Annotated in this window: 154 protein-coding genes, 1 tRNA gene, 6 pseudogenes and 1 riboswitch; of the genes and pseudogenes, 79 read left to right on the top strand and 82 right to left on the bottom strand. The window is 69.6% G+C overall.

Features of this window, described 5'->3' with window-relative positions; translation table 11 throughout:
* Positions 1 to 437: 437 nt before the first annotated feature.
* The gene (locus tag ACFVXA_RS08865; protein ID WP_384401922.1) at positions 438 to 1,412 is read right to left on the bottom strand and encodes a hypothetical protein; all 975 of its coding nucleotides are present in this window, start codon (positions 1,410 to 1,412) and stop codon (positions 438 to 440) included.
* A gap of 62 nt (positions 1,413 to 1,474) precedes the next feature.
* Here ACFVXA_RS08865 and ACFVXA_RS08860 point away from each other — a divergent pair, with 62 nt between their 5' ends.
* The 3 genes from ACFVXA_RS08860 (at position 1,475) to ACFVXA_RS08850 (ending at position 3,203) form a co-directional block, all read left to right on the top strand.
* Positions 1,475 to 2,146: a helix-turn-helix domain-containing protein gene (locus tag ACFVXA_RS08860; protein ID WP_362025246.1), complete on the top strand. Its 672-nt coding sequence runs from the start codon at positions 1,475 to 1,477 to the stop codon at positions 2,144 to 2,146.
* A gap of 72 nt (positions 2,147 to 2,218) precedes the next feature.
* The gene (locus ACFVXA_RS08855) at positions 2,219 to 2,344 is read left to right on the top strand and encodes a hypothetical protein (protein ID WP_362025249.1); all 126 of its coding nucleotides are present in this window, start codon (positions 2,219 to 2,221) and stop codon (positions 2,342 to 2,344) included.
* A gap of 283 nt (positions 2,345 to 2,627) precedes the next feature.
* Positions 2,628 to 3,203: an integrase gene (locus tag ACFVXA_RS08850; RefSeq protein WP_389472665.1), complete on the top strand. Its 576-nt coding sequence runs from the start codon at positions 2,628 to 2,630 to the stop codon at positions 3,201 to 3,203.
* 5 nt (positions 3,204 to 3,208) lie between these two features.
* Here ACFVXA_RS08850 and ACFVXA_RS08845 read toward each other — a convergent pair whose 3' ends face one another.
* Positions 3,209 to 3,826: a TetR-like C-terminal domain-containing protein gene (locus tag ACFVXA_RS08845; RefSeq protein ID WP_362025252.1), complete on the bottom strand. Its 618-nt coding sequence runs from the start codon at positions 3,824 to 3,826 to the stop codon at positions 3,209 to 3,211.
* Positions 3,827 to 4,203: 377 nt separating this feature from the next.
* Between ACFVXA_RS08845 and ACFVXA_RS08840 the strand changes: the two genes are divergently transcribed.
* From ACFVXA_RS08840 to ACFVXA_RS08825, 4 genes are all read left to right on the top strand, one after another.
* Positions 4,204 to 5,229 (top strand): alpha/beta fold hydrolase, encoded by a 1,026-nt coding sequence (locus ACFVXA_RS08840; protein WP_383908192.1) that lies wholly within the window; start codon positions 4,204 to 4,206, stop codon positions 5,227 to 5,229.
* Between the two features lie 260 nt (positions 5,230 to 5,489).
* On the top strand, positions 5,490 to 5,882 hold the full coding sequence (locus tag ACFVXA_RS08835) for a hypothetical protein (protein ID WP_389470487.1): 393 nt from the start codon (positions 5,490 to 5,492) through the stop codon (positions 5,880 to 5,882).
* 174 nt (positions 5,883 to 6,056) lie between these two features.
* A complete protein-coding gene (locus ACFVXA_RS08830) occupies positions 6,057 to 7,025 on the top strand; it encodes a threo-3-hydroxy-L-aspartate ammonia-lyase (protein WP_362025260.1) in 969 nt (322 codons plus the stop codon).
* A 286-nt stretch (positions 7,026 to 7,311) separates the two neighbouring features.
* On the top strand, positions 7,312 to 7,875 hold the full coding sequence (locus ACFVXA_RS08825) for a GNAT family N-acetyltransferase (protein WP_384401935.1): 564 nt from the start codon (positions 7,312 to 7,314) through the stop codon (positions 7,873 to 7,875).
* Between the two features lie 294 nt (positions 7,876 to 8,169).
* Here ACFVXA_RS08825 and ACFVXA_RS08820 read toward each other — a convergent pair whose 3' ends face one another.
* From ACFVXA_RS08820 to ACFVXA_RS08790, 7 genes are all read right to left on the bottom strand, one after another.
* Positions 8,170 to 9,699 carry a methionine--tRNA ligase gene (locus ACFVXA_RS08820; protein ID WP_390024374.1) on the bottom strand — a complete coding sequence of 510 codons (1,530 nt, stop codon included), beginning with the start codon at positions 9,697 to 9,699 and terminating at the stop codon, positions 8,170 to 8,172.
* A 269-nt stretch (positions 9,700 to 9,968) separates the two neighbouring features.
* Entirely contained in the window at positions 9,969 to 11,213 is a 1,245-nt protein-coding gene (locus tag ACFVXA_RS08815) for an MFS transporter (protein ID WP_390024440.1), read from the bottom strand.
* Between the two features lie 888 nt (positions 11,214 to 12,101).
* The gene (locus ACFVXA_RS08810; RefSeq protein WP_389470462.1) at positions 12,102 to 12,710 is read right to left on the bottom strand and encodes an alkaline shock response membrane anchor protein AmaP; all 609 of its coding nucleotides are present in this window, start codon (positions 12,708 to 12,710) and stop codon (positions 12,102 to 12,104) included.
* A gap of 20 nt (positions 12,711 to 12,730) precedes the next feature.
* A complete protein-coding gene (locus ACFVXA_RS08805) occupies positions 12,731 to 13,366 on the bottom strand; it encodes a DUF6286 domain-containing protein (protein WP_383743339.1) in 636 nt (211 codons plus the stop codon).
* A gap of 73 nt (positions 13,367 to 13,439) precedes the next feature.
* A complete protein-coding gene (locus ACFVXA_RS08800; protein ID WP_383743336.1) occupies positions 13,440 to 13,733 on the bottom strand; it encodes a hypothetical protein in 294 nt (97 codons plus the stop codon).
* A gap of 116 nt (positions 13,734 to 13,849) precedes the next feature.
* Positions 13,850 to 14,041, bottom strand: a complete 192-nt coding sequence (locus ACFVXA_RS08795; RefSeq protein ID WP_362025282.1) for a hypothetical protein — start codon at positions 14,039 to 14,041, stop codon at positions 13,850 to 13,852.
* Positions 14,042 to 14,129: 88 nt separating this feature from the next.
* Positions 14,130 to 14,612, bottom strand: coding sequence for an Asp23/Gls24 family envelope stress response protein (locus ACFVXA_RS08790; RefSeq protein ID WP_362025285.1), 483 nt, complete (start codon positions 14,610 to 14,612; stop codon positions 14,130 to 14,132).
* Between the two features lie 190 nt (positions 14,613 to 14,802).
* Between ACFVXA_RS08790 and ACFVXA_RS08785 the strand changes: the two genes are divergently transcribed.
* The 4 genes from ACFVXA_RS08785 (at position 14,803) to ACFVXA_RS08770 (ending at position 16,786) form a co-directional block, all read left to right on the top strand.
* A complete protein-coding gene (locus ACFVXA_RS08785; protein WP_383743330.1) occupies positions 14,803 to 15,393 on the top strand; it encodes an RNA polymerase sigma factor in 591 nt (196 codons plus the stop codon).
* Positions 15,384 to 16,067 (top strand): Asp23/Gls24 family envelope stress response protein, encoded by a 684-nt coding sequence (locus ACFVXA_RS08780; protein WP_383743327.1) that lies wholly within the window; start codon positions 15,384 to 15,386, stop codon positions 16,065 to 16,067. Before ACFVXA_RS08785 ends, ACFVXA_RS08780 begins: the two co-directional genes overlap by 10 nt.
* Complete coding sequence (locus ACFVXA_RS08775; RefSeq protein WP_362025293.1) at positions 16,064 to 16,438, top strand: hypothetical protein; 375 nt, start codon at positions 16,064 to 16,066, stop codon at positions 16,436 to 16,438. The genes ACFVXA_RS08780 and ACFVXA_RS08775 overlap by 4 nt, the downstream gene beginning before the upstream one ends.
* A gap of 174 nt (positions 16,439 to 16,612) precedes the next feature.
* Positions 16,613 to 16,786, top strand: coding sequence for a hypothetical protein (locus ACFVXA_RS08770; RefSeq protein ID WP_362025296.1), 174 nt, complete (start codon positions 16,613 to 16,615; stop codon positions 16,784 to 16,786).
* 262 nt (positions 16,787 to 17,048) lie between these two features.
* Here the strand turns inward: ACFVXA_RS08770 and ACFVXA_RS08765 are convergent, their stop codons facing one another.
* Positions 17,049 to 18,194: an epoxide hydrolase family protein gene (locus ACFVXA_RS08765; protein WP_384401950.1), complete on the bottom strand. Its 1,146-nt coding sequence runs from the start codon at positions 18,192 to 18,194 to the stop codon at positions 17,049 to 17,051.
* 63 nt (positions 18,195 to 18,257) lie between these two features.
* Here ACFVXA_RS08765 and ACFVXA_RS08760 point away from each other — a divergent pair, with 63 nt between their 5' ends.
* The 3 genes from ACFVXA_RS08760 (at position 18,258) to ACFVXA_RS08750 (ending at position 20,713) form a co-directional block, all read left to right on the top strand.
* Positions 18,258 to 19,223 (top strand): helix-turn-helix transcriptional regulator, encoded by a 966-nt coding sequence (locus ACFVXA_RS08760; RefSeq protein ID WP_383743319.1) that lies wholly within the window; start codon positions 18,258 to 18,260, stop codon positions 19,221 to 19,223.
* A 194-nt stretch (positions 19,224 to 19,417) separates the two neighbouring features.
* Positions 19,418 to 19,903, top strand: coding sequence for a hypothetical protein (locus ACFVXA_RS08755; RefSeq protein ID WP_390024372.1), 486 nt, complete (start codon positions 19,418 to 19,420; stop codon positions 19,901 to 19,903).
* Positions 19,904 to 20,161: 258 nt separating this feature from the next.
* Positions 20,162 to 20,713 carry a YciI family protein gene (locus ACFVXA_RS08750; RefSeq protein WP_390024370.1) on the top strand — a complete coding sequence of 184 codons (552 nt, stop codon included), beginning with the start codon at positions 20,162 to 20,164 and terminating at the stop codon, positions 20,711 to 20,713.
* A 61-nt stretch (positions 20,714 to 20,774) separates the two neighbouring features.
* Here the strand turns inward: ACFVXA_RS08750 and ACFVXA_RS08745 are convergent, their stop codons facing one another.
* Both ACFVXA_RS08745 and ACFVXA_RS08740 read right to left on the bottom strand, forming a co-directional pair.
* Positions 20,775 to 21,656 (bottom strand): DNA polymerase III subunit beta, encoded by an 882-nt coding sequence (locus tag ACFVXA_RS08745; RefSeq protein ID WP_390024368.1) that lies wholly within the window; start codon positions 21,654 to 21,656, stop codon positions 20,775 to 20,777.
* 8 nt (positions 21,657 to 21,664) lie between these two features.
* Positions 21,665 to 22,696 (bottom strand): saccharopine dehydrogenase family protein, encoded by a 1,032-nt coding sequence (locus tag ACFVXA_RS08740; RefSeq protein WP_390024366.1) that lies wholly within the window; start codon positions 22,694 to 22,696, stop codon positions 21,665 to 21,667.
* Positions 22,697 to 22,794: 98 nt separating this feature from the next.
* Here ACFVXA_RS08740 and ACFVXA_RS08735 point away from each other — a divergent pair, with 98 nt between their 5' ends.
* Entirely contained in the window at positions 22,795 to 23,742 is a 948-nt protein-coding gene (locus tag ACFVXA_RS08735; protein WP_390024364.1) for a helix-turn-helix domain-containing protein, read from the top strand.
* Between the two features lie 156 nt (positions 23,743 to 23,898).
* Here ACFVXA_RS08735 and ACFVXA_RS08730 read toward each other — a convergent pair whose 3' ends face one another.
* From ACFVXA_RS08730 to ACFVXA_RS08720, 3 genes are all read right to left on the bottom strand, one after another.
* Positions 23,899 to 24,345, bottom strand: coding sequence for an SRPBCC domain-containing protein (locus ACFVXA_RS08730; protein ID WP_362025316.1), 447 nt, complete (start codon positions 24,343 to 24,345; stop codon positions 23,899 to 23,901).
* Between the two features lie 38 nt (positions 24,346 to 24,383).
* Positions 24,384 to 25,316, bottom strand: a complete 933-nt coding sequence (locus tag ACFVXA_RS08725) for a zinc-binding dehydrogenase (protein ID WP_390024362.1) — start codon at positions 25,314 to 25,316, stop codon at positions 24,384 to 24,386.
* A 353-nt stretch (positions 25,317 to 25,669) separates the two neighbouring features.
* Complete coding sequence (locus tag ACFVXA_RS08720) at positions 25,670 to 26,080, bottom strand: winged helix-turn-helix transcriptional regulator (RefSeq protein WP_383908155.1); 411 nt, start codon at positions 26,078 to 26,080, stop codon at positions 25,670 to 25,672.
* 207 nt (positions 26,081 to 26,287) lie between these two features.
* Between ACFVXA_RS08720 and ACFVXA_RS08715 the strand changes: the two genes are divergently transcribed.
* Positions 26,288 to 26,788 (top strand): GNAT family N-acetyltransferase, encoded by a 501-nt coding sequence (locus ACFVXA_RS08715; protein ID WP_390024360.1) that lies wholly within the window; start codon positions 26,288 to 26,290, stop codon positions 26,786 to 26,788.
* A gap of 348 nt (positions 26,789 to 27,136) precedes the next feature.
* Here the strand turns inward: ACFVXA_RS08715 and ACFVXA_RS08710 are convergent, their stop codons facing one another.
* Both ACFVXA_RS08710 and ACFVXA_RS08705 read right to left on the bottom strand, forming a co-directional pair.
* Positions 27,137 to 28,015, bottom strand: coding sequence for an aldo/keto reductase (locus tag ACFVXA_RS08710; protein ID WP_384401977.1), 879 nt, complete (start codon positions 28,013 to 28,015; stop codon positions 27,137 to 27,139).
* A gap of 341 nt (positions 28,016 to 28,356) precedes the next feature.
* Positions 28,357 to 28,608, bottom strand: a complete 252-nt coding sequence (locus ACFVXA_RS08705) for a hypothetical protein (protein ID WP_390024358.1) — start codon at positions 28,606 to 28,608, stop codon at positions 28,357 to 28,359.
* A gap of 366 nt (positions 28,609 to 28,974) precedes the next feature.
* Here ACFVXA_RS08705 and ACFVXA_RS08700 point away from each other — a divergent pair, with 366 nt between their 5' ends.
* Positions 28,975 to 29,700, top strand: coding sequence for a hypothetical protein (locus ACFVXA_RS08700; protein ID WP_362025428.1), 726 nt, complete (start codon positions 28,975 to 28,977; stop codon positions 29,698 to 29,700).
* A gap of 206 nt (positions 29,701 to 29,906) precedes the next feature.
* Here ACFVXA_RS08700 and ACFVXA_RS08695 read toward each other — a convergent pair whose 3' ends face one another.
* From ACFVXA_RS08695 to ACFVXA_RS08680, 4 genes are all read right to left on the bottom strand, one after another.
* Complete coding sequence (locus ACFVXA_RS08695) at positions 29,907 to 30,752, bottom strand: aldo/keto reductase (RefSeq protein WP_362025339.1); 846 nt, start codon at positions 30,750 to 30,752, stop codon at positions 29,907 to 29,909.
* A gap of 248 nt (positions 30,753 to 31,000) precedes the next feature.
* On the bottom strand, positions 31,001 to 32,542 hold the full coding sequence (locus ACFVXA_RS08690) for a carboxylesterase/lipase family protein (protein WP_390024356.1): 1,542 nt from the start codon (positions 32,540 to 32,542) through the stop codon (positions 31,001 to 31,003).
* Between the two features lie 307 nt (positions 32,543 to 32,849).
* Positions 32,850 to 33,503 carry a class I SAM-dependent methyltransferase gene (locus ACFVXA_RS08685; RefSeq protein ID WP_384024590.1) on the bottom strand — a complete coding sequence of 218 codons (654 nt, stop codon included), beginning with the start codon at positions 33,501 to 33,503 and terminating at the stop codon, positions 32,850 to 32,852.
* Positions 33,504 to 33,627: 124 nt separating this feature from the next.
* Complete coding sequence (locus tag ACFVXA_RS08680) at positions 33,628 to 34,227, bottom strand: helix-turn-helix domain-containing protein (protein WP_389515904.1); 600 nt, start codon at positions 34,225 to 34,227, stop codon at positions 33,628 to 33,630.
* A gap of 78 nt (positions 34,228 to 34,305) precedes the next feature.
* Here ACFVXA_RS08680 and ACFVXA_RS08675 point away from each other — a divergent pair, with 78 nt between their 5' ends.
* Positions 34,306 to 35,133: an alpha/beta fold hydrolase gene (locus tag ACFVXA_RS08675; RefSeq protein ID WP_384024594.1), complete on the top strand. Its 828-nt coding sequence runs from the start codon at positions 34,306 to 34,308 to the stop codon at positions 35,131 to 35,133.
* Between the two features lie 247 nt (positions 35,134 to 35,380).
* Here the strand turns inward: ACFVXA_RS08675 and ACFVXA_RS08670 are convergent, their stop codons facing one another.
* From ACFVXA_RS08670 to ACFVXA_RS08660, 3 genes are all read right to left on the bottom strand, one after another.
* Positions 35,381 to 35,824, bottom strand: a complete 444-nt coding sequence (locus tag ACFVXA_RS08670) for a GNAT family N-acetyltransferase (RefSeq protein WP_390024438.1) — start codon at positions 35,822 to 35,824, stop codon at positions 35,381 to 35,383.
* A 341-nt stretch (positions 35,825 to 36,165) separates the two neighbouring features.
* Positions 36,166 to 36,774: a TetR/AcrR family transcriptional regulator gene (locus ACFVXA_RS08665; protein WP_383743272.1), complete on the bottom strand. Its 609-nt coding sequence runs from the start codon at positions 36,772 to 36,774 to the stop codon at positions 36,166 to 36,168.
* A 365-nt stretch (positions 36,775 to 37,139) separates the two neighbouring features.
* A complete protein-coding gene (locus tag ACFVXA_RS08660) occupies positions 37,140 to 38,702 on the bottom strand; it encodes a long-chain-fatty-acid--CoA ligase (RefSeq protein ID WP_390024354.1) in 1,563 nt (520 codons plus the stop codon).
* Positions 38,703 to 39,187: 485 nt separating this feature from the next.
* Here ACFVXA_RS08660 and ACFVXA_RS08655 point away from each other — a divergent pair, with 485 nt between their 5' ends.
* The gene (locus tag ACFVXA_RS08655) at positions 39,188 to 39,718 is read left to right on the top strand and encodes a PaaI family thioesterase (protein WP_383908137.1); all 531 of its coding nucleotides are present in this window, start codon (positions 39,188 to 39,190) and stop codon (positions 39,716 to 39,718) included.
* Positions 39,719 to 39,885: 167 nt separating this feature from the next.
* On the opposite strand, the gene ACFVXA_RS08650 is transcribed toward ACFVXA_RS08655, so the two are convergent.
* The 6 genes from ACFVXA_RS08650 to ACFVXA_RS08625 form a co-directional block, all read right to left on the bottom strand.
* Positions 39,886 to 40,470 (bottom strand): hypothetical protein, encoded by a 585-nt coding sequence (locus ACFVXA_RS08650; protein WP_390024352.1) that lies wholly within the window; start codon positions 40,468 to 40,470, stop codon positions 39,886 to 39,888.
* A 354-nt stretch (positions 40,471 to 40,824) separates the two neighbouring features.
* Positions 40,825 to 41,307 (bottom strand): hypothetical protein, encoded by a 483-nt coding sequence (locus tag ACFVXA_RS08645; RefSeq protein ID WP_390024350.1) that lies wholly within the window; start codon positions 41,305 to 41,307, stop codon positions 40,825 to 40,827.
* A 90-nt stretch (positions 41,308 to 41,397) separates the two neighbouring features.
* Complete coding sequence (locus ACFVXA_RS08640) at positions 41,398 to 42,510, bottom strand: ABC transporter substrate-binding protein (RefSeq protein WP_390024349.1); 1,113 nt, start codon at positions 42,508 to 42,510, stop codon at positions 41,398 to 41,400.
* A gap of 414 nt (positions 42,511 to 42,924) precedes the next feature.
* The gene (locus tag ACFVXA_RS08635) at positions 42,925 to 44,097 is read right to left on the bottom strand and encodes a thiolase family protein (RefSeq protein ID WP_390024347.1); all 1,173 of its coding nucleotides are present in this window, start codon (positions 44,095 to 44,097) and stop codon (positions 42,925 to 42,927) included.
* Between the two features lie 57 nt (positions 44,098 to 44,154).
* Positions 44,155 to 44,913: a 3-hydroxyacyl-CoA dehydrogenase gene (locus ACFVXA_RS08630; protein WP_390024346.1), complete on the bottom strand. Its 759-nt coding sequence runs from the start codon at positions 44,911 to 44,913 to the stop codon at positions 44,155 to 44,157.
* 142 nt (positions 44,914 to 45,055) lie between these two features.
* On the bottom strand, positions 45,056 to 46,213 hold the full coding sequence (locus ACFVXA_RS08625) for an acyl-CoA dehydrogenase family protein (RefSeq protein ID WP_390024344.1): 1,158 nt from the start codon (positions 46,211 to 46,213) through the stop codon (positions 45,056 to 45,058).
* Between the two features lie 588 nt (positions 46,214 to 46,801).
* Here ACFVXA_RS08625 and ACFVXA_RS08620 point away from each other — a divergent pair.
* A complete protein-coding gene (locus ACFVXA_RS08620; protein ID WP_362025375.1) occupies positions 46,802 to 47,164 on the top strand; it encodes a hypothetical protein in 363 nt (120 codons plus the stop codon).
* 66 nt (positions 47,165 to 47,230) lie between these two features.
* Here ACFVXA_RS08620 and ACFVXA_RS08615 read toward each other — a convergent pair whose 3' ends face one another.
* Positions 47,231 to 47,440 (bottom strand): IS3 family transposase, encoded by a 210-nt coding sequence (locus ACFVXA_RS08615; protein ID WP_390024436.1) that lies wholly within the window; start codon positions 47,438 to 47,440, stop codon positions 47,231 to 47,233.
* A 573-nt stretch (positions 47,441 to 48,013) separates the two neighbouring features.
* Here ACFVXA_RS08615 and ACFVXA_RS08610 point away from each other — a divergent pair.
* The 6 genes from ACFVXA_RS08610 (at position 48,014) to ACFVXA_RS08585 (ending at position 56,690) form a co-directional block, all read left to right on the top strand.
* On the top strand, positions 48,014 to 49,234 hold the full coding sequence (locus tag ACFVXA_RS08610; RefSeq protein WP_390024342.1) for a sensor histidine kinase: 1,221 nt from the start codon (positions 48,014 to 48,016) through the stop codon (positions 49,232 to 49,234).
* 989 nt (positions 49,235 to 50,223) lie between these two features.
* Entirely contained in the window at positions 50,224 to 51,051 is an 828-nt protein-coding gene (locus ACFVXA_RS08605; RefSeq protein WP_390024340.1) for a TetR/AcrR family transcriptional regulator, read from the top strand.
* 291 nt (positions 51,052 to 51,342) lie between these two features.
* Entirely contained in the window at positions 51,343 to 52,785 is a 1,443-nt protein-coding gene (locus tag ACFVXA_RS08600) for an aldehyde dehydrogenase (RefSeq protein ID WP_390024338.1), read from the top strand.
* Positions 52,786 to 52,799: 14 nt separating this feature from the next.
* The gene (locus ACFVXA_RS08595) at positions 52,800 to 54,347 is read left to right on the top strand and encodes an AMP-binding protein (protein ID WP_390024336.1); all 1,548 of its coding nucleotides are present in this window, start codon (positions 52,800 to 52,802) and stop codon (positions 54,345 to 54,347) included.
* Positions 54,344 to 55,594 (top strand): cytochrome P450, encoded by a 1,251-nt coding sequence (locus ACFVXA_RS08590; protein ID WP_362025394.1) that lies wholly within the window; start codon positions 54,344 to 54,346, stop codon positions 55,592 to 55,594. Before ACFVXA_RS08595 ends, ACFVXA_RS08590 begins: the two co-directional genes overlap by 4 nt.
* Before the next feature lie 4 nt (positions 55,595 to 55,598).
* The gene (locus ACFVXA_RS08585) at positions 55,599 to 56,690 is read left to right on the top strand and encodes an NAD(P)-dependent alcohol dehydrogenase (protein WP_390024333.1); all 1,092 of its coding nucleotides are present in this window, start codon (positions 55,599 to 55,601) and stop codon (positions 56,688 to 56,690) included.
* 81 nt (positions 56,691 to 56,771) lie between these two features.
* Here ACFVXA_RS08585 and ACFVXA_RS08580 read toward each other — a convergent pair whose 3' ends face one another.
* A complete protein-coding gene (locus ACFVXA_RS08580; protein WP_390024331.1) occupies positions 56,772 to 57,704 on the bottom strand; it encodes an aminoglycoside phosphotransferase family protein in 933 nt (310 codons plus the stop codon).
* A 476-nt stretch (positions 57,705 to 58,180) separates the two neighbouring features.
* Between ACFVXA_RS08580 and ACFVXA_RS08575 the strand changes: the two genes are divergently transcribed.
* From ACFVXA_RS08575 to ACFVXA_RS08560, 4 genes are all read left to right on the top strand, one after another.
* Positions 58,181 to 59,542, top strand: coding sequence for a bifunctional o-acetylhomoserine/o-acetylserine sulfhydrylase (locus ACFVXA_RS08575; RefSeq protein ID WP_390024329.1), 1,362 nt, complete (start codon positions 58,181 to 58,183; stop codon positions 59,540 to 59,542).
* 8 nt (positions 59,543 to 59,550) lie between these two features.
* The gene (locus ACFVXA_RS08570) at positions 59,551 to 60,690 is read left to right on the top strand and encodes a homoserine O-acetyltransferase (protein WP_390024434.1); all 1,140 of its coding nucleotides are present in this window, start codon (positions 59,551 to 59,553) and stop codon (positions 60,688 to 60,690) included.
* Positions 60,691 to 60,877: 187 nt separating this feature from the next.
* A complete protein-coding gene (locus tag ACFVXA_RS08565) occupies positions 60,878 to 61,663 on the top strand; it encodes a calcium-binding protein (protein WP_384024623.1) in 786 nt (261 codons plus the stop codon).
* A gap of 124 nt (positions 61,664 to 61,787) precedes the next feature.
* A complete protein-coding gene (locus tag ACFVXA_RS08560; protein WP_383908098.1) occupies positions 61,788 to 62,492 on the top strand; it encodes an AAA family ATPase in 705 nt (234 codons plus the stop codon).
* Between the two features lie 316 nt (positions 62,493 to 62,808).
* Here ACFVXA_RS08560 and ACFVXA_RS08555 read toward each other — a convergent pair.
* Positions 62,809 to 63,847: pseudogene (locus ACFVXA_RS08555) on the bottom strand (helix-turn-helix transcriptional regulator).
* Positions 63,848 to 63,948: 101 nt separating this feature from the next.
* On the opposite strand from ACFVXA_RS08555, the gene ACFVXA_RS08550 reads away from it, so the two are divergent.
* From ACFVXA_RS08550 to ACFVXA_RS08540, 3 genes and pseudogenes are all read left to right on the top strand, one after another.
* A complete protein-coding gene (locus ACFVXA_RS08550; RefSeq protein ID WP_390024432.1) occupies positions 63,949 to 64,524 on the top strand; it encodes a DinB family protein in 576 nt (191 codons plus the stop codon).
* Positions 64,525 to 64,800: 276 nt separating this feature from the next.
* A complete protein-coding gene (locus ACFVXA_RS08545) occupies positions 64,801 to 65,097 on the top strand; it encodes a hypothetical protein (protein WP_390024446.1) in 297 nt (98 codons plus the stop codon).
* Positions 65,094 to 65,237: pseudogene (locus ACFVXA_RS08540) on the top strand (winged helix DNA-binding domain-containing protein); the annotation flags it as partial. The gene ACFVXA_RS08545 and the pseudogene ACFVXA_RS08540, both read left to right, overlap by 4 nt.
* A 317-nt stretch (positions 65,238 to 65,554) precedes the next feature.
* Here ACFVXA_RS08540 and ACFVXA_RS08535 read toward each other — a convergent pair.
* The gene (locus ACFVXA_RS08535) at positions 65,555 to 66,568 is read right to left on the bottom strand and encodes a sigma-70 family RNA polymerase sigma factor (protein WP_390024327.1); all 1,014 of its coding nucleotides are present in this window, start codon (positions 66,566 to 66,568) and stop codon (positions 65,555 to 65,557) included.
* 155 nt (positions 66,569 to 66,723) lie between these two features.
* On the opposite strand from ACFVXA_RS08535, the gene ACFVXA_RS08530 reads away from it, so the two are divergent.
* From ACFVXA_RS08530 to ACFVXA_RS08515, 4 genes are all read left to right on the top strand, one after another.
* Positions 66,724 to 67,452, top strand: a complete 729-nt coding sequence (locus tag ACFVXA_RS08530) for an SDR family NAD(P)-dependent oxidoreductase (protein WP_389939572.1) — start codon at positions 66,724 to 66,726, stop codon at positions 67,450 to 67,452.
* Positions 67,453 to 67,550: 98 nt separating this feature from the next.
* A complete protein-coding gene (locus ACFVXA_RS08525) occupies positions 67,551 to 67,961 on the top strand; it encodes a DUF2182 domain-containing protein (protein WP_389939574.1) in 411 nt (136 codons plus the stop codon).
* Complete coding sequence (locus ACFVXA_RS08520) at positions 67,958 to 68,776, top strand: DUF899 domain-containing protein (RefSeq protein ID WP_390024325.1); 819 nt, start codon at positions 67,958 to 67,960, stop codon at positions 68,774 to 68,776. The genes ACFVXA_RS08525 and ACFVXA_RS08520 overlap by 4 nt, the downstream gene beginning before the upstream one ends.
* Complete coding sequence (locus ACFVXA_RS08515; RefSeq protein ID WP_390024323.1) at positions 68,773 to 69,459, top strand: SDR family NAD(P)-dependent oxidoreductase; 687 nt, start codon at positions 68,773 to 68,775, stop codon at positions 69,457 to 69,459. Before ACFVXA_RS08520 ends, ACFVXA_RS08515 begins: the two co-directional genes overlap by 4 nt.
* A gap of 229 nt (positions 69,460 to 69,688) precedes the next feature.
* Here the strand turns inward: ACFVXA_RS08515 and ACFVXA_RS08510 are convergent, their stop codons facing one another.
* On the bottom strand, positions 69,689 to 70,627 hold the full coding sequence (locus ACFVXA_RS08510; RefSeq protein WP_383908080.1) for a sigma-70 family RNA polymerase sigma factor: 939 nt from the start codon (positions 70,625 to 70,627) through the stop codon (positions 69,689 to 69,691).
* 96 nt (positions 70,628 to 70,723) lie between these two features.
* On the opposite strand from ACFVXA_RS08510, the gene ACFVXA_RS08505 reads away from it, so the two are divergent.
* A complete protein-coding gene (locus ACFVXA_RS08505; protein ID WP_390024321.1) occupies positions 70,724 to 72,127 on the top strand; it encodes a DHA2 family efflux MFS transporter permease subunit in 1,404 nt (467 codons plus the stop codon).
* A 908-nt stretch (positions 72,128 to 73,035) separates the two neighbouring features.
* Here the strand turns inward: ACFVXA_RS08505 and ACFVXA_RS08500 are convergent.
* From ACFVXA_RS08500 to ACFVXA_RS08490, 3 genes are read right to left on the bottom strand one after another with little or no spacing between them, the layout of a single operon-like run.
* Positions 73,036 to 73,446, bottom strand: a complete 411-nt coding sequence (locus ACFVXA_RS08500; protein WP_390024319.1) for a DUF4259 domain-containing protein — start codon at positions 73,444 to 73,446, stop codon at positions 73,036 to 73,038.
* Between the two features lie 26 nt (positions 73,447 to 73,472).
* On the bottom strand, positions 73,473 to 73,844 hold the full coding sequence (locus ACFVXA_RS08495) for a fic family toxin-antitoxin system, toxin component (RefSeq protein ID WP_362033863.1): 372 nt from the start codon (positions 73,842 to 73,844) through the stop codon (positions 73,473 to 73,475).
* Positions 73,841 to 74,098, bottom strand: coding sequence for a hypothetical protein (locus tag ACFVXA_RS08490; RefSeq protein ID WP_362033861.1), 258 nt, complete (start codon positions 74,096 to 74,098; stop codon positions 73,841 to 73,843). Before ACFVXA_RS08490 ends, ACFVXA_RS08495 begins: the two co-directional genes overlap by 4 nt.
* 275 nt (positions 74,099 to 74,373) lie before the next feature.
* Here ACFVXA_RS08490 and ACFVXA_RS08485 point away from each other — a divergent pair, with 275 nt between their 5' ends.
* A complete protein-coding gene (locus ACFVXA_RS08485) occupies positions 74,374 to 75,093 on the top strand; it encodes an SDR family oxidoreductase (RefSeq protein WP_390024317.1) in 720 nt (239 codons plus the stop codon).
* 162 nt (positions 75,094 to 75,255) lie between these two features.
* Complete coding sequence (locus ACFVXA_RS08480; protein ID WP_383908068.1) at positions 75,256 to 75,675, top strand: DUF402 domain-containing protein; 420 nt, start codon at positions 75,256 to 75,258, stop codon at positions 75,673 to 75,675.
* Positions 75,676 to 75,883: 208 nt separating this feature from the next.
* Here ACFVXA_RS08480 and ACFVXA_RS08475 read toward each other — a convergent pair whose 3' ends face one another.
* Positions 75,884 to 76,645 (bottom strand): SDR family oxidoreductase, encoded by a 762-nt coding sequence (locus ACFVXA_RS08475; RefSeq protein ID WP_390024315.1) that lies wholly within the window; start codon positions 76,643 to 76,645, stop codon positions 75,884 to 75,886.
* 497 nt (positions 76,646 to 77,142) lie between these two features.
* Between ACFVXA_RS08475 and ACFVXA_RS08470 the strand changes: the two genes are divergently transcribed.
* The gene (locus tag ACFVXA_RS08470) at positions 77,143 to 79,119 is read left to right on the top strand and encodes a glycoside hydrolase family 5 protein (RefSeq protein ID WP_390024313.1); all 1,977 of its coding nucleotides are present in this window, start codon (positions 77,143 to 77,145) and stop codon (positions 79,117 to 79,119) included.
* 199 nt (positions 79,120 to 79,318) lie between these two features.
* Here the strand turns inward: ACFVXA_RS08470 and helR are convergent, their stop codons facing one another.
* The 3 genes from helR to ACFVXA_RS08455 all read right to left on the bottom strand — a co-directional run bounded on the left by helR (position 79,319) and on the right by ACFVXA_RS08455 (position 84,133).
* Complete coding sequence (gene helR / locus ACFVXA_RS08465; protein ID WP_390024311.1) at positions 79,319 to 81,472, bottom strand: RNA polymerase recycling motor ATPase HelR; 2,154 nt, start codon at positions 81,470 to 81,472, stop codon at positions 79,319 to 79,321.
* A gap of 233 nt (positions 81,473 to 81,705) precedes the next feature.
* Positions 81,706 to 82,710 carry a glycosyltransferase gene (locus tag ACFVXA_RS08460; protein WP_390024309.1) on the bottom strand — a complete coding sequence of 335 codons (1,005 nt, stop codon included), beginning with the start codon at positions 82,708 to 82,710 and terminating at the stop codon, positions 81,706 to 81,708.
* A 448-nt stretch (positions 82,711 to 83,158) separates the two neighbouring features.
* Positions 83,159 to 84,133, bottom strand: coding sequence for a hypothetical protein (locus ACFVXA_RS08455; RefSeq protein WP_390024307.1), 975 nt, complete (start codon positions 84,131 to 84,133; stop codon positions 83,159 to 83,161).
* A 607-nt stretch (positions 84,134 to 84,740) separates the two neighbouring features.
* Between ACFVXA_RS08455 and ACFVXA_RS08450 the strand changes: the two genes are divergently transcribed.
* Together ACFVXA_RS08450 and ACFVXA_RS08445 are read left to right on the top strand one after the other, a co-directional pair.
* Positions 84,741 to 85,424, top strand: a complete 684-nt coding sequence (locus ACFVXA_RS08450; RefSeq protein WP_384395592.1) for an HAD family hydrolase — start codon at positions 84,741 to 84,743, stop codon at positions 85,422 to 85,424.
* Positions 85,425 to 85,431: 7 nt separating this feature from the next.
* Positions 85,432 to 86,179: pseudogene (locus tag ACFVXA_RS08445) on the top strand (transposase); the annotation flags it as partial.
* A gap of 298 nt (positions 86,180 to 86,477) precedes the next feature.
* Here ACFVXA_RS08445 and ACFVXA_RS08440 read toward each other — a convergent pair.
* Positions 86,478 to 87,044 carry a TetR family transcriptional regulator gene (locus ACFVXA_RS08440; protein ID WP_390024305.1) on the bottom strand — a complete coding sequence of 189 codons (567 nt, stop codon included), beginning with the start codon at positions 87,042 to 87,044 and terminating at the stop codon, positions 86,478 to 86,480.
* 143 nt (positions 87,045 to 87,187) lie between these two features.
* On the opposite strand from ACFVXA_RS08440, the gene ACFVXA_RS08435 reads away from it, so the two are divergent.
* On the top strand, positions 87,188 to 88,123 hold the full coding sequence (locus tag ACFVXA_RS08435) for an SDR family oxidoreductase (protein ID WP_390024303.1): 936 nt from the start codon (positions 87,188 to 87,190) through the stop codon (positions 88,121 to 88,123).
* 299 nt (positions 88,124 to 88,422) lie between these two features.
* A complete protein-coding gene (locus ACFVXA_RS08430) occupies positions 88,423 to 88,752 on the top strand; it encodes an antibiotic biosynthesis monooxygenase (protein ID WP_362030791.1) in 330 nt (109 codons plus the stop codon).
* A gap of 371 nt (positions 88,753 to 89,123) precedes the next feature.
* Here the strand turns inward: ACFVXA_RS08430 and ACFVXA_RS08425 are convergent, their stop codons facing one another.
* Entirely contained in the window at positions 89,124 to 90,116 is a 993-nt protein-coding gene (locus ACFVXA_RS08425; protein ID WP_389470781.1) for a phosphotransferase family protein, read from the bottom strand.
* A gap of 233 nt (positions 90,117 to 90,349) precedes the next feature.
* Here ACFVXA_RS08425 and ACFVXA_RS08420 point away from each other — a divergent pair, with 233 nt between their 5' ends.
* Positions 90,350 to 91,018 carry a DUF4232 domain-containing protein gene (locus tag ACFVXA_RS08420; RefSeq protein ID WP_390024301.1) on the top strand — a complete coding sequence of 223 codons (669 nt, stop codon included), beginning with the start codon at positions 90,350 to 90,352 and terminating at the stop codon, positions 91,016 to 91,018.
* A 151-nt stretch (positions 91,019 to 91,169) separates the two neighbouring features.
* Here ACFVXA_RS08420 and ACFVXA_RS08415 read toward each other — a convergent pair whose 3' ends face one another.
* The 10 genes from ACFVXA_RS08415 to ACFVXA_RS08370 form a co-directional block, all read right to left on the bottom strand.
* Positions 91,170 to 92,093: an SGNH/GDSL hydrolase family protein gene (locus tag ACFVXA_RS08415; RefSeq protein WP_390024299.1), complete on the bottom strand. Its 924-nt coding sequence runs from the start codon at positions 92,091 to 92,093 to the stop codon at positions 91,170 to 91,172.
* Positions 92,094 to 92,359: 266 nt separating this feature from the next.
* Positions 92,360 to 93,022, bottom strand: a complete 663-nt coding sequence (locus ACFVXA_RS08410) for a DUF5825 family protein (protein ID WP_390024297.1) — start codon at positions 93,020 to 93,022, stop codon at positions 92,360 to 92,362.
* 23 nt (positions 93,023 to 93,045) lie between these two features.
* The gene (locus ACFVXA_RS08405) at positions 93,046 to 95,013 is read right to left on the bottom strand and encodes a RiPP maturation radical SAM C-methyltransferase (protein ID WP_390024295.1); all 1,968 of its coding nucleotides are present in this window, start codon (positions 95,011 to 95,013) and stop codon (positions 93,046 to 93,048) included.
* 84 nt (positions 95,014 to 95,097) lie between these two features.
* The gene (locus ACFVXA_RS08400) at positions 95,098 to 95,220 is read right to left on the bottom strand and encodes a hypothetical protein (protein WP_256257095.1); all 123 of its coding nucleotides are present in this window, start codon (positions 95,218 to 95,220) and stop codon (positions 95,098 to 95,100) included.
* 54 nt (positions 95,221 to 95,274) lie between these two features.
* A complete protein-coding gene (locus ACFVXA_RS08395) occupies positions 95,275 to 97,074 on the bottom strand; it encodes an alpha/beta hydrolase family protein (protein ID WP_390024293.1) in 1,800 nt (599 codons plus the stop codon).
* Complete coding sequence (locus ACFVXA_RS08390; RefSeq protein ID WP_390024291.1) at positions 97,071 to 98,330, bottom strand: MFS transporter; 1,260 nt, start codon at positions 98,328 to 98,330, stop codon at positions 97,071 to 97,073. Before ACFVXA_RS08390 ends, ACFVXA_RS08395 begins: the two co-directional genes overlap by 4 nt.
* Positions 98,331 to 99,221: 891 nt before the next feature.
* Positions 99,222 to 99,295, bottom strand: a tRNA-Met gene (locus ACFVXA_RS08385).
* 150 nt (positions 99,296 to 99,445) lie between these two features.
* Positions 99,446 to 100,891 carry a carotenoid oxygenase family protein gene (locus ACFVXA_RS08380; RefSeq protein WP_390024289.1) on the bottom strand — a complete coding sequence of 482 codons (1,446 nt, stop codon included), beginning with the start codon at positions 100,889 to 100,891 and terminating at the stop codon, positions 99,446 to 99,448.
* Positions 100,892 to 100,973: 82 nt separating this feature from the next.
* Positions 100,974 to 101,570, bottom strand: a complete 597-nt coding sequence (locus ACFVXA_RS08375; RefSeq protein ID WP_362030771.1) for a hypothetical protein — start codon at positions 101,568 to 101,570, stop codon at positions 100,974 to 100,976.
* A 394-nt stretch (positions 101,571 to 101,964) separates the two neighbouring features.
* Positions 101,965 to 102,828: a LysR family transcriptional regulator gene (locus tag ACFVXA_RS08370; RefSeq protein WP_389470861.1), complete on the bottom strand. Its 864-nt coding sequence runs from the start codon at positions 102,826 to 102,828 to the stop codon at positions 101,965 to 101,967.
* Positions 102,829 to 102,953: 125 nt separating this feature from the next.
* Between ACFVXA_RS08370 and ACFVXA_RS08365 the strand changes: the two genes are divergently transcribed.
* Positions 102,954 to 103,724, top strand: a complete 771-nt coding sequence (locus tag ACFVXA_RS08365) for an SDR family oxidoreductase (RefSeq protein ID WP_390024287.1) — start codon at positions 102,954 to 102,956, stop codon at positions 103,722 to 103,724.
* Positions 103,725 to 103,832: 108 nt separating this feature from the next.
* Here the strand turns inward: ACFVXA_RS08365 and ACFVXA_RS08360 are convergent, their stop codons facing one another.
* On the bottom strand, positions 103,833 to 104,489 hold the full coding sequence (locus ACFVXA_RS08360; RefSeq protein WP_390024285.1) for a maleylpyruvate isomerase N-terminal domain-containing protein: 657 nt from the start codon (positions 104,487 to 104,489) through the stop codon (positions 103,833 to 103,835).
* A 213-nt stretch (positions 104,490 to 104,702) separates the two neighbouring features.
* On the opposite strand from ACFVXA_RS08360, the gene ACFVXA_RS08355 reads away from it, so the two are divergent.
* The 3 genes from ACFVXA_RS08355 to ACFVXA_RS08345 all read left to right on the top strand — a co-directional run bounded on the left by ACFVXA_RS08355 (position 104,703) and on the right by ACFVXA_RS08345 (position 108,739).
* Positions 104,703 to 105,140 carry an ATP-binding protein gene (locus tag ACFVXA_RS08355; RefSeq protein ID WP_362030765.1) on the top strand — a complete coding sequence of 146 codons (438 nt, stop codon included), beginning with the start codon at positions 104,703 to 104,705 and terminating at the stop codon, positions 105,138 to 105,140.
* A 313-nt stretch (positions 105,141 to 105,453) separates the two neighbouring features.
* Positions 105,454 to 107,556, top strand: coding sequence for a SpoIIE family protein phosphatase (locus ACFVXA_RS08350; protein WP_362030763.1), 2,103 nt, complete (start codon positions 105,454 to 105,456; stop codon positions 107,554 to 107,556).
* Positions 107,557 to 107,749: 193 nt separating this feature from the next.
* Positions 107,750 to 108,739: an aldo/keto reductase gene (locus tag ACFVXA_RS08345; protein WP_362030761.1), complete on the top strand. Its 990-nt coding sequence runs from the start codon at positions 107,750 to 107,752 to the stop codon at positions 108,737 to 108,739.
* Between the two features lie 143 nt (positions 108,740 to 108,882).
* Here the strand turns inward: ACFVXA_RS08345 and pgm are convergent, their stop codons facing one another.
* The 4 genes from pgm to ACFVXA_RS08325 form a co-directional block, all read right to left on the bottom strand.
* The gene (gene pgm / locus ACFVXA_RS08340) at positions 108,883 to 110,523 is read right to left on the bottom strand and encodes a phosphoglucomutase (alpha-D-glucose-1,6-bisphosphate-dependent) (protein WP_383745736.1); all 1,641 of its coding nucleotides are present in this window, start codon (positions 110,521 to 110,523) and stop codon (positions 108,883 to 108,885) included.
* 156 nt (positions 110,524 to 110,679) lie between these two features.
* Positions 110,680 to 111,705 carry an MASE1 domain-containing protein gene (locus ACFVXA_RS08335; protein WP_384024171.1) on the bottom strand — a complete coding sequence of 342 codons (1,026 nt, stop codon included), beginning with the start codon at positions 111,703 to 111,705 and terminating at the stop codon, positions 110,680 to 110,682.
* 47 nt (positions 111,706 to 111,752) lie between these two features.
* Positions 111,753 to 112,583, bottom strand: coding sequence for a PP2C family protein-serine/threonine phosphatase (locus ACFVXA_RS08330; protein WP_362030754.1), 831 nt, complete (start codon positions 112,581 to 112,583; stop codon positions 111,753 to 111,755).
* Between the two features lie 222 nt (positions 112,584 to 112,805).
* The gene (locus ACFVXA_RS08325; RefSeq protein ID WP_362030752.1) at positions 112,806 to 113,918 is read right to left on the bottom strand and encodes a PP2C family protein-serine/threonine phosphatase; all 1,113 of its coding nucleotides are present in this window, start codon (positions 113,916 to 113,918) and stop codon (positions 112,806 to 112,808) included.
* Between the two features lie 325 nt (positions 113,919 to 114,243).
* Here ACFVXA_RS08325 and ACFVXA_RS08320 point away from each other — a divergent pair, with 325 nt between their 5' ends.
* Positions 114,244 to 116,991 (top strand): SpoIIE family protein phosphatase, encoded by a 2,748-nt coding sequence (locus tag ACFVXA_RS08320; protein WP_389934494.1) that lies wholly within the window; start codon positions 114,244 to 114,246, stop codon positions 116,989 to 116,991.
* Positions 116,992 to 117,138: 147 nt separating this feature from the next.
* On the opposite strand, the gene ACFVXA_RS08315 is transcribed toward ACFVXA_RS08320, so the two are convergent.
* On the bottom strand, positions 117,139 to 118,203 hold the full coding sequence (locus ACFVXA_RS08315) for an NAD(+)/NADH kinase (protein WP_383909762.1): 1,065 nt from the start codon (positions 118,201 to 118,203) through the stop codon (positions 117,139 to 117,141).
* 166 nt (positions 118,204 to 118,369) lie between these two features.
* Here ACFVXA_RS08315 and lpdA point away from each other — a divergent pair, with 166 nt between their 5' ends.
* Complete coding sequence (gene lpdA / locus ACFVXA_RS08310; protein ID WP_389470812.1) at positions 118,370 to 119,770, top strand: dihydrolipoyl dehydrogenase; 1,401 nt, start codon at positions 118,370 to 118,372, stop codon at positions 119,768 to 119,770.
* Between the two features lie 18 nt (positions 119,771 to 119,788).
* On the top strand, positions 119,789 to 120,523 hold the full coding sequence (locus ACFVXA_RS08305; RefSeq protein ID WP_390024283.1) for a hypothetical protein: 735 nt from the start codon (positions 119,789 to 119,791) through the stop codon (positions 120,521 to 120,523).
* Positions 120,524 to 120,907: 384 nt separating this feature from the next.
* Here the strand turns inward: ACFVXA_RS08305 and ACFVXA_RS08300 are convergent, their stop codons facing one another.
* A complete protein-coding gene (locus ACFVXA_RS08300) occupies positions 120,908 to 121,165 on the bottom strand; it encodes a hypothetical protein (RefSeq protein WP_390024281.1) in 258 nt (85 codons plus the stop codon).
* A complete protein-coding gene (locus tag ACFVXA_RS08295) occupies positions 121,152 to 121,460 on the bottom strand; it encodes a DUF6400 family protein (protein ID WP_389934496.1) in 309 nt (102 codons plus the stop codon). The genes ACFVXA_RS08300 and ACFVXA_RS08295 overlap by 14 nt, the downstream gene beginning before the upstream one ends.
* Positions 121,461 to 122,083: 623 nt before the next feature.
* Here ACFVXA_RS08295 and ACFVXA_RS08290 point away from each other — a divergent pair.
* A complete protein-coding gene (locus tag ACFVXA_RS08290) occupies positions 122,084 to 122,899 on the top strand; it encodes a CAP domain-containing protein (protein WP_390024279.1) in 816 nt (271 codons plus the stop codon).
* Positions 122,900 to 123,022: 123 nt separating this feature from the next.
* On the opposite strand, the gene ACFVXA_RS08285 is transcribed toward ACFVXA_RS08290, so the two are convergent.
* On the bottom strand, positions 123,023 to 123,586 hold the full coding sequence (locus ACFVXA_RS08285) for a hypothetical protein (RefSeq protein ID WP_390024277.1): 564 nt from the start codon (positions 123,584 to 123,586) through the stop codon (positions 123,023 to 123,025).
* A 160-nt stretch (positions 123,587 to 123,746) separates the two neighbouring features.
* Here ACFVXA_RS08285 and ACFVXA_RS08280 point away from each other — a divergent pair, with 160 nt between their 5' ends.
* The 3 genes from ACFVXA_RS08280 (at position 123,747) to ACFVXA_RS08270 (ending at position 126,170) form a co-directional block, all read left to right on the top strand.
* A complete protein-coding gene (locus ACFVXA_RS08280; RefSeq protein ID WP_383909750.1) occupies positions 123,747 to 124,187 on the top strand; it encodes an OsmC family protein in 441 nt (146 codons plus the stop codon).
* Between the two features lie 432 nt (positions 124,188 to 124,619).
* Positions 124,620 to 125,555, top strand: a complete 936-nt coding sequence (gene hemC / locus ACFVXA_RS08275; RefSeq protein WP_362030732.1) for a hydroxymethylbilane synthase — start codon at positions 124,620 to 124,622, stop codon at positions 125,553 to 125,555.
* 261 nt (positions 125,556 to 125,816) lie between these two features.
* Entirely contained in the window at positions 125,817 to 126,170 is a 354-nt protein-coding gene (locus ACFVXA_RS08270) for a VOC family protein (protein ID WP_383909745.1), read from the top strand.
* An 80-nt stretch (positions 126,171 to 126,250) separates the two neighbouring features.
* On the opposite strand, the pseudogene ACFVXA_RS08265 reads toward ACFVXA_RS08270, so the two are convergent.
* Positions 126,251 to 126,430: pseudogene (locus ACFVXA_RS08265) on the bottom strand (carboxymuconolactone decarboxylase family protein); the annotation flags it as partial.
* Positions 126,431 to 126,761: 331 nt separating this feature from the next.
* On the bottom strand, positions 126,762 to 127,229 hold the full coding sequence (locus tag ACFVXA_RS08260; RefSeq protein ID WP_390024431.1) for a GNAT family N-acetyltransferase: 468 nt from the start codon (positions 127,227 to 127,229) through the stop codon (positions 126,762 to 126,764).
* 226 nt (positions 127,230 to 127,455) lie between these two features.
* Between ACFVXA_RS08260 and ACFVXA_RS08255 the strand changes: the two genes are divergently transcribed.
* Positions 127,456 to 128,037 (top strand): cation transporter, encoded by a 582-nt coding sequence (locus tag ACFVXA_RS08255; protein WP_383909742.1) that lies wholly within the window; start codon positions 127,456 to 127,458, stop codon positions 128,035 to 128,037.
* Between the two features lie 114 nt (positions 128,038 to 128,151).
* Here the strand turns inward: ACFVXA_RS08255 and ACFVXA_RS08250 are convergent, their stop codons facing one another.
* Positions 128,152 to 128,952 carry a CbtA family protein gene (locus ACFVXA_RS08250; RefSeq protein ID WP_390024275.1) on the bottom strand — a complete coding sequence of 267 codons (801 nt, stop codon included), beginning with the start codon at positions 128,950 to 128,952 and terminating at the stop codon, positions 128,152 to 128,154.
* Between the two features lie 56 nt (positions 128,953 to 129,008).
* Positions 129,009 to 129,233, bottom strand: a complete 225-nt coding sequence (locus tag ACFVXA_RS08245) for a CbtB domain-containing protein (protein ID WP_389748914.1) — start codon at positions 129,231 to 129,233, stop codon at positions 129,009 to 129,011.
* 57 nt (positions 129,234 to 129,290) lie between these two features.
* Positions 129,291 to 129,378: riboswitch (cobalamin riboswitch) on the bottom strand.
* A 110-nt stretch (positions 129,379 to 129,488) separates the two neighbouring features.
* Here ACFVXA_RS08245 and ACFVXA_RS08240 point away from each other — a divergent pair.
* The 3 genes from ACFVXA_RS08240 (at position 129,489) to ACFVXA_RS08230 (ending at position 132,232) form a co-directional block, all read left to right on the top strand.
* Positions 129,489 to 130,061, top strand: coding sequence for a histidine phosphatase family protein (locus tag ACFVXA_RS08240; RefSeq protein ID WP_390024273.1), 573 nt, complete (start codon positions 129,489 to 129,491; stop codon positions 130,059 to 130,061).
* A 123-nt stretch (positions 130,062 to 130,184) separates the two neighbouring features.
* Positions 130,185 to 130,709: an MBL fold metallo-hydrolase gene (locus tag ACFVXA_RS08235; RefSeq protein WP_390024430.1), complete on the top strand. Its 525-nt coding sequence runs from the start codon at positions 130,185 to 130,187 to the stop codon at positions 130,707 to 130,709.
* The gene (locus tag ACFVXA_RS08230) at positions 130,706 to 132,232 is read left to right on the top strand and encodes an FAD-dependent oxidoreductase (RefSeq protein ID WP_390024271.1); all 1,527 of its coding nucleotides are present in this window, start codon (positions 130,706 to 130,708) and stop codon (positions 132,230 to 132,232) included. Before ACFVXA_RS08235 ends, ACFVXA_RS08230 begins: the two co-directional genes overlap by 4 nt.
* A gap of 135 nt (positions 132,233 to 132,367) precedes the next feature.
* On the opposite strand, the gene ACFVXA_RS08225 is transcribed toward ACFVXA_RS08230, so the two are convergent.
* Positions 132,368 to 134,194, bottom strand: a complete 1,827-nt coding sequence (locus tag ACFVXA_RS08225) for a thiamine pyrophosphate-requiring protein (protein WP_383745762.1) — start codon at positions 134,192 to 134,194, stop codon at positions 132,368 to 132,370.
* A 373-nt stretch (positions 134,195 to 134,567) separates the two neighbouring features.
* On the opposite strand from ACFVXA_RS08225, the gene ACFVXA_RS08220 reads away from it, so the two are divergent.
* Together ACFVXA_RS08220 and ACFVXA_RS08215 are read left to right on the top strand one after the other, a co-directional pair.
* Entirely contained in the window at positions 134,568 to 134,699 is a 132-nt protein-coding gene (locus ACFVXA_RS08220) for a hypothetical protein (protein WP_362030716.1), read from the top strand.
* A 400-nt stretch (positions 134,700 to 135,099) separates the two neighbouring features.
* Positions 135,100 to 135,972, top strand: a complete 873-nt coding sequence (locus ACFVXA_RS08215; protein ID WP_362030714.1) for an SDR family oxidoreductase — start codon at positions 135,100 to 135,102, stop codon at positions 135,970 to 135,972.
* Between the two features lie 21 nt (positions 135,973 to 135,993).
* Here ACFVXA_RS08215 and ACFVXA_RS08210 read toward each other — a convergent pair.
* Positions 135,994 to 136,080: pseudogene (locus ACFVXA_RS08210) on the bottom strand (LPFR motif small protein); the annotation flags it as partial.
* 58 nt (positions 136,081 to 136,138) lie between these two features.
* Between ACFVXA_RS08210 and ACFVXA_RS08205 the strand changes: the two are divergent.
* Both ACFVXA_RS08205 and ACFVXA_RS08200 read left to right on the top strand, forming a co-directional pair.
* Positions 136,139 to 136,516, top strand: coding sequence for a DUF6479 family protein (locus ACFVXA_RS08205; protein ID WP_383909731.1), 378 nt, complete (start codon positions 136,139 to 136,141; stop codon positions 136,514 to 136,516).
* 310 nt (positions 136,517 to 136,826) lie between these two features.
* Complete coding sequence (locus ACFVXA_RS08200) at positions 136,827 to 137,267, top strand: VOC family protein (RefSeq protein ID WP_362030710.1); 441 nt, start codon at positions 136,827 to 136,829, stop codon at positions 137,265 to 137,267.
* Positions 137,268 to 137,480: 213 nt separating this feature from the next.
* On the opposite strand, the gene ACFVXA_RS08195 is transcribed toward ACFVXA_RS08200, so the two are convergent.
* Complete coding sequence (locus tag ACFVXA_RS08195) at positions 137,481 to 138,698, bottom strand: DUF418 domain-containing protein (protein ID WP_383909728.1); 1,218 nt, start codon at positions 138,696 to 138,698, stop codon at positions 137,481 to 137,483.
* 359 nt (positions 138,699 to 139,057) lie between these two features.
* Here ACFVXA_RS08195 and ACFVXA_RS08190 point away from each other — a divergent pair, with 359 nt between their 5' ends.
* Complete coding sequence (locus ACFVXA_RS08190) at positions 139,058 to 139,729, top strand: response regulator transcription factor (RefSeq protein ID WP_362030706.1); 672 nt, start codon at positions 139,058 to 139,060, stop codon at positions 139,727 to 139,729.
* On the top strand, positions 139,726 to 140,904 hold the full coding sequence (locus ACFVXA_RS08185) for a histidine kinase (protein WP_362030704.1): 1,179 nt from the start codon (positions 139,726 to 139,728) through the stop codon (positions 140,902 to 140,904). The genes ACFVXA_RS08190 and ACFVXA_RS08185 overlap by 4 nt, the downstream gene beginning before the upstream one ends.
* A gap of 95 nt (positions 140,905 to 140,999) precedes the next feature.
* On the opposite strand, the gene ACFVXA_RS08180 is transcribed toward ACFVXA_RS08185, so the two are convergent.
* Positions 141,000 to 143,540, bottom strand: coding sequence for a discoidin domain-containing protein (locus ACFVXA_RS08180; protein ID WP_390024269.1), 2,541 nt, complete (start codon positions 143,538 to 143,540; stop codon positions 141,000 to 141,002).
* Between the two features lie 451 nt (positions 143,541 to 143,991).
* On the opposite strand from ACFVXA_RS08180, the gene ACFVXA_RS08175 reads away from it, so the two are divergent.
* The 7 genes from ACFVXA_RS08175 to ACFVXA_RS08145 all read left to right on the top strand — a co-directional run bounded on the left by ACFVXA_RS08175 (position 143,992) and on the right by ACFVXA_RS08145 (position 153,133).
* Positions 143,992 to 144,780, top strand: a complete 789-nt coding sequence (locus tag ACFVXA_RS08175; protein WP_383909722.1) for an SAM-dependent methyltransferase — start codon at positions 143,992 to 143,994, stop codon at positions 144,778 to 144,780.
* 125 nt (positions 144,781 to 144,905) lie between these two features.
* Positions 144,906 to 145,379: an SRPBCC domain-containing protein gene (locus tag ACFVXA_RS08170; protein ID WP_390024267.1), complete on the top strand. Its 474-nt coding sequence runs from the start codon at positions 144,906 to 144,908 to the stop codon at positions 145,377 to 145,379.
* A gap of 438 nt (positions 145,380 to 145,817) precedes the next feature.
* On the top strand, positions 145,818 to 146,321 hold the full coding sequence (locus ACFVXA_RS08165) for a hypothetical protein (protein WP_390024265.1): 504 nt from the start codon (positions 145,818 to 145,820) through the stop codon (positions 146,319 to 146,321).
* Complete coding sequence (locus ACFVXA_RS08160; RefSeq protein ID WP_362030694.1) at positions 146,321 to 147,709, top strand: hypothetical protein; 1,389 nt, start codon at positions 146,321 to 146,323, stop codon at positions 147,707 to 147,709. The genes ACFVXA_RS08165 and ACFVXA_RS08160 overlap by 1 nt, the downstream gene beginning before the upstream one ends.
* Positions 147,706 to 149,172 carry a VWA domain-containing protein gene (locus tag ACFVXA_RS08155; RefSeq protein ID WP_389934511.1) on the top strand — a complete coding sequence of 489 codons (1,467 nt, stop codon included), beginning with the start codon at positions 147,706 to 147,708 and terminating at the stop codon, positions 149,170 to 149,172. Before ACFVXA_RS08160 ends, ACFVXA_RS08155 begins: the two co-directional genes overlap by 4 nt.
* 23 nt (positions 149,173 to 149,195) lie before the next feature.
* Complete coding sequence (locus tag ACFVXA_RS08150; RefSeq protein WP_362030690.1) at positions 149,196 to 150,308, top strand: AAA family ATPase; 1,113 nt, start codon at positions 149,196 to 149,198, stop codon at positions 150,306 to 150,308.
* Complete coding sequence (locus tag ACFVXA_RS08145) at positions 150,305 to 153,133, top strand: hypothetical protein (RefSeq protein WP_390024263.1); 2,829 nt, start codon at positions 150,305 to 150,307, stop codon at positions 153,131 to 153,133. Before ACFVXA_RS08150 ends, ACFVXA_RS08145 begins: the two co-directional genes overlap by 4 nt.
* 31 nt (positions 153,134 to 153,164) lie before the next feature.
* Here the strand turns inward: ACFVXA_RS08145 and ACFVXA_RS08140 are convergent, their stop codons facing one another.
* Positions 153,165 to 153,806: a class I SAM-dependent methyltransferase gene (locus ACFVXA_RS08140; protein WP_390024261.1), complete on the bottom strand. Its 642-nt coding sequence runs from the start codon at positions 153,804 to 153,806 to the stop codon at positions 153,165 to 153,167.
* A gap of 123 nt (positions 153,807 to 153,929) precedes the next feature.
* Between ACFVXA_RS08140 and ACFVXA_RS08135 the strand changes: the two genes are divergently transcribed.
* Positions 153,930 to 154,172 (top strand): ATP-binding protein, encoded by a 243-nt coding sequence (locus tag ACFVXA_RS08135; protein WP_390024428.1) that lies wholly within the window; start codon positions 153,930 to 153,932, stop codon positions 154,170 to 154,172.
* Here the strand turns inward: ACFVXA_RS08135 and ACFVXA_RS08130 are convergent.
* The 5 genes from ACFVXA_RS08130 to rpmG all read right to left on the bottom strand — a co-directional run bounded on the left by ACFVXA_RS08130 (position 154,144) and on the right by rpmG (position 156,180).
* Positions 154,144 to 154,428, bottom strand: a complete 285-nt coding sequence (locus ACFVXA_RS08130; protein ID WP_390024259.1) for a hypothetical protein — start codon at positions 154,426 to 154,428, stop codon at positions 154,144 to 154,146. The genes ACFVXA_RS08135 and ACFVXA_RS08130 overlap by 29 nt on opposite strands.
* A 93-nt stretch (positions 154,429 to 154,521) precedes the next feature.
* Entirely contained in the window at positions 154,522 to 155,316 is a 795-nt protein-coding gene (locus tag ACFVXA_RS08125; protein ID WP_390024257.1) for an SDR family oxidoreductase, read from the bottom strand.
* A 231-nt stretch (positions 155,317 to 155,547) separates the two neighbouring features.
* Complete coding sequence (gene ykgO, locus ACFVXA_RS08120) at positions 155,548 to 155,670, bottom strand: type B 50S ribosomal protein L36 (protein ID WP_390024255.1); 123 nt, start codon at positions 155,668 to 155,670, stop codon at positions 155,548 to 155,550.
* Positions 155,671 to 155,704: 34 nt separating this feature from the next.
* The gene (locus ACFVXA_RS08115) at positions 155,705 to 155,965 is read right to left on the bottom strand and encodes a type B 50S ribosomal protein L31 (RefSeq protein ID WP_383745786.1); all 261 of its coding nucleotides are present in this window, start codon (positions 155,963 to 155,965) and stop codon (positions 155,705 to 155,707) included.
* A gap of 50 nt (positions 155,966 to 156,015) precedes the next feature.
* Complete coding sequence (gene rpmG, locus ACFVXA_RS08110; protein WP_362021152.1) at positions 156,016 to 156,180, bottom strand: 50S ribosomal protein L33; 165 nt, start codon at positions 156,178 to 156,180, stop codon at positions 156,016 to 156,018.
* Between the two features lie 257 nt (positions 156,181 to 156,437).
* Between rpmG and ACFVXA_RS08105 the strand changes: the two genes are divergently transcribed.
* Positions 156,438 to 157,622, top strand: coding sequence for a PP2C family protein-serine/threonine phosphatase (locus ACFVXA_RS08105; protein WP_390024253.1), 1,185 nt, complete (start codon positions 156,438 to 156,440; stop codon positions 157,620 to 157,622).
* Positions 157,623 to 158,349: 727 nt separating this feature from the next.
* The gene (locus tag ACFVXA_RS08100; RefSeq protein WP_383910132.1) at positions 158,350 to 158,625 is read left to right on the top strand and encodes a hypothetical protein; all 276 of its coding nucleotides are present in this window, start codon (positions 158,350 to 158,352) and stop codon (positions 158,623 to 158,625) included.
* 122 nt (positions 158,626 to 158,747) lie between these two features.
* On the opposite strand, the gene ACFVXA_RS08095 is transcribed toward ACFVXA_RS08100, so the two are convergent.
* Entirely contained in the window at positions 158,748 to 159,563 is an 816-nt protein-coding gene (locus tag ACFVXA_RS08095) for a DUF427 domain-containing protein (protein WP_390024426.1), read from the bottom strand.
* Between the two features lie 382 nt (positions 159,564 to 159,945).
* On the opposite strand from ACFVXA_RS08095, the gene ACFVXA_RS08090 reads away from it, so the two are divergent.
* Positions 159,946 to 161,991, top strand: coding sequence for a SpoIIE family protein phosphatase (locus ACFVXA_RS08090; protein ID WP_362021161.1), 2,046 nt, complete (start codon positions 159,946 to 159,948; stop codon positions 161,989 to 161,991).
* A gap of 65 nt (positions 161,992 to 162,056) precedes the next feature.
* Here the strand turns inward: ACFVXA_RS08090 and ACFVXA_RS08085 are convergent.
* From ACFVXA_RS08085 to ACFVXA_RS08070, 4 genes and pseudogenes are all read right to left on the bottom strand, one after another.
* Positions 162,057 to 162,263: pseudogene (locus tag ACFVXA_RS08085) on the bottom strand (hypothetical protein); the annotation flags it as partial.
* 16 nt (positions 162,264 to 162,279) lie between these two features.
* Positions 162,280 to 162,648: a low affinity iron permease family protein gene (locus ACFVXA_RS08080; RefSeq protein WP_362021164.1), complete on the bottom strand. Its 369-nt coding sequence runs from the start codon at positions 162,646 to 162,648 to the stop codon at positions 162,280 to 162,282.
* Between the two features lie 109 nt (positions 162,649 to 162,757).
* The gene (locus ACFVXA_RS08075) at positions 162,758 to 163,393 is read right to left on the bottom strand and encodes a hypothetical protein (protein ID WP_383745794.1); all 636 of its coding nucleotides are present in this window, start codon (positions 163,391 to 163,393) and stop codon (positions 162,758 to 162,760) included.
* 221 nt (positions 163,394 to 163,614) lie between these two features.
* Positions 163,615 to 164,238, bottom strand: coding sequence for an NAD(P)H-dependent oxidoreductase (locus ACFVXA_RS08070; RefSeq protein ID WP_362021170.1), 624 nt, complete (start codon positions 164,236 to 164,238; stop codon positions 163,615 to 163,617).
* 265 nt (positions 164,239 to 164,503) lie between these two features.
* Between ACFVXA_RS08070 and ACFVXA_RS08065 the strand changes: the two genes are divergently transcribed.
* On the top strand, positions 164,504 to 164,872 hold the full coding sequence (locus ACFVXA_RS08065) for a PRC-barrel domain-containing protein (protein ID WP_362021173.1): 369 nt from the start codon (positions 164,504 to 164,506) through the stop codon (positions 164,870 to 164,872).
* The last annotated feature ends 125 nt before the right edge of the window (positions 164,873 to 164,997 follow it).

Here is a 164,997-nt window from a genome sequence, read left to right as displayed (position 1 = left end):
GCCGCCCCCGGCCCCCCCCCCGCGGGGGGGGGGGGGGGGGCGCCGGGGCCCGCGGGCCCCCCCCACCCCCCCCGGGGGGGCCCCCCCCGCGCGGGGGCCGGCCCCCCCCCCCCCGCGCCGCCTATGCCCGAACCTTCTACCGGCATAACCCGTGAGGGCGCTGCCGCCAGCCCGGACGGCCGATCAGCACCACACAGCTGACACAACGCCTCAACCAGCTCGGAATCCGGCCCAACCAGGCCCGCAGCACCGCGCTCTTCCAACTCGCCACCGAGATCCCCGCCGCGGTCCTCGCCCGCACCGTGGGCATCCACACCGACGTCGCCGTCTCCTGGCAGCGGCTTTCCGCGGGCGACTGGACCGCCTACGCCGCCGAGATCAGCCAGCGAGCCACCCGATCGTTCCAGCAAGGAAAAGACGTACGTGACCTCCGGTGATCAGTGCGGCGCGACCGCCGGACCGCCCAGTTCGTCGATGAGACGCCGGTATGTCTCGAAGGCCGGTTTGGGGGTGTAGTCATCGCGCAGCAGGCCGAAGCGGTGGAAGAGGCCCTCGGCGGTGCTGTCGGCGTCTCGCAGGGCGAAGAACGAGTATCCGTCGATGTTCAGGTCGGCGGAGAGGGCGGCCACGGTCCGCACGACGGTTTCGAGGACCGAGGCCTGTCGTTGCTCGGTGCGGCCCGGGCCGGTGGGCCAGCCGTTCTCGCAGATGCGGATCGCGACGCTGCCGGGGATGCCGGCTCTCTGCAGGTCGGTGCGCCGGAATGCGGTGAGGACCGCAGTGACCGCTTCCGCCAACTGATCGGCGGCGATGGGACGGAACACGTCCGGGAAGAAGTCCAGGCCGACGTAGTCCAGGCTCTGCCGGAAGCGGTCGTCGGCCAGGGCGCCGAGCTCGGACCAGAAGGTGTCGGCCGGATCGAAGGTCGGCACGGCGTTGAAGCCGACCGCCACGCTGCGACCCAGGGCCCGGGCCTCCTGCTTGGCCGCGACAACCCCCTCAACGAGCGCGTTCAGAACGTTGGGAGTGCTGCCGTCGACCGCGGGCAGGTCGGCGTTGGGCTCTTCGCAGATCTGGACGGATGCCAGGTGCGGCCCACCGGTGCGGACGGCCTCGCGGACGAACTCCCGCCACCCCTCCAACTCGCCGGATGGCTCGCGGAACTGCAGCACGAGGTCCAGCTTGCGGCCCCGTTGGAGATACGTCGCGGGATCGGCGGGCGTGGGCGGTTCCAGCGGCGTCACGGTCGCGGCGAACGAGTGGTAGGCGCGCACCGACAGGCTGGCCGTGTCGCTTTGGAGCGTGTCAAGCGCCTCAGTGATGCGGTCCGGCACGTCCGGGCGGACCGGGTGGACGATGCCCTGGTCGTCGCCCAGGATCCCGCCCGGATAGATGCCGAAGTGCAAGGTCATGCTTACCCCACCCCAGAAATCTTGGTGTCACTGCAAATTTGTGGTGACACTATCATCTGGGTATGGGCCTTCGAGAGACCAAGAAGCAGCAGACCCGCACGGCGATCGCCGACGCGGCCCTGCCCCTCTTCCTGGAGCACGGCTTCGACCAGGTCACGGTCGCTGAGGTGGCACGACACGCAGGTGTCTCCACCAACACCGTGTTCAACTACTTCCCCACCAAGGAAGACCTCTTCTTCGATCGCCAGGCAGAAGTAGAGCGCCACCTCGCCACACTGGTACGCGACCGTGCACCTGGCGCCTGCCCAGTGGAGACCATCCGCGACGACCTCCTGACCGCCCTGCGGCACGACGACCCCGCACTCGGGCTCCACCCCGACGCGCCCCGGTTCTGGCAGGTCATCCGCGACAGCACCGCACTGCGCGCACGCGAACGCGAGATCAGCGAAGGCGCCGAGGCCGCGCTGGCCACCGCCCTGGCCGAACACACGCCGAACACCTCCACCAGATGGAACCAGGGCAACCACCCGATGCTCACGCTCCTCGCAGGCGCCATCGCCGGCATACACCGGGCCGCCCTGCGCGAACTGCAGCGACGAATCCTGTCCGGCGAACCACCCACCGACGCCCGCGACAGCATCGCCACAGCGGCAGCCCAGGCATTCAACCTGCTCTGCTCCGGACTCCACACCGACGCCGACCAGACGTCGCAGGAGCTACAACTCCCTCAGTAACCCCGCAGCCCAGCCGAGGCATTCAGACAGTTCCAATACCCGACGTCACCATTAGTCGAGGACGAAGAGCAGGTGATCGCACGCGTCCAGGAGTACCTCGCCGACGTCAAGGAACGTGCCGCCCTTCCGCCGCCCTCGTCGGCCCACGGCTACGAGGCGAGCGACCTGGACGTGCTGTTCGGCGGTGAGCTCGCATGACCCGGCAAGGATCGCGGCGGGCCAACTCCGTCCGGCTGGCGGGAACCGGACCGGTTCCGCCGCGGCCGTTGTTCGTCGACCATGAACTCAAAGCCGATGAGGGACGCGTCGGAGCCCGGCAGGACGATCCGGCTCATCATCAGGCAGTTGAGCCCCGCCACCAGCCCGTTGCGCTGGGACTCACTCTGGTCATCGCCCAGCACGGTGGCGAGTACGAATTCCTTCCCGCTGTCGGCGTCGGCCGCCCGCGCCCCTGATCTACACCCCGCACGACTTCCGCCGGATGTTCGCCACCGAGGCCGTCACCGGCGGGCTGCCCGTCCACATCGCCGCCCGCATCCTGGGACACAAGACACTGACCACCACTCAGGCATACCTTGCGGTCTTCCAGGACGACCTGGTGCGGACCTACCGCGGCTTCCTCGACCGGCGCCGGGCTGACCGACCGCAGGACGAGTACCGCGAGCCCACCGAGCAGGAGTGGCACGACTTCCAGCAGCACTTGGAGCTCCGCAAGGTGTCACTGGGTACCTGTGGGCGACCCTACGGAACCCCCTGCAAGCACGAACACGCCTGCATCCGCTGCCCCGTCCTCCAGATGGATCCCCGCCAGAAGCCACGCCTCATCGAGATCATCCAGAACCTCCGAGAGCGCATCCGCGAAGCCCGCGCCAACGGCTGGCTCGGCGAAGTCGAGGGACTCCAGGGCAGCTTCGACGCTGCGATGGCCAAGCTCAGCAGCCTCAAGCGATCTCCGACCGATGGTCGGCCTCAGCTGGTCGACCTTGGCATGCCGGTCTTCACCACCATGCACCCTCGCCCCGGCGGGGACCGGGAGGGCCCCGCTAACCAGCCCTGATCCTGTCAATGAGCGAGTTCTGCTTGGCGAAGGCTGCGGAACACCGCCGGGGTCGTCCATCCGCGCAACGTGGCGTGAATCGCCCAACGGAATGCGGCCTCGGCCGTCGCGGCGTCGAAGGCCCCAGCCAGTTCAAGAGTCACCAGCCCGTGGAGGGTGGCCCAGATCGACAGAGCGATCGACGTTGCCTCACCGACGAGGACGGACGCTGTCACGGCACGATCGATCGCCGCGAGAAGCGGACGGATCGGGTCACTGGCGCCGACCTCCCCCGACGGGTCGAAGGACTGCACACCACCGAACAGCACCGTGTACAGGTGGCTGTGTGCTCGCCCCCAGCGACGGTAGGCGACGGCCAGCGCGTAGAGGTCGGCGAGAGGGTCCGCGGAGGTCTGCACCGCCGACACGTCCTGGAACAGGCCAGCGACTGCTCTGTCGCGCACCGCACCGATCAGCCCGTCCTTACCGCCGAACAGGGAGTACACCGCCGTCGTCGACGCCTCGGCGGCAGCGGCCACGGCGCGGACGGTGAGCGACTCCCGCGGACGGGTGGCGAGCATCTCGGTCGCGCACTCCACAAGCCGCTCTTTGACGGCCTCGTCGTTTGTTCTCGGCCTACCCACGGTCAGCAGCCTACCCCCTCTGATAACGTCGTTTTGAAACAGCGTTCTGAAACTGTCGGAGGTCCGCCGTGCCTACGTCCGCCATACGTCTCGTCCGCTTCACCGGTCGCTTACTGCTGGCCCTAGCCGCCGTCACGGCGCTGGTTGTCGTCTTTCTCGCACTGATCGCCCTCACAGATGGAGCAGGCTCGGGGCTCGCCGCATGGTTGACGACCCTTGGAGTCGGAGCTGTGCTCGCGATGTGGCTGGGTCGGCGCCGCACTTGGCCGGCGCGGCTCGTGCCGTTCCTGCCGGTGGTTGTCGCGGCAGCATTGACGGCGTCGGTCTGTATCCCGACGGTGCCGACGGCCCGGCGATACCCGCCCACCCTGCCGTTCGTGACCACGCAGCACTGGAGCCTGTCCACCGGCAGCCGGGTCGCGGTGTACCACTACCCGCCCGCGAACCCCGGCACCCGGCATCCCATCCCGCTCGTGTACCTCAACGGCGGACCGGTCCGCGGCATCTCGGTGCTCGACCACCGGTTCCTGCAACTCCTGGCACGCCAGGGATACGACGTCTACGCCTACGAACAGGCCGGTGGCGGACGAAGCGACCTGCTCCCTATGAGCCAGTACACGATCTCCAGGCCGGTCCGCGACCTCGCAGCCTTCGTCGACCGCCTGAACAAGCGCAAGGTCGACATCCTCGGATTCTCGTCAGGCGGGGCCGTGCTCACCCGAGCCCTGGCCGACCCGAGCGTCGCCGCACGCTTGCACCGGGCGATCATCGCCGAGCCCGGCCCCATGGACGGCCCTACCGCCCGCATCGCCGGGCACAAGGGCCGAAAATCCGCACGGGGCCTCGCGCCGGCCATGACCGGACCGCGATCGACGCACGTCCCCCGGTACGCCGTGGCGTTCGGCCTTATGCGACTCGGACTCCTCACCCCCGACACCGGACTGATCGGACAGGCCGAAGGCGACAATGCCTTCACCGCCGCAGACCTCGGCAGCGACACCGCGTCCGCCTACTGCGCTCGCGACGCGCACCGCATCCCCGCCGAGGACACCGCACAGAACTTCTCCTTCAGCCCCGCCGCCAGCCTCCGCATCCAGCAGACGGTCAAGGACTCCCCCTCCATCGCCTCGAAGCTGAGGCGCTCCCGGACTCCCGCGATGCTGATGATCGCTGAGTGCTCCTCCCAGCTTCGTCAATGGGAGACCACCGTCCTTGCCAATGACCTCGCCATCCAGCGCACGCAGTACATGCCCGGAGTCGGACACCACATGTGGAACGGCCTGGACGACAACAACGACCGAGCCGCCGCCGTCATCACTGCGTTCCTTGAGGACAAGCCAGCCCCCCTGCCGAACTACCCGACCCGTGACGAGATCCCTGCCTTCTTGCGCGACCACAAATGAAGTCGTTGTAGCCCGTCACCAGCAACGGCGGGCGAACCCTCGAAGCCGCCCGGGCCCTGCGCGAAGTACAGCCAAGGGCGATCTCTTAGTCCGGAAAAGCAGCCCTCCACTGACCGCAACAGCGCCCTGCCGCACGGCCAGCGGCCGGGGGCACGCCGCCTGCTGCACATCACCGAGGAACAGACGGCCGCTCTGGTGGACGAGCAGCTCGCCCTGGAAGCGGCCCGCGCCGCCTTTGCCGCGATGGTGGACGGCACCGTATTGCCGAGTCTCGTCGCGCGCGGATCCGACCAGCGCAACCAGTTCACCCTCAAACCGGCCGCTTTCACCCTCAAACCGGCCGCTTCCGCGACACACGCCGGGGTGAAGGTCGGCACCTACTGGCCGACTCGCCCGGCAAGCGGGAACTGCCGCCCGAACTGTTCACCGGTGCAAGCGTCTTCTGCGATCTTCCCGAGCAGGCCCGGCGCGTGGGCGAAAGCCGGCACGCACCCAAGGACACGGCGCTCACCCCGCTCGGCGAGGTCCTCACCGGCCGCGCCGCGGGGCGCGGCAGGGACAGCGATGTCACGATCTTCGACAGTTCCGGGATCGGCCTGCAGGACCTCTACCTGGGCCTGGCCCTTCTCAAGAAAATGGAAGTAGCCCTGTGAACCCCACCCCGTCCACCGCGGGCCAGACACTGCACCCGGGCGGCGGACCCCGCGCCCGCCATCGAGGCCGTCTGGAACCGCATCAGCGGCTGGTGACCAGCCAGCGGGGGCCGGGCCACCGGCCCGCCGCCTCCCGCGTCACCACTCCCACCTCTGACCTCGCGAGGATTCACCATGGCCGCAAGCCCGCCCGTCACCTTCGACGACGTCCGTGACGCCGCCGCACGCCTCGACGGCATCGCCCACCGCACCCCCGTGCTCACCTCTCGCACCCTGAACGCCATGGTCGGCGCGGAAGTGTTCATCAAGTGCGAGAACTTCCAGCGGATCGGCGCCTTCAAGTTCCGCGGCGCGTACAACGCCGCCGCGCAGCTTCCCCCTCAGCAGCTGGCGCAGGGGATCGCCGCCTACTCCTCAGGCAACCACGCCCAGGCCACGGCTCTGGCTGCCCGCGAACTGGGCACCAGCGCGGTCGTGCTGATGCCCCAGGACGCCCCGCGCTCAAAGCTGGAGGCCACGGCCGGATACGGAGCGGAGGTCGTCACCTACGATCGCTACAACCAAGACCGCACCGCGCTCGGACAGGCCCTGGCCGCAGACCGCGGCCTGGCGCTCATCCCTCCGTACGACCACCCCCACGTCATCGCCGGCCAGGGCACCGCCGCACTCGAACTCCTCGAAGAAACAGGCGAACTCAACGCGCTCATCGTGCCCGTCGGCGGCGGTGGCCTCATAGCCGGCAGCGCCACGACCGCCAAAGCACTGCACCACGGTATCCAGATCATCGGCGTCGAGCCTGAAGACGGCGACGACACCAAGCGCTCCCTCGCGACCGGTGAACGCGTCACCGTCCCCGTTCCCCGCACCATCGCCGACGGGCAGGCCCTGCCCACCCCCGGCGAGATCACCTTCGCCATCAACCAGCGCCTGGTCGACGCCATCGCCCTCGTCAGCGATGAGGAGATCCGCAACGCGATGCGTTTCGCCTTCGAGCGCCTGAAGATCGTCCTCGAACCCAGCGGCGCCACCGCCCTTGCCGCCCTCATGGCCGGACGCGTCGACAACCCTCCGCGCAGAGTCGGCATCATCGCATCCGGCGGCAACATCAACACCCAGCGGTTCACCGAACTCATCCGCGGCTGACACCCCCTCAGTCCCGCACGGAGCGTGCCCGCGCCTCGTCGCTCGCCACCGGCGATCAGAGCGGCATCCAGGGAGGCAAGGGTGCACGGACCGAACCCCGGAAGTGAGCGAGCTCGGTATGAGTTCGCGCGAGTATCGCCGTAAGCCGCTGGTTGCGTTCCCCTAGTCAGAGCCTTTCCGGCAGATCTTGTCGGTCCTGCGGTGTTCCCTCAGGCTCTGGGGGCGTGGCCCACGCAGTTGCCTTATCGGTTTGCCGTCGGCGAGCCAGGTCGGATAGGAATCTTGGATGCTTAGTGGCAGCAAGGTCGGGCTCCGGGCCCGTCACGACGACGACATTCCGATCCTGCGGGCCGAGCTCTACGACGACGTGGTCAACGCCTCGCGGGCCGAGGGCGGCCCGTGGCGGCCGATCACGCCCGGCTCGAAGGACCCACGGCTCGTGGTGGACGACAAGGAACAGGGGCATGTCCCGTTCTCCGTCGTGGAGTTGGAAGGCGGCACGCTGATCGGCACCGCGACGCTGTGGGGCATCGACAACCACAACCGGTCCGCGCACGTCGGCCTGGGGCTGCTGCCGTCCGCCCGAGGCAAGGGCTACGGCACCGATGTGGTCGCGGTGCTGTGCCACTACGGCTTTGTGGTACGCGGCCTGTGGCGCCTGCAGATCGAGACGCTCTCCGACAATGCCGCGATGCTGCGCTCGGCCGAGCGCAACGGTTTCGTCCGCGAGGGCGTGCTGCGCTCCTCGGCCTGGGTGATGGGCGAGTTCCTGGACGAGGTGCTGCTCGGTCTCCTCGCCCAGGATTGGAAGCCGGACTCGAAGGGCTACGGTCTGCCCGGAGGATCATGATCGGAGCCATACGACCGATGCGGACGACGCGGACGACGCGGAAGCGTTCCACGACCGGGATGGGCTGCGGAGCGTCGCCCGACTGGCCCGGAATGATCAGCAGAGCCACTGGATAGCGAGCCCACTGGCAGTTGGAGTTCGAGCGGTAACCGAAGGTCAAGGTTGTGGAGAATCTCAACCGGTCCCTGAGCTGGTCAGCGCCCCGGGCGCACCTCTCTCGAAGCCGCACGGAGATCGAGAGAGGGCGACCAGGTTCTTGGAGCCCGGAGCAGTGGAGCAGTGGAGCACCGGATCTCACACCGGCTGAGCGTCCTCCCGGAGACGGGCAAACAGCGGCTGTGCTGCGGGCAGACGCCCGTCGACCGGTCTCAGCTGTCCGGTGATCCGCGTGGCGGCATCGGGGATGAAGGGTCGTAGTTCCCCGGCCAGTACGCGGCATGCGGTGACCAGTGTGACGAGGACGGCGTCGAGACGCTTCGCCGCTTCGCTGTCGCCCTGCCGCTCTGCTCGGGCCAGTTCCCAGGGCCGGGTGGCGTCGATGCATCGGTTGGCTTCCTCCACGATGTTCCAGACAGCGCGGGTGGCGCGCCGGAAGTCGAAGTCGGCCAAGGCGGCATCGACAAGGCCGGGAGCCTGCCGGCAGGCGTCCGCCAACGCCGTCACATCGGAAGCTACGGGGGCAGCGGCGGGGACCGTCCCGCCGCGAAAGCGGTGGACCATGGTCACGATGCGGTGGACGAGGTTGCCCAGTCCTCCGGCGAAATCCGCGTCCGCGCGGGCGGTCAGACGGTCGGGAGTGAAGTCGGCGTCCCCGACCCGGGGCACGTCGCGCAGGAGCCACCAGCGCACCGCGTCGGTGCCGTAGGCCGCGGCCAGCGCAGCCGGGTCGACGGTGGCCCCACCCGACTTGCTGATCTTGCGGCCGTCGACGGTGAGGTAGTCGTGGACCAGGATGTCGGTGGGCAGCGGAAGTCCGGCCGACAGCAGCATGGCCGGCCAGTACACGGCGTGGAAGCGCACAACTCCCTTGCCGACCAAGTGGACGCGGCGCTCGCTGGTCGACCACCACCGGTCGTATGCGGCGTCACCGGTGCCGTATCCGAGGCTGGTGACGTAATTGCCGAGGGCGTCCCACCACACGTAGACGACCTGGCTCGGGTCATCGGGTACGGGGATCCCCCAGCCGCGGGCGCGGCCGTGGGAACGGGAAATGGAGAAGTCGTGCAGGCCACCTTCGATCAGGGCGAGGACCTCGTTGCGGCGGGCGACGGGCTCGATGCGCAGGTCACCGCTGGAGATCAGCTGATGGAGGCGGTCGGCGTAGCGGGACAACCGGAAGAACCAGTTCTCTTCGGCGACGAGTTGAGGTTCGGTTCCGTGCTCGCCACACCGTCCCTCGACCAGTTCGTCAGGGCTGTAGAACTGCTCGCAGCCAACGCAGTACAGGCCTTCGTACTCTTTGCGGTAGAGGTCGCCGGACGCGGCGCACTGGCGCCACAGCCGTTCGACTCCGACGCGGTGACGGGGGTCGCTGCTGGTGCGGATGAAGTCGTCGAGTGAGAGCGCCAGTGGACCACGTAGTGCGGCGAACGCGTCGGCGTTGCGGTCGACGAACGATTGCACGTCGGAGCCGGCCGCTTCGGCGGCCAGGACGTTCTTCAGAGAGTTGTCGTCGGTTCCGCTGAGCAGCCGGACCTGCTCGCCGCGGTGGCGGTGGTGACGGGCCAACGTGTCCGCTTGGACCAGTTCCAGGGCGAAGCCCAGGTGTGGGCGGGCGTTGACGTACGGGATGGTCGTGGTGAAGTAGTGGCGTCGTGCGGTCATCGGTCCTCCTACCGGGTGGCGAGACCTGTTCGCACAACAATCGAGGCCCCGTCCCGGGGCCTCGGATTCGGTACGCGTCCGTTCTCAGCAGCCCCGTCGGCGGGGCATCATCCGGTGCTGAGGCGAAGGCGTGATCATGCTCCTGATCGTAGCAACACAGCTTCGTACGGAGCACGCCCTTTTCCGCCCCGTCACGGTGGCTGCGTGCACACGGGCCCCGGGGCAAACGCAGGCGAGCCAAGTGTCACCCGCCGCCCACGCACGCCCCATCAGCCCTGCCCCGTTCCCCTGTCGGATTCCGCGTGATGGTCGGTCAGGGGGGCGGCGACCGTCGCATCTGTCTCCGACGGCAGCTGCGTGGACGCCTTGGTACTCGTAGTGAGGGTGTGACGGCTGGACCAGGTCAGGGCTGCCGTTGCGGTCAGGGCGACGAAGGGGACGGTGAAGCCGGCTTGTGTGCCGCCTGGACCGTCGACGAGTCGGCCGACCGCGGCGGCAGAGACGGCGATCCCCGCCGCGCTCGCGGAGTTCGTCCAGGTGAAGGCCTGGGTCAGGACCGACCGGTCCATGACCGACTCGACAAGCGTCGAGGAGGCGATGATGCATGGAGCGACGCCCGCACCGGGGAGCAGGAGGGCAAGGCCGAGCTGCCAGGGGGCGTCGGCCAGGAGCGGCAGCAGCGATGCGCAGGCCAGAAAGGCCAGGATCAGGGGCAGTTGGGCCGCGGGCGGTGTGTGCCGGCGGTGGCGCCCATAGGCCAGACCGGCCAGCAGGCTTGCCGCGCTCATCAGTCCGTACAGGAACCCGGCTGCCGCAGCGGCGTGGTGAACGTCGGCGAAGGCGCTCACCGAGACCTGCATCGAGCCGAAGAAGACGCCCAGGGCCAGATTGACCGCCAGCAGGGTGGCGAAGTTCCGGGTCGACAGAGCCCCCGGGCCCCGGGCGGCCGTACGATCCGGGGCGGGCGTTGCGGCGGGCTCCGGGGCCGTACGACGCAACGCGGCGAAGGCCAGTCCGGCGCCGACGACGAGCGCCCCCGCCAGCACCGTACCCGCGACCGGGTGCACCTGGGTCGCCGTCAGCACCGCGAGGGCGGGACCGAGGAGGAAGGCGGCATCATTGCTGATCGTCTCGAGTGCGAAGGCCGGGGTGAGTTCTGCCCTGCCGTGCAGCAGGGCCGACCAGCGGGCCGCGGAGAGCGCACCGATCTGCGGGATGGTCGCCCCGGCGGCGAGGCCGGCCGCCATCAGTGGCACCGTGGGCGCCCCCGTCAGGGCCAGCGCGACCAGGGCGGTGATCGCTGCGGCATGGGCGCACAGGAGCGGGACGAGGACGCGCGGCTGTCCGAAACGGTCCATGAGACGGGCCGTCTGCGGGCCCACCAGGGTCTCCGCCACGGCGAACGAGCCAGTGACCAGGCCGGCCACCCCGAAGGACCCCGTCTCGGCATGGACCAGCCAGACGATGCCGAGGCCGGCCATGGCCACCCCGACCCGGGCGGGAGCCGCGGCCAGGAAGAAGGCCGCCGCGCCGGGGGTCTGCAGGGCTGAACGGTAGGAGGCGGTTCCCGTCCGAGCCGGTGCGGAGTTGCGAAACCTTCGTGCGGTACAGCGTAAATCCGGTGCGGTACGACGAAACCACTGCCGCGGTGTCACGGTGAACCTTCCGCTGCACGGTGGGACGGTCCGGGAGAACGACGCCCGTCGCGGGCACCGCCCCCCGCCGCCAGGAGTCGTCCATGATGACGCAGACGGGGCGGAATCCAATTCCGCGTCGGCGTCGGCTCCAGCGCCGGCAGAAACGTTGAGTGTTGAGATCGAGGAAACGATCGAAAAGCGGATCGGGCAGAGAACGACACTAGCGGCGACGGCGGGCGGAGAGAAGACCGCCCCGGAGAAGTAGGTCGGAGGTCGGCTGATCCGCCGCAGCGGTCTCGGGCTCGGCAGCCTCCCGCGCAGCAGTCGCGGACTGTTGGCCCTCCGGTTCCGTCCAGGGCGTCAGGACGCTCTCAGGACGCTCTCTCGTGCAGCGAACCATCCCTGCGCGTCCTCGACTGCTTGGGCGAGGGTCAGCCCGGCCTGCCGGCCGAGCAGTTCACATGCCCGCTCACAGTGACCGTACCCCAGCCTGTGCTGTCGCGCGGTCGGCGCAGAACGTCGACGGAGTCGATGGCGCGGTCACCACGGTGTTGAACGCCGCCGGCAACTCCCGCACCGTGACGCCGCGTTCGGCGGACACCTGCTCGCGCACGGCCTTGGTCCGGGCGTAGGGGTTGGCCGGACCGGCGGTCGCGTCGCCGTCGATGCGGGCAGGCCGGCCGCCCGGGCGTGGAAGCGTTGGGCGTGTAGTGCCTTCGTTCCGCCCCATGACGGCGCCCGATGACGGCGCCCGATGACGGCGCTCTATTCGACGCGGCGCGCCTTGTGCCTGCCGACGTCGAGACGCGCCCGGGTAGGCAGGTGGGTCAACCCGGTGCAGTCACGTGCGTGCGCGACGGGGCCCTGACACAGCGCCTGCAGGACGGGGGCGGGTGTGCCGTGATCCGTCAGGGTCAGGGCCATATGGAGGCGGGGGTGTGCCGCCCGTCCGGTGATGTGGGCGTTCGCGTGCTCGACGTCGGTCAGGGCACGCGCTTCGGCGGTGACGGCGTGGCTGAGGGCGCTGCCTCGCAGTTCGACGTTTTCGGGTGGAGGCGTGCCGCCTAGGTGTACTGAACCGGGGCGGTGGCGACGCACTTGGGCGAGCAGCCAGAGGAGAGCCAGGATGGCTGCCAGGGTGAGGCCGGCGATGACCGCGGGCCACCACCACCAGCCTTGGTCGCTCCAGCGGATACGGTCGGCGCCGCTGAGCAGGACGTCGTGGGGCGTGGTCAGCGGCCAGTCCGCGGGTGGGGCCAGGCGAAGCCGGCGGTAGAGGTCGAGGCCGGCGGCGAGTATCAGCAGACCGCCGCCCAGCAGCACCAGGCCGCTGATGGCCAGGAGGAGACGGTTGAGCGTGGATCGACCGTTCATGGCGCGCTCCCGGAGCGGGGTCAGCGGGTGTGGTGTCGTGTGCGGACCGCCAGCCGCGGGGTATGTGCCAGAGCGAGCTGACGGCACTGGTTCCGCAGGGCCTGGGTGAGGTCGTCCCGGACGGTCGCGGGGTCGCGGAAGCGGACGTCCGCGCGGGCTGTGACGCGGCGGCGTCCGACCCGGACTCGGGCTCGGCTGACGCCGGGGACCCGCAACGCGGCGTCGCGCAACACCAATTCGGCGCCCCGACGGTTCAGCCAGGCGCCCATCTCGGCATAGCCGTCAGGCGCCCGGAGCGGAATCAGTCGGCGCAGGCCGGGAGTGAGGGCGAGGATGAGCAGCCACAGGCCGAGGACGACGGCGACGGCGCCACCGATCAGCAGCCAAAGGTCGTCGACCGGGCGGGTGGCCATCTCGTCGGCGAGGCGGGTGCGCCACGCCCCGGCCCGCCGGCCGGCGCGCACGGCGATCACGTCGTACAGCAGCACCCCGGAGGCGCAGAGCGTCACCAGAGCGACCAGGGCGGCTGGGATGCGGCGTGCCGACCACAGGCGAGGTGACCTCGCTCCCCAACCGTCGTGCGGCGGGGGTTTCGTCGTGGGAGCGTGTCTGCCGGGCCAGCCCGTGTCGGCAGCTTCCTCGGCCTTGAGCGTCATGGCGGCCGTCCTTTGTGGGTGGTGTGACGATCGGCCGGGCGGATGGGCCGGTCCGTGCGGCGGGGTGGCGGAGTCACTGGACGCGGCCTGGTCGGCCGGCGGTGGCCAGCCGCCGAATGGTCACCTTCACGTCGCTGATGTCCAGGCCGGTCAGCTGGGCCACTCGTTCTGTGACCTCGTGTTGCAGTTGCCGACAGGTGACGGCGATGTCAGTGGGGTAGGGAAGGTCCACCGACAGCGCCAGCTGTGCCGTCCCGTCGTACGTGGTCACGCGGGCAGCAGGTGCGGCCAGATCCGTGAACGGATGTCGCGGACCGATGAGCCGGTGCAGCGCCGTGCTCGCGACCCTGGCGGCGATGCGGGCCACTACTCGATCCGGTATCACCGTCGCGCCACGCCCGGCAGGCGGCGGGCGGCCTTGGGCGTCGTCCGCATGGACGCCGCGCGGGTGCTCAGGTGATGGGGCGGCAGGGGTGGTGGTGCTCACGGTTGCCGCCGGATGGACATGTCCCGTTGCCGCCGGGTGAACATGTCGGCGTCGCCCTGCAGGACGAGACCGACGGCCAAGCCCACCGCGCCCAGGACGGCTACCAGGAGGAAGGCCCAGAAGCCGCCGAAGTAGCCGGCGAATCCCAGTGCCATTCCGGCTGCCAGACCCACTGTTGCTGTATTCATCGCTCACTCACCTGTCTCACCGGGCGTCCGCTGCCGCCCAGGTTGCGCTCCGCCCGTGTGGGAGCGGAACGCCGCCTGTTGCCGGTGGTCATTGGACGCGGCCTTCGGCCGGCTCGGTCTCGTCTTCCTCGCCGGGCAGGTTCACGTCGTCGACGACGAGGTTCACCTCGACGACCTCCAGGCCGGTCATGCGTTCCACGGCGGAGATGACGTTGACGCGAACCTCCCCTGCCACATCGACGATGGGATAGCCGTACTCGACGACGACGTCGAGGTCCACGGCCGCCTGGCTTTCGCCCACCTCCACCTTCACGCCGCGGCTGACGTCGCCGCTTCCGCCGCCGGCTACGCGTTCGCGCATTGCTCCGATGGCACGGGCCATGCCCGCGCCGAGGTTGTGGATGCCGGGTACCTCGCGTGCTGCCGTCCCCGCGATCTTGGCCACGACGCCGTCGGCGATGGTGGTCCTGCCCCGCGTTTCGGGGGATGTGCCGGCGCCGGTGGGCCCCTTCAGCATGGTCGTGGTCCCGGGGGTGCCGTCCTGTCCGGGACGGTCGCTGGTGTCCGTCATGGCAGTCGCCTCGATCAGTCGCTGCGGGCACCGGCACGGCGCCCGTCACAAGGTTGGACACACCTGCTGGGCAAATCGTCACGAACCGGCATCACATCACTCAGGCCGGGAACGCGTAACACCGCAGCGAGGAGGTGCGGTCGTGACGCACAGTGCCGGCCCTACCCCGCGCCGTGCGGAAGTCCCCGGTATGTCCACGTCCCCGGGAACCCCTCCCCCGAGCGTGGCCGACGGGCTGCCCGGCGCACCGGACGACCTACTGGCGATACGCGCCGGTGAAGGCGATGAGGAGGCCTTTGCCATTCTCGTACGGCGCCACAGCCGTCCCCTGCTCGCCATGGCCTTCCACACGCTCGGCAATGTCCAGGACGCCGAAGACGCCGTCCAGGACGCGTTCATCAGCGCCTGGAGGCGGCTGCCCGAATTCCGTCATGCCTCGGCGTTCAGCACCTGGATGTACCGCATCACCGTCAACCGGTGCCTGAACTCCCTGCGCCGCCGGCCGGCCCCGGTACCGTTGAACTCGGTGGCCGAACCCGCCGCCCCCGGCGTGCGCAGCTCCCCCACGCGGTCTGCCGAACAGGACGCCCTCACCGACGCCCTGGTCGACGCGCTCGGCGCACTGGAACCGCAGCAGCGGCTCTGCTGGATCCTGCGGGAACTGCATGGACTGCCCTACGCACAGATCGCCCAGGTGACGGGCACCACCGAGCAAACGGTCCGCGGGAGACTGTACCGAGCACGACGATCCTTGAAGGAGGCACTGGGCCCATGGCGCTAGACGACCATCCCCCTCGGCCTCCGAAGCCCGGACATCGACCGGCGCCGCCAGACGGCTCGCCCCTCGACGAGGTCCGCCGGCACGCCGGCGACGAAGTGCTCACCTGCGGGCGAAGTCTCAGCCACGCCTGGGAGCAGGCCCGGGACACCGGCCCGTCCTTTGACCCTCACCTCGCCGGCTGCCCCTACTGCCGCGAGGCCGTCGAAGGACTGGCCGCACTGGACGCGGCGACGAACGCCCTGCGGGACCACACGCCCCTCAGCACGGAGAACCTCATCGCCCGCGTCATGGACACCGTCCGGCACGAGGTGCGGCTGGGGCCCATGCTGCCGCTGAACGACCCCACGCGCACCCTGCAGATCGCCGAACACACCGCGGCCACCGTGCTGCGGCGCGCAGCGGACGCGATACCAGGTGTGACCGCCGCCAGCTGCCGCATCACGCGAGCCGACCCGGGCACCGCCGTACGCGTGAGCATCACTCTGACCGCCGGCCTGGACCGCCCGCTGCCTGAGACAGTCAAACTCGTGCGCCGTTCGGTGGTCGACGCCGCCGACCGTGAACTCGGCCTGATGGTGACAGCGGTCGACTGCACAGTGATTGACGTGCACCACGCAACCGTGTCGGCGAACCACGCTGACACCATCCGCAGCGGACCAGGGGGCACCCCATGACCGCATGCGGCCCTGCCGACATTCGCCAGATCGCCGCTGAGGCCGCCCTCGCAGTCGGTGGGGTCCGCTCCCTGCAGCCCACCCTCGCCAGCCGTCTCGCCGCAGCCGCCTCACCCGCGGCAGCGCAGGGCGCGGCGGACAGGTTCACCTCGCCGATGTCGGGCATCCGTGTGATCCGTGACCCGGACGGCTCCGGCTGGCGAGTGGAGGTGCGCTGCGTCCTGGCCGAGGGACACCGAGCCGTGGACGTCGCCCGCACAGTCCACGACCGGACCCGCGCGTCCCTCATCCCGCTCGTCACGGCCCACAGCACTGCGGACGCCCTCGCCGTGACCGTCACGATCACCCGCATCACACGGACACCTGCCTGACGTGGAGCTCTGAATTGGCGTCCCTCGCCATGGCGGCCGGCCGCCGCGGTTCCGGCCCCGTCCTGTCCCCCCAGACCCACGGGACCTCGTCCGTCCCAGATCGGGCGCCCCGCAACGGGGTTTCACCCCTGCCGCAAGGGCACTCGATCAGTGAGACTGCGCGGAGGTACTGAGATGAGTGCCGGAGAGAAGGCCAAGGCAAAGGCCGAACAGGTCGTCGGCAGGACCGTGCGGAAGGCGGCCCACGCGATGCACAAAGAAACCCTCGCGGCAAAGGGCGCCGCCCTCGAAGCACGGGGCAAGATGCGGGACGCCAAAGGGAGGACCAAGGACTCCTTCAAGCCCTGACAACGGCGTGACATGGGGATTCTCGCGGCGCCTGTTCACGCGGCGCCTGTTCACTCGACCGGGTCACCATCTCGGGTGATCCGGCTCGATTCACCCATCGTCTCAGGCGATCCGGTGGGTGTGATTGCTATGCGTGCCATCGATCGGGGCGGAGGTTGTTGCCGGTCAGGGCGAGCGCGGGGCGGTTCAGCCCGGGCGATCCCGGCCTGGAGCTGCAAGGCCTTGGGTGCCCGGGCATTCCCGCGGTGACCAACCGTAGGCGTCAGTCTCGGAGTGTGCCGAAGAAGGCGCGGACGTCGGTGACGAACGCCTCTGGCTGCTCCAGCGAGAGGAAGTTGCCGCCGCGCTCCAGCTCGCTCCAGTGGGTGATGTTGTGGTCCCGCTCGGCGAAGCGGCGGATGGCGACGTCGGTGTTCCGGGCGACGGCCACGCCGGTCGGGACGGTGCCGCGCGCCTTGGGAGCCCAGGCGCTCGCGTCGTGGGCCGCCTCGTAGTAGAGGTTCGCCGAGGAGCCCGCCGTGCCGCTGAACCAGTAGACGCTGATGTTGGTCAGCAGGCGGTCGCGGCCCACGGCGTCCTCGGGGAGCTCGGCGGTGGGGTCCGTCCACTCCTTGAACTTCTCAGCGATCCAGGCGAGTTGGCCGACCGGCGAGTCATGCAGTCCATAGGCGAGGGTCTGCGGGCGGGTGGACTGGATGGCGTTGAAGCCCATCTTGTCCTGCTGGAAGTTCTCCAGTCGGGCCAGCCGCTCCTGCTCGGGCGCGGTCAGCCCGTCGAGTTCGGCGGGGTCCCCGGAGGGGAAGGTGATCAGGCCGTTGACGTGAATGCCGATGACCTGATCGGGAGCCTGGCGTCCCATCTCGGCGGCGATCCAGGCGCCGCCGCCCGTACCCTGAACGCCGTAGGTGCCGTAGCCGAGCCGGCCCATCACCTCGACGAACGCGCCCGCGATGCGGCCGGTGTTCCAGCCGGCCTCACCGAGCGGACCGGAGAAGCCGGTGCCCGGCGTTGAGGTCACGACTACGTGGAAGTCGTCCGTCAGCGGCCGGATGACCTCGACGAACTGCACGAACGAGCAGGGCCAGTCATGCACCAGAAGCAGCGGGACGGCCGCCGGGTTCTGCGAACGGACGTGCAGGAAGTGGATGTTCTGGCCGTCGATCTCGGTGGTGAACTGGGGGAACTCATTGAGCTCCGCCTCCGCCTTGCGCCAGTCGAAACCGTCGGCCCAATACGCGGCCAAGGCCTTGAGGTAGTCGGTGGGCACACCCCGGCTCCAGCCGGCACCGGGGATCTCACTGCCCCAGCGGGTACGTGCCAGCCGCTCGCGCAGGTCGTCGAGCTCGTCCTGCGGGACGTCGATGCGGTACGGGTGGACCCGGGCGTCGGTGTTGCTGCTGGTCTCCATGGGTGAAACAGTATTCTGGATATAGGCACGTTACGTTCCTAATCACACAACAGGCTGGGCTCCATGCTTGATACCTCCGCACGTTTGCTGCGCCTGCTCTCCCTGTTGCAGACACCGCGAGCCTGGCCGGGATCCGAACTGGCCGAGCGCCTGGGGGTGAGCGGCCGTACCGTCCGCAACGACATCGACCGACTGCGTGAGCTTGGCTATCCCGTGGACGCCACGCGCGGAGCCACCGGCGGCTACCGGCTGGGCGCCGGAGCGGCGATGCCCCCACTGCTTCTCGACGATGAGGAAGCCGTAGCGGTGACGATCGCCCTGCGCACCGCGGCGCAGGGCGCCGTCCCCGGCACCGCGGAGACCTCGCTGCAGGCGCTGGCCAAGCTCGAGCAAGTGCTGCCCTCGCGGCTGCGCCGTCGGGTGCGGACACTCCAGGCGTACACCGTGGCCGTGCCGGCCGACCGTCCGGTCCCCTCCGTCTCCGCGGATGTGCTGACCACCCTGGTATCCGCCTGCCGCGACCGGGAACGACTGCGCTTCGACTACCTGGACCACTCCGGCTCACCCACCCGCCGCCTGGTGGAGCCGTATCGGGCGGTGAATTGGGGGCAGCGCTGGTACTTGGTGGCATGGGACGTCGAGCGCGAAGATTGGCGGACCTTCAGGATCGACCGGATCCAGCCCCGTACCCCGACCGGACCGCGCTTCGCCCCCCGCGAGCTGCCCGGCGGCGCCGCTGCGTATGTCTCCCTACGAGTGTCGAGCTCGGCCTGGCGCCACCACGCGCGGGTGACCGTCCATGCCCCGGCGACGGCGGTGATCGAACAGATCAACCCCGCGGTCGGCACGGTCGAGGCGATCGACGCCGACAGCTGCGTCCTGGTCACCGGTGCCGACACGGTGCAGGCCCTCGCTGTCTACCTGGGCATGCTCGACTTCGACTTCGACGTCACCGAGCCCGTGGAACTGGTCACCCACCTTCGCCGACTCGCGGACCGGTACGCCCGCTCCACGCCTCCTAGCCGCTGAGGCGATGACCCAGGAAGCCGGGCGCGGTCATCGCCTCAGTCGCCGGCACCGCGGCGAGCATGGGTTCGTACGCCGGTCCCCGGCCGGGCTCAACCTCGGGTCGGGTGCACGAGGACGAGCCGTGGAATCCGCGCCCTGCTCGCTCATGGACCGGCTGCTTGCGATCCTTCGGCGGGGGCCGTCATGGTGTCGGGATGGGCAAGAATCAGTCGGTGCGATGCGAGGCCCGGTACTTCCCGGCCGCCTCGGTGGGAATCGGACTGGTGTGTCTCATCGGGCTGGTGGTGGAAGGGTCCCGGGAACTGCTCCATGACCACGTATATCCCTCGGCCCTGCTCACCCTGTCCGGGCTGTTGGCGCTCACCGTCTGCGCCGGCCTGATCAGGCGCCGGTACGTGCTGCGGGCGTTCGAGTTCACCAAGGCCCAGATCCGGCTGGCCAGCCGCGCGGGCGTGCGGACGGTGCGCATCGCCGACGTGAGCGCGGTACGGATTGAGCACACCGGGGACACCGCAAGCGGCTATCAGGAGACATCGCTGCGGCTGGAATGGCGCGATGGAAGCAGGTCGATCGTCTGCGACCACGATCCCGAGCTGGGCCAAGCGCTCGTGCGGCTGCTCCCCTCGCACGTCGCCGTGAAGGAGCGGTGGGACCAGCTCCGAGAACCATCGACCGGTTGACACCAGGGAAGAACCGCGAGGCTCCCCCTCCGACTTCGTCGTCCCGTCAGACCACAACCGCAACGCCCTCGCGTGGCCAACGGGGGCGGCCACCGGCTGGGCTTTCGCGTGATTCCGGTCAGAGGCCCGCAGTTGGTCGTGACCGCGTATCCGTGATGGCTACGCCGGGTCCGACGGAACGCTGCTGTGCTTGGAAGGTGCGGTCATCGTCCCCAAATCCCGTTGATGCCGCCGCATGATTGGGGAGAGTCTGTGGGCATGGAGTTCTTCTGCTACCACCGCGATCGGCCCGGCTCCGGCAAAATGCGCAACGAGCTGCTTGAAGCCCACTGGTCCTACATGGACGGGTACGCGACGGAGATGATCGCTCGTGGCCCGACCTTCGCCGACGACGGCGACACTCCCACCGGCAGCGTGCACATCGTCGACCTGCCTGATGCTGCTGCCGCCCGCGCGTTCGCCTTCGATGAGCCCAACTATCAGGCCGGCGTGTACCGGGACGTGCTGTTGCGCCGGTGGCACAACGTGCTGGGGCGCACCATGTGGGATTTCCCTGGTGGCCGGACCGATGGCAACCGGTACCTGGTGCTCGGCCTCGGTTCGGGGCAGGCCGCCGACCTAGCCGTGCCGGCCGACCGGGACGAACTGATCGCGTACGGGCCGCTGCTGTCCGACGACGGCGCCACCTGGCTGGGTACGGCGGTGCTGGTTCGGGCCCTGGACCCGGACACGGCACGTGCCGTCCTGATCGCGGACCGGTACGCCGCAATCGAGGTCCACGACTGGCAGTTCGGCGGGCGGCCGTCATGAACCAAGGAGCCGCCACGTCGACTGCGCCTGGCGGTCGACTGCAAGACCGTTCTTCGTCCGGTCAGCTCAGCTGTCGCACCGACATGAGGAGATGCCGGTGCTCTTCACGCGCCACGTCATCCGCAGCCGATGCACCGCTGAGCAGCGCTCGCTGGCCGGGGCCGAGCAAGTCGAAGCGCACCTGAGAGTCGCTGAGGGAGTTGAGGGCTTCCAACAGGTATGCCGGATTGAGAGCGACCGCCATGTCAGGGGCGCCGGACAGAGTGGCCGGGAGCTGCTGCGAAGCGATGTCGTCCTCGTATCCAGCCTGGAGGAGAACTGTTCCCTGAGCGGAGAAGTCGAGCCGGATCGGGCTGTTCGGTTCTGCGACGACCGCGACACGGCGGACCGCATCCGCGAGCGCCTCCCGCTCCGTGACGGCGACGGCCGGGCTGTCCAGAGCGAACAGCTTGTCATAGCGCGGCAGCCGTCCCTCCAGCAACCGCAGCGTCGTGCGCATCCCGGCCCCCTCGAAAGCGATCAAGCCGCCACCCGGACCGCCTGAGTCGCTCAGCCCGATACGGACCTGTCCGGACTTCGCCAGCGAGCGGGAGATATCGGTCAGCCGGCGTCCCGGTATCACCACCTCCACGACGTCGGAATCCGCCTCCTCCGGCTTCCATGGCACTGTGCGCACGGCATACCGATAATGGTCCGAGGCGGCCAGCGTCATCGACTCGCCGTCCAGCCGCAGCCCGATCCCCGTGAGCACCGGAAGCGCATCGTCACGACCTGCGGCGATCACGACCTGGGCGACCGCCGCCGCGAACTCCGTCGCATCCTCTACGCCGCGAAGAGCCGGAAGCTCAGGCAGCTTCGGATACTCCTCCCGGGGCAGCGTCGAGAGCCCAAAGCGCCTGGCATTCGTCCCGTCACCAGTTGGTCCAGCCTGGCCGGTGCGCACGTCGCCGGTCAGAACGGCAGCTCAACCGACAGGTGCGGGGCCAGCGCCCGGAGGAAGTCCGCTGCGTCGAACATCGCGCCGGCCGACGCCACGCCCGTCGTCCGTGTGTGCCCGGCCAGCATTCGCTGGACGGCCTCCACGACCAGGGGTGCGGTGACCGCATAGATGTCCTGGCCATGGGCCGTTGCGCGTCGCTCGACGTCACCCGCCCGGACCAGGACGTCGACGACGAACGTCTGGTTCGATCGCCCCAGGGCGTCGACCGGCTCCGGCGCCGGCGTGTTCTGCTCGGCCAAGTCCCGGGCGGCTTCGACAGCCATGTACGTGCGGACCTCGGGCACGGCCAAGTGGCTGGGAACGGTGACGACATCGGCCATGGTGAACTCCGCGATCACCGCTCGACTGCCCAGTGGCTCCGGAAAGAGCCAGTCCTGCTCCGCGAGCTGGTCGTCGTGATACTGGAGCACGCCATCCGCGAACCGCACGCGACGGCCGGCCCGACGCTGGTGGGACACCTGACCCGCCGCCCGGGTGCCCGCCGTGGGATGCCAACTGCTCAACCCGTACGCGACGTGCGCCACGTCCGCAGCAGTCCATTCCCCCATCGCCGCGGTCACCAACAGGTCACCCAGTCCACCGTAGAACGCCATGGCCGGCACAACGGGTGTGTCTGCCTTTCGGGCTGCCTCCGCATAGTCGGCGAACGTGGAAACGTTCGCTTCGATCTCTGCCGCGACGTCGACGTACGGGATCCCCGCACGCAAGGCTGCCTCGACGACCGGGCCTCCTGTCACCGCGAACGGTCCGGCGCAGTTGATGACCGCCGCTGCGCCGGCGAGAGCCCGGTCCAGTGAACTCGCGTCGTCCACGGTGGCCGGCCGCACCGTCACATCCCCCCACTCGGCGGCCAGCATCTCCAACTGAGCTGCGTCACGGCCGGAGATGACAACGGCGAAACCACGCCTTCGTAGTTCGGCGACGATGAAACGGCCGGTGTGCCCTGTCGCCCCGTAGACCACTACCGCAGCCGCTGTACTCATGGTTCCCCCGCGTCTCGTTGTGCTGATGAGTCGAGTCTCGCCGCAGGAAGGACCCGACTGTGATGGTCCGGAACGACATCACACGTACACTTTCGGACATGCCCACTGTCGCGCTGCTGGCCGCCGACCACCTGCTGCACTTCGAGCTGGCGGTGGCCTACGAGATCTTCGGCAATCCCCCGCGCGAAGCCACGGAGGGCTGGTACGACGTACTGCTCTGCGGACCCGGACCGGCGAAGGTCGGCCCGTTCATGGTCGAGCCCGACCACGGGCTGGAGCGCCTGGTCGGCGCCGACACCGTGATAGTGCCTGCGTGCGCCGACATCGACGATCCGCCGCCGGCGGAGCTGATCGAAGCCGTGCGCGCGGCCCACGAATCGGGCGCGCGGGTTGCCTCTCTGTGCACCGGGGCATTCGTGCTCGGCGCCGCAGGCCTGCTGGACGGTCGCCGGGCCACCACCCACTGGGCTCATGCCGAGGAGTTGAGCGCACGCCACCCGCTGGCCGTGGTCGACCCGGACGTGCTGTACACGGACAACGGCAGCGTGCTCACGGCTGCGGGCAAGGCCGCCGCCGTGGACCTCTGTCTCCACCTGATCCACCTCGACCACGGTGCCGCCCTCGCCAACTCCGTCGCCCGCCGCCTCGTCATGCCGCCACATCGGCCCGGTGGCCAGGCCCAGTTCGTGGCTACGCCGGTGCAGGTCACGGGCGACCACACGCTTGCCCACCTGCTCGCCTGGGTCCAGGAACGGCTGGACCAGCCTCTGACGGTGACCGACATGGCGCGGAGGGCGAACACGAGCCCGCGCCATCTCGGACGGCAGTTCAGGTCAGTGATCGGGCAGACGCCGATCCAGTGGCTCCTGACCCAGCGCGTACGGCGCGCCCAGGAGCTGCTGGAGGCCACCGACGAGAGTATCGAGGCGGTTGCCCGCGCCACCGGCATGGGTACCGCCACGACACTTCGGCGCCAGTTCAAACGGATCGTAGGGGTCCCACCCGACACCTACCGGCGCTCGTTTCGCAGCACCAAGCCCGCCTGACCGCGACGGGCACAAACGCAACTTCGACGTCATGGCCCTGCCGCAGTTGATCGGCGGGCTGCGCCCGCACGGCCATCGATGTCGAAGCCGTCCACCGAGATCTCACGGCATGTCCTCGACGGTCGTCAGCCCCTCCCCCCCCCGGCTCCCACCTCGTCAGCCGGACAGACCCTCCACGCGTGCCTGCAGGGCGGCGCCGTACCGGGAGTACTCCTGCGTGAGCTGGTCGAGTGTCGGGACGAGTTCGGCAGCAGCGGCGCCGAAGAACTCCTCGGAGTCGGTGAACTCGGTGGTGCCGTCCGGCCTGGGGGCGAGCACGAACGAGTGCCTGCCGAGGATCGCGTCGAGCGATCCGCCTTCCCAGACCAGCCGGCGGGGAGCGTCCACGACAACGATCCTCATCGTGACGTCCTGCTCGGCGGCGTCGCCGCCCGAGAGGCGGCCCGGAACCTCCGCCCCGACCACCACCTGTTCGGGCTTCGCGTCGAGGGAAAGGACCGGGTGCCACCGCGCATACTCGTCGAACGCCACGAGCACGCGCCACACGTCCTCCACCGGAGCGGAGATCCTGGTCACTGCGGTGACAACAGGGGCTTCCTTCACGATCGGCTCCTTCCGGCGTCGTGTGTCGGTCTCGGCGTTCAGGGCACCAGCACGATCCGGCCGCGCCGGCCGCGCCGGCCGCCCCGGGCGAGCTGGGCGTGGGCTTCGGCGGCCTGCGACAGGGGGTAGATCTGCGCCACGCGCGGTGTCAGCACGCCAACCTCGGCGAGCGCGGACAGGTACGAGAGACGGGTCGCTTCGGGACCGGCGGCGGTGTGGCGCACCACCACGCCGCGCTGCGGCGCCGGCAGCACGTCCGCCCTCACGCTCACGAAGATGCCGCCGTCGCGGACAGCTGCCAGCGCAGGGGCGCCCAGCGCCGCCGCGTCGAGCACGCCGTCCACGCCCTCCGGCGCGAAGCGGTGCACCGCCTCGCTCAAATCCGCGTCGCGCGACACGAACCAGGTGGCGCCACGACCGCGGAGGAAGTCCTCGTCCTCGGGCCGCCCCTGCGCGAGGATTCGCACACCCCGCGTCCGGGCCAGCTCGACGGCGTAGCCGCCTACGGCCCCGGCGGCGCCCGTGACAAGCAAAGTGTCGCGAGGGCGCAGCGGGAGGTAGTCCAGGGCGAGTGAGGCGGTCATCGCGTTGAGGGGGATCGTCGCCGCGAGCGTCAGGTCCATGCCCTCCGGGGCGGGGGCGATGGAGTTGACGTCGGTCACAAGGTATTCGGCCTGGGCCTTCGTGGGGCGCAGCACGGTGGCGTCGAACGCGATCACCGGGGTTCCGACCTTCAGGAGGACACCCGGGCCGACCGCATCGACCGTCCCGGCAGCGTCCAGACCGAGTCCGGTGTATTCGACCTCTTCCACCGGCCTGAAGTGCCCGGCCCACACAGCGGCGTCGGCGGGATTGAGCGCGGCGGCCGCGACCTTGATACGCACCTCGAGGGGACCTGGTTCCGGGAGGGGGACCTCCAAGACCTCGACGGCCTCGGGTCCACCGACCTTCTTCACGACTGCTGCGCGCATGATTTTTGTTCTTCCGTTTGCGTATTAGAACACCACGAACGCTAGGTGAGTTACGATCGATTGGTAAGTAGGCACTTAAAAGTGCGTTACGCCCCTGATCGGGTAGATGGCCACCATGGGCGAAGTCGGCGCGCCCGGTCGCGTCCGGCACGTACGAGGCCTATGCGCATGACTGCCCCCGGTCAGCAGAGGCGCGCACGGATCCCGCGCTCAACTGGACGCCCTGGAGTCCGGCCGTGCAGTAGACGATGAATTGTCAACTCACCTGAGCGTGCGACGCCCGCAGCTCCCCGGTGTCCCGCCGCCGCGCACGAGGACACAGGCGGACAGCCCGCCGGGGGCCTCTGCGGTCGTTACTGGTCGGTCGGCCGGGCGTCGTAGCGTGCGCGCGCCTCGTCGACCTCGTCGGCTTTGTCGGCGGCCCAGTCGCGCACCTGGGACAGCAGGCCGTACAGGCCTTGCCCGAGCGGGGTCAACTCGTAGTCGACGCGTACCGGCACAGTCGGTGTGGCCGTCCGCTTCACCATGCCGTCGCGCTCGAGCATGCGCAGGGTCTGGGTGAGCATCTTCTGACTGACGCCCGGGATCTCGCGGCTGATGTGGCTGTATCGCATCGCGTCGCCGTATGCCCCGATGGTGCACATCGTCAGGCTGACCCACCGATTGCTGATCGTCGAGAGCAGGGCCACCGCAGGGCAGTCATGCATGTACGCCTCATACGTGCCCGGCTCGATCTGGCGTGCCGGCTTCGCCGTGGAGGTCATCCGTCTCTCCCATCAGGAGGGCAACGCACTTGAAGGTACCTACGTACGAATCGATCGTAACCCACCTGGCGCTCGTGGCGTTCTAAAACGCAAACAGAAGTGCGAAGATCACGCGAGCAGCTGTCTACCGGCCCGTCGGCGCACCTGGAGGGCGGCGGCATCCATCGTGCTCAGCCACGAGCGGCAGGGCTGGCTACCCTTGCCCGCATGTCCGCCCTCTCCCTCTCGCCGCTTCACTTCTCCGCAGAGGAGATCGCCGAGGTCGTCGAGCTCTACGCGAGCAACCCGGAGTACTGCTGCGCCGCCGGCGAGTACGACCCTGAGAACCTCCAGGCCGACCGGGTCGAAGCCGACCTGCGTGAGGAAGCCGGTACGGAGGGCTGCAAGGTGCTACTCGCCCGCGATGGGCAGGGACAGCTTGTCGGGCTCGTTTGCCTGCTCGACCGTCACCCCACAGACTGTTGGCCCTGGATCGGGCTGCTGATGGTGCACGGCAGCTTTCACCGCAAGGGCATCGGCGGCGTGCTGACCAACTTGATTGAGGAGCGGTTCCGCAGCGAGGAACGGAACGGCATCCGTCTCGCCGTCCTGGAGAACAACCCCGCCGCCCTCACCTTCTGGAGCTCACTGGGCTGGCAGGAGATCGACCGCCGCGCCGACAGACAACACGGCCGACCCTGCATCGTCATGCACAAACAACTGACCTGACCGACCCCACAGGGTTTCCCGTGTCAACAGCCGTTTCGAAGCTGGTCCGTTGAGACAGAAGCCCCGCCTTTTGAGCGAGTGTAAAGAACTCTTACACAGAGTTCCTTGCGCTGACGACGGCCGGGTTGGGGATGGTGACGCTGGCAGCGGCACCATCCTCGGCAAATGACGTGATAGTAGCTTTTGAAATCGGCCCCGACTTCGTGGTCGACGACGTCGCAGACCGAGACGCCGCAGGCGTCGTAGCGCCCCTTGAAGCCAATGGCGACTGCGGGGAACCTGTCCTCGACCGCGAAGCTGCCGCCGGCGGGTCACCTCGCCCCCGATCCGCGTGGCGTCTCACCCGATTCAGGCACCGGCCTTCGACAGCTCCTCGAACTCGACGTCGGTGAGAGCGATGGTCGCGCCGGCGAGGTTGTCCTCAAGGTGCGCGACGCTCGACGTTCCTGGGATCGGGAGCATGACCTGGGAGCGCTTGAGGAGCCAGGCGAGCGCGAGCTGCGACGGTGAGGCGCCGTGCTGCTTGGCGAGTTCGGAGAGCGGGCTGCCTTCGCCGGTCAGCTGACCGGTCGCGAGCGGGAACCACGGGATGAACCCGATGCCCTGCTCGGCAGACCAGTCGAGCAGCTCTTCCGAGGAGCGGTCCGTGAGGTTGTAGAGGTTCTGCACGGAGACGATCGGCGCGATCCGCTGCGCTGCCTCGACCTCCGCCACGGTGACCTCGCTGAGGCCGATGTGGCGGATCTTGCCCTCGTCCTGGAGCTTCTTCAGTTCGCCGATCTGGTCTTCGAGCGGGGTTTCGGGGTCGATGCGGTGGAGCTGGAACAGGTCGATGCGGTCGAGGCCGAGGCGGCGCAGGCTCATCTCGGCTTGCTGACGGAGGTACGCGGGGCGGCCGACGGGCGTCCAGAGATCAGGGCCCTGGCGGGTGAGGCCGGCCTTCGTCGCGATGACGATGTCGTTGCCGTAGGGGTGGAGGGCCTCGCGCAGGAGATTCTCGGCGACTTCGGGTCCGTAGCTGTCGGCGGTGTCGAAGAAGTTCACGCCGAGCTCGACGGCGCGCTTGAGCACACGGACGGCTTCGTCGTGGTCCTTCGGCTCACCCCAGACGCCTTGGCCGGTCAGCTGCATCGTGCCGTAGCCGAGGCGGTTGATCTCGAGGTCGCCGCCGAGGCGGAAGGTGCCGGAGGCCGCTGCGGGGCGGGCGCTGTCGGTGTCGGTGGTCATGTGGAGGTCCAACCCTTCGCAGTGATGTCCGGACAGGCTTCGTGCCGCCCTCACTGGGGCACGGATTCCTGCCCTGGGTAACCGCACTATGCATGGTTGACGTGGGCATCAAGGTCGAGTCGCGTGGGGACGAGGCGAGGAAAACGGGTAGTCCGCCTACGCCGGACGCTGCCGGGGGGGAAGAGGGCCCCGACAGGTATGGCGCGGGATGGGCCCTGGTGCTGGAGGGCCGGCGCGCGGGGCCCGGAGTGTGCCGCGATCCGATGTGCTCGCACGCACAGGACCGCGCCCCGCGGCAGCCGAGCCGCGGTTCTCCTCGGCATCAGGTTCCGGCGCTGTGTCTACGCGGTGCTCGTGGCGCTTCGTTCTGGAGTTGCTGCACTGGCGGCGTCGATGTTGCTGTCGAGGCCGTCGCGATTGCGGGTGAGGCAGTCGATGCGGAGCGTCATCCTGTCGCGCTCCCGTGCGAGGAGTGCCGCCAGTTCCGGGTCGGCGCCGTCGACCACGATCGTACGCGGTTTGCCGAGGCACGGCAGGTTCTGCCCGAGGATCCGCCTGGGGACTGCGCTGTCGATCCGTCCGCGGTTCCGCATCACCCGCTCGACCGGATTGTCGTCCTATGCGCGGTACCCGTTGGGCAGGCTCCGCGCTTCCATCAGCCCCTGTGCTTCGTGGTAGCGCGGTGACAGCGCCGACATGTCCGTCAGCTTCACAGGCTCTCCGACGCCCAGGTAACCGTGCTCACTGCCCATCCATTGCCCCGCCGGATTTGGAGAACGCCCTCTGGTTTCCGATCTATACGATGACGCGTGCTGCGGAGTTGAGGGGGGAAGCCAGTGCTTCGGGAGGCCGGGAGTCGTCAGGGCGACGCGGGGGGCGACCGTACGCGCAAGGGCCTGCCGGGCGACGGCAGGACGGAGTGCGCCACGACCGACGGCGAGCACGGGCGATCGCCCGCTGTGCTGTCCCGGGTGCTGCGGTTCATCGTGCGCACAGTGCGTGGCGAGTGGCACGGCATAGTCGTCGACCCGGTACAGCAACTCATGCGCCGTGGGCTGTCGGGGCTCTCGTTGGCCTTCGTGGCCGCGTTCGGGGTCATCTTCTTCCACGCGCTCGCCCAGCGGCCGACGGGCGCGACAGCGGTACGCCTGCTCGGCGGCGTCACCGCCGACCTGCCGTTGCCCGTGGCCCTGCTGCGCACTCCGGTGTCGTTGTACGTCCCAGCCCTCGATCTGCCGGTGTGGGCGGGCATGACCCAGCTGTTCCTCGCGTTCGCGCTGGCCGAACTCGCACTGGGCCGGGCCCGGACGCTGGCCATCGCGTACGCCACCACCCTGGCAGGCACCCTCACCGTCCGGGTCATGATCGCGCTCGGCCCGGGCTGTTGGGGGCTGGGACTGCCGCCCCAGATCGGACAGGTGCTCGACACCGGGCCCTCCGCCGCCGTCGTCGGCCTGTTCACCTACCTCGCGGTCATCCGGCGCGCCCCGATCGTGTTCACGCTGACCGGTGGATCGATGGTGTGGGAGTCGATCGCCAGGCCCAACCTGGCCGGCCGCGAGCACCTGATCGCGGTGGGGGCCGCGATCATTCTGGGCGCGATGCACGGACGCTGCCGTCCGTGGACGCAGGCCGCGGCGGCCCGGCTTCGTTGTCTGCCGCGACCGGGCCACCGTCTTCGCTGAAGTCAGCCGCCGCGCTCCCTGAACTCATGCTCCTGGGCCAACAGTTCACACCGGTCGAGCACGCGCGGCACCGTCAAGCGCCGTCGGATGTCAGTGGGCCTCCCGCCGTCCTGGCCGGCTCCGGAACGGGCGGAGGCCGGCAGCGCGGTCGCGCAGAGGCGGCGCCGGCCACGGGTACAGCACGGGCGGGGTCACACGCCGGAGTCTCAGAGCACCTCGAGCGGTACGGGCCCGCCGGGCGGCGGCAGCATTTCGTCGAGGAGCGCGAGCGCCGCGGGAGGGATCGTGAGATCAGCCGCAGCACGGTTCTCCCGGACGTGCTCCGGCCGTCCGGACCGGGGAATCGCGACCACGCCCTGCTCCAGTACCCACGCGAGCGCCACCTGGACGGGGGTGACGCCGAGGCTCTGGGCCACAGCCCGAAGAGGCTCGGCACGCAGCAGCCGCCCCTGCTCGATGGGTGAGTACGCCATGACCGTGACCCCGTCCTGCCTGCACCAGGGCAACAGGTCCCACTCGATACCGCGCCGGGTGAGGTTGTAGAGCACCTGGTCGACCGCCACCGCGTCGCCGCCGGGCAGCGAGGTCAGTTCGGTCATGTCGGCGACGTCCAGATTGCTCACCCCCCAGTGGCGGATCTTTCCCGCGGCGACCAGGTCGGCGAAGCCGGCCAGAGTCTCCTCCAGCGGGAATCGCCCGCGCCAGTGCAGGAGATAGAGGTCGAGGCGGTCTGTGCCCAGTCGCCGCAGACTGTCCTCGCAGGCGGAGACAGTGCCCCGACGGCTCGCGTGACCGGGAAGCACCTTGCTGACCAGGAAGACCTCCGAACGGCGCTTGCCGATGGCCTCCCCGACGAGTTCTTCCGCAGCACCGTCGCCGTACATCTCCGCCGTATCGACGACGGTCATGCCCAGGTCGAGGCCGAGCCGCAGCGCGGCGATCTCGTCGGCACGCCGGTTCGGACCCTCGCCGAGAAACCAGGTTCCCTGCCCGAGAACAGGGATCTCCTCCCCCGAGGGAAGCGGAACGGTCCGCATCACTGCCGTCGCCATGACTGCCCTCCCACCGGGCCTGGCTCGTCCGCCGTACGCCGGGCAAGCCCAGAAGCGTACGAGCCCGCGCTCTGCCCGCCCGGTGTGTCCGGCCCGCGTGCGCGTTGCCGGGCAGCACGGGAGGACGGCGCGCGGCTTCTTCAGGCCATCACCATCGGCACAGTTGTGCAAGTCAGCGTGGGTGGGTTCGGCCACGACCAAGCCGTGCCGCCTCGGCTCACGCAGTTCTCCGTCCGGGCCGGTCGACGCTATGGGCCGATCAGCGGCAGTACGGGAAAGGTGTGGTCCTGCCAGATCCGGCGGGAGGTCTCCTCCGGGTAGGGGGTGACGGCCGGCCGGGTGTCGAAGAGCTGCACGAGGCGTTGCTCGGTGTCGTACGCGGGCCAGCCGGGGTCGCCGTGGTCGGCGAACGCCGTCCACGCGGCACGCATGCGGGTGGACAGCGCCGCTGCCTCCGGGGACGGCTCTTCACCGATCAGCACGGCAGGCTGGCCGCGGTCCAGGTTGCCGAAGACGAGCGGCACGTCGAGGCCGTGGCAGGCGCCGAAGGCACCGCCCATGCCCGGGGCGGACCAGGTCAGCTCGTAGAGGTGGGCACGGCCACCGGCGTCGGCCTGGGCCTGGGCGAGGTGGAGGCTCGGCATGCGGAACAGCCAGTCGGAGTGGACCAGTTCGTACAGCTCTTCCGGGCCCGCGTCCGGAAAACCGTCGAGGTAACGGCGTACGCCGTCCTGGCCGCCGGGGCCGAAGACCTGGAGGGCGGTCGCCGCCTGTTCCTGGGTCACCTGGCCGAGCAGGCCCTCGATCGCGGTGAACAGCCGCTGTTCGTCGCGGGTGTGGCCGACGAGGAGTTCGACGTCCCGGCCCGCTCCGTCGGCCAGGGCCCGCCATGGAGTGACCAGCAGGGCATCACCGTCGACGACCGGCGAGAACGGGATCGACCTGTGCGCGACCTGACCCCAGCGGTCCGTCCACTCGGCCATCTTGGCGCCGACCGAGTCACCGGCGGCGGACAGCCGGGCCGGGGCCACCGTGGACAGATCGGCCACCGTCGGCCTCAGTCCCAGCTCCGCGGCGCAGGAGGTGGCGATGTCGGCGGCGAGCTCCGGCGAAAAGAACGTGCCCGGCACACTCTGCGCCACGGCCCGGCGGAAGAGCCCGGCCGCACGTTCCATCGCCAGCAGCGTGGCGACCGATCCGGCGCCCGCCGACTGGCCGAAGACCGTGACGCGGTCCGGGTCGCCGCCGAAGGCCCGGATGTTGTCACGCACCCACTCCAAAGCGGCGACCTGGTCGAGCAGTCCCCGGTTGGCGGGCGCCCCCTCGACCTGCCCGAAACCCTCAAGACCCACGCGGTAGTTGAACGTCACCACGACGACGCCGCCGTCACGCGCCAGGCAACCGCCGTCGTACTCGGGCAGTCCGGACATGCCGATCGTGTAGGCGCCGCCCTGGATCCACACCATCACCGGCAGTCCCGCGCCTGCACCCGGGTCGGGCGACCAGACGTTGACGGTCAGCCAGTCGTCGCCCTCCGCATCCTGCGCCAGCGCGTCCATGCCGAAGTGTCCGCCCTGAGGGGGCGGTGGTCCGTACGACACCGCCGCCCGCACTCCGTCCCATCCACGCATCGGCCGCGGTGCGGCGAAACGCAGCGAGCCGACCGGTGGCTCGGCGAACGGGATGCCACGGAAGACCGCCACACCCGCCTCCCGGCTGCCGCGCACCGCCCCGGCCGCCGCGCGGACTTCGGGCTGGGACCCGGACGGCTCGGACGCGACCACGGTCATCACGACTCCCTCTCTGGGCAGACGGAGCGCGATCACCAGAGTTCGCGCCGAACCGGACACACCGGATCATCCCGCCGCATCACGATGCGCGCGAGCCATTTACCGATGGCCCGGCCCACCTGGATCAGGACACCGCCGGGCGCCGGGCGGCAGGCTGGGCAACGCGGATCGGACCGTCCTGCCGACACCGTCACGGGCCACTCCTCCTCGTGACCCTCCGCACACGGACGCCCGGTGTGGACCAGGGAGCCCGCTGTCACGTCCGTCGGACCTGGCAGTCGGGTACGGGATCCCACCGAGACTGCGGCTACTCCGGTTTGCGGGCCATGAAGCTCGCGATCGTTCGCTTCGCGTCTTCCTCGGGCGCCTGCAACAGTCGCGCGGTGACGACGAGCCCTGCCTGCTCCAGCAGTTCGGAGATCCGGTCCGCCGGCAGCCGATAGGACTCAAAGGACGCGGGGTGGTCGCCATAGGCATGCGTCCGACGCAGATGCTCGGCGTTCCCGACACGGCCGACGAGCATCAGCTGACCACCACTCGCCAGGGTGCGGTGGAACTCGGCGAACACGACCGGCAGCAGCTCCGGCGGCGTGTGGTGTGTGGAGTAGTACGCCAGAATGCCACCAAGCTCGTGGTCACCGATCTCCAACGCGGTCATGGAGCCCACGGCGAACCGCAGGTCCGGATGAGCCTCCCGTGCCAGTTCGATCATCTTCGGTGACACGTCGATACCGAATGCCGAGAGCCCCAGTCCGGCAAGGTGCGCCGTCACCTTGCCCGGGCCGCAACCCACGTCCGCAACCGGCCCACGATCAGCGGAGCGAACGAGCTCGGCGAACGCGGCCAGCATCGAGCGCGACAGCGGATCCAGCTCGGCAGGGGACTTGACGTTCTTTGCGTAGTCGGCGGCGACGGTGTCGTACGACTCCCGGATCCCGTCGAGGTACGAGGGCTCAGTCATGCCGCCAATCTAAAGGTGGGCCGGGCGGCTGAACGCCTCATCGGTGGGCGGGACTTGGCTCACTTCCTGCGCGTGGCCGGGCGTCGATTCCTCGGGCTTGACGTCCGGCGGCGCCGGGATGTGCTCAGGCGTCGTCCCTGAGCCGATCGCGCTGGATCTGGTAGGCGAGGGCGCGTCGCACGGAGGCTGGTGCGGTGGTGGGGACCTTCGCGGGGACATCGAGACCGCGGCTGATGTCGTCGTACGCGTCCTGGTAGCTGCTGGGCATGTCCGCCCGGTGCAGCATCAGGTCCTCCTCGACGAGGCGCCGCAGCTCGTCGACGTTCTGGGGTGTGAAGCGCTTCTTCCCTCTGGCGATGGCGTGGACGTAGCGCGTGCAGCGAGCGGTGTCGTGGTTCTCGGAGATCTCGTCAGCGAGCCCCCAGAGGCGTCCTTCGAGCCAGGGCACGTCGCGCTGATCGAGGGAGAGTCTCGTTGGAGGCAGCGGGTCGCCCGACTTGTACTTGGTCACCTGCTTGGACACAGCGGGCTGACTCATGTCGGTGAGCTGAGCAATTCTGTCCTGGGTCCAGCCGAAGTCGGCGAACAGCTTGATCATTTCGGCGCGTAGCTGCCGCATCTCCTCGCCCGCACGGATGACCTCGTTCATGCCGGCGAGGATCCGCTCGGCCTGTTCCTCGGTCAGCGTGTCGGGGTTCCGGTGCGTGTCCTCTTCGCCTGCCACAGCTCGGTTATATACCCGAGCGCCCCCACCGTCATAACCGGGTTGTATAACCTGGTTATGGATGACAGGATCCAGCTCATGCCTACCTTCCCCGCACCTGACGGAACGCGGCTCGCCTACCGCGTGATCGGAGACGGCGATCCGGTCGTCTGCCTCCCGGGAGGTCCCACGGACTCCGTCTACCTCGGCGACCTCGGCGGCCTGTCCACGCACCGTCAGCTGATCATTGTGGACTTTCGCGGCACCGGCGGGTCAGCGGTTCCCGAAGACACCTCGTCCTACCGCTGTGATCGCCTGGTCGACGACGTCGAGGCGCTGCGTGAACACCTCGGGCTCTCCCGGATGGACCTGCTCGGTCACTCCGCCGGCACGAACGTCGCAACGCAGTACGTGGCGCGCTACCCGAAGAGCGTCAGCAAGCTCGCCCTGATCGGTCCCGGTCCCCGAGCTGTCGGTATAGCGATCACCGGGGAGATGCGACACGAGCTCGCGCAGCTGCGGAAGAACGAGCCGTGGTTCCCGGCGGCGTTCGCCGCTCTGGAGGCCATCACCGAGGGCACGGGCAGCGACTGGGAGGCCATCGCTCCCTTCTTCTGGGGCCGTTGGGACGCCACGGCGCGGAAGCACCACGCAGCCAGTCAGCCGAGCAACAAGGAAGCTGTCGCTCTCTTCGCGGCCGAGGGAGCCTTCCATCCGGAGATCACCCGGGCGGCGCTCGCCGGCTGCGAGTCACCAGTCCTGCTGCTCGCCGGCGAGTTCGACTTGAACAGCCCCCCTCGGTCGGCGGCCGAGTTCGCGACACTGTTTCCCCATGCCACGCTCGTGGTGCAGCCGAGAGCGGGCCACTATCCCTGGCTCGACGACGCCGACCAGTTCGTGGCGACCACTGCGGCCTTCCTGGGATGAAGAACTCCTCCACCGTCGGATGGATATCCGGCGCCCTCCGGCGGGCCGACCGTCAGCCGGCTTCGGCCGATTCCGCTCCTCGCCGGCGCTGCAGCGCGTACTCGCAGCGCGCGGTCCGCGGAGCCCGGGGGCCAACTCCCCGTCCAGATCACCAAGATGGGAGCGGGAGAAACAGGTCAGGGCAGGATGCGGCACGCCCGCACGGCCCCATAGGGACAGCGCGTGCCATGAACGCCCCCTGTCCTCTTCACGTTCCGAGGGCGCCCGCACGCGGCAATCGCACCATGAAGATGTCGATCGGGCCCTGAGTCTCCACGGTGAACCCGTGGCGCTCGTACAGCCGCCGGGCGGCGCTGCCCTGCAGGACGTTCAGGCGGACGAGCACGCCGTCGGCATCGGTCCGGGCCAGCAGTGTCCGCAGGACCGCCGAACCGAGCCCCCGGCCATGGATGGCCGGGGCGAGATAGAAATGCTCCAGCCACCGTCCGTCCTCGGCCGGCCGCAATGTGACACAGCCCGCGAAGGCGCCATCGGCCAAGATGACCGACGTGTGATGCGGGGAGAACGAATCCCGCAGCCTCTGCCGGACCCGATATTCGTCGAAGCGCCCCAACCGCTCCAGGTCCGGGCGCATCACGACGGCCCGCAGCTCCGCGATCGCCTCGACATCTGCCGGCTCCGCGGGGCACATGGCCCATTCCACAGGCCGCTCGGACTCGAAGCCGGACACCGCCTGGGCGGCCTGTATCTCGTCCGCCTCTGTACTCGTATCCACGGCCGGATTATGTCAGCGGGCCGCTGTGCCGACGTGTGCAGCGAGATCGATCACCGGCGACTCGCGAACAAGGTATCTGGGCGCTGGTCACGCGCGAACAAGGTATTGCGCGCTGGTCAGCAGACGAGTCACCCGGCTGACACGCTCTGACCATGAGTCCCCACCTCAACGGCGGCGTACGCGACCTTTCCTGGCTGGGCAAGCCGATCGACGCTCGCCCGCTGTTCGGGGCGGAACTGGCGTCGCTCCTCGGCGTGCTATGCGGTCGGTCGCCTGGCCGTGCGCGGCCGGTATTCCACGACGGTGAGCGCCAACGACACATAGCGCTCGACGAGTTCGTCGACGTCCACGGGTCCGTCGGCTCTGTACCACTGAGCGATGGCGTTGCACATGGCGATCACGGCGCGGCGGGCGTCGTCGGGGTACGGCGTGAGGAAGATGCCTTCGGCGACCCCGCGTTCGATGACGTCGCGGAACTGTTGCGTGCCGCGGGCTTCGTTCTTGTGGTAGCGCTCGATGTGCTCGGGTTCCAGACTGCGCCCCTCGCTCAGGACGATGTTGCTCTGGACGGGGTGCTCCGTACGGAACCGTACGGTCGCCGAGACCAGGGCCTCGAGGCGCTGCGCCGGATCGTCCCCGGCGTTCGCCAGGGCCTCGTCGCAAGCGTCGAAGTAGGCGTCGAGCCCCTCGTCGAGGATGGCGACGAGCAAGTCCTGCTTGCCCTTGTAGTAGTAGTACAGAGCCGAGAGGCTCACTCCTGCCCGCTGGGCGATGTCGCGGATCGACGTCGCGCCGTACCCCTGCTCGGAGAACTCCTGGCGAGCTGCCTCGATGATGGCCTTTTGGCCTGCGGGTCGCGCGGGCACGAGTCTCCAATCTGCGGCTTGGCCCCGGCGGGAGCGAGCTGACCGGTCATTCGAACAGCGTCGGCCTGGTTGCACCGATGCTACAGCCGCACAACCAGCGGGAATACACAGAACGATCGATTGAGCGCTCCTGCGCCGCATCTCCCGCCGATCGCGCTCTCGGGCACCCACAGGGCATATTCGTTGCATTCCAAGCGGCCCTTTGTGAGCTCCAACGCACTCGGTCAACGTTTGATCAATGCCAGGACGAGCGCGCGTGCGATCTTCCGTGACGAAGGACGGCAGAGCGCCGGGCGTTGCCCGCGCCGACTGTCCCTCAGTGTGTGGCCGAGGTGACTCAGCCGCGGCCGGGACTGGAGGGTCCCTCACTGCATGCCGGAGCCGCCCTTCGCCAGGACTTTCCTGAGTACGTGCTTGAGGACTTTGCCCGTGGGGTTGCGCGGCAGTTCGTCCACGAAGTGGATGACGCGCGGTTTCTTGTACGACGCGATCCTGGCCCGTGTGAAATCGATCAGCTCGGCCTCGGTGGTGCCGGCGGCGTCGGCGTTCAGGACGACGGCGGCGGTGACGGCTTCGCCCCATTGCTCGTCGGGCGTGCCGAAGACGGCGACGTCGCGGACGGCCGGGTGCTCGGCCAGCGCCGACTCCACCTCGATGGGATAGACGTTCTCACCTCCGGTGATCACCATGTCCTTGATCCGGTCGGTGATGAACAGGTAGCCCTCCTCGTCGACGTAGCCGGCGTCGCCGGTGCGCAGCCAGCCCTCGTCGGTGAACAGCTCCGCGTTCTCCTCCGCCCGCTGCCAGTAGCCGGGAGTGACGTGGTGGGAACGGGTCAGGATCTCCCCCACCGTGCCCGCCGGGACCGGCTTCCCCGTGGCCAGGTCGGTGATGACAAGGTCGACGTCGGAGCTGGTATTGCCGGCCGAGCGGAGCAGATGGGCGCGTGGACCGTCGGCGTCGTGGTCCACCGGCAGGAGCCTGGTGACACAGCCGGTCGTTTCCGTCTGCCCGTACCTCTGGCAGAAGTCGCAGCCGAAGATCTCCATGGAGCGCCGCAGCAGCGCCGGTGTGATCGGCGAAGCGCCGTAGACGATCAACCGCAGTGCGGAGAAGTCCCGTTCGCGGATGCCGGGCAGCTGAGTGAGCATCTGCAGCACCGCGGGGACGAAGAGGACGTGAGTGACCCGCTCGCTCTCCAGCACGTCGACGACGCGTTGGGGCACCAGATCGGGCAGCGCCACCGTGTGGGCGCCGGCGCCGAGCGCGGTGGCCAGCCAACCGGTGCCGGCGATGTGGAAGACAGGCATCGCGTTCAGGGAGACGCTGTCCTCGCTCCAGCCCAGCTCGGCGGCCTGGATCTCTCCTGCGTGCAGGTTCTCCAGAGTCAGCTGAACGCCTTTGGGCCGACCAGTGGTGCCTGAGGTGTAGAGCTGGAGGAAGACCATGTGCGCGTCGCTTTCGCCGCCGCGGCCCGGGTCGATGTCCGGTGCGGCCTCCAGCCACGCCTCGTACGCGCTCTCGTCGGGTGCGGGTTCGCCTGTGGTGACCACCCGCAGTCCCGAAATCGCTCCACGGACCGCACGCGCACCGGGCAGGAACTCCTCCTGCGTCACGACCACCTCGAGCTGTGCGTCGCGCGCGACAGCGGTCAGCTCGCGTTCGGCCAGGCGCCAGTTCAGCGGGGCGAGGACAAGGCCGGCCTTCGCGCAGGCGAGCAGCAGCTCGGCCGACAGCCGGCCCGGGCGCACCAGGCAGCCCACCCGCGCCCCGGTACCCAGTCCGGCGGAGAGCAGGGCCTGGGCGATCTTGTTGCTGCGCGTGTCCAGCGATCCGTAGGACAGGGTCTCCCTTGCTTCGGTGATGGCCGGCGCTTGCGGCCGCAGCATCGCGTGGCGGCGGACAGAGTCGGGCAGGTACGGGCCCATGCGGTCCCTCCATCGTCCAGCTTCGGCACGGGAAGTGAGGTGGGGACGTTTGCGGTGCGGGTGTCGTAGGTGCGGTGTCGTAGGTGCGGTGCTGCCCGTACGGCGCGGTGGGCGCGGCGACAGCCGCGGAGTGCGCGCCGCCCTGATGAAGGCTCAGCTCAGCGGCGGCGTGAGAACAGCGCCACACCGACGCACTCCCGACGAGAGCCGTCCCTGACCCGTCGGCGTCACTGGAGTAGCGAGGCGCGTTGACGAGATCGAGAATCGTCCGCGCCGGGCACCCTGTCAAGGGTTTGAACGAACGTTCTGACTGGATCCAGCCGAACAGAGGCCGCACAGCATCGGCTCGTCAAAGTCGCCCGCCTGTTGGCACCACCCGTTCACCTCCGCCCTTCACACCAGGAGTTGCTCATGGTCGAACGATCGTTAAACTACACTCCTGGATCAATGCGCGTGCCTTCACCGGAGGACCGCATGCCCTGCGCATGCGACGGGGTAAGGAGTCGACCATCATCAGCAATGCCACCTGGGGAACAGGCACCGGGCTCGACCGGGTCCGCGCTGTGGCCGACTCCCTTGCCCACACCGTCCGTTCCCACCTGGGGCTGGTGTTCTCCGAACTGGAGAAGGGGCGGGTCGTGCTGCTCTGGACTCCTGCCGACGCCGTACTCAATCCGGCGGGTGTCGTGCACGGCGGCTACATAGCCGCCGCGTTGGACGAGGTGTGCGGGGTCACGGCGATCAGCCTCAGCAACCCGTCGACCCCGTATCTGACGATGAGTCTGAACGTCGACTATCTGAGGCCGTTGGCTGCGGGGCAGACGTACACGGTGGCCGGCACGGTGCAGCAGAGCGGTGGGACCCGCACGCTGGTCCGGGCGGAGATCAGCGACGCCGCCGGTCAATTGTGCGCGCAGGCGATCTGCGCGCTCACGCCCAACCGCAAAGTGCTCGCGGCGGCGGCTCGGGCGCGCGCCACCGAACGAGCCCAGGAGAACGGCCAGGGCCCGTTGTGAACGCGACGGTGTCAGTCGCCGTTGAAGACGAGGTACCGGTGAGCCCTGCGCTCGACCTGGGCAGTCAGGGCCAGGATTTCGTGCACCGCCTCGGCTGCATCGGCGGTTGATACGTCCGCCAGGACCCGAGTTCCGGGACGAGGATTTTGTGTGGGACAGCTACGACTTCAGCGACGTGCATCGGGCCGCGTGACTGGTGGAGAGTCAAAGATGAACACACGGCCGACTATCAGCCGGGCGTGGCTCCCGCCGAAGAACGAAAGAGGTGCTGACTTACGGAAGAACACAAAGCTGCCGTTGCCTGCCTCCATGGTCCAGCTCCCTCCTGCTCGACCTGGGTGAGGAATACTGGACGGCCATTCCGGTGGTGATGCGAGTTGGAGCGTCAGTGGCAGCGCCAAAACGGGATCGGCCTGTACCTCCCCGTGCACATGGAGCACATCCGAAGGGGCAGGGGACCGGTCATCATTCGACCGCAGAATCTGCGGGCGTCGTGACGGAGATCGCTCGACGCGATTCCACTCAATCCGGAGCGGGCCGAAGCCGACGGCGGTGGAGTACCGCTGCTCCAGCACCTCGTCGAGGCGGCGTTCTATACCGGCCAACTGCTCGCTCCATCGGTTCTCGCTGGCCAACACAACGCCGAACAGTTGCGCGGCCAGGTCACCCAGAGCGGGATTCCCGCCAAGCGCACCGACTAACTGGCGTACCCCGTACTGGGCCAAGAGCGTGGTGACCGTCACCGGTTCCATTCATCAGATTGAAGCCGCCATGCGTAGCGAAATCAATCGAATCCGTCCAAAGAGTAGGTCGTTGGTCCGGCTCATCGCCGGTCGCACAGTGACCGCATGGGCAGGGATGGGTGCCCCCGGCTGCGGTGTCCTACGCCACATCCTCGACCAGCTCCGCTCGCCTTTCACAGACTGGGAGTCCACGATCACCCGGACCGGCATGGGACACCGCCGACGGCGCAGCCACAGCCGTCGGCGGGCGCGCAGCGGGTCCGCACCGACTGCGTTCGGCACGGACCCGCCCGGGCCGTACCCGCGCCTTCAGGCCATCGCCCGGCTCAGCCGACGGTCCACCGCTGAGTGCGCGAATTGCGGTCACACGTCGTCGTGCGGTAGAGGCCGCCAGGGGTCTCGTACAGGCAGAGGCGGGTCGCCGTGTTCCCGGAGCATGACTGCACTTCCCGCCGCGGGTTGGATGACCTGCCACAGCTGGTTGTTCCCACCGTTGCACCCGATGGCGTAGACGTCCCCGGCCGAGTTGCTGTCGAGGCAGTGGCCCCGTGTGTAGTTCTGGAGTGTCGAGGACGTGTTGGTGGTGCCGGTCCACCGCCAGTACTGACCCGAGTAGCCGATCCCGCAGTCCTGGGACCACAGGTTGTAATAGGAGTTCTCCTCGATGCACTCCTTGTACTCGTAGTTCGCGAACCGGTCGAGGCTGGTCGCTGCGGTCTCAGCGGTCTCAGCGGTCTCAGCGGCGGTGGCCGTCCCCGGCATTGCCAGGGTCAGCGGCACGGCGACCACCACTGCCGACCCGATGACCGACACGGCGCGCCTGATTCTTCTCCCGAGTGCGGGCATGATCGATTCCTCTCAATCGTCGCCCGCCTCGCCTGAGTTGGCACCGGCACCTGGTCGCAGGCGATCGCCGTGATCGGGACCCGTGATCTCTCAGCCGGCGTGAAGGATCCGAAAGCGATCGGGTTCCGCCGGATCTCGATCAACGACTTGGATCGGCGCCCAAGCCCATTGCCAAACGCTGATGCCTGGCGTGCGGGAGAACTGGATCTGCCCGCGGGTGCCTTCGACTGCAACGCGCGCCCAGGATTCGGCGGTGCGCGCCCGGTCCGTGCCGTGAGAACGCAGCACATCGGCGAGGACGGCGATCGCGTCGTAGCCCTCGAAGGCGACGAAGGAAGGCGCTTCGGCCAGCCGCTCGCGGAGGGCCGTCTCGACTCGCACACCTAGTGGGCTGAGGCGCTCGGGCAGGTAGCGCAAGAACGGGACCGCGGCGCTGTCGTCGCCCAGCAACGTCGCCCATTCGGCGAACTCCGGTTGCCCGGCCGGAGCACCGATCATGATCTCGGCGAGGCGCTGGTCGCGGCGTACTGACTTGACGATCGACACTGCCGGCTCCGGGTGGCCGACCAGAAGAAGGAGGGCTGTCGCGCGATGGTCGACGAGTTCGTCGCACACGGCCGTGGGGGCGAGCGCGCGCATGTCGAGTTCGATGACGGTGCCGCCACGTGGAGCGAGGTAGTCCCGCAGAATGCCGGCCCCGGATGCCCAGTAGACACTCGGCTGGGCTGCCACGGCGATTCGACTGTGGCCCGCGCTGAGGAGGAAGTCCGCGTAGATCTGCCAGCCGTGGGACTGCGCCGGGGCGAGGCGCGCGACCCATTCCGTCGGCTGTTCGGTGAGCGCGTCGAGTACCGCTGACGAGCAGAGGAACGGCAGGCCGAGGGCGTCGGCCCTGGCGGCAGCGGCGCGAGCGACGACGCTGTGGTACTCCCCGGCCAAGGCAGCCACACCCAGGCGAGCCAATTCATCTACGGCCGCCGCGGCCCTCTGCGGATCAGCCGCGGTGTCTCGGACCACCAGCTCGAGTGGTCTTCCGATGATCCCGCCGGCGTCATTGACTTCGCGAACGGCCAGCTCGAGTCCAGCGAGCAAGTGTCGGCCTGCCTCGACCCAGCCAGGCCGAGTCAGCGGAACGAGGGCCCCAATCTTGACGGTTGATCTGTCAGTCCGCTGCGCTCCAGGCGGCGATGGTGACGTTTTCATGCGCTGGCGTCTCCCGTGTGCCGATTCGGTTGCAGTCTGCGCGAATCGCAGAGGGGCAAGGCCCGGTGGTACGCGTTCATCTCATCTCGCCGTGGCGGGCGCACCTGGGTGATCATGCCGGACATTGCATCCACCACCATCGCCAACAGGCAACCGATTATTCGTTCGCTGAGCTGCCAGGCTTCACGGAACCTTCGTCTTCTGAAGATCGCCCTGCATAGCCGCCCGGACCCCGCAGGGCTGATACACCCGGGGGTCCAGGGGACGCCCGGGGGTCCAGGGGGGCAGAAGCTGAAGCGGCAGCTCGACGCCCTCACCGCCGCCGGTACCTCCTGCCGCGGCCGCCCTCACGGTGCGGGCGGCCCGTGAGGCCCACGCCGTGAGGATCCCGCCGCGTGGACGGGTGGACGCGTCTCAGAGCAGTTCGAGGATGGTGGCGTTGGCCATGCCGCCGCCCTCGCACATCGCCTGGAGTCCGTAGCGGATGCCGTGGTCCTTCATGTGGTGGACGAGGGTCGTCATCAACCGGGCACCGGACGCTCCGAGCGGGTGGCCGAGGGCGATCGCACCGCCGTTGGGGTTCATGCGCTCGTAGTCGGCGCCGGTCTGTCGCAGCCAGCCGAGCGAGACCGAGGCGAACGCCTCGTTGATCTCGTACGCGCCGATGCCGGCGATGGACAGGCCGGAACGTTCCAGGGCCTTCGCCGTCGCGGGGATCGGCCCCTTGAGCATGGTGATCGGGTCGACGCCGGTGACGACGCCCGTGTGGAAGCGGGCGATCGGGGTCCAGCCGTTGCGGGCGGCGATCTCGCTGGTGGTGAGGAGCAGCGCGGCGGAGCCGTCGGAGATCTGCGAGGCATTGCCGGCGGAGATGACGCCGTTCGGCTTGAACGGGGTTTTCAGGCCCGACATGGCCTCCAGGGTGCCGCCACGGCGTACGCCCTCGTCCGTGTCGAAGACGTACGTGTCGCCGGCCGGGTCGGTGACAGTGACCGGGGTGATCTGCTCCTTGAAGCGGCCCTCGTCGATGGCACGGGCCGCGCGGGCGTGCGAGTCGAGAGCGTGCTGGTCCAGTTCCGCTCGGGTGAGCCCGAACTCCTCGGTGATCATCTCGGCGCCGATGCCCTGGTTGAACCGGTAGTTGTCGTAGCGCTCGGCGACCAGGCGGCCATACGGAGTGCCGAACTGGCCGCCCGCCCCGGTGGCGCCCATCGGCACCCGGGACATCATCTCGACACCGCCCGCGACGGCGATGTCGTACTGCCCGGCGATGATTCCGGCGGCTGCCTGGTGCACGGCCTGCTGCGAGGAGCCGCACTGGCGGTCGATGGTCAGGCCGGGCACGCTCTCCGGCCAACCCGCGGCGAGGACCGCGTACCGGCCGACGCCGGCCGCCTGCTCGCCGACCTGGGACACACAGCCCCAGATGACGTCGTCGACTGTGACCGGGGCGAGGCCATTGCGTTCGGCCAGGGCGTTGAGGACATGGGCGGACAGGTCCACGGGGTGGATACCGGACAGGGCACCGCCCGGCTTGCCCTTTCCGACCGGGGTGCGAACGGCGTCGACGATGACTGCGTCACGCATGAGGTGAACTCCTGCTCGAACGAAGAGACATGGCGGTGGAAGCGGGCAGCGGGAGGGTTACTTCGGAGCCATGCGAATGGAGCCGTCCAGACGGATCGTCTCGCCGTTCAGCATGGGGTTGGTGATGATGGCCTCGGCGAGCTGCGCGTACTCGTCCGGCTGGCCCAGTCGGCTGGGGTGCGGGACCTGGGCGCCCAACGAGTCACGGGCCTCCTGGGGCAGGCGGCCGAGGAGCGGTGTCTCGAACAGGCCCGGCGCGATGGTCATCACGCGGACGTTCGTCTTCGCGAGGTCGCGGGCGATCGGCAGGGTCATACCGACGATGCCGGCCTTCGAGGCGGAGTACGAGCACTGGCCGATCTGGCCGTCGAAGGCGGCCACGGACGCGGTGTTGACGATGACCCCACGGTCGCCGTCGAGAGGCTCGTTGCCGCTCATCGCCTGGGCGGCGAGACGGATCACGCTGAACGTGCCGATCAGGTTGACCTCGACGATCCTGCGGAACGCGTCCAGCGAGTGGGGACCGTCCTTGCCGACAGTTCGTCGGGCGCCGCCGATGCCGGCGCAGTTGACGGCGATGCGCAGCGGGCCGAGTGCGACGGCGGCGCCGATCGCGGCGGTGGCGTCGGCCTCGCTGGTGACGTCGCCCGGGACGAAGGTGGCGCCGATGCCCTTGGCGACGGCCTCGCCGTCGGAGGAAGGCAGGTCGAAGATGACGGTGTGCGCTCCGTTCGCCGCGAGGCGCTCGGCGGTGGCCCGGCCGAGGCCCGAGGCGCCTCCGGTGATCAGGGCGGAGGAGGTGTTGTCGATCCGCATGGGATGCCCTTTCTCGGGGGCTGGGGTGTTGGTGGTGTCGGGGGCTACTGGGGTGTTGCTGGTGTCGGGGGGATTGGGCTCTGGGTGGTGTTGGGGAGTACTGGGGTGTTGGTGGCCTCCGGGCCTCCGGGCCTCCGAGGTCTCAGAGGCCGAGCGACTTGGCGATGACGATCTTCATGACCTCGCTGGTGCCGCCGTAGATACGAGAGACGCGGGTGTCCGCGTACAGGCGGGCAATCGGGTACTCGGTGATGTAGCCGTAACCGCCGTGCAGCTGAAGGCACTTGTCGATGACTCGGCCCGCGACCTCGGTGCAGAAGAGCTTCGCCTTCGCGGCGTCGGCAATGGTCAGTTCACCCGCGTCGTGCAGGTCCAGCGCACGGTCGGCGAACAGGCGGGCGGCCTCGGTCTCGGTGGCGCACTCGGCGAGCACGAACTTGGTGTTCTGGAAGGAAGCGACCGACTTGCCGAAGACCGTGCGGTCCTTCACGTAGGCGATGGCATGCCTGAGCGCGGCCTCGGCTGCGGCCGCGCTGCCCAGCGCGATGGCCAGACGTTCCTGGGCGAGGTTGTGGGAGAGGTAGGAGAAGGCCTTGCCCTCCTGGCCGAGCAGGTTCTCGGCGGGCACCTTGACGTCGCTGAACGAGAGTTCAGCGGTATCGGTCGTCTTCAGGCCGATCTTGTCGAGCTTGCGGCCGACCGCGAAGCCCTCCGACGCGGTCTCCACGCACAGGATGGACAGCCCCGCCCGGCGGTCCCCCGGGTCGAACGGCGTGGTGCGCACGACGACCAGGATCAGATCGGCGAGAACGCCTCCGGTGATGAAGGTCTTGGCCCCGTTGACGACGTAATGCCTGCCGTCCTCCGACAGCGTGGCGCGGGTACTGATGTTCGCGAGATCGGAGCCGGTGCTCGGCTCGGTCATCGCGATGGCGGTCATGATGTCGCCACGCGCGAACCCGGGCAGCCAGCGCCTCTTCTGCTCCTGGGTGGCGTACGCCATCAGGTACGGGAGGATCAGGTTGGCGTGCACGGAGTAGCTGCCGAACGAGACGCCGGCCCGGGTCAACTCCTCCGTCACGACGGCCTGGTACTTGTAACTGGTCTCGCCCGCGCCACCGAACTCCTGCGGCACCTCGATGCCGAGCACGCCCAGGTCGCCGAGCCTGCGGTAGAAATCGCGCGGCGGGTGGCCCACTTGCTCCCACTCGCGGTGGACGGGCACGACCTCCTTCTCGATGAAGTCCCGCAGTGTCGCGCGGAACGCCTCGTGATCCTCGTTGAACACCGTACGGCGCACGGCAGCCTCTTCTCGTCCTCGCGTCGAACTGCGTCGCGGTAGCGCCTGCGCCACAGTATCTGTGTTGAACGTTCGTTAAGTTAGTGTGAGGTGTGGAACCTGTCCACGTTCCGAACGGGTGACCTGCTTCACGCGGGCCGCGGCGGTCGGGGCGCCAGCCGCCACGGCGGTCGAGCTGGTGTGTTCACTGGTTCGGGTGTGCTCCCCCATCCTTCGCAGCCCGTTGCGTCGGGCATGCACCACCGTGCGGGCCGGGCAGGTGCAGGCGAGGCAGGGCATCTGTGGGCGTATGACGCTCGAAAGGCGGGCGGGGGCCTCGTGGACGCGTGCCGTTCAAACGGCATGGTGTTCTTTCGACGTTTGTATGCCTGCCTGGCCTGCGGTTGGCTCAATGCGGTACTGACGCCGGTGCGCGCGCTAGCGTCTCTCCGGACGAACGAATGGCTCTTGCTTGCTGCGTGCTTGAGGAAGGGAAACAGGATGAAGCACGGGTTGCGGGTCTGTGTGACAGGGCTTGCCGCTTTGGCCGTGGCAGGCGCTGGCACGTCGACTGCTTTCGCCCGGGGCGACGACTCCGGAGGTCAGATCGTGATCGTGAACAGCTTCAACCACAACAGTGCGGGCGCGGACGGCCTCGTCGGTTTCGGGAACACGGGGGGCTCCAACCCCAACCCCATCCCGCCGTCCGGCGCTGTGACCACCGAGTTCGTCAACGGTCCTGATGCCACCATTCCCGCCGGCGGTGGCACGGCCACGTCGGTGGCCTCCTGCCCGCCCGGCTCGGTGCTGACGGGCGGCGGCTTCAGCCCGCCCAACCCGCTCGACGCCACTGTGGTCTCCTCCGAGGCCACCGGACCGGCCCAGGCTCCGACCGGCTGGCAAGTCATCATGCGACCGAACGTGAGTGGCATCCCGACCTCGTTCCACGCCCAGGCCGTCTGCGCGCACTGACAAGGCTTGAGGTTCCCCCGTTGTGCGGGAGTGCTGATCAGCTGGTCAGGGCGGGGTGACGGGGTTTCAGGTTCGCTTGTTCGGCGACGCCTGGTCGGTGTGATGCCTCTCCTCGAACTCCATGGGGCTGAGCGAGCCGAGCCGGGCTTGGATACGCCGGCCGTTATAGAAGCCGTCGATGTACTCGAAGAGTGCAAGGTTCGCCTCGGCAAGAGTGCAAGGTTCGCCTCGGCGCGGGTGCCGAAGACGCGGTGCCGCCGGCAGCGCGCAATCCACCGGACCGGCACCGGGGGCCACCCTTCCCGAGCAGTCCCCTACCGCGAAAACGCGCCCGCAGGGCTTCGGCTCCCGGTGCCGTACGCCCAGCCTGCTCGCCGCACGGGGCCGTCGGGGGGCAGGCCGGGGGTGTGAGCAATGCGCCGACCGTCGTGCACCAGCCCTCGCACACGGGCGGCCGGAGAGCCACCCTCGGTACGCGCGGCGTTGGCCAAGATCCTGGACACCGCCTTCAGCGACCACGACGTCATGGTGTTCTGCGGACGGAGGGCGTCAGCGACTCCGAGGGCTACCCCGACGGAACTACGAGCACCTGCTGTGGTGGTCGACCTGGCACCGCCGCCATCAACATCACGCTGACCTTTGCCACCGACACCGCACCATGATCAGAAGGGCCGGCCACGGCTATCTGCCGCGGCGGTGTCATGCGAGACAGGAAGGGCAGATCTCCAGCGAATATTCGGGCTGCGGATCCATAAACGGCGGAGTAACGTTTGCAGGGATTCGGAGTACGAAGTTCCGGAGTCGCCCCCAACGAAACACGGGTCCGGGTGACCGAAAATGCTGAATCCTATGAGCAGCATCGGCGAGGTAATTCGCGGGCATGAGCAGCGCAGTCTTCAAGCTCAGTGCGTGCTGCGCCTCTTTATTCTCGGCCTGGTGTGTATCAACGAGGCTGAACTCGTTCCTGGAGGCGCTAGATGGACCGCATCCTTGGTCATAACGTGCTTCTACGGAACCTGGCTGGTCCTGTTGGTCACCAGGGTCGCCATGCACCGCAGGGTTCCCGGCCAGGTGCCCTGCATTATAGTCGATACCGCTGCACTGACATCGATTCTGGTCGTCACGGGAGGATTCCAGGAATTCCATGCGCCATCCACCGGATTGGACTACTTGGACTACGCATACCTCCTACTTCCCATTCTCACAGCATTTCAAATTGACCCCCGCACAACACTGCTCGTGTCGATCATAGAAACTGGCGCTTGGCTGTGCGGAGCGGGATTCACGACGATCAACCCCGACTGGACGCTAATAAGGCACTTTGCACTGCTCTCCGGCGTTGTGGGCCTGGCATGCGTATTCATCTCTGCCATAAATAAGTCCCGGGTCCTGGCAATAGCAGATCTGGCAGAGACCAGGGCGCACCTGCTCGATGAGAACATCGCCATCGAGGAACGCGAAAGGCTGGCAATGTCAGAAGCCATCCACGACGGGCCGCTGCAAATACTGCTCGCTACACGTCACGACGTCTTGGACATTCGCGAACAATTCGCATCAATGCCTGAGGGATCCAGCACAGTGGAGCGCGTCGACAGAAACGTACAGATGGCCGTGGCCGACCTGCGGACCGTCATCCGCGGCTTGCACCCGACGGTGGCACAAGAAATTGGCCTGGTCGAATCAATTCAAAACCTCGCAAACATTTCGGCGCAAAGAGGAGGGTTCAACCTTGAATTCTGTGATGAGCTCTCAAGGCACGATGCGCAAATCCCCGATCGCATCCAAAAAGTTGCCACAAGTGCGGTTCGAGAATTTTTGGAGAACGCCATAAAGTACTCGAGAGCGCGAAACCTACGTGTCGCATTGAGACTTTCCGAGAAAGTGCTGCACCTCGAAGTGAGCGACGACGGCGTCGGTGCGCCTACTGCCCAGCTGCGCTCCAACCTTCGGCAGGGACACATAGGGATCGCTTCTCAACGCGCGCGAGTCGAAAGCGTGGGCGGAAACATTTCGATTCACGGATCCGAAGGGAACGGCGTGACGGTGATGATGTCTATTCCGCTCGAGTGAACGCTTTTTATCCCTGCGGAGCGTGTCAGGGCTTGTTCAAAGGCGTGGGCCCCTGCCGAGGTCACAGGCCGTTTTCCCCGGACGCGACGTCCGGCGTTCCCCCGAGAGCCTGCGTCGCAGGAGCGGCAGCGGGCCTTCACCGAAGGCCGGTGCCGGCGGCTGGGCTTTCGCGGCTCCAGCCTCACCGGCCAGATACACGGACGGAGGGGACCGGGTGCCGGGGCGAGCTGAAGGAACTGCTCCGACCAGTCCAGCGGATCAGGAACGGCCAGTTCGCCTGGGCGGCGGTCATGGAGCGCGCCGCTGGAAAGGTCGGCCGCCACGAACCCCCGGGCCGGGCGTGGTCGGCGTGGCTGTGCGGCGACCACCTCGTGTCCGAGCTCCGCGAGGTGCTGCGGCGTTCAGGCAAGTCTGGGCAACTTCGAGCGGGCCTCCGGCGTACATCTGCACCGGTTCGCCCCTCACCCAGTCCTTCGGGTGACGACCCCGTTGTCGAGGTGCGGCGGATCGGCACTGCGCCGAGGATTCGAGCCCGAGAACTGTGGTGGTTGATCGAGCCGCGTCGGCCATGCTGGGCTCCCGGCTCTGGAGGAAGTGACGCCACTGACGTGGCGGCGGCCGATCTCCGGGGGCCCCCACCAGCGTCGAACATTCGTTAAGTTACGAGGCCGGGTCTCACCGTGTCCAGCCTCCGTGGTTCCCTGCCTCGCGTCGCCCGAGCCATTCCCCACGGCCCAACCCACGGGCCCTGCCCGTCCGTCGAACTCAAATACGTCCGTCCGGCAGGTTGACCAATCCCTCCAGCCTCACTACGTTCCAGCACTGAACGTTCGATAACTTCGCGGCCCCTTGGGCGAGGGGCCCAGTGGCGGTCAGGCGCACTCAGGGCGGCTTCACTCTGCCGTCGCTCGCCCATGCGCCGACGGCGTGACTGAACCCTGTGGGCCACATCTCACCGGCTGTGATCGCGCCACGGAGAGGAGACAGCGATGAAGCGGGCTCACCGGCTGGAGGAGATCCAACGCCTGGACCCGGAGCACGACTTCGAGCAGATCCACCGCGCCGAGCGTGGCCGCAGCTCCGCGGGCAACACGTCCGCCAGCTCCACCGCCTTGGACATCGGGCGACCCGTGGGACCGGGCAAAATAGCGGTCATGTCACATGTCTCGGCAGGGTCTGGGCGCGGGCGTCCACCGGACCCCGACCTCCAGGCAAGGGTCTTCGCCGCGACGCTGGACCTGTACGCCGAGGTCGGCTGGGCCCGGTTCAGTCTCGATGTGCTGGCCCGGCGGGCACGGGTGGGCAAGGCCGCCCTCTACCACCGCTGGGGCAGCAAGGAGAAACTGATCGTGGACGCTCTCGCGGACCGCCGCGAGCGCATGCCGAAGCTGGTGGAGACAGGATCGCTGCGCTCGGACCTCGTGGCCATGGCACGTCATATCCTCGCCGATCTGCTGGGTCACGACGGCCTGTTGGTGTTGCGCGCCCAGGTCGAGGCCAAGGTCTATCCCGATCTCTTCGGCCGCGAGATGGAGCGCGTGACCCGCTGGCGCGCCGGGATCGGCCGGCCCATCGTGCTGCGAGCCGTTGACCGCGGCGAACTCCCCCGGGAGACCTCACCCGCCCTCATCCTCGACGCGGTCGCGGGCATCCTCACCAACCATGTCCTGTCGACGCCCGCCGACAAGCTGCCCGACCTCGCCAAGGCCGGTGACGTCTACACCGAACGCATCGTCGACTTCGTTCTCGCCGCGGCCCGGATCGGGCCGGTCAGTCCTCATCCCCCGTCCACCGAAGCCGAAGGTTCCATCGGGTGACGCCGGATGAGGGGCCGCTGACCGACCGGATCCGCGTGCGGAGCGACCGGGTGGGGTCTTCGCCCGGGGTGCCAAGGACGCGCCAGGAGCGCCGCGTCGTCGGTCTGTGCGCTCAACACCGCCTGATCGTCGGGTAGTTCGGGGCTCGTCGGCCGGTCCGACCGTGTCGTGCGCAGAGTCTTGCTCCGATCTGGACTTGTCCCTAGCGTTCCCAATATCGGACGTTCATCGTCTGAAATATCCCCCCGCCGCCCCCCTTCCCTCGGCTGGGCGATCAGTGAGGAGTGGACCTTGAAGCACACGCATGACTCGCTGTTCATCGGCGGGCGATGGCAGTTGCCGATCGGCACCCGCCGCATCGAGGTGTACTCGGCCAGTACCGAAGAGCCCCTGGGCAGCGTGCCGGAAGCCGGGGAGGGCGACATCGACCGCGCGGTGGCCGCGGCGCGGGAGGCGTTCGACGATCCGTCCGGGTGGGCGAGCTGGAGCCCGGACCGGCGCGGAGAGGCGCTGGAGCGGTTCGCGACGGCGTTGGCCAAGCGCGGTGAGCAGTTCGCCCGGCTGGTGAGCGGCCAGAACGGCATGCCGATCAGCATCGGCCGGATGAGCGAGGCGGTGTCGGGCCGGCTGCTGGTGCCGTACTTCGCCGGGCTGGCCCGCAGTGCGCCCGCGGAGGAGACCCGGGCGTCACTGGTCGGCGGCAGTACGGTCGTCCGCCGCGAACCCGTCGGTGTGGTGGCCGCGATCGTGCCGTGGAACTTCCCGCAGACGCTGACGTTCTTCAAACTCGCGCCGGCCCTGGCCGCCGGATGCACCGTGGTCGTCAAGCCCGCGCCGGAGACGGTGCTGGACGCCTTCCTGCTCGCCGAAGCGGTGGCGGAGGCCGAACTGCCGCCCGGTGTGGTCAACATCGTGCCGGCCGGCCGGGAGGCCGGCGCCAGTCTGGTCCGGCACCCAGGAGTGGACAAGGTGGCGTTCACCGGGTCGACCGAGACGGGACGGAAGATCGCCGAGGAGTGCGGGCGGCTGCTGCGACCGGTGACGCTCGAGCTCGGCGGCAAATCCGCGGCGATCGTCCTGGACGACGCCGACCTCGCCGGGCAACTCAGCGCGTTCTTCTCCGCGACGCTGCTCAACAACGGTCAGACCTGCTACCTCGGCACCCGGGTCCTCGCACCGCTCAGCCGCTACGGCTCGGTCGTCGACATCCTCACGGGCCTGGCGTCCTCGCTCCAGGTCGGCGACCCGCTGGACGACGCCACCCAGATCGGCCCACTGGTGTCCCGGCGGCAACGCGACCGGGTCGAGGACTACATCGCCAAGGGCATCGGCGAGGGCGCCAGGCTCACCACCGGAGGCGGGCGGCCCGCGGGCCTGGACCGCGGCTGGTTCGTCCAGCCGACGGTCTTCGCCGACGTGGACAACTCCGCGACGATCGCCCGCGAGGAGATCTTCGGCCCCGTACTGTCGGTGATCGCCTACGACGATGTCGACGAGGCGGTGGCGATCGCCAATGACTCCGACTACGGACTGGCCGGCAGCGTGTGGACCGCCGACCCGGAGCGTGGTCTGGACGTCGCCCGCCGGGTCCGGACCGGCACGATCGGCGTCAACGGATACGCACTTGATCCGGGCTCACCCTTCGGCGGCGTCAAGGCCAGCGGCATGGGCCGTGAACTCGGCCCCGAAGGCCTGACCGCCTTCCAGCAGCTCAAGTCGATTTATCTCCCGTAGGCGAGGAGCCTCATATGCATCTCGGGAAGGTCGCGGCCGACCATCCGGACAAGCCCGCAGTGTTCATGGCCGGTTCGGGGCTGACGGTCACCTTCGCGGAACTCGACCGGGCGGCGAACCGGTTGGCGCACGTGCTGTACGACGCCGGGCTGCGACCCGGGGACCACATCGCGTTCATGCTCGAGAACCGGTGGGAGTTCCTGGCCGTCGCGTGGGCGGCGCAGCGGTCCGGCCTGTACTACACCGCGGTCAGTCCGAGACTGCAGGCCGACGAGTGCGCCTACATCGTCGACGACTGCGGGGCGCAGGTCTTCGTCGCCTCCGCCGCGGTGGCCGAGATCGCGGTGGAGCTGTCCGCTCGTACGCCGCGGGTGCGGTTGCGCCTCATGCTGGACGCGGCAGCCGAGGGCTTCGTCTCCTACGAGGAGTCGACCGGAGCCGCTCCCGCCACTCCCCTGCCGGGCGAGCTGGAGGGCGCGGACATGCTGTACTCCTCGGGCACCACCGGCCGGCCCAAGGGTGTCAAGCCGGCGCTGCGGCTGGACCCCATGGGCACCCCCGACTCGCTCGCCAAGCTGGTGTCACTGCTGTTCGCGCCCGCCGAGGACTCCGTCTATCTGTCCCCGGCTCCGCTCTACCACGCCGCGCCCTTGCGGTACTGCCTGACGATGCAGCGGTTCGGCGTGCCGGTGGTGGTGCTGGAGTCGTTCGACGCCGAGCAGGCGCTCGCCGCGATCGAGACGTACCGCGTCACCCACAGCCAGTGGGTGCCGACGATGTTCATCCGGATGCTGAAGCTGCCCGCCGAGACCCGCGCCCGCCACGACCTGTCGAGCCTGCGGTACGCCGTGCACGCCGCCGCACCGTGCCCGATCCCGGTCAAGGAGCGGATGATCGAGTGGTGGGGGCCGGTTCTGCACGAGTACTACTCCGGCACGGAGGCGGCCTGCTTCACCTACGTCGACTCCGCCGACTGGCTCACCCACAAGGGCACGGTGGGCCGGACACTGGTCGGCCGGCCCCATGTCTGCGACGCGGAGGGCGCTGAGCTCCCGCCGGGCGAGGTCGGCATTCTCTACTTCTCCGACGGACCCGAGTTCGAGTACCACGGGGACCCGGCCAAGACCGCCGCCACCCGCGACCCGAAAGGGCGCGGCTGGGCCACTCTCGGCGACGTGGGCTACCTGGACGAGGACGGCTTCCTCTACCTCACCGACCGGCTCTCCCACATGATCATCAGCGGTGGCGTGAACGTCTATCCGCAGGAGTCCGAGAACGTCCTGGCCATGCACCCCAGGGTCATCGACGTCGCGGTCATCGGCGTACCCGACCCGGAGATGGGTGAGCAGGTCAAAGCGGTCGTACAGCCGGAGTGCATGGACGAGGCGGGACCGGAGCTGGCCGCCGAACTCATCGCCTACTGCCGCGACCACCTGGCCCACTACAAGTGCCCCCGGTCGGTCGACTTCCGCGCCGAACTGCCGCGCCACCCCACAGGAAAGCTCCACAAACGCGTGCTCCGTGATGAGTTCGCCAAGAACGAGCAGGAGGTCACCCCATGACGATGACCGTGAGGGAGGCGGGGCTCGCCCTCGCCGAACCGGCCGCGTACGCCGATGAGCCCCGGTTCCACGAGGCGCTGGCTCTGCTGCGCCGGGAGGACCCCGTGCACCGGGTCGAGGCGGAGGGGTACGGGCCGTTCTGGGCCGTGACCCGGCACGCCGACATCCTGGAGATCGAGCGGAACCACACGCTGTTCCACAACGCTCCCCGGTCGCTGCTGGTGCCCGCCGAGATGGACGCCCGGCAGAGGCAACGCGAGGCGGAGGGAACGGCGTTGCGCACGCTCGTCCACATGGACGACCCGGAGCACCGGGTGGTCCGGGCGATCGGCGCCGACTGGTTCCGGCCCAAGGCGATGCGCGCCATGCAGCAACGGGTGGACGAGCTGGCCCGCACCTATGTCGACCGGATGGCCGAGTTGGGCGGCGAGTGCGACTTCGTCCAGCAGATCGCCGTCCACTACCCGCTGTATGTGATCCTCTCGCTGCTGGGGCTGCCCGAATCGGACTTCCCGCGCATGCTCAAACTCACCCAGGAGCTGTTCGGCGAGGGCGACCCCGAACTGCGGCGCGGCGCCGAGGCCGACGACGTCCTGGCGACGCTGCTCGACTTCTTCACCTACTTCCAGGATCTCACCAACGCGCGCCGGGCCGCCCCCACCGACGACCTGGCGTCGGCGATCGCCAACGCCCGCGTCGACGGTGCGCACCTGTCGGACATCGACACTCTCTCGTACTACGTCATCATCGCCACCGCCGGTCATGACACCACCAGCTCCACCATTTCCGGCGGCCTGCACGCGCTCATCCAGCACCCGGGTGAACTGCGCCGGTTGCGCGACGACCCCGCCCTGCTGCCGACCGCCGTCGACGAGATGATCCGCTGGGTGACTCCCGTCAAGGAGTTCATGCGCACCGCGACCGCCGACGCCCGGGTCGGTCAAGTCCTCGTGCGGGAGGGCGAGTCGGTGCTGTTGTCGTATCCGTCCGCCAACCGCGACGAGGACGTCTTCGACGAGCCGTTCCGCTTCGACGTCGGCCGTGACCCCAACAAGCATCTCGCCTTCGGCTTCGGTGTCCACTACTGCCTCGGCGCCGCCCTGGCCCGGATGGAGACCCGCTCCCTGTTCGCCGAACTGCTGCCACGGCTGGAGTCCGTCGAACTCGCCGGCCGGCCGGAGTGGGCAGCCACCACCTTCGTCGGCGGTCTCAAGCGCCTGCCCATCCACTACACGCTGAAGGGTTGACCGCATGTGGACCGACGCCGCAGTGCTCCGCGCCGAGGGCGCGCCGTACACCATCGAACAGGTCGAGCTCGACGACCCCGGTCCCGGCGAGGTCCTCGTCAAGATCGCCGGAACCGGTCTGTGCCACACCGACCTGCTCGGGCGCACCGAGCTGATCGGGAAGCCGGTGATCCTCGGCCACGAAGGCTCCGGGACCATCGAGGCCGTCGGAACCGGAGTCACCACGCTCTCGGTGGGAGATCCCGTGGTGCTCTCCTTCGACTCCTGTGGCACCTGCGCCAACTGCCGGGCCGCGCACCCCGCCTACTGCGCCGAGTTCTTCCCGCGCAACCTCACCGGACTGGCCGCCGACGGCTCCCACTGTGCCACCGGCCAGGACGGCAAGCCGGTCGCCGCCCGGTGGTTCGCCCAGTCCAGCTTCGCCACCCACACCATCGCGACGGCCCGCAATGTCGTCCGGGTGGAGCGCGACCTCCCGCTGGAACTGCTCGGGCCGCTCGGCTGCTCCCTGCTGACCGGCGCCGGCTCGGTGTTCAACTCGCTCGCTGTCACCCCAGGTTCCAGCATCGCCGTGTTCGGCACCGGCGGAGTCGGACTCGCCGCCGTGATGGCCGCGGGCGTCGCCGGGGCCGCCACGGTCATCGCCGTAGACCTGCACCAGGGCCGCCTCGACCTCGCCGCCGAACTCGGCGCCACGCACACCATCAACGGCTCCGACGCCGACATCGCCGCCCAGATCCTCGCCCTGACCGGCGACGGCGCACAGTACTCCCTCGACACCACGGGCGTCCCCTCCGTCATCACCACCGCCGTCAACAGTCTCCGTCCCACCGGCATGTGCGGGCTCGTCGGCATCCAACAGGGCGACCTCGTCCTGGACCCCTTCGCGCTGGCCGGCGGACGCACCCTCACGGGCATCCTCGAAGGCGACGCCGTCCCTCAGCTGCTCGTCCCACGCCTCATCGCCCTGTGGAAACAGGGCCGCTTCCCCTTCGACAGACTCATCACCACCTACCCCCTGCACGAGATCAACCAGGCCGAGGCCGACACCACCACTGGCGCAAGCATCAAACCGGTGCTGATCCCGGCCTCGTAGCTGCTCCACGTGATCTTCCGCGGGTTCGAGAACCTGGTGCCAGGTCGGCTGCATCGGCTGCATCTCTGTTCACGCCTTTGTTCAGGAACGCTCGGTGAGCACTTCCGCCAAACGGTCCGCGCATGCGGTGAGCCAGTCCAGTCGTGGTCCGCTGCGGGCCATACGGAAGCCGCGACGGCGGCCCGAGAAGGCAGCCTGGACCGCATGCAGCTGGGCCCAACGCCGGACGCGTTCGCGATCGAGTTCCGCGGCATCGGCGAAGACGTCCAGAGTGCGGTGGACAGCCTTGCGCAGGTCGTCCGCTTCGACGAGCCTCACCACGCGCGACTTGATCAGCGTACCGCCGTCATAGGCGGGGTCTCCTGCGTACCCCTTGGGGTCGACGGCGAGCCATGGCTCCCGATCCGCGCGGAGGATGTTTCTGGCGTGGAGGTCGCCGTGGACGAGGATGTCCGGCTGGGCGCGGCCCAGCTCGCGGACGGTCGCGAGGGCGCCGTCCACCACGTGACCCGGCAGCGCGTGCGTCAGCTCCTCCGCGTCCCTGCGCAGCTGCTCCTCCCAGGCGTCGGCCTGCTCCCGCAACCGGGGCAGACCGGGCGGCGCGGGGAGGGCCAACCGGCGGTTGATCCGCCCTGCGACCGTGGCCGGCCCGTCGCCGTCCTCGATCTCCGCCAGGGCCGGCGCCCCGGCCCGCTCGAGCAGCATCGCGAACCGCTCGTCGTCACGCTCGTGCAGCAGGACAGCCCCGCGCCCGCCCCACGCCGCGAACGCGTCCGGCTCATGGACGTTGCCGTAATGCGGAAACCACACCTTCAGTACGAAGGCCTCCCCGGTCCGCCCTCGCACCGGGACGATCACCCCGACACCCCCGTGCATGACCTCGCCGTCCGGCACACACTCCCAGCGCTCCAGCAGCTGGTCCACGAGCCTGGGCAACTCGGCGAGCCACGCCGCTCCGGTCTCTCCTTCGCGCTCCACGGTGCTCCGCTTGAACGCGTCCGGTACCCCGATCATTCGGGCACCTTACGCGCCGCGCAACGCCGGAATGCTGCTGGAACGCAAAGCCGGCGCGGGCGCGCCACCCTGCGCCCCTGCCGGTTGAGTTGTGCGATCGGACCGAGCCGCCGCCACCGAGAACTTCCGTGCCGCACCAGGACAGTTGGGCCTGCTGAGCTGGTCCGTTACCCCGTCCCTTTGGGCAACGGACCGATGAGTCCGCGCGCATCATTGCGGCTCCGTGAACAATGCCCGACCTCACGTGAGGTCTCTGGTGCGCGCTGTCGGGGATGTGTTTCCCTGGCCGCATGACCTCGCTCGTGACCTGTCGCCACGCCCACTGCGTGCGTGTCGCGAGCTGCGCCTGTCCGGCCTCGCGCTGATCTCGCGGGCCGGCGGTTGACCGGCCCTTCTCTCGCCCACGTACAGCCGGAATCCCAGCACCTCTCCGCGCGCTCGCGCATGCTCGGCGCGCCCCCGCACAAGGGAGAACCATGAGCCAGCCCCTCGACTCCGTCACCGCGGGTCACACCCCCGAAGAAGAGCCCACCGGGCCTGATACCTCCGCATGGTCGTTCGAGACCAAGCAGATCCACGCCGGCGCGGTGCCGGATCCCACGACGGGCGCCCGTGCGGTGCCGATCTATCAGACGACGTCCTTCGTCTTCCGTGACACCCAGCACGCGGCCGACCTGTTCTCGCTGGCCGAGCCGGGGAACATCTACACCCGTATCCACAACCCCACGCAGGATGTCTTCGAGCAGCGCGTCGCCGCGCTCGAGGGCGGCGTGGCCGCGGTGGCGCTGGCCTCGGGGCAGGCTGCGGAGACCTTGGCGATCCTGACGCTGGCGAGCTCCGGCGACCACATCGTCTCCAGCACGTCGCTCTACGGCGGTACGTACAACCTGTTCCGGCACACGCTGCCCAGGTTCGGCATCGAGGTGTCCTTCGTCGACGACCCGGATGATCTCGACGCCTGGCGTGCCGCCGTGCGGCCCAACACCAAGGCTCTGTTCGCCGAGACGCTCGGCAATCCCCGCGACAATGTCCTCGACGTCCGGGCGATCGCGGATGTCGCCCACGAGTCCGGCGTCCCGCTGATCGTGGACAACACGGTGCCGACGCCCTATCTGCTGCGGCCCATCGAGCACGGAGCCGACATCGTCGTCCACTCGGCGACCAAGTTCCTCGGCGGGCACGGCACCACGATCGGAGGCGTCGTCGTCGACGGTGGCACCTTCGACTTCGGCGCCCACGCCGACCGGTTCCCCGACTTCAGCGAGCCCGACCCCAGCTACCACGGCCTGCGGTACTGGCCTGCTCTCGGCCCGGGCGCCTTCGCCATCAAGCTGCGCGTGCAGTTGCTGCGTGACATCGGACCGGCCCTCTCGCCGCACTCCGCGTTCCTGCTGCTCCAGGGCGTGGAGACACTGAGCCTGCGCATCGAGCGGCACTCCGCCAACGCCCAGGCCCTGGCCGAATGGCTGGAGCAGCGCGACGAGGTCGCCGCCGTGCACTACCCGGGGCTGGAGTCCAATCGCTGGTACGAAGCCGCCCAGCGGTACCTTCCGCGCGGTGCCGGAGCGGTACTCGCGTTCGAACTGCGGGACGGGGTCGAGGCCGGCAAGCGCTTCGTCGACACCGTCGAACTGTTCAGTCATCTCGCCAACATCGGCGACGTACGCAGCCTGATCATCCATCCGGCGTCCACCACGCACAGCCAACTGGACGAGGAGCAGTTGGCGGCCACCGGCACCTCCCCCGGCCTGGTACGCCTCTCGGTCGGCATCGAGAACCTCGCCGATCTGAAGGCGGACCTGGAAGCGGGGTTCCGCGCGGCGAAGGCCGCGTCCTGAGTACGGCACTGACGCCTTCCGCGGTCTCCCTCCCGCCGGCCACCGGGGCCTGGCGGGAGGGAGACCCGCCGGGACGACGCCAATGGCACGTCCAGGAGGAGCCGTTGGCGCTGGAGGCGGCCGGTGAACTGCCCGGTGTGCGGCTCGCGTTCGAGACCTGGGGGCGACTCGCGCCGGACCGCTCCAACGCGGTGCTCGTCCTGCACGCGCTGACCGGGGACAGCCACGTGAGCGGAGCCGCCGGCCCGGGTCATCCCACGCCCGGTTGGTGGAACGGGCTCATCGGCCCCGGCCTGGCACTGGACAGCGACCGCTGGTTCGTCGTCGCGCCCAACGTGCTCGGCGGCTGCCAGGGCAGTACGGGCCCGTCGTCGACCCGGCCGGACGGGCGCACCTGGGGCGGCTCGTTCCCGTATCTGACACAACGCGACCAGGTCACCGCCGAGGCCGACGTGGCGGACGCGCTGGGCATCGACCGCTGGGCTCTGGTGATCGGTGGCTCCATGGGCGGCATGCGCGCTCTCGAATGGGCGGTGTCACACCCGGAGCGCGTCGCCTCCCTCCTCTTGCTGGCCTGCCCGGCGGCAGCCGGCGCCGAGCAGATCGCGTACGCCAACATCCAGCTGCACGCGATCCGTTCGGACCCGGGCTGGCACGGCGGCGACTACCACGACGCGGGCCCGGGCAACGGCCCGCACACCGGCCTCGGCCTCGCCCGGCGGCTGGCCCATGTGACGTACCGCAGCGAACGAGAACTCCAGACCCGCTTCGGCCGCACCCCGCAAGGCGCCGAGGATCCCTGGCACGGAGGCCGGTTCCAGGTGGAGTCCTATCTCGACCACCACGCCGCCAAGCTGATACGCCGCTTCGACGCCGCCAGCTATGTCGTACTGACCGAGGCGATGAACAGCCACGACATCGGCCGCGGCCGAGGCGGCGTCCAGACAGCCCTGCGCCGCGTGACGGCCGACACGCTGGTCGCCGGAGTCGACTCCGACCGCCTCTACCCCCTGACCCAGCAAGCCGAGTTGGCGAACGGCATCCCCGGCTCCGATCGAGTCCGCGTCATCGAGTCCCCTTCCGGCCACGACGGATTCCTCAACGAAACAGCACAAGTCAGCGCGCTCATCAGCGAACTCACCGACTGAACTCGGCCGAGGAAGCAGCGGAACGGCCATCGGAGTCGCCTCCCGTGCAAGGGCTCCGTCGTGTCGTACACGCCACTGCCGCTTTCGCTGTGAAGGAGCTCGGGGAGGGCTGTCGGATCCGTATGCTCAGGGAGCTGTTTCGGTCCCTGTCCGGTTTCGGGCGTTGAACCCTTCTCTATGAGGACGCATGCTCATACGTTCTGTCGTCGCCGCTCTGTCGGGCGCACTGGCCCTCTCCGCTCTCGTCGTTCCGTCCGCCCACGCGGACGCGGGCGAAGGGGACACCCAGGTCACCGAGGTGGCGGTCAACGACGGCAAGCCGGTGGTGGTGGGCGCCACCGGGGCGAAGACGTTCACGCTCCGCATCACCGCTCGCGACGACTCGGGGATCAGCGACGCCTACGGGTGGCTGTACCACGGCCCGTTCGACAACCCCGACGGCTTCGCCGGACCCGGGTCCGAGGCTCCCCTGACCTGTACTCCTGTCTCCGCAACCGTCACCGACTCGGTCTGCACCGCGAGCATCACGGTCACCCCGGTTTCGAGCCTGACCAACACCCACGCCGGTACCTGGCACGTGTGGACCTCCGTGGACGCCAAGGACGGGGACTTCGTGCAGAAGGACAGCGCGGCCGCCTTCCTGATGAAGCGTGCCGCCAGGCTCACCGCCGACGCCTCTCCGGAACCGGTGGCCAAGGGCGAGGTCATCACCATCAAGGGTGCCCTGAGCCGCGCCGACTGGCACAACGGCAGCTACCCGGGCTACAAGGGCCAGCCGGTGAAGCTCCAGTTCCGCAAGGCCGGCACCACCACCTACAGCACCGTGAAGACGGTGACCAGCGGTACCGGCGGCACCCTCAAGACCACCACGACCGCCGTCGCCGACGGCTACTGGCGGTGGAGCTTCACCGGAACGAGCACCACCGGGGCGGTCAATGCCACGGGTGACTACGTTCATGTGACAGCGGGCTGAACCATGCGGGGCCGCTCGGTTCGCGGCCCGCGCACTCTTGAGGGTTCCCGCGGCCGCCCCCGGCTCCGCCCGGCCTGGGTGGCTTCCGCATTGGTCCACACGAATGATTCACCGGCTCCGCGGGGTGAACGATGAGATCGTGTGCCCCGCGCCGACGGCAGCCGGCCGCTCGCGACGATTAGCGTTGATTCTTGTGTTGATGAGCCATGCGTTTGTGAACCTGAAACCCGGAGTGGGAAAGACGACCAGCGCGGTCTGGTTGGCTCACGCACTTCACGAGTCGGGCCTCCCACCCCTGCTGGTGGACAGTGACCCCGCTTCCTCCGCACTGCGTTGGAGCGAATTGGCGGGTGGCTTCCCGTTTCCCGTGATCGCCCTTCCGGTGGGCGACGTGCACCGGCGCGTGAACGACTTCCTGGGCAACCGGCGGGCCGTGGTGTTCGACGCCCCGCAGCTGGAGGACCACGCCCACATCGCCCGGAGCATCATGAGGTACGCGAGCGAGTGGATCGTGCCGGTGACCCCGGCCCCCATCGAGCTGGACCGCATGGCACCCATCGGCGGCGAGATGGGCGACGTACAGTCGCTGCGTGCCCAGCCGGCCCGTGCCGCTGTCCTGCTGAACCGCACCAATCGTCCCGACGCCACGCGCACCGGTCCCGACGCCGATGCCCGCGAGGCTCTCACCGAGCGGGGCTTCGACGTGCTGTCCACACATATTCCACGGCTCGACCTGTATGCCCAGTCGTTCGGCAGCCCGGTCGAGGTCAAAGGCTCGGCGTACATGGACCTCGCGGACGAGCTCATCAAGCGTCAGGAAAGCATGTGAACCAGCGCAAGGACTCCTACCGAGCCGCGTTGCAGCGCGGACCCGACGTGGCCGCGCCCCGTCACACCAAGGTCACTGAGCTGCACACCCGATACATCCGAGTGACCATCGAGCTCGACCCCGCCCTGCCACGCGACTTGACCCGATGGGTGGGACCACCCGTATCCGCCCTCTTGCGCGCGGGGGCCGCTGTACTGCGGCCCCTGAGAAGTGCCCCATAAGCCCTTTCGCGGAGTACCTCGAGTACCTCGCAGCGACTTCGTCCCACCGGCAGGGCACCGCCCCTGATCCAGGCGGAGGTGCTCGTGCATCCCCCTTACAGGCGCTGCTTCGAGCCGACCCCGCCGGCGGGTGCGTCGGTCGCGGCGTCGGCGTAGCGGCGGGCCAGGTGGGCGAAGGCGTCCTTGAGCTCGGCAGGGCCGACGACCGCGATGTCGGCGTCGAACCCGCCGATGGCGGCGGCCAGGCCAGGCCAGGCCAGGCCATGACCACGAGCCCAGGACAAGTCGGCAGCGATCCGGGCCGAGTTCCTCGACGACTCCGTCGCGGGTGTGGCGGGACACGACGGCGGCGGGCAGGTCGAGGATCACCTCGCCCCGGCAGGGCCAGTCGCCCGAGCCGTCGGAGCCATGGAACCTGCTGGTCACGAAGGCGGCCACGTTCCCTCCGGGCAGTTCGCGCGGCGTGAAGCGGGGACCCGTGGGGGTGCGCGGGGTGATCCGGTCGACGCGGAAGGTGCGCCAGTCGTCGCGGTCGAGGTCCCAGGCCACCAGGTACCACCGCCCGCCCCGGGTGACGAGGTGATGGGGCTGCACCCGGCGCGGCGGAGTTGCGGCGAGGTCGTCGTGACCGGCTCCCGGTGGGGATGCGGGGGCGTAGTCGAAGCGCAGCACTTCGCGGGCGTGGACGACGACGCTCAGTGCCATGAGCACGCTGCTGTCGACCTGTGGTTCCGGCCGGGTCGAGGGCCGCTCCACGGCGGTTACCTGGAGGGTGTCGATGTGGCGCCGCAGCCGTGCGGGCATGACCTGCCGGACGGTGGTCAGCGCGCGCGCAGCGGCCTCCTCGATGCCGGCACCGGTGGTGGTGGCGATCTGGAGTGCGACCGCCAGAGCAATGGCCTGCTCGTCGTCGAACAGCAACGGGGGCAGCTCCGTGCCGGCGTCGAGCCGGTAGCCACCGTCGGGCCCCTTGAAGGCCACGATGGGGTAGCCGAGCTTCCGCAGGCGGTCGACATCGCGGCGCACGGTGCGCGGACTGATCTCCAGCCGCTCGGCCAGCATCGCCCCCGGCCAGTCCCGGCGCGCCTGGAGCAGGGAGAGCAGCGAGAGCAGTCGCGATGAGGTCTTCGGCATGTCTCCAGATTCCCCCGAGAAGCGGACACTCCCTGGCCGCTTCTCCTGCGACTGTTTGTCCCGTGCCGGACAACGAGAACGACCGGAAGGACCCGAACACCATGACCGCCACCACGCCTCCCTCAACCCTCGACGCCGAGCGGCTCGACCTGCTCGCCGCGCTCGCGACCGCCCGATCCACTCTGATCAACACGACGCGCGGGCTCAGCGACGAGCAGGCCGGCAAGCGCCCGACGGTCAGCGCGCTGTGCCTGGGCGGGCTGATCAAACACGTTGCGTCCACCGAGGAAGGCTGGATGCGCTTCGTGGTCGAGGGCCCGTCGGCGATCCGCTACGACCTGCCCGAAGGTGTCACCTGGGCCGACCTCGAGGCCGGCACCGCACGCGAGGTCCCGCAGTGGGCGATCGACCGCCAGAACGACTTCCGGATGCTGCCCGGCGAGACGCTGGCCGGGATCCTCGAGCGCTACGAGCAGATCGCCGCGCGGAGCGAGAAGGTCATCGCCTCCGTACCCGACCTGTCGGCGACGCATCCGTTGCCGGAGGCGCCCTGGCACGAGCCGGGTGCGGTGCGCAGCGTGCGCCGGGTGCTGGCGCATGTCATCGCCGAGACCGCCCAGCACGCCGGGCACGCGGACATCCTGCGCGAGACGCTCGACGGACAGACGTCCACCTGACCGGTGAGGGACCCCGACCGGGTCGGACCCCCGCCCCGCCCCGCCCCGGTGCCGGGCGGCGGGCGGCGGGCGGCGGGCGGCGGGCGGCGGGCGGCGTGAACGAGGACCGGGCGGCGCGCCTGCCCGCGACCGCCCGGTCCTGACCTCAGGGCCTGCGCGGAAATGCTTGTACGGAATCACAGGGCACGGCGTCACCGTGAAGATGCGCGACTTGGGCGGACCGGTCGGGCCGGTATCCGGGTCAGCCCTTGCTGCCAGGGCCAGGGCCAGGGCCCCATGATGTCCGGACAGGCCTGCAGCTCAGAACGCGACGACCGCGGCCGGATCATCCACCGGGCACTGGACGCGGGGACCCACTTCGTCGACACCACCGACGTGAACTCCCGCAGTGGGTCGGCAGAGAATATCGGCCAGGTACGGGCGATCGGCTCGTCGAAAGCCCCGGCCTCGGAGACCGTCGAGGCGCGGTGGGGCGCCGACCGGCGTGGACCGCAGCGCCTTCGCACCGAGCAGTCCCCGTACTCCATACACGGGCGACCGATCGACGAGCATGCCGCGGCAGGGCGCCGCTGACCGTTCTCGACGCCCGAGCGCTCAACCGCGCGGCGCAGCCCCGGCAGTTGCTGCTCGACCGCGCCGACGTAGCGGTCCTCTACGCCGTCGCGCACCTCGGCGGTCTGCAGGCGCAGGAACCGCAGCGAAACGGAGTTGGGGGAACTCGACGCCGCCTAGCTTGATCTTCGACCTGTGCGGCGGGGTCGTACGGTGGTCGGCTGTCGAGCGGGGGGGCGGGCCGGCTGCTGCGGCTGCGGTCTGTGGCACCCGCGTCGCGCAGCCGGGGCCGTGAGTCGGCTGTCACTGCGCCTGGCGAATGGTCTGGGCTGCCCGCTCGTGGCGGTGGCGCACTCAGGGTTGCCAGGAACGCCCTTCGAGCGGGGCGGGACGACCCCCAGCCAGATGTCCAGCGGGGGGGGTGGCTGACCGGCAGAAGCGGCTCGAGCCGCCTCCTTCCGGCTCGCCCGGACACGTCCTAAATGCGCAGCGTTCTGGGCAACCCGAACAGTGGCAGGAGGCTGTTGTCGCCGAAGCGGGTGATGGCGGAGATCCGGTCGTCCTCCAGGGCGAGCACCACCAGCCCGTACGCGTGGGCGATCGGGCTCTGGGGATCGCGGAGGTAACAGCCGAACGCCGGCTGACCGTTCGCGCGCGTGGGGACCAGCCGGAGCGCCCGACCGCCCCACCAAGGGCGGGTCCGGTAGAACCGGCTGATCGCCGCGTGTCCCTGGTACTCGAGGGGCTCGGGCGGCATCGTCAGCCATGCGTCGTCGGTCAGCAGCGCGACGAGCCGGTCGACGTCGGAGCTCTCCATCGCCTCCACGAACCGCCCGACGAGCTCGCGTTCACGCGGTGAGCGCGGCAGCGGCGCCAGGTCGCGGTCGCGCTCGGGGAGCTGGCCGTCCAGAGTCGCACGCGCCCGCTGCAGGGTGCTGTTCACCGAGACGCCACTGCTGTCGAGCAGGTCGGCAACCTCGGCTGCGCGGAAGCCGAGCACGTCGCGCAGCACCAGTACCGCGCGCTGGCGTGGCGGCAGGCGTTGGAGTCCGGCCACGAAGGCCAGAGCCAGCGACTCCCTCGTTTCGTAGCGGGCCTCCGGTCCCGGGGCCGTGTCCGGCAGGTCGTCCAGCAGGGCGTCCGGGTAGGGCTCGAACCAGGTCGACTCGGAGCGGCGCGTGGGCTCGGGCACGTCGAGCGGAGGGCGGCCCGGCTGCTGCGGCTGCGGCCGGCGGCCCGTGTCGCGCAGCGCGTTCAGGCAGCGGTTGGTCGCGATGCGGTAGAGCCAGGCCCGTACGGAGGCCCGTCCCTGGAATCCGCCGAGCCCGCGCCAGGCGGCCAGAAGGGTTTCCTGGACCGTGTCCTCCGCGTCCTGCACGGATCCGAGGATCCGATAGCAGTGCAGCTGGAGCTCGCGTCGGTAGGGCTCGGTGAGCTCACGGAACGCTTCGCCGTCGCCCGCCCGGGCACGGGCCAGGGTCGATTCGATCACCACGGAATTTTCGCCTCGCCTCTTTCACTCGTCCTCCGGATAAGGACACCGTCCGGGACGAAAAGTCATCGGTGACTTTCCTGGGGCGGTCGTGTCTCAACGAACGACCGCAATTCCACACCGCATTTCCATGAGGAACCAGGGAGACCGTCACCATGGCAACCATCACGGGCAGTGCAGTTCTGATCACCGGGGGCAATCGCGGCATCGGCCGGGGGTTGGTGGAGGAGGCCCTGAGCAGGGGTGCGGAGCGGGTGTACGTCGGGACGCGCGAGCCTTTGGCCCACCCGGACGCGCGTGTCACTCCGCTGGCCCTGGAGGTGACCGACGCGGCGCAGCTGCGACGAGCCGTCGACGAAGTCGCTTCTCTCGATGTCCTCGTCAACAATGCCGGCATCGCGCTCTACGACGACCTGAACGATCGTTCCGTCCTCGAACAGCACCTCGCCGTCAACCTCTTCGGCACCTACGACGTGACGCGGGCGTTCCTGCCGTTGCTGCTGCGTTCGCGGGGAGCGATCGTCAACAACCTGTCGGTGAACGGCCTCGCTCCCTTGCCGCTGATTCCGGCCTACTCGGTCTCGAAGGCGGCCGCGTTCTCCCTGACGCAGTCACTGCGCGCCCTGCTGGCCGAGCGGGGAGTGCGCGTACACGCCGTCCTGACCGGCCCGGTGGACACCGACATGAGCCGGGGCATCGATGTGCCGAAGGCCTCCGCGGAGTCCGTGGCGCGGGCCATCTTCGACGGGGTGGAGAAGGACGAGGAGGACATCTTCCCCGACCCGCTGTCGGAGTCCCTCGCCGAGGGCTGGCGCGGTGGTGTGGCGAAGGCTCTGGAGCTGCAGTTGGCGGACCTCTCGGCGGCGCACCGTGCCACGTCCTGAGCAACGGAACTCGGTTGGCGCGACAGCCGACGGCGGGACGAGCGTCGGCTTCCGCGCTTCGGCGGCTGGTTTCGTTCGGGTCCTTCTTCGCCCTGTGGGTGTCGATGATGGCGGCGATGATGCTGCCGGGCGCGGCGCCGGCAACGTTGCGGCGCGCCCGTACCGGCGGCGGTCAGGGGCGCGCCGTGCCGCTGTTCGTCGGGTCGTACCTCGCCGTCTGGGCCCTCGCCGGCGTCGCCGTCTACGCGGTGTACCGGCCGCACGGATCGCTCGCCGCCGGCGCGGTGGTGATGGCGGCGGCTGTCTACGAGGTCACGCCGCTCAAGCGGCATTTCCGCGGGCGCTGCCGCGAAAGCGTCCGTTCCGGATGGGCGTTCGGACTGTACTGCGTGGGCTCGAGCATCGGGCTGATGCTGACGCCGCCGGCGCTGGGCGTCATGAGCGTGACGTGGATGTCCGTGATCGCCGTCCTCGTCCTACATGAACCGCAGGAAAGGGAGAGACCATGACCGAGCACAAGACCGGAACACGTGAAGAGTGGCTCGCGGCCAGGCTGGACCTGCTCGAGTCCGAGAAAGCCCTGACGCGACACAGCGACGAACTGGCGCGGCGGCGGCAGGAGCTGCCCTGGGTCCGCATGGACAAGCAGTACCGCTTCGAGACCGACGCGGGCGCAGCGTCCCTGGAGGCTCTCTTCGGCGGGCGTTCGCAACTCCTCATCTACCACTTCATGTTCGGGCCCGAGTACAAGGCGGGGTGTCCGTCCTGTTCGGCGATCGCGGACGGCTTCGACGGCTCCGTCGTCCACCTCGCGCATCACGACGTCACGCTCTGCGCGGTGTCGCGGGCCCCGTTGGCTCAACTGCAGGCGTACAAGGAGCGGATGGGCTGGGGCTTCCCCTGGGCGTCGTCGTACGGCAGCGACTTCAACTACGACTTCGGGGTGGCACACACCCAGGAGGAGTGGCAGTCGGGAGCCGTCGCGTACAACTTCCGCGAGAACAGGGACTTCCGGTTGCCACCCGGCGAACTGGGCGTCCAGCTCAGCGAGTTCGCGTCGAGGGTCGGGACGGACTGGGACACCTATCGGCGAGAGGGACCGGGCATGAGCGCGTTCGCGCGCGAGGACGGTGTCGTCTACCACACCTACTCGTCGTACGAGCGCGGCATCGACGGCCTCTGGAGCATGCAGCAGTGGCTCGACCGCGCGCCGCTCGGCCGCAATGAGACCGGTATGTGGTGGCGCCGCCACGACGAGTACGACAGCCCGGGCCCCGCGCGGAGGACATCCGCGGCTTCGGCCCGTCTCGGAGGAACATCGTGACCATCCACCACGCCCTCGTCATCGGTGCCGGAAGCGGCGTCGGCCGCGCCACCGCCGACGCCCTCACCGTCGCCGGAGTCCGCGTCCTGGCCGCCGGTCACGAGCGGGACGCCACGGATCCCGCGCAGGTCGCCGCCCTCCTCGACGAGGCCGACCCGGACCTCGTGGTGGTCACCGCGGGTACGCGCCCGCGGATGGCGCCGATCGAGGAGCAGAACTGGGAGTCGTTCTCGGCGCCGTGGCACGTGGACGTCAAGATCGCCTTCGAGGTCGGCCGCGCCGCGCTGGCACGGCCGCTGCGCGCCAACTCGACCGTGGTGATCGTGTCGAGCGGCGCCGGGCTCGGCGGCTCGCCGCTGTCGGGCGGGTACGCGGGCGCCAAACGGACGCAGATGTTCCTGGCCGACTACCTTCAGTCCGCCGCCGACGCCCGTGAACTCGGGATTCGGTTCGTCGCCCTGGTCCCGCGCCAGTTGCTGGTCGGCACCCCGATCGGTGAGGCCGCGGCCGCCGCGTACGGCGCCAGGACCGGCCAGTCGGCGGAGGCCTACTTCAAGGAGCACTACCCGGTACCGCTCGACTCCGCCGGGGTCGCCCGCGCCGTCCTCTCGGTCGCCTCCGGCCAGGAACACCGTCACAAGAGGCTGCTGGCCGTGACGGGCACGGGACTTGAGGCCATCTGATCCTTGTACCGACAGGGCGGGGCGGGTCCTGCCAGGAAGGCCGCCCCGGTGCCGCTCTCGGCCATGGGCTCCTGCGCGTCGGTGAACGTCGCTCTCCCGGGCGGGCCGGCTGAGACATTCGCCGCCCTACGCGGCCGCCACGTCAACGGCGATCCGTCCTCACCCTCCGAGTCCTGAGGCCACCACCGCTGGTCCTCGATGAGACGTCTGCGGTCCGGGGAGTCAGGCTTCAGATACGGAGAGGCAGCCCGAACCGCCGTACGAGGGAGGGGTCGTGGAAGGCGGTGACAGCGGCGACGGCCGGGCCGCGCCATGTGATGACCTGCACCGCGAAGGCGTCGCCGTCGTGGTACATGGCGAAGCCCGGCTGCCCGTTGGCGCGGAGGGGAACCAGCCGGGTGCCCTTGTCGCGCAGTCTTGCGGTCAGCAGCCCGATGACGCTGTCGCGGCCGGCGAACCACGACGGGTTCGGCGGCATCTGCCAGACCGCGTCCTCGGTCAGGAGCCTGGTCAGCGCGGCGATGTCGGCCCGCTGGAAGGCGTCGGCGTACCGGTCGAGCAGGTCGCGTTGCTCCTGCTCGGCAGGTTCGGCGATCTCCTCGATGGCCGGTTCCAGCCGGTCGAGGTGGGCTCGGGCACGCTGCAGTGTGCTGTGCACCGCGGCCGGGGTGACACCGAGCACGTCGGCGGCCTCCTCCGCCGACCAGGCCAGCACGTCCCGCAGTATGAGCACGGTCCGCTGCCGTGCGGGCAGGTGCTGCAGGGCGGCGATGAGGGCCAGCCGCAGTCCGGCCCGTCCGGCCACGATGGCCGCCGGGTCGGCCTGTTCGTCGGGGATCGGCTCCAGCCACGGGATGTCCGGATCACGCTGGGCCAGCGTGATCGGGTCGGTGGCCGGTCCGCCCAGCCCGGCGGGCAGTACTCGGCGGCTTCCGTGCCGCAGCGCGTTGAGGCAGGCGTTGGTGGCGATCCGGTAGAGCCAGGTACGCAACGAGGCGCGGCCCTGGAAGTCGGCGTACGACCGCCAGGCGCGCAGATAGGTTTCCTGCACGAGGTCCTCCGCGTCCTGCACCGACCCCAGCATCCGATAGCAGTGGGTCAGCAGTTCTCGCCGGAACGGCCCGGTCAGGCGTACGAACTCGTCATGCGGCTGCTCGATCACGGTCACCCTGTGTTCCTCCCTTTCTTGTACAGACACGCCAGGCCGCCGGAATTCATCGGGGCCGGCCCGGCCAATTGAGCAGCGCCGCCGGTCGGTACTCACATGGACAGAAAATGGGTTCTGGGGCTCGCCTCCGCGGCCTCGGTGATGGTGGCGCTCGACGCCACCGTGGTGACTACGGCACTGAGTCGGATCCGGCTGGATCTCGGCACCTCGATCGAAGAACTCGAATGGACGGTGAACGCCTACAGCCTGAGCTTCGCCGTCCTGCTGATGACCGGTGCCGTGCTGGGCGACCGGTTCGGGCGGCGGCTGGTCTTCACGACCGGGCTGACGCTGTTCACCGCGGCCTCGGCGGCCTGCGCGCTCGCACCGGGCGTCGGCTGGCTGATCGCGGCACGGGCGGTGCAGGGCGCCGGTGCGGCACTGGTGATGCCGCTGGCGATGGCGCTGCTCAGCGCCGTCTATCCGCCGCCGGAACGGCCGAGAGCGTTGGGGCTCTTCTCCGGGCTGACCGGGCTCGCGGTGGTCGCCGGCCCGGTCGTGGGGGGCGCCGTCACCCAGGGACTCGCCTGGCAGTGGATCTTCTGGCTCAACCTGCCGATCGGTCTGGCCGTCATCCCGCTGGTGCTGCGCCGGGTGCCGGAAAGCCGCGGCGGTTCAGGCTCCGTGGACGCCGGCGGCCTGGTACTGGTCACCGGTGCCGCGCTCGGGCTGGTGTGGGGGCTGGTCCGCTCGCACGCTGCCGGGTGGGGCAGCGCCGAGGTGGTCGGGGCGCTGATCGCGGGCGCGTTCTGCGGAGCGGCCTTCGTGGCCTGGCAGCGAGTCGCCCAGCGGCCGATGGTGCCGCTGGGGCTGTTCCGGCTCCCCGGCTTCGCGGCGGGCAACACCGCCGGGGTGTTCCTCTACGCCTCGCTCTACGGGTCCTTGTTCTTCGCTGCCCAGTACTTCCAGACAGGGCGCGGCGACACTCCACTGGCCGCCGGCTTGCACCTGCTGGCCTGGACCGCTTCCGTGACGGTGGTGGCACCGTTGGCGGGCCGGCTGACGAACCGGATCGGCGCGCGGGCGCCGGCCGCACTCGGGCTCGCCCTCCAGGCGGCCGGGATGGGATGGCTCGCGCTCGTCGCCACACCGTCCGTGCCGTATGGAGAGATGATCGCTCCGATGCTCATCGCCGGGGCCGGCGTGAGCATGGCGATGCCCGCCACCCAGACCGCCGTCCTCAACGCGGTCACCCCCGAGCAGATCGGCAAGGCCTCCGGGGTGTTCAACACCGGCCGCCAACTCGGCGGGGTGTTCGGAGTCGCGGTGCTGGCCCTGGTGTTCAGCAAGGCCGGGAGCTACGAGGGGCCAGCCGCCTTCGCCGACGGGTTCGCCGTGTCGATCGCGGTCAGCGGCGCTCTGTCGCTGGCCGGAGCGGTGGCGGCACTGGCCATCCCGGGGCGCCGCGGGATCGCCCCGGGACCTGCGGCCGCCGCACCGGTGCTCACGCCGAACCGTTGATCTGCCGAGTCAAGCTGGCATCGGTCGGGACCCACGCGGCCGGTCGCAGGACCTGAGCCGGCCCGACCGGGCGCTAATCTCGCAACGGCGCTCAATCTCGCAACCTCGACTTCAGAGGCTCGCTGGTGGGTCCCGGTCACCAGAGGTGACTGTGTCACGGGGGGGCTGTGTCCCCCGGGGGCTGTCTCACCGGGAAGGTGTCTCACTGGGAAGCTGCCTCACCCAGGGGCTGTGTCACCGGGGCTGTGTCACCGGGGGCTGTGCTCTGGTGACACGCCGCACCGTCCTCATCTCTCGCCGCTGCCACCGGTACGCACCGACGGCACCGATGGCAGCGTTGACAGACAGTTGGCCGCGGTCGATCACATCAGGTGATTCAACGGCTTCCGTCTCCGCCGGATGAATCTTCGGGTTTGACGCCGGTGAAGGCGGAGGCGTCCTTCTCGCCGCTGGGGCGCCGGGACTTTCCGCGACGGCCGGTGTCATGCATGCCTTCGGACTTCTTTCCCCGGTCTTCGCCGCTCGTGGTCAAGCTGTCCGAGGGCGTGCCGACCCCCGATGCCTCTTTCTCCTTCTTGCTGGGCGCCTTGCGGGGCTCATCGGGCCCAGGGGCATATTTGTCGGGGTGGAAGGACCGGTGGGCGCTGGGGTTCGGCTGCTGCGATTCCTCGTTCACAGACGGGCCCCACCGCATGTCACGCTCTCCCCTGGATTTGCGCGGTCCTTCCCCGTGCGGGGGCTGCTTCGGTGTTTTCGCCATCGCGAGACCTCTCGTTCTCGTCAGATCCCCAATTGTCCTCCTTTATCCGCAATAGCTCCACGGTCGCCCGGGAACAGTCGGCAGCTCCAGGGGCACCCCGGACTGGCCGGCCCCCTCTCGCAGCGGGAATCCATCCGCTTCCCCGTGGTCAGCGCCGTACGGCGCCGAGGCCCGCGGCAGCCGAGTTGTCCGGCTCCAGATCGGACAGCGGGTCTCCCTGATGCTCGGGCTCGAGTGCGAGGACGGCGCAAATGCGGCTGATGCTCTGCCGCCACTTCGGACCATCCGGTGTCTCGTCCCAGAGCTTGGCGAGCTCCGACGCCTCGGCGACCACCCGGCCGAGCACCTCGGCAGCAAGCGTCCGAAGATCGTCGGCGAAGGTCGGAAGCGGAAGGCCTTCGTCCGGCCTGTGACTTGCACCGACCGGCTCGCCGCCCGGGCACTGTGCCGCGACGAGAGCGGCGGCAGCGACAGCCTCCGCCCCCTCGGGGCTTCGAGGCAGCCCGGGTCTGGATGCCAGTCCGGCGACGGCGCGGCCGGTCGCGGTGGGCTGCCACACTGTGGGACAGCCGACCGCCCCGGCGATCAGGGCTTCCAGGTCCGCAGGAAGGCGGCTATCCGGGCGACCGTGGAGCGCGGGTTGTTCAGTTCATGGGCGAGAGCGGTGAGTTGCTCGCGGGTGGGGTTGACGGGGATGCTGCTGGCTTCCAGGTACATCACGGCGACCGCGCAGGCGACGGTGAGGTTGGAGCGCTCCAGCCAGCGGCAGCGGCCCAGGGTGTGTACCAGGGCGGCGGCCCGGGCGTAGGGGCCGTCGTAGACGGGGTGGTCGAGGAGTTCGCCGCGGTGGCGGGCGACGGCGGCGACGGGCACCCCGTAGTCGTCGACGCGCGGATCACGGCGGCCGGCCCGCTCCGCGGCCTCGAGGATCCAGGCCTCGTCGATGTGCAGGATCACGCGGCGGCGCCGGGCTGCGGCCGCGTGTACGGCGCGTCCAACTGTTCTTCCAGGTCGTCGAGGAAGGCGCCATGCTGGTCGATGAGGCGCTGCGCGGCGGCCATGCCGGCGGCGCGGGCGCCGGTGGTGTCCTCGATGATGAGGCGCTCGACGTACCGGTTGAAATCGAGCCCCCGAGCAGCCGCGGCGTCCTTGCCTGCGGCGAGCACCTCGGGCTCCAGCCGGACCTGCGTCTGCTTCTTCGTGGACGTCATCCTGACAAGGTAGCAGGGTGGTAGCAATCGCGGTGAGCGCCACCGAGTCGCGCGCGGCCGTGTCCCGTATGAAGCTGCCCTGAGTGCTGGGCGAGACAGCCGATCAAGGCGGTGGAACCCTGCCCGGACCAGTGGGGCGGGTGCGGTTCGGGTGGTGACCGGGACCCGAGCGCTATACGTTCGTATGGGGCGGCGCCGCGCTCACGTTCGTGACCACAACCGCGGCGTGACCGCCCCTCTTGGGCCCAGCAACCCGTCGCCGGAGAGGCGCTCCCTTGAAGATCCACGGGTCTGTCGCGTTCGTCACCGGAGCCAACCGCGGGCTCGGTGAGCATTTCGTGCGGGCGCTCTTCGACGCTGGAGCGGCGAAGGTCTATGCCGGATCCCGCGACCCCGCAAAGGTCACCGTGCCGGACGCGATCCCGGTCGCCGTGGACATCACCGACCACGAGTCCGTGCGCGCGGCAGCCGACCAGGCCCAGGACGTGACCCTCCTCATCAACAACGCCGGTTCGACGACGCGGGCCGACGTGCTCGCGGCTGACCTGGACGCGTTCCGGATGGAGTTCGAGACTCACGTAATCGGCACCCTCGCCATGAGCAGGGCCTTCGCCCCCGTCCTCGGGCGCAACGCCGGCGGCGCGATCGTCAATGTCCTGTCCGTGCTGTCCTGGGTTTCGATCCCGGCGAGCTCCGGATACGCCGCGGCCAAGTCCGCCGAGTGGTCGGTCACCAACGCCCTGCGGCTGGCACTCGCCGAACAGGGCACACCGGTCACCGCACTGCACGTCAGCTACATGGAGACGGACATGGCCGCGAGCGTGACCGCTCCCAAGGCCGATCCCGCCGCCGTAGCCCGCGCGACTCTCGACGGTGTCGAGGCCGGGCTGCACGAAGTACTCGCCGACGACGCGAGCAAAAGGGTCCAGGCAGCGCTGGCCCAGGGTCCGGAGGCGTTGTATCCCCAACTGACGGGCCACCCGGCGCTTATCTGATCCGATCTGATCAGATCTGCTCCCTCTCACACAGGCTAAGACTTCTACCCTCAAGCCGGCCCCTCGGCACGTGGGGGCTCTCCGGTCTGGGAGGCCGAGCTGCCCGGTGATGTCCATCTTCGGAACGTCCCACCACAGGATCGACCCGAGGGCGGGTATCCGGTGCGGTCGGATGCCTGGCGTCGGGGCAGTGCCCTCATCTACCAGCCGGACGGCGCGTCGCACGCGGTGTGGTGGCTGTTCTCTGCCGATATGCGCTTTCAGGGTTGGTACGTCAACTTCGAGCGCCGCATCCGCCACGGCGAAGGCATCGACGTGATCGACCTCGAACTGGACCTCACGGTGGCGCCCGACCGGACATGGCAGTGGAAGGACGAGGAGTCGTTCGAGGCCAAGATTGGTCACCCCGCATATTGGACGGCCGACGAGGCAGCAGCGATCCGCGCCGAGGGGAAGGAGGTCATCGGGCTTGCCGAGGCCGGCCGCTTCCCCTTCGACGGCACATGGTGCGATTTTCGCCCTTCCTCACTCTGGGAGCTGCCGGACCGGCCGGCCGAGCCGACCACCACAGTCCTCGCCTGAATTCGCCCGATAGGAGCCCGGACAGGTCCGGCATCCGTACGGTGGAGTGCGCCCTCACATCTGGACGACGACCTTGCCCCTGGCGTGGCCATGTTCGAGGTAGGCGAAGCCCTCGGCGAACTGCTCGAACTCACCGTGGACGCCCGGCGGCTGGCGCCACAGCGTCCTCTCCGTGGAAAAACGACAGACTGAGACGCCGCCGGGGCGGTCAGTGCGCGATGAGCTGCTGGCCGCCGTCAATGTCGTACGTACCGCCGGTGAGCGCGTCATTGCACATGATGTGCACCGCCAGGGCAGCAACGTCGGCCGGGCCGACGACCCGCCGGATCGGAAGCGTCGCGCGCAGTTCCTCACGACGCGCCTCAAGCTGATCACCCAGGAGCGAGGCCGACAGCGGCGTATCGACGAACCCGGCAGCGAGGAGATTCACCCGGACCGGTGCCAGCTCGAGCGCCAGGTTCGCCGTGAGCGCGGGCAGCGCCGCGGTAAGGGCGGACAAGACAGCCATGCCGACGCCCGGGCGCCGACCGCCCGTACCGCCGATGAACAGCAGCGTGCCACCCGCCCGGACCTTGTCACGGCTGTAGAGGCCGACCCCGAGCATCGTGGCCAGGCGCTCGCTGAAGTGACGGCGGGCGACGGCAAGGTCCATGTCTGCCAAAGGCATGTAGAAGGGACCACCCGCGGTGACCAGCACGTGGTCGACCGGGCCGGGCAGATCCTCGAAGAACTGCCTCAGACGATCGGTGTCGGCCGCGTCGAACACCGCTGTGCCAACAGGGTCGAGCTCCTGCGCAGCCTGCCGCAGACGCTCCGGATTGCGGCCGACCAGAATCACCCGACCACCACCCGCACCCACCTGACGAGCAGTCTCCAGCCCGATACCCGCACTTCCACCGATCAACACCACCGTCTGGTCGACGAGATCAGACTGCCGGTGGGCGCCGGGACTCCTGGGTGCGGCCGTCACGACACAGCACCGCCGCCACCGGGGACACTCACATCACAGCCACGCATCAGCCCGCCGCCCGCCATCCGTACCTCCCGATATCAGCCATTGGTCCTATCGTCACCCTTCAGGCCGCCGATCGCCTGCCGGTCGCCTGCCGGTCGGAACGGCCACCCACGCGACGTCCCCCTGAAGAGGCAAACCGCCCGCGAACCAACCCGCAGGACGACCGCCAACCCTGCGGATGGCGGGTGCACCCTCGCGCCTCCCCCGTTTCGATCGTCGGTCGCGCGGGAGGGCGACCGCCACCGATGCCGGCGGGACGGCAGACCGAGACCATTGAGGTTGTACGTGTGACCGGAAGGTTGTACGCCTCACCGGAAGTCGGCGGCGCAGGCCCGCCCCGCGCGCAGCTGAGGAGCATGGTGGCGACAACTGACGTCGACCTGGCGGGAGTTCCTTCGTAGGGTGACAGCCGCCGATCGTCTTTTCCCCACCGAGCGCCCACAGAGGACAGGATGCCGACCATCAGACTTGTCCAGTACCTGACAGCACCAGCGGCGGTTCTCGCGCTGCTGACCACGTCGGCGACCGCGGCGACCACGGTCACCGCCACGCCGGAGCCCGTCGCCTCGGAGCCCGTCGCCTCGGAGCCTGTCGCCTCGGAGCCTGTCGCCTCGAAGGCTGTCGCAGAGACCTCTTCCCCGGCGGCCGATACCTGGCAGCCGCCGTTGTCCACCCGCGGCCGGTACATCGTCGACGCCCAGGGGTACCGGTTCCGCCTGAAGTCGGCCAACTGGGACGGCGCCCAGGGCTCGTGGACGGGGAGCGGCAGCACCGCCGATCCCGCCAACCACCACGCCGGCCAGAACTCGTACGGCATACCCCTCGGCCTGGACCGCGCCCCGCTGCCCGAGTTGCTCACCGACTTCCACGAACTCGGCATCAACAGCATCCGGCTGCCGTTTTCCAACGAGATGATCCACTCGACCGCTGCCGTGCCGGACGCCGCCGTCGCGGCCAATCCGCGGTTGCGCGACAAGACACCCCTTCAGATCTACGACGCCGTGGTGACCGCTCTCACCCAGGACGGGTTCGCCGTCATCCTCAACAACCACACCAACACCTCCCGTTGGTGCTGCGGAATCGACGGCAACGAACGGTGGAACAGCAGCCAGTCCACCCAGCAGTGGGCCGACGACTGGGTCTCCATGGCCCGCCGTTACGCCGCCAACCCCCTTGTCGTGGGCGCGGATCTCTACAACGAAGTACGCCGTGACGTACTGGACGACCCCAACTGGGGCATGGGCGACGGCCACGACTGGTACGCCGCGGCTCAACTCGCCGCCGACCGCATCCTCACCGAGGGCAACCCCGATCTTCTCATTGTCGTGGAAGGCATCAACTGGACCGGCGTGCCCGTCGACGGGCTGCCGCACGACCGCCCCACCCTGACGCCTGTGCGTACGCTTTCGCACACCCTCGTGGACGCTCACAAGCTGGTCTATTCGGCCCACTTCTACGGCTACACCGGTCCCCGGCACAGTGGCGCCACCGGAGTCGGCGAGACCCACGATCCCCGCTACCAGGACCTGTCCCGCGACCAACTGTACCAAGTCCTCGCCGACCAGGCTTTCTTCGTCACCTCGGAGGGACAGCACTACACCGCACCCGTGTGGATCAGCGAGTTCGGCATCGGGGCCGGTGAGCCGGGCACCGCCGCCCGCGGCTGGTTCACCGACATCACCGACTACTTCGCCGACCATGACGCCGACTTCGCCTACTGGCCCCTGGTCGGCTGGGAAGGCCACGACGACTGGGCCCTGCTGCGGTACGACAGCGCCGGGCGACGCTACGGCATCCTCGACGGAGGCGACTGGCGCGGCGCCGCCTGGAATCACCTCATGACCGCTCCCTCACGCGCCGGGGCCATCACGCCGACACCCGTCTGGCGCATGCTCACCACAGACCACGGCGACTACGTCCAGTCTCTGCGGGTTCGGGCAGGCGGCGACTGGGATCCGGGGGCGTACAAGGCCGCCTGCCCCGACGGACTCCGGCTGATCGGCCTCAGCCACACCGGCGGCCGTGGCCTGTGCACCGACACGAACGTCGGCGACCTGCGCGCCGCAGGCAACGCCCAGACAGTCGTCAGCGACGAACGCTACGTCCCCGCGGGCGGCGACTGGGCCGGTGGCTACACCAAACTCCAGTGCCCCGCCGGGCAGTTCCTCATCGGCTACAGCCGCCGTGGTGACCGTGTGTCGGCGGCCCTGTGCGCGCCCGCCACCACGCGCCTGGGCAGCACCGGACGAACCGTCTGGTTCGACCGGTCCGACAGCCGACCCACCGACGGCTCCGGCGGCGACTTCGCCCAGGGCCACTACAAGGGCCAATGCACCGCCGACGAGTACGCCGCCGGTATCGCCTTCACCACCCGCCTGGGCAGCACACCGGGCCCCGCGGCCTTGTTGTGCAACCCGCTGCGCCCCTGAACACTGCGCCTCCCTTCCAGGGACGTACAGAGGGGCGGGCCGCGCGAGTGATGGCGTCGCGGGCCGCCCCGATGACCGCCTGGGCGACGTCCTGCGAGGTGCGTATGGGCATGCTGCCGAAGGCCATGGACACCGGTGGTTCCCCGGCCTGCAGTGACGCCGTCGACTCGGCCGGGTGACTGCGTACGTCCGGCCGACGTCAGGAGCTCGTGAGGATGACGAGTTGCTGGGTCGCCCGGGTCATCGCGACGTAGCGGTCGACCGCTCCTTCGATGCCCTTGCCGAACGCCTCCGGGTCGACGAGGACGACCAGGTCGAATTCGAGCCCCTTCGACAGCTCCGGGGTCAGCGACCGGACGCGAGACGTCGCCTGGAGTGTGGGATCACCGATGACGCAGGCGATACCGTCGGTGTGTGCGGAGAGCCAGGTGTCGAGGATCGAGCTCAGATCCGAAGCGGATCCGTGGGCGACGGGGACGCCGCTGCTGCGGATGGAGGTCGGCACGTTGGCGTCCGGGAGCACGGCCCGGATGACCGGCTCGGCTTCCGCCATGACTTCTTCCGGCGTCCGGTAGTTGATGCTCAGGGAGGCCAGGTCGATCCGGTCGAGCCCGATCCGCTCGAGCCGTTCCTGCCACGACTCCGTGAACCCGTGCCTGGCCTGAGCACGATCCCCGACGATGGTGAAGCTCCGGGACGGGCAACGGAGCAGCAACATCTGCCACTCCGCGTCGGTCAGTTCCTGCGCTTCGTCCACGACGATGTGCGCGAACGGGCCGGCGAGCAGGTCCGGTTCGACGCTGGGCAGTGCGCTCTCGTCGACCAGGGTGTCCTGCAGGTCCCGTCCGTGCAGCATCCCCACCGCGCCTTCACTCTCATCGATCACGACGTTCTGCAGCAGGCTGTCGATGGCGTCGGCCCTGCGCGCACGTTCGGCGGAGACAGCGGCCTCGTTCCGACGCCTGCGCCGTGACGCCTCCGGGTCGCCGAGCCGCTGCCGAGCCGCGTCCAGGAGCGGCAGGTCGGACACCGTCCAGGCCTGGGCGTCCGCGCGCTGGAGCTTGTGAACGTCATCGGGGCTGAGCCAGGGAGCGCACATCCGCAGGTACGCGGGTACCGACCACAGGTCTCCGACGAGGTCAGCCGCTTCGAGCAGCGGCCACGCGCGGTTGAAGGCCGTGAGCAGCTCCTGGTCCCGCCGCAGCGACTTGCGCAGCAGGTCGTCCGAGACGACGCCGTCGTGCTTGTCCACCAGGATCGTGATCAGCTCGTCCCAGACCTGGTCGCGCGCCTCGTTGTGCGGAGTACCGGGGTCTGCCGCTTCGAATGCCGCGGCCCAGTCGTCGGCGCTCAGCCAGATGTCGGACCAGTGGGTCGTGACCGTCATCCCCTTGGTGGGCGGCTCCTCATAGAACCTGACGGCCTTCTCGATCGCCTTCACCAGGTTCGCGGACGACTTCAGGACGGCCACGTCCGGGTCTGCCTCTACCGCTGCTGCGGCTCCCTCGGCGACGAGGTCCCGCAGGGTGCAGGTCTGCACGCCCTCTTCTCCGAGGCTGGGGAGGACGTCGGCGACGTAGGCCAGGTAGGGCCGGTGCGGTCCGACGAACAGCACCCCGCCCCGCCGGTGACCCAGGCGAGGGTCGGAGTAGAGGAGGTAGGCGGAGCGGTGCAGAGCGACGACGGTCTTCCCCGTACCCGGACCGCCGTCGACGACGAGAGCGCCGCGGGATCCCGCGCGGATGATGGCGTCCTGGTCGGCCTGGATGGTGCCGAGAACGTCTCGCATCCGTGCCGACCGGTTGCTGCCCAGGCTGGCGATGAAGGCGGACTGGTCGTCGAGCGCGGCGTGCCCGACAAACCCGTCCGAGGTGAACACCTCGTCCCAGTAGTCGCTGATCCGGCCGCGGGTCCACCGATACCTACGGCGGCTCGCCAGACCCATCGGGTTGGCGTGGGTGGCTCCGAAGAACGGCTCAGCGGCGGGAGAGCGCCAGTCGAGCAGCAGCCGACGACCCGCGCTGTCCGTAAGGCCAAGTCGTCCGACATACACCGGTTCGGGGCTGTCCGCGCTGACCATGTGTCCGAGGCACAGGTCCAAACCGAAGCGACGCAGTGCGCGCAGCCGAACGGTCAGCCGGTGGATCTCCGTGTCCCGGTCCATCGCCTGCCGGCCAATGCCGCCGGGCGCCCTGCGCTCGGCGTCGAGGCGGTCGGACAGTTCGGCGATCGCCTGCTCAAGGCTCTCCGCGAGGGCGGCGAAGTGCTGCTCGTCGTCGGCGATCAGGCTCGGGGCGGCCTTGGGGGAAAGATGGTCGGGAAGGTCAAACACGCTGGTGGTCAGCGGTTTCACGTAATCGGCTCCGATCTGAGGTCGCTCGCGACCGTTGTGCGCGGCAAGGCGTCTGGACTGGCGTGGCGGACCTGGTGGGCCATGGCGAGCAACGCTCCGCCTGACATCACGAACCTGGTGGGCCATGGCGAGCAACGCTCCGCCTGACGTGGCCCCGTGGCCGTTGTCGGTTCAGGTCGCCAGGGTTTGCGGGTTCTCGAGTGCTGGGTCCTGGCTCGATGAATCAGCGTGGTTCACGCGGACACGGGCGGCGTTTCGCGGCTGACCGTGTCGAGCAGCAGCTTCGCGGCCACCGCCGCCCCGCCGGTGTGGATCGTGCCCGCCACGGCCCTCGCTCGTGCACGGGTCTCGGGGGTCAGGTCCTCTTGAGCGCGGCCATCAGTGCCAGGTCCGCCCAGCCCTGGGAGACGAGTGCGCGGCGGCCCTGCGCCCGGATCGCCTCGATGGCCACCTGGGCGGCGTCCGTCGACGCGCGCATGGGCATACTGCCGAAGCCCACGTACACCGGTGGTGTGCCGGCGTCCAGGAACGCCACCAACTCCGCCGGGAGTGGGCGAACGTCCGGCAGGACCCACGATCCGGTCTGTACGACGTCGAGGTCCGGCGTTCCCCGCGACGGATCCAGGATCGGGACCCGTCGCCAGCCACGGCTGGTCGCCGATGACGTAGTCCCGGACGTTGTCCACCGGGGGCAGACCGATCGACGCCCGGTTGGTGTTGAGCGCCTCACCGAACAGCGCATTGATGCTCTGGGCGTCCAGGTCCCATAACACCCGGTTGTCGCTCTCCTCCGGCGGGAACGGCCGCCCCGGATACGCCAACGGCGAGTGGTGTGGCGACGGCAGAGTGAGCTGCTGGAAGGTCACGGACACGGAGGGGATGCCCGGTTTCTCGGCGACCGACCGCGCGCCGGCCGCGGCCGGGATCGCGCCCGTCGCCACCAGAGCGTCACATCCCTCGGCCGCCGCGGTGACCGCGTCGAACTGGCCGGCGATCAAGTCGGCCGCGCGCCGGGGGAGGCACGCCGACGACGGCGGCGGCGTGGCAGTCGTCAGCGCGCGCGCCGACGGGCCGACCGGCACCATCGGCACGCCGACACCGGCCAACAGCTGCGCGAAGTCCTCGTCCGGCGGCGCGCACACTCGCACCTCCGCGCCGAGTGCCCGCAGCTCCACCGCGAGTCCCACCAGCGGTTCGACGTCCCCGCGCGACCCATAGGTCGACAACAACACACGCACTTCGCGACTCCCAGTTCCGCAGATTCCGGCCTCGGCCGGAGATTCTGCGGCACCACCGGGGCCTTGCCGCAAGCCCCCCGGTGCGCTATAAGTTGAGAGTGGCAAGGAGTGGGAAACCTCCTTGCCTTTGCCTTTTATCGTCCGCTGTGGACGGACAACCTCCTCGCGAAGCAGCCGCGCGCCGCGTACCTCGGTACGCCGGCCCAGGAGAGTCGTCCCGGTCCCCGCGTCCGATTCTGAATCCAGATCCAGCCACGTCATCGAACGTAGCTGGTCCCGGCACGTGGTGTGCCGGGCCCGAGTGTCCGGGCCCGGCACACCACCGGCCTGTTACGTCCCCTAAGGGCCCGTCAGGGCCCGCCCGGGGAACCTCCGAAGGGTTTCACGACGGCGGCCGCACCACCCAGGATCGGCTTCCCCTTGTCGTTGTCACCGGTGTTCGCGACCGCTAGTCGCCGTGCCCGTGCTCCTGCTTCTCGTGGTGCGGATAGTTCGGTTTCGACGGCTTCTCCGGGTAGTCGGGCTTCTCCGGGTAGGCGGGCTTCTCCGGCTTCTCCGGGTAGGCGGGCTTCTCCGGGTAGGCGGGCTTCTCCGGCTTCTCCGGGTAGGCGGGCTTCTCGGGGTAGGCGGGCCTCTCCGGATAGGCGGGCTTCTCCGGGTAAGCGGGCTTCTCCGGCTTCTCCGGGTAGGCGGGCTTCTCCGGGTAGGTGGGCCTCTCCGGGTAGGCAGGCTTCTCGGGGTAGGCGGGCTTCTCCGGCTTCTCCGGGTAGGCAGGCTTCTCCGGGTAGGTGGGCCTCTCCGGGTAGGCAGGCTTCTCCGGCTTCTCCGGGTAGGCAGGCTTCTCCGGGAGGGTGGGCCTCTCCGGGTAGGCAGGCTTCTCCGGGAGGGTCGGCTTCTCCGGGTAAGCAGGCTTCTCCGGGAGGGTCGGCTTCTCCGGGTAAGCAGGCTTCTCCGGGAGGGTGGGCCTCTCCGGGTAAGCAGGCTTCTCCGGCTTCTCCGGATAGGCGGGCCTCTCCGGGTAAGCGGGCCTCTCCGGATAGGCGGGCTTCTCCGGGTAAGCGGGCTTCTCCGGCTTCTCCGGGTAGGCAGGCTTCTCCGGGTAAGCGGGCCTCTCCGGCTTCTCCGGGTAGGCAGGCTTCTCCGGGTAGGCGGGCCTCTCCGGCTTCTCCGGGTAAGCGGGCCTCTCCGGATAGGCGGGCTTCTCCGGATAGGCGGGCCTCTCCGGCTTCTCCGGATAGACAGGCTTCCCCGGGTAGACGGGCTTCTCCGGGTAGGCAGCCTTCTCCGGGTACGGCGGCGGGTGCGGAGTGGTGTGGTCCTGAGCGTAGGCGGTTCCCGCGTTCGCCAGCGGGGCTGCGGCAAGCGCGGCAGCAGCCATGGCGGCTGACGCCAGAACAGATCGCCATCGCGGCGATGTCGTCATCTTCTCCACTCTCCTCGACTTGGTTCAGGGCTCGTGACGGCTGGTCAGCACCAAGAGCTGGATAGTGGAATGAATAGGAATTCGGATTACACGAATAACGCTGCGGCGATCATAAGTAACCGGATGGTGTAGCTCGCGGGACGCCAGTTGGCCGGGGTGGTGGCGAGGGTTGGGCCAGGCAGGGTTCGTACGCGTAGTCAAGATCAGGCTCGATCGTGCCTGATCACCTCGTGCCGGCGTCGGACGCTGTCGACGATCAGGTGGACGGCAGGAGGTCCAAAGATGGGGGCAGCTTCCTCAACGGCTCACGGCAAGCACTCGTGGAGCCCGCTCCGGCGCGCCGCCGGCACGGGCAGGTGCCCAATAGGCCTCGTCCGGCCCGCCGGAACAGAAAGTGGGAGGCCGATGTCCCGGGCGCCCCTGTTTCGGGGCACTCAAGTGACGCCGTTGCTGAACACGTCCGTACCCGGAACAGGGACATCGGGCGGTGGGCGCGCTGTCTGCCGGGCTCGTCCGCACGGGGCAGAACCAGATCCCGTGCGTCGGCAACGACTAAGGGCTGTCCCCGCAAACTTCCTGCTCGAGGCCCTGATGGCATGATCGGGACATGATCGGTGAACCTGTTCCGCCCGGAGCCAAGAAGTATGTCCTGTTTGATGTCGATGGCACGTTGATCGATGCCGTGGACAACCAGCGCCAGGTTTGGCGCGCGTGGGCGGAGCGATACGGGCTGGATCCCGACGAGGTCTACCAAGTGGCGCTGCGGACGAGGCCGATGGAGACCTTCGCGCAGGTCATTCCGGACCGCGATCCACGGGAGTGCCTGGCCGCACTGCACGATCTGGAGGATGAGGATGTGCGGTCCGGCATATATACGGCCTTCGATGGCGCGGCTGAGCTGCTGACCGCTCTGCCCTCCACAGCGTGGGCGTTGGTGACGTCGAATTACGAGCACCGGGTACGCGGACGCTTCGCCCGGACCGGCTTGCCAGTGCCGGATGTCATCGTGGATGCCGCCTCCGTCGAGGAAGGCAAGCCCTCACCTGTCCCGTATCTGCTGGCTGCCAAGCGACTCGGTGCCGAGCCCGAGGACTGTCTTGTGATCGAGGACGCCCCCTCCGGGGTGCAGTCCGGGCTGCGTGCCGGCATGACGGTGTGGGGAGTCAACACTCCCGTCGCCGTCGACGGCGTGCACCGGCACTTCGGGAGCCTGCGCGCAGCGGTCCTCGACATTCTCGCCTTCACATCCGGAACCCACCCTCGGCCGGAGGGATCAGCGCCAGTGGAATGATCTTGCCATGGCCGGTGTGATCACGGCGTCGGAGTCGTCTTGGACAGCCCCGTTCACCGGGCTGAGCCCGCGCCAGTTCGCGAAGTTGGTGACGGTGTTGCGTCGCGCCGGTGTCGATACTCACCACCGGGGTCGGCCGTGGGGCTTGTCGCTGGACGATCGGACACTGTTGGTCACGGCGTACTGGCGCACAAACTTGACGATGCGCCAGCTCGCCCCGCTGTTCGGCATCTCGAAGTCCGCGGTCGATCGCATCATCGATCATCTCGGGCCGCTGCTTGCCCTGCAGCCTCGGCGCCGCTTCGCGAAGGACGCCGTGCTCATCGTGGACGGCACCTTGGTTCCGACCCGCGACCACGAGGTTGCCGAGCAGTCGAAAAACTATCGGTACTCCACCAATCATCAGGTCGTTATCGACGCCGACACCCGGCTGGTCGTGGTAGGACAGCCGCTGCCGGGCAACCGCAACGACTGCAAGGCATGGGGTGAGTCCGGCGCGAAGGCCGCCGTCGGTCACACCATGACGATCGCCGACGGCGGCTACCCCGGGACCGGACTCGTGATGCCGCACCGTCGCCGGGCCGGCGAGGAACTCGCCGAGTGGAAACAGGAGCACAATCGCTCGCACGAACAGGTTCCGGGCCCGCGTCGAGCATGCCTTCGCCCACATGAAGACCTGGAAGATCCTGCGCGACTGCCGCCTCAAGGGCGACGGCGTACACCACGCCATGCTCGGCATCGCCCGCCTACACAACACCCGCCGGCTCGCCCACGCTTCCCCGTCGCGGTCCACACCTGCACAGAGCCCGCCGGCCACCGCTCCGCACGCCCCGGCTTCGCCCTCGGCGACGGCTCGATCAGCCACCGACACACGCCCCAGACATGCCCTGCCAGCAGGACGGTTCGCGGGGTGACGACGTGACAGACGGAGCTCCACTTGGCCAACCGGGAGCGGGCTTGGATCATGCCGGTGACGCGGGGGTGCCGGTGGGCGGTGCGCGACCAGCCGCGGCATCGCCACGCAGGAGGGCGGCGCCGGGGCGGAGCCGGTGATCATTTGCCCGCGGTCACGGCCTTCAGCTCGGCGAGTGACTCGCTGATGAGTTGCGACATGTCTCGCTGGTCGGTTTCGCTGATCCAGCGTCCGAACGCGATCTTGAAGACAGCGATCCCTGCCTCGGCAGCCAGACTCGCGGCCGGCTCTGCGACGCCGCGCCGACGCAACGCGTCGGCGAGTGCCGCGGACAGGGATGCGAGTTTGATCAGCTCGCGTTCCTGCAGCTCTGCGTTCGCGGCGATGACCCTCTGGCGCTGTCGGGAGTGTTCGCGGCGGTCCTGGAAGACGGCCGCGGCGGCATCGAGGGCCGCGGCAACCGCGTCGATCGGCGCCGCGGGACCCGGCGCGCCGGCGAGAGCGTTCACGAAGAGCTCCTGCAGGGAGGCCGCGCCCGCGAACAGGACCTCGCGCTTGTCGGTGAAGTGCCTGAAGAACGTTCGCTCCGTGAGTCCCGCCCGTTTGGCGATCTCGGTCACGGTGGTCTGTTCGAACCCGCGCTCGCTGTAGAGCTCCAGTGCCGCCTGCTCCAGTCGGCCGCGCGCGTTCGGCTCCCATCGACTCATGCTTCGGATCCTATGTGATGACAGCAACTGTCCTAGGTGATGACAGTGACTGGCATCGCATGTAGGTTGATGTCAGTCGCTGACATCGACTGCCCTGCCACGCCTGTGCGACGCGGACGGTCGACTTACCCGGGAGGTTTCCCATGCGCGTGTTCATGACCGGCGCGTCCGGCTGGATCGGTTCCGCCGTCGTTCCCGAGCTCATCGGCGCAGGCCATCAGGTCTTCGGGCTCGCTCGCTCGGACGCCTCCGCCGCTGCCCTCACCGCCGCCGGGGCAGAGGTGCACCGCGGGACGCTCGACGACCTCGACAGCCTGCGAAGGGCTGCCGCCACGTCGGACGGCGTGATCCACCTCGCGTTCAAGCACGACATCGCTTTCTCGGGGGACTTCCAGGGCGCTGCCGATGCGGACCGCCGCGCCGTCGAGACCGTCGGCGAGGCGCTCGCGGGTTCGGATCGACCGTTCCTCATCGCCTCCGGGACGCTCGGGCTCACGACCGGGCGTGTCGCGACCGAACGGGACGGGCACGGCCCCGACCCGGCTGTGGCCGCTTGGGGCAGCGGCCCGCGGGCCCGGTTGGCCACCGCCGAGTCGGTGCTCTCCCTCGCTTCCCGCGGCGTCCGTTCGTCCGTTGTGCGACTGCCTCCGACGGTGCACGGCGACGGAGATCACGGGTTCATGGCGGCCCTGGTCGGTATCGCCCGTGACAGGGGTGTCTCCGGCTACATCGGCGACGGGTCCAACCGCTGGCCCGCGGTGCATCGGCTCGATGCCGCGCACCTCATCCGCCTGGCGTTGGACAAGACCCCGGCGGGCTCGACACTGCATGCTGTCGCCGACGAGGGCGTGCCGATCCGCGCCGTCGCCGAAGTGATCGGACGCCGGCTCGACCTCCCCGTGGTCGCCATCTCTCCGGAGGACGCAGGTGAGCACTTCGGCTGGCTGGGAGGTTTCCTGTCAGCCGACAGCCCGGCCTCGAGCGCGCTGACCCGCGAGTTGCTCGGGTGGCAGCCGACGCAGCCCGGGCTCATCGAGGACCTCGACAAGGGCCACTACTTCCATACCCCCTCCGCATGACACCCTGACCAGGACGCCAGGCGGGTGAACACTCCGCGCGGGCAGAGCAGCACCCACGCGGAGCAGTTCAGAGCCCGTCGGGGAACGCCCCCTTGCAACCTGGCGGCGAGGGTGGCTGGTTGGCGGAAGGAACATACCCAGCGCCCCCGCGCCGACCGGGATCAGGTCGTAGAAGTCACCGCCGACTTCCTGCGGGGAAGCGGTTTTGCAGTGGCGGGCCAGCGGTCGGTCGAGCGTCAGGAGCGGCTTGCCGAGCAGGGCGTCAGCCCCCGGAGTCCACCGTGCGGCAGGATGGGACCATGAGCGTAGTCAAGATCAACGTACTGACCGTCCCCACGGAGCAGCGGGAGACCCTGGAGAAGCGCTTCGCCTCCCGTGCCCATGCCGTGGAGAACTCCGACGGGTTCGAATGGTTCGAGCTCCTCCGCCCCGTCGAGGGCACCGACAGCTACCTCGTCTACACGCGGTGGCGTGACGAGGAGTCCTTCCAGGCCTGGATGGAGGGCCCCATGAAGGCAGCCCATCAAGGCGGTGACGCGGCGAGCGGCGAGCGTCCCAAGCCGGCGGCGAGCGGGTCCACACTGTGGTCCTTCGAGGTCGTGCAGCAGGCGGCGCCGGCAAAGGCGTAGGCAGGTCATCGCGCCAACAGCTTCGGCAGCGCCTTCGCATCGCGGTGTCAGTGGATGAGGCTCGGGCAGCCGGCGGTGCGCGCCGCAGGCCGGCCAGAGCTTCATCCACCCCCGCTCGTCAGTGGGCCGAGCCCGCGCAGCAGGGATCCGGCTCCCGCGCCTTGGCTTCCCGCGGCTATCTGCCTCGACGGCCGGCCGCCGTGACGGGCGGCCGGCCGTCCCACATTCGCGAACTCGACACTGCCGTCATTTCTCTTCTCTCTTCGACATGCACGAGCCCGCTGATCGACAACTGACTCCGGAACCGGTGGAGCATCAGCTGTTCCTCGGGATGTACCGGGGGGAGGCGTGGTCACTGGCTGCGACCTCGGTTACGACAGGGGCAGAAGGGCCAGTGCCTCCTTCGCGTTGTGCTCGGCGATCCCCCGCATCAGTGCGCGGTGGGGGAAGTCGCCGTCGAGGAGGCGCAGGGGGCCGGCCACCAGCGAAAGACGCATCGCGAGCATGAAGAGGTCGAGCCGTGCTGGATCGAGTCCGGGGCGTGACAAGACTGGGTAGTGCTCGCCGAAACGAAGCTGCAGGAAGACGTGCTCCCACTCGACATCGAAAAACATCAGGCCCTCGATGTCGATGAGGACGGGGTGCCCAGAGGCGTCGACCAGGACGTGGTCGGGCCCGAGTTCGCTGTGGATCAGTGCGTGTTCCATGCGCGGAGACACCCGTACGGCCAGCTCCTGCAGACGATCGTGCAAGGGGGCCGCGGCTGACCCGATCCTGGGGTCGCGTTCCACCGCCTCCGCGAGATCCTCGAGGGCACGTTCGAGCACCAGTTGCTCGCAGGAAACGCCACTCGCTTTGTCGCCCCGTTCAAGCACGTCCACCCTGCCGTACCGCTGACTGTGCTGCTGGTGCATCACGTCGAGCAGTGCCGCCAGCTCGCTCAAGACATCTGCCGCACGCGCAGGATCCGTATCCAGTAGCGCTTCCAGAGTGCCGCCGGCAACATCCTCGACCACCGCCACATCCGCGGGGTAGCGGCCTCGGCTGTCGTCGGCCAGGAGTACCCCTGGAACCCGGACCCCGAGGCGGTCCAGTCTCCGCTGAGCGGCCAGAAAGGGGACCAGTCCGGAGGCGGGAGCGAACGGGTGGGCCGCGTCGATGTCTTCCGCACCTGGCCAGAAGTTCTCGGCCTCGGCCCAGCTGTAGACGATCACACTCGCTGTACGCGGTCCCTCCAGGTGAACCCGGTAGACCCCCTTCTTGCTCCCACCTCGCAACCGGTCCACTCCGGCGACTTGGATCCCCGCCCCCAGTGCCTCCCGCACGATCCCGGACAAGGCTTCAGTCTCCGTGAACTGGCGCATCCGCCGACCTTATCCTCGGCCCGGCGCCCTCGGGCCGCGGCCGCCTGCCCAACTCATCGACAGGCGACGTCATCATCGCGATTCGGGCAGGAATTCCGGAGTGCCCCGAAGCCTCGCGGAAGGCTGACGCGAGTTCAGGACGTGCCTGTCACAGGGCTGTCGAGATCCCACTCGCATCATGGTGATCAGCACGGCGCCCGCCGGTGCCCACGATCCAACGGGGAAGAATCATCATGCGACTGCTCCACGCTGCCACCGCACTCGCCGCCACCTCCGCGCTGGCCCTGACGCTCTCCGCCTGCGGCAGCGGCAGCGGCAGCGGCAGCGGCAGCGGCAGCGGCGGAGCCTCGGGCGGCGGCCAGTCGTCCGCACCCGCCTCCTCGCCCTCGGCCACCGCATCCAGCGACGCCCCAGCAGACGAAGCGGGCGCCACCAAGGACGCGGGCAGCAGCACGGCCACCGGTGGTACGAACACCGACACCGGCGCGAGCCGTTGCCACACGGGCGGCCTGGGCTTCTCGTTCGGCTCCGGTGACGGCAAGGTCAGCAGCTCGGACGACCAGCAGCAGTTGGTCGTGGTGCTGAAGAACAAGACGTCCGCCGCGTGCACCGTCCAGGGATTCCCCGGGGTGGATCTGAAGTCCTCCAAAGGCAGCTGGTCACTGACCCGCACCAGCGCGACGCCCAAGAAGGTCACCCTGGCCGCCGGCACCAGCACGACGTTCACCCTCACCTTCCTGCCGTGGACCCAGGACAGCGGCACCGAGTTCAAGGCCACCTCGGTCGTCATCACTCCGCCGAACGAGACCACCTCGGCGACGCTGGCCTGGCCCGGCGGCAGTGTCCTGCTCCAGGACGGCGCCACGCACCCGGGCTCCTACACCGGCCCTGTCGGCGGCTGACGGCCCGCACCGATTGCACGCACCGATTGCACGCACCGATTGACGCACCGGCGCCCCCGGTACTCGATGACGGCCCGTTCCACCCCAACGTGGTTGCTATGGGCCGTCATCACGTACGCCCGAAATCAGGCAGGCTTCGTCACCGACACGGTCAGTGGTGTCCGTCATTCCCGCCGAGGCGCTTCAGCACCGCCCCCGCCATGGCTTCCTGTCCCTTGGCGTTGGGGTGGGCGGGAGCAGCGGGCGAGGCCGGACGGAGTGGTTCGATCCAGCGGTCCGCGGGCGCCTTGCACATGTCGTGCCCCACGGTCGGCCCATAGGTGTCGACGTACTCGGCCCGGTTCAGCAACGCCACGGTGCGCAGCATCAGGTTGAGCCGCTTGCCGGTGTCGCGAAGATAGGGGAAGTCCTTGGTGGCGAACGGAACCGACGGGTAGCAGCCGCTGCCGTCGTCGGGGAGGAGGTCGGGGTAGCCGACGACGACCACGCGCGCGTGTGGTGCCCTGGCGTGCACGGCGCGCAACACGCGGGAGACCTTGGGAGCGGTCTCGATGATCCTCAGCGTGAGTTGATCCACTCCGGTGGAACCGTAGTACTGCTGACAGGGGTTCCCCGGCAGATCCTTCGAACTGAGCCCGGCGCACGTGCTGATGATGGAGCTGAAGCCGATGTCATTGCCGCCGATCTGCAAGGTCACCAGGTCGGTGTCGCGCTGCACGGCGTCCAGCTGAGGTCCGTTGGTTCCCTGCGCCTTCCACATCTCGTCCGTCGTCGCGCCACCGCAGCTGACGTCGGTGAAGGTGGCGGTGTCGCGGTCGGCCGCGACGATCGAGGGATAATTGTGGTCGGACCGGGCGCAGTTCGCATCCACCTGACGCGGGATCAAAGGGCCCGAGGTGTACGAGTCGCCGAGCGCCACGTAGTCCTTGCGGTGATGCGCGTGCCCTCGTTCGGCCGTGGCCGAGGCCGCCGGAGCGAAGCCCGCCACCAGGGCGCAGCTGCTGAGCGCGGCTCCCAGTGCGACGGCGCGCCGACGTCTTGGGACGGTACCGTCCTCGCGCGAGTGGTGATTCATCGTGCCCCTCCCCTGAAGCGGTGACAACGCGCGGGACCGGCCGGGCCACCGACCAGGCCGTCGACCAGGCAGCAGGCGGCGCGCACGGACGCATGCGTGCGTGCGACAACCGCGGTGACGCGAACTCCTGTCCCGCAGGCTCTACATCCCCTCTTGTATACGGTGGGTAGGGCCCTGGGCCAGGGTTTGTACAACCTCGCGTCGTTCAAGCTTCTCTGACGCTGAGGCGGGCGCGAGGGTAGGTGGGCGTCCACCCGGGGCGGTCCTCAGACAGCCATCGCCTCCTGCAGCCACCGGTTGACCCGGTACGGCAGCCACCACGCCAACTCCCCCACGCGCAGCACCAGATGCTCCGCCGTGAACTCGGCGAGGACGTCGGCGGACACGCTCGTGTGGGCGACGCCCCGGTCCAGGCGCGCGATGGCGTCCAGGTAGTGGGATTCGTCGGCGGTGAAGCGGCGCAGGTCGCCCCAGCGGCGGTCGCGGATCTGGACGAAGCCGGGGCCCTGACGCCACACCAGCTTGCACAGGTAGTGACGGGTCCGCCAGGCGTGCAGTACGTCGTCTCCGTCGTCGAGACCCGTGATACCGCGCGGTGGGTGCAGGTGGGACAGCAGCTTCCACTGCTCCGCGTCGCCCTCGGCGGGCAGCCGCAGGTCCCAGTCGACCTGTACGGCCCGTGCGGTCAGGTCGCGGATCAGGCAGAGGAGGTCGACAGCCTCACGGTGCGCCGCGTCGCCGATGGCGCCGAGGTCGACCGGCCGTTCCAGTTCGACGAGCCGCACCCCGCTCTCCCACAGGCGGTCGGCGTCTGCGGCGTCGGCGGTGAGCGGGATGCGCCCCAGGGACATGCCGGGCAGCTCGCGGGCGTCGGCGTCGTGGTCGCGCCATGCCCGTACAACAGGCTTCGGTGCGGCGTGCGTTGTCATCGTGTGCGTCCTCCGTGAGATCGTCAGGACAGGGCGGCCGACGGGGCCGACAGTGCGGGACCGCTCTGCGGTACGAGGTCGACGAGGGCGGGCTCGGAGCGGGGGCGTCCGTGCGTGTGACGCATGTAGTCAAGGCGCAGCAGGTCCTGGTTGACGGCCGCCGGCGCGATGTGGACGTACTGCCCGGCGTCGGTGAACACCAGGCCGTGCCCGACCCAACTGTCCAGCAGCCTCTGTACGTCGGCCGGTGTGCGGTCGGTGAGGGGAGCTGAGCCGCCGTGCAGTTTGCGGAGCAGGGCCGCGGGCGTGTGGGGCTGGTCCAGGAATCGGAATGCGGCGAGCTCGAACGGGTCGGTGAGCCGCATGGTCCGCCAGGAGAAGGCGTGCCGCCGGCTGACCAGCACGATCTGGTCGCCGAGGTCCAGGTGCGTCAGGCGTGCGTCGACATGGCGCTTCTTCCACGCGGCGATCGCGTCGTTGAGCTTGTTCACGGTGTCTTCCTCGATGCCGCGTTCCGGTGCTTCGAAGACATAGGCCAGGTCGTACAGTTCGTTCTCGGGCAGGTCGTAGGTGAAGCGGTAGTGCTCCTCGGGACGCAGGCCGGTGAAGCCCAGTTCGGGTCGCTTGAAGTAGGGGCTGAAGCGTTCGATGGCGATACGGGCGGACAGGTCGACCGGTGGATTGAGGTGTTCCAGCGCCGGCAGCTGACGTATGACGGGTTCGTAGTCCTCGGCGGTCTCGCCGGGAAAGCCGTGCAGGTAGTTCCAGGAGACCGACAGGCCCGTCTCGGCGGCGTCGCGGAGCATGCGGACGTTCTGGCAGCCGCTGACGCCCTTGTCCATCAGGTCGAGCACACGGCTGTTGAGACTTTCGATGCCCGGCTGGACGTAGATGAGTCCGGCGTCGGCGAGGACCTGGAGCTGGGGGCGGCGCATGTTGGCCTTGATCTCGATATGCATGCGCAGGTCGTGGCCGCTGTCGATGATCCGGGGCAGGACGGTCTTCAGGTAGCCCATGTCGAGGATGTTGTCGACGACGTACATGTCCAGCACGCGATGGCGTCGTGCCAGGTCCATGATCTCCTCGTAGAAGACATCGGGGCTCTTGCTGCGGAACTCCATGAACGAGCCGTTGAGTCCGCAGAACGTGCAGTGGTGCTTCTCGCCCCACCAGCAGCCGCGGGCGCCCTCGACGACGAGTTTCGGTTCGACCCAATGGCGTGCCACGGACGTCGCGAGCCGTTCGAAGTAGCCGGTGTAGTCGGGGGGAAGGATGGCCGCGGGAGGCAGCGGGCCGGTGGGCATCGGGTTGGCGAGGTGTGTGCCGTCGGCGCCGCGGTGGCACAGGCCCGCGACGGTCGTGAGGTCGGGATCGTCGCGTTGCAGGGTCGCGAGGAGTTGGGGGAAGGCCTGTTCGCCCTCGCCGCGCACCACGTAGTCGACGAACGGGAAATTGCGGTGGACCGCGGCGCCCTGTTCCGCGTCGCAGTTGGCTCCGCCCATCACCGTCCTGATGTGCGGGGCGAGCTTCTTGACCTGCCGGGCCGCGGCCAGGGCGGCGGTGTTCTGCTGGAACGTGGAGGTGAAGCCGACCACGTCGGGCTCGGCCTCGACGATGCGGCGAGCGATGTCGGCGACGAATTCGGGTACCCGCTCGTGCAGATGACGGGTCATGCGCATCCGGGACTTGCGCAGCTTGCCGGTCATCACCCGGGTGAACTCGGCGTCCTTCCAGCCGGGATCGTCGTACAGCGCCGAGGAGAACACCCAGTCGCCGCAGCCGAGGAAGTAGGAGGACAGCGCGTAGTACTCGTAGTCCTCCGCGGAGAACTCGGTGCGGCTGGTGATCCAGTCGGTGAACTCCAGGTTGGCGTGCAGCACTTCGCATGTGGCGCCGGGTACGCGCTCGTCGACGCTGCTCTTGAGGATGCCGAGGGCAAGCGAGGGCAGGTCGATGGGCGACCAGGGCATGTTGACCAGAAGGACGCGCACGGTCGGCTCCTTGTGAAGGCGAGGAAGGTCGGGGAAGGGAGCCCGGCCGGCCCGTGACGGTCCACGGGCCGGCCGGGCCGCGGGTCACTCTTCGTCGCCGCCCTCGTCGGCGTTGCGGAACGGCACGGTGATCGTGATGCCGATGCCCGGCTTGCGGTTTTCCTCGTCGCCCGCGAGCGGGTCGTTGTGGATGATGTCCTTCTGCACGATGCTTCCTCCTTCGGTGGATGGTGCTGTGCATGGCCCGGTCCCACTGCTGCATCAGTGGGACCGGGATCCCCCGGTCCGTGCCGGGGGACGCTGATGGCCCGCGGGCTGTCGCGCGGCGGGCAGATGGGTGTGCAGGAAGCGCAGAGAACGGCGCAGCACCGCCACGTGCGCGGCGCCGTCGTAGCCGTCGTGGCCGGTGTCCAGCCACATCGCCTCGTGCCCGACACTCGCCTCGTCCAGGGCTTTCAGGTACGCCCGGATCTGTCCTGGCGGACACTTGGTGTCCTTCGTCGCACCCACCACGAGAAGCGGTTCGGTGACGTCTGCCGCGTAGGTGAGGGGCGAGCTGCGCGCGTAGCGTTCGGGCACCTCGTCGGGGGTGCCGCCGAACATCCGCACGTCCAGGGCGCGCAGCGCGGGCGTGGTCGACCGGTGTGCGGCGACCCAGTCCGCGACCGGTTTGACGGCGACCCCCGCCTGCCAGAGCCCCGGCTGCGTGCCGAGGGCGAGCAGCACGAGATAGCCGCCCCACGACACGCCCCACAGGGCGACGGCCTGCTCGGCGATCAGTCGGCGTCGGACGAGATCCGCGCGGACGGCGACCAGGTCCCGTACCTGGGTGTGTCCGATGCCGTCCGTGAACGCCCGCCGCCAGTCGGGTCCGTAGCCGGTGGAGCCGCGGTAGTTGACCCGCACCACGGCGTACCCGGAGGCGGCCAGGGAATGCACGGTGGCGTCGTAGGCGTCCCGGTCGTGGTCGGCCGGTCCGCCGTGCACGAGGAACACGGCCGGTGGCGGTGCCGCCGTGCCATGCGCTTCCGGCAGGCTGAGCAGGGTGTGCACCGGACCGTCGGCGGTCGGTGTCCACAGGGCGGTGTGACGGCCGGGCACGAGCGTGGCGGCTCCGGCGGGCGGCAGCGCGACGCCGTCGGTGGAGCGCAGCTCGGGCGGGTGGGCGGTGTCGGTCCATACGTAGTGGAGCGATCCGCCGGCCCGGGGTGCCGCGTCGAGCAGACTGCCCGCGGGGGCGGGGATGTGGGTGCGACGACGCGTGCGCAGGTCGACGCGGTGCAGCAGCGAGCGGCCGTGGCGTTCCTGGCGGACCAGTACGGCACGACCGTCGGGGTACCACCGGGCGGTGACCTCGGTGTCGAAGGAGCACCATGGGTGGGTGGTCAGCCCGGCTTCGGGTGTCCAGGTGCCGAGGACGTACCGGTGCCCGTTCTCCTGGACGAGCAGCAGGCTCCGATCCCCGTGGCGTGGCGAGAATCCCAGGCACCACAGCCTCGTCGCCGGGCCCTCGGGCCCCGGGAGTACGGCGGTGCTCTCGCCGTCGGTGGTCAGCACGGTCACCGCCGCGTCGTCTCCGGGCAGTGCGGCGACGGCCACCAGGTCACCGGTCGCGCTGAGGCCTGCGAGCCGGACCGGAGTGGGCGTGCGCAGCAACTCCCGGGCGACGCGCCCGCGCTGTCCGACGAGAACGGTCGTGCCGTGGGAGTCGCCAACGGCGGTGGCGACAGTTCCGTTCGGCGCCACGGCCAGACCGCGGGTCTGCCCGGCGGGCGCGCCGGGCAGACCGGGTAACCGCGGGCCGCCCTCGAACGCCTGGTACCACCACCGGCCCCGACCCTCCGCGTCGTCCTCGAACCACCACACGTACCCGTCCGCGTCGATCGCGCAGTGCGCCGTCCCGCCGGCCCGGTCCGTGACCTGGCGGGAACGGCGGGCGGTGGCGTCCCAGGCGAACACCTCGCAGCGGCCCCCGGCGTTCCCGACGAACACCATGCGGGTCGCGTCGCGTGGGCAGACGTCCGGGAGGGAGCCGCGGAACACCTGGTACGGGTCGGTCATGGCCGGCGCTCCTTGTCCGCCTCGGCCCCGGGAGCGGGATCGTCCCGGTGGGTTCCGGCCGCCGTCGCCGCGCCTGGCGTCCGGCGGGCCGCGGCATGGGTGTATCCGGCCAGCACGGCCACCAGCGCCGTGCACACGACGGCCGGGGCCCGCGGCCCCACCTCGGTGGTGAGGGCTGCCGCGGCGGCCGGCGCACCGGCGGCGGCGAGCCCGACCGCCGAACCGATCACGGCACCGGCCCGCGACTGCAACTCCTGCGGAATGGCGGCGATGGCGGCGCTGGAGAGCACGACGGTGACCACCGGCACCAGCAGACAGAGCCCGGCGAAGGCTGTTCCGAAACTCCACGGACCGTGGGCGGCGGTGAGCGCGGCGAGCGGAGCCAACAGCAGCCAGGTCGCCGTCACCAGGGCCCGGCGGGGCCCGAACCGTCGCACCACGCGCACCGACATCAGCGAACCCAGCAGTCCTGCCGCTCCGGACGCCGCGAGGACCAGTCCGGTGGAGGCGGTGCCGCCGTCCGCGCCGAGCACGAACAGCGCGGTGAAGGACAGCAGCGTCACCACACCGCTCGCCACCGCCGTCCACGTCACGACCAGTCTCAGCACGGCGGAGCGGGCGACGAGGGCAAGACCGGCTCCTGCGGCGCCGGGCAGCGCGCGGAGCGCTTCGCGGGCCCGCGGTCGCGAGCCGTGGTGGCCGTGGGGGGTGTCGACCGGGGTGCGGATCGCCCGCACGCCCAGCGCGGTCATGGCGTACGAAACGGCGTCGGCCAGGAAGGGCAGGGGGCGGGTCAGCTGGAAGAGAGCCCCGCCCAGCGCGGGGCCCGCGATCAGTGCCACCTGGTCACCCGCCTGGATTCCGGCCGCGACCCGCGGCAACTCGTCCGGCGGGGCGAGGTGTACGAGGGCGCCGCGGGAGGCGGCCTCGTAGGCGACCGCGCACAGCCGCTCCGTGAGGGCGAGGGCCACCAGGAGCCGAAATGAGGCGCCGCCGTGGGCAGCGACGGTGGCAAGTCCCGCCATGGCCAGGGCGGACAGCACTGCCGTGGCGATCATGATGCGGCGGCGGTGCCCCCGGTCGGCGGGTACGGCGACGAGCGGTCCGAGGACCACACCCGTGAACGCGGCCGCGCTGGCGAACACGCCGGCGGTTGCGGCGCTGTGCCCCAAGTGGAGGAGCAGCAGGGGGAAGACGACTCCGGAGGCCTGGCTGCCCAGACCGTCGACGGCGTTCGTCACCCACAGAAGCCGCACGTCACGCAGTCCGCCGGCGGCGCGTGGCGGCTGGGGCGTCGAGGGGGCGGATTCGCCGCGGGGCCGCCGTGAACTCCTGGGCGGTTGCGGTGCCGAGCATGCGTCTACCGTGTCCACCTCCCCCGTACCTGGACGGCGGCGCCCCCGGGCCGGGAACGTCGCACCATGCGCCACAAGCCAGCGGGCCGGCGCGTCGACCGGCCCACATGTGCAGAAAATGTGTACGAAGTGCGAAAGCGAGGCGGAGCCTAACCATCGGCCGACGACAGCGACAAGGGCCGGGCGGACACGTGCCACCGCTCAGGAGTGGCAGATTTGGCCGGGGGGTGACTGGCCACACCCGACCGCGCGATGCCCCAGCCCTCGGACCGCGCAGCGCCCCCGGTGCGGGCCGGCGGTCGCGGGGGCCGTTCACGGCCGCGCAGATGCCGCACGAGACCGGTCACTCGCTCCGCGGCCATGGCGGCGCACCTCACCTGCGCTCATGTCGGGAACACACGGGCACGCCGCGGTGCGCGCGAACCCGCTGCGCCCGTTGCACAGGTCAACCGCTCCGCGCCTCGCGCCTCCCTTCGGAGCCGCCCTCAGCGTTCTTTCCGGCCACGCGGCATCTAGAAGCGGCGTGGCGGGGCGAGCCGCGGGAGTCCCACTGATTGGCCGACAATGCGCACCAGTGATTCCCTAAGGAAAATCAATCATTCCGCTTCACGGGGCGCTTTCGATCGATTCCCTCGACGTCCCGGCAGTCGCCGCCGTGGCGCCGCGTCCAGAAGAAGGTGGTGTCTGTCAGCCGGATGTCTCGCCCGAGCCATCCACCCGGCGGCACCCGCCGACGGCGCGAGGAGAACATGACCGAGGGGCCGGCACATGTGCCGGCCCCTCGGTTTCGAGTAGCGGGGACAGGATTTGAACCTGCGACCTCTGGGTTATGAGCCCAGCGAGCTACCGAGCTGCTCCACCCCGCGTCGTTGTTCCCCCACCCTACGCCAACTCTCACGTCCCGAAGACCACGATCGTTCTCACGCCCCACAACGGGCCCGGCGACGGCGTGTACGCAAGGGAACCGCCGGGCCCCCTCCGGTCGCGCCGACCCTCAGTACAGGAGCGATCGCGTGTCATTCCTCCGTGGGGAGCCATGCCCCGTGCAGGCCGAGGGGGACTCTGACCGGGATGCGCAGCCGGGCGACGGGGCCCGAAGCCGGATCCTGTCCCGGAATGACCAGCAGCCAACTGCTGTCGTCGGTGCGGTCGGTGGCGAAGGTCATCCAGTAGCCCTCCCCCTCGTCCTCACGGCCGGGTACGGCGGCGAAGGCAGGCTCCCCGACGGAGAGGTTGCCGGCGTGCCACACGTGGGACGGTGCTGAAGGGTTCTGCGTGTCGTACCACCGCACGGCGTCGTACTCGCCGGGCAACAGTCCCTGCGTCCGCGCGCTGTCGGCGGCCAGGGCGATCCAGCGATGGGGTCGGCCGATCCTGCGGTCGTCCACGCGCGGGAACTCGACCCAAGCGTCGTCCAGCGGAGTCCGCTCGATGCGGCCTGTCGCCGGGTCGATGACCGCCCGGATCAGACCTCTGGGCACGCTGGGCTCACCCGGGGAGTTCTGCGCGGCGGGAGCGGGTCCCAGGGTCAGGCGCGGCCACTGGACGTAGTCGAGCACGACGCCCGCGTCGGGCCCGGTGTCGTACGCGTTGACCGTGTGCCACATCCAGAAGGCCTCGTCGTTCGCCCAGCGGACCGGTCCGCCGTCACGGGGGATCAGCGCGACCCGCGTCCCGCGTTCCGGCCGCCAGGCGATCAGCGATCCGCCGTTCATGGCGGCGTTGACGTCGAAGAAGGCCGGGGCCAGCACCAGGACGAGATAGCGGGCCGTCAGGGCCATGTCGTGGATCATCATCGGCTCGTCCACACCGGCGATCGGTGTGGGACCGGAGGTGACCGTCCCGGCAGGGCCGATGAGCGACCAGGTCAAGTAGGGCGGCTCCAGGCCGTAGCAGAAGACCGCCATCTCGCCGGTGACCGGGTCGACCTTCGGATGGGCGGTGATGCCGGCGGCCAGCGCCCCGCCAAAGGTCTCCCTGCCGACGGTCTCCAGCTCGGGCGACATCCGGAAGGGGCAGGCGGCCTCCGCCAGGGCGAGCAGCCGTCCGGCGTGCCGGACGACGTTGATGTCCGGCAGATCCTTGAACGTGTGCGCGAGATCGGGGCCGACCTCCGCCTCGCTCGGCGTGATCATGGACTCCAGGCCGCCCCACAGGGCGCGACCCGCCTTTTCCTCGGCACGCACGGCGGGCGTGCGGACGAAGCGGTTGCGATAGCGGGCCTCACCCTCGGAGATCCACACCCCGTGCATCATGCCGTCACCGTCGATCGGAAACAGGTAGGAACCGATGGGACTGAAGCGGGGGTTGGGCCCGTTCCGCAGATACAGCCCGTCCAGATCGTCCGGCAGCCGACCGTCCACCTCCAGGGCGAGTACGTCGACCTCATCGGTCACGGGGGCGAACCGGCCCGTGAGATGCGCGACCCGGGCCGGGTCGAAAGCGGTGGTATGTGTGGTCACGGTGATCTCCCCTGCGAAGTGATCTCCCTGCGACCGCCGGAACGGGCACGCATCCACACGGCGCCTGGGGATCGGTCCGCACTTACACGACGGCCCGCTGGGTCTCCTGTCTCGCGGTGTAGTGATCCGGATAGCGTTCCGTGAACCGGACGGCCAGGACCAGAAGAGCCACGGGAACGATCCAGTTCAGCCAGTCCGACATGCCCTTGGTGTGTACGGCGATCAGGCCGAGCACAGCCGTGGCCGCGAACACGGCGGCCCACACCGCGGTGAGAACGAAGTTGATGTGCCGGAACGTGGGCGAATCCCAGTACTCACGTGGCGTCGACTCGCGGGCGTACTGAGTCGTGAACGGCACGAACGCGAGGGAGACGAGTGAGACGAGGGCGATGACACCGTTCGCGAGCGTCTGCGCGTAGGTCTCCAGCCAGATGAGATCGTGGCGGTCGAGGGCGAGCGCGAGCAGGCTGAGGACCGCGAAGAAGACGATCCCGGTCACCTCGAGGATCTTGAAGCTGCCCCGTCGCATGTCGCCCAGACTGAGCACGATGGAGGCCAGCAGCGCCGCCAGGGCCGCGTATTCCCACGTACTGGGGCTCGCCACGACGTCGAAGATGATCCAGGGGGCGAACGCGAAGAACAGGTTGCCCGTTCGCTTGGCCGATCCGGTGCCTGCCACTGGGCACCTCCCGTCGTGCCGGGGCTGGATGGACGCGCTGATCCCCCTTCCACATCCCATCGTGACTTCCGCCCCCGCACCTCGCATCCGAGGCGCTCCCTGCCCGAGCTCATGGTCGAGCAGCGGCTGCGGCCGCCCAGGGACCACGCCGGAAGCGGCCGGTTGGGACCGGCCGCAGCCGTCGAGCTGCGCGGACGCGGCGTCAACTGCCTCATCACCGACCGGCTTCCGGGGCGGTTTGGCGGCTCCGGCGGAGACACCGGCGGCTCCGCTACGCGAAGTCGGTGTGCGCCCAGCTCCGCAACGAGAGCTGCGAACACGGCTGTGGCTTTGGCTACGGCTCCGGGCTGCAGCCAGCTACAGGCACAGCCACGGTTGCCGCGGTCTCCCCCGCCTAGCGATCCGCCACCGTCTCGATCACCCGACCGCCGGCCGCAACCTCCGTGCTTGCCCGGACGAACGCGGCCACCGCCCGCGACCGCGTCCGCTCGGGCCACGCCAACAGGATCGAGCTCCTCGGCGCGTCGAGCACCGGCACACACACCACATCCGACCGCGGGTGGCGTCGCACGGATTCCGGGACCACAGCGACTACCTGGCCCAGGGCGACCAATTGCATCAGCTGCCCGGCGTCGCGCACCTCCGGGCCGCTCGCCTCGTGCGCACTCGTGCCGGGCCAGCGGGGGAACGGTTCGCCGTCGAGATCGGCCAGCACCAAGGCGGCGCGTTCGGCCAGTCGGTGGTGGCGCGGGAGCACCGCCACCTGGTCCTGGGCCAGCAGCAGTTCGGCGTCGAACCCACCGAGGTCGTCGTGCGGAGCGTGCAGGAACGCGAGGTCGACGCGCCCGTCGCGCAGCATCCGCGCCTGCTCGCCGATCCCGCACACCACCACCTCGACCGCGACGGCATCCGGGTCCCGCCGGTACACCGGCATGATCCGCTCCAGCAGGCCCGCGTCCCCATCGGGCTTCATCGCCACCATCAGCCGCGGCACGTCCCGCCCCGCCCGCTGCGTCCGCCGCACCGCGGCGGCGACCGCGTCCAGCGCCTTGTGGCTCTCCGCGAGAAAGACACTGCCCGCGGGTGTCAGCCTCACCGAACGGCTCGTGCGCTCCAGGAGCACCACCCCCATCCGCCGCTCGATCTGCTGGATGGCGCGGGACAGCGGTGGCTGCGCCATGCCGAGCCGCCGGGCCGCGCGGCCGAAGTGCAGCTCCTCGGCCACAGCTACGAAATAGGCGAGCTCCCGCGTCTCCACTGCGTCCATACCCGCAGAGTAGCTGCGCCCATACCCGCCGAGTAGCTACGTCCATACCCGTGAGGTATCGGTCGAGACGACATCGGTGTTGGCCCGCGCCGACCTCACCGTGGTGCCCTGGAGTCATGAACGACACCATGATCACTCTGGTCACCGGCGCCAACAAGGGCATCGGGCGCGAGATCGCCGCCCAGCTCGCCGCCCTCGGGCACACCGTCGTGATCGGCGCCCGCAGCGCCGAGCTGGGCGAGAAGGCCGCCGCGGAACTGCGCGCCACCGGCGCCGACGCCACCTCCGTCGTACTCGACGTGACCGACCCCGCCTCCGTCGCCGCGGCCGCCGAAGCGGTCGAGGTCCGATACGGCAGGCTCGACGCGCTGGTCAACAACGCGGGCGTGGCCGCTCCCCCGGGCAGCGACCTGGCCGGCCAGCGCCCCCGCTCCGCCGACCCCGACGTCATCCGCCTCATCTTCGACACCAACTTCTTCGGCGTCATCACCGTCACCAACGCCCTGCTGCCGCTGCTGCAGCGCTCCAAGGCCCCGCGCATCGTCAACGTCTCCAGCAGTGCCGGTTCACTGGCCGCCGGGACCGACCCGGAGGTCGCTGCCGTTGTCTACGCCGGGCTCACCATCGCCGACCTCCCCATCGCCGCCGGCTATGTCCCCTCGAAGACCGCCCTGAATGCCCTGACTGTCCAGTACGCCAAGGATCTGCGCCCCGACGGCATCCTGGTCAACGCCGTCTGCCCCGGCTACTGCGCGACCGACCTGAACAACCACTCCGGCCACCGCACGCCCGCCCAGGGCGCCGTCGCCGCCGTCCGAATGGCCACCATCCCCGCCGACGGACCCACCGGCACCTTCACGGATGACCAGGGCTCCGTGCCCTGGTAGGACCTGGTGGTCCAGCGGGCCGGTGCGTAGGCCCGGTACTTAGTCATGGCGCGTAGTCATGGTCAGGACGCCCCGCCTCTCCCACCCGGTCCGTCCGCAGTGGACGTATCAGCCGAGCACGAGCGGCAGTTGCGCGGCCAGCTCGCCGAGTTCGGCCTTCTCCGCGTCGGTCGGTGCGCGGCGGCCGGTGCCGACCAGAAGTGCGTCCTTGTCGGTGAACGACGCGGGGAACGCGGCGTCGGCGATCTTCTCCAGCGTCGCGCGGGATCGGGCCAGGCCCTCCGTGGGCGGTTCCGCCGCGGCCGGGAGGTGCGCGATCAGGTCGAGGTGGTGCAGCGTCCATTCCAGGACGTACGCGGAGAGGTAGTCGCCCACGGTGAGAACCTCATCGCGGGTGCTCACCCGGACACCGGGGTCGGCCAGTTCGGCGGCGCGTCCGGCGGCGGAGCCGACGTCGTCCAAGTGGAACTGGAGCAGGCGCGGTTCCTCGTACGCGGCGGCCAGCCGGAGGGTCAGCGCGTCGAGCGGGTCCTCGCCGGTAGGCGGTTGGTCCTCGACGTGCCAGTAGGTCACCGCGTTGACGGTCGGTTCGGCTTCGGCGGGGGTGGCGAGGGTGATCAGGACGTCCTGCGCGTCGATGATCAGGTGGCACACGAGGTCCCGCACCAGCCAGCCGGTGCAGCCAGACGGCTGTTCGAAGTCCTTGTCCGTGAGTTCGGCGACCGCCGTGCGCAACGCCGTCCACGAGCGTGAGAAGAGATCCACCCCGGCAAGGTAGTGCGGGCCGGAGTGGCGGACAAGGCCATAGGGAAACGGGCAATCCACCCCGCCCACAGCATCCTGAACGTTGATCAGATGCCCTCTGAAGAACGCCGGCATGGCGGGGCCTTTGCGGGGTATCTGGAGGGCCTCATACACACGCGAGCAAGGTGGGCCATGGTCCAGGTGCCAATTGCCGAGGGTCGGACGACCCCGCCGATGGATGCCGTCCAGGCGTCGGCGGCCTACGACGGCGACAGCGTGAGGATCAGCGAAGCCCGCCGCTTCGCCACCGACTTCCTCACCCTGCTGCAGACGGTCCACGGCCTTCCCGTGTCCGCGCGGGCACGGGGGGTGACGGAGCTGGTCGTCAGTGAACTGGTCACCAACGCGGTCAAGCACGCACCCGGCCCCTGCCTGCTCGACCTGCAGACCAGGGGCGCCACGATCGACATCAGCGTCTGGGACAGCTCCGCCACCCTGCCCCTGGCACGCGCCGCCGACCCGGGCCGCGTCGGCCAGCACGGCCTGGAGATCATCCTCGCCGTCAGCCAGGGCCTCGACATCCGCCGCGAGCCCGTCGGCAAACGCGTCACCGCCCTCATCGCCCTCGCCGACGACCCGACCGGTCACCCGGCGGGCCTCCCGCCCCACTAGGGCCTGTCCGGCGGATCATGCCGGAGCCGCGGGGCCAGGCCGGTTCGCGTCTGCCTCCCCGATGCGCTTCCGCTCGTCCGGCCGTTCCGCACCCCTCCCCGTCACGGCGAACTCCGACGATCGAACGGCCCCGAGTGCGGCCCGGGACCGGTCAGTGATCACCCTTCTCGTCCGGCTCGTGGGGACGGGGGTGCATGGTCTGGTGATCCGGGGGGACCATGGAAGCGAAACGCCTGCAGACACGGACAGGTCCCGCTCCAGCCAGGCCGTCGGAGGGCCTACGTGGCGCCGGTCGGTGGAAGGAGTGCCTGCCATGAACGAAGCAGAAGGGCCTCCCGCAGGCTTCGGCTGGGGCGACGCTCGCCGACCGGCGAACGAGCCGACGCAGCCCAGCGGCATGATGGATCTCCTCAGTGTCGCGGCCGTGCTGCTGGACGCCGACGGACGGGTGGTCCTGTGGAGCCCGCAGGCCGAGGACCTGTACGGCTACACCGCGGAGGAGGCGCTCGGGGAGTACGCCGTACGGCTCCTTGTCAACGAAGAGCACTCGGACTGGGTGATCAAGAAGTTCATCGAGGTCATGGAGACGGGCCAGAGCTGGAGTGGCACGTTCCCCATCCGCTGCAAGGGCGGCGGCACGAGGCAGGTGGAGCTGCGCAACATGCGGCTGCTCGACGACCGAGGTGACTTCTACGCCCTCGGGCTGGGCACCGACTCCCCCAGGCTCCGCGAGGTGGAGCGTGACGTCGCGCTGTCCACCCGGTTGATCTCCCAGTCCCCCATCGGGATCGCGATCCTCGACACCGAACTGCGGTACGTGGCCGTCAACCCCGCGCTGGAGCGGATGCACGGCATTCCCGCCAAGGACCACCTCGGCCGCTACTACCGCGAGATCATGCGAGACACGAAGTTCGAAGTACCCGAGGTCGCCATGCGGCAGGTCCTTCGGACCGGGGTTCCCCTGGTCGAGCAGTCCACCATCGTCGGCCGCAGCCCGTCCGACCCGGACCACAAGCACGCCTGGTCGATCTCGCTGTACCGGCTGGAGGACACCCAGGGCCGTGTTCTCGGCGTGGCCGACCTGGTGGTGGACGTCACCGAGCGGTACCAAGCGTCCCTGGAGGCCACCGAGACGCGGCGTCGACTGGCCCTGATCGCCGAGGGCTCCGCCCGCATCGGCACCACGTTGGAGGTCGAGCAGACAGCCCGGGAGCTGGCCGAGATCGCCGTTCCGGCTTTCGCCGACATGGTCGCCGTCGACGTACTCGACTCCATCATCGACGAACACCGTCCCGCCTCCCGCGACGGCCCCGCGCTCTTCCGCGCCCTCGCCGTCAAGACCGCCTACCCCACCGAGGCGATCCATGCCGCCGATCCTCCCGGCCGGATCACCACCTACGAACCCGACCGCCTCGCCACCCAGTGTGTGCGCACCGGACGGTCCGTCCTGATCCGGCACACCGGCGAGCGCGACCTGGCGCGCATCGCCCGCGACGACTACGCCGCCACGCTGCTGGCCCGCGCGGGAGTGCACTCCTACATGGCCGTCCCGCTCGCCGCACGCGGCACCATCCTCGGCTTCCTGGGGCTCAGCCGCGCCCGCGATCCGCGGCCCTTCGACGAGGACGACCTGGCCATCGCCACCGAGCTCGCCTCCCGCGCCGCGGTGTGCATCGACAACGCCCGCACGCACCAGAGCGTGCGCAACGCCGCCGAGACCCTGCAGCGCAGTCTGCTCCCCGACCACCCGCCCAACCTCCCCGGCCTGCACGTCGCCTCCCGCTACCTTCCCGCGCAGGCTGCCTACGAGGTCGGGGGCGACTGGTACGACGTCCTTCCGCTGGAGGGCGACAGGACAGCGCTCGTCGTGGGCGACGTCATGGGCAGCGGCATCGACGCCGCCGCCGCCATGGGCCGTCTGCGCACCGCCACCGCGGCTTTCGCCGACCTCGACCTCGAACCCGCCCGAGTCCTGAAGCACCTCGACAAGATCACATCGAAGCTGGAGCAGTACATCGCCACCTGCGTCTACGCCTCCTACGATCCCCACCGTGCCGAGTGCCGCATCGCCAACGCCGGCCACCTGCCCCCCGTCCTCGTCCGGAGCGGCCAGCGCCCCCGACTGCTCGACCTGCCCACGGGCACCCCGCTCGGAGTCGGCGGAATCCCCTTCGAGACCACCACCCTCAGCCTTGCCCCCGGCGACCAACTGGTCCTGTACACCGACGGTCTCGTCGAATCCCGCCACCACCCCATCGACGTACGTCTCGACGCTCTCCTCCGCCTCCTCGAAACCCCGGACTCCCCCCTGGAGGACACCTGCGACCGGCTTCTCCAGCACCTCCGGCACCCTGACGACCACGACGACGTCGCCCTGCTGATCGCCCGCGCACGCCCCTTCACACCCGACCCATGAGCGCCTCGCCCCGGGGCTGCCACGGCCATCGGCTGAAAACCGTGGACAGCCGGCCGGGCGCACGGCATCGGGATGCCGACGCTCGGAATCCACCGCTCAATGGAGGAGACCGAACAAGCCGCGAAAGGTTCGCGGCGTCCGCCACGCACCTCCCGCGACGAAGATCAGCTCCGCACGGAAAGGCTGGAACCACATGAATCAGCGCAGGCTGCGAGACCTTCAGGTGTCAGCCATCGGCCTCGGCTGCATGGGGATGTCCGCCTTCTACGGCACCACCGACGAGGACGAGGGCATCAAGACCATCCGGCACGCCCTCGACCTGGGCATCGACTTCCTCGACACGGCGCAGCTCTACGGGCCGCTCACGAACGAGACTCTCGTGGGCCGCGCGGTCAAGGGACACCGCGACCAGTACGTGATCGCCACCAAGTTCAACTACCGGATGGACGACGCCGTTCCGGGTGACTTCAGCACGGTCGGGCGCCAGGACGGCTCCGCCGAGCATGTACGCAGTTCGATTCACGGATCGCTCAAGCGGCTCGGAACCGACTACGTCGACCTCTACTACCAGCACCGCGTCGACCCCGACGTGCCGATCGAGGAGACCGTCGGCGCCCTGGCGGAACTGGTCGCGGAGGGCAAGGTACGCCACATCGGCCTCAGCGAGGCCGGGCCGGAGACCATCCGACGGGCGAACGCCGTTCACCCGATCACGGCCGTACAGACCGAGTACTCGCTGTGGACGCGTGACCCGGAGGCGGAGGTCCTGCCCGCCTGCCGCGAACTGGGGATCGGTTTCGTCCCCTACTCGCCCCTCGGCCGCGGCTTCCTCGCCGGCCGGTTCTCCTCCCCCGACGAACTCGACGAGGGGGACTTCCGCCGCAGCGGACCGCGCTTCACGGGCGACAACCTGGAGGCGAACCTCAGGCTCGCGGCGAAGGTGAAGGAAATCGCCGCGGAGAAGGACGTGACTCCGGCGCAGCTGGCGATCGCGTGGGTCCTCGCCCAGGGCGACGACCTCGTCCCGATCCCGGGCACCAAGCGCCGCAGCTATCTCGAACAGAACGCCGGCGCGGTGGACGTCGAGCTGACGGAGGACGACGTGGCCCGCATCGACGCCGAACTCCCGAAGCCCGCCGGCGAGCGCTACGACGAGGCCGGCATGAAGAGCGTGAACCTCTGAGACGCGTCTGCCTCGACATGTGCTCCGACTGACCCGGCCCGGGGCGTCGGCCCCGGGCCGGGTCACTCCTCGGAGTACGTCGCGTCACGACGGGCCGAGCCGGTGGATCCCGGTTCAACCGCCCAGCGCCGGTGGATCCCGGTTCAGCCGCCCAGCGCCGCCCGGACGACCGCCTTGGCCTCCTCCTGCACCGTACGCAGATGGTCCTGCCCGAGGAACGACTCGGCGTAGATCTTGTAGACGTCCTCGGTCCCCGAGGGCCGTGCCGCGAACCAGGCGTTGTCGGTCGTCACCTTGATGCCGCCGATGGGCGCGCCGTTGCCGGGGGCGCTGGTCAGCACCTGGGTGACGGCCTCCCCCGCGAGCGTGTCCGCGCCGACCTGTTCGGGAGAGAGCTTGGCGAGCAGGGCCTTCTCCTCGCGCGTCGCCGGGGCGTCGATGCGCTCGTACGCGGGCTCTCCGAAGCGGGCGGCGAGCCCGGCGTAGTGCTCGGACGGTGACTTGCCGGTGACCGCCGTGATCTCGCCGGCGAGCAGCGCCATGACGATCCCGTCCTTGTCGGTGGTCCACACCGAGCCGTCGCGGCGCAGGAAGGAGGCGCCGGCCGACTCCTCTCCGCCGAAGCCGAGCGAGCCGTCGGCCAGTCCGTCCACGAACCACTTGAAGCCCACGGGCACCTCGACCAGGCGGCGGCCCAGGTCGCTGGCGACCCGGTCGATCATTCCGGAGGACACCAGGGTCTTGCCGATCCCCGCGTCAGCGGGCCAGCGCTCCCGGTGGGAGTAGAGGTAGGCGATGGCGACGGCCAGGTAGTGGTTGGGGTTCATCAGCCCCGCGTCCGGTGTGACGATGCCGTGCCGGTCGGCGTCCGCGTCGTTGCCGGTGGCGATCTGGAAGCGTTCGCGCTGCTGGATGAGTGACGCCATCGCGTAGGGCGACGAACAGTCCATACGGATCTTGCCGTCCCAGTCCAGCGTCATGAACCGCCAGGTGGGGTCGGTGAGCGGGTTGACCACGGTGAGGTCGAGCCCGTGCTCTTCGCCGATGCGCCCCCAGTAGGCGACCGAGGCCCCGCCCAGGGGGTCCGCGCCGATGCGCACGCCGGCGACGCGGATCGCGTCCAGGTCCAGCACGTGCGGCAGATCGGCCACGTAGGTGCCCAGGAAGTCGTAGCGGCCGGTGCTGGGAGCGGTCAGCGCCCTGGCGTAGGGAATGCGCCGTACGTCCTTGAGGCCGCCCACGATGAGCTCGTTGGCCCGGTCCTGGATCCAGGACGTCGCGTCGGAGCCTGCCGGGCCGCCGTTCGGCGGGTTGTACTTGAAGCCGCCGTCGCCGGGCGGATTGTGGGAGGGGGTGACCACCACCCCGTCCGCGAGGCCCGAAGTCCGTCCCCGGTTGTGGGTGAGGATGGCGTGCGAGACGGCCGGCGTGGGCGTGTAGCCGTCCGCGCGGTCGAGGAGCACCGAGACCTCGTTGGCCGCGAACACCTCCAGGGCGGTGACCTTCGCGGGCTCCGACAACGCGTGGGTGTCGGCGCCGAGGAAGAGGGGACCGTCGATGCCCTGGCTTTCGCGGTACTCGCAGATGGCCTGGCTCGTCGCGGCGATGTGATCCTCGTTGAAGGCCGTCGCCAGTGAGGACCCGCGGTGTCCGGACGTGCCGAAGGCGACGCGCTGGCCGGGCTCGGCCGGGTCGGGGTGCAGCGCGTAGTACGCGGTGACCAGTCGGGCGACGTCGACGAGGTCCTCGGGACCGGCAGGACTGCCCGCTCGCTCATGCTGCATGTGCCCGCACCTCCACATCAGTTGTTCTTCGTTTGTAGTCCCATACTTCCGCACCGGGCGCCGCTGCCGCGACGACGGCCGAAGCTGCGGTGGGACCGCGCCCTTGGCACAGGCCGCCCGACCCTCGCGCGACAAGCACGGGACGGCCGGAGCGACTCACGGCGCTCTCTTCCGCCGTCGTACGCCGTCGTCGTCGTGCATGGGCAGCGGCCGGGGTGGCGGGTTTCCCGCCGTGAGGTGTTCCAGGACCTCCATCAGCTCCTGACAGGCCAGTTCCACGGAGTGTCTGGTGTTGCGCTGCTCGGTGATCACGGCGGACAGGATCAGAGCGGTCAGGGCCATGGAGCCGTTGAAGGCCTGGAGCTTGAACATCACCTCGACGTGGCTCATCCGCGCGAACGGACCGACCCCGTCCGTGGCCGCGACGGTGGCCATGACGGAGGCGAAGAGGGCGCACAGCACGCTGCCCGCGTGCTGGAAACGCAGCGCCGCCCAGATCAGCAGCGGATAGACGAGGAACAGCAGGCTGATCTCGCTGCGCGTGGCGAACGGCAGGAGGACGCAGGCCACGAGCACCAGCGCCACGGCTTCTTTCCATCGAGTCAGGTCCGGCGGCCAGCGCGCCCCGTACAGCAGGAGCAGGGCCGGGGTGACGATCAAGACGCCCATCGCGTCGCCCACCCACCACGCCAACCAGACGGGCCAGAAGTCGTCCGCGGCGAGCTTGCCCGTGAGGACCAGGATGCCCACGCCGACCGTCGCACTGATCATCATGCCGACCAGGGCACCCAGGAACACCAGTGCGAGTCCGTCCCGCAGGCGGTCGAGTTCGATACGGAAGCCGATCCTGCGCAGCATGAGGTACGCGCAGACCGGAGCTGCGGTGCTGCCGGCGACGATGCCGAGATCAGCGGGCCGGAGTGAGGTGAGCGAGGTGAGGGACAGGATGACGAGGAGGGCACCGAGTGCGATCCCGAGCCAGGCGCGGATCCCGAAGATCAGGAGACTGGCTACCGCTACGCCTGTGGGCGGCCAGATGGGTGTGAACACCGCGCCTTCGACAACGAGCTGCCGCAGGAGCCCCAGCCGCCCCGCCGCGAAACAGCAGGCGGCGACTCCCAGCGTCAGGACAGCGACGACGACCGGTCGGCGCGGCTCGCGTGTACCCACCACAGCAGCCATCAGACACCTCCGCCGCCCTCTCTGCGAGGCGAGAGGGCGACGTCCCCCTACAGCTGGACTGTGGGCGCGTCGTGGCCGACCACGAGTACGGCCGCATCGTCCTCGTGACCCACGAGCTCGGCGCCCTTGATCACCGCGGCGGCGAGCGAGCTCGCCGACATGCCCGCCACGGCGGCGATGCCCGCGAGACGGACCACCTGGTCGAGCCCCTCGTCGACACGCATGGAGGGCCCCTCCACGACACCGTCCGTGAGCAGGACGAACATCCCGCCTGTGGTGAGCAGGTGCCGGGTCACCGGGTAGTCCATCCCCACCTGTACGCCGAGTGGTGGCCCTCCTTCGTCCTCGGTGATGCCGGACTTCCCGTCCGCTGTCGCCCAGACGAACGGGATGTGCCCGGCCCGTGCGCTCTCCAGCACCCCCGTGGACGGGTCGAGCCGCATGAACGTACAGGTGGCGAAGAGGTCGGTGCCGAGGGACAGCAGGAGATCGTTCGTCCTGGCGAGGAGTTCTCCCGGCTCGCTCGTGACGGAGGCGAGGGCACGCAGGCCGACCCGGACCTGCCCCATGAACGCGGCCGCCTCGATGTTGTGCCCCTGCACATCGCCGATGGACAGTCCGATGCGATCGTCGGGCATCTTGAAGGCGTCGTACCAGTCTCCGCCCACATTGAGACCGTGGCAGGCCGGCGCGTACTGGACCGCCATGCGGAACCCGGGGGCGGTCGGCATGTCACCGGGGAGCATGCCGCGTTGCAGCGCGATGGCCAGCTCGACCTGTGTGCGCTGGAACTCCGCGCGTTCACGCGCCTGAGCGGTCAGCGACCCGAGCCTGGCCAGCAGCTCGTCACCGTCGCCCGTGGGGCGCTTGCGGGACATCGACCACCCCGGGAGGAAAGCTGCGCCATCAAGACCAAAGACCGAATTACATCCTTATCGGATGATATCGACATGGGCGGCTCGACCCGACATCGCGCCTCTCGGACGGCGGATCAGGCGCCGGCCGAGAGGCGCAATGCCGGGCCGTCGACCGTCACGCCGTCCGCCGGAACGCGACCAACCGATCGGCCGGGCCCACTCGGACCCGCCACGCCGCACGACCTACGACGGGCGCTCCTGGCCCCGACTGTTCGGCCACCTCAAGGCGAGGGCCGCGATGTCGTCGTCGAGCCTTCCCCCGCTGTAGCGGACCAGGTCCCGGTGAAGCCGGTCGAGCAGCTCGCGGGGCGCTTCCAGCCCCTGCCGCCCCATCCAGTCCGGCAGCGGGAAGAACTCACCGGTGCGGTCCCGGGCCTCCGACACGCCGTCGGTGTAGAGCAGCAGCTGGTCACCCGGGACGAAAGCGATGGTGTCGACGCAGTAGTAGTCACCGATGAGCGCCGCGAGGTTGAGAGGCGGCGAGGCGATGGTGGGCTCCAGGACGTGGATCTTCCCGCGATGCGCAAGCAGCGGCGGAGGGTGTCCGCAGTTGAGAAGTCTGATCTGGCCGCCGCCGTGCGGGATCTCGACGATCAGAGCGGTGGCGAAACGCTCGGGCAGATCCTGGCCGGGAAACGCCGCGCTGTGGCGGGCGATGCTGGTCTCCAGCCGATGGACGATGCCCCTCAGGTCGGGCTCGTCGTACGCGGCCTCCCTGAAGCAGCTGATCACCGCCGAGGCCGCCCCCACCGCGGACAGACCCTTTCCCCGGACGTCGCCGATGAGCAGCCGGATCCCGTGCGGTGTGCCGGCCGCCTCGAAGAAGTCTCCCCCGATCCGGGCGTGCTCCTGGGCCGCCAGATACAGCGATTCGATCTCGACGTCTCCGATACGGCGCGGCAGCGGGCGCAACAGCACCTTCTGCGCCGCGTCGGCGACGAGCCGGACCTGGACGAGTATTTCCTCCCGCTGGAGCCGGACGTGGCTCGCATAGGCGGCCGCCAGGGTGACCGCGATGATCGCGGCTCCCGTGTAGGGCGTCCCCAGGTCGGCGTAGGCGAAGCTGAGCCCGATCATGACCAGCAGGCAGAACGTCCCCAACAGGATCGTGGGCAACACGGGCCACATGGCGGCGGCAAGGGCGGGTGCGGCGGGCAGCAGGCGGCTGAAGGCGATCTCCCTCGGCGTGGAGAACGCCAGGCAGGAGATGACGACGGTGAGGATCGCCGGCGACAGCAGGGCGAGGTCCCACTGGCCGCCGTAGAGGGGACCACGACGCCGCAGGCGTCCTGACATGATCACAAAATGCATCATATCGGTCAAAGTGCTCATCGAGCTCGAGCGGGACAATCCGCACGGCCTACGCGGAGATCGACCCGGGGGCCTGCACGCATGCGCCCACAGGCAGACCGCGACCGCCTCACGCGACTCCGGTCCCGTGCACCGCGCGGCGCCGCGCCCCGGCCCCGGTGACTGGCAGGACGAGGCCGCGCACGGCACGCCCGTGCCGTGCACGAGGCCCCGCACGGCACGCCTGTGCCGTGCACGAGGTCCCGCCGTGCGGGGTTCACGCGACGGGCGGCCCATGGCCACTCGGGATCACCAGTGCTAGAAAGGTCACATGGCGAATCGTTTCGCCGGTTTTCGACGCCTCTCGCTCAGGCCACTGGTCAACAAGAGCCCGCGGAGCGTAGCGGGGCAGGTGTTCGTTCTCCAGGTGGCCGTGGTAGTGCTGCTCGTGGCCTGTGGCGTGCTCGCCCTCGCCCTGCAGTCGCAGCGGGACACCAACGCCGAGGCCAAGCACCGCTCCGTAGCCGTGGCAGAGACCTTCGCGCACTCCCCCGGTGTCCTGGCGGCGCTCCAGACCCCCGACCCGAGCAAGATTCTCCAGCCGCTCACCGAGGTGGCGCGCAAGGCCGCCGGCGTCGACTTCATCGTGGTCATGAACACCCACGGCATCCGGTACACCCACCCTCTGCCGAATCTGATCGGCAAGCGGTTCGTGGGCACCATCGGGCCGTCGCTGGCCGGGAAGATCTACACCGAGAGCGTCCACGGCCCCCTCGGCCAGGAGGTGCAGGCCACCGTCCCCATCAAGGACCCCGACGGCAAGGTGGTCGCCCTCGTCTCCGCCGGACTGAAGGTCAAGAACGTGACCAATCAGGTGGACCGGCAGCTACCGATCATCCTGGGCGCCGGGGCCGGCGCGCTCGTGGTGGCCACCGGCGGAACGGCCCTGGTGGGCAGACGGCTGCGACGTCAGACCCACAGCCTGGCCCCGGAAGAGATGACCCGCATGTACGAGCACCACGACGCGGTGCTGCACTCCGTACGCGAAGGGGTGCTCATCGTCGGCGGCGATGGGCGCCTGCTGCTGGCGAACGACGAGGCCAGACGGCTGCTGGAACTGCCCGCGGACGTCGAGGGACGGCATGTGTCGGAGTTGCCGGACCTCGACCCCGAGACGATGGAACTTCTCGTCTCCGGGCGTGAGGCCACCGACGAGGTGCACTTCGCCGGAGAGCGGCTGCTGGCGGTCAACCAGCGGCCCACGGACCGCGGCGGCGGCCCCAAGGGAACGGTGGTGACGCTGCGCGACTCCACCGAACTGCAGGCCGTGACCGGCAGGGCGCAGATCGCACGGGAGCGGCTCAAGCTGCTGTACGACGCCGGACTCGGCATCGGCACCACCCTGGACGTGCTGAGCACCGCCGACGAGTTGGCGCGGGTCGCCGTCCCCCGCTTCGCCGACTTCGTCACAGTGGACCTCGCCGACGCCGTACTGCACGGCGAGGAGCCGGCCCCCACGGCAACGGACATGCGACGCACGTCCGTGTGCGGCATCCGGGACGACCATCCGCTCTACGAGAAGGACCGGCTGATCGACTATCTGCCGTCCACGCCCCAGGCGCGTGGCTACGGCAGTGGCCATGCCGAGCTGGTGACCGACCTGTCGACCGCGCCGGGCTGGCAGGCGCAGGACCCGGAGCGCACCAAGGAGATCATCGAGTACGGCATCCATTCACTGGTCGTCGCTCCGATCCAGGCCCGCGGGATCGTCCTGGGCATGGCCAACTTCTGGCGTTCCAAGCAGCACGAGCCCTTCGACGAGGAGGAAGTGTCGCTGGCGGAGGAACTGGTGGCCCGAGCCGCGGTCAGCATCGACAACGCCCGCCGCTACACCCGCGAGCACACCTTGGCCGTCACCCTCCAGCGCAGCCTGCTGCCGCGGGCGCTGCCCGAACAGAGCGCCCTCGACATCGCGTACCGCTACCTCCCGGCCCAGTCGGGCGTGAGCGGGGACTGGTTCGACGTGATTCCCCTGCCGGGGAGCCGGGTGGCGCTGGCCGTCGGCGATGTCGTGGGCCACGGCCTCCACGCCGCCGCCACGATGGGGCGGCTGCGGACCGCGGTGCACAACTTCTCCACGCTGGATCTTCCTCCCGATGAGTTGCTGAGCCACTTGGACGACCTGGTCGGCCGCATCGACCAGGACGAGGCGGGCACCGAGAGTGCCGTGGACGTCGTGGGCGCCACCTGCCTGTACGCGATCTACGACCCGGTCACGCGCCGCTGCCTCATGGCGCGCGCGGGCCACCTGGCGCCCGCCCTCGTCCACCCCGACGGAACCGCCACCTTCCTGGACGTGCCGACCGGGCCTCCCCTCGGCCTCGGCGGCATGCCGTTCCAGACCGCCGAGCTGGAGCTTCCGGAGGGCTCTCAGCTCGTCCTGTACACCGACGGCCTCATCGAGGACCGCAGGCGCGACCTGGACGTGGGAATGGAGCTGCTGCGCACCGCGCTGGCGGGCCACCCCGACCGGTCGCCCGAGGAGAGCTGCCAGGACGTGCTGGACGCGTTGCTGCCCGGGCGTCCGAAGGACGACGTCGCCCTGCTCGTCGCCCGCACCCGGGCGCTGTCGCCCGACCGGATCGCCGACTGGGACGTGCCGCGGGACCCGGCCGCCGTCGCGGGGATGCGCGACGCCGTGTCCCGAAAGCTCGACGAATGGGGCCTGACCGAGCTCGGCTTCACCACGGAACTCGTCCTGAGCGAGCTCATCACCAACGCCATTCGCTACGCCTCCGAGCCCATCCACGTACGGCTGATCCGCGACCGTACGCTGATCTGCGAGGTGGCCGACGGCAGCAGCACCTCACCCCACCTGCGGTACGCCGCGACGATGGACGAGGGAGGCCGCGGCCTGTTCCTGGTGTCGCAGATCGCCGAGCGCTGGGGCACCCGGTACACCCCCCAGGGCAAGGTGATCTGGGCCGAACAAGCACTGCCGACGGTCGTCGAGGAGCCCGGCCAGGCGCCGACCGACGCGGCCCTCCCCGACGAGGGGGCGGCCGACCGGAAGCAGTAGTCGGTTCTCCAGGGCCCGCAAGCAGTAGTCGGTTCTCGAGGGACCGGAAGCACTAGTCGGTTCTCAGGGACCAGAAGCATCAGTCGGTTCTCAGGGACCAGAAGCATCAGTCGGTTCTCGAGGGACCTGATCGAGAAGTCGGCGCGGTCAATATGTCTCGTCCGGTCCCGCGGGCAGGGCCAGGTGCGACAAGTCCTTGGGGGGCGAGGAGGTCACAGGCCAAAGGGGGACGGCCTGCCCGTCGGCGACCGCGGCCGGAGCGTCAGTGAGGTTCATGCGGTTGCGCAGACGGCCGTAGAAGTCCGTCGGTCCCAGCCGTGCCGCCCGCAGCCGGCTCGGGGCCGCGTAGACACCGATCCAGTCCCCTGGATCCAGGACGCCGCGCAGTTGGCCGTCGATGCTGACGGCGGCCCGTCCCGAGCGCTCCAGTACGCGCAGCACGATGGGCTCGTCGGGTGCGGCGACGACCGAGCGGTCGAACGTCATGTGCGGGGCGACGGGCGTGAAGACGAGCGCCTCCGCGCGCGGCGAGACGACCGGGCCTCCCGCCGCGAAGCTGTAGGCCGTCGAACCGGTCGGCGTGGCGACCAGGAGCGCGTCGGCGGAGTAGGAGGCGAGCAGTCGGCCGGTGATGTAGACACCGACCGAGACCTGCCGGTCCCGGGACAGTTTCTCCACCACGACGTCGTTGAGGGCGACGACGTCCAGGGCGATCCCCCAGTCATCGCCGGTTTCACAGTCGGACTGCATCTTCGGAGGAGGCGGGAGGGGCCCGCGGCCGTACCGCAGCAGCGACTCCATGTCGGCGGGAACCTTCAGCAGGCACGAGGCGCGGAGCGTCAGCAGCATGCGGCTTTCGATGGTGATCCGGCCGGCGTGCACGGCATCCAGCGCCGCGCGGACGGCGGTGACGGGCACCTCCGTCAGGAAGCCCACTCGGCCGAGATCGATGCCGAGAACCAGGGCGTCGTTCTCGGCCGCCACATGGGCACCGCGCAAGAACGTGCCGTCACCCCCCAGGGTGACGATCAGGTCGGGATCGCCGGCCGACTCGACTTCCTCACGGGCGTAGTGACGCGGGCCCCTGCCCCACACGTCGATGTCCGCGCAGTGCAAGCCGCGCTCCGCACACCACGTGCGAACGCCGATAGCGGCCTCGACGGCTTCCGCCCGGCCTCCGTGCACGACCAGGCCCACACTCTTCACGGTCATGTCCGCCTCCCGGCCGGCTTGGTCGGCGCCGATACCCTCGATCTTCGCACCGCCACCCTGTGCGGTGCAGGGTCGACGACCTCGGGGACGGGCACCACCGCCCAGGATGGGCACCATCTCGACCCACAAGATCCGCATCCGCGGCCGGAGCACTAGGCTGACCGTCATGAGCGCACACTTTGACGTGGTGGTCCTGGGCGCCGGCCCGGGAGGATATGTCGCGGCGATCAGGGCCGCCCAACTCGGCCTCAGCACGGCGATCGTCGAAGAGAAGTACTGGGGCGGTGTGTGCCTCAACGTGGGGTGCATCCCGTCGAAGGCACTGCTGCGCAACGCGGAGCTGGCCCACATCTTCACCCAGGAGGCCAAGACCTTCGGCATCCAGGTGAGCGGCGAGGTGAGCTTCGACTACGGCGCGGCCTTCACGCGCAGCCGCAAGGTGGCGGACGGGCGCGTCAAGGGCGTCCACTACCTGATGAAGAAGAACAAGATCACCCAGTTCACCGGCCGCGGCACCTTCAGCGACGACCACACCCTCCAGGTCGCCCTCGCCGACGGCGGCACGGAAACCGTCACCTTCGGCCAGTGCGTCATCGCCACCGGCGCCACCACGAAGCTGCTTCCCGGCACCTCGCTCAGCGAGCGCGTGGTGACGTACGAGGAGCAGATTTTGTCCGACACGCTCCCCGAGAGCATCATCATCGCGGGCGCGGGCGCCATCGGAGTCGAGTTCGCGTACGTACTGCACAACTACGGCGTCGAGGTCACCCTCGTGGAGTTCCTCGACCGCATCGTCCCGCTGGAGGACGAAGAGGTCTCCGCGGAGCTGACCCGCCGCTACAAGCGGCTCGGCATCAATGTCCTGACCTCCACCCGGGTCGAGGCGATCAACGACTCGGGCGATTCGGTCAAGGTCATGGTGACCACGGGCGGCCAGCGGCAGACGCTGCAGGCCGGGAAGGTGCTGCAGGCGATCGGCTTCCAGCCGCGCGTAGAGGGCTACGGCCTGGAGAACACCGGGGTCAAGCTCACCGACCGCGGGGCGATCGACATCGACGGGCGCTGCCGCACCAGCGTCCCGCACATCTACGCCATCGGCGACGTGACGGCGAAGCTGATGCTCGCCCACGCGGCCGAGTCGATGGGCATCGTGGCGGCCGAGACGATCGCGGGCGCGGAGACGATGGAGCTCGACTACGTCATGATCCCGCGGGCGACCTACTGCCAGCCGCAGATCGCGAGCTTCGGCTGGACCGAGGCGCAGGCCCGCGAGAAGGGCTTCGACGTCAAGGTGGCGAAGTTCCCGTTCACCGCCAACGGCAAGTCGCACGGTCTCGGCGACACCGCGGGCTTCGTGAAGATCCTCAGCGACGCCCGGTACGGCGAACTCCTCGGCGCCCACCTGGTCGGCCCCGAGGTCACCGAACTCCTCCCGGAGCTGACCCTCGCCCAGCAGTGGGACCTGACCGTCCACGAGGTCGCGCGCAATGTGCACGGCCACCCGACGCTCGGCGAGGCGGTCAAGGAGGCCATCCACGGGCTGGCCGGCCACATGATCAACATGTGACCCGGGACCATCGCCACCATGACCGACGGTAGGCACGACGCCGAGAGCCGCCTGGCCAGGATCGAACGGCTGCTGGAGAACGGCGGGCACGAGCTGGCACCCGCCTGGCGCCGGGCCACACGCGGTGAGCCTCGCTGGGCGGTGACCGCCGTGATCCTGCTCGCGGTCGCCCTCCAGCTGATGCTGCCGCACCGGCTCACCCTCCAGCCGTACTGGATGCTGCCTGCCCTGGAGCTGGTGCTGCTGGCCGGGCTGATCGCCGCGAACCCGCGGCGGGTCGAGCCCCGGACCCGGTGGCTGCGATGGCTGGGCCTGGCCCTGATCGGCGTGATCAGCCTGGCCAACGGCTGGGCCGCGGTCCGGCTGGTGGCGGGCCTGGTGAACGGCACCGAAGGCAAGTACGCGGGGCCGCTGCTGCTGACCGGCGGCGGCATCTGGCTGACGAACATCATCGTGTTCGCCCTGTGGTACTGGGAGTGGGACCGCGGCGGACCGATGGCACGCGCCCGCGGCCACCGCCAGTTCCCCGACTTCCTGTTCGTCCAGATGCAGAGCCCGGAGACCGCGCCGCAGGACTGGGAGCCCGCGTTCCTGGACTACCTGTACCTGTCATTCACCAACTCCACCGCCTTCAGCCCCACCGACGTGATGCCGTTGTCACGCTGGGCCAAGATGCTGATGATGCTGCAGTCCTCGGTCTCCCTGGTGACCGTGGTCCTGGTGGTCGCCCGGGCCGTCAACATCCTGCACTGACACCACAGCCGGGACCGCCGGCCTGGCCCTCGGCCCACGGCCCACGGCCTCGATATCGCCCCACGGCCCGCCCTCGCCCCCCGTACCCATTCGCGCCCCGCAACCCCATCGCGGTCGGAACCGCGGGCGGGGCCGAGACTGTGGAGCGCGGTCGGGACCGTGGGCGCGGTCGGGACCGTACGGCGGGGCCGGGACCGTGGGGCGGGGCCGCTGCGGCATCGCGTGGTGATGTCCGGGGGCCGCCGGGGATGCCGCCGCTATCCGGCGGCGGTGCGATGCGGGCCGAGGAGGGCAGGGCCCTGCCACGCATGCGTCAGTCCCGCTTCAGGAGTCCCCGCGCCGTGCGGCGGCAGCCGCCTTGGGCGTGACTGCCGCGGGCAGTCCCTAGAGCCGGGGCAGGTCGCCGGCGACGTTGTTCCGCGGGGAACGTGTGGCGCCGAAACCGGTCTCGTGCGTCCAGACGTGCCGGCAGGACGGGCACTGGAGATGGAGGATGCTGCCAGAGTGGGAGAGCAGGTAGCGCCAGTGCTCGGAGCACGTTCGGCGCTGCTCGCACGTCGCGCAGTCGCGGCTGTCGACGCACTTCGGGCAGTCCACCCAGGCACGGCGCCCGATTTCCGCCTGCGGGTCAAGAGGCAGCATGGCCGCTCCCTCGCACGGGGAGCACGCCGGCGGACACCAGCTCGTCGTACAGGCGCTGCTGCTCCTCGTCGAGCCCGGAGTAGAGCAGGTCGTACGCCGCTTCCTCGCCGCGCAGTACTTCGACCGGGTCCCAGTCGGGCCCGAGGGCTTCCAGCACCTGGGCCCGCCGCTGCACTTCCTGAGCGGTGAGATCGACGGTGAAGTCGACCAGCGCGGGCGCGGCCGCCGCGTCCGTCGGGCGCTGGGAGGCGGATTCGTCCGGTCCGGTGGAGGGCGTGGAGTCGTACGGAGGCATGAGACCGAACTTAGGTAGCCCTTTCTTCTCAAGGCAAGAGGAGGTGGGTGAAGTCACAGCAGGTCATACGGCGCCGCAGCGGACCGTCCGGACTGCCGCGGGGACGGCTGAGCCTGGCCTCGGCGGCGGGAGGAGGGTGCCCGGGGAAGTGTCGAGACCGCACTGGGGCAGCCCGCCCCCGTCACCTCCACGACGTCCGTCGGGAATGGTTGCAGTGGGTCGCGGTGACATCCGTCACGCCGACCTCCCGCATCAACGCGGTTGGGTAGTACATGGCGCCTGGGCGATATAGCCGGACTTGGTGTCCGGAAATCGACATACGGCGCACGCGATCCGATGGCATGCGCCCCACTTGGTTCCCTCACGCCGCTTGCCGGGCATACGGGGCTTCCTGACGGATCGCCAGGCGCCCTGCCGTGCTCCGGGGAGCGGCGTCAGCACACCCGTGCGCCCGATTCAAGACGTGCGGAGCCTACGAGGCCGGGTAGTAGTGAGGCTCGTTGCCCCTCGCTCACACAGGTTTTAACAATGACGGCCCCAGAAGGCGTCACCGCAGCTCAGGCACAGCGTCCGCGCTGAGCCGACCCCACCGGAGGCGCACCGGCGACGACCGAGAGGTCAGCATGAGCAAGCACCGTAGGAAGACGCGCCACCGGCAGATGACCATCGCTGCCGTCGCCGTGAGCGCGCTGGCCATACCGACCGCCGCCATGGCCTGTCTGAACGATGAGGGCGCCACGACCACCGAGTCCTACGGCCAGTGGAGAAACTGGACGAACGCCTCCTTGGACGAGCGGGGCAACGGCGGGGAGGAAGGCTGGAAGGGCAGCGACGATCCGTGGAAGGGCGGCGAGGGCGGGTGGAACGGCGGCGGGTGGACCTCGCGCCCCACGGCCCCGGCTTCGCCGGAAACCACCGCTCCCGCCTCGCCGGCACCCGCGGCACCCAAGGCTCCCGCCTCGACGACACACGCCGCGCCCAAGGCACCGGCCTCGACGGCTACCACTGCCCCCAAGGCACCCGCCCCCGCCCCGAGCGCCACCGCTAAGGCGGCGCCCGCATCCGCCGCAGTGGCTCGCATCGTGGCCCTGGTCAACAGCGAGCGGAGCAAGGTCGGCTGCTCCGCCCTGACCCTGAACACGAAGCTCTCGAAGGCCGCCCAGGCCCACAGCGCGGACATGGCAAGCCACCAGAACATGTCGCACACGGGCTCCGACGGTTCGGACCCCGGTGAACGGATCACGCGTGCCGGCTACATCTGGAGTGCCTACGGGGAGAACGTCGCCTACGGATACTCCACCCCCGAGCAGGTCATGGCGGGCTGGATGTCCAGTCCCGGCCACAAGCGCAACATCCTGGACTGCGGTTTCAAGGAGATCGGCGTCGGCCTCGCACAGCCCGGCAGCTACTGGACCCAGGACTTCGGCACGTCCCGCTGACCGCTCGCGTCGGCCTGCGTGCCGATCGTGACGTCGGGATCGTGGCCGGCCCGTGCGGTCACGAACGGCCGGCTCAAGAACAGCCGACTCAAGGACGTACGGAGCGCGGCCGACAGGGACGTGTCAGGGAACCTGTCGGCCGCCGTGCCGTTGCCCCAGCAGGCGGGCCTGTTCCGTCTTCAGCACCGCGAATCCCCGGCGCGCGTACGCGGCTATCTCCTCGCTGGGGAACGACACCACCGAGAGGTGCTGGTCGTAGCTTCCCCGCGCCCACCGGGCGGCCGTGATCTCGTAGCCCGACACATGCGCGCACAGGTGAAGCAGAAGCGGCGGCATCTCTGGTTCGCTCAACAGGTCCGCGTGTTTGATGACCAGGTCGCGCATGGCTTTGATGTTCGGGAGAAACACGGTGGTGACCCAGAGCCGCCACTCGGTGAGCTCTTCCTCCGTGGGCGGTGTCTCATGAACGAAAGGCGACCTTCCGTCAGAGCGGGCGTGACGTTCCACGAACGCGCCGAACGTTCGGCTGTTGGCTTCCGTGAGGGCGAACAGGGGCCCGTAGAAGTCGCTGAGCTGGCGATTCACGCGGGCGAGACGTTCTTGACGCTGCGCCAGGCGCAAGCCGTTGAGGTAGGTGACGACATAGCCGACGAACGCCAGCCCGATGGTGACGACAACTGCGATCATGAGGGGCGATGCTATTGAGAGATGTGCCGGCTGCGGAGACTTCCGTCGCGGTCGTAGTCGTATCCCTCGGCGCGCGGAGCGCGGCGCACGCCGCCGCCCGGGACCGGGACGGGGCTGACCTTCACGGCGCTCTACGCGGCCCGACACTACTGTCGTCGCCATGACCGACCACACCCTGCGCTCTGTCACCGTCGAGCGGACCAGCACCGGCCACTACACCGCGACGAACCCTCGCGGCGGCACGATCAGCTTCGGCACCAGCTCCGATCCCCACGGGGGCACGGAATTCACCCCGGTCGAGCTCCTGCTCGCGGCATTGGCGGGCTGCACCGCGGCCGACGTCGATGTCGCCACCAGCCGCCACGCGGAGCCGACGGAGTTCGAAGTCACCGCGACCGGCCACAAGGTCACCGACGAGCTCGGCAACCGGATGACCGACCTCGTGGTCACCTTCTCCGTCACCTTCCCGGACGGCGAACCCGGCGACCGGGCCCGCGCCATCCTCCCCCGGGCGGTGAAGACCTCCCACGACCGGCTCTGCACGGTCAGCCGCACCGTCGAGAGCGGCACACACGTCACCGCCACGGTCGCGGACGCCTGACCCCACCGGGATCGGAGGCCCGGCGCCTCAAGACCTGACCCCACCGGCATCGGAGGCCCGGCGCCTCAAGATCGGACGACCGGCGCCCCCGGTACCCGAATCCGTCAGGCAGCGGCGGTAGGCCGAGCCCCGCGCACGCGTCGTCCAGATGGCTGCGAGGATCGCCTGTCCGACGCAGTGCGGATGCCCGTACGGCCGCCCCGTACCCCTCGGAAAGCGCCGGCCCGGCCTCGGTCGTCGTCTGCACTCGCGACCAGGGCACCAGGCCGCGGCGCTCGCCGGCCCGGAAGTCCACCGCGCGGCTGAACGCCAGCGGCTGCCCGGCGAGTCGCCGACTTCACCCACACGTGCGGCCCAACCTCCGCGCCACGCCGGTGAGATGAGCCTCCGGTCCGGTCGTGGGCATCCGCGTCTGGGGGCTATCGTGGCGGCATGTCCGTCCCTGAACTGATCCGCATCGTGTCCCGCGACTCGCCCATGGCCCTGGCCCAGGTGGAGCGCGTCCGCGCCGAACTGGCCGCGCTTCACCCCCGTCTCCGCACCGAGGTCGTGCCCGTCAAGACGACCGGCGACAAGTGGATGGGCGATCTGGCCAAGGTCGAGGGCAAGGGCGCGTTCACCAAGGAGGTGGACGCCGCACTGCTGGCCGGCGAGGCGGACCTGGCGGTGCACTGCGTCAAGGACGTACCGGCCGACCGTCCGCTCCCCGCCGGCACGATGTTCGCCGCGTTCCTCAAGCGGGACGACATCCGCGACGCCCTCGTCCACCCGGGCGGACTCACCCTCGACGCACTGCCGGACGGCTCGCGGATCGGCACCTCCTCGGTGCGCCGGGTCGCCCAACTGGCCGCGTCCCACCCGCAGCTGGAGTGCGTGCCGTTCCGCGGCAATGCCAACCGGCGCCTGGAAAAGCTCGCGGCCGGCGAAGCGGACGCACTGCTGCTCGCGGTCTCCGGCCTGGAACGGATCGACCGCCGGGACGTGATCACCGAAGTCCTCTCCCCCGAGACGATGATGCCGCCGATCGGCGCGGGCATCCTCGCCCTCCAGTGCCGCGAGGGCGACACCGCGGTCATCGACACCGTCAGCGACCTCGGTGACCCGGACACGCATCGCGAGGCCACCGCGGAGCGCATGTTCCTGCACGTCCTCCAGGGCCACTGCAACTCGCCGATCGCCGGTTACGCCAAAGTCGAGCGTAGCGGCGAACTGTCCCTGCGGGCCTGTGTGTTCACCCCGGACGGCAAGACGCAGCTGAACGCCCACGAGTGGGCCGGCCGCCTGGACCCCGCCACCCTGGGCACCTCTGTCGCTGTCGCCCTGCTGCGCCAGGGAGCCCGCGAACTGATCGACGACATCGCCCACTGACCCGGGCGCGCGTCCACGACGACATCTACCTGCCCGTCGGCGCCCGGCACGGCGTCGACGGGCTCGATCACCTCCTCGCGGCCGGCGACAGCCGAGCCGAGGAGCCGCCCGGGAGGCGTGACGTCGGCGCGAACCTGGCTGAAGAACAAGCCAACGAGTTCCCACGCGATGGAGACGCGGGGTGAAGCGGGGCGAAGCGGGGCGAAGTGGGCGATGGTGTGGTGGCAGCCCGCCCGATCGCCGTCCTGGCAAGATGGCGGCATGGAACGTGTGCTTGGAATCGGTGGATACTTCCTGCGCGCCGCCGACCCGGCGGCCCTGAGCGAGTGGTATCGCGATTGCCTGGGCCTGGACGCCGATGAGAACGGCCTGTGGCGTCAGGGAGCCGGGCCGACGGTGTTCGCGACGTTCGAGTCCGAGACCGACTACTTCGGGGCCCGCACCCAGCAGACCATGCTCAACTTCCGGGTCCGCGACCTGGATGCGATGCTCGCGCAACTGCGCGCCAAGGGAGCGGACGTGGCCAAAGAAACGCAGGACATGGAGGGTGTCGGTCGATTCGGCTGGGTCACCGATCCTGAGGGCAATCGGGTCGAGCTGTGGCAGCCGGCCTGACCGCGTCCTCGGGTCTGCGGTGGCGTCATGCCTTGACGTCGGGAAGGCGCGGCTTCCGGGGGGATGACGCCCCGCCCGACTCACCAGGTCTTGCCGACCTGCTCCCGGACCGTGCGGTTGATCCGGTTGAAGAAGTTGGTCACCGCGATCTCCAGTGTGATCGCGCCCAGTTGCTCCTCGCTGAAGTGATCGGCGGCGGCGTCCCAGATCTCGTCGGTCACGCCCGGTGCGCCGTCCTGGAGCCGGGTGGCGGCCTCAGTACCTGTTTCAGGCCGCGGGGGCTTCGTGACGTTCGACGAGGGGGCCGCGTATGTACGCCTCCCGCGCCAACCGCGCCTACCTGCGCCGGCGCGGGATCCGCTGCACGATCCCGGGTAAGGCCGACCCGGCGCGCACCGCAGGCGACGCGGCTCGGGTGGCGGCCGGCCGCCGAAGTTCGATCCGGTCGACCACCTCGAGTGCCCCGCCGTCGAGTGCGGCACCAACCCCCTCGAGAGGCACGGTCCATAGCCACGAGATGCGACAAGCTTGCGGTCCGCTACGAGGCGACCGTCCTCGTCGCCGCCATCAACGAGGCTGTGACCAGCCACATCACGATGCCGCCGCGTAACAGTGGATGGCCACCAGCTGAGACGGGCTCCATCGTTGCTCGACCGTGGTCATCAGTTCCCAGCCCAGCCGCTCATACAGGGCTGCCGCGGCGGTATCGGTTGCCACGACGTCGAGCACCGGATGCAGGCCGCGACGTCGTGATTCCTCCAGGGCTCGGCCGATCAGCAGTGCACCGATCCCATGCCCCCTCGCCTGCGGAGCGACGAACAGCCGGCTGACCACCGCGGTCAGGTCCTTGCTCGTCCCGCTCCGCTCGCTCCACAAGCCGGGGGCCAGATCTCCTTCGCCGCTGCGGGACAAGCTGACATGGCCAACGAGACTGCCGTCGAGCTCAGCGACCCAGGCCCCCAATGGGGAAGCGTGCGACAGCCACTCATCAGGCTGATCCGGCCAGTTCACCGGGTAACCGTCACATTGATGGACTTCCGCGAGAACCCGCACACACATCTCGACATCGCCATCAGCCCTGCGCCGGACCCAGCGGTCTGGTCTCTCCACAGCAGCCCCGAAGTTCTCGATGTTCACTCCGGCATGGAAACACAGGCCACAGAGCCACAACCAGCAACTTTCGCTACGCGCCCTGGAAGGGGTGTCTCTCGTGAGAGTCACCCCTGCTGACCTGCTCCCAGTCTGGGACAATCCTGAGGTGAATCAGGTGAATGAGGTGAAAGGGGTGTCCCGGGCAGTCCTGCTCAGGCGGGGCTTCACCCTGGAATACATCACCCTGGGGTGGAACCTGATCGGCATCGTGGTGCTCGCCGTGGCGGCGCTCTCCGCCCGGTCTGTTGCCCTGGCCGGCTTCGGGCTGGACTCGCTGATCGAGATCGGCGCTTCCACGGTCGTGGTCTGGGAGCTTTCCGGCTCCGGCGAAGTCCGTCAGCGCCGGGCGCTGCGACTGATCGGTGTCGGCTTCACCGCACTTGGGGTCTACCTGCTGGTGCAGTCCACCTGGGTTCTGGCCGCCGGTTTCCGTCCGCACCACTCGCCCCTGGGCATCGGCTGGACCGCGGTGACCGCGGGCGTGATGTTCGCCCTGGCTGCGGGCAAGACCCGCACCGGTGCCGCACTGGACAACCCGGTTTTGAAGACCGAGGGCCGCGTCACGTTGATCGACGGCCTGTTGGCCGCCGCCGTCCTTCTCGGCCTGGTCCTCAACGCCGCACTCGGCTGGTGGTGGGCCGACCCGGCGGCCGGTTACGTGCTGGTCTACTACGCCGCCCGCGAGGTCCGGGAGATCTACTCCGGCGACCACTGAACCGACGACGAGCACACGCATGGCCGGAACTCCGGATGGCCGCTCGCTCAAAGCCCGTACGCCGTCCGGCGTGCCAGCGGGCAGGCCGGACGGCGCAAACGAGTTGAGTGCGTGTCAGTGCGCCGCGGTTGCGGCGCTGGTGGTGGTTCCGGTGGTGGTTCCGGTGCTGGTTCCGGTGCTGGTTCCGGTGCTGGTCGCGGCGACCGGACGAGGCACCAGCAGGCGCTCAGCGAGGTGTCCGAAGACCAGGCCGAAGGACACCCACAGCGTGGCCTGGATGGCCAGGGCCGCCAGGCGGAACTGCCACAGCAGGATCGCCGAGAAGTCCTTGGGTACTTCGTTGACGGCGGGCAGGAAAGCGTAGGCGAGGCCGACGGACGCGACGAACGCCGCTACCGCGGCCACCGTGGCGTACCAGTTGCCCAGACGCGGGGCCAGGCGCTTACCCAGGATCGTGGCCGCGACGGCGAGGAGCACGCTCAACGCGACCATCAGGAAGTAGAGGGTGGTGCGCTTGCCGATGGTGTCAGGGTCGCCCACGGACGGCGGATTGGCCGGGTACTTCAGGAACGGAACGACGTACACGGCGATCAGCGCGGCCATGGAGATCAGGGCTGCTGTGGCGCGCGGCCCGAAGCGGCCGATGCGTCCAAGGGCGACGCAGACGGCCAGGGCCGCGATACCGCCGATGGCGATGCCGTAGATCAGGACACCGGTGGCCAGGCCGGCGGTCGATTGCATGGTGCGGCTGACGAGTTCGACGCCGTGCTCGTGGCTGTGGACGTCTTCATAGGCGATGGCGGAGTCCACGCGGGGCTCGCCGAGCAGATAGGCGACGATCAGCGCCAGCACGCCGGCGGCGAGGCCGGCGAGCATGCCGCGGACGAGTAGCGCCCTTACCGATATGGAGTTCATGATCTTCTTCGATTCCCCTGGGGACGAGGCCGAGACTGTGAGCGGTGTCAGCTGTGTCAGTGGCAGGGGAAGCCGAGAAGGTGGCGGCCGTCGTGCACCCACTCGTGCACGTTCTCGCCGGAGATCAGAGCGGTGGCGCCCTGCTCGGCGCCGACGAAGTACAGGAGGATCAGCGCGAGGACGCCGATGAAGGCCGCCCACGGCGCGATCGCCTTGAGGGAGATGGGGGTGATCTCCGAAACCTGGGGTGCGCTCGGCGCGGGAATGGCGGACTGGGCCATGGCAGAACCTCCTGGGAACGTCGCGTCCCGGTCATTGGTGCTCTTCCGACGGCCTGGGTCTGACTCGCCCGACGTGGGCCCCGGAGTGCGGGTCCTTTGCCGGACATACAGTGGCGCGACCGTGCCGGTTTCTCACCGGACTTCCATACGCCGTCGATGTCCATGAGACCGTAGCGCGCGGCGGCCACGGCCGCTACGGCGCATGTGACCGAATGTGCGCCCCTAGGCGGGCGAATTGGTGCAGATGAAAGGAACATGGTGGCGCGTATCACCCTGGTGTCCCCGGCCGTCAACGCGGCTCTGCGGCAGGTCCGGTTCGATGACGCGCCACTGGACGAGTCGGCTGCGCGGCGGGTCCGGGCGTCCGCCGGTGCGCTGCCGCCGCACGATGGGGTGCTCACCGCCCCGTCGGAGCGCTGCCGTGGCACCGCGGAAGCCTTGGCGCTGGATGCCGCGGTCGCGCCGGAGTTGCGGGATCTCGATGTGCGCCGTTGGCGGGGCCGGTCGCTGGACGAGGTCGCACAGGAGGCACCAGAGGCGGTCGCGCTTTGGCTGGCGGATCCAGCGGCGGCGCCCCATGACGGCGAGTCGGTCCAGGACCTGGTGGGCCGGGTCGGGGGCTGGCTGGAGTCGTGGCCCGGGTATGACGGGCGGATCCTCGCAGTTGCCGAGCCTGCGGTCATTCGGGCGGCCCTTGTGCACGCGCTCGGTGTCCCCGCGCAGACCTTCTGGCGGCTCGATGTGGCCCCGCTGACCGTGACGGAGCTGAGCGGGCGGTCGGAGCGGTGGAATGTGCGCTGCGGGCGGCCGTTGGCGGCACCGGAATAGCATCATGCCGTCCGCTGATGCGCCTCAACGGACGGGTCCGCGTGCCCTTCGGCCCCACTCACCACGAATCGAAATGCCGGGCGCGTCCCCGCGGAGGGCCGCTCCGGCACTCTTGGGTGGTTCATCGACCGCCTGCCCAGACTCCACTGGGCTCCCCTCACCGCCGACGGCACCGTCTCCGACGGGGATCTCCTCGACGACAGCGATGGACTGCGCGCCATCCACGCCCCTGGCCACTCCCCCGGCCACATCGTGCTGTTCCACGAACCCAGCCGCGCCGTGCTCATGGGAGACGCGGCCTTCAACCGCGGCAAGCTCGCCCTCGGCCCCGCCGCCCTGGCCGCCGACCCCGACCTGCGACCCGGCAGCCTCGCCCGCATCCCGTACGACCTGCGCGCCGTGGGCTTCGCCCACGGCCCTCCCTCACCGGAGGCGAGGCCGGCACCTTCCAACGGTTCGTTCAGCGGTTCCAGGCCGACGACTGAGCGATCAGCGGCGTCGGCGTTCTGCCTCGTGTCTCTGCTCGCGGCGGTGTGCGGGCAGAGACACGAGGGAGCCGCGAGTCCAGGGCGGGGTGCACCCAAGCGGAGTACACCGCGGACGCCGAAGTGCTTCGGGGCCCGGCCCGGGGGAACTCGGGCCCCATGAAAAACTATGCCGACGATCAGCAGTCCTACTGGATCGAGACGGCCCCTCCGGGAACGCTTCATCCACCGTTGGGCAGCGACCTCACGGTCGATGTCGCCGTCGTGGGGGCCGGGATCGCGGGACTGAGTACCGCGTGGGAGCTGGCTCGAAGCGGTCGCAGCGTGGCCGTACTGGAAGCCGGCCGGATCGCGACCGGAGTCACCGGCCACACCACTGCAAAATTGACCGCCTTGCACACCCTCGTCTACGACCGGCTACGGCGGACCCGGGGTGCCGAGGCGGCGAAGCTGTACGCGAGGTCCCAGACGGAGGCGATCCGCCGTGCCGCCGGGATCATCGACGAACTGGGCATCGACTGCGACTGGGAAGACACGGCGGCCTTCACGTATGCGCGGGACCCCGCGGCCGTCGAGGAGCTGCGGGCCGAGGCGGACGCCGCGCGCGAAGCGGGACTGCCGGCCGCGTACGTGACCGAGACCGACCTGCCGTTTCCCGTCGCGGGCGCGGTCCGCGTCATGGAGCAGGCCCAGTTCCATCCGCGGAAATACCTTCTGGCACTCGCCGCCGACCTGGTCCGGCAGGGCGGCCTGATCCATGAGCGGACGAGGATCGTCGGTCTCAAGGAGGGTGAGCCGTGCCGCCTGACGACGGAGGCGGGGGTCACGGTGACGGCTGCGGACGTCGTCGTCGCCACGCACTATCCGATCTTCGACCGTGCGCTGCTGTTCACCCGCCTATCCCCGCGACGCGAAGTCGTACTGACCGCGCCGATCCCGTCCGGCCTCGCCCCGGACGGCATGTACATCACGACCGAGCAGGGCACCCGTTCGCTGCGCACCGCCCCGTACAAGGACGGGCAACGCCTGCTGATCGTCACCGGGGAGCACTTCGCCCCGGGTACCGCCGACGCGGGCGAGCGGTTCGCGCGGGTCGCCGACTGGGCCACCGAGCACTTCGGGGAGCTCACCTTCACGCACCGCTGGGCCACCCAGGACAACGACTCCACCGATTCCGTACCGCTTGTCGGGCCCCTGCACGCGGGGAGCCGTCACGCATACGTCGCGGCCGGCTTCGGCGGATGGGGCCTGAGCGGCGGCATCATGGCGGGCCGGCTCCTGTCGAACCTGATCACCGGTCAGAAGTCTCCCTGGAGCGGGCTGTACGACCCCCGGCGCGTGGGCACGGCCGTGCGTGAAGCGCCGGCGTTCCTCAAGCACCAGGCCCACGTCGCCCGGCACTTCGTCGGTGACCGGCTCCAGCAACTGTCGGGCACCTCCGTGGACGACATCGCGCCGGGGGACGGCGCGATCGTCCGCGTCGACGGACACCGCAGCGCGGTCCATCGCGACGAGGACGGAAATCTCCACGCCGTCTCGGCGCGCTGTACGCACCTGGGCTGTCTGGTCGCCTTCAACCGGACGGAGCGAGCGTGGGAGTGCCCCTGCCACGGCTCCCGCTTCGACCCGGACGGAGCCGTCCTGCAGGGTCCGGCCACCCAGCCCCTCGAGCAGCGGGACACGTGAGCCCCAAGATCCACGTCAGGCCGGGCAGGTGGCGGGAGGTGACCGGCCCGCTGTCCGCCCACGGATCCGCCCCGCTACCCGCCCTGGGCCCGGGACTACCCCGTGGCTCCCGTGGGCGGGGCGGAACGGTGATCGTCAGCCTTCCTTGCCCGGTGTGCCCGGCCCTTCGTCGCGGTGCTTGCCCCCAGGGAGGAACTCCTGCACCTTGGCCTTCAGCCCCTGCCGGATCATGCCGACACGATCGCTGTCTCCCTTGACGATGGCGGAGGCCGCGGCCTCGATCTGGTCGAGACTGGCGTGCGGAGGGATCGGCGGTACGGCGGGATCGGTGCGGAAGTCGATGACGAACGGCCGGTCGGCAGCGAGCGCCTGCTGCCAGGCGTCCTCCACCTCCCCCGGCTTCTCCACCCGCACCCCACCGAGGCCGATGGAGCGGGCGAAGTCGGCGTACGGCACGTCCGGGAGCGCCTGGGAGGGCAGGAACTGCGGGGCGCCGGTCATGGCGCGCATCTCCCAGGTGACCTGATTGAGGTCCTGGTTGTTGAGGACGGCAACGATCAGCCGCGGATCCTGCCACTCCGGCCAGTACTTGGCGGCCGTGATGAGTTCGGCCAAGCCGTTCATCTGCATGGCCCCGTCCCCCACGATCGCCAGAGCCGGACGGCCGGGGTGGGCGAACTTGGCGCCGATGACATAGGGCACCCCGGGACCCATCGTGGCCAGCGTGCCGGACAGGGAGCCGCGCATGTTCCCGCGCATGCGCAGGTGCCGGGCGTACCAGTTGGCCGCCGAGCCGGAGTCGGCGGCCAGGATCACATTGTCCGGCAGAAGCGCGTCGAGGGCGTGCACGACGTACTCGGGGTTGATCGGGTCCGCCTCCACGGCTGCCCGGCGCTCCATGACCTCCCACCAACGGGCCACGTCCTGCTCGATCTTCTTGCGCCACTTGCCGTGCTTCTTCCGCCTCAGCTGCGGCAGCAGGGCCTTGAGCGTCTCCTTCGAGTCGCCGACGAGGTTGACCTCGAACGGGTAGCGCAGTCCCACCATGAACGGGTCGATGTCGATCTGCACGGCGCGCGCCTGACCGAACTCCGGCAGGAACTGGGTGTACGGGAAGCTGGACCCGATGACGAGCAGGGTGTCGCAGTCCTGCATCAGCTCGTACGAGGGACGGGTGCCGAGCAGCCCGATCGAACCGGTGACATACGGCAGGTCGTCCGGCAGGGCGTCCTTGCCCAGCAGCGCCTTGGCCACCCCGGCGCCGAGGACGTCGGCGAGTTCCTCGACCTCGGTCCGTGCCCCGCGCGCGCCCTGCCCGATCAGAACGGCGACCTTCTCGCCCTCGTTGAGCACCTCCGCGGCGCGAGCGAGGTCCGCCGCGGCCGGGACCGGCGCGGAGCGGGTGACGCCGAGGCTGGAGGGGACCATCTTGAAGGCGTGGGTCGGCGCCGAGTACTCGAGCTCCTGCACATCGGCCGGAATGATGACCGCCGTCACGGTCCGCTTGGCGTATGCGGTGCGCATGGCTCGGTCGATGACGTTGGGAAGCTGTTCGGGAACGGTCACCATCTCGCAGAAGTCGGAGGCGACGTCCTTGTAGAGGCTCAGCAGGTCGACTTCCTGCTGGTACGAACCGCCCATGGCGCTGCGGTTGGTCTGACCGACGATCGCGACGACGGGGACATGGTCGAGTTTCGCGTCGTAGAGGCCGTTGAGCAGGTGGATCGCCCCCGGGCCGGAAGTCGCGGCGCAGACGCCGACCTTGCCGGAGAACTTGGCGTATCCGACGGCCTCGAACGCGGACATCTCCTCGTGCCGCGACTGCACGAACTTGGGCTTGTTGTCGGATCGCCCCCAGGCGGCGAGGAGGCCGTTGATGCCGTCGCCGGCATAGGCGAACACATGGTCGACGTCCCACTCGCGGAGTCGTTGGAGGACGTAGTCGGACACCTTGATCGACACAGGAATTCCTCTCATCACACCGGTAGTCGGTTCCAGCACCGGTAGTCGTACTCGTTCTTCGCGTCGCTCCGCGCGTCGGGCGCGCCGTCCTGGGAGGTGGTTCGTTCGTCCGGCTCATCTGCACCACCGACGTTTCGGGCTTCCGCGGCCGCGTCGGCGTGAGTCGCTCTTAGTACCCCGGGAGGGGGTACCCATGCGTTGTCGGCGCAGCCGGGGTCCTCACCACGCGCGGACGTCGGCGCCTGCCTGCCCGGAGTCCACTGGTGCCCGCAACGTCCCGCCGGACAGGCCGTCCTCAGGAAGGTTTGCCCGCCCGCCGCGGGGAGACCCGGACCGCGCCCCCCGCGAACCATCCCCTGGGGAAGGACCGGCCATGGCGGTGCTCGCTGTGATCATCCCGTTGCTGATGCTCGGCGTTGTGCTGGCGCTGGGCAGGTACGAGGAGTTGTTGCTGCCACCCGTCGAGGAGACCGACCGGCCCGAAGAGGCCGTGTTGGGCCATTGAACCTGGGCCAGGCCATGGAATGTGGGCCACGGTTTGGGCCATGGAACCTGGGCCATGGAACGAGCGGGGTGTGGGCTGGAAAGCCCGCATCGCGATGGGGCGCGTCGTCCGGGCCCCGATCCGTACGTGTGCGTCACACCCCACGTGTGGATCACCCGCTCGTGGGCACCCGGTGACACAGCACACTCATCGGCACCCGATGACACCGCACGCTCGTGGGCACCCGGTGGCACCGCACATGCGTCGCTCCCGTCCCTGGCGGGAGGTGCCCTCCGCCCACGCCCGCGCTCGTCGGGGACGCCGTTCCGTTTCCCCGAGGACCGGCTCGGCGCGGCCCGCCCCCATAGCGACGTGCGTCCCCGCGCGCGCCGCCGATCCAGGATCAAGGAGGGCAGCTCCCATGCCCGAGAACCCCACCGACAAGCACCCCCGCCCGGACTTCCCGCAACAGGACCAGGAGCATCCTGGTTGGACCGGCCCCATGGACCCGCCGCCCGACCACGGCGAGGACTCCTACGAAGGCAGCGGGCTCCTCCAGGACCACAAAACCGTGGTGACCGGTGGCGACTCCGGGATCGGCCGGGCCGTGGCCCTCGCCTACGCCCGCGAGGGCGCCGACGTGCTCTTCACCTACCTGCCGGAGGAGGGCCAGGAGGCCGCGGAGACCGCCCGCCTGGTCGAGGACGCCGGCCGCAAGGCGGTGGCCGTGCCCTGCGACATCCGCGAGGAGGAGCAGTGCCACCGGCTGGTGGAGCGTGCCGTCGCGGAGTTCGGCCGTATCGATGTCCTCGTCAACAATGCCGCGTACCAGATGTCCCAGCCGGACGGAATCGAAGCGATCTCGACAGAGCAGTTCGACCGGGTGGTACGCACCAACCTGTACGGCATGTTCTGGCTGTGCAAGATGTCGCTGCCGCACATTCCGGCGGGCGGCTCCATCATCAACACCACGTCCGTGCAGGCATACAAGCCGAGCCCGCATCTGCTCGACTACGCGATGACGAAGGGCGCCATCGTGACCTTCACCCAGGGGCTCGCGCAGATGGTGGCCGGAGACGGCATCCGCGTCAATGCCGTGGCCCCCGGCCCCGTATGGACGCCACTGATCCCGGCGACACTTCCGGATACCGCGGAGTTCGGCAAGCAGTCACCCCTCGGCCGGCCCGCCCAGCCCGCGGAGATGGCCCCCGCCTTCGTCTTCCTCGCCTCGCCACGAGCGAGCTTCATCACCGCGGAAATCATGAACGCCACCGGCGGGATCCCACTGCCCTGACCTCAGAAGGCCAGGCCATCGCCCGGCGCCCGACCGGGACGCCGCGCCGAACAGCCGGGCAAGCGCCTTGAACGGCAGTGCCACCACCGTGGCGATGGCACTGCCGACGGTACTTCCGGCACTCGATGCGCGGGAGTATCACCGCGTGTCGGGGTACCCGGGACGGATGACTGCACTGAGTGGGGAAATGACCGCCTCCAGCGGGCTGGCCGTCGGGGCGCTACCGCTGGTCGCGGGCCTGGTCGTCGTCTGCGCGCTGATCTGGGCCGTCCGTCTCGGCATCAAGGTCCGTCGCCGGGAGGCGGCGCCGCCGCGTCCGGACGAGCAGCCCCGGCTGCCGGAGAGCGGCCCGGTCCATGAAGTCCGGGAGGTGCGGGAGCCCGATGAGGTGCCGCAGGCGCACGACGAGAGCGAGCGGCTCACCCCGCACCAGTTGTCGGGCGGCGGTACGTCGGGCAGCAAACGCAGCGAGGACCAGACGCGGCGACGGTGGAGCCGGGGTTCCGGCGGCTCGTTCGGGAGTGGCGGCCCGGGGACGACGTGACCGCGGCTGGATATCGCTCTATCGCTGGGCACACGTCCATCTCCTGTCTCTCGGACGCTTGCGTGATGGCCGTGGCCTCAACGCCGCGCGGGGTTCGTCACTTGCCCAACAGGTGACGAACCCCGCACGGTCAGGGTCACCCGTCAAGATGGCGACGTGAATCTGGATCATGACGGGAAGCCATCTACAAGCTGGTCACCGCCTTGCACGGGTTGCGACGGGCCGTCCCCGGCACAACCGTGGATACAAGCGGCAACAGCCGGATCCGTGGACAGACATCGCCGGCCCCGATGGACAGGAGCAAGCAGTGGTGGACATGAAACTCGAGGTTGCGGTCGTACCGGTCACCGATGTCGACCGGGCCAAGAAGTTCTACGAGTCGCTCGGGTGGCGGCTCGACGCCGACTTCGCCGACGGCGCATTCCGGGTGGTGCAGTTCACCCCGCCAGGCTCGCTGTGCTCGATCATCTTCGGCACCGGGATCACCTCGGCGGCGCCGGGCTCCACGGATGGCCTGCACCTCGCCGTCTCCGACATCGAGGCGGCCCGTGCCGAGCTCGCCGACCGCGGCGTCACGGTGAGCGAGGTGTTCCACGACGCGGGAGGGGTGTTCCACCGCGCCGGGACCACAGATCGGGTACCAGGCCCCGACCCGGAACGTCGCAGCTACTCCTCGTTCGCCTCGTTCAATGATCCGGACGGCAACGGCTGGGTGCTCCAGGAGATCACGACGCGGCTGCCGGGCCGGTAGCCAAATCCGCGTGCTCTCCGGCCGGCACGCTGGAAGCTCTTCATCGTCATCGGTGTGGTGCTGATCAACCGCCGGTCCCCCGCGAGCGTGCCCACGGCGGCTCGCGAGGCAGTCGGGGCCCGCGTGCGACACCTTGTGGCCTCACCGTGCGACACCTCGTGGCCTGACACGGCGTTGCGTCGGACCCGGTTTCAGCGTCGGGGAAATCGCCGCTCATCGGACGAGTTCCGCCGCCTTCGTGGCCCTGCCGAGCAGCCACTCCAGTGGACCTCGCCGGAAGAAGCGCGACCAGAGCGTCGCGAACACGCTCACCACGGCCAGGAAGCCGAGCAGGACGTGCGGCGGCGAGCCGGGCAGGTCCTCGATGCCGAGGAGGCCGATGCCGATGATGTGGAGGACGTACGCGGACAGGGACATGGTGCCGACCGCGATCACCGGGAGAGCGAGTCTGCGGAGACCGGGGAAGGCGTCGGTGGCGGCGATGCAGGCGGTCAGGACCGCGATGGCCACCCCCGTGTTCCCCAGGACGGAGAGCGTCGTCTCGCTGTGCGGGGATGCCGCCAGGAGCCACGCCGGGGTGTCTCCGGCCGGGTAGCCCGCGGTGTCGGACCACCAGGCCGACAGTGCCGGTCCGTCGGCCCCGCGGGAGGCGTGGATGGCCGAAGCGGCGCCCGGGACGACGTGCAGCGCCAGGAAGGAACCGCCGTGGCCGAGCAGGGCCAGAGCGCCTCCCGTGATCGCGAGGCGTACCCGGACCACCGCGGACGCCAGGTCGAGGCGGGCCACGGCCATGCCCGCGATGACGAAGGGCAGCCAGCTCAGTGCCGGGTAACTGCCCGTGAAGAGCAGCGAGACGATGCCGTCGCCGCCCGCGGGCCAGGCCCAGATGCCGTCAGGGCCGTCGTCGGGTCCGCCTGGGAGCGCCTGCTGCACCACGTACAGAACCTGCGGCAGCACCAGTGCGCTGCTCGCGGCGATGATCGCCAGCGGGCGGGCGCCCAGCCGGTACAGCGGCAGGACGAGCAGGAAGTACAGACCGTAGAAGGCGAGGATCACCTCGACCGGGGTTCCCGTCATGGTGAGCGCGGTGCCAAGAGCCAGCAGGACGACGGCCCGGATGACGACCTTGGCGACCGCCTGACGGCCCGCCCGGCCCGTCTTCGGTGCATGTCGGCCGGTGATCAGGACGACCGAGAACCCGGCAAGGAAGGCGAAGAGCGCCGAGGACCGGCCGTGCGACAGCTCCATGAAGAAGCCGGTCGCGCCGCCGTCGGACGGATCGGGGCCGACATGGGCCGCGTACATCCCAAAGACCGCGAGCCCACGGGCGAGATCGACGCCGATGAGCCGGACCGGCGCGGCGCGGTCGCTCGCGGACGCCTCGGATTCGGCCGGGGCGGGGCGTTCCGCGTCGACTGCGTTCTCCGCCATGCCTTCAGGCTGGAGAGAACGCCGGCCGGCGGGTATCCGGCAGGCGTCCTGTCCATACCCGCCGGGCAGCGGGTATGGGCCCCGCCGGGCGGCGGCCGCTCAAGGGGCTCACCGGCTACGGCGGCCACGGCGGGCACGGCGGCCACGGGACGACGCGCGGGCGTCGAGACGCTCGTCAGGAGCCAGGATGAACCAGTCGACGCCCGTGCGCTCCCGCCGAACGGCTGGACCTTTCCCCCAGGTGGCTGGTGTGTCCGCGCACGGCGCTCTGCCAGGCATGTCTCGTCACTAAGGTCAGGCCCACGGCAGCTGCGTGCGGCCCCAGGCGCAGGTACGACGAGCAATGAGGCGGAACGCGCGTGATCCGGGTGGTTGTGGTGGACGACGAGGCGCTCGTGCGGTCGGGGTTCCAGCTGATCCTGAGCGCGGCCGATGACATCGAGGTCGTCGCGACCACGGCGGGCGCGGAGGCGGTCGACGCGGTGGACCGTGAGCGCCCGGACGTCGTGCTGCTGGACATCCGGATGCCGGACGTCGACGGGCTCACCGTGCTGCGGAAGCTGCGCGCGATGCCCGACGCACCCGTGGTGGCGATGCTGACGACGTTCGACGCGGACGAGTACATCCTGACCGCGTTGCGCTCCGGCGCGGCCGGTTTTCTGCTCAAGGACACCGAACCGGAGCAACTCGCCCAACTGGTACGGACGTTGGCGGCGGGCGGTGTCGTGTTGTCGCCGAAGGCGTCCCGTGCCGTCTGGCAGAGCCACCCCGGAGGAGCCGCCGTCGACGATGCGGAGGCCGCCTGCGTCGGACGGCTCACCGAACGCGAACGCGAGGTGCTGGTGCTGATCGCGGAGGGACTGTCCAACGCCGACATCGGCAGCCGCATCCACCTCAGCGCGGGCACCGTCAAGGACCACGTCAGCGGGATCCTCACCAAACTGCGGGTGAGCAGCCGGGTCCAGGCGGCGCTGCTCGCCCAGCGGGCCGGGCTGCTCGACGGGCAGGACCCGGCGGAGTCCGTGCGATGACGCCGCCGAAGAGTTGGTGGGCGCGCGTTCCCGACCCCGTCATCGACGCCGGGGTCGTCGCACTCGCGATCGCGGACGTCTGGCTCGCCCTGCAGGACGCGACACCCCTCGCGCAGGCGCTGGCCGCGGTCGCCTGTGGCGCGCTCGCGTTCCGGCGGCGGTTCCCGCTCGCCGTGTTCCTCCTCACGCTCCCGGCGACTCTGCTGGAGGACATCGTGGTCGCCCCGCTCGCGGCCCTGTTCACCCTGTCCGAGCGGTCCCGCAACCGTCGGCTCCTCGTGGCCTGCGCCGTTCTGTTCGCCCTCGTGTCCGCCGTACCGTGGCCGCCGATCGATCTCTCCTCGCACGAGCGCACCTGGACCCTGATCTACTTCGTCTACACGCTGGCGACCGCGGCCGCCCCCGTGTTGCTGGGGCAACTCGTGCAGGCGCGGCAGGACTTGTCCCGGAGGCTCGTCGAGATGGAGGAGGCGCGGGAGTACGAAAGGGTGCTGCACTCCCAGGCGGTGCTGGCCCGCGAGCGCGCTCAGCTCGCGCGCGAGATGCACGATGTCGTCTCGCACCAGGTCAGCCTGATCGCCGTACAGGCCGGTGCGCTGCAAGTCGCCGCGAAAGACCCGGACTGCAAGGAGGGCGCCCGCACCATCCGCGCCCTCAGCGTCGCCACCCTCGACGAACTGCGCCACATGGTCACGGTGTTGCGGGCCTCCGGCGGCCACGCCACCGAGCTCACACCGCAGCCCACCCTCGCGGATCTCCACACACTGGTCTCGACCAGCGGTATCGACGCGGAACTGACCGGCGAACTACCCTCGGACATCGGCACCCCGGCGCAGCGCACCCTCTACCGCACCGTGCAGGAGGCGCTCACGAACGTACGCAAGCACGCGCCCGGCGCCGCCGCGACCGTTCTGTTGTGGCACGACGGTGACGCCTTCGGCGTGACCGTGACGAACACCCCGGCCACCCGTCCCTCCCTGGCCCTGCCCGGCTCGCACCAAGGCCTGATCGGCCTCAAGGAACGCGCCGAACTCCTGCACGGCACCTTCGAGTCCGGCCCTGCCCCCGACGGCGGCTACCGCGTCACGATGCGGATCCCGGCCGGGGACGGCGGGCCGAGCCGTAAGCCGGGGGCCTCTACGCTCACCGACCGGCCCGGTGAGCCGGCCCTGTAGAGCGGGTCCATGAACCGGTGTGGGGGTGCCGGTGCTCCCCCGTGGCAGGGCGGAGCACCGGCACCTTGGTGCCTGTCAGCCGTTCGGCTTGCCGGTCACGGGAACTGGGTGACCTTGGAAGGAACGGTGTCCGTCCCCGACGTAGGGGCGCCGGTGTCGTTGATGACGTGGGCGTACTGGCCCTTGCCGCCCAGGGAGATCACGAGAATGTCGTGCATCTTGATCCCGGACTTGACGGGGACCTGGAATCCGTGAGCCTGCACGATCGAGGGGTCCGCCGTGTAGTTGCAGTAGCTTCCCAGACCCCACGCCTCGTGTACGCCGACGGAGTCGGCGACCTTGTAGGCCGCGTATCCGACGATGCCGTCATGGGTGATGGCGGCCGCGTTGGGCACGTCGTACGCCTTCTCGTTCTGGAAGAAGATCGTCCGTCCGCGTTCGCCGTTCCACAGCACGTCGTACTTGTTGAAGTGCTCGACGAACAGTCCGGTCGCGAGGACGTCGTCCCCGTTGACGCGCAGGCCGTAGTCGGCCCGGTTGGTGTCCCAGCCGACCCCGTCGCCGTGGTCGGCGCGCCAGAGCCAGGTGTGGTCGATGACGACGTCGTCGCTGTTGACCACGACGGAGTTGGTGGCCAGGCCGGGCCCCGCGCCGCCGATGCGCACGAACACGTCCTGCATGGTGGTGGGGTTGGCGGAGTGGTCGGCGGAGGCGTCGGCCGGGCCGATCTGCAGCAGCGTGTCCGAGTTGACCCGTCCGGCGTCGATGAGGAATCCGGCGAGCCTGACCCCGTCCACGTCCGCGACGTGCATCGCGTCGATGCCGCCGTCCGGCACGATGGTGGCCAGGCCGAGGCCCAGGACGACGGTGTTGGCGCGGGCCACGTTGATCGTCTGGTCGAGGTGGTACACACCCGGTGTGAACAGCAGGTTCAGGCCCTGGGCGAGAGCCGCGTTGATGGTCGCCGCGGTCGCGCCGGGCTTGACGACGTAGAACTGGTCCAGCGGTATCGACGTCCCGGCCGTGTTGGGCCAGGAGACACCGCGGGCGTTGGTGCGTTTGGCCGGCACGAAGACCTTGTACGCGCTGCCGTCCAGGTAGAGGTAGGGCTTCTCGCGGGAGACCGGGGTCGTGTCCAGGGTGGTGTACGGGCCGGTGTCGAAGTTGGTCGCCGGGGCTCCCTGCACACCGGTGAACGTCATGTTCCACACGCCGTTGGTCCAGCCGCCGACGGAACTGTCACGGGTGTACCACTGCTGCTGGGAGTACGGGCCCACCGTGCCGTCGATCTTGGAGTCGGCGATGTAGCCACCCGATGCCCAGCCGTAGCCGGCCGGCGCGAGGTTGAGGCCGCCCTGGACGTGAACACGGCGGAAGGGGGCGGCCTGTGCCACCGCCCAGCGGTCGGTGCCGTTCGAGGGGGTGATCGCGAGGTTCTCCGCCGAGCGCCAGAAGTTCTGGGTGGCGTTGCCGTTGAACCAGCCCGCGTCCACGGTGATGTCACCGTTGATGTGGGTGTCGTCGGGGTTGAGCCCGAGCCCGGAGATCGAGGTGTAGAAGCCGAGTTGGGCGTTGATGCCGTTGTACGTGCCGGGCTTCAGCAGGAACTGATAGCGGCCGGAGCCGAACTGGTTCGACTCCTGCTGGGCGAAGACCTGGTCGAACTGCTGCTGGAGGTTGGGCGTCGAGGGGTCCACCACGATGACGTTGGGGCCGAGGTCGCCGCCCCCTTGGACCGGCGGTGTGCCACCTGACCCGGTGTGGACGGCGACCTCCCACAGCGAGTACCCGTATCCGGTGGCCCGGGTGGTCCCGTAGATCCGTACGTAGCGGCCCTGTCCGGAGACGTCGTAGGACGCCGTGCCCCCGGTGCCGTCGGTGACGGTCTTCAGGGTGGTCCAGTTCTGGCCGTCCGTGGAGGCCTGGATCTGGAACGCCTTGCCGTACGCCGTCTCCCAGTTGAGGTCGACCTTGCACAGGTCCCGTACCGATCCCAGGTCGACCTGGACCCATTGCGGATCGGACGCCTGGCTGGACCAGCGTGTGCCGGTGTTGCCGTCGAAGGCCGCGGAAGCCGGGGTGCCCGCGTTCTCGGTGGAGGAGGCGGAGGCCTGTCCGCCCTGCGCGGCGTTGGCCGGGTCACAGGTCGTGGGCGGAGTCGTGCCGGTGTCGCCGTACACCTGGAACTCCCACAGGGAGTAGCCGTACTGCGTGGCGCGATGGACGCCGTACATGCGGACGTAGCGGCCCTGTCCGGAGACGTCGAGGGTGTCCACTCCCCCGTCGCCGCCGGTCACGGTCTTGATGTCGGTCCAGTTGCTCCCGTCCTGGGAGGTCTGGATCCGGTAGTCCTTGCCGTAGGCGGTCTCCCAGTTGAGGACGACCTTGGTGAGCGAGGCCGAGGTTCCGAGGTCGACCTGCAGCCACTGGGTGTCACTGGCGGCGGACGACCACCGGGTGGCGGTGTTGCCGTCCACGGCGCCGGCAGCGGGGGTGCCCGCGTTCTCGTCGGAGGAGGATGTGGCCGTCTTGCCTTGGGACAGCGGTGTTTCGGCCGCTGCGGCCGGTGTCTGCAGGGGCAGGGTGATCAGCGCGGCCATTGCGGCGAGCGCGACACCCAAGGTTCTGAGTTTCATGCCATGGCTCCCATGCGGGTGGGGTGACAGCGGAGCGAACACATGAGTCCGGAGCGGAAACGCCGGTTCCGGCTCTTGGACGTCTGCGGGTGAACCGACCTTCCACTGCACTTAGTTCACGATTTGATTTAAGTAATGAGTCGTAGCGGGGGGCAAGTCCTCTGCAGCGAGTTTCTTCACGTCGTGTGTACGCCTCTTGCGCGGCGGGACCGCTCCGCATGCTCTGAGCTGGAGTGCGGACGTCACCGGCCGACAGCGCGCTTCACCGATCCGTCAAGGCTTGAAGACAAGCCACCCCGGGGTGCGGCCGCGCACGCGCGCCAAGACGGCGCCGCGACCCGGCTGCCGCCTGGCCGGGCACGGGCAACTCCCTTTACTTTCAGGCGAGATGCCGTGCCAGACTACGGTGATCGGAAACACGCTGATCCCCCTGCGCGCACCGGAGCCTGTCATGACGACCGACACACCCCACCCTCCGCAGATCGACACGAGCAAGGCGCATCCCGCGAGGGTCTACGACTGGCTCCTGGGCGGCAAGGACAACTATCCCGTCGACGAGGCAGTGGGCGCGCAGTTGCCGCCCGAGGCCCGTGACGCGGCCCGGCAGAACCGACAGTTCATGCACCGAGCGGCCGCTTGGCTCGCCGCACAAGGCATCGACCAGTTCCTCGACATCGGCACGGGCATCCCGACCGAGCCGAACCTGCATCAGATAGTCCAGCGGATCACACCGGGAGCGAAGGTCGTCTACACCGACAACGACCCCATCGTGCTCCGGCATGCCGAAGCGCTGCTGATCAGCCGTCCCGAGGGTGCTACGGACTACATCCAGGCCGATGTACGGCAGCCGGACGCGATCCTCGAACGCGCCCGTGCCGTGCTGGACTTCGACCGCCCGATCGCCCTCTCCCTGATCGCACTGATGCACTTCGTCCCCGATGACCAGGACGCCCACGGCATCGTCCGCAATCTGGTCGCCACCCTGCCGCCGGGCAGCTACCTCGTGCTGTCGCACGCCGCATCCGACCTCTTCCCGGAACTCGCCCAACAGGTCACCGCCGAATACGCCAAGGGAGGCATCCGCCTCGGCTTCCGCACCCGCCCGGAAGTCACCCGCTTCTTCGACGGCCTGACCCTTCTCGACCCCGGCCTGGTCACCGCACCCGAGTGGTTCAAGACGACCCCGGCGCCCGCACCCGAGGGCAGCGGCATATACACCGGCGTGGCCCGCATTCCCTGACAGCTCCCGCACCGTGGGGCCCTGGCGCGCACCGGGGCCCCCGGGCGACCGGCCGACACGCCGTCGAGCACACCCGTACCGCACAGCAGCGGCGAATCCGCCGCGCGGGCAGTACGTTGCCTCTCATGTATGCCACGCAAGTTTCGCGACGCGTGAAGGCCACTCCCGCAGCCGTCTACCAGGCACTCCTCGATCCGGGCGCGGTGGCCGCATGGCGCGTGCCCGCCGGCATGACCAGCCACGTCCACGAATTCGACCCCCGTGAAGGCGGCACCTTCCGCGTCTCGCTCACCTACGACGACGCAGCCGGTGCAGGGAAGTCGGCCCTCCACACGGACACCTACCACGGCCACTTCGCACGACTCGTGCCCGACAAGCTGGTGGTAGAGGTGTTGGAGTTCGAGACCTCCGACGACGCGCTGCGCGGCACGATGACGATGACCACGTCACTCACCCCCGTGGACGACGCGGGCGACGACGCGACCGACGTCGTGATCGTGCACGAGGGCATTCCCGACGACGTACCCCGTACGGACAACGAGTTGGGCACCCGCATGGCTCTGGACAACCTCGCCCGCTTGGTCGAGCGGAAGCGGTAGAACCGGCCTCCACATCGCCGACGCCACGGCCTCGCCCCGCATCTGCTGCGGGCGCAAATCGCCGACGCCACGGTCTCGCCCCGCATCCGCCGCGGGCGCACATCGCCGACGTCACCGCCTCGCCCCGCATCCGCCGCGGGCGCACATCGCAGGCAAGCCGGCGGTGGCGGATGAGAGTGCGGGCGATCCCGGCGAAGCCGCGGAAAACCTCGGCCCGACGCCCCGGCGCCCCGACACCCGGCGCGCCCTCCGCGGCTCGGTCGCGGGCGGCGGCACCCACCCCACGAACCGGCTCAAGCCCCTGGTCGGCGTGGGTGTGGGCGTTTGGAATGCGCGCAGAGCGTGCGTGAGGGGGCGTTGTCAGTGGCGGCAAGTATGTTCAGTCGTGTCCCGCCGGTGTGGCGTGGAAGTCCCCTTGGGTGCATAGGAGATGGTGCGTTGTCGGATTGGGAGAGGTCGAGCACGGCACGGGTGATAGCGCCCGCGCGGCCGCGCAAGCTCGCCAAGGTTCCGTTCGTCGAGCTGGCCGACGGACGCCTCCAGGGCGTGGTGTCCAGCGGCTCGGACATCGAGCGGGTCTATGTCTCGTCGGTCGCGGCCGGCACGTACGCGTTCGCGTGCAGCACCAACAACAACCGGCCCTGCGGCGGAGCGCGCGGCTCGTTCTGCAATCACATCCGGTCCCTGATCACCGAGGCGGTGCTGCAGTACGGCGCCGAGCGCGTCGCCCGCTATCTGAGGGTCGAGGTCGTGGACGGGGAGCCGGCTGCGCAGAGCATCTCCGGCGCCATGAGCGACACGCGGCCGTCGCAGGGGGACACCACGGCCGCCGCGCCCGTCTTCAGCCGCTTCCTGCGCCACCTGGCCTACCTGGAACTCGCCCCGACCACAGCCCCGTTGCCCGAGATGCAGTGGTTCCCGCCGACCAGGACGGTGGCGTGATGCGCGCCGATCTGCTCTCCGAATCCATCGCCGGGCTGGACGAGGCCTTGGCGGCCGTCGACGGCTTTGACCGGGCGCTCGCCGGGGGGCTCCTCCGTCCCCAGCCCGCCCAGGTCGCCGATCTGACGGAGCTCGCCCACGCCGTCGCGGGCACGCCGCTCGCCTCCCGGGTCGCCGAGGCGGCCGAGAAGTCGGCGGCCGGAGCCGCGAGCGAGGACCATTTCGTCGCCTTGGCCGCCGCGCGCACCGCACTCCTCGGCTCCGTCCACGACGCCCTCGTGAGCCGCCTCGACGAGGCCACCGGCCGCACCCGCGACGAGGAGCCGGCACCGGAGCCCGGCGCCTTGCAGGCGGCGAACCTGCCGGCCGCCGCCCGGGCCTGGCTCTCCGATCTCGCGCGCGCCGGATGGCAGGGCATCGACCACGACGTGGTCTCCGGATCGGCGCAAGTCGTCTCCGCGATGCTTCCGGACCCGTCGATGCGCCGCCTCGCGACGCTCCTTGACGGATTCGCCGTCGAGCTCGCGGCGTCCTGTCCCGGCGCGTCCCTGGAAAGGGTCCCCGCTCGCCGCTGGGGCGACCTCTGGTCGCGTGCGATGCTGCTGACGCTGCCCGGCGCCTCCGAGGCGCCCGCGGCCGATACCGCCACCGGCCGCCTGCTGCCCCTCGGTGTCGACCTGCAGGAGCACGCGACGGCCGCCCAGGCCCAGGTCCACGCGGTGTTCGAGCCCGCCGACGGCGCCGCGCCCCGCCTGGTCCGTGCCAGTGTCTCGGCACCGAAACCGGACACGGTGGTGGGAGCGGGCGTCTGGCAGTTGCTGCGCCCCCATATGTCGCTGCTGGCGGCCGTCGGCGAAGGCCGCTCGATGGAGCTCGCCGGCATGCCGGTCACCGCCGAGGGCGATCTGCTCTGGAGCGACGAGCACGCCCGCCCCAGTGAGCCCGCCGACGCCTTCGCCACGGCCCGCGTCGCCCTGCCCCACGCCACGGGCGCGGCTACCGCACCGCTGGACCGGCACCCGGCGCGCATCGCCGTACCCGTGTTCCTGGAGGGCTACGCGGCCCGGAAGGACGACGACGTGCTGACATTCACCGTCGCCGGACACCCTCTGGCCGTGGACACCGACCGTGTCCCGGCCACCGGGCCGCTGACCCCCGAGGCCGTCGCGGCGTCCGGCGCGTGCATCGGGCTGCTCCGCTGGGACGCCGGGACGTATCGCGTGCAACCTCTGGCCGTCGAGACGACCCTGCGGAAGAAGGCCGTCGCGATCCACGCCGGCGCATGGGCCGGGGGCACCACCGACAAGGTCGGTGTCAAGGCGGAGAAGGCCGCCACCGACGCCGTGACCGTGCTGCGGGAGCGTGCCGGAAGGCTGCTGCGCAAATGACGGAGCAGACAACGGGACCTACGGCCGACACCGGGCAGTCTGCCGGTCGCACGAACCCGCGGAACCCCGAGGCGAACCCCCACGACAACCGCCGTCAGGTCCTCTACTGGCGGCTGCTCGCCCGCCTCTTCGACCCCGAGGAGCAGGCCACGCTCGAGTCGGCGAGCCTCGCCGTCGTAGAGGACATCGGCCTGCCGTCCGCGCTGCTCGACCCGCAGGCCTCCGTCGATTCGGTCGTCCAGCGCCACCCGGACCTGGCCGCCGAGTTCGACGGTCTGATGGCCCCGGAGCCCGACGACGGCTCGGACGACGCACGCGACCGGGCCGCCGAAGTACGCCGCGCGGCGCTGGTGTCGAAGGTGCTGCTCAACGTCTTCGCCTCGCCCTCCGGCACGGTCACCGCCGGACAGCTGGCGCGCTGGCAGTCCGACGCGGGCTGGCTGGAGCGCGCGCTCGGATGCAGGCCGGGCGAGCTGCGCGGCGGCCGGACCGGAGGAAGCGCCGCGGGGCCGGGCGTCAGCCCGACCGGCACCGGCGGTCGCGGCAGGACGCCCGATCTCAGCCGGCTGATTCCGTCGATCGGTCCGGAACTCGGCGCCATCGAGGCCGACCTCGTCAAGCGGATGCACCTGCGCGAGGTGCTGGCCGACCCCAAGCTCGCCGCCCAGCTGACTCCGAGCATGTCGCTGATCGAGCAGCTGCTGCGGGACAAGAACAACCTCTCTGGCGTGGCCCTGGCCAACGCCAAGGCCCTGATCCGCCGATTCGTCGACGAGGTCGCCGAAGTGCTGCGCACTCAGGTGGAGAAGGCCACGGTCGGCGCCCTGGACCGCTCCGTCCCGCCCAAGCGGGTGTTCCGCAACCTCGACCTCGACCGCACGATCTGGAAGAACCTCACCAACTGGAGCCCGGAGGAGGAGCGGTTGTACGTCGACCGCCTCTACTACCGGCACACCGCCCGCAGGACGACGCCTCAGCGGCTCATCGTCGTCGTGGACCAGTCGGGCTCGATGGTCGACTCGATGGTGAACTGCACCATCCTCGCGTCGATCTTCGCCGGGCTGCCGAAGGTGGACGTCCACCTGATCGCGTACGACACCCAGGCGCTCGACCTCACGCCCTGGGTGCACGACCCCTTCGAAACGCTGCTGCGCACCAACCTCGGGGGCGGCACCGACGGCACGGTCGCCATGGCACTGGCCCAGCCGAAGATCGCCGAGCCCCGCAACACCGTCGTGGTGTGGATCTCCGACTTCTACGAATGGCGAACCGAGCCGCTGTTCGAGAGCATGGCCGCCATTCACCGGTCGGGAGCCAAGTTCATCCCGGTCGGCTCGGTGACCAGCTCCGGCCGCGGCAGTGTCAACCCGTGGTTCCGCGAGCGCTTCAAGGACCTCGGCACGCCGGTGCTCTCCGGCCACATCCGCAAGCTCGTCCACGAGCTCAAGACGTTCCTCGCTTAAGAGTCTTTGAGAAAGGCCCTGACATGTCCGACCTGTTGCGCGCCCCTGCCGAGATCAAGTACGCCGAGGAACTGGACTGGCTGGAGTCCATCGACGACAACCCCAAGCCCTTCTCCTGGCGCCTGTCCCCCAAGATGGTCCGCCTGTTCATCCTGGGCTCCGAGCGCTCCGACGGCCTGGACCGGGAGATCCCGCAGAAGTGGTACGGCGACCGCAGTTTCGTCGAGCGCTCCATCGTCACGCTGGCCTCCGACCGCGGCCTGCTGCTCATCGGCGACCCCGGCACCGGCAAGAGCTGGCTGGCCGAGCTGCTGTCCGCCGCGATCTGCCGCAACTCCACGCTGGTCGTGCAGGGCACGGCCGGCACCACCGAGGACCACATCAAGTACTCCTGGAACGTGTCCATGGTGATCGCCAAGGGCCAGTCGCGGGAGTCGATGATCCCCTCGCCGATCATGACCGCGATGGAAGGCGGCGCGATCGGCCGGTTCGAGGAACTCACCCGCTCCACCAGCGACGTCCAGGACGCCCTGATCTCGATCCTGTCCGAGAAGTACATCTCGGTCCCCGAACTGGACAGCGACAACATCGTCTTCGCCAAGCCCGGCTTCTCGATCATCGCCACCGCCAACAGCCGTGACCGGGGCGTCAACGATCTGTCCTCGGCACTCAAGCGCCGCTTCAACTTCGTGCGCATCCCCGTGGTGACGAACAAGAAGAGCGAGGCGGAGATCGTCCGCTTCCGCACCGAGGAACTGCTGCGTCGCCACCAGATCGAGCTGGACGTGCCGCCGACGCTGCTCGACGTGCTGCTGCAGAGCTTCGCGGACCTGCGCGCCTCGGCGGCGGCGGCCGGCAGCGACGACGAGAAGCTGGAGTCCGCGCTGTCCTCCGCCGAGCAGATCGGTGTACTCGAGGACGCCATTCTGCACAGCAACTTCTTCGGCGAACGCGCCCTGACCGCTCGTACGCTGGCTTCCTCGCTCGTCGGGTCACTGGCCCGGCGCGAGCCCGAGGACCTGGCCATCCTCAACAAGTACCTGCACGGCGTCGTCGAACCGCGCAGCAAGGAAGAGGGCGGATCCTGGCCGGAGTTCCTGGAGGGCGGCCGCGACGCGATCGCCACCCTGTCATGAGCGGCACGTACGAGGAAACCACGAGCGCCTCGCGCGAGGGGACGTTCGAAGCACTGCGCGGGCAACTGCAGGAGGCCGCCGCGACGTTCGCCGACGGGCCCGACGCCCTGGAGGGCATCCTCCTCGGCCTCGTCGACGACGTCGACCGCGCGGTGCGCGAGCCCCTGGAGATCTTCCCCGTCTGCCACCACTCCCCCGCCTCGGCGCTCGCGATGGCACGCCGTCTGCGGGAGAAGCAGCCGAAGGTCGTGTACCTGGAGCTGTGCGAGGACATGGCGCCGCTGCTGACCGAACTGCGCAACTGCCGTCTCCCGGTGGCGGTCCAGGCCTTCGCGACCGAGGTCGACGGCTTTCCCGCCGAGTGGTCCCCGCTGTCGGTGGTCGCACCGATCACCGAGGCCTCGGCCGAGTACCAGGCGATCGCCTACGCGCTGGACACTCCGGGCGTCGAACTGGTCCTGGTCGACCGTTCCTCGGACCACGTCTTCCAGTGGGACGCGCGGGAGACCCGGATCGGCGAGGGATCCGATCCGGACGCAGCGGCCGCCGAGGAGGAGGCCGCGCTGCACGGCGACGCGGTCGGCGTCGAAATCGGCGACCTGCGGCCTCGCTTCGCCGAACTGGAGGAACACCTGCTGCGCCATGGCAGGGTCCGGCACTGGTCGGAGTGGTGGCACCAGTACGTCGAACTGCCGCTGGGCGGCAGCGACCACGACACCTACCGCCAGGTCATGCTTCTGATCGGCAGCCTGTTCCGCCGCCTCGCGCCCGGCGACCCCCACCGGGTGCGCGTGGACGAGGACCGCGAACGCTACATGTGGACCAGGATGCGCGAGCACCTGGCCGCGACCGGCGCCGATCCCGCGGACTGCCTCTACGTCTGCGGTGCCTTCCACGCGGCCAGCCGTGTCGCGGAGTTCGGCGTCCACGGCACCGGCACCTTCGAGATCAGCCCGCGCAGTGCCACCAAGTGGCAGCACGGACTGATCCCGTCCAGCCACGCGGCGATCGAGGCGCAGTTCGGCCTCGCCGCCGGCTCGGTGTCGATCGCCGCGACGGTCTGGGCGAAGAACGTGAAGCGCACCCGTGTGGAGCCGTACCGTTTGGCGGGTCAGGCGGGAGCGAAGAAGTCGAGAGCCAAGAAGGCCACCGCCGCGGCCGGTCCCGTACCGGTGCTGCCGCCCTCGGACAAGCTGACCGGCTTCCTCCGCCGGCCGCCCGTCCTGGACCGGCTGGACGAGGCCGAGCTGCTCGGCTGGTCGGTGGAGATCGTGCGCGCCGCGCGCCGAGCCGGCTATCTCGCCTCCACCGCCGACGCCATCGCCGTGTTCGAGACGTCGATCCTGCTGGCGGGGATGCGCGACCGGGCCAGGCCGACGCCGTACGACTTCCAGGACGCGGCCGTCACCTGCATCGAGAAGGACACCGTGCCCGGCCGGCGCGACGTGCGCCGACTCGTGGAGATCATGATGGGCGGCGACCGGGTCGGCCAGGTCGGCTACGACGCACTGCCACCCCTGGCGCGTGACGTGCACGACCGGCTCGCGCCGCTCAACCTGAAGCTCCAACAGCGGGGCGTGCAAAGGGCGTTGCTGGACATCGCCTCCCGGCCGGAACTGGAGCGGTGCTCCGACGTGCTGTGGATGCTGCGTTACCTGATGCCGCAGGGCACCGCGAGGCCGATCATGGGCGAGCGGAAACTCGGCGAGAAGGCGATCCAGGAGTCGTGGGACCTGGCACTGGGCACCCACCAGCGGGCGCTCATCGAGCTGGGCTACGAGGGCGTCAGCATCGAGCAGGTCCTGGAGCAGCGCCTGCGGCGCACGGCGTACGGCCCGCAGGCCACCGCGGCGACCGTCCTGGAAGCCGTCGAGGACGCGACGCTGTATCTGCGCAGCCGCCGCCTCTCCGACGAGTTGGGCACCCGCGCCCTGGAGGTGCTGTCGGCCGAGCGCAGCGTCGACGGCGCACCGGAGGTGCTGCGCCGGGTGCGACGGCTGCTGGCGTACTACCGCACCAGCGAGCCGGTGCTGCCACCGTGGATCGAGTCCTTCGTCAAAGCCGGATACGCGCACTACTGCACCCTGCTGCCGACGGCGTTCACCGACGACGACGCCACCGTGCGCCATGTGGCGGCGATGCTGGGCTTCCTGTTCAGCATGGAGGGCCTCGCCCTGTCCCTGGGCTGCGACCGGACCCAACTGGAGCTGGCGGTCGCCCAGTCGCATCCTGAGGACCCGTCGAAGACGGCGCTGCTGTGGGCGGCTCAGGTGCAGCTCGGGCACCTCACCCGCGCGGACCTCCGGGCAAGGTGCGACGAACTCCTGGGCAACCCTTTGGTGGTGCCCGCCTATCCGCGTTACCTCAGCGGCTTCGTACACGCCCTGGAGCCCGTCCCCGGCCTCACCGACTTCGTCGTGGAGGCGGTGTCGAACGCGTTCGGACGGCTGCCGGACCCGGTGCTCCTGCCCTGGCTCCCTACCCTGATCACCACCCTGCGCTCGGGCGGCGCCGAACTGGCCCCGCTGCTGATCCGTGAGGCCGGGCGCGTCTTCCCCGGCCGACTCGCGGCGCTGGACGAGTGGGTGCCGCCATGGCGGACACAGCCGCAGGCCGTGGGTCCGGCCCGGCCCACGGACAGCGGCGGCGGCTGCGCGCTGCTCGCCGCCCACCCGGCGACGTGCGACGCGCTGGCGGACCTGCTGGGCTGCGACGAGGCGTGGGAGACGGTGGATCCCGGCCCGGCCGGCGCGGTACTGACGGGGCGGTATCCGGATACGGCTGTGGCTCTGGAGGTGCTGCTCGGGCGGCGTCCCGTTCGGTAAGGCTCAGCACTCGTCCGCTGTGGGGTGGCGGTCAGGCGGCAGTCGGCCTGCGGGCCAGTTCGTAGGCGAAGCCGACCGTTTCGGTGAGGCGGTCGTTGACCGTCTGGCGGCCTAGTTCGGCGGTCAGGTCCGCGTCGAACTCGGCGGCGTGCTCCGCGAGCACGGAGGGCGGCAGGAACGACGTCGACCGGATGAACCCGGCGAGTTCGCGGATCGTCCAGTGATGCTCGACGGAGAACGTATGACGTCCGGCGGCCTCGAACCCGGCACGGGCCAATACGGCACGGTCAGGTTCCTGCCGCCTTGACTCGTCCCAGCCGGACGGAACGCGGCCGGACGCGCCGAGGGTGCTCTGCCATGCCTGCAGCTTGCTGTCGAGCGCCCGCTGCCAGTCCTGGGAGCCTGCCCATGGGGAGGTCGACCAGCACAGTGCCAGGCAGCCGCCGGGCTCGAGCCAGGCGAGGGCGCGCTGGGCGACCGGGGTGCGGCGGAGGCGGTGGAAGGCGTTGCCGATGACGATCAGCTCGAAGCCGGCCGGCCTGGCGTGCAGTTCCTCCGCGCCGGCGGTGACCGTCCGGACGTGGGCTGCGCCGGCGGCGGTCGCCTTGGCGCGGACCACGTCGGTCATATCGGGTTCGGCGTCCACGGCCCAGTACGTCCGCGAACCAGCCACGCAGCGGGAAGGCGAGCTGGCCGGTGCCGCAGGCCAGGTCGAGCAGGCGTCCGTCCCCTGAGGGGGCCACCCGAGCCGCGAGGTCGGCGATCATCGTGTCGGGGTACGGGAGCCTGAACCGGGATCCCGGCTGCCGACCGCCACCGCGCCTTCGACCGCTTCGTCCGCCTGGGGTCCGCCCGCACCCGTCACTCCGGCGAGACCACCGGCACCGGACTGGGGCTGTCCATCGCCCGCGACATCGTCACCGCCCACGGGGGCACCGTCGCCGTCACGGCAACCGTCCCGGACGGCAACGCGGCGGGCCACGGGGCGACGTTCACGGTCTGTCTGCCCGTCACCGGCCCTGCCTCGGACACCCCGTGATTCCGGTTCGGGGCTCGTCGCCGGTCCACGCGTGGAGCTTGTCGGGGTTGACCACCAGCCACAGCTGGGTGACCAGGCCGTCGTGGACGTCCAGCGCGAGGACGGCGATGGTGCTCCCCGCGATGCGTACCGTCGACCCCGGTGTGCGGTTCACGTCGGCCTGCGTGAGTTCCACGTCCCGTTCCCTGCGCATGAGGCCGAGGAAGAGCCGGGCCACCTTGTCGGCGCCGACGACGGGGCGCCGCGCCGCACACACCTTGCCGCCACCGTCGCCGTCGCCGCGACGTCCGGTCGAGGAGGGCGACCAGCCCGTCGAGTCACCGGTCTCGCACGCCTCGCGTCGGCTTGCTCATCCTCCCTGCGCGACGTTCTCGGCCAGCCACGCGTCGAAGGTCTGGCTGCCCCGGACGCACTGTCCGGTCGGCAGCAGGCCGTCGCCCGTCATGGCCGCACCCGTGGCGCCGAGGAGTTTCACCGGCAGCAGCGGCCGGCGCTGGTGCCGGGCCCGCAGCAGTCGGTGCACCATGTCGACCAGCTGCTCGACGCGCGGTCCGGCGAGTTCGGGGGCCATGCCCTGCGGCGCGGCGAGGGCGAGTCGCACCAGGTGTCGGCCCACTTCGCGGGCCGCGACCGGCTGGGTGCGCATCCGGGGCACCACGGCGAGCGGGCCCGGGATCCGGTCGAGGGTCTGCTGCGCGAACTCGTGGAACTGGGTGGCGCGCAGCACCGTCCACGGTGTCGGGCCGCCCTGCACCACCGCCTCCTGGCGCAGTTTGCCCTGGTAGTAGCCGAGGCCGACCCGGTCGATGCCGACGATCGACAGCGCCACGTGGTGCCGTACGCCGGCCCGCGCGCCGGCGTCCAGGAGGTGGTGGCTCACGCTGTCGAAGAACGCGCGCGACTTCTTGGCGCTGGTGGTCGTCACATTGCTCACGTCGACGACCGCCTCCACGCCGGCCAGGGCCGCGTCGAGCCCCGCGCCCGTGACGAGGTCGACGCCTCGCGAGCGGGCCAGCACCACCGGCTCCTGCCCCGCCGCGACCAGCTCGTCGACCACATACCGTCCGACCAGTCCGGTCCCGCCTGCCACCGCTACCCGCATACCGAGCCTCGTTCCGTCCTCGTGGTGCGCGTCGTACGTCATCGGGCGATCGTCAGGGGGGCCGCCGTCAGGAACCTGGCCCCGTCGCCCTTGGCGAGGTGTTCGTGGAAGCGGTTTCGTGTTCATACCGGTATCACGAGACAGCGGCCGGCGATGTGAGCTGGGTGGCCGTGCCGGCTGCCGTGGCTCCCCGGTCCCGGTACAGCAACGGGGTGGGTCGCAGCGGAGTTGTCAGGTTCTCCGCTGCGGCCCACCCCGCGCCTCGGCGCGCGCTCAGCCCTGGCGGGCTTTGAAGCGCGGGTTCTTCTTGTTGACGACAAAGGTCACGCCGCGTCGGCGGACCACCTGTGCGTCGGGTTTCGCCTTCAGTGAACGCAAGGACTTGCGTACCTTCACAGTTCTGCTCTCCTCCTGCTCGGCCGGCCCGCGGTCAGCGCTGGGCCGGGGCCGTGCGGCCGTAGCGACGCTCGAAGCGCTCCACTCGGCCGGCCGTGTCCACGACACGCGATTTCCCGGTGTAGAAGGGATGGCTCGCCGACGAGATCTCGACGTCGATCACCGGGTAGGTGTTGCCGTCCTCCCACTCGATCGTCCTGGACGAGTGCGCGGTCGAACGGGTCAGGAACGTGACGTCCGCGGCGCGGTCGCGGAAGACGACCGGTCGGGATTCCGGGTGGATACGAGGCCTCATGAGCGTTCCTTCCGGGTAGCGGTCCGGCTGGTGCCGACGCCGGGCTCGGTTCAGCGTTCCTCCCGGAACGGGACGTGCTGCCCGGCCACCGGGTCGTACTTGCGCAGCACGAGCCGGTCGGGGTCGTTCTGGCGGTTCTTGCGCGTCACATAGGTGGCGCCGGTCCCGGCCGTCGACCTCAGCGTGACGACGGGACGTGCACTGGTGCGTGCCATGAGGTCCTCCTTCCGCCCACATCGCGCGATCTGACTCGCGCATGTCAGCTACGTGCGGTGTAACGGCGGGAGGGGGCGCCGCATTCCCGCCTGGCCGGGTCAGCCGCCGGGGGGTCTTCCCGCGCGAATCCGCCGTACGACCGCCACCCCGCCACCCCGCGACTGCCGCGCCGCCGGTGCAGGACGGTGCCGCGCCGACGCCCAGGGGGCAGGCGCCCCGGTACCGGGCGCAAAATGGGGTTGTGAGAGTCCGGCGTGTGTCAGTGGACCGGCTCGCAGAGCCGTCGGGCCGCGGACTGGTGGCCATCCCGCTCGCGCTGATCGTCGTGATCACCGTGGTGGACATCCGCTCCCCGACCGATGTCCACCTGGGTCCGTTGCTCGTCATCGCGCCCGCGCTCACGGCATCCGTCGCCGGGCCGCGCGTGACGGCTCTGGTCGGGGCGCTGGCCGTGGCCGCCCAGGTCTTCGTCGCCGCGCTGCATGGCGGCCTGACCACGACCAACCACGTGGCGCAGATCATCGCCCTGGCCGTGCTGTCCGCACTGGTGGTCTTCGTTTGCCAGGTACGGGAGCGGCGCGCCCGGGAGCTGAGCCGGGCACGGTCGGTGGCCGAGACGGCGCAACTGGTTCTGCTGCGGCCCCCGCCGCGCCGGATCGGGCCATTGCGGGTGGCCTGGCTGTATCTGGCCGCCGAGGACGAGACCCAGATCGGGGGCGACCTGTTCGCGGTCTCCCGCGCCACCCACGCTTCCACCCGGGTCATCATCGGCGACGTCCGGGGCAAGGGGCTGGCCTCCATCGGCGAGGCCTCGGTGTTGCTGGGGGCGTTCCGGGAGGGTGCCCACCGGTACACCACCTTGCCCGAGCTCGCGGCGGCACTCGAGGTGAGTGTGTGCCGCGACCTGGAGGACGTGGCCGATACCGAGCACGACCCCGGCGAACACTTCATCACCGCGCTCGTGCTCGACCTGTCCGACCACGATCCCCACGGCGAGATGATCAACTGCGGCCATCCGCCGCCCCTACTGCTGCACGATCACGAGGTGACGGTCCTGCACGCGCGCCACCCCATGCCCCCGCTGGGCATGTGCGAGGTGCCCGCCGCCGGACACCACCCCGACCAGTTCGCCTTCGAAGCCGGCGACATCCTCCTGCTCTACACCGACGGCGTCATCGAAGCCCGCTCTCCGGCGGGCGCCTTCTATCCCCTGGCCGAGCGCGTCGCCTCCTTCCCCCGCTCCACTCCCGACGCCCTGCTGCGCCACATCCACGCCGACCTGGTCACCCACATCGGAGACCAGCCCGCCGACGACGCCGCCCTCTTGGCCATCGAGCGCGTGGCCTCCCACCACCTCCACCGGCCACACCTCACGACCCACCCCGTCGACGGCCACCATCGCCTCCGCCCCAGCGGCCCCTCCCTCCCCAGGGAACGCTGATCACGCCGAGAGGGCAGAAGACGGCGGCCGCGGGTCCGGTCCGGATCGGCACCGGCACCGGCACCGGCACCGGCACCGGCACCGGCAGAGGCCTCGTCCTCCCAGGGCGTCGTCGCGTCCTGGTACCGATTTCGAATGCGTGAGCGAATGCCCGGCGTGGAGACCAGCAGTCGGCGGCGCCGGACCAGCCGGGCGTCAATTACTCGACGACAAGCGGGAGTTGACCATGGCAACTCGGCCACCTCCATCCATGCCCCGCACCCATCGAATCAACTTGACTTCTATACGATCTTATGCGTAAGTTAGATCCGGATTGAACGAATTATCCGTCTTTCGCCTTTTTGAGAAGACGAACAATCTCCATAGCCAATCGACGACCCACCCGGTCGCCGGTTGTCCGACGGACGTATGCCCCGCCGCGGGGTGAGCTGCCACTCAGCAGCCCCGGTGGGCCCGATGCTGCGCATTCAGCGCGCGAGTCGGCAACGGCAACTCCCGTTATTTTCAAGGCCGATGTACCGGACCCCTTTGCGAACGCCTGAGCGCCTCACCGGCGCCGGCGTCCTGTGGCCGCGCAGGGCTCGGAGCCGTCAACGCTCCCGGGAAGGGGAACACCACCATGCGGGTAACAACATCAAGGGCTTTCAGGCTGGTCGCGACCGTGTTCGCGGCCCTGGCTCTGGCCCTTGGCGGAGCGAGCATCGCCAGTGCCAGCACATCCGGCCACGTGTCGCACGACTCCAGCCACAGCAGCTGGGGCAACTATCACGACAACTGGCGCGGCCACGACCGTGATGACGACCACGGCGACCACGGCGACAACAACTACTGGAACGACGACAGTTACGACAACGGCCACGACGGTGACCACGGCGGCTACGGCGGCGACCACGGCGGTTACGGCGGCGGCGACCACGGAGGCGGCGGTTACGGCGGCGGCGACCACGGAGGCGGCGGTTACGGCGGCGGCGGCCACGGTGGCGGTGGCCACGGAGGCCACTGACACTTGAAGGTTGACGCCACGTCATCTCACACAGGGGCTGGAGTCGGTGACGACTCCAGCCCCTCGTGCGTGCGGGCGACTGTCGCCCGCACCACCGCGGCGCGCAGCCTGTCGTCCGGCTGTCACGTCGACGGGCGCGCGGCGAGCGCACCGCTGAACGGGGTGACGGGCCGCTCCAGCAGTCGGCCGTCCACGGTGATGTCGACCGCTTCGTTGTAGAAGGCGACCAGCCCCTCGATGGCGGCCACGGCGGCCAGCGGGGCCGGGTAGCTCCAGAGGAGGTTCGGCGGTACGTCGGCTTCGCCCGGCCAGGACCAGTACGCGGCGGTGCCCTTGTACGGGCAGCCGCTGGTGTGGTCGGTGGGGACGAGCAGGTCGAGGCGGACGTCCTCGCGCGGGATGTAGTAGCGCACCGGCAGACCGGTCTCGAAGAGCAGCACGGGCCGACGGGTGTCCGCGACGACCGTGCCGTCGATCGCGACCGTGACATGCCGGCTGCTCGGCAGTGCGTCCACCCGCTTGTGCGGATCGCGGGGGTGGATGAAGATCTCTTCCTCCTCCTCGTACCAGTGGTCGAGTCCCTTTCCGCTGCGCCGGAACCATTCGAACGCGATGTGGTCGGCCAGGTCGGCGGCGGGGAACGTCCAGGCCGCGTTCTCCCGCAGTCCGCCGCCGACTTCGAGGTCGTAGAAGCTCTGCGAGCCGGAGTGCGTGCCCAGGGGCGGGTTCTCGGCCGGGCGGAGGAGGTCCGCACGGATCTCCTCGCGGGGGAAGGCGTACGTCGGGACGGGCAGACCGGGCTCCCAGACGAGCACCGGATGCCTGCTGTCGACCACGGTGATGTCGCCCGTACGGCCGCGTACCCAGCGTTCGCTGGGCTCCCAGAGGATGCCTTCCGGCGTCGTCCTGACGGACCGGGCTGTGAGGAACGTGCTCATGACCGGCTCTCCTTCGGCGCTCATGACCAGCTCTCCTTCGGCGCTCATGACCAGCTCTCCTTCGGCGCTCATGACCAGCTCTCGTTCGACCTTCTCAGCGGGGTGACCCGGCAGCCCGAGGCCGACCTCTTGCACTCGCACGCTCCCACACCGGGACGGGAACCGCCCTGCCGCCGGGAGCCGGGGTCCGAGGGTCCGCACCGCCACCCGTACGGCCGAGTGCGGGACGCGGCGCACACCCGCGGCACACCCCGCGCCACCTGCGATGCGTACGCCGTTCCACGCCGCAGCTGTTGCCCTCCTGAGCGCGGTGTGACCTAATCGGAGAACCCGCAGGGCGGATCTTGGCGGTGCCGGTGCCGCGCCGGAAGGAGCGGCTGGAATGCACGGGTATACGACCGGACACGACGACGAGATCACCGCGGCACCAGGAGGCCTGCTCGACCTTTTGCAGGTCGCGGCCGTGGTGCTGGACAGCGACGGTCTCATCGTGCTGTGGAGCCCCGAGGCCGAGCAACTGCTCGGATACCGGGCGGATGAGGCACTGGGCCACGGTGCCGACGACCTCCTGGTGTCTCACGACAACCGGCGGCGGGCGCGCGACCTGTTCGCGCAGGTCCGCTCCGGAGCCCGCTGGGCGGGTGTGTTCCCCATGCAGCACAAGGACGGCACGGAACGTCCCGTGGAGTTCCGCACCATGCGGCTGCGCGCCAGAGACGGCCAGGCGCATCTCCTGGGCCTGGCGGCGGACGCCAGGACGGTACGCCTGGTGGAGCGGGACCTGGCGCTGTCCCACAGCCTGGTCAATCAGACCCCGCTCGGCATCGCGGTCTTCGACAACGAGCTGCGGTGGGTAGGCGTCAACCCGGCTCTGGAGCGGATCAACGGCCTGCCCGAGGAGGCGGTCCTGGGACGCAGTGTCGGAGAGGTGCTGCCGGACCTGGACGTCGCGGCCATCGAGTCGCGCATGCGACTCGTCCTGGCCAGCGGCAAACCGCTGCTGGACCAGCAGAGCGTCGGCCGGACGCCGGCGCAGCCCGAGGAGCGCGCGTACTCCGAGTCGTACCACCGCATCGAGGACTCCGACGGCCGGGTGCTCGGGCTGGCGATGGCCGTCATCGACGTCACCGAGCGGCAGCAGGCCGCGGCCGAGGTCTCCCAGGCGCGCGAGCGTCTCTCGGTGATCGCGGACGCCGGCGTCCGGATCGGCACCACCCTGGATCTTCAGCAGACCGCCCGGGAACTGGCCGACGTCGCCGTACCGCAGCTGGCGGACCTGGCCGCCGTCGACGTGCTGGAGGCGGTGGTCGCGCACGGCACCACCACCGCGATCACCGATGAGGCCCACGCCGAGTTCCGCGCCCTGGCCGTGGCCGCCGGATACCTCACCGACGCCATCCACGCGGCGGACCCGGTCGGCGAACTGGCCACCTACAGCTCCACACGGATCATCACCCAGTGTGTCCGGGAGGCCCGGCCGATCCTGGTGGAGCGCGTGGACTCCGCCATGATGCGACGCATCGCGAGGGACTCCCACGCCGCCCAGAGCCTGCGCACGGCAGGCGTCCACTCGTACCTGGCGGTCCCGCTGGTGGCACGGGGCGAAGTGCTGGGCACGCTCAGTCTGTACCGCACCATCAACTCCCGTTCCTTCGACGAGCAGGACGGCATCCTCGCCTCGGAACTCGCCGCACGCGCCGCGATCTGCGTGGACAACGCCCGGCTCTACGGACGCGAACGCAACGCCGCGCTGACCCTCCAGCGCAGTCTGCTGCCGCCCATGCCCGTGGACCACGAAGGCCTGGACATCGCCGTCCGCTACCTCCCGGCGCTCAGCGAGGTCGGCGGGGACTGGTACGACGTGCTGCCGCTGAGCCGGGGGCGTACCGGGCTGATCGTCGGCGACGTGATGGGCAAGGGCGTCCAAGCCGCCGCCATCATGGGGCAGTTGAGCACCGCGACCCGCGCACTGGCTCGTCTCGATCCGTCTCCCGCCGAGATGCTGCACCACCTCGACGACATCGCGGGGTCGCTCGGTGACGCGATCGCGACCTGTGTCTACGCCGTGTGCGATCCCCGACAGGGCACCTGCGCGCTGTCCAGCGCCGGTCACCTCCCGCCCGTCATGATCCGTCCCGACGGCAGTGCGGACCTCCTGGACGTGCCCGGCGGCGTACCCCTCGGCGTGGGCGGAGTGCCCTTCGAGACCATGGAACAGGAACTCCCCGCGGGTACCCTGCTCGCCCTGTACACCGACGGGCTGGTCGAGAGCCGTACCCAGTCCATCGACACCGGCCTGGAAACCATGACCCGGCTGCTCCGAGGCACCCAGCACTCCTTGGAACGGACCAGCGACATGCTGCTCGGCGCGCTGCGCCCCGAGCCCGACGACGACGTGGCGCTCCTGCTGGTCCGCACGCTCGGCTGACGGGAGAGCTGCCCGAGCCGTGTCTGCGCAACGGGATAGCCGCGCCGAGCCGTGCTCGGCGCGGCTCAGGAGAACACCAGCCGGCGCGCCAGATAGGGCGCGGTGACACTGCGCCTGGCCTTGGCGACCTTGGCGGGAGGGCCGGTGGCGACCACCCGGCCGCCCGCGTCGCCGCCACCCGGCCCGAGGTCGATGACCCAGTCGGCGGTGGCGATCGCGGTGCCGACGGCGAGTGAGGATTTGCCCGAGCGGAGATCCCGGTGAAGGCGCCGGCGCGCCCGCGTGCTGTCACAGCTGGTCTTCCATACCGACGGCCTTCTCGAGGCTCGCTCGGGCCTTGTCCTGTTCGCCGTCCCAGCGTTCGAGGAGCGCGGTGGCGATGGCGTCGAGCTTGCGCTGGATCGCGTGCTCGGCGCGGCGCTCGGCGTTCTTCAGCAGGGCGAGCAGGAGCAGCGTGACCGCGGCCATGGCGTCGCCGGCCACATGCTGCCACGACAGTGACAGCCCGGCGATGTGGACCACGGCGAAGCCCGCGACCAGCAACAGACAGAAGGAGAAGAAGAACGGCGAGCTGGTGAGATTGGATCCGGTCTCCGCCAGCCGTGCGAACGTGCCGCGTCGGGAACCGCCGCGCTCCGCGGGGTGCTGGAACGTCATGACATCGGTGTGGACGGTCGTGGCGTCCCACTCAGTGCGTGCATCCTCACGAGCCGCCTAACGCCTGCCCCTTGGCCGCGACACGGGGAGGAGGACCCGGTCCCGTCGTTCAGCGCAAGATGCTCACGGCGCGGGCGATCACGAGGAGCGACGTCAGCAGGGCGGCGACGCTCTGCACGCTCATCATGAGCTTGGCGCGGGTCGACAGGGGCATCGTGTCGGTCGGGCTGAAGGCCGTCGAGTTGGTCACGGACACGTAGAGGTAGTCCATCAGCGTGGGGACCCAGTCGGACGTACCGCTCGCACCGTCGGCGACCTCCTGGACCGCGTCGTCGTTCTCGTCCTGTGAGAAGCGGAAGTCGGCCAGCGGGAGTTCGGCGCGGGGTGCCTGGGTGCGGCTGACCGGGCCGCCCCGGTCCAGTTCCCAATAGGCCAGGCCGAAGACGATGATGTTGGTGAGCCACACCTGCAACGCGGCCACCAGCAGGGAGCGCCCGTCCTTCACGCCGGAGTACACCAGCTCGTGGATCAGGATGCCGAGAGCCACGAGATTGCTCGCGGCGATGACGGCCACCAGGGTCAGCGACAGGACGCGGAAAGCCCTCGTCTGGCGGGTGAGCCGCCGGGGGTTGATGGCGATCAGCGGTACCAGCAGCAGGAGTTCCAGCGCAGGCAGCACGTAACGGGGCGCGATCAGCAGCCGCTGCGGCAGGGCGACGTAGAGGGCGATCGCGGCGAGCGTCACGAGCACACCCGGCAACCGCGCTTCCCCCCGACGCTGGTGCCGGGGATGCCTGGTTCGGGTCTCGCTGCGACTGCGCGGCATGACAGGTCCCTCCGCTCACACCTGATGATCGACGGGTATACCGGAGACTCACCAGCGGATCCAGTTCCGGGGGCTCGGAGCGGGCCTGCCGGGCCGTGGGTGGCCGCCGCTCCGGAGCCCGGCGCGGCGGTCGCACCCGATCAACTGGGCGGATACGCGGCGGACTTCAGCCGACGGGCCAGGTGGGCCGTGTTGGCCGCCAGAGTGGCCGTCGTCTTCGCGGTTGCTTCGGGGGTCTTGTCGAGTTCCTGATAGTCGGTGCCGTGCATCGCCTCACCCACCCAGTAGGTGACGGCGTTCGGGGCGAGGGAAAAACCTACGTCGTTGAGCCCCTGGAACAGGTCGGCACTGACCTTGTGAGCGCCGTCCTCGTTCCCGACGACACACACCGCGGCCGCCTTTCCGTAGGTGAGCATCCGGCCGTCGTCATCCGTCTCGGAAATCTCGGCGTTCAGCCTTTCCAGTACGCGCTGGGCATTGCTCGACGCATGCCCCAGCCAGATCGGAGTGGACAGCAGCAGGATGTCGGCACCCATGATCGCGTCTCGGATCCCAGGCCACCCGTCCCCGTCGCCCATGTCCGTCTTCACCCCGGGTCGAACGTCGTGATCCGCGACCCGGACCACCTTGCCGGTGACGCCGTGCTCGCTGAGCGCCGTCATGGTCTGCTCGGCCAGCAGCTGTGAGCTGGACGGTGTGGGTGAGGGGGACAAGGTGCATACGAGGGCGAGTGCGCGCAGTGGTGTGGTTGATGTCGTCTCCATGGCCGCCGGGTACCCCCATGTCGGGCCGGTATCCGATTTCAGGAGTGCGTAGATCACCGCGTTTCCCGCCGAGATCCGATTTCGATGGCATCGGAGGCCCGATTTCGATGGCCGCTGCGGCCCGATTTCGATGGAGTGAGTGCATCCCTGGAAACGGGGCAATCGGCATGACGGCGGAGCGAGAAACCGCCGCGCACGACGTACGGAAAACGAGGAACGGCGGGAATACCTGCCGTCCTCTGTTCACCGGAGGAGTTGTTTTCGCGTGACTGAGCAAGTGTGGCGTTATCAGTCGACCGCCGGCCGTGTCGCGGGCACCGACCTCACTGGTTACCAGGTCGAGGCCACCGACGGCAGCATCGGCAAGGTGGACAAACACTCCGACGAGGTCGATGACGCCTACCTGGTGGTGGACACCGGCGTATGGATTTTCGGCAAGGAAGTCCTGCTCCCCGCGAGCACCGTCGTCAGTATCGACCCGGACGAGCAGAAGGTCTTCGTCGACCGCACCAAGGAGCAGATCAAGAACGCCCCGGAGTTCCACCGGGACAAGCACCTCGGCGATCCGGGATACCACGAGGAGTTGGGCACCTACTACGGCACCGGTCTTCCTTTCGGCGGACCGATGCTCTGATTTCACACCGGTTCCTCCAGGCGCGGGGCCCGGGCCCGCTACCACCGTACCGGCGGGCGCGGGGTGGGTACAGGGTGGGCGGGGGGGGCGCGGGGCGCCGGCGCGTGCCGAATGTCGTACGTTAT

The sequence above is a fragment of the Streptomyces sp. NPDC058246 genome, assembly GCF_042881985.1.
Lineage (GTDB): Bacteria > Actinomycetota > Actinomycetes > Streptomycetales > Streptomycetaceae > Streptomyces.
The sequence above is the reverse complement of the archived record's forward strand: the minus strand, read 5'-3'. Positions and strand labels throughout refer to the sequence as shown.

Coding starts and splice junctions, on each gene's coding strand:
- ACFVXA_RS08865 (WP_384401922.1), bottom strand. CDS start 1,412: ATGACCTTGCACTTCGGCATCTATCCGGGCGGGATCCTGGGCGACGAC.
- ACFVXA_RS08860 (WP_362025246.1), top strand. CDS start 1,475: ATGGGCCTTCGAGAGACCAAGAAGCAGCAGACCCGCACGGCGATCGCC.
- ACFVXA_RS08850 (WP_389472665.1), top strand. CDS start 2,628: ATGTTCGCCACCGAGGCCGTCACCGGCGGGCTGCCCGTCCACATCGCC.
- ACFVXA_RS08830 (WP_362025260.1), top strand. CDS start 6,057: ATGGCCGCAAGCCCGCCCGTCACCTTCGACGACGTCCGTGACGCCGCC.
- ACFVXA_RS08825 (WP_384401935.1), top strand. CDS start 7,312: ATGCTTAGTGGCAGCAAGGTCGGGCTCCGGGCCCGTCACGACGACGAC.
- ACFVXA_RS08820 (WP_390024374.1), bottom strand. CDS start 9,699: ATGACCGCACGACGCCACTACTTCACCACGACCATCCCGTACGTCAAC.
- ACFVXA_RS08810 (WP_389470462.1), bottom strand. CDS start 12,710: ATGAACGGTCGATCCACGCTCAACCGTCTCCTCCTGGCCATCAGCGGC.
- ACFVXA_RS08805 (WP_383743339.1), bottom strand. CDS start 13,366: ATGACGCTCAAGGCCGAGGAAGCTGCCGACACGGGCTGGCCCGGCAGA.
- ACFVXA_RS08795 (WP_362025282.1), bottom strand. CDS start 14,041: ATGAATACAGCAACAGTGGGTCTGGCAGCCGGAATGGCACTGGGATTC.
- ACFVXA_RS08790 (WP_362025285.1), bottom strand. CDS start 14,612: ATGACGGACACCAGCGACCGTCCCGGACAGGACGGCACCCCCGGGACC.
- ACFVXA_RS08785 (WP_383743330.1), top strand. CDS start 14,803: ATGTCCACGTCCCCGGGAACCCCTCCCCCGAGCGTGGCCGACGGGCTG.
- ACFVXA_RS08780 (WP_383743327.1), top strand. CDS start 15,384: ATGGCGCTAGACGACCATCCCCCTCGGCCTCCGAAGCCCGGACATCGA.
- ACFVXA_RS08775 (WP_362025293.1), top strand. CDS start 16,064: ATGACCGCATGCGGCCCTGCCGACATTCGCCAGATCGCCGCTGAGGCC.
- ACFVXA_RS08770 (WP_362025296.1), top strand. CDS start 16,613: ATGAGTGCCGGAGAGAAGGCCAAGGCAAAGGCCGAACAGGTCGTCGGC.
- ACFVXA_RS08765 (WP_384401950.1), bottom strand. CDS start 18,194: ATGGAGACCAGCAGCAACACCGACGCCCGGGTCCACCCGTACCGCATC.
- ACFVXA_RS08760 (WP_383743319.1), top strand. CDS start 18,258: ATGCTTGATACCTCCGCACGTTTGCTGCGCCTGCTCTCCCTGTTGCAG.
- ACFVXA_RS08755 (WP_390024372.1), top strand. CDS start 19,418: ATGGGCAAGAATCAGTCGGTGCGATGCGAGGCCCGGTACTTCCCGGCC.
- ACFVXA_RS08750 (WP_390024370.1), top strand. CDS start 20,162: ATGGAGTTCTTCTGCTACCACCGCGATCGGCCCGGCTCCGGCAAAATG.
- ACFVXA_RS08740 (WP_390024366.1), bottom strand. CDS start 22,696: ATGAGTACAGCGGCTGCGGTAGTGGTCTACGGGGCGACAGGGCACACC.
- ACFVXA_RS08735 (WP_390024364.1), top strand. CDS start 22,795: ATGCCCACTGTCGCGCTGCTGGCCGCCGACCACCTGCTGCACTTCGAG.
- ACFVXA_RS08725 (WP_390024362.1), bottom strand. CDS start 25,316: ATGCGCGCAGCAGTCGTGAAGAAGGTCGGTGGACCCGAGGCCGTCGAG.
- ACFVXA_RS08720 (WP_383908155.1), bottom strand. CDS start 26,080: ATGACCTCCACGGCGAAGCCGGCACGCCAGATCGAGCCGGGCACGTAT.
- ACFVXA_RS08715 (WP_390024360.1), top strand. CDS start 26,288: ATGTCCGCCCTCTCCCTCTCGCCGCTTCACTTCTCCGCAGAGGAGATC.
- ACFVXA_RS08710 (WP_384401977.1), bottom strand. CDS start 28,015: ATGACCACCGACACCGACAGCGCCCGCCCCGCAGCGGCCTCCGGCACC.
- ACFVXA_RS08705 (WP_390024358.1), bottom strand. CDS start 28,608: ATGCGGAACCGCGGACGGATCGACAGCGCAGTCCCCAGGCGGATCCTC.
- ACFVXA_RS08695 (WP_362025339.1), bottom strand. CDS start 30,752: ATGGCGACGGCAGTGATGCGGACCGTTCCGCTTCCCTCGGGGGAGGAG.
- ACFVXA_RS08690 (WP_390024356.1), bottom strand. CDS start 32,542: ATGACCGTGGTCGCGTCCGAGCCGTCCGGGTCCCAGCCCGAAGTCCGC.
- ACFVXA_RS08685 (WP_384024590.1), bottom strand. CDS start 33,503: ATGACTGAGCCCTCGTACCTCGACGGGATCCGGGAGTCGTACGACACC.
- ACFVXA_RS08675 (WP_384024594.1), top strand. CDS start 34,306: ATGCCTACCTTCCCCGCACCTGACGGAACGCGGCTCGCCTACCGCGTG.
- ACFVXA_RS08670 (WP_390024438.1), bottom strand. CDS start 35,824: ATGTGCCCCGCGGAGCCGGCAGATGTCGAGGCGATCGCGGAGCTGCGG.
- ACFVXA_RS08660 (WP_390024354.1), bottom strand. CDS start 38,702: ATGGGCCCGTACCTGCCCGACTCTGTCCGCCGCCACGCGATGCTGCGG.
- ACFVXA_RS08655 (WP_383908137.1), top strand. CDS start 39,188: ATGCGACGGGGTAAGGAGTCGACCATCATCAGCAATGCCACCTGGGGA.
- ACFVXA_RS08650 (WP_390024352.1), bottom strand. CDS start 40,470: ATGGAACCGGTGACGGTCACCACGCTCTTGGCCCAGTACGGGGTACGC.
- ACFVXA_RS08645 (WP_390024350.1), bottom strand. CDS start 41,307: ATGCCCGCACTCGGGAGAAGAATCAGGCGCGCCGTGTCGGTCATCGGG.
- ACFVXA_RS08640 (WP_390024349.1), bottom strand. CDS start 42,510: ATGAAAACGTCACCATCGCCGCCTGGAGCGCAGCGGACTGACAGATCA.
- ACFVXA_RS08635 (WP_390024347.1), bottom strand. CDS start 44,097: ATGCGTGACGCAGTCATCGTCGACGCCGTTCGCACCCCGGTCGGAAAG.
- ACFVXA_RS08630 (WP_390024346.1), bottom strand. CDS start 44,913: ATGCGGATCGACAACACCTCCTCCGCCCTGATCACCGGAGGCGCCTCG.
- ACFVXA_RS08610 (WP_390024342.1), top strand. CDS start 48,014: ATGAGCAGCATCGGCGAGGTAATTCGCGGGCATGAGCAGCGCAGTCTT.
- ACFVXA_RS08605 (WP_390024340.1), top strand. CDS start 50,224: ATGAAGCGGGCTCACCGGCTGGAGGAGATCCAACGCCTGGACCCGGAG.
- ACFVXA_RS08595 (WP_390024336.1), top strand. CDS start 52,800: ATGCATCTCGGGAAGGTCGCGGCCGACCATCCGGACAAGCCCGCAGTG.
- ACFVXA_RS08590 (WP_362025394.1), top strand. CDS start 54,344: ATGACGATGACCGTGAGGGAGGCGGGGCTCGCCCTCGCCGAACCGGCC.
- ACFVXA_RS08585 (WP_390024333.1), top strand. CDS start 55,599: ATGTGGACCGACGCCGCAGTGCTCCGCGCCGAGGGCGCGCCGTACACC.
- ACFVXA_RS08580 (WP_390024331.1), bottom strand. CDS start 57,704: ATGATCGGGGTACCGGACGCGTTCAAGCGGAGCACCGTGGAGCGCGAA.
- ACFVXA_RS08575 (WP_390024329.1), top strand. CDS start 58,181: ATGAGCCAGCCCCTCGACTCCGTCACCGCGGGTCACACCCCCGAAGAA.
- ACFVXA_RS08565 (WP_384024623.1), top strand. CDS start 60,878: ATGCTCATACGTTCTGTCGTCGCCGCTCTGTCGGGCGCACTGGCCCTC.
- ACFVXA_RS08550 (WP_390024432.1), top strand. CDS start 63,949: ATGACCGCCACCACGCCTCCCTCAACCCTCGACGCCGAGCGGCTCGAC.
- ACFVXA_RS08545 (WP_390024446.1), top strand. CDS start 64,801: ATGATGTCCGGACAGGCCTGCAGCTCAGAACGCGACGACCGCGGCCGG.
- ACFVXA_RS08530 (WP_389939572.1), top strand. CDS start 66,724: ATGGCAACCATCACGGGCAGTGCAGTTCTGATCACCGGGGGCAATCGC.
- ACFVXA_RS08520 (WP_390024325.1), top strand. CDS start 67,958: ATGACCGAGCACAAGACCGGAACACGTGAAGAGTGGCTCGCGGCCAGG.
- ACFVXA_RS08505 (WP_390024321.1), top strand. CDS start 70,724: ATGGACAGAAAATGGGTTCTGGGGCTCGCCTCCGCGGCCTCGGTGATG.
- ACFVXA_RS08490 (WP_362033861.1), bottom strand. CDS start 74,098: ATGACGTCCACGAAGAAGCAGACGCAGGTCCGGCTGGAGCCCGAGGTG.
- ACFVXA_RS08470 (WP_390024313.1), top strand. CDS start 77,143: ATGCCGACCATCAGACTTGTCCAGTACCTGACAGCACCAGCGGCGGTT.
- ACFVXA_RS08455 (WP_390024307.1), bottom strand. CDS start 84,133: ATGACGACATCGCCGCGATGGCGATCTGTTCTGGCGTCAGCCGCCATG.
- ACFVXA_RS08450 (WP_384395592.1), top strand. CDS start 84,741: ATGATCGGTGAACCTGTTCCGCCCGGAGCCAAGAAGTATGTCCTGTTT.
- ACFVXA_RS08440 (WP_390024305.1), bottom strand. CDS start 87,044: ATGAGTCGATGGGAGCCGAACGCGCGCGGCCGACTGGAGCAGGCGGCA.
- ACFVXA_RS08435 (WP_390024303.1), top strand. CDS start 87,188: ATGCGCGTGTTCATGACCGGCGCGTCCGGCTGGATCGGTTCCGCCGTC.
- ACFVXA_RS08430 (WP_362030791.1), top strand. CDS start 88,423: ATGAGCGTAGTCAAGATCAACGTACTGACCGTCCCCACGGAGCAGCGG.
- ACFVXA_RS08425 (WP_389470781.1), bottom strand. CDS start 90,116: ATGCGCCAGTTCACGGAGACTGAAGCCTTGTCCGGGATCGTGCGGGAG.
- ACFVXA_RS08420 (WP_390024301.1), top strand. CDS start 90,350: ATGCGACTGCTCCACGCTGCCACCGCACTCGCCGCCACCTCCGCGCTG.
- ACFVXA_RS08415 (WP_390024299.1), bottom strand. CDS start 92,093: ATGAATCACCACTCGCGCGAGGACGGTACCGTCCCAAGACGTCGGCGC.
- ACFVXA_RS08410 (WP_390024297.1), bottom strand. CDS start 93,022: ATGACAACGCACGCCGCACCGAAGCCTGTTGTACGGGCATGGCGCGAC.
- ACFVXA_RS08395 (WP_390024293.1), bottom strand. CDS start 97,074: ATGACCGACCCGTACCAGGTGTTCCGCGGCTCCCTCCCGGACGTCTGC.
- ACFVXA_RS08365 (WP_390024287.1), top strand. CDS start 102,954: ATGAACGACACCATGATCACTCTGGTCACCGGCGCCAACAAGGGCATC.
- ACFVXA_RS08355 (WP_362030765.1), top strand. CDS start 104,703: ATGGATGCCGTCCAGGCGTCGGCGGCCTACGACGGCGACAGCGTGAGG.
- ACFVXA_RS08350 (WP_362030763.1), top strand. CDS start 105,454: ATGAACGAAGCAGAAGGGCCTCCCGCAGGCTTCGGCTGGGGCGACGCT.
- ACFVXA_RS08345 (WP_362030761.1), top strand. CDS start 107,750: ATGAATCAGCGCAGGCTGCGAGACCTTCAGGTGTCAGCCATCGGCCTC.
- pgm (WP_383745736.1), bottom strand. CDS start 110,523: ATGCAGCATGAGCGAGCGGGCAGTCCTGCCGGTCCCGAGGACCTCGTC.
- ACFVXA_RS08335 (WP_384024171.1), bottom strand. CDS start 111,705: ATGGCTGCTGTGGTGGGTACACGCGAGCCGCGCCGACCGGTCGTCGTC.
- ACFVXA_RS08330 (WP_362030754.1), bottom strand. CDS start 112,583: ATGTCCCGCAAGCGCCCCACGGGCGACGGTGACGAGCTGCTGGCCAGG.
- ACFVXA_RS08325 (WP_362030752.1), bottom strand. CDS start 113,918: ATGTCAGGACGCCTGCGGCGTCGTGGTCCCCTCTACGGCGGCCAGTGG.
- ACFVXA_RS08320 (WP_389934494.1), top strand. CDS start 114,244: ATGGCGAATCGTTTCGCCGGTTTTCGACGCCTCTCGCTCAGGCCACTG.
- ACFVXA_RS08315 (WP_383909762.1), bottom strand. CDS start 118,203: ATGACCGTGAAGAGTGTGGGCCTGGTCGTGCACGGAGGCCGGGCGGAA.
- lpdA (WP_389470812.1), top strand. CDS start 118,370: ATGAGCGCACACTTTGACGTGGTGGTCCTGGGCGCCGGCCCGGGAGGA.
- ACFVXA_RS08305 (WP_390024283.1), top strand. CDS start 119,789: ATGACCGACGGTAGGCACGACGCCGAGAGCCGCCTGGCCAGGATCGAA.
- ACFVXA_RS08300 (WP_390024281.1), bottom strand. CDS start 121,165: ATGCTGCCTCTTGACCCGCAGGCGGAAATCGGGCGCCGTGCCTGGGTG.
- ACFVXA_RS08295 (WP_389934496.1), bottom strand. CDS start 121,460: ATGCCTCCGTACGACTCCACGCCCTCCACCGGACCGGACGAATCCGCC.
- ACFVXA_RS08290 (WP_390024279.1), top strand. CDS start 122,084: ATGAGCAAGCACCGTAGGAAGACGCGCCACCGGCAGATGACCATCGCT.
- ACFVXA_RS08285 (WP_390024277.1), bottom strand. CDS start 123,586: ATGATCGCAGTTGTCGTCACCATCGGGCTGGCGTTCGTCGGCTATGTC.
- ACFVXA_RS08280 (WP_383909750.1), top strand. CDS start 123,747: ATGACCGACCACACCCTGCGCTCTGTCACCGTCGAGCGGACCAGCACC.
- hemC (WP_362030732.1), top strand. CDS start 124,620: ATGTCCGTCCCTGAACTGATCCGCATCGTGTCCCGCGACTCGCCCATG.
- ACFVXA_RS08270 (WP_383909745.1), top strand. CDS start 125,817: ATGGAACGTGTGCTTGGAATCGGTGGATACTTCCTGCGCGCCGCCGAC.
- ACFVXA_RS08260 (WP_390024431.1), bottom strand. CDS start 127,229: ATGTGTGTGCGGGTTCTCGCGGAAGTCCATCAATGTGACGGTTACCCG.
- ACFVXA_RS08250 (WP_390024275.1), bottom strand. CDS start 128,952: ATGAACTCCATATCGGTAAGGGCGCTACTCGTCCGCGGCATGCTCGCC.
- ACFVXA_RS08245 (WP_389748914.1), bottom strand. CDS start 129,233: ATGGCCCAGTCCGCCATTCCCGCGCCGAGCGCACCCCAGGTTTCGGAG.
- ACFVXA_RS08240 (WP_390024273.1), top strand. CDS start 129,489: ATGGTGGCGCGTATCACCCTGGTGTCCCCGGCCGTCAACGCGGCTCTG.
- ACFVXA_RS08230 (WP_390024271.1), top strand. CDS start 130,706: ATGAAAAACTATGCCGACGATCAGCAGTCCTACTGGATCGAGACGGCC.
- ACFVXA_RS08220 (WP_362030716.1), top strand. CDS start 134,568: ATGGCGGTGCTCGCTGTGATCATCCCGTTGCTGATGCTCGGCGTTGTG.
- ACFVXA_RS08215 (WP_362030714.1), top strand. CDS start 135,100: ATGCCCGAGAACCCCACCGACAAGCACCCCCGCCCGGACTTCCCGCAA.
- ACFVXA_RS08205 (WP_383909731.1), top strand. CDS start 136,139: ATGACTGCACTGAGTGGGGAAATGACCGCCTCCAGCGGGCTGGCCGTC.
- ACFVXA_RS08195 (WP_383909728.1), bottom strand. CDS start 138,698: ATGGCGGAGAACGCAGTCGACGCGGAACGCCCCGCCCCGGCCGAATCC.
- ACFVXA_RS08185 (WP_362030704.1), top strand. CDS start 139,726: ATGACGCCGCCGAAGAGTTGGTGGGCGCGCGTTCCCGACCCCGTCATC.
- ACFVXA_RS08180 (WP_390024269.1), bottom strand. CDS start 143,540: ATGAAACTCAGAACCTTGGGTGTCGCGCTCGCCGCAATGGCCGCGCTG.
- ACFVXA_RS08175 (WP_383909722.1), top strand. CDS start 143,992: ATGACGACCGACACACCCCACCCTCCGCAGATCGACACGAGCAAGGCG.
- ACFVXA_RS08170 (WP_390024267.1), top strand. CDS start 144,906: ATGTATGCCACGCAAGTTTCGCGACGCGTGAAGGCCACTCCCGCAGCC.
- ACFVXA_RS08160 (WP_362030694.1), top strand. CDS start 146,321: ATGCGCGCCGATCTGCTCTCCGAATCCATCGCCGGGCTGGACGAGGCC.
- ACFVXA_RS08155 (WP_389934511.1), top strand. CDS start 147,706: ATGACGGAGCAGACAACGGGACCTACGGCCGACACCGGGCAGTCTGCC.
- ACFVXA_RS08150 (WP_362030690.1), top strand. CDS start 149,196: ATGTCCGACCTGTTGCGCGCCCCTGCCGAGATCAAGTACGCCGAGGAA.
- ACFVXA_RS08145 (WP_390024263.1), top strand. CDS start 150,305: ATGAGCGGCACGTACGAGGAAACCACGAGCGCCTCGCGCGAGGGGACG.
- ACFVXA_RS08125 (WP_390024257.1), bottom strand. CDS start 155,316: ATGACGTACGACGCGCACCACGAGGACGGAACGAGGCTCGGTATGCGG.
- ACFVXA_RS08115 (WP_383745786.1), bottom strand. CDS start 155,965: ATGAGGCCTCGTATCCACCCGGAATCCCGACCGGTCGTCTTCCGCGAC.
- rpmG (WP_362021152.1), bottom strand. CDS start 156,180: ATGGCACGCACCAGTGCACGTCCCGTCGTCACGCTGAGGTCGACGGCC.
- ACFVXA_RS08095 (WP_390024426.1), bottom strand. CDS start 159,563: ATGAGCACGTTCCTCACAGCCCGGTCCGTCAGGACGACGCCGGAAGGC.
- ACFVXA_RS08090 (WP_362021161.1), top strand. CDS start 159,946: ATGCACGGGTATACGACCGGACACGACGACGAGATCACCGCGGCACCA.
- ACFVXA_RS08080 (WP_362021164.1), bottom strand. CDS start 162,648: ATGACGTTCCAGCACCCCGCGGAGCGCGGCGGTTCCCGACGCGGCACG.
- ACFVXA_RS08070 (WP_362021170.1), bottom strand. CDS start 164,238: ATGGAGACGACATCAACCACACCACTGCGCGCACTCGCCCTCGTATGC.